The organism is Dongia sp. (assembly GCF_041909655.1).
Lineage (GTDB): Bacteria > Pseudomonadota > Alphaproteobacteria > Dongiales > Dongiaceae > Dongia.
On the sequence record NZ_JAYRDA010000001.1, the window covers coordinates 112,985 to 343,670 of the forward strand.

Below are 230,686 nucleotides of genomic sequence, written 5' to 3' on the forward strand. Positions count from 1 at the left end.
CCCGGCCAGATTCGCTGGCGCGAGGCGAGCCTGGCCATTCCCCTGCCGGGTGCTCGTGCCTTGCGCCAGATCAGCCTCAAGCTCAACGGCGCCGAACAGGAGATCGAGGCCGGGCTGCTGCCGCACCAGCCGGGCGGCAAGGGGTTGCGCGCCGATTTGGCGCTGGACGGGCCGAAGGCGCTTAACATCGATCTCGCCATCGCACTCAATGGCCGCGACAACATCCATGTCCTGCCGCTGGGTGGGCAAAGCGAAATCGAGGTGAGGAGCGCCTGGCCGCATCCGAGCTTTCTGGGGGCGCGCCTGCCGGCAACGCGGGAAATATCGCCGGAAGGATTCACCGCCAAATATTCGGTCAATCATCTGGCGAGCGGCATCCCGCTTGCCTGGCGCAATGGGGACTTCACCTTGCAGGCGACGGCGCTTGATATGATCGGTATCAGCCTGGTCGAGCCCGGCGACGTGCACCAGCAGACCGAACGTATCGTCAAATACGGCTTGCTGATCGTGGCGCTCACCTTCGGCACCATCTTCATCGTGGGCCTGATGAAGCACGACCGCGTGCATCTGGTGCAATACCTGCTGATCGGCGCGGCGCTCGCACTCTTCTATCTGCTGCTGCTCTCGCTGGCCGAACAGATGCCCTTCAGCCGCGCCTATGCCATTGCCAGCGCAATCGACATCGCCATCGTCGGTCTCTATGCCGGAATCACCATCCGGCGCGTGCTCGGCCTCGTCACCGGCCTGCTGCTGGCAGCCTTGCACGCTTACATGTTCACGCTGCTGCAGATGGAGAATTACGCGCTGCTGGCCGGCACCCTTGGGCTCTTCGTGCTGCTGGTCGCGGTCATGGTGCTGACACGCAGGATCGATTGGTATGCGATCGGCAATGCGCCCGAGGCCAGGCCGCAGAAATAGGAACAAGGACCCAATGCCCCGTGATCCCGCGCAAATCATATGATGAATGCGTCGCGATTAACGAGTTGGTTATGAATGTTCGCTATCGATAGCGTGAAAAATCCGGGTCCGCGGCGATAGAACCAAGATCAGAGGCCGCCCCGCCGGTGACACCATACCCTTGGGGAAATCGCTATGTTTCGCGCTTCCATTTCTCGTTTGCTCATCACCTTGCAGGTCGTGATCCTGTTGGGCCTTGTCACGGCGATGGCGATTTTCGCGGTGAATGCCTGGCAGGATTACCGCGCAGCCAAAGTGGCCCAGGTTTCCGTCGACACGGATTTTGCCGTGTTCGAGGCGATCCGCGGCGTGCGTGGCCAGATCAGCCCGGCCCAGACCAGCATCCAGACAAAGGATGATCCCAAGCCGAGGATCGACGAAGTGATCGCCAAGGCCGATGGTGTGACGGCAGCGGCGATTGCCGAGGTGCAGGCGATGGACCTCGCGGGCAAGCAGGAATTGCTGGCCGATCTTGAGGCCAAGATCAAGGCGATGAAGGGGTTGGAAGCGACGCTCTATGAACAGGCGGCCCTGCCCATCGATCAGCGCGAGTTGAAAAAGACCATGGACTGGCGCACCGCCGTCTACGCCGTGCAGGATTCGCTCAATGCGATGTCGGTGGTGATGGGCAATGTCGTCCGGTTGCAGGATGCGTTCCTGGCCGAGATGGTTCAGGTGCGGCGCCTCGGCTGGATGCTGCGCAACACCTATGGTCCGCAATGCACCTTGTTGCGTCCTTTCGTTGCCAAGAGCGAAGCTCTCCCGGCAGAAAAGGTGGTGGAATGGAACCGGGGAATCGGCGTCTATAACGGCTCCCTCATGGTAATCGACGAATTGCTGGCGGCACCCGGCACCTTGCCGGCGATCAAGCAGGCGGTCGAAACCGCGCGCGGCCAGGTCGTCGAGACTCAGAACACCATGAACGACATGGTCGCCAAGTTCGACGGCAGCGGCAATGCCGCGATGGAAGGTCAGGCCTTCAGCGATCTTTGCAACGGCCCCTTCGATGCAACCCTCGCCATCGCCGATGCCGCCTTTGATCAAGCCAAGGCCCATGTCGGCGGCTTGCTCGAGGAAGCACAGGTCAAGCTGATTATCGCGGTGGCCGGCCTGATCGTTGCGCTTATCCTTGCCCTTATCGGCATCCTGGCCGTTCTCAACCGCTTCTCGAAGCCGATCCGCGTGCTGATGGATGCTGTCGCGCGTTTGAGCGCCCGCAACTTCGTGGAACCGGTGCCCGAGCCCCGGCATCCGGATGAACTGGGCAAGCTGTCGACGGCGCTGGAAAGCCTGCGGGTAAGTGCGCTGGAGGCCGAGCGCCTGGAGCGCGAGGCGGCGGAACGCAGTGCCATGGAACTCGAGAAGGCCCGCGCGTTGCAGGAACTCTGCCAGGCCTTCGACGCTCAGGTGAAACAATCGCTGGTGACGATCGGTCAGGCGACCGACGGCTTGCGCACCACCGCCGATACGATGCGCGAGACCGCGACGAATTCCAGCAGCCAGGCGCAGGCGGTGGCGGATGCGGCCAATCAGGCCGCCGGCAACGTGCAGACGGTGGCGGCCGCGACCGAGGAACTTTCGGCCTCGATCGCGGAGATTTCGCAGCGCGTCTCGGCCAGCGCCGATGGCTCGCGGGCGGCGGTCTCCAAGGCCGAGGAAACCAACCGTACCTTCGACGCGCTGGCGAAATCGGCACAAAGGATCGGCGACGTGCTGGGCCTCATCTCCGAGATCGCGGCGCAGACCAATCTCCTCGCCTTGAACGCGACGATCGAAGCGGCCCGCGCCGGCGATGCCGGCAAGGGCTTCGCGGTGGTGGCGTCGGAAGTGAAGAATCTCGCCGGCCAGACCTCGAAGGCGACGCAGGAAATCTCGGAGCTGGTGAACGAGATCCAGGCGACGACCAATCTGGCCATGACCGCGATCCGCGACATCACCGGCTCCATCAACAGCATCAGCGAAGGGGCGACAGCGATTGCCGCCGCGGTCGAGGAGCAGGGTGCGGCCACGGGCGAGATCGCCAGTTCGGTGCAGCAGGCAGCCCAGGGCACCCAGGAGGTGACTCATACCATCGCCGTGGTGGCGGAATCGAGCCAGCGTACCGGCACCGCCGCCACCGATGTGGGCGACGCCCTCCAGGAGATGCTGCGCGAGCAGACCAATCTCCGCCAGGCGGTCGAGACCTTCCTCACCAAGGTCCAGGCCCGCTAGCCTCGGAGTGACGTTGAAAAGCCCCGGCCGAGCGATCGGCCGGGGCTTTTTCTTGTCTTGATCCTGGTCAATGCAGATGGACTCGCGCTCCTTTACCCCTCCTTTGGTAGGGATTTCCCCGGCGCAGCGATCGCGCTGTTATGGGCGGGGATGATCGCCGCGCTTGTCAGTGCGAAAGCTTCTGTCGATAATCGGCCATCGCCGTCGCGCTTAACTTGGCAGCGCGCAAAAAAGTATGAATTTTCTGGGTGTTGGGAGGCCCAATCTTATGAGTGAGCAACCGGTTTTCGACGTTCCGGCCCATGTCGCCGAACGCGCCTTGATCAACGCCGCGAAATACGAGGCCATGTACCGGCAATCCGAAACCGACAATGCCGGTTTCTGGGCCGAGCAAGGCCGCCGCATCGACTGGATCAAGCCCTATACCCAGGTCAAGGACGTCGATTACACGGGTGAGGTCCGTATCCGCTGGTATTACGACGGCACCCTTAACGTCGCGGTGAATTGCATCGATCGGCATTTGCCGAAACGCGCCAAGCAAACCGCGATCATCTGGGAAGGCGACGATCCCTCGCAATCCAAGCACATCACCTATGCCGAGCTTGCCGAACATGTCGGCCGCATGGGCAATGTGCTGCGCGCCCGCGGCGTCAAGAAGGGCGACCGGGTCACCATCTACATGCCGATGATCCCGGAAGCCGCCTATGCCATGCTGGCCTGTGCCCGCATCGGCGCGGTGCATTCCATCGTCTTCGGCGGCTTCTCGCCCGACAGCGTCGCGGGCCGCATCCTCGATTGCGATTCCAAATTCATCATCACCGCCGATGAAGGCCTGCGCGGTGGCAAGAAGGTGCCCTTGAAGGCCAATGTCGATGCCGCCCTGAAGCAATGCCCGGGTGTGACCGACGTCCTCGTCGTGCGCCATACCGGCGGCAATATCGAGATGAAGGCCGGCCGCGATCACTGGCTGCATGAGGAAGCTGCCAAAGTCTCGGCCGATTGCAAGCCCGAGGAAATGAACGCGGAAGACCCGCTCTTCATCCTCTATACCTCCGGATCCACGGGCAAGCCCAAGGGGGTGCTTCACACCACCGGCGGCTATCTGGTCTACGCTTCCTTCACCCATCAATACGTCTTCGATTATCACGAGGGCGATATCTATTGGTGCACGGCGGATGTGGGCTGGGTCACCGGCCACAGCTATATCGTCTATGGCCCGCTCGCCAACGGCGCCACCACGCTGATGTTCGAGGGCGTTCCGAATTATCCCGACGCCTCGCGCTTCTGGCAGGTCTGCGACAAGCACAAGGTCAACATCTTCTATACCGCCCCCACCGCGATCCGCGCCTTGATGCGCGAAGGCGAGGCCCCGGTCGAGAAGTGCAAGCTCGATTCCCTCCGGCTTTTGGGCTCGGTCGGCGAGCCGATCAATCCCGAGGCCTGGCTCTGGTATCACCGCGTCGTCGGCAAGCATCGCTGCCCGATCGTCGATACCTGGTGGCAGACCGAAACCGGCGGCATCCTCATCTCGCCGCTGCCCGGTGCCACGAAACTGAAGCCGGGTTCGGCCACCAAGCCGCTGCCCGGCATCCTGCCCCAGATCGTCGATGCCAACGGCAAGGTGCTGGAAGGCGCTTGCGAGGGCAATCTCTGCATCGCCGATTCCTGGCCCGGCCAGATGCGCACGGTCTATGGCGATCACAAGCGCTTCGCCGAGACCTATTTCAGCACCTATCCCGGCAAGTATTTTACCGGCGACGGCTGCCGCCGCGACGAGGACGGCTATTACTGGATCACCGGCCGCGTCGATGACGTGATCAACGTCTCGGGTCACCGCATGGGCACGGCGGAAGTGGAAAGCGCCCTGGTGGCCCATTCGAAAGTGGCCGAGGCCGCGGTCGTCGGCTATCCGCACGACATCAAGGGCCAGGGCATCTACGCCTATGTGACGCTGAAGGCGGGCGAGCAGCCCACCGAGGAGCTGCGCAAGGAATTGGTGCAATGGGTGAGGAAGGAAATCGGCCCGATCGCCTCGCCCGATCTCATCCAATGGGCGCCGGGCCTGCCGAAGACCCGCTCCGGCAAGATCATGCGCCGCATCCTTAGGAAGATCGCCGAGAACGAATTCGGCAATCTCGGCGACACGTCGACCTTGGCCGATCCCAATGTGGTGAAGGATCTAGTCGATAACCGGATGAATAAGTAGGGCGGATGAATAAGTAGGGAAGAGCGTATTTCTTGTCGTCATCCTCCGCGAAGGCGGAGGATCCACGAGTTGCTTTCTTTCGTCGGCGACAAATTCGTGGATGGTCCGCCTTCGCGGACCATGACGGCTCGGAAGATGGCTGGCTTATCGCACCAGATGCTGGAAGGCCTTCACCACCTGCTCATAGAGCGGGCGTTTGAATTCGACGATGAGGGACGGCGTTTCGAGGAAGTTCATCCAGCGCCAGGCGCTGAACTCGGGGTGCTCGCCATCGATGCGGATCTCGCTATCGGGTCCCAGAAAGCGGAAGGCGTACCATTTCTGCTCCTGGCCGCGGTAACGGCCTTTCCAGACCTTGGGCACCAGATCGCGCGGCAGGTCGTAGCGCAGCCAATCCGGCGTCTCGGCGATGAGCTCGGCCGAGGTGACGCCCGTCTCCTCCACCAATTCGCGCCTGGCCGCCAGCAGGGGATCCTCGTCCTGGTCGATGCCGCCTTGCGGAAACTGCCAGGCGGGTTCCGGGCTGTCGAGGCGCTGCGCCACGAAGGCTTGCTTGGCGGGATTGAGCAAGACGATGCCGACGCCGCGGCGATAGGGCAGGCGCTCGAATTCGGCCTGTGTCGGGACGTGTTTCATTTTGCTTCCTTGGCGAACATCGCGCTGGCCGGCACCAGAGCGAGGCCGCGATCCTTGGCAACGGCACCCAGATTCGTCAAGGCGGCGATGCTGAGCGGATAGGGTTGCACCACGGCCAGCGCCGCCCGCTCGCGCTGCGCCAGGGTAAATGTCGCCGTGAGCTTGTCGGCGATCGCCTGGCGCGAAAGGTCATGGGCGATGTCGATGCCGATACGTGCCAGCGGCGGTGGGTTTTCGAGCGCCTTGGCGGCATCCGCCAGCATGTTCTCGCCACCGCTGGTGGCGAGGAAGCCGTAACCGTTCTTGCCGAGTTCGGCGAGCACGGGTTTGAGCGCATCGGCATCCGTCATGAACCGGTCGCCGCGTTGCGTGGCAAGGCCGACCGTACCTTCGGCAAGGTTCAGCAATTCCCGCAAGCGTCGCGCGTTTTCTTCCGGGTTGAGGGCGGTGACGAGACCGAGAGGACCCGGATCCTCCTGCGGATAGGCGCGGGATTCCAGCGGCAGATCCAGCATGACTTCATGCCCGAAGGCATGGGCCGCGTCGATCCAGGCGGCAAGATCGGGCGCATAGGGACTGAAGCTCAACGTGATCTCGGGCGGCGTGTCGGCGATCGCCGCCGCGGTCACGGCCGTGTTGTGGCCGAGATTGACGATCACGAAGGCGAGGCGTGGCTTCTGTCCCAGAAACAAGGCCGGCCGCGCGAAGCGTTCCACCGGCGGCCGGTCAAACTCGCCGGGCTGCAGGCGCAAGGATCTGGGCGGTGTCCGCGTCGCCAGCAATTCGGCCGGCCCCATGGGCTTGAGCACCAACGCCCCCTGGCTCGGCGCCGTGGCGTTCTGTGTTGTGTCCGACGGGGGCGAGGTTGCGGGTTCGGGCTCGTCCAGCCAGGTGCGAACGATTCCGCTCCAGGTGCCGAGCTGTCCGGTGGCCACTCCATAGATGCCGATCCCAACCAGAATCAGCAGGATCAGCAGCACGAAGATGATGCCAGGGCCGCCAAGAAAACTCCCCCGCCTTGCGGACGGGGGAGGATGGAACGGATTGTTCAAACTGCCTGGCTGCTGGTCCGGCATCAATTTGGCTTAGTTCGCCGCCGCCTTGCCCTGGAGCAGGCTGAGGCCGCGCAGCAGATCGATGGCGCGGGCGAGCTGGAAGTCTTCATCCGGCCGGGCGATCTGTTCGCGCTCGGAACCGACGAAGGGCTCCGCCTTCTTCTCGGCGCTGGTCTCCGCACCGGTGGCGGCGTTTTCCTCGGTCGAGGTCTGCGGCGGCACGACTTCGTTCTGGCTCTCGGGCGCTGCCTCGCCATCGGGATTGGCAAGCGCGCCCTTGAGATCGGCTTCGTGCGGCCGGTTCTCGGCACCCAGCTTTTCGATCTTGGCCTGTTCGACCATGATGTCGGGATCGATGCCCTTGGCCTGGATCGAGCGGCCCGACGGCGTGTAGTAGCGCGCCGTCGTGAGGCGGATGGCGCCATGACCCGGAATGCCCATGATCGACTGCACCGATCCCTTGCCGAAGGATTTGGTGCCGATGATGATTCCGCGGCCGTGATCCTGCAATGCGCCCGCGACGATTTCCGAGGCCGAGGCCGAGCCGCCATTGATCAGGATCATCACCGGCTTGCCGTCGACAACGTCGCCGGATTCGGCGTTCCAGCGCTGCGCGTCATTGGGATCGCGGCCGCGCGTCGAAACGATCTCGCCCTTCTCCAGGAAATCGTCGGAGACGGCGATTGCCTGATCCAGCAAGCCGCCCGGATTGTTGCGGAGATCCAGGACCAGGCCGGAAAGCTCGCCCTTGGTCGCCTTCTTCAATTCGTCGATCGCGGCGCGGAGGCCGGCGTCGGTCTTTTCCGAGAAGGAGGTGATGCGGACATAGCCGATATTGCCGTCCTCCAATTCCCAGCGCACCGATTTCAGTTCAATGACCGCGCGCTTCAGCGTGACGTCGAAGGCTTCCTGTTCGCCGCGCAGAATGGTGAGGGTGATGCTGGTGCCGACCTCGCCGCGCATCTTGTCCACGGCTTCGTTGAGGTTGAGACCCATCACCGGCTCGCCGTCGATTTGGGCGACAAGGTCACCAGGCTGGATGCCGGCTTTGGCGGCGGGCGTATCGTCCATCGGCGAGACGACCTTGATGAGGCCGTTTTCCATGGTGACTTCGATGCCGAGCCCGCCGAACTCGCCGCGGGTCTGCACCTGCATGTCCTGATAGCTGTCCGCGTTCATATAGCTGGAATGCGGATCGAGCGAGGTCAGCATGCCGTTGATCGCGGCTTCGATCAGCTTGTCGTCCTCGGTTTCCTCGACATAGCTGGCGCGCACGCGCTCGAACACCTCGCCGAACAGGTTGAGCTGTTCGTAGGTGTTGACCGGCGCCTTGTCCTTGCCGGTTTCGCTGGCGGTCTGCGCGGCGACGAAGCCGGGGTGGAAGGCGACCGCACCGATGACCATGCCGGCGGCGAGCGCGGTGGCGGCGAAGAGCGTGTGGCGAAGCATGTGGATCACTGACCTTTATTGCTGTGGCTGGCCGGGTGGTTGGGCCGCGCGGTTTAGTTATTCTGGGCGGCAAGCATGGGGGCCGGATCGACCGGCTCCCCGTCATGGCGCAATTCTACATATAATCTCGGTCGGCCGCTCTGGGTTCCATCCTCGGTGATTCCGGATGCCCCCATTCGACCTATGGGTTCCCCGGCCTTAAGCCATTGTCCGACCTCGACAACGACGGTGTCGAGCCCGGCCAGAACGGTATGATACCCACCCCCGTGCTCGATGATCAATATTTGGCCATAACCACGGAAGGGGCCTTCGAACACAATCTGGCCGTCAAATGTGGCAACAATCTGGGCGCCGGGCCGGGTTTCCAGCTCCACACCCTTCATGGTGCCGGCGGTATCGGTCTTGGCGCCGAATTTCTGTATCACCGGACCGCTGGCCGGGCGCGTCAATTTGGCCAGGTTTTTGGGAAATGGCCGCAAATCCGCCGGTTTCAAGTGCCGAGCCGGCGGGGCGGGGGCCAGGGCCGCGATTTCCGTCTCGCTATCCTCGGCTTCCGTAGCGGTTTCCGCCGGGGCCTGGGTACCTGACCCCTGGGCCTCTTCGACGGGAGGCGCCTCGGTTTCGGTCTGTTCCAGGCGTTCGATGAGATCCTGCAGGTTCTTGGCCTGGTCGGCGAGGCGGGCAAGGCGCTGTTTGGTGGCCTCGGTCTCGGCCAGAGTGGATTTACGCTGCTTGGCTTTCCGGGCGACCAGAGCCGACAGGCGCTGGTTCTCGCCGGCGAGTTCCGAGAGGGCCGCGGTCAGATCGTCGCGCCGATACGCCATTTCCTGGCGCAGGGATTTGATGTCGTTGAGCTCGCTCTGAAGGGCGCGGGCGCGGGCATCGAGGACCGGCGTCACCAGGCTCAAGAGCCGGGCCGAGCGCGCCATGTCGGCCGGCGATTCGGTTGAAAACAACAGCGCCTGGCGGGGCATGGTGGAAAGCCGCTGCAGCGCCACCAGGGTCGTCGAGAGGTCGGCGCGGCCGCGCTTGAGGGCCGCGGCCTGTTCCGTCTCGCGCTCTGACAAAGTCGCCAAAGTGCTCTCGATCTCGGAAACCTCGCGCTCGCGTTTTTGCACGCTGGCCGCCGCCTTGATGAGGGCGGCCTGCAGATCGGCCACTTCCTTCTCCAGGCTGGCAGCCTTCTTTTCCAGCGCTTCGGCCGCCTTGCGGCCGGCATCCAGCTCCTGCTGGACATTCTCCAGCGCGTCCGTCTCCTGCGCGCGCACCAAACCGGGCGCGCTCCAAGCCAGCAAGAGTGTCAGGGCCGCGATGAGGGGGCGCATCGCCAGGCGGTCAGGCCCGCGCCAGGGCGCCGTCACGGCCCGCTTCCGCTGCCGGTTGCGCGATCAGGGATTCGCCGGTCATTTCCTTGGGCTGGGTGATGCCGAGAAGTGCCAGGATGGTCGGCGCCACATCGGCAAGGCGCCCGTCCTTGAGTTTGTGCGCCCAGGCGGGGGCATTTACGAGGATGAAGGGCACCCGGTTAAGCGTATGCGCGGTATGCGGCTCGCCGGTGATCGGATCCTTCATCATTTCGCAATTGCCGTGATCGGCGGTGATGAGGAGAGCTCCGCCTTGCGCGGTCACCGCATCGCGCACGCGGCCGAGGCATGCATCCACCACTTCGACCGCTTTCACCGCCGCCGTGAGGTTGCCGCTATGGCCCACCATATCGCCATTGGCGTAATTGACCACGATGAGATCGAATTTGCCGGAGCCGATCGCTTCCACCAATTTGTCGGTGAGTTCATAGGCCGACATTTCGGGCATGAGGTCATAGGTCGCGACCTTGGGGCTGGGCACCAGGATGCGCTCTTCGCCCGGAAACAAACTTTCTTCGCCGCCGTTGAAGAAAAAGGTGACGTGGGCGTATTTCTCGGTCTCGGCCATGCGCAATTGCTTCATGCCGCGCTCGGCCACGATCTCGCCCAAGGTACGCGTCAGTTCCACCGGCGGAAACAGGCAGGGCATCAATTTGGCAAGCTCGGCCGAATATTCCACCATGCCGAGGATCGCCGAAAAGCTGGTGACCTTCTTGCGCGGGAAATCCCTGAAGGCGGGATCGATCAGCGTGGTGAGCAATTGCCGCGCGCGGTCGGCGCGGAAATTTGCCATCAGCAAGCCATCGCCATTCTTGAAGCCGGGGAAATTGCCGATGAGGGTCGGCTTGATGAATTCGTCGGTCTCGCCCCTGAGATAGCCTTCCGCGATCGCAGCCTGCGCCGTGGCGACGCGCGGTGCCTCGCCGTGAAAGGCGTCATAGGCCAATGTCACACGCTCCCAGCGCTTGTCGCGGTCCATCGCGTAATAGCGCCCGCCCAGCGTACCGATGCGCACATTCGGCAAATTCGCGATCTTGGCTTCGAAATCGGCCACGAATTGCTTTGCGCTTTGCGGCGGCGTGTCGCGTCCGTCGAGGAAACCGTGAATGACGACGCCGATCCCGGCGGCGGAGAGAATCTTCGCCAAAGCCACCATGTGATCCTGGTGCGAATGCACGCCGCCCGGCGACAGCAGGCCCAGCAACTGGACGTCGCCCTTGGAGGCGCGCATCTTGGCAACGAACTTCTCCAGTTCCGGCATCTTGGCGATGGTGCCGTCGGCGATGGCGCGGTCGATCCGTGGCAGATCCTGCATCACGACGCGGCCGGCCCCCAGATTCATGTGGCCGACTTCGGAATTGCCCATCTGCCCTTCGGGCAGGCCCACATACAGCTCCGACGCATCGACCAGGCTCCAGGGATTCTCCGCCGTCATCTGATTCCAGTTCGGCGTCTGGGCCAGAAGGACGGCATTGTCCTCGCTCTCATGGCGATGGCCCCAGCCATCCAGGATGCACAAAACGACGGGTTTGATCTGGGTCGCTTTCATATCGGGTCCGGCTCAATTTGGAATTGCTTCAGACTTAACCCGAACCGCGTTCCGGCGCCAGCGTCAAGACGCCGCCAAAGCTACCCTGGCAGGGATAAAATCCATTCTGTACATATGTTTAAAGTCAGTCCCGATGATAGGGGTGACCCGCCAGGATGGTCTGCGCGCGGTAGATCTGTTCCATCAGCAGGACCCGGACCAGCATATGCGGCCAGGTCATGGCGCCGAAGGCAAGGAGCAGATCGGCGCGGTCGCGGATCGTGGGGCTGAGCCCATCGGCACCACCGATCACGAAGATGATCTCGCTATAGCCCTGATTGCCGAGCGCCCCGATCCTTTTGGCGAAATCGCGGCTGCGGAAGGTCTGGCCCCGTTCGTCGAGGGCGATGAGGGCGCGTTTGCCATTTGGGTTCTTGGCCAGCGCCTTTTCAATGAGGACCGCCTCGGCGGCGATCAGTTCGGCGCCTTCCAGACCTTTCTTGGCCTCCAGCTCGATCAGCTCGCTGGGCCAGGTCAGACGCTTGGCATAGGTTTCGACCAGCGTTTTCTCCGGGCCGGCTTTGGCGCGGCCCAGGGCGATGATGCGGATTTTCATGACGCGGCGCTTTCGCGGGCTAAGGGTGTTTCATTCTGGGGCGGCGGCGGGCTAAGCTCAACCCCATGCTGCTCACTCTGCTGCCTAGCCGATCGGTCCCGCGTCTTTTGCTGCTGCTGATGCTGGCCGGTTGCGTCGCCGCGCTGCCGCCGCGCCCCGTCGCACCGCCCGAGACGATCCGCGCCAGCCTCCTGCGCCTCGCCGAACAGGAATGGGCCGCCTTCAACGGCCAGACCATCCGCTTCAATGCGCTGGGCCGCGAGATCATCGATCCGGTGGGTGCCTGGGAGGACGAGAAGGCCGGCGCCAAGCTGGTGGAAAAATACTGGCGCGCGGTGGGGACCGATTGGACCGGCTATGATGTCGACAAGCCTTGGTCGGCGGCGTTCATCTCCTGGATCATGGCGCAGGCCGGCGTCACCACCGATGAAATGCCGCCCAGCGCCACCCATGCCGGCTATCTGCGGGCGGCGATCGCGGCGGAAGACGGGCATTGGCGGCCGCATCCCCCGGACGAATATGCAGCGCGACCCGGTGACCTGGTCTGCGCCACGCGCGCCGGGCAGAAGATCGCGCGCTTCGACGAAATTCCCGAAGGCGCCACGCTCCATTGCGACATCGTGGTGATGACCGGCGTGGGCCGCCTCTGGTCGATCGGCGGCAATGTGCGGAACTCGGTCACGCGCACCGAACGGCCGATCGATGCCCAGGGCCATCTCACCGCCGAAAGCGGCCGCCGCTGGTTCCTGATCCTCGAGAATCTCTATCCCTAGTGATCCGCCTGCTCAGTGATCCGCCCGCTCAATGATCCGCCTGAACGGGCCCGCGCGGGCGGCGCAGCAGGGGAACGAGGCAGATGCCGGCGATGAAAAGCGCGCTCATCAGGAATTGCGCATCCGCCATGGTGAGCACCTGCGCCTCGCGATAGACCAGATTGCCGAGCATCTTGATGGCACCTTCTTCGCTCATGGCACCCATGGCCCCGCTGATACCGTGCTGCGCGTTGTTGAGGAAGGCCTGCACATTGGGATCGCCCGCCGGCAGGCCTTCCACCAGCCGCTTCCAATGCAGGGCGAAACGATCGTTGAGCACCGAATTGATCGCGGCCAAGCCCACGGCGCCGCCCAGATTACGCATCAGGTTATAGAGACCGCTCGCATTCTTGACCCGCTCCGGCGGCAGGGTGCCGAGGGCCGCAGCGTTGATCGGAATGAACAGGAACATGAGCGCGAAACCGCGCAAGGCCTGGGGCAGGAAGAACTCCCAGAAGCCCCATTCGGCGGTGAGCAGCGATTGCGCATAGGCGCCGGCGCCGAACATGGCGAGGCCGAAGCCCAGCATGACGCGCGGATCGAGATAGGCGGCAAGCCGCCCGGCGATCGGCGCCGACATGAACTGGAACGAACCGGTGACGATCATGACGATACCGATATCCAGCGCCGAATAGCCGCGGATATGCGACAGGAACAAGGGCAGCAGATAGGTCGAGCCGTAAAGGCCGATTCCGATGATGAAGCTGAAGCTGGAGCCGATCAGGAAGTTCCGGTTGGCGAAGGCGCGGATATCGACAATCGGCTGCCGATAGCTCAGCACCCGCCACAGGAAGGCGATGCCGGCAACCAGCGACACCACGCCGAAGGTGGCGATGAGATGATCCTCGAACCAATCGTCGCGCGGTCCTTCTTCCAGCACATATTCAAGGCTGCCCAGGAACAGCGCCATCAAGAGAAGGCCGAGGTAATCCAGGCCCGGCAGCAGCGACCAATCCGGCTTGTCGAAATCGACCAGGATCCAGACCGAGATCGCGACCAGAATGCCGGGCAGAAGGTTGGCAAGGAACAGCCAGTGCCAGCTGGAGATTTCGGTGATGTAGCCGCCGACGGTCGGCCCCAGGGTCGGCGCCATGGTGGCCACCAGGCCCATCAGGACCGAGAGCATGTTGCGCCGCGCCGGCGGAAAGACGGTGAAGGCGGCGGCGAAGACGGTCGGGATCATCGCGCCGCCGATGAAGCCTTGCAGGGCGCGGAAGACGATCATCGAATTGATGTCCCAGGCCATGGCGCAGAGCATGCTGGCCAGCGTGAAGCCAATGGCCGAGAACGTGAAGAGGATGCGAGTCGAGACGAGCCGCGCCATGAAGCCCGATAGCGGGATCGAGATCACCTCGGCGATGAGATAGGAGGTCTGGATCCAGGTCGCCTCGTCGGAACTGGCGGCGATGCCGGCCTGGATTTCGTTGAGCGAGCTCGAGACGATCTGGATGTCCAGGATCGCCATGAACATGCCGACCACCATCGCCATGAAGCCGATCCAGTCGCGCGTTGTCAGTGCCCGGTCGGGCATGATTCAAGTCTTTCCGAAAACGGTTGGCCGATAACAGGTAGGAAGGTTACTTGCTGGCGGCCTGGGCGGCACCGAACAGCCAGCCGGTGCCCGCGGCAAGGCGCGGATCGGCGGCCGATTTCGTGTCGACGCTGACCACGACCGAGAGGCCCGGGCGCAGCAGGCCGTTCAAGGCGGCATTGTCCTTGAGGGCGATGCGCACCGGCACGCGCTGCACGATCTTGGTGAAATTGCCGGTCGCATTCTCGGCCGGCAGCAGGCTGAATTCGGTGCCCGATGCGGGCGAGAAACTGTCGACGATGCCGATCACCGGACGATCCGGGAAGGCATCGACCGTCACCTTGACGGCCTGGCCCGGCTGCATGTCGCCGATCTGCGTTTCCTTGAAATTGGCGACGATGTGGACGTCGTTGGGCACTAGCGACAGCAATTGCGAGCCGGGCTGCACGAATTGCCCGATACGGACCGCGCGGTTGCCGATGACGCCGTCGATGGGTGCCCGGATCACGGTCTTTTCGAGGTCGTTGCGGGCGAGGCGCAGATTGGCATCCGCCTCGTCCACCTTGGCGAGGGCTTCGGCGCGGTTGGCTTCCAGTACGCCCTTTTGCGCGCGTTCGGCCACCAGGCTTGCCGATATGCGCGACACCTCGGCCTCGGCCTTCAGTTTGGTGGCGGTGGTATCGTCCATTTCCTGCGTGCCGATGATCTTGCCGGCAATGAGCTTCTTGTTGCGCTCGAATTCCTGGCGCGCGCGGGTAAGCTCGGCATTGGCCGAGCGTTCCGCGGCGATCATCTCGGCGATGCGCGCATCCTGATAGGTGATCTGGCTGTCGACGGTGACGAGGCTGGCCTGCGCGCCGAGGAGAACCGCTTCCGCCTGGGCCACTCGGGCGCGGAAATCGGAATCCTCGATCGTGACCAGCACGTCGCCGGCATGAACCGCCTGATTGTCGCCGACGGCGACCTCGGCGATATAGCCTTCGATGCGGGGGCTGATCACCGAGATGTCGCCTTCGACATAGGCATTGTCGGTGCTTTCGAAAAAGCGGATCTGCTGCCACCAGTAATAGCCACCGCTGGCGGCGGCGAGGAGAGAGAGGGCAATGCCTGAACGCAGGATGAGCTTGCGCATGGCGGAACTCCGATCGACAAAAGGAATGAAGGTTTGAACTGAACTGTTCAGTTCAATATGGCTTGAAAATGGCTTGCCGATCCCCACCTGTCAAGGGTAAACTAAACCGACTAGTTTAGTTGTCGCCGGATTCACCTAAGGAAAATGGTCCTGCCCATGGCCAATGCTCTGCTCGAAAAGGACAAGGCGGCCGCCACCGACTTCCTTTTGCCCTCTGAAACGGGGGCCGAACTGACGGCCAAGGCCGCGCAGATCGTGGAAGCGGCGCGCGGGCTCTTCACCGAGCATGGTTTTGCCGCGGTCAGCATGGATCAGATCGCGAAATCGGCGGGCGTCTCGAAGGCGACCGTCTACGCCTATTTCGACAGCAAGGAACAGCTCTTCGTCGCCATCGTCAGCCGCGCCTGCCGCACCTATGCGGAGACGGTGATGCCCGAAGTGCGCGACGCGCCGGATATCCGCGCGGCGCTCACACGGATCGGCCATGCCGTGGCATCCTTCCTTCTGGCACCGCGAACCATGGCGATCTACCGGATCATCGTGGCGGAAGGTCCTCGCTTTCCGGATCTCGCGCGCGGCTGGTATGAATCCGGCCCGCGCGCCTTCAAGCGGCTGCTGACCAGTTTTCTGGTCGAGGCGATCGAGAAGGGCCAGCTCAAGATCGAGAATCCGCGCCTCGCCGCCGAGCTGTTCTGCGGCATGGTCAGGGGGCCGCTTTACATGCAGGTGCTGCTCAACACGCCCGATCCTGAATCGCCGGATGCCGAGACGGTCGTCAACGGCGCCGTCGAGATGTTCCTCCGGAGTTTCGGCGTTCCCGGCGCGAGAAGCTAAACGGAACGTGGTTGCCTGCCGTCCTGGCGCAGGGTCGCCGGATCCAGCACTTTGAAGAAGCTGTTGATGCGCCTTCCATCCCGTGACAGCGGCGCAATCAGCCGTACGTAAGACCAGATCCCGTCGTCGAGATTCACGTAATGCCGCTCGGCCAGGCTCGGCAGGCCGAGACGCGCCACGGTGAGGGCCGCTTCCACCACATGGCTGGCATCCTGCGGCGCAAAGAAATCGTCGGTCGTGCGCCCTTTCATCTCGCTGCCGTATTTGTCGCAGACGTACGTGCCGGCCAAGCGCACGCGCAGGCGATAGGGCAGGCCGATCCGGCCCGGTTCCTCTTCCAGATCCAGCAGCATGACATAAGGCAGCAAGGCCTTGGGCAGGTTGAGTGGATCAACCCGGCTCGGGATGCGCCTGTCATCCGATACCTGCCAGGCCTGCAATGCCATGGCCAAATCGGGGTATTGGCCGATATCGGTAAGCGGAATGTCCCGGTGCAGGCGGACCGATTGGGCAAAACTGTTCATGATCGATGGGTGCTCTCTCAAGGTGACCATGACAGCGGTACGGTCGGAGGCGCCGGATGGACCTCTTGTCAGCACACATTATCGGGTATTGATTTTTCTAATTTGTAAGCGAGCCATTGTCGGCCCCTGCGGCTTCGGAGACGTTGTCAGGCGAGTCCGGGGCCTGAAAGCGCGCGACTTTTTCGGGTAGCGGCGACGGGATCGTAAATCATTAACCCTCTCTCGCTAGGCTCGGATTCGGGTGTCGGAAAAAGTGGAAAAGGGATCGACCGGATGTTCGCTGGCTTGGCCAATCTTCGCATCAAGACCTTGCTGCTGGTCGGTTTCAGCGCCATTTCGGCGATCCTGGTTCTGGTGATCGCGGTCAATTTCTGGCAGGCGCGCCAATCTGCGGTCATCACCCAGCGCATGGTCGAAGAACGCCTGCCCATGACCACTTCGGGCAGCGAGCTGGTGGCCAATGTGCAAAGCTCGCTCGCATCCCTGCGCGACTGGATGCTGACCGGCAATGAAACCTTCAAGCAGGCCCGCGCCGATGTCTGGCAGCGCATCGATGGGAATGTCGTGGCGATCGACGCGCTGGCGGCGGATTGGTCGGAGCCGCGCGATCTCGAAGATTGGGCCCGCATCAAGGAATTGCTGACGAAATTCAGGGCGGCCCAGGATGCCGCCGAGGCCATCGCCAACAGCCCCGACGAGCAGCCGGCGCTGAAGATGCTGGACGAGCAGGGCAACAAGCTGATCACCGCGACATTGAAGAGCGTCGCCGGCATGATGAACGAGGAATTCGCGCAGGCCGCGACCGAAGAGCGCAAGGAATTGCTGATCGCACTTTCCGATCTCCGCACCGCCTTCTCGCTGGCGCAAGCAAGCTTGCGCGCGCTGGTGATGACCGGTGACGAGGTGTTCCAGAAGGAATTCGACCGCAACTGGAAGGTGACGGCCAGCCGCCTCAAGACCCTGGAAAAGATGTCGGGCCTCTTCACCACCGGCCAGAAGGGCGCCTACAAGACCCTGACACTGACGCATGAGAAATTCGCGGTTCTGCCTGAACAGATCATCACGATCCGTAAATCCGAGGATTGGAATCTGGCGCAGAAGCAACTCAATGGCGATGTGGCGCCGCTTTCGGAAGAGATCCTGGTATTGCTGAGCGGTGCGCGTGGCGAGGACGGGGCGCGTCACGGTGGCCTGGTCGACCGTCAGGCGAGCCTCCTGGCCGGCGACGGCACCACGGCCATCAGGAGCGCCGGCAATCTCCAGATCGTCATGGTCGGCATGCTGGTGGCGGGTCTGCTGCTCGCTTTCGGCATCGCCTTCTGGATCATCCGCATGACCACCCGACCGATCACCCGCATGACCCGGGTCATGGGGGAACTGTCCAGCGGCAATCTCGATGTCGCCGTGCCGGATACCGAGCTTCGGAACGAGATCGGCGACATGGCGGGTGCGGTCAGCGTGTTCAAGGACGGCATGATCCAGGCGCGCGATCTCGCCGCCAGGGAAGCGGCCTCCCAGGCCCGGCGCGAGGCCCGCGCCATCCGCATCGGCGAGCTCACCGACGGTTTCGAACTGGCCGTCCGCAATGTGCTGGAGACCTTGTCGAATGCCGCCCAGCGCATGCAGGGCACGGCGAATTCGATGACGCAGACTGCAGGCGACACGGCGAGCCGCGCCTCCGCCGTCGCCAATGCCTCGGCCGAGGCCTCAGGCAATGTGCAGACGGTGGCCTCGGCGACCGAGGAGCTGAATGCCTCGGTCTCGGAAATCTCGCGCCAGGTCGATGAATGCGCCCGTATCGCCAGTGCTGCCTCCGGCCAGGCCGATGCCACCAATCAACTGGTGGAGGGCCTCCATGCCGCCGCCGACAAGATCGGCGCCGTGGTGCAGCTCATCAACGACATTGCCGGCCAGACCAATCTCCTTGCCTTGAACGCCACGATCGAGGCGGCGCGGGCCGGGGATGCCGGCAAGGGCTTCGCCGTGGTGGCGTCCGAAGTGAAGAACCTCGCCACGCAAACCGGCAATGCCACGGACGAGATCGCGGCCCAGATCGCCGCCGTGCAGAACGCGACCTCGGAGGCGGTCACCGCCATTCGCGGCATCGCCGGCACGGTTTCGCAGATCAACGAGATCGTGAGCTCGATCGCCTCCGCCGTGGTCCAGCAGGGTGCCGCCACCAGGGAGATCGCGCGCAACGTTCAGGAAGCGGCCGACGGCACCAACCAGGTCAGCCAGAATATCAGCGGCGTCAATCAGGCCGCCGACATGACCGGCTCGGCGGCACAGCAGGTGCTGGGTGCGGCGCAGGAACTGACCGAAAAATCTGACGAGCTCCGCCGCCACGTGCAATCCTTCCTGGAAGGCGTCAAGGCCGTCTAGGCGCGCCGCTGCCGCCGCCAGGTGATCAGCGCCAGGATCACGAGATAGGCGATGAACACGGCAAGCAGGGTGAGCGGAAAGCCGTGCGGGCCGAAGACGTCCATGGCCACGCCGCAGATGGCGGCGCCGATGAGGGCCCCCAGCCCCCACATGGTCGAGAAGGCCGAGGTGCCGGCGATGAGATCGGGGCCGGAGAAGCGGTCGCCGAGTTCCGCGAGGCCCACCGTATAGATGCCGAAGCCGGCAGCACCCGCGACCAGAACCAGCGGCCAGATGAGAATTGTGGCGATGGCGAAGGGCATCATGGCGAGGCAGGTGGATGCCACCAGGAAGCAGCCGACCATGGTCTTGCGCTTCGAGGTGCGATCGGCGATCCAGCCGATGGGAATCTGGAAGAAGACGTTGCCCAGCGAGAGCGCCGTGATGGTGAGTGCTGCGGTGCTGTCATCCATGCCGTGGCGCACGCCATAGACCGAGAGGAAGCCCAGCATGCCGCCGTCGAACATCGCGTGGACGACGATGGCAAAGAGCAGGAGCGGCGCCTTCGGGAGAAAGCTCAGCATCGAGACGTGCTGCCGGTCCTCATCGCCATCGGCATCGGCCGAAACCATGCTGATGGGAAGGACCGCGAGGAACAGAATCCCTGCGCCGATGACAAAGGGCAGATAGCCGGCGATCCCCGTCCAGCCGACGACGGCGGCGCCGACACCGAAGGTGGCCGAAATGCTGGTCGCATAGATACCGACGACGCGGCCGCGGATCGCCCCCTTGGCATTCCCCAGCACCCAGGCTTCGCTGAGCGCGAACAGGGTGGCGACGAAGATGCCCTGCAACAGGCGCAGGGGAAACCAGGCCCAGAGACTGGGAAAGGTCGGATAGAGCAGGAACAGCAGGCCGGTGGCGCTCGCCATGAAGATGGCGACGCGCTTGCCGCCGAAAGCATGCGACAGGAGCGGAATGATGAGCCCAGCCAGGAGAATGCCGACCGGGGCCATCGCGGTGTTGAGGCCGATCATGGCTTCGCTGACGCCCCAGCTTTCCATGTTGAGCGCCAGCAGCGGAAACATCTCGCCCAGCGAGAACGCAAAGACGCAGACGGCGGCACAGGCGGCGATCAAGGTGCGCCAGTCGATCCTGTCCTGATCCGCATGATTGATTGTGCCTGGGGTATTCACGCCTGGGGTATTCAAGCCTGGGCTCCGCAAGAAGGGTGATGACGAAAGGCGAAGCCGATCTGTCTCGCGGCGCCACACTGCCTGAACGCTCGTTCAATTACCAGAGTGCGGCATATGCGTTATGCGCGGCGCACGCGACCACTATGCGTGCGGAGCAGGCGCGTGTTCGCAGTCGCAAAAGACTACTCGCCGGCAACCTGCTTGGCGTCCGGAATCGTGCCGGCGATTTCCAGAATCATCTTCTGCCGCAAGGCGCGCGCGAAATCGGCGCGGTCGGCGGCCGGCATGACGAAAGCCGCGAAGCCGCCGATGACATTGGCCTGATAATTTTCGACCAGCCACGGGCTGCCATCGGCGCCGAGACTGCCATCGCTCAGGATCGCCAGCGCATTGACCGTGATGCCGGCCGCCACGGCGGCATCGCGCGCGATTGGCGCCGGCATCAGGCTGCGGTTGTCGGGATTGTCGCCGGAGATGTCGATCACGCGCCGCTTCGCCCGGCAGGGGCATTGGGCGATGAGCTGGGTGCCTAGGGCGATGGCGTCGCCGAGCGCATTGTAGCTCTGTGTCGATCGTTCCGAGGCCAGCAAGGTGGCGGCGAAATTTTCGGCCTCGGCCGCGCTTCCCACCAGCATCCACTCGACGCCCAAGGTCGCGTTGCCCGGGCCGCCCCATTCCACATAGGCGATGGCGATGCGCCCTTCGCGCCCGGCGGTGATGGCGCCCAGCACCTCCTCATCGGTGATCGCGGTGGCGATGCCTTCCTTCTGCAACTGGAACTCGGCCGGTGAAATACTGCCCGAGGCATCGACGGCGAGAACCAGGGCCACATCGACCGCGGGAAGGTCCTGGGCCGCACTCTCGCCGCCACGCAGGCAAATTCCAAGGCTGATGATCGCCAGGGCTGTATGCATGGTGGAGAAGAAACGCATGGTTCTTTCCTCCGCGCCGGGTCGGTCGGGACGCCATTGTGCATGGCAATGCCGGCCTTGGCCAGCCCGCGGAACCCGCTGCCTGACGCGCGGGGCTAGAAGCGGTTGAGCGGTGTGCCGCTATGGGCGATCAGCGCCTGGCAGGAATCGCGCACCAGGGAATGCCGGTGCGGCCCGTGATCGGGATAGCGTGCCATGTTGTCGCCGTTATGCATGAAGACCATGCCGCCCTTGCCGCTATCGGTCGGGTATTGCCAGCCGCCGGCGCCCGCTTGTTCCGATGTGAATCGGCCTCCCGCGAAGGCTATGGAGTAGCAGTGCATCATCGATCACAATCGCTTCGCTTGATACCCTGCGGAAGGCGACAATGGAACCGATCGAGCTTGCGGCGGTATTCTTGATGGCGGCTCTCTACTATTGGCCGATTACGCTGATCCTGATCGTAGGATTCTATTACAGTTTACGCGCACTTTTGCGTTCCTGGCGTCGACGGAATGAGATGCGGGCGCTACGAAGAGAATGGCGATCAAAACCTCCGTTCGACGTTTAGAGTAGCTAGCGCCTCTTTCGAGCTATCTCCAGAGCGGGCTTGGCCGGCGGCAGCCTGGCCGTCGACCCCGACGCCTGATGCCCTGCCGCGGCGTGGCCAGGATCAAGGCCCCCGCAGTTATGCTCCCAGGCCTTTTTCGGCAGTCGGTATGCTCTGCTATGATCGCCCCCACCAACGGTGATCGAGCAAGGGGTACGCAGATGAATCAACCCGAACCGCTCAACGAGATCGCCAAATCTATCTGGCTCGATGCTCAGCGCGCAGTTGAGATGCTGTCCTTTTTCCAGGTCGGCAATGAGCCCGCCGTCGCCACCAGGATCGGCAACACCGGAATAACGTCGGCTGCGGTTCTGGTTCGGTCGGCGATACTGGAGTCATTCTGCATGGCGCTGGGCCGCCTCAGCGACCCAGGTGGGAGCGATAAGCGATCAATCGAGAGGGCGGCAGAAGTGATGAGGGCGTCCGCCCCCCCGACGGGGCCTAGCGAGAGGGTAGAGGCATGGGCGGACTTCCTGGCGAAGGCCACGGAAATAAAGGCCTCGCCCGCTGTCGGAAAGCTGAAGACCATGCGCAAATACGTGATCGCCCACACCATTCCCAAGGAGTTTCATCCCGAGCATCGGCCCCTTTTTGACGAAGCTTTTGTGGCAGCGGATCTGATCTTATCTGCGGCTTTCTTGCTGGGAGTGGCCACGGGTATCGCCACGGTGAGTCGTTCCGCGCTGGACCAGGTATGGCGAGAGCACGCCACAGCCTATTTCCAACAATTGACTCAGATATCGGGCTGAAGGGCGCCGGTGCCGTAGCGTGACGGGCCTACAATGGTCAAGCACGCAGTGGACTCTTATTTGGATGTCGTTCCACCTCAGACGCTGGACGGCGCCGCAATAGACGCCAAATGGACTCAGCCTACTGGTTCTTAATGTAGGTTTGGATCAGATCCTCAGTCGAGGGGTCGTCGGAAAAGATGTAGAGAGGACCTTCCGCATTGACCTTCCGCATGTACTCGCTGAAACCCCCTATATCTTTCACGGCGTAAGTAGTTGGCTTCTTAAGGGGATCGGCGGATGCGAGTTTGCCGTCAATGCTCGTAACCAGCGCCTTTATCTCGTCCATGTCCCGGCGAATGTATTCGACGTCCTTACCGGTGGTCGCGACCTGTACACGAACCTCTGCGATGGAATCGAAGGCTGTATCGAGGCGCGACGTTTGGAGCGCGCTATAACCCGCCACAAGGGTAACAATTCCAAGCACGACAGTTGTCCCGATCTCCATAGGTGTCATGTCACGCTCCAGCCAAGCACCTAATATCGCGCGGTGTCTGCGCAAAAGACTACGCCTTGCGGCTTCATCCGTCCAATGACTGATGCCTCATAGCAGTCATCCCGGATTGCCCCACATATGCCCCATAGATGCCGCCGCTGCGGCCGAGGGGTTGACCGAACCGTGCTAACCCATTTAACCAAAAAAATTGCCGGGCACGAGGCCCGGCAAGTTAAACAGGGAGGCTTTACGTCTGGGAGACGTAGGGTCCGAAGACCCCATCCGGGCATCGCGCCCGAATTCGATGTGAAGCGATCGCTTCGAAACTCTGTGTCGCCAACCACTCTGCCAAGACATTGTGGCGGCATCGTGACTGGTCAACCATCCGAACCAAGAAAGGTTCCTGCTGTAGCAATTATGCAACAGTGTGGCTGACCGGCACAGGGGCAGAATAGAGAATTCCCAGCGAGCCACCAGACTCAAATTCACAGACGCGGCATGCGCGTGCTGCATAACGCTGGATATGATGTTTTTCAGATAGTTACACCTATGTGGCGGGTGCGATTCTAAGGTCGGGCCAATCTGTCGCAGGGTGCATGATTGCAGTTTTCGCGGGTCTCTGGCAGCGCAATCACTGTGGCCGGCGCGAATTCCCTATCGACTCGGAAGAGTTTATGGAAAGCGACGTTTCTGTCGCGGCTGCATTAGATGATGCAATTTCATGCTTTCAACCGCCCGTTCCTTGGGCGGTGCCCCACCCGCTTGCCAAGGCGCCGCGGCGTCCTATTTTTAGCAAGGTCGCCCGCCGGCAAAGGGGGCTCAAGGAGAAGAACGCGCAGATGATTTACCTGGTCGCCCTGATTTTTCCGCCCCTGGCGCTGCTGCTTTATGGGAAGATTTTCCAGGCAATCTTCAACCTGCTGCTCTATATCCTGGCCTGGCTGGTTTTCATTTTCAGCCTCTTCCTCGGCGGTTCGCCGGGATTTGTCATCTGGCTGATCGCGGCGGCGCATGCCGTCCTGGTCATCAACAACGCCAAGAAGGACGCCCGGATCGAGGCTTTGGTCGCCGGCAGACGCCCCGAATGAGGTGTGGTTAAGGGCGGCAGTCCCAGCTTCACCCAATCTTCACGAAAAAATTGTGTTTGTGATGACGAGTTCTGCCGCGCTGTCAGCTTTTTGTCATGATTCCTGTGATCTTTAGAGGTCTGTGATCTTTAGAGGTCTGGCGAGTTCACCGTCTTTCGTTTCCTTGGAGTCATCCATGTCGTTCTCATCGTTTGCGTCCAAATCGGGCCACCGGCTGTCGCATGTGGTTCGGGGTCGGGGCGCATTCCGGTTTCTTGCGGGCTGCCTCAGCGTGCTGGCTTTGGGCTGCGGCGCCTGGGCCCTCGACAATGAGCTTGATGAGGCACATGCCATCAGCAGCCTCCAGCAAGGCGGCTATGTCGTTTATCTACGCCACGCGGACCGCTACAAGGGACCGAAGGAAGCCTTGAATCAGCATTCCCCGCTGGAAGCTTTCGCCGATTGCAGCGTGCAGCGCAATCTGACGCCCAAAGGCCGCGAGCAGGCGCAGACGCTCGGTCACTATTTCCGCGAACTCAATATCCCGGTCGATCGCATCATCGCCAATGCGCAATGCCGCACGCGCGACACCGCCATGCTGGCCTTCGGCCATGTCGAGGATCTGGAACTGGATCCCCGCGTCTATGACCCCAATTTCGTGAAGCAGGTTCTCTCGACGCCGCCCGCGCCGAAGACCAACACAATCATCGTCGGCAATGACGAGCAGTTCATCAAGCTGGCCGGCATTCAGCTCGGCCGTGCCGACGCGGTCGTGGTGCAGCCGGACGGCAAAGGCAGCTTCACCATTCTCGCCAAGCTCGAACTGGACGATTGGCAGGAAGCCGCCGAACCGGGCTGGTGGTGATCAGCCCTGCATGCGGCCTTCGGCGACTTTCCGGAGCAGGAAATCGCGGAAGACCTGGATGCGCTTTGAATTCCTGAGCTCTTCCGGATAGACGAAATAGGCGTCAATCCGCGGCCCCTGCAATTCAGGGAGCACCCGCACCAGGCTGGTGCCTTCGCCCACCATGAATTCCGGCAGGCTGGCGATGCCCAATCCGCTCTGCACCGCGCGCAGGATGGCATAGACCGAATTCACCTTGAGGATCGGCCGGCGCGGCTTGTCCTTGCGGGTGCCGGCGGTCAGCAGCCAATCCATGTCCTCGACCGGCGGGCGCGTATCGTTGCCATAAACGATGATGCGATGCTGGTCGAGATCCTCCGGCACCTTGGGGATGGTGTGGCGCTTCAAATAAGCCGGTGCCGCGTAGATGTTGAGATGCACCGTCATCAGATGGCGCTGAATGAGTTCCGGCTGGCGAGGCGGCGCCATGCGGATGGCGACATCCGCCTCGCGCATCGATAGATCGAGCTCGCGGTCTTCCAGCACCAGATCGACCTCGACATCGGGATAGAGATCGATGAATTCGAGCAGGCAAGGGGTGAGCCAGGACGAGCCGAAGGCCTGGGTCGCCGTCACCTTGAGCTGGCCCTTGGGCCGGTCTTTCGATTCCGCCAATTGGGCTTCCGCCATGGCGAGTTTCGAGAACACCTCATGGGCGGTGCGATAGAGGAGCTCGCCCTGTTCGGTGAGGATCAGGCCGCGGGCATGGCGGTGGAAGAGGGCCACGTTAAGGCTCTCCTCCAGCGAGGAGATCTGACGCGACACCGCCGATTGGCTGAGATTGAGCACCTCGCCCGCATGGGTGAAGGAGCCGGCCTCGGCGACGGCGTGGAAGATCCGGAGTTTATCCCAATCCATTTTCATTCGATCCCATGGCATCCATTGCTGGATGCGCTCCCCCGATAATCGTTCCCCCGACCGACGCCAGCGACAATGCCTGGATGGCTATTCCGCCGCCTGCGCCGTTTCGTGCTCGTGCGCGGCGATGAAGCGTTCGGCTTCCAGCGCCGCCATGCAGCCCATACCGGCGGCGGTCACCGCCTGGCGGAACACCTTGTCCTTGACGTCGCCGGCGGCAAAGACGCCGGGGATATCTGTCGCGGTGCTGTCCGGCTTGGTAATGAGATAGCCTTCATTGTCGAGCGGCAGCTTGCCCTTGAAGAGTTCGGTGGCCGGCGAATGGCCGATCGCCACGAAGAAGCCGTCGGCGGGGATCGTCGTCACCTCGCCGGTCACGACGTTCTTCACCTTGACGCCGGTGACGCCCGCCGGATCGCTCTCGCCCAGCACTTCCTCGACGACGCTGTTCCACACCACCTTGATCTTCGGGTTGCGGAACAGGCGGTCCTGCATGATCTTCTCGGCGCGGAAATGATCGCGGCGATGGATCATGGTGACCTTGGTCGCATGATTGGTGAGATAGATCGCCTCTTCGACCGCCGTATTGCCGCCGCCCACGATCACCACTTCCTTCTCGCGGAAGAAGAAACCGTCGCAGGTGGCACAGGCCGAGACGCCGAAGCCGCGGAATTTCTGCTCGGAAGGAAGGCCCAGCCAGCGCGCCTGGGCGCCGGTGGCGATAATGAGGGTCTCGGCCACATAGACATCGCCGGAATCGCCCACCGCCCGGAAGGGCCGGCGCGAGAGGTCGACCTCGACGATGGTGTCATAGATCATCCGCGTGCCGACATGCTCGGCCTGTTTTTGCATCTGCTCCATCAGCCAGGGGCCCTGGATCACATCGGCGAAGCCCGGATAATTCTCGACATCGGTGGTGATGGTCATCTGCCCGCCGGGCTGCAGGCCCTGGACCAGGATCGGCTTCAGATTGGCGCGCGCGGTATAGATGGCGGCGGTATAGCCGGCCGGGCCGGAACCGATGATGAGGGCCTTGGTGTGGATTTCTTGAGACATGGCGCACGTCCTTGGCGGGATCGGGAATGGATGGGCGGCGCTGTTCCGGTCACCGGGCCGGATGATCCGTCGCGGGGGACTCGGGAAGGCGCCAGCCATTCCATAAAGAATAGAGATCGCGCGGCCTGATTCCAAGCCATGCACCGCAGGAATAGCTGAGAAAATAACGCTAAAAAGCCAAGCTCTCCGGCTGGTTCGAGCTATGCATCGGCATGGAAAGGACAATTTCTGGCGACCCCGTGCGGAAAGGGAGAGAACTCCGGCGGCGGCTGGGCGTTCGGCCTAGGAGCAGGGTCCGCGCAGGTGTGCGGTCCCTGGCCCTGAATCAGGAGTGCAGCATGACTCACGATCCCAAACACGTCCCGGCGGAAGAGGCCCGCTCCGGCGAAAAGAGCGGCCGGATGCGGATCGTCCTGCTGACATCCACCGGCCTCGCCATTCTTGCCTTGGGAATCGTCCTCCTCAGCTGGATCTAAGCGGCTGAAAATCCCCCGATCGGGATCGTTTGCCGGCCGAGTTTCGGCGCTGGCGAAATAAAATGTCCTGCAATATAATTGCGCCAACGCAGCCGAATCGAGGGAATCGTTACATGCGCCGAGCTCGCCTGGACAAGATCGATTTGAAGATTCTGGCCGATCTTCAAGCTGATGGCCGCATGACCAATGTCGATCTCGCCAAGCGCGCCGGCATCTCGGCCCCGCCTTGCCTGCGGCGTGTGCGGGCACTTGAAAAGGCCGGTTATCTCAAAGGCTACCATGCGGATGTAAACGCCGAGGCATTAGGTTTCGGTGTCACCGTCTTTGCTCAAGTGGGTCTTTCCAGCCAAGCCGAGACCGACTTGAAGGCCTTCGAAGCGCGCGTCCTCTCCTGGCCGCAGGTGCGCGAATGCCACATGCTGGCCGGTGAGACCGATTTTCTGTTGAAGATCGTCGCCCATGATTGGGATGCCTATCAGCGCTTCCTCACCACCAACCTCACGGCGGCACCCAATGTCAGCCATGTGAAATCGGCCCTCGCCATCCGCACCGCGAAGCACGAGCCGGGCGTGCCGATCGATGTCGAGGGCGGCGCCGAGCCGGTCGCTGACGATTGAGCGCGCGTGAGCGACGATCTCGCGACCCATTGGCCCGCCTTGCTGGCAGCGATTGCGGCCCGCCTCGCCCCGCATTCTGAACTTGCCGTCTTCAGCGAAGAACTCCGTGCTTGCAGCGGCGTCGCTCCTGTGGCCGCGGCGGAAGAAGGGGCTTCCCTGGGTGTCGCGCGGCACTGGCCGGTGGCGATCAGCGCTGATCCGTTGGGCCGCCTCGTTGCCAAGGTGACCCTCGGTCTCCAGCAACTGGGCCATGGGTGGCTGCAGAACCCGAATTACCGCGAGGCACCGCCGCATCCCGATTTCCTCGCCAATTACGGCTACCGCGAATGGCTGGGGCCGAATGCTGGCTTTCACAGTGCCGACTTCCGCCTCGGCATTCTGGTGCTGGGCCCGGGCACGCTCTATCCGCTGCACCATCACCCGGCTGATGAAGTCTATCTGCCGCTGGGGCCGGGACGCTGGTTCAAGGATGGTATGGGCTGGCAGGACCGCGTGGCGGGCGATGTGATCCACCACCCGCCCCATTGCGGCCACGCCACCGAGAGCGGCGATGCACCGCTGGCCGCGATCTATCTCTGGCGCGGCTCGATCACGCAGGCGGCGGAGATAGTGTGAACCCTCTAGTGGTCATTTTAGCACCGTCATCCTCCGCGAAGGCGGAGGATCCACGACTTGCTTTCTTCAAGCGCCAATGAACTCGTGGATGGTCCGCCTGCGCGGACCATGACGCATGGAAACGGTCGACATCATAGGGGCGGCGATCAGGCTCTCGCGATTTTCGCCAGAATTTCCCGCACGAAATCATCCTTGGCCACCGTATAGGCTTCGCGGTCATTGCGGTATCGCGCGGCGAGATCCAGCTTCAATGCCTCATAACGCCGTGCAGCCTCGGGATGGGCGCGCAGGTAATCGCGGAAGGGCAGTCGCTGCCACGGCTCGGCATCCGGCTCCGCCACATGCACATGATGGGTGCGGCCGGCGCCATAAGGCGGCAGGCCCTTGACGAAAAACAGCCGGTCGCTCTTCGGGTTTTCTGCCCAGAAGGCATAGTCCAGCCTATCCAGGGGCGCCACGAAACGCGCGCGGGCGATGGCGAGGGACGGCACTGCTATGAGGATGTCGATGATCGGCTTGGCGCGGAGGCCCGGAATGGCCGTGCTGCCGAAATGCTGAATGTCGAGGATGAGCGTTGGGTCGAGGGTTGCCCGCAGCCGCGCCGCTTCTTCCGCGAACATCTCCGGCCAGCGCGGGTCGTAGGCGACGAGCGCGATCTCATCCATGCGTCAGGATCACCGCCCCTCGCGGCGCCAGGCGGCGAGCAGGAAGCCGGTGGCGATGAGGAGGGCGACCCAGGGTGGCAGGAGCGGTGCCTGGTCGATCCCGGTCACCACGAAATCCTCGTTGCGGACGAAGCCGAACCAGCGATTACCGGCGCGGTCGTCATCCTTGGCGACGCGGCGGAGATCGGGGGCACCATTCCCTGGGAAGATCGCAAAGCCGCCGCCGCTCGCGGTCAGCAAGGGCTGCATCGGCGCCGCACTGGCGCGCGGATCTTCGAATTCCCTGGAATTGATCTCGCCCAAAGCTGCGAAAGCGTCGCGGCTGCCGTCGCTGACCTTGTAGAGACCCTGCTCGGTCGCGGGCAGGCTGCCGGTGGCGCGGCCACGTCCCGTATCGGTGACGGTCAGCGTTTCCGTGCTGCCATCGGGCCGCGTCACGGTGACCATCCGGTCGCGACCGTCGAGGCTGCGGCGTTCGATCTCGAGCCTGCCGTCGATCGCGGTTGCGCGCAGATCCTCTTCCTCGAGATCCGGTTCCTGCATCAGCCAATGGGCGGCGCGGCGGATGAGCTCTGCCTGCGGCCCGCCGCCTTCGAAACCTTTCGACCAGAGCCAGAGATGATCCGAGAAGATCTGTGCGACACGTCCCTTGCCGACCCGTTCCAGCACCAGGAGCGGCAGGCCATTGGCCCCGTTCATCACCACATCGCCGCTGCGCGTCGTGGCCGCCATCTGGCGGAACCAGCGGCCCCAGCTGGGTTCCTTGTCGGGATCGGCCAGAAGATCGGCGGTCACCGGATGGCGCTTGCCGAGTTCCGTGATGCTGGGGCGATAGCCCTGCTCGACGATCTCGCCGGTCGGCATCGCCGCGAAGATCGCGGCCAGGGGCGTGCGGTAGAGGCTGAACTGCCCGCCCGAACTCGGCCCTGCCGATTCAAGCACGGCGCCGCCCTCGCTCACGTAATCGACGATGTGCTGGAAATATTCGTCCGGCAGAATCCCCAGATGCTGGAACCGGTCGAAGATGATGAGGTCGAATTCGCGGAGCTTGATATCGAACAATTCGTCGATCGGAAAGGCGATCAGCGCCAATTCGTTGATCGGCGTCGCATCCTGTTTGTTGGGCGGCCGCAGGATGGTGAAATGGATGAGGTCGACCGAGGGATCCGATTTCAGCAGATTCCGCCAGGTACGCTCGCCGGGATAGGGCTCGCCGGAAATCAGCAGCACGCGCAGCCGGTCACGCACACCGTTGATCGAGAGCACCGCGCGGTTGTTGGCGCGGGTCAGTTCCTGCGGCCCGTCCTCGACCTCGATCTCGAAGACCGTGTGGCCGCCATGCTCCAGTCCCAGTGGCAGGGTCACCTCGCGCCCGGTGACAACGGGAACCGGGTCGAGCGCCACGCCGTCGCGATGGATGCGAATGAGGGTGCTGGCACCCTGGTTCTGGCCGAGATCGTCGACGCGCAATTTCACCTCGACCGGTTTTCCCACCAGGCCGAAGCTGGGGGCTTCCACCAATTCGATGCGCCGGTCGCCCTTGGCCGGGTCGTCGCTGAGCAGCAGATGCACCGGCGCCTCAAGACCGAGTTCGGCGATATCCGCCGGCACGTCATGGATCTGTCCATCCGAGACGATCACGATGCCGGCGATGCGTGCCACCGGCAGATCGGCAATGCCCTTGCGCAGGGCTTCGATCAATTGCGTTCCGTGCTCGGCCGTGTCGGGGCCGCCGCCGCCCTCGATCACCTTGAGGTCGATATCGCCGAGATCGCCCAGCTTCTGTTCCAGTTCCGCCCGCGCCGCAGCGGTATCGGCGGCGCGGCTGCCGATCGATTGCGATGGCGAACGGTCCAGCAGCACCACGGCTATGTCGCGCTGATAGTCGCGCCGTTCGCGCACGATGCTGGGATCGAGGAGGGAGGCGAGAATGGCGAGGGCCGCGATGAGGCGCAAAGTCTTGCCGCGCGCGCGCCGCCACACCGAGAAGGCGAAGAGGGCCGCGAAAGGCAGGGCCAGCAGCGCCAGAACCAGCGGCGGCAGCAACGGATTGAGGGCGATGGAAAGGCCGTCGAGACCGAAAGCGCTCATCATTGCATACCTCCTCCCCCCTTCAGGGGGGAGGTTGGGAGGGGGGCGTGGGTTCGCACGATCATCGCTTGCATGCCCCCACCCTGACCCTCCCCCTGAAGGGGGAGGGATGAGAGCACGTATGCCAGTGCCAGCATCATTGGCCGAGCCTCTCGAGAATGGCCGGCACATGCACCTGGTCGGATTTGTAATTCCCGGTCAATGCGTACATGACGAGGTTGACGCCGAAGCGATAGGCCATTTCGCGCTGGCGCTCGCCGCCTGGTGTCACCGGGAAGAGCGGCTGGCCGTAACCGTCGATGGCCCAGGCGGCGGCGAAATCGTTGCTGCCCACCACCACCGAGGCGACGCCGTCATTGACCCGGTTCTGCGGCGTCTCGACCCAGAGCGTACCGCCGACCCAGCGGCCGGGAAAATCCTTGAGGAGATAGAAGGCGCGCGTCAGCACATGATCGCCACCGACCGGCACCAAAGGCGGGATGTCGAGCCCGCCGGCGATTTCCTGGAGGCGCATCGCCCCCGGACCCATGCCGCCGGCAAGGCCGACCACGTTCTGATCCGCCGTGTCGAACAGAATGAGGCCGCCGCCGGCGATATAGCGGTTGATACTGGCCACCGCGTAGTCGCTCAAACCCTGGCCGGTGCCGGTGATCGGCCAATAAATCACCGGGTAGAAATCGAGATTGTCGACATTGAGATCCACCCCGACCGGATCGCCCACATCGGCCGAGGTCCGTTCCAGGAGAATGGTGGTGAGGCCGGTGAGTCCGGCGCGGCTGGTGGCGTCGACATTGGGAATCCCGGTGCGGACATAAGCGAGATGCGTGGTCTCGGCAGCGGCGATGATCTCCTCGTCGCTCATCGGCTGGACGATGTCGGTGCTCTGTGCGCGCGCCTGATGTGGCACGGCGACGAAGGCAGCACCCATCACCAGCAACACCAATATCGCCCCTTGATGGGTGCCGAGCGCCATGCCGGCTTGCGGCGGTCGTCGGCCGAGGAGGCCGCGCAGCATGAGAGCGATGATGCCGTCCGCCGCCAGCAAAGCCGCGGCGAGGAGGAGCAGAAGCGGCTTCCAGTCGAAGGCGGTCGATTGCGCCAGCGGCGTCGAGGCGATGGCGAGCGGTTGCACGGCCGGCAGATGCGCGCCGAGATTGAGCGCGCGGCGGCCCTTCGCCGGTCCGTAGAATCCCGGCGGATGGAACGGCCCCGTCGCCTGGTCGCGCAAGGCCGCGGCGGGCAAAGGGGTAAGGCTCGACGGCGCGGCGTTCAGGCGGCCGAAGCCGTCCAGGATCTGGCTGGGCGGCAGCGGCGTCGTATTGTCTTCGCCGGTCTGGGGAATGCCGGCCGCCAATTGCAGCAGCCGGTCCAGCATCTCGACGAAGAGGCCGGAGAGCGCCAAATCCGACCATTCCGCATTGGCGCTGACATGGAACAAGACCTTGTAACCGTCACCCACTTTGGCGCCGGTCACCAAGGGCGTGCCGTCGCCCAGCCGCGCCCAGGTGCGCGAGCCGAGATCGATGTCGGGTTCCGCCAGCACCTGGCGCGCCACGCGCACATCGGGCGGAATCTCCAGGCCGGCGAAAGGCGAAGCGGCGGGGAAGGGGGCGAGGCTCGTGGGTTCGCTCCAGGACAGGGCACCGCCCAGCACGCGGTCGCCCTGGCGCAGGCGCACCGGCAGCAGGCCATCATCGCCATTGGTGGCGAGGCGCTCGCCGGCAAAGCGGATCAGCATGCCGCCGCGCTCGACCCATTTCGCGAGGGTCGCGCTGTCGCCATCGCTCAGCGCCGTCGCATCGGGGAGGATCATCACCGAGAGCGGCTGCTCGATCAGCTGGCCGATACTGCCCACGCGCAATTGATTGAAGGGCTGCAACGCGCGTTCGACATAATAGAGCTCGCCCAGAAGCGGCTGGCGGGCCGCTGTCGGATTGTCGGTGATGACGCCGATCGGGCGGCTGCCGGCGGCTTCATCCAGCAAGGCGATGGCGGCGGCGTGACTCCAGTTGCCGTTCTCCGATGGCTGCAAGGCCAGCGCGCCGACCCGGCCGCGGAGTTCCAGCGGCAGGGTCACCTTGGCATCGGTCGTGCTCTCCGCGGCGGCGAAGCGCGCCTGCGCCGTGCTGATGACGCGGCCTTCCTGGTCGAGAACGCGCAAGGCGATCTCCTGCGCGGCACCGATCATGGGGCGTTCGACCTTGGCGGTGAGCGAGGTCGCCTCGACCTTGGCCGGGCGCAGGACCATCGGCAGGTCGCGCGGCGCCACCACGCTGAGATCGCCCAGGGCCGCGAGGGCGTCGGCGAGGCCGCTATCCTGGTTTTCCGGCGCCGCCACCCCGTCGCTGAGCCAGGTGATGTTGAGATCGGCGGCGGCTGCATTGTCGCGCGCCCAATTGGTGAGCAGGGCGGCGGCGAGATCGCGGCGGGTCACCCAGGGCTGGGGCGCGAGATTGTCCAGCATCGCCTTGGCTTGCGCTGGGGCGAGACCGTCCGGAACATCCAGCCCGTTCTGGGCGAGAGCGGGTGCCGTCGGCACCAGGAAGATCGTGCGGCCCTCGCGGTCGGCGCGGTCGATGAGATCGCCGGCGGCATTCACCATCGTGTCCCAATGCGGTGCCGCGGCCCAGCCATTGTCGATCACCACCAGCACATGCCCCGGGCGGGCGAATTTCTGCCCGGCATTCCAGACCGGATGCGAGAGTGCCAGGATGATGAAACAGGCGATCGCAACGCGCAGCAGGATCAGCCACCAGGGCGTCCGGTGCGGCGTCTCCTCGCGCGGGCGCAGACCGAACAGCAGGCGGATCGCGGGGAATTGAATGCGCTTCGGACTGGGCGGCGTCAGGCGCAGCAGCCACCACAGCACCGGCAGCACCAGGAGCGTCGCCAGGATCCAGGGTACCAGGAAGCTGAGATTGCCTAACGCCATCCGGGGTTCCGTTTCATCGCCGCAGCCTTCGATCCGCCGCCAGCCAGTGATAGAGGCCGAGGAGCGCACCCGCAGCACTCTGGTCGGTGACATGCACGGTCATGCTCCAGCCGGCATGGCGCGCCAGATCCCGGAGGCCCTGCTGATGCGCTTCGAGGCGTTCCAGATATTGCTCGCGGATATGTTCGGCGCGGCTCATCAGCAGATCGCCCTCCTGCTCGAGACCCAGAAAGCGCACGCGCCCCTTGAACGGCATCGCCATTTCGGCCGGGTCCAGCACCTGCAGCAGGTGACCATGCACGCCGCGATGGGCGAGGCGGCCGATCACATCCTGCAGATCGGAAAGCGGCGAGAGGAAATCGCTGATCAGCAAGGCATGGGCATGGGAGGGCAATTCCACCGGCGGCGGCAGGCTCGGAACATCCGCCGATTGACGGGCGCTGCGGAACAGGCGTTCGGCCAGACGCTCGGCGATGTTGCGGCCGGCGCTGGGCGGTTCCGGATGGCCGAGCAGGCCGACGCGCTCACCGGCGCGTGAGAGGACGGCGGCCAGAGCGAGGGTCAGAATTTCCGCACGCTCGATTTTCGTCGGCACATCGCGGCGGCTGCCATATTGCATCGAGGGCGAGAGATCGCACCACAGATAGACGCTCTGCGAGGCCGACCATTCCAATTGCCGCAGATAGAGCCGGTCGCTTTTCGCCGAGGCGCGCCAATCCAGGCGCTTCAGCTCGTCGCCAGGCGAATAGGTGCGGTATTGCCAGAAGACCTCGCCGGGTCCCGTACGGCGGCGGCCATGCACACCCTGCTCGACCGTGGCGGCGATGCGCTCGGCGGCCAACAGCAAGGCCGGCAGGCGTTGCGCGACATCGGCGGCACCGGCCTTGATGCCGTCGGCGCTGAGTGGTGCCGGCTCGTGCGCGAGATTGCTGAGGACGGAAAGGGCCACGCGCCGGGGCTCAGCCCAATTGTCCGATGAGGCGGTCGATGATCGAACTCAGCGTGACGCCCTCGGCACGCGCGCCGTAATTGAGCGCCACGCGGTGCCGCAGCACCGGATGTGCCAGCGCCGCCACATCCTCGATCGAGGGGCTGAAGCGGCCCTGCATCAAGGCGCGGGCGCGGCTGGCCAGCATCAAGGCCTGGCCGGCGCGGGGACCCGGGCCCCAGGCGAGGCTCTTCCTCACCTCCTCGAGTTCGGTCGTCTCGGGCCGGCCGGCGCGCACCAGGCGCAGGATCGCTTCCACCACCTTGTCGCCGATCGGAATGCGCCGCACCAGGCGCTGGGCGGCCATCAAGTCCTGAGCGTTGAGGATGGTGTCCGCCGTCGCGTCGCTCGATCCGGTGGTGACGATCAGCATCTGCCGCTCGGCCTCGAGGCTCGGGTAATCGACATCGATCTGCAGCAGGAAACGATCGAGCTGTGCTTCGGGAAGCGGATAGGTGCCTTCTTGTTCCAGCGGGTTCTGGGTCGCCAGCACATGAAAGGGGAGCGGCAGCGCATGCGTGTGCCCAGCGACCGAAACCTTGTGTTCCTGCATCGCCTGCAGCAGCGCCGATTGCGTGCGCGGGCTGGCGCGGTTGATTTCGTCGGCCATCAGCAACTGGCAGAAGACGGGACCCTTGATGAAGCGGAAGGCGCGCTTGCCGCCTTCGCTTTCCTCCAGCACTTCCGAACCGATGATGTCGGCCGGCATCAGGTCAGGCGTACATTGCACGCGCCGTGCATCGAGGCCCAGCACATGGCCGAGGCATTCCACCAATCGCGTCTTGGCGAGGCCCGGGACACCGATCAGCAGCACATGGCCGCCGGCCAGAATGGTCACCAGGGATTGCTCGATGGTCTGTTCCTGGCCGAAAATGACCTTGCCGATATTTTCTTTAACCTTGGCGAGGCGGCCGGCCAGGATGTCGATCTCGGCCCCCAGATCGCCGGAAGCAGGTGGCAGGCCGCCGGCCGGCGGATGGGTGGGCGTGGTGGAAGGCGCGGTTTCCATGCTTGCCAAGACGGCCTCCTTGCACTCGTGCGAATATGACTTATCTTTAGATTTCAGAAGCGTAGCGTTAGGAAGCGTAACGCCAGGTCAGGGGCGATGTCCAACAACGATTTAAACACTTTGCCATCCTGTGGCGACTTTGACTTCCGGATCGCGCGCGACGGAACCTGGTTCTATCGCGGCTCCCCCATCGGCCGTAAGCCTTTGGTGCGGCTATTCTCCACGGTATTGCGGCGAGAAAATGACGGCTCCTATTGGCTGGTGACGCCGGTGGAACGGGGCCGCATCACGGTCGACGATGCCCCTTTCGTCGCTGTGGAAATGAATGTGACAGGCCATGGCCGTGACCAGAAGCTCAGCTTCCGCACCAATGTCGATGACTGGGTGACGGCGGACGAGGCCCATCCGATCTCGCTGCGCCAAGACGAAAGCGGCGCCCCGAGTCCCTATATCCGCGTGCGCGGTGAACTGGATGCGCTCATCGCCCGGCCGGTCTTCTACGATCTGGTCGACCTCGCCGAGACCAGCGAGACGGCGGCGGGTGCCGAACTCGGCATCTGGAGTGGCGGCCGGTATTTCCCGCTAGGCGAGGTGCCGCGCAATGAGGCATCGGATGCTGGGGTGGCCTGATGTCGCGTGAATGGGTGGTATCGCGCCTCAAGGATCATGTGCCCGGCCGTCGCGCAGCACCCCGGGAAAACCCGCGTGGTGATGACGATCTCAATCCCGAGATGCGCGCCGAGATGGCGGACAAGCCGCTGAAAGCGGCAGCGGTGCTGGTGCCGCTGGTCGACCGGCCGCAGGGCATGACGGTGCTGCTCACCAAGCGCACCGATCATCTTCACGATCATGCCGGCCAGATCAGCTTTCCCGGCGGCCGTATCGATGCCGCCGATGCCGATGCAATCGCCGCCGCCTTGCGCGAAACCGAGGAAGAAACCGGACTCACCCGCGACTTCATCGATCTGGTGGGCCAATTGGACACTTATGTCACGCGGACGGGCTTCGAGGTGACGCCCCTGGTCGGCCTGGTTTCGCCCGGTTTCGACTTGAAACCCGAGGCCTTCGAGGTGGCGGAGATCTTCGAGGTGCCGTTGGCCTACTTCCTCGACCCACAGAGCCGCCGCACCGAAAGCCGCATCTGGCAGGGCCGGACGCGATTCTTCTATGTCTATCCCTACCAGCACTATTACATCTGGGGTGCCACGGCGGGCATGCTCAACAATCTTGCGGAAGTTCTGGCCCTGACGGCCCCGGCTGCTGCCGCCGAAAGCTGAAACGGGAGCCATATGCGCGCCTTCCTCACCCTCTTCATCCCCTTGTTCCTGCCCAGCGCCGTTTATTGGTTCTATCTCAAGATCCGCCAGCGCCAGGGCCTGCCGTTCCGCGAAATTCCCTGGACCTGGCTGGTCGTTGCCGGCTTGGCCCTCGCCGCTGCGGCGCTCATCGTCACCTGGTATGCCGATGCCGAGCCCACCACCGGGCGCTACGTGCCGCCCCAGGTGATCGACGGTGTCGTGGTGCCGGGCCATTTCGAGCCGGCGGAAGAGGGCGTCCAATAACCCTTCCGCGACCAATAACCCTTCCACGAATCGTGCAATTGGTCAGACAATCCCCTATAAAATCGCCCGGAACGGAAATCCGCAGGCGAGCGGAGGGGTGGGATGGCCGAGGCAATGGGAGCGGAATCGGGTGGTTCAGCCGGCGCTGAATCGCGACCACCCTTGCTGAGCCTAGCCGGCATCACCAAGCAATTCCCCGGCTGCCTTGCCAATGATTCGGTCGATCTCGACATTCGAGCCGGCGAAATCCATGCGCTCCTCGGCGAGAACGGCGCCGGCAAATCGACGCTAGTCAAGATCATCTACGGCGTGCTGCAGCCCGATGCCGGCGCGATCCGGATCGAGGGCCGGCCGGTTGCCATCGCCTCTCCCGCCGGCGCCCGCGATCTCGGCATCGGCATGGTGTTCCAGCATTTCTCGCTCTTCGAGGCGCTGACCGTCACCGAAAACATCGCCCTCGGCCTCAACGATCCCGAACAGCGCCGCGATCTCAAATCGCGCATCGTTGCGATCTCGGTGGCCTATGGCCTGCCGCTCGATCCCGACCGCGTGGTCCACGATCTTTCGGTGGGCGAGCGGCAGCGGATCGAGATCGTGCGCTGCCTGCTGCAGAAGCCGAAACTCCTCATCATGGACGAGCCCACTTCCGTGCTGACACCGCAGGAAGTGGAGCGTCTGTTCGAGACCCTGCGCCGCCTGGCACGCGAAGGCTGCGCCATTCTCTATATCAGCCACAAGCTCGACGAGATCCGCGCGCTTTGTGAACGCGCCACCATCCTGCGCCAGGGCCGCGTCGTCGCCACCTGCGACCCGCGCGCGACCAGCGCCCGGGAACTGGCCGAGATGATGATCGGCACCGAGCTTGCCGCCCCCAGCCATGCGCGCAAACCCGATCCCCATGCGAAGATCCGCTTTGCCGTGCGCCATCTTTCGGCCAAAAGCGATCAGCAATTTGGCATCGATCTTCACGACATCAATTTCACCGTGCAAGCCGGCGAGATCCTGGGCATCGGCGGCATCGCCGGCAACGGCCAGAGCGAGTTGATGGCGGCCTTGTCCGGCGAGATCCTGGCACGCGACGCGGAGGCGATCCGCATCGACGATGTTGCGGTGGGGCGCATCGGTCCCGATGGAAGACGCAGCCGCGGCGCCTGCTTCGTGCCCGAGGAACGCAACGATCACGGCGCCGTCCGGGACATGACGCTGAGCGAGAACGCGCTGCTTTCCGCCTATCGCCGCCGCCAACTGGCCAAGCGCGGCATCATCGACCGGCTGCGCACCTTTCTCTTCGCGACCGATGTGGTGAAGGATTTCGACGTCCGCACCAGCGGCCCCAAGGCCGAGGCGCGCTCGCTTTCCGGCGGCAATCTCCAGAAATTCATCATCGGCCGCGAAATCCTGCAGCAGCCCGGCATCCTGGTGGTGGCGCAACCCACCTGGGGTGTCGATGTCGGTGCCGCCGCCGCCATTCATCAGGCGCTGATGGATCTCGCCGACAAGGGTGCCGCCATCGTCATCATCTCGCAGGATCTTGATGAATTGATGATGCTCTCCGACCGCATCGCCGTGATGGCGCTGGGGCGTCTTTCGGCAGCCAAGCCTGTGAGCGAGGTCAGTGTCGAAGAGATCGGGCTGCTGATGGGTGGGATTCATGGCGAGACGCCCATGCCGGAGTTGCAGCATGCGTCTTGAAATCGTCTCCCGCGGCGAGCGCTCCAAGGCCTGGACCTATCTCTCGCCGGTGCTGGCTCTCACGCTGACTCTCGTGACGGCGGCGATCATCTTCGCCTTCCTCGGCAAGGACCCGCTGGAAGCGCTCCGGGTGATGTGGATCGATCCCTGGATGACGAAGCGGGGCTTTGCCGAATTGTTCGTCAAGGGTGCGCCGCTCATCATGATCGCGATCGGCCTCGCTTTGGGCTTCCGCGCCAATGTCTGGAATATCGGCGCCGAAGGCCAGTATGTGATGGGCGCCATTTTCGCCAGCGGTGTCGCTCTCTATTTCTACGAGGTCGAAACCTGGCCGGTCTGGCTCGCCATGATTCCGGCGGGCATCCTGGGCGGGGCGCTCTGGGGTGCGATCCCGGCCTTCCTCAAGATCCGCTTCAACGCCAATGAAATCCTGACCAGCCTGATGTTGACCTATGTCGCGTCGCTGATCCTGCTCTATCTCGTGGTGGGTCCCTGGAAGGATCCGGAAGGCTATGGCTTCCCGCAATCGCGCATGTTCGCTGAGAGCGCCAATTCCCCGCGCCTCATTTCGGGAACGCGCATTCATGTCGGCGTGTTCATGGCCCTGGCCGTCGTGGCCCTGGGCTGGTTCGTGTTTTCGAAATCGCTGCTGGGCTTCCAGTTGAAAGTGCTGGGCCAGGCACCGCGCGCGGCGGTCTATGCCGGCTTTTCGACCCGGGCACTCACCTGGATCTCGCTGCTGGTGAGCGGCGGTCTTGCCGGACTGGCCGGCATGTTCGAGGTGGCGGGACCGATCGGCCAATTGAACCCGGCGCTCCCCACCGGCTATGGCTTCACCGCGATCATCGTCGCGTTTCTCGGGCGCCTGCATCCAATCGGCATTTTCTTCGGTGGTCTGGTTCTCGCCCTCTCCTATCTCGGCGGCGAGAAGGCGCAGATCGCGCTGGGATTGCCGGCGGCGGTGGTGAAGATCAACCAGGGCATCCTGCTGTTCTATCTGCTCGCTTGCGATCTCTTCATTCGCTATCGCCTGCGGATCAAGGCGCGGAAGGTGGCGTGATGGACAGCGCCGTCGCCATTTCCATCCTGCTCTCGGTCATCTCGGCCGCCACACCCTTGCTGCTGGCCGCGACCGGCGAATTGGTGACCGAGAAATCCGGCGTCCTCAATCTCGGTGTCGAGGGGATGATGCTGGTGGGGGCGGTGGCCGGTTTCGCCATCACCTTCTCGACCGGCAGCGCGCTCCTGGGCGTGGTCGCGGCGGCCCTGGCTGGTGCTGCGATGGCGCTCATCTTCTCGTTCCTGACACTGACACTTCTTGCCAACCAGGTGGCGACGGGACTTGCGCTCACCATTTTCGGCATCGGCCTTGCCGCCATGATGGGCGCCGGTTTCGTCGGCCATCCGGTGCCGAAACTGCCCAGCCTCGATCTACCGGGCCTCACCGATCTCCCGTTCCTCGGACCGATCCTCTTTGGCCAGGACGGATTGGTCTATCTGTCCTTTGCCATCCTCATCGGCACGATCTGGTTCCTCTTTCACACCCATGCCGGCCTGGTTCTGCGCGCGGTGGGCGATTCCCATGACGCCGCCCACGCGATCGGCTATCCGGTCATCCGCATCCGCTATCTCGCGACCCTGTTCGGCGGTGCCATGAGTGGACTTGCCGGGGCCTATCTCTCGCTCTCCTATACGCCGATGTGGGCCGAGGATATGAGCGCCGGTCGCGGCTGGATCGCCCTCGCTCTGGTGGTCTTTGCCACCTGGCGACCCTGGCGCCTGCTGCTCGGTGCCTATCTTTTCGGCGGCATCACCATCCTGCAGTTCCATGTGCAGATCGAGGGTTACGGCATCCCGCCGCAATTCGTCTCGATGCTGCCCTATCTCACCACCATCCTGGTGCTCTGCGTCATCTCGACCGACCGCACCAAGATCCGCCTGAATGCGCCGGCTTGTCTGGGAAGGTCCTTCCATGCGGCCGGCTGAAACGCCACAATCACCGCCAATACCAAAAAAGCAGAAGGAGGCTTGAAGCCATGCTCAAGAACAATCGAATCGGGCGTCGTCATTTCACCAAGGCGCTGGGCGCCGGTCTTGCCGCCGGCGCTCTGCCGGCTTTCGGACGCAACGCGCGGGCCGCCGATTTCAAAGCCGGCTATGTCTATGTCGGCCCCATCGGCGATCACGGCTGGTCCTACCAGCACGACCAGGGCCGCCTTGCCGCCGACAAGGCGCTGGGCATCACCTCGACCTATGTCGAGAAGGTGCCGGAAGGCGCCGATGCCGAACGCGTCATTCGCGAGTTGGCCGACACCGGCCACGGCATCATCTTCACCACCTCCTTCGGCTTCATGGATCCGACGCTCAAAGTCGCGCGCGATTATCCGGAGGTGAAGTTCGAGCACGCCACCGGCTACAAGCGCGCCGACAACGTCTCCACCTACAACATCCGCTTCTACGAGGCCCGCTATATCCAGGGCGTCATCGCCGGCAAGATGTCGAAGGCGGGAATCGTCGGCTATATCGGTTCGATCCCGATCCCCGAGGTGATCATGGGGATGAATGCCTTCATCCTGGGCATGCGCTCGATCAACCCGCAGGCACGCATCAAGCAGGTCTTCATCAATTCCTGGTATGATCCGGGCAAGGAAGCCGATGCGGCGAAGGCGCTCCTGGATCAGGGCGCCGACATCATCGCCCAGCACACCGATTCACCCGCTCCGCTCCAGGTGGCGCAAGAGCGCGGCTTGAAGGGCTTCGGCCAGGCCTCCGACATGATCAAATTCGCGCCCGAAGCCCAGCTCACCTCGGCGGTCGATTTCTGGGACGGCTATTACACCGACCGGATCAAGGCGGCGATGGACGGCAGTTGGGAAAGCCAGGATGTCTGGGGTGGGTTGAAGAGCGGCATGCTGCACATGGCGCCCTATGCCAACATGCCCGACGATGTGAAACAGATGGCGATGGCAACCGAGGCGGATATCCGCGACGGCAAGCTCGTCATCTTCCAGGGGCCGATCAACGCCCAGGACGGTAGTCCCAAGGTGACAGCCGGCACCACGCTCGATGACGGCGCCATCGCCGGCATGGATTGGCTGGCCGAGGGCGTCGAAGGCGATTTGCCGAAGTAGGATTGGGTCGCGAAGGACACAGCCCGGCCGCGGTGACGCGGTCGGGCTTTCTTTTTTTCAGAGCTTTGCCAGCATGTCGGCAAGTGCTGCTTCCTGCGCCGCCGTGGCGGTGGTTTCCGGCCGGCGTGGCAGCTCGGCGCCGTGCAGGATCGCGACATCGGCGCCGCAACTGCGCCGCAGCGCCAGCGACAGCAGATCCGGGTCGATCGGTTTCGAGACATAAGCGTTCATGCCGGCCGCCAGATAACGCTCGCGGTCGCCCGCCATGGCATTGGCGGTGAGCGCGATGATGGGGAGATCGGCATAGGCGCCGCCCAAAGCGCGGATTTCGCGCGTCGCCATGATGCCGTCCATGAGCGGCATCTGCACGTCCATGAGAACGGCGTCGAAGCGATCGCGCTGCACGGCGGCGACGGCCTCGGCGCCGTCGGCCGCCAATTCGGTCCTGTGGCCGACCGATTCCAGCATGGCGCGGATGACCTTCTGGTTGATCAGATTGTCCTCGGCCACCAGGAGCGACAGTGCGCGCCGTCCGGCGCCCTCCAGCAGAACTCGGTCGTCCGGCCGCAATTCGTCGTTGATATCCGGCAGGTTCTCCGCGGCCAGCAATTCCAGCCGCATCCAGAAGGTCGAGCCCTGGCCAGGCACGGAATCGACACCGACATCGCCGCCCATCAGATGGGTGAGTTCGCGGCAGATGGCGAGGCCCAGCCCCGTGCCGCCATAACGCCGCGTCATCGAGGCATCGGCCTGGGTGAATTTCTGGAAGAGGCGGGCCTGGACGTCATGGGCGATGCCGATACCGGTATCCTTGACCGCCAGTGTCACCGCATAGCGCCGGTCGCGGATCGGCGTCGCTGCGACCTTGAGGACGATGCCGCCCTGATGCGTGAACTTCACGGCATTGCCGAGGAAATTGGCCAGCACCTGGCCGATCCGCGCGGCATCGCCGATCATCACGGTTGGCACGGCTGCGTCGATCTCGAAACCGAGATTGAGGTGCTTTGACAACGCGGAAGGCCGCCACAGGGCGACGAGGTCGCCAATCATTTCGCTCATCGAAAAGGGCGCCAGATTGAGCTCCAGGCGGCCGGCCTCGATCTTCGAAATATCGAGAATATCGTTGAGCAATGCCAGCAGGCCTTTGGCCGAGCTCTCCAGCGTTGCCAGCTTGTCGCGCTGGTCGTCGGAGAGCGGCGAGTTCTTCAGCATGTGCACCATGCCGATGACGCCGTTCATCGGCGTGCGGATCTCGTGGCTCATCGAGGCCAGGAATTCCGATTTGATGCGGTTGGCGGTGTCGGCCGCGTCGCGGGCGCGGCGCAGATCCTCGTTCACGTCGGCCAGTTCCTGGCTGCGCCGTTGCAGCGATGCCTCGGCATTCTTGCGCTCGATCGCGTTGTCGCGGAAGACTGCGAGGGCGCGGGCCATGCGACCGATCTCGTCACGGCGATCGGTGAAGGGGATCGCTCCATCCAGTTCGCCGCCGGAAAAGCGCTGCATCAGCGACGTCATGCGTTCCAGCGGCCGAGTGGCCAGATGCAGTGCCAGCAAGGTAAGACCCAGCAAGGCGGCGGCGATGGCGCCGTTGGTGACGATCAGCCGGCGCAGATGTTTGGTGCCGGCCAGTTCCAGGGGTGCCAGGGACAGGGCGACCGACATGCTGCCGATGACGCGCCCGTCGATCTCGATATCGGCCTTGCTGGTCAGCGGCGCCGGAATGTTCTCGTCACTCTCCGATGCTGCGTCCTGCGGCCGGGCGACGGCGACGAACACCTCGCCATCGCTCTCGTGGATCACGGCCTCGGCGAAGCCGTCGATGATGCGCATGGCTTGAAGCTGCGCCTCGGCCGCTTCGCGGTCGTATTCCCAGACCGAATTGGCAACGGCGCCGGCATAAAGCTGCGCCAGATTGTCGGCGGTGGCGCGGTAATCCTGGAAACGGCTTTCCTCGAAGCGCCGCGCCTCCAGGATCACATAGGCAGCCTGAATCGCCAGAATGACGATGGCCAGGGCCATCACCACCCGCGTTTTCAGACCGATTCCCCGCCAGCGCATCTTCATGACCGCAGCTTGGCGCGAATGCGGTTAACAGAATATGTATGTGCGCCCATCAACCCCCTCTCCAAGCGAAAATCCCGTGAAAATCGGGTGGCAACGAGGCCCGCCGCCGGCAGATTCCAGCCTTGGGCCGAATCGGCCGCGTTGGCTAGGCTGCGCCCAAATAGGGGGTGCTGCGAATGTCGGCTCGGTCGGTCAATCGACGGGTATTGCTCGGTCAAATGTCACTCGGTCTGGCTGTTGCCGGCATTGGCACGGGGCTGGGTACTGGAATTCCGGGCTGGCCCGGCGCCGCGGCCCGGGCTGAGGAGGCCGCCCTCCACACCGCCCCGCATTGGGATTATACCGGGCCGAAAGGGGCCGAAAACTGGCGGCATCTCTCGCCCGATTATGCCGCTTGTGGCGGCACACGCCAATCGCCGATCGATCTGGGCGGTGCCCTGCCGGTGCGGGACGACGCGCTGGAGCTGCATTGGATCCCATTCGCCGCCGATCTGACGCATAACGGTCATACGCTCCAGGCAGCACCCCGGGACAAGGATGCCGGCTATCTGACCCTCGACGGCAAAAGGTTCGATTTCCGGCAATTCCACTTTCACCATCCGAGCGAACATGCCTTTGCCGGCAAACGCTGGCCCCTGGAAGTCCACGCGGTTCATCAGGCCGCCGACGGCAATCTCGCGGTGATCGGCATTCTGTTCCGGCCGGGCCGCGAGAACGACGTGCTGGCAAATATCATCGGCACGATGCCGCGTCACGGCGAGACTCGTCCGATCCCGAAGCCGATCGATCTTTCGCAGATGCTGCCCCGGAATGCCGCGGCCTTCGCCTATGCCGGCTCGCTGACCACGCCGCCCTGCAGCGAAATCGTCAGTTGGATCGTCTTTCGCGATCCGGTCGAAGCCGGGATCGGCCAGATCGAAAGTTTCGCGCGCGAATTTCCGATGAACGCCCGGCCCCTTCAACCCAGTGCCGGCCGACCCGTCAACATCGATCTCTTTTGAAGGGGGTGAAGATGCACGCCCGCTATGCCATCACGTCTCTTCCGGCCACGTCTCTCCTGGTACTGGGTCTTCTGCTGGCAGCCTGCAATCCGCATCCGGCACCGAGCGCGCTTGCGCAGGCGACACCGCCCGATCCCGCGCCGGAGGTCGATGCCAATGCTGCCGATCTCGCGCCGCCGGCTGCGCCAGAATCCTTTGGTGGGCGCTGGTTCGTGAGCGCCGTCTATCCGACCGGTAATCGCGTCGCCAATATCGGCGATCCGCATCTCGGCGTCAGTCTGGTGATCGATGCCGACGAGGTCAGTGACGTCAACGGTCAGCGCTGCAACGCGCCGGAATGGGCCAGTGGCCGGTCCGAGGGCGATATCCGTTTCGGCGCGGTCGCCTTGAGCGGGATCGACCAGCTGACGGTCACCTGCAAGGGCAAGGCCTTTGCCACCTATCTGCTGCTGCCGGGGCGCAAGCTGGATGCCGGCTACGGCGCGGCGGACGCGCCGGATGTGCCTTTTGCGCTCATCGCCGACCGGCCGGAAGCCTATTATCTGCTCGAACGGGCCGAACAGGTGCTGCACCGCCAGGCCAGCCTGCCGGCGGCGCTGGCAGGCGAAGGCAAAATGGTACCGGTTTCGGCCAGCTCCGAAGCACTTGCGGTAAAGCCGGTGGCGCCGGCGCAGAAACCCGCCGCGCCCGCTGCCAAACAACCGGAACCGACCTTGCAGGCACCCTTGGTCCTTGCCCCCGCGCAACCCGTACCGGCCACGCCCGAACCAGTATCGCCCATGCCAGTGTCGCCCGAGCCGGTCGCGGCGAAGCCGGCAGCGCCGGCACCTGCGAAAAATGTGGCGGCGGCGGAGGGATCGGCCTTGCCGGCGCCGGGTGCCGCCATTCATCTCGCGAGCTATAGCGGCATCAGCGCCGCCAAGCGCGGTTGGAAGACGCTGCTCGGCGAATTCGACGCGCTGGACCCGCTCTCGCCGCTTTACGTCAATGTCGATGTGCCCGGCAAAGGTGCGATGATCCGCCTCTATGCGACGGGCGGCGATGCAGCCGCGTTGAAACAGGCCTGTGGCGCGCTCGCGGCTAAAGGCGCCTATTGCGTGCTCAGCCGCTAGCTTGAGAAGTCAGGTTTTATTGGGCTCGACGACTTCGTCGGCAGCGTCGTAAAGCGCGATCTCGCTCAGGTCCTCGATCTCGGCGGCCGGCTCCTTGTCCGGTATCGGCATCGGTTCTTCCGTATCGGCCTCGCCGCTGCCGAAATCCTCTTCGACCATCGCCTCCGCGACGATATTGATGTCGGCGCCGACCGCCGGTGCAATCTCGGTTTCGGCTTCTGCTTCCGTGTCCTCGAATGCGGCGACCGCGACGGCTATGTCCTTCGTCGCCGCTTCTTCGCTAGGCATTGCGGAGGCTGCGGCCGCCTCGGCCGCGGGCGCTTCGACCAGGGCGCTCACATTTTCTTCCAGCTTCTGCATGACGGCGCCGAGGGATGATTTCTGGCGGCCTTCGATCACTTCCAGCAGGGTCATGACCATCTGCTTCAGCTCGCCGTTTTCCTTGGCCAGGCGTTCGGCACGCGAGGCTTCGCCCAACGCCTGTTCGGCACGGGCCAAGGCACGCTCAAGATCGGCTTCCAGTTCGACGATCCGTCCCTTGGCGCTGTCGAGTTCGGCCCCCTGCCGCGCCAGCGATCCTTCGACGATGCTGACCAGGTCGTTGAGGCGCAGCTCGACCTTGCGCGCCACGGCGACGTCGTCGCTCAACCGCTCCCGCGCCGCTTCCACGCGCGCCCGCAAATCCGCAATGTCGTCCGCCATCCCGCGACCGCTCCGTTCGGAAATGAAAAAGGCCCGCGGCGATGATCCGCCGCGGGCCTGCTTCTGTCGAGCGAAATGCGCGTTATCGGCGCGGCCTTAGCCCCATTGCCGGACGCGGCCGGTATCGACGTGGACGAAATCCGATTTGGGATAATAGCCCACGCCGCCTGTTTTCATGGCGATGGCGGTTTCGCGCAGCGTCTTGAGCTTCACGTCGCGGAGGCGGATGTCGATCGCCTTCCCCTGCATGTGCAGGCTCTTCTTGGCGACGCCGCCACTGGCCGATGCCAGGGTCGCGTTGCTTTGCGGGCTGCGATAGCCGGAAATGATCTCGAACGGCTTCCTGCTCTCGGTGCGGCGATGCAGATCGACCAGCAGGTCGAGCAGCGGCAGATCCATGCCATAGACCTCGCCGGTGCGGTGATCGCGCAGGATCTGGTTGATGTCCTTGATGGCGCCCTTGTCATAGCCGCCGTCGCGCCAATAGGTGGCTTTCAGGATCTCGCTGGTATGGGTGTTGAAGAAACCGAGGGTCCGCCCGTTGAGCGGCCCGGAGCTCGCCATCACGGCGCGCGGCATGAAGGTGAGGGCGGCAGCGCCGGCCAGACCGAAACCAAGGAAAGCGCGGCGACCCAATTTGGCCGCATCAGAACGCTGAGACATACTTTTCCAATCTCCCTAGGCGCCCGGGTAACCCCCCGGCGGCCATATCAATCGCGTTGCTAGGTAAGACCGGCGCGAATCGTCCCCACGTCCACGCCCATCCCGGCCGGCGGCCGGGCCACACTCCAAATGGTTAACGGAACCCCTGTTCGCCGCCGCAAATGGGTCGGCTATGCGGCCAAGGTGCCACAGGGATGCTGCGATTGCAAAGCGATTTTTCGAGCTAATTCCCGCAACGGGCTGGATTCACTGGGAAATTAGTAATTCTTTAACATCAATATCGACCTCAGTACCCCAGGGCGCAGCCATCTTTGCGGGGATCCGACCCCGCCACCAGGACACCGCGCTCCCAATCGATACGGATCGCCTGGCCGCCGCCCAGGGGATCGGGCGCCGCCTCGACCTGATGGCCACGCGCCTTGAGGGCCGCCGCCGTGGCCGCCGGGATGCCCCGCTCGACCCACAATTTCCCCTCGTCATAAAAGGCGCGGGGCAGATCGAGCGCCGCCTGCGGGTCCATGCCGAATTCCAGCATCGAGGTCAAAGCGTGGACATGACCTACCGGCTGGTAATCGCCGCCCATCACGCCATAGGGCATGATCGCGTGGTCGCCTTCCGTGATCATGGCCGGGATGATCGTGTGCATCGAGCGCTTGCCCGGGCCGATGCAATTGGGATGCGCGGGATCGACCACGAAACAGGCGCCGCGGTTCTGCAGCAGAACACCCGATTTCGGCGCCATGTAGCCGCTGCCGAAGCCGTAATAGATCGAATTGATGAAGCTCACCGCGTTGCGGTCGCGGTCGACGACGGTGAGATAGGTCGTGTCGGGATGCTTCGGGAAGCTGCCCATCTTGTCGAGATCGAGCGCCTTGTCCATCCGGATGAGACCGGCCAGCGCCTTGGCATGGCTTTCCGAGAGCAGGCCGCTCACCGAAACCTTGGCGAAGGCTGGGTCGGCGATATGTGCATTGCGTTCCCGATAGGCCAGCTTCGCGGCTTCCAATTGCAGATGGAAGCGATCGGCGCCAAGTGGATCGCTGCCGGCCTTTTCCGGCCCGAAGGCCGTGAGGATGTTGAGCATAAGGAGGGCGGTGAGGCCCTGGCCGGGCGGGGGGCATTCCCACAATTTGACGCCTTTGTATTCGGTAGCGATGGGTTTCACGTAATCGCCCTTGTGGCGGGCGAAATCTTCCATCTCATGGAGGCCGCCCAAGGCCTTGCAGGCGGCGACGATGTCTTCGGCCACCCAGCCCTGATAGAAGCCCGCTGGGCCCTTATCGGCAATCTCGCGCAAGGTCTTGGCCAGCAGCGGTAGGGCGATTTTGTCACTGATCGCGGGTGCTTTGCCGTTCTTCAAATAGCTGCCGGCGGCGGCCGCGTCGCGACGCAGCTTCTCCTCCTCCTGCGCCCAGTCGTAAGCCACGCGCGGGGCGACCACGAAACCTTCTTCCGCAGCGCGGATTGCCGGCTGCAGCAATCGGTCTATACCGAGCTTGCCGTGATCGGCGGCGAGACGGCACCAGGCATCGATGGCACCCGGCACCGTGACGGCATGAATCGAATCCGCGGCGATGCTGCCGATCTTGCGTTCCTGGAAATATTCCGGCTTCGCCTTCAAGGGTGCTGCGCCATTGCCGTTATAGGCGATGATGTCGGCGCTGCCACCCTGCGACATCAGCACGAAACAATCGCCGCCGATTCCGGTCATCGCCGGCTCGATCACCGCAAGCAGGGCCGAGGCGGTGATGGCGGCATCGATCGCATTGCCGCCCGCTTTCAGGCATTCGATCGCGGCCAAGGTGGCCAGGGGATGCGACGTCGCGGCGGCACCTTCGCTCGCATAGATGGGCGAACGGGCGGGCTGGTGGAAATCACGCATGATCTGGAATGTCCTGTGGGTGATGCGAAGTCAGTGATCAGGGAACGACGGGAGCGACGCCGCCACCGGTCGAAGGGGGTGCCGTCAGGGGCCCATCTTCATCATATGAGATGGATGAATTAATGCCGCCGGGTCCGATGACATAATCGAACTGGAACGTGTCACCGGGCAAGGTCGGATCCAGCACCGCCCCGCTTTCGCTCAAGGACAGGCCGCTTTTGAACGGGTCTTTGAGCAGCGGGATGGTGGTGTCGAAACCCTGATCCGTCAGCAGATCGACATAGATGCTGCCACCGCCTTGGCGCTTGGCGAGGTTCAGCGTATAGGTCAGATAATAATCGCCGTCGCCGGAACCGCCGGAAAATCCGATCGCACCGCTCTGATACTTGACGGTCTGCCCGATCGGCAGATTCGACGTCGTCTCGAACCGGTCGTCGCCGTCGAGGCGGTCGGCATCTTCGAATTCGCGCTGATTGATCGCGAGCGGCCTTCCTTCCTGGATCGGCTGGCCCGAGGCGACGATGACGCCGCGCGCATCCGGCGAGAAGCGCGCGCGGTCCAGGATACCCGGCGTGTCGATCGACGGGAAAAGGCCGGCAAAGCGCTGCTCGATCGCATCGGTGAGGCGCTGCGGCTGGCTCATCGTGCCGTCCGGCGCGATCTCGACGAAGAAGCCCGCGCGCTTCAGAGTGATCTCGCCTTTCGCCGATTTCAGCGTGACCGTACTCGGCTTCTTCGCCGCCGTATTGGCATCGCCCGATCCGGCCAGCGCCACGATGCAGCTCGCGGCGCAGGCGCCCATCACCGTGGTGCCGCGGATGGTAAGCACCGCATTGGGCAGGGTGAGGGAAGTTCCTTCGGAATTCTCCCGCGCCACACCTCCCGTCACCAGGCGGAACGTACCCTTGAGCAGGCTCGCCGCCAGCGTATTGGCATTTGTGTTGGCAGGGTCGAACACGAATTCGTCGATGGTGAGGTCGGCATCCGGCCCCAATGTGATCGCCGATTCATCCAGCAGCATGACCTGAAGCCGCGAATCCGTGCCGGTCGAAAGATTGTCGCCCATGACGATGCCATCGCCCGATGCAACCGCGACAGGCGAGGTGATCTGCTTGGCGGGCGAGGTGATGCCGACATCGCCGGTGACGGCGCCGGCCACACCAGCGGGGGTGCCGATCTCGGCTTGAGCGGCCGTTGCGAGTGCTGCAGAGAGGATGAGTGCCGTCGGGATCAGTTTTCGCATGTCAGAACTCCCATCGCTTGCTGAGTGTCGCGCCGGCCCGGACATTGTCGTAATCGTAATTGGTGATATTGGAATCAGCCCGATAATACTCGCCATAGATCGACATTGTCAGCCCCGCGAGATAATCCGGCCATTCATCGGCCATGAAGAGGGTCTGGACCGGCACGCCCAGCGTGGCGCGCGCCCGGTAGATCCAGTCATGCCGCTCGGTGGCCCCGGTGACGGGATCGGCGATGTCATAATCGCGGTACTCGCCGATGGCGTCGGTCATCAGGAAGGCACCTTCGCCCAGCAGCCAGGTATGGTTGAGGCCGATGGCCGGGCCGTCATAGCTCTCCCAATCCTGATCCGAATTATAGCCGCCATAGGTGGCGCTCAAGGTCAGGCGATGCGTGGTGCCGATATAAAGATCGGTGCCGAGCGTCACGCCCGCATCGGTGCCGGATTGCAATTCACCGGCCGGATATTGCTCGGTGTTACGGTAATCGACATAGGCAAGATCGCCGCGCGCCCACAGATTGACCGGATCGCTCACGCGCAGATCACCGCGCAAGGATGTCGCGTAATTGTCGATATAGCTCTCGCCGCCCAGGATCACGTGATCATAGGCGAGGACCGGGGTCAGGAAGATCTCGCCGAATTCGAAGCGGCCGCCCACCTGCGCCGAAATATCGTGGGTGTCGTAATCGTCGAGCTGGAATTGATCGGCCGAATAGAGGCTCACCGAGCCGAACAGCGAATGCCGCTCCTGGGTGTCGAGATCGTGTTCGATGGTGAAGCGGGCAAGGCCGGTGATGCTGTGATCGTCTTCCTTGCGCCCGTCCTTGGCGACTTCGAAGGTGCCGAGGAAGGTCCGCAGCCGTCCGGAATCCGGCGCGCCCGCGCGGTTGGTGTCGTATTGATAGCCGAGCGAGGTAAGGAGGCTCATCCGCGTCTGCTGGTTGCGCCGGCCAAGCTCATCGGCATAGCGCTCGATATTGGTCCGCAAGGCGGGATCGAGATCGAGCGCCAGCAGGTCGTCGAATTCCTGCTGCGCCTCGCGGAGATTGTCCAGGCGGTAGAGCACGATCGCGCGCAGCGCCCGGATATTGGGCTCGCCCGGCGCCAGCAGAATGAGGCGGTCGAGCGTCGCCGAAGCCCCCAGCAAATCGTCGCGCCGGATCTGGGTGAGGGCATAGCGATAGCCGAGCTCGATATTGTCGGGTTCGCCGAGAACCTGGTCATAGGTGACGGTTTCAGTGGCGGGCAGGGTGTCGGTGTCGCTTTGCGCCTTGGCTGTACCGACGGCGAAATGGGCCGTGCCGGCAGCGAAAAACAGGACGATCAGCCCGGCAGCCGGGCTCAATCGATCGAAGATCATATCGGGTCCCCAGTTATATCGACTCTTTGCGGTCGATCCCGGCGTTCGTCCCCCGCCCGAATCACGGGCGCCGGGGCCAAAGCCCCAGCGCTTTTGTCATTCTAGCCGCTCTTTGCGCGGCTGGCACCCCATCTCGTGCCGGGCTTGGCCGCGATCTGGCCGGATTGCGTCATTTGCCGACGCCCGGTGGCTTGACCGGCGGGCGGATTCCACTTCATATCGGGGCCAATTCCCGAGCATTCGGCTCAGTTATCTTGAGGAACATCCCTTGCCCATCCTGCTCGGCCTGGATACCGGCGGCACCTATACCGATGCCGTTCTGTTCGATCCGGCCAAAGGCGTCCTCGCCACCGCGAAATCCCTCACCACCAAGCACGACCTTGCGCTCGGCCTCAAAGGGGCGATGGACGGGGTGCTGCAGCACTTGCCCGATGGTGTGAAGGCGGCGGAAATTGCGCTGGTCTCCATGTCGACGACGCTCGCCACAAACGCCATTGTCGAGGCGCATGGCGCACCCATCTGCCTTATCCTCCTCGGCTATGACGTGAAGGCCCTGGAACGCGCCGGATTGAAACAGGCACTCGGCACCGATCCCGTCATCTTCGTCGCCGGCGGCCACAAACCGTCGGGCGACGAGCAGGCGCCGCTTGATGTCGAGACCGTGCGCCAGGCGATCGTCACCCATGCGCCCAAGGTCGCGGCTTTCGCCATCTCCGGCTATTTCTCGGTGCGCAACCCGGCTCATGAGATCGCTGTCCGCCAGATGATCCGCGAACTCACGGACAAGCCGGTCACCTGCGGCCATGAGCTGACCTCGAAGCTCGATGCACCGCGCCGCGCTTTGACCGTGGCACTCAACGCCCGCCTCATCCCGCAATTGCAGCAGCTCATCCGCGCCGTCTCCGGCCTCCTCGCCGATAAGGGGATCAAGGCGCCGCTGATGGTGGTGAAGGGCGACGGTTCTCTGATTGATCAGCAGGTGGCGCTGACCTGCCCGGTCGAGACCATTCTCTCCGGACCTGCTGCCAGCCTCGTGGGTGCCCGCCATCTCTCGGGCGCAGACAACGTCATGGTCTCGGATATGGGTGGCACCACCACCGACATCGCCATGCTGCGCGATGGCCGTCCGGTCCTCAACAAGGAGGGCGCTGTGGTGGGCGGCTGGCGCACCATGGTCGAGGCGGTGGCGGTCCATACCTATGGCCTCGGCGGCGATTCCGAAGTGCGCGTCGACGAAGTGCATGGCTTCATGGTCGGCCCGCGCCGCGTCGTGCCCTTGAGCCTGCTCTGCCATCTTTATCCGAAGATGCTCGACGTGTTGAAGGCGCAATTGGCAAGCGATGAGATGATGGCCTATCGCGGCCAGTTCGCCTTGCGCCAGCGCCCGCTCGATACCGGGGCGGAAGGCTTGAGCGACGGCCAGGCCAAGGTCTGGGATGCGCTCGCCGACGGACCGGTGCCCTTGGCCGATCTCGTCTTCAGCCCGGCGACCGGCCGGCATCTCTCGCGCCTGGTCGATCGCGGCCTCGTCATCATCAGCGGCTTGACCCCATCGGATGCCTCGCATGTGCTGGGGCGGCAAGCGAACTGGAACCGCGAAGCGGCGGAGATCGGCGCCGAATTGTTTCTGCGCCGCGCGATCTATGGCGGCTGGGTGCCGCCCGCCGACGGCCAAGCGCTCGCGCGCGAGGTGGTCGAGCAGGTGGTGAAGCAATCCGGCCATGTCATCCTGCAGACGGCACTTGCCGAGCAGGCCGGCATCGAAGGCCCGCATTGGGGGGCGCTCGGCCGCTATCTGGTCGATCAATCTCTTGGCGCCGGCCAAAATGCCGCAGGCCTGATCGACGTTGCCCTGAAGCTCAATTTTCCGCTGGTCGCGATCGGTGCGCCGGTCGGCAGTTATTATGCCGAGATTGCGAAGCGTTTGCGCACCGAACTGGTGATCCCGCCCCATGCCGATGTGTCGAATGCGGTGGGTGCCGTCGCCGGCGGCATCCTGCAGCGCGTGGTCGTCACCATCACACAGCCCACGGATGGCATCTATCGCACGCATCTGCCGGACGGATTGAAGGATTTCACCGATCTCGAAGCCGCTGCCGATTTCGCCCGCGGCATCGCGGAGACCGAAGCCGGGGCGCTGGCCAAAAAGGCCGGCGCCGCCGACATCGAATTCAACCATGAACGCGCCGACAAGGTTTTCGAACAGCCGGGCGGCATGCGCATCTTCATGGAATCCCAGGTGGCGGTCACGGCTTTCGGCCGGCCGGCTCTTGCCGAAGGCTGAATCCGGTCCCATGTCAGTGAGATAGGCTGCCGGAAATATCCGGGCCTACATTGTGATGGGTGTCACATGACCGGTATCACAGGCCGCCACCTCTGGCGGCGACGGGCGAATCCTGCTCTTATATCAACTAGGGGACGACGAGTTGCCGGCCGCAAAGCCGGCCCGCGCAAGAAGTCTTTTTGGGATGATCGAAAATGAAGCGTTGTGCCCGTATTGCCAATCTGGCGGCCCTGCTGCTGGCCGGCACCACTCTGGGTGCCCATCTCGCTTATGCCGAGCGCGAGGTCGACACGATCCTCGATGAACGCGCTGCCGAGCGTGCGGTCGCTGTCGAACCCGGCGCCGAAGCGGCGACCGTCTCGGGCATTGACGCAGCACTCACCACTCTGGCCAAGGATCCGATCTTCGATCCGCTGCCGGTCGATTGGACGGGCCTGCTGAATTTCTACGCCGAGAACGGCGACCGCGCGCTCTTCACCACGCCGACCGGCTTTTCGGAGCTTGGCCTGAAGCTGCGCGCGCGTCTGCCGCAGGCGTCCAAAGCCGGTCTCAACCTGCCCGTTGAAGTGCAGGCGGCGGTGGCCTTGCTGGCGACACCCAATGATTCGAGCTCGCAGGCCCTGGCCGAGGCACTGCTCGCGGCGGCCTTCGTCGGCACCGCAATCGATGCCAATACGCTGCTGGGCGATGACGACATGAAAGGCGCCAAGGTTCTCTCCGTGGCCGCCGCCGCCACCGATGTCGACGCGCTCCTCAACGAGGAATTGCCGACCTATTACCGCTTCTGGTCGCTGCTCGACTACCTGCCCAGGCAATTGGCCTATTATCAGAACGGTGGCTGGCCGGAAGTGCCGGAAGTGAAGAAGATCGAGCCCGGCGACGATAATCCGGCGGTGCCTGCCCTTCGCCAGCGCCTGCTGGCGACCGGCGAGCTTGCCCTGGAGGCAACACCCGTTGCCGCCGATGCCGCCGGCAATGTGGCCGCGTCGGAAACCCATTACGATCCCCAACTGGTCGAGGCGGTGAAGCTGTTCCAGCGCAATCACGGTCTCAATGACGACGGTGTCGTCGGCGGCCGCACGATCGAGGAATTGAATGTCGACGCCGAAACGCGGCTCCGGCAGGTGCTGCTCAATCTCGAACGCATGCGCAAGGAAGGCCCCGGTTTCGAACCGCGTCATCTCATCGCCAACATCCCATCGCAGGAAGTGAAGGTGATCGAGGACGGCAAGGTGACCTTCTATACCAAATCGATCTTCGGCAAGGTGCAGCGTAAATCGCCGACCCTCTCCTCGGTGATCCATACCGTGAAGCTCAACCCGGACTGGACGGCGCCGCACAAGATCGCCGCCATCGACGAGGTGAAGCGCCAGCGCAAGGACCCGAACTTCCTCGATTCCCATGGCTTCACCATCTATGACCGCAGCGGCAATGTGGTGAGCGCGCAATCGATCGATTGGCACGAAGTCGGCCCGGGCAATTTCCCCTATACCCTCAGGCAGGCGCCCGGCCCGGAAAACGCGCTGGGTCCGGTCAAGTTCGACTTTCCCAATGATTATTCCGTGTTCCTGCACGGTACGCCGACGCTCAGTCTCTTTGCCAAGCAGGATCGCTTCTTCAGCTCCGGCTGCGTTCGTACCGAAACGCCGGTCGACCTTGCCGAATTCATGCTGAAGGATGACCCGGCCTGGTCGCGGGCGCGCATCGACGAGGTGTTGAAGACCGGCAAGACCACCCTGGTGAAGCTGCAGAATCCGCTGCCCGTGCACATTACCTATATGACTGCCTGGGTGGACGAGGACGGTGTCATGCAGTTCCGCAAGGACGCCTATGGTTACGACAAGCTGCCATCGGTCCCGTCGGGTATCGAAATGACGATGGCCATGGCGCAACCGGATCCGAATGCCAAGCGTGCGGATTTGCGCGAATGATGAAGGGATGCTGACGATGCGCCATCTGCCGCTCGTGATCGCGCTGTTCACCGGCCTCGCCGCGGCCTTGCCCGCGGCGGCGGACGGCAATGCCGGCCTCAAGGCCTATCAGGCAGGCGATTACGCGACGGCGATGAAGGAATTCCTGCCGCTTGCCGAGGCTGGGCAGGCAACGGCGCAGGCCGCTGTCGGCCAGATGTATTTGAATGGCGAAGGTGTCCCGCAGGATGCCGGTCAGGCCGCGATCTGGCTGGAAAAGGCCGCCAATGGCGGCAATGCCCGTGCCCGCTATCAGATCGGCAACATGTATGCGGCCGGCATGGGCGTGCCGGTCGACGATATGAAGGCATCCTATTACCTGTTGAAAGCTGCCAACCAGAACATGGCGCAGGCCCAGCTCAGCATGGCGCAGCGTTTCTATCACGGCCTCGGCGTGCCGAAGGACATGGTGCAGAGCTTCCTCTATGCCGCCTTGAGCGCCAAGCAGGGCAATCAGGATGGCCTTGCCATCGCCAACACGCTGGGCGAATCCCTGACGCCGGATGAACAGGCCCGTGCCCAGGCCCTGGTCGAAAACTGGCAACCCAGCACGAACTGATCGAACCTCGCCGCGCCGCCACGCGACCAAGGGCGGCACTTTCACGGATGTGAATCAGTGTTGCGTTGCGCCACCTGGGCGCGACTCGGGGACGTGCTACCATCGGCAGCACGAACGCAATAAACACGCGGCAGGGGAATCATGGACGACCTCTTTGAGATCGTGGGCGGGCTCATCGCCTTTTTCGGCGGTATCTTTGTCGTTCTGGTCATGCCGATCATGTCCATCCTCAATTGGCGCCGCGTGACGCGGCTGCAAGGCGAAGTTCTTTCTCTGCGCCAGCAATTGAGCGGGTTGCGGAAAGGCCCTGTGGCCGCCGAAGCGGCCCAGCCCGTTGCCGCGACTGCGCCGGCGGAGCCTGTTCGGGTGGAACCTGTTTCAGCGCCGCCACCCGTCGAACCCATCGTTCCCGAACCCATCACCCCGCCGCCGCCCGCGGCGGAGACGATGATGCCATCACCCGTCGCAGATCAGCCTGCGGACATCGCAGCATTGCCGCTGCCCCCGAAAAAGGATTTCGAAGGCCGCCTCGGCGGACGCATTTATGGCTGGCTGGGCGGCATCGCCTTGGCGCTTGCCGGCATCTTCCTCGTCAAGCATTCGATCGAGCAGGGCTGGCTCTCGCCGACGGTGCGTGTCGGCCTCGGCATTCTTTTTGGCTTCGTGCTGCTGGGTGTCGCGCAATGGATGCGCAAGCAATCCAACAATCTCGGCCAGGCACTCTCGGCGGCTTCTGTTGCCGTGCTTTATGCTTCACTCTTTGCTGGTGTGGCGCTCTACGATCTGATCCCGCCCGTTCTCGCCTTCGTGACCTTGGCGGCACTCACATTCGCCGCGATCGGGCTTGCTTTGCGTGACGGCCCCTTCGTCGGCATCGTCGGTCTCGCTGGCGGCTTCCTCACGCCGGCCTTCGTCTCCAGCGACGATCCCAATGTGCCGGTCCTCTTTGGTTTCCTCTATCTGCTGCAATTGGGCGCGCTCGTGCTCCTGAAGAAGCGCGGCTGGTGGTACCAGGCGGCGATCGCCAATGGCGGCGGCCTGCTCTGGGCATTCCTCGGCGCCATGACCATCGGCGGCGACCCGACTGTGGGCGGCGCCTTCGCTCTCCCGCTCTTCCTTATCGCAACTTCCTGGACCTGCGTCTGGGCCCTGCAGAGCCAGGGCGGTGTCGCGCGTTCGGCGCACATGCTCTGGACCACGCGCGCCACCTCGATCCTCTGCTTCCTGGTCATGGCGGCCTGGCTCGGCAGTAACGAGCATGAACTGGTCGATTGGTTCTTCGCGCTGGTGCTGGTCTTCAGCCATCTTGTCGCGGCGCGCCGCTGGACGGCCGAGGATGTGCCTGCCTATCTCGGCACGGCCATCATCATCGTGGCCTACGCCCTGTGGTGGCCTTTCGGCTGGGCGCCGCCCAGCGAGATCATCCCGAATTCCCAAATCGTCGACCGCACGCTGGAGATGATCGGCGTGGGTCTCATCTTTGGCGGCGCGCTGCTTTTCGGGGGCTGGTATTTCATTCACGGTGCGGCAAAGCCGACGCGCTGGGCGGCCCTCTCGGCCCTGGGTTCGGCCTTCGTCTTTGGTGGCGCCTATTGGCAATTACGGGATACGGAGATCACAATCTCCTGGCCGATCATTGCAATCATCCTGGCGGCAATACATTTCGGTCTCGCCCAGCGCCTCGATGCCCTGCGCCGGGCCGAGCCGCGTTATGTCGATGCCTTCGCCATCCATTGCCTCGCCGTTTCCGGCTTCATCGCCATCGCCATCCCGATGCAATTGGAAGAAGCCTGGATCTCGGTCGCCTGGTCGCTGGAATTGCCGATCGTGGCCTGGGTCGCCAATCGTCTCGACATTGCCTGGCTCCGCCGCGCGATCTGGGTCGGCGGCGGTCTCGTCATCTTCGGCATTCTCTGGTCAGGCCAGGTCTTCTCGACCTGGGCGGCGGGTGACACGCTGATCTTCAACTGGCTGCTCTATGGCCTCGGCATCCCGCTCTTGAGCTTCGTGGTGACCTCCTACCAGCTCACCGCGACGCCGGAACAGGTGCTCAGGAAGGCGCTGCAACTGGGCGCCGCCATCCTCGGCTTCATCCTGCTGGCACTGGAGATCGAGCACTTCTTCTATCATATCGACGTGCCCGACCCCGCTTACATGATCCATGGCGTCCAGGCGCTGGCCTGGCTCTTGGTCAGCCACGCGCTCCTCGTGATCGGCGACCGGCGCCAGGCGCCGATCCTCCACCAGGCAGCCATGGTCATTGCCGGCATCGCGTCACTCTGGCTGCTGATCTATCCGCTCATCCTGGAACTGCCGCTCTGGGCCAATATCAGTGTCGGGACGGTGCCCTTCTTCAACCGCATCGGCCTCATCTACGGCGGTGCGGCCTTGTTGCTGCTGGGCCTGGGCTGGGCGCTGATGCGCCGGCCGCTTCTCGGGCAAATGGCCTCGATCGGCTATCGCGCCGCCGGCGCCTACGGCCTTTTCCTCGGCTTCGTCTGCGTCTCGCTCTGGGTCCGGCAATTGGTCCATGGCGACAACATCAATCTCTTCGGCCGTGCCGTGACCGATGGCGAACTCTACGGCTATTCCGCCGCCTGGACGCTCTATGGCGTGGCGCTCCTCGGCCTGGGCGTGAAGATGCGCACCCAGGCCCTGCGCTATGCCTCGGCCGCGGTGGTCATGTTGACGGTGCTGAAGGTGGGCCTCATCGACGCCTCGGACCTCACCGGCCTTTACCGCGTCGCCTCGTTCCTGGGGCTCGGCGTCGCCCTGATCGGCATCGGCTATCTCTACCAGCGCATCCTGTTCCGGAAGGAAGCCTAGCGCCGCGCCCTCATTCCTCGATGAAGGCGAAGCGCAGGATGTTGGTGGAGCCGGGGGTGCCCAAGGGCACGCCCGCCGTGATGATGATGCGCTCGCCGATCTTGGCAAATTCCTCGCGGAGTGCGATGCGGCAGGCCTTGTCGGCCATTTCCGAGAAACGCTTCAGCTCCGGCGTCACCACACAATGCGTGCCCCAGACCAGGGCCATGTTGCGCGCGGTTTCCAGTTGCGAGGTCAGGCACAGGATCGGCACTTCCGGCCTTTCTCGGGCGACGCGCAATCCGGTCGAGCCCGAGGTCGTGTAGCTGACGATGGCGGCGGCCGAGAGGGTATGGGCGACCTGGGCCGCGGCGGCGCTGATCGCATCGGCGCCGGTCGCTTCCGGCTCCAGGCGCTGCGCTTCCAGGATGCGGCGGTAGAACGGATCCCTCTCCACCCGCTCGATGATGCGGTTCATCATGGTGACCGATTCCAGCGGGTATTTGCCGCTGGCCGTCTCGGCTGAGAGCATCACCGCATCGGCGCCGTCATAGATCGCGGTCGCCACGTCCGAGGCCTCGGCGCGGGTCGGTGTCGGCGAACTCACCATGGAATCCAGCATCTGGGTCGCGACCACCACGGGCTTCCCCGCCTGGCGGCAGGCCTGGACGATGCGCTTCTGCAGGCTGGGGACATCCTCGGCCGGCATTTCGACGCCGAGATCGCCGCGCGCCACCATCAACGCGTCAGAGAGCTCGACGATCTCGTCGAGCTTGTCGATGGCCGCCGGTTTCTCCAGCTTGGCGATGATGCGGGCACGGCCCTGGATGAGCTTCCGCGCCTCGGCGATGTCTTCCGGCCGCTGCACGAAGGAGAGGGCGACCCAATCGACGCCGAGTTCCAGCCCGAAACGCAGATCCTCGCGGTCCTTCTTGGTCAGGGGCGAGAGCGGCAGCACCACGTCGGGGACGTTGACGCCCTTCCGATCGGACAGGCGTCCGCCAATCTCGACCTCGCATTCGCAGGCATCCTTCGCGGCCTTGCGCACGCGCATCCGCAGCTTGCCGTCATCCAGCAGCAAGGCGACGCCGGGCTTCAGCACGGAAAGAATCTCGGGGTGAGGCAAGGGTGCGCGCTTGTCGTCGCCGGGCGTCTTGTCCAGATCGAAGCGGAATTTCTGTCCCGCCGTCAGCGTGACATGACCCTCGGCGAACTGGCCGACGCGCAGCTTCGGGCCCTGGAGATCCATCAGCACGCCGATCGGCCGCTTGGTATCCGCCTCGACCGCGCGGATCGTTTGATAGCGCATGGCATGGTCATCGTGGCTGCCATGCGAGAAATTGAGGCGGAAGACATCGGCGCCGGCCAGGAACAGCGCTTCGATCTCGGCGCGGCTGGAACTGGCTGGGCCGAGGGTCGCGAGGATCTTGGCCTTGCGGAGTCGTCTCATGAAACTGCCTTATTGATCAGAATGACGCGAATGTCGTTGATATTGGTCCGGGTCGGTCCCGTCACGATCAGATCCCCCAGGGCCGAAAAGAATCCATAGCCGTCATTGTCTGCCAGCATGGCCTTGGCACTCAAGCCTTTTAGGGTCGCCCGGGCCATCGAATCGGGGGTGAGGACCGCCCCGGCATTGTCTTCTGTCCCATCGATCCCGTCGGTATCGCCCGCGGCGGCATAAATGCCGGGCTGGCCGTCCAGGGCCACGGCGAGGGCCAGCAGGAACTCCGCGTTGCGGCCGCCGCGCCCCTTCCCGCGCACAGTGACCGTGGTCTCGCCGCCGGAAATGAGGGCGAGCGGCGCCTGGCCCGGCTGGCCGTGTTTGGCGACCTGCCGCGCGATGCCGGCATGGACCAAGGCGACGTCGCGCGCCTCGCCTTCGAGATCGCCGAGGATGAGCGGCGTGTAGCCGGCGGCCTTCGCCGTGGCGGCGGCGGCTTCCAGTGCTTTCTGCGGTGTTCCCAGCATGCGCGTCTCGCTGCGGGCGAGCTTCGGGTCGCCGGGCTTGGGTGTCTCGCAGGCGGGATCACGGAGGCGTTTCAGCACCGCTGCCGGCGCGTCGATCCTGTATTTCTCAAGGACCGCCAGCGCGTCCGCGCGCGTGGTGGGATCGGCGACGGTGGGGCCGGAGGCGATCACCGATGGATCGTCGCCCGGCACGTCGGAGATAAGGAGGGTGACGACCTTGGCCGGATAGGCAGCGGCGGCGAGGCGCCCGCCCTTGATCGCCGAGAGATGCTTGCGCACGCAATTCATCTCGGAAATATTGGCGCCGGATTTGAGGAGCGCCTTGTTGACCGCCTGCTTGTCGGCAAGGGTGAGGCCGTCGCCCGGGATCGTCATGATCGCCGAGCCGCCGCCCGAGATGAGGCACAGCACAAGATCCTCGGCCGTGAGGCCCTGCACCTTTTCCAGGATGCGCAAGGCTGCCGCCTGGCCCTTCGCGTCGGGCACGGGATGCGCCGCCTCCACCACCTCGATCCGCTTGCAGGGGAGGCCGTGGTCGTAGCGCGTCACGACCAGGCCGTCATCGATCTCGCCCGGCCAATGATCCTCGACGGCCTTCGCCATGGCGGCCGCGGCCTTGCCCGCGCCAAGCACGATGGTGCGGCCTTTCGGCGGCGTGGGCAGGTGGTCTTTCAGTATCTGCAACGGATCGACCGCGGCGATGGCGGCCTGGAAGATCTGCCTCAGCAAATCGGTTTCGGTGACGGTCACGAACTCTCCCCTGGATTCTCGCTCGACACTAGAAACGAGGCCCCGATTGGTCAAGCAAAGGGGCGACGCCAAAGCGCCCGTTCGCGGCGCCAGGATAGCAGGTCAACGATGACATGCCGGGGACGAGCCATTATGCTTGGCCGGAACATCCATTCCGGCCACCGATCATGACCCCCGCATCTCTCCTGCAGCCCGGCGATCCGCCGCCCGTCTCGGTGCTCAACCCGGCGGGCAGGGCGCCGCTCGTCCTGTTCTGCGATCATGCCGGCCAGGCCATTCCGCGGGCGCTGGGCGATCTCGGCCTTTCCGCCGAGGCACGCGCCCAGCATATCGCCTGGGATATCGGCATCGCCGAGGTGGCGGCCATTCTTGCCCGCGAGCTCGATGCGCCGGCGGTGCTGGCCGGCTATTCCCGCCTGGTGATCGATTGCAACCGCCGCCTCGATGATCCGACCTCGATCGCTCAGGAATCCGATCGCATTCCGGTGCCCGGCAATCGCGGCCTCTCGGCCGGGGATCGTGCGCGGCGTGCCGACGAGATCTTCCGCCCCTATCACGCGGCGGTCACGGCGGCGATCGAGGCGAAGCTCGCGGCGGGACAGAAGCCGGCGATCCTCTCGCTCCACAGCTTCACCCCGGTGATGAACGGATTTCAGCGCCCCTGGCATTTCGGCATCCTGTGGAACAAGGATTCGCGCTTTCCGGTGCCGCTGATGGCGCGCCTTGCCGAACTCCCCGATGTCTGCGTCGGCGATAACGAGCCCTATACCGGGCGCGACGAACATGGTTATTCGGTGGTGGCCCATGGCGAGGCGCGGGGCCTGCCCCACGCCTTGATCGAGATACGTCAAGACCTCATATCCGAACCGACCGGAGTGGCGCTTTGGGCCGGGAAGCTGCTTCAGGTCCTGCCCGGCCTTCTCTCCGACCCCGCCCTTCACCGCCTTTGAGGAGGAACCCCGATGGACGAGAAGATTCGCACCGAGCTTGAAGCCGCCGCCTTCCGCCGCCTGCTGCAGCATCTCGACGAGCGCAAGGATGTGCAGAACATCGACCTCATGAACCTCGCCGGCTTTTGCCGCAACTGCCTCTCGAAATGGTACCGCGCCGCCGCCGAGGAACGTGGCGTGCCGCTCACCGACCCGCAAGCGCGCGAGATCGTCTACGGCATGCCCTATGACGAATGGAAGGCGAAATACCAGAACGAAGCGAGTGCCCAGCAGAAAGCCGATTTCGAGGTTTCGAAGCCGAAACATTGAACCGGCGATAAGACCGTCACCCCGTCGGCAGCGAGCGGATGAATTTCTGCACCTCGCTCTTGAGATGCGATGACTGGGCGACCAGTTGCTGGACCGCCGCCGACATTTCGGCGGCATTGACGCCGGTGTCGCGCGCCGCGTCCTGAACCCCGGCGATCATGTCGGTCGTGGTCCCGGTGCGGTGCGACACGCTCTGGGCGGAATTGGCGATCTCGCGCGTGGCTTCGTTCTGCTGTTCGACCGATGCATTGATCTCCTGCGAAATGCCGCTGATCTCGCTGATGATCTCGCTGATCGAGCGGATCGCGTTTACAGATTTGGTGGTGGCGTCCTGAATGGCGCCGATCTGGGTCGAGATTTCCTCGGTCGCGCGCGCCGTCTGGCCGGCCAGCGATTTCACCTCGCCTGCCACGACCGCGAAGCCCTTGCCGGCATCGCCCGCGCGCGCCGCCTCGATCGTGGCGTTGAGGGCAAGGAGGTTGGTCTGGCTGGCGATGTCGTTGATGAGGTGGATGATGTCGCCGATCTTCTGTGCTGCCTGGGTGAGCTCGCCCACCGAGGCGGTGGTGACGCCCGCCTGTTCCACCGCCCGCGCGGTGATTTCGTTGGAACGCTGTGCCTGACGCTGGATCTCGGAGACCGAGGCGGTGAGTTCTTCCGCCGCCGCGGCGATCGCCTGGGCGTCGCCGGAACTCGCAGCCGAGGCATCGGCGGCACTCGCCGCCTTGTCGGCGCTGGAACTTGCCACCGCGGCGAGGCCGTCGGCCAGGGATGCCGCCTTGCCCGTGCCCGCTGTCACCTGGTCGATCACCGATTGCACCGCGCGCTCGAAATCGCTGGCGATGCGGCCCAGCAGATCGTGCTGTGCTGCCTTGGCATTGCGTTCGGTTTCGCGTTCGTGCTGGGAGGCCGCTTCCGCCGCCTGGCGCGCCTGCTCGGCCTCGTCCAGCGCCGCGGCGCTGCGCGCCAGCGCGATGGCGAGATAGTGCGACACCCAGATGAGGACACCCGCTTCCATCAGTACGATCACCGCGTGAAAGACGACGCGGCCGAAATGGGCGCCGCCCGGAAAGACCGCGAGCGGCAGCAGGAAATTGAGGCTGAGATGATGAAGCGCGATCGCCACCGTCGCCGCCAGAATGGCCCGCCAGTCGCAGAACGCGGTCAGCATGGCGAGCGAGGCGAAGAAATACATATGCATGTCGATCTGCCAGGGATGCCCGTTGAGCACCGCCACGAGGAGACCGATCATCAGCACCAGGGCCACCGACAGGAACAGGCGCTGCGCCAGGCCCTGGCTCATCACCATGGCGATCGCCGAAGCCAGCGTGAGCGCAAGGGCGATGCCGGACAGCCAGCCGACGGCGCCCGTCACCAGCCATTCCAGGCCGGCCACCACCGGCAGATGCAAGCAGATATAAAGACCGAGCAAGCGCGCGACACGGGCGCGCAAGGCGTCGATGGCATTCATGATTGTTTCCCCTGATTGTCTTTGTTGTCTTTGTTGTTTTCGTTGTTCGTGGCGCAGCCGATGGCGGTGTCGGCGCGCAGGACCAGAATGGCACCAGCTTCATAAAGCCGCGCGAGAATGGCGGGATCGTCGGCAATGGCGATGATCGACCCTGGAATCCGGCCGGGACTGATGATGCGCGCACCCGCCGCGGCGACGATTCCCACGGCGTCGCGGTTCCAGCCGAACACGGCCAGCGGCTGGTTGGCCGCGGCGGCCTGGTGCGGCCAGACGCTGGCAAGGCCGATCGCGCCCACGCCCAGCAAGGCCAGGCACAAAGCGGGCAGCAAGGCTCGCCAGGTCAGCTTGTCCGAATTCATCTGCGTCGCTCCCAGGCGCATGGCATTCCATGGCGCAACCGCAGATTAACGACCTATGGCAAAGACTTTCCTAATATCGGAAATCAATAAAATAGGAACTTAAGACTATTTCGGAATCAAGCGGGCGGGGCATCCATGCCTTCGCGCCGCCGCCCGCGCCAGACCACGATGGCGATCCCGGCCAGGATGACGCTGCCCCCCAGCAGCAGGCTCGGCGGCAGGGTTTCCCCCAATTGCCAGGCCGCGACCGCCACACCGAAGACCGGCATCAGCAGCAGGAAGGGCAGCAATTCGTCGGCCCGATGCCGCATCAGCAGCCAGTACCAGATCGAATAGGGAAGCGCGAAACCGAAGAAGGCGATGCCCAGCACCGCCGCCCAGCCGGTCATGGGGATGGCCGTGAGGCCCATCAGCGCGCTCCCCTCGACCAGGAGTGCGATGACGATCATCTGCGGTGCCGCGTGGCGCGCCATGGCGGCATAAAGCGTCATGCCCTGATCCTTGGCGACCACGGGAATGACCGCCTGTGTCACCGCCCAGGAGGTGACGCAGATCAGCATGGCGCCGATGCCCAGGTAATCGGCGGTCTCCTCGGGAATGCCGATCACGATGACGATGCCGGCAAGGCAGATGAGCGAGCCGAGACCGTTTTTCCAATTGGGCTTGTCGCGTCCCAGGCACCAGGAGGCGATGACGCCGACGGGAAGCTGCAATTGCATCAGCAGCACGGCGGTCGAGGCCGGCAGCAGGAGGAGGGCGTAATAGACCATCGTGCTCTGGATCGTGCAGCCGAAGAGGGCCAGCAGGAACAGCGTCTTCGTCGGCGTCTGGGCGCGCTTGACCAGGGGCGTCAGCAGCAGGGCCACGATCACATAGATGAACGTCACCAGGATGACCGGTGAAAACCAGGTCTCGACCGCGGGTTTGGCGAGCGTATAGACCGGCCCCCAGAGAACCTGGATCAGCACGGCAAGGGCGATATGGGGAATCGGCATTTCTGTCTCGGGCAACGCCGCCGGCGCTGATTTGCGCGGAACCGGGCGGGGATCGGCGGCGGCACTCTGCCTGGAATGCAAGGCTGCGGCAATATGGTCCCGTTATCCACGTTATCCACAGGCCGAGTTGCCTTGTAGGCCTGCGGGGCGGGGGCTAGAGTCCGGGTCCGATTCGCCAGCCCTTGCCGGCGTTTCCCGCCCCCCAGACGGAGACTTCACCATGGCCGATGCCGGCGGCATTGCTGCGGACCACCTCAAATCCTTCATCGAGCGCATCGAGCGCCTGGAAGAAGAGAAGGCCGCCATCGCCAACGATATCAAGGAAGTCTATGCCGAGGCCAAGGGCACCGGTTTCGACACCAAAATCATGCGCCAGATCATCCGTCTCCGCAAAATGGAGCCCAATGACCGCCAGGAGCAGGAAGAACTGCTCGACATCTACATGAAAGCGGTCGGCATGGTGGCGTAAGGCGCCGACCATGGATTATCCCTCCCCCTTCAGGGGAGGAGAGTAAGGTAAAGGCTGCCGCCCGCACCGGCCCATATGTGACAATCATGCTTAATGATAGTCGCTATCGGGCAAAGAAATTGGTGCTGGGCGCCCTAAAGGATCAAAGTCAGCCTCACGCAAAGCCGGGATCGCCCATTTTCTGCCGATCCGCGCGCTCAAACAATACGTACTTCCCCAGTGCAAATCCTTCCTAGGGGAGTCATGCGGCCGTGCTCTTCGTAGGCCGGCCGATGGAGGCCATTGATGACATACCGGAATGATTTTCAGGACGATCCCGGCCGTCAGGAGCACGGTTTCGACAGTTTCGCCTATGACGCGACGTCCCGCTCGGCATCGGCACGCCACCTCACGGCCATGGACATCGTTCTGCTGGCGGGTTTTGCCTGCCTCGCCTTCCTGGCATTCGACGATTTCGCCAGTTCCGGAAGTGCTGCCGGCCATTATCCGTCGACCGAGACGCCGCAGCCCCAGCAGGTCTGCAGCGACGAGGAACTCCGCAACATGCATGGTGCGCGCGATGTCTGTTTCGACGTGCCCCTGCCGCCGGACCACAAGATCAGCAGCGACGCCAATCCCGGCACCTTCCAGGGAAGCTGACGCGTAGCGCTAAAGCGCGAGCGACTTCTCGACTGCGTAATTGTGAATGGGGACGCCCGTCACCTCGAACTCACGCTTGGCGATGACGGCAAAGCCCTGCTTCAGGAAAAACGGCCGCGCCCGCTCGCTGGCCTCGGCATAGAGCCGGGTCATGCCCTGCTGGCGCGCGCTGCTTTCCAGTGCTTCATAGAGGGCAGCGGCGATACCGGTTCCGGCCGCTTCCGGTGCACAATAAAACAGATCGATATGTCCGTCCGGCTCCAGATCGGCAAAGGCGACCGGCAAATCCAGCGCGTCGCTTGCGACCAGCCGGATGCGTCCATCCTCGCTCTGGATTTGCAGGCGCTCCGGTGACGGTGCCAGCGCAGCCCAGGCCTGGATCTGCGCCGGTCCATAATCGCGCGACCCAACCTCAAGGACCGAACGCCGGTAAAGCGCGCTGAGATGCGGTGCATCCGCGGCGACGTAGCTGCGAATTCGCGTCACTTGCCGGGAATCTGCGCGTGATGACAGGCGACCATATGATCGCGGCCGGCTGATTCCAGCGGCGGCATCTTCTCGGCGCAGATTTGCGTGGCCTTCGGGCAGCGCGTGCGGAACGGGCAGCCGCTGGGCGGGTTGAGTGGCGAGGGAAGGTCGCCTTTCAGCACCAGGCGCTCCTTGGCTCGCTCAACATCCGGATCCGGCACCGGCACGGCGGAATTCAGCGCCTGGGTATAGGGGTGCAGCGGATTGGCGTAGAGCGAATCCCGGTCGGCGATCTCCATCACCTTGCCAAGATAAAGCACCATCACCCGGTGGCTGATATGCCGCACCACCGCGAGATTGTGCGAGATGAAGACCAGCGACAATCCCATCTCGGCCTGCAGATCCATCAGCAGATTGACGATCTGCGCCTGGATCGAGACATCGAGCGCCGAGACCGGCTCGTCGCAGACGATCAGCTTCGGTTCATTGATGATGGCGCGCGCGATCCCGATGCGCTGACACTGTCCGCCGGAAAATTCATGAGGATAGCGGTTGATCTGGTTGGGGAGCAGGCCGACCTTGGCCATCATCGCCTTCACCCGGTCCTTGACCTCGGCGGATTTGAGGTTGGGCTGGAAGGTGACCAGCGGCTCGGCGATGATCTCGCCCACCGTCATGCGGGGATTGAGGCTGGCCAGCGGGTCCTGGAAGATGATCTGCATCTCGCGCCGCAGGCCGCGCATGCCTTTCTCGTCGAGCTTGGACAGATCCTGTCCCAGCCAGACCGTGCGCCCGCCGCGCAGGGGCAGCAGGCGCAGGATGGCGCGGCCCAGCGTCGATTTCCCGCAGCCGGATTCGCCCACCAGGCCCAGCGTCTCGCCCGGGCGCAGGTCAAACGACACACCGTCCACCGCTTTCAGGATATGGCTATGCCCGCCGAACAGGCCGCGCCTGCCGACATCGAAATGAACCTTGAGATCGTGGACCGAGAGCAAAGGTGCGGTCATGCGACCTCTCCCAATTGCGTGAGGTGACAGGCCTTGGCGCGGAACGTATCGAAACTCACCAGTTCCGGCCGTTCGGTCGCGCAGCGATCGAAGGCATAGCGGCAGCGGTCGCGGAAGGCACAGCCCGAGGGCAGCTTCTGCATGTTGGGCGGCTGGCCGCCGATGGTCTGCAGTCTTGTGACGCCATGCTCGTCGAGGCGCGGCATGGATCTGAGGAGTCCTTCGGTATAGGGATGCTGCGGCCGCTTGAAGATGTCGCGGACCGGCGCCTCTTCGATGACGCGCCCGCCATACATCACCATCACCCGGTCGGCGAGGCCCGCGATGACGCCGAGATCGTGGGTGATGAGGGCGATCGCCATGCCGGTATCGCGCTTCAATTGCATCAGCAGATCGAGGATCTGCGCCTGCACGGTGACGTCAAGCGCAGTCGTTGGCTCGTCGGCGATGAGGAGTTCCGGCCCGCACAGCAAGGCCATGGCAATCATCACGCGCTGGCGCATGCCGCCCGAGAATTCATGGGGATACATGCCGATGCGGCGCTTGGCTTCGGGGATCTGCACCCGGTCCAGCATCTCGATCGCAACATTTGTCGCCGCCGCCTCGCTCAGGCCCTTATGTGTCATCAGCACCTCGGTCATCTGCCGGCGTACCGTGAGATAGGGATTGAGCGAGGTCATCGGGTCCTGGAAGATCATCGACATCCGGGCGCCGCGCACCTTGTTGAGTTTGGCGAGTGGCACGCCGAGAATTTCTTCGCCGGTAACCTTGACCGAACCCATGGCGCGGCCGTTGCGGGCCAATAGGCCCATGATCGACATGAAGATCTGGCTTTTGCCGGAACCGGATTCGCCGACGATGCCCAGCGTTTCGCCGCGATTGATGTTGAATGAAACGTTGTTGACCGCCTTCACATCGCCTTCCGGCGTGGCGAAGGTGGTGTTGAGGTCGGTGACTTGAAGAACGGGTGAATTCATGTCCGCCTCACCGATCCTTCGGGTCGAGCGCATCGCGCAACCCGTCGCCGACAAAATTGAGCGCCAGCAATGTCACGACCATCACCGCGCTGGGGCCAAGCACGCCCCAGGGCGCGATTTCCATCGCATTCACGCCTTCGCTGATAATCATGCCCCAGGATGCATCCGGTTCCTGCGTTCCCATGCCGAGATAGGAGATGAAACTCTCGGTCAGGATCACGGCCGGCACCGTCAGGGTCATGTAGACGACCACCGGGCCAAGACAATTGGGGATGATGTGGCGTGTAATGATGCGCCAGGTCGAGACCCCGCTCGCATGCGCCGCCTCGATGAATTCCTTGCGCCGGATGCTGACCGTCTGGCCGCGCACGATGCGCGCCATGTCGAGCCAGCTTACCGCGCCGATCGCCAGATACATCAGGATGATGCTCTTGCCGAGGATGACGGTCAGCAGGATGACGAAAAAGATGAACGGCATGGAATAGAGGATGTCGACGATGCGCATCATGACGTTGTCGGTGCGGCCGCCGAGATAGCCGGCGGTGGCACCCCAGAGCGTGCCGATGACCAGGCTCACGAAGGTGGCGACGAAGCCCACCGTCAGCGAGACCTGTCCGCCATAGAGGGTGCGCACGAAAAGGTCGCGCCCGTTCTGGTCGGTGCCGAAGAGATAGCCTTGGGCGAGATCGGGTGCGGCACCGATCATGTCCCAATTCACCTCGCCCGGATCGCGCAGCCCCAGATAGGGTGCGCCGAAACAGGCGAAGGCAATGATCGCAAAGACGATCAGGCCGGTAAACGCGGCCTTGTTGCGCACGAAGCGCCTGCGGGCATCGGCCCAGAGGCTGCGCCCCTTGACCTCGGCCTGGGGGGCCATGACGGAAAGATCAGTCATAGCGCACCTTCGGGTCGAGCAGGCCGTAGCAGAGATCGGCCAGCAGATTGCACAGGATGATGAGGGCGCCGAACAGAATGGTGACGCCAAGGACCATGGTGTAGTCGCGGTTGATGGCGCTCTGCACGAAATAGCGGCCGATGCCGGGAATGCCGAAAATCTCCTCGATGATGACCGAACCGGTCACGATGTTGGCGACGGCCGGGCCCAGATAGGAGACGACCGGCAGCAAGGCAGCGCGGATCGCATGACGGGTCAGTGTCACGGCCTCCGGCAGGCCCTTGGCGCGCGCGGTGCGGACGAAATTGCTGCCGAGGACTTCCAGCATGCTGGCACGGGTGAGGCGCGTGATCGAGGCCACTTGCGGGATGGCGAGGGCGAGGATCGGCAGGATCCAATGCTGCGGTTCGCCCCAGCCGCCAACCGGCAGCAGGCCCAGCATCAGGCCGAAGACCAGGGTCATCAGCGGCGCAAAGACGTAATTGGGTATGGCGATGCCCAGCATCGCCGAGCCGACGCAGAGATAGTCGATCCAGGAATTCTGCCGGAGCGCCGCCCAGATGCCGAGCGAGATGCCGGAAAGCAACGCGAGAGAGATCGCAGCGAGGCCCAAGGTCAGCGAGACCGGGAAGCCGAGGCCGATCAGTTCGGTCACCGAACGGTCGGGATATTTGAAGGACGGCCCGAAATCGCCCTGCACGAGCCCCGCGACATAGCGCGCGAATTGCTGCGGCATCGGTTCGTCGAGATGATATTTCTCGATCAGCTTTGCCTCCACCGTCGCCGGGACCTTGCGTTCCTTGTCGAACGGGCCGCCGGGTGCCAGGCGCACGAGCACAAAGGCTACCAGGATGATGATGAAGAGCGTCGGAATGGCGCCCAGCAGGCGCCTTATGAAATAGTTCAGCATAATCGTCGCCTCCCGCCGGTGCCGAAAACGGTGCCGGGGCGGTGGTGCAAAAAAGAAGATCGGCCCGGCGGTCGCTGCCGCCGGGCCGGTTTGAAAGAGCCTCGCTTACTCGGCGACCGAGATGAAGCGGGCGAGGTGGAAGTCGAGGATGTTGTATTCCCAGCCCGCCACCTTCTTCGACACCATATGCTGCGAGGTGTAGTGGTAGATCGGGATCATGGGGTCGTCGTTGAGGAAGATCTGTTCCGCCTCGTGCAGCAGCTTCATGCGTGCCGCGGGATCGGTCTCGGTCGCACTCTTCTGCAGAAGTTCGTCGTATTTCTTGTTGTCATAGCCGGCATCGTTGCGCTCGCCGGCATAGGACAGGAAGAGGTCGAGGAAGTTCATCGGGTCGTCGTAATCGGCGATCCAGGCGGCACGCGCGACTTCGAACTGCTTCTTGTCGCGGGTCTCGAGATAGACCTTCCATTCCTCATTGCGGAGGGTGGCGTTGACGCCGACGGCCTTCCACATGCTCTGCACCGCGACGGCGATCTTCTTGTGGTTTTCGCTGGTGTTGTAGAGCAGCTCGACATTGAGCGGATTGTCCGGGCCATAGCCGTGCTTGGCCAGAAGTTCCTTGGCCATGGCCAGGCGATCGGCCTGCGCCACGTCCTTGAAGCTGATGAAGGCCTGGCTGTAATCCGTCATCTGCGGAACCCATGAATAGGCCGGGGCTTCGCCGCCTTGCGTGATCTTCTCCACCAGGATCTCGCGGTTGACCGCCAGCGAGAGTGCCTTCCGGAGATCGGCCTGCGCGCCCAGGGGTTCCTTGGTGAGGTTGATCACGTAGTAATAGGTGCCGAGATAGGGCGTGTTCTTGAACTCGTCGGCGAAATTCGCCTCGAGATCGGGAATCTGCTCGGAGGGCACGTCATAGGTGGCGTGCAATTCGCCGGCCTTGAAGCGCTTCAGCTCTTCGGCCAAATCCTCGGTCGGGTACATCACGACCTTGTCGACCTTGACGTTGGCGGCGTCCCAGTAATGCTCGTTCTTCACGTAAGCGAGCGAGGCCTGCGGGGTCCATTCGGCGAGCTTGTAGGCGCCGTTCGAAACCATGTTGCCGGGCTTGGTCCAGTCGTCGCCGAACTTCTCGACGGTGGCCTTGTGCACCGGATAGGCGATCGGGTGGCGCAGCAGGCCGAGGAAATAGGGGGTCGGCGCCGTCAGCGTGACCTGCAAGGTGTGATCGTCCAGCGCCACGGCGCCGAGCTTCGAGAAGTCCTTCTCGGTGCCCTGATTGATTTCGGTCCCGTTGGCGATGATGTAGAGGATGGTGGCGTAATCGGCGGCGGTGTCCGGATTGAGCGCGTCCTGGAAGCCGAACACGAAATCGGCCGCGGTCACCGGATCGCCATTCGACCATTTCGCATTCTGGCGGAGATGGAAGGTATAGACCTTGCCATCATCGCTGATCTCCCACTTCTCGGCGGCACCCGGGATGAGCGAGCCGTCGGGCGCGTAGGAGGTGAGACCCTCGAACAGGTCGGCCTCGATATTGGCCTCGGTGACGCCGGTGGATTTATGTGGATTGATGGTCTCGGGTTCGGCGCCGTTGCCGCGATGGAACACCATCTCAGCTTGCGCAAAAGATACGGACGCCATCAGCGCGCAGGCTGCGACGGCCGGAAGCATGAGCTTCCGCAGATCGAATTTCATGAAATGCCTCCTACCTGGATAACGCGTGAGGATCTCTAGGACGCGATTGGCTCGCGTTCCGTCCTCAGCTGGCGTCATCTTTCTGCAACCTGTGTCGCGGTTCAACGAATTTTCGTCGGGAATGGGTTGTGACATATTGCCGGGCGCCGTCCCCGAGCCGCTTTTGTTCTAATTCGATCCGGCGTGGCCGTGCAGAAGCGCCGGTAGCGCCCGGCACTCCGCCGGGCGTTGCGCGCTTGTCCCTGGAGAAATGCCGGGTGCCGCCGCTGTTCGGGCGGTGGGGGCTTACACCGCCGGCTCGTCGTTTTTTTCTGCCGGGAGGGCGAGATCCTCGCTCTCGGTCAAGGCTTCCTTGGCCGAATCGTGCCGCCAGCGCGCCAGAATCGCCCGCGCCTGCCCGACATCGGTGCGGTCGAAGAAGTCGAGCGCCTGGCCGAGATCGGCGGCACCGATGCCGTTGGCCTTGTTGCGGATTTTACGGGCGTTCAAATAGATCTGCGCGAACTCGTCGCGCCGGAGGTCGAGCGCGCGGGCGATGAGGGCGATGGAATCGCCGCCCGGCTCGCTCATCAATTTCCGCACCAGGCCGATCCTGAGATTGGCGAGCTGCGCCAGCTGTGCCTGGAAGAGGGCGAGATTACCGTCGCGCAGGCATTGGATGAGGGTCGCCGGACTGAGTTCGATCGTCTCCGGCTTAACCTCCTCGACCGCTGGCTCCGGCGGGGGCACGCGCGCACCATAGAGCGGTTGCTTGGGCGAGGCCGCCATGGCGTCGAACAGGAATCGCGTGTTGAGACTCTCGCGCACGCTGGGGCTCGCCCAATCGAGCAATTCCTCGGCGAGACTTTCGGGGAGCTCGCGCCGTTCCACCAGCAGATCCTGGAGATGCAGATCCATCTTCGCGGCTTCGAGTGCTGCCGAGAGCGAGGTGAGCGAGAAGGGCGCTTCCGGGTCTGCGAGCAGGCGTTTGAGGATGATGGGATCCTCGAGCCGCACCAGCGCATCCACCATCGGCACGGTGAGGCCCTTCCGTTGCGCGATCACCGCGCCATGGGCGGCGCCGCAGCTATCGATCACGTCCACAAGATCACTGGCCTCCAGCCGGTTCTGGCTGAAGAGCACCGGCGAGGCGATGGCGATCTCGTCCTCGGCAAAGACGCGCAGCAAGGCGGGCTCGGCCAGGGTGGATCCCGCGATCTCATAACTGAGTTCCAGGCGCTGCTCGGGGATGGTCTTCGGGCGCAGCAGGCGCAGGATCTCGGCCAGCATGACCCGTTCCTTGGGTTTCATGATGGCGCCCCGGCGCCAGAACAGGCGCGTCAATTGCGCGAACATGACCGAGCGGCCGGCGGGCGATTTATCCCGTGCCGCTGCGGCGAATGTCTTGAGATCGAAACCTTCGCTCAACGCCCTCTCCCGGTTCCCGATCCTTGGTAAACCGGGCAGCGGCTCAGGTAAAGCGGATCGCGGCTCTGCCTTACTTGATCGATGCGAGGTGCAGGCCTTCGATCAGACGGCTGGCGGGGAGCGTCACATAGGCACGGGTGCCGGCGCCGAGCTCGCTTTCCAGGCGCAGCTCCCCGCCATGGAGGCGGGCGAGACCCTGGGAGAGGGTGAGGCCGAGGCCGGTCCCCTCATATTTGCGGTTGAGCCCGCTATCCACCTGGGCGAAGGGCTGCAGCACGCGCTCGATCTGCTCCGGCGCGATGCCGATCCCGGTATCGGTGACGCTGAGCTCCAGATCGCCCGCCGCATTGATCCCGGCCCCCAGGATGATGCGCCCGCCCTGTGGCGTGAACTTCACCGCATTGGCGAGAAGATTGGCGAGGATCTGCTTCAACTTGCGCTTGTCGGCATTGACCCGCGGCAGGCGTGCCGGCAGATCGAGCGACAGCGACAAGCCTTGCGTCTGCAAACGCTGCTGAATGAGGCGCGCCACGGAATCGAACAATTCCTCGATATGGCAGGCGCTTTCGTTGAGTTCGGCATCGCCGGTCTCGATGCGCGAGACGTCGAGGATGTCGGTGATGGTGCTCATCAGGCCCACGGCGCTGCCATGGATGTCGCGGATATAGGCACGGTATTCGGCATTCTCGATATTGCCGAGGAGGCCCATCCGCATCACATCGGCAAAGCCGATGATGGCGTTCAAGGGCGTCATCAATTCATGGCTCATATTGGCGAGGAACTGGGTCTTCGCCCGCGCCGCGGTTTCGGCCGCTTCCTTGGCCGCGCGCAAATTCTCCTCGCGCCGCGTCAATTCGGTGATGTCGTTGGCCGAGCCGCGATAGCCGGAGAGGGCGCCGGTCACATGATCGAAAACCGGCACCGCGCTGATCAGGAACAGTTTGCGCTTGCCGCTGGCATCGGTGGCATCGACCGGCAAATCGCGGAAGGGCGAGAGCTTGTCGAGGCGCCGCTGCAAATTCTCGCGCAGGGGCGCCGAGGCGATGAGGTCGAGCAAATTCCGCCCCACCATCTGCTGCGGCACCATGCCCAGCGCATTCACGACCCGATGCGTCACCAGGCGGATGTTGAGCTTGTCGTCCGTCTCCCACATCCAATCGGAAGAGAGGCGGATGAAATCGGTCTGCCGTTCCAGCGCCGCCTGCGCTTCCTCGGCATCGATCTGGCCGCCGTCGCGCAGCAGGGTCAGCATGCCGCCGAAACCGGTCAAGGCATTGCCCGCCTCGTTGATCGGGGCAAAGCGCGCGCGCAGGCGCTGCATGCTGCCGGAAGCCGCGAAATCCCAATCGCGGAACACGGTCGTGCGGCGGAAATCGATCTCCTCGGCCACTTCGGCGAGGCGCAGCCGTTCGACCACGGTCCCGCCATCGATGCGGGTTTCGGAAATGCGGCGGAAGGCGGCATTGGCCCAGGTGATCTGGCCGCGCAGGTCGCACATGACCAGCGCCGGGCCGAAATCCAGCAATTCCTGGTGAAACAATTCGCGTAAGCGATCCGGCGAAGGCTTGCCTTCATTGGCCGGACGGATGGCTTCCATGCCCGGGCTCGCGGGCGCGGCGCGCATCGTCGCCGGCTGCTGGCTCACCTTGATCGCAAAATGCGGGGGCGAAAGGGGGGTCACTTTGTTCATGCGCGCCTCTTCTCCTGCCCTTCTTCAATCGAGCGGATGGCAAACAGATAATCGGGATCGCGCCGCCAGCGGTTGAGCACCGTCTCGGCGGCGGCGTGGGACAGACGGTCGAAGAATTCCAGGGCGCGGCCGAGTTCGGCCGGCGCGAACCCGCCTTGGCCCGCTTTGGCGCGGCGGGTCAGCAGGAAGATCGTCGCGAATTCTTCGCGGTTGAGGCCGATGCCGCGTGCGGCGACGGCCAGGCTCTGGCCGCCCGGCTCATAGGCAAGGCGGCTCACCAGGCGCATGCGCAGCCCGCTCATCTCCGCGAACATCGCTTCAAAAAGCGGGATCTCGCCGCGGCGCAGGGTCTGCAGCAACAGGCGCGGGGTCAATTGGCGGGCAGCCCCCAGGGCGCGCGACAGCACGTCGGCGGCGTCGTCTTCCCGGGATTGCTGGGTGGCGGTCTCGGCTTCCGCCTTGACCAGCGGCTCCAGGCGATCATCGAGCGTCTCGGGATCGATCTCGAAACGCTCGATCAGCGCCTGGCGGATGGCAGCCCCCACCCAATAGATCATGCGGCGGGCGAGATCGGCGGGGAGATCGGCGCGCCGCACCAGGGGTTCCTGGAACTCGTCGACCGCTTTCGATTGTTCGACCAGATAGGCAAGGGTGGCGCGGGAAATCTGCGCGTCGTGGTTTTCAAGGAGGGTCCGGATCACGTCCTTGTCCCCGGTCTCGACCAGCGCGTCGCTGACCTGGGTGCTGAGATCGCGACGCATGGCGACCGCCAGGATATGCTGGCGCGACCGGTTGCGGATCACCTCGACCAAATCGAGATCTTCCAGCGCGGGCGATTGCATCAGAATGGGCGTCGCGATCTCGATCTCGTCATTGGCGAGGAGGACGGCCAGTTCCCGCGGTACGCCGGGGGCTCCGGCCAGCTTCACCGCCAGGCGGTGGCGGACCTCGCGGGCCACTTCGGCCAGCAGCTTTTCGAGAATATCGAGCATCAAAGCGCGTTCCTGCGCATTGAGAATATCGTTCCTGGCATGAAACAGATCGCCCATGACGGCGAACAGCTCGGCGCGCGATGCGTCGGAACGCGACCGCGCCAATGCCAGAAGCTGCTCCTTGTCGATGCCGTCGTCAGCCATCGTCCATCGCAACAGGAATTAGGAAGGCTTACACCGAAAGTAACGCCGTCCCCACCTGTCGCACATCCCCCAATATGCTTTCGATCCGTGAAAGCTAAACGCGGTTAATGGTTAAAGTCAATGCAATGCGCGAAGAGTCTCAGCTATTTAACTGATTTAACTGACAATTTTTTTGATTAAAATTGTAGTAAATCACAAGATCAATGCAAGGCACCTGTTCCCAGGACTAGATGCGGTGTAGAAAGGGGTTAACGGCGCCTTGTGGAGCATATTCCTGGGAACTCTCTCGCAATTCGCGTTTCCGCCGCCTTGGGGATAAACTGGCGCCATCATGCAGGCCCATCTCTTGCAGATCGGTAAAGGAAAGCTGCTCCGCGCCCTCCTGGGCGCGCTGTTGCTTTGCCTTGCGTCGATGGGACCCGCGATGGCGGAAAAACGCGTCGCTCTGGTGATCGGCAACGGCAAATACGATGGCAGTATCGGCCCGCTGGTGAATCCGCCCAGCGACGCCAATCTCATGGCCGACAAGCTCGGCGCCCTCGGCTTCCAGGTGATCAAGCTGGTCAATGGCGACCAGAAGGCGATGAAGCGCGCCATCTCCGATTTCGGCGAAAAGCTGTTCCAGGCCGGTCCCGACGCGGTCGGCCTCTTCTTCTATGCCGGGCATGGCGTGCAGATCGGCGGCGCCAATTACCTCATCCCGGTGGGTGCGGAACTCAGTCGCGAGGCGGATGCCGAGATCGAGGCGGTGAACGCCGAATGGGTGCTGCAGCAGATGCAGTTCGCCGGCAACAACATCAACATCGTGCTCCTCGACGCCTGCCGCAACAATCCGCTGACGCGGAGCTTCCGCTCCGGCTCCAGCGGCCTTGCGCGCATGGATGCGCCGACCGGCACGTTCATCGGCTATTCGACGGCACCCGGCGAGGTGGCGGCGGACGGCACCGGCAAGAACTCGCCTTATGTGACGGCGCTCGCCGCCGAACTCGGCCAGCCCGGCGTGCCGCTTGAGGAAACCTTCCGCAATGTCCGCGTCCGCGTCATGTCGGAAACCCAGGAACGTCAGGTGCCCTGGGATTCCTCTTCCTTGACCGGCGCCTTCTTCTTCAAGCCCGGCGCCAAGGTGGCATCGGCGGCGCCAGCACCTGTGGCGCCGGCCAAACCCGCCAGCAACGGTGCCGAGGCGGGGGCGACCGAAACCTTGTTCTGGCAGTCGATCAAGGACAGCAAGGATTCAGCCGAATTCGAAGCCTATCTGGCGCGCTATCCCAACGGCATTTTCAGCGACCTCGCCCGTGCCAAGGTGGCGCGCCTTGCCAGTGGCGATGTGGCCAGCCTGGAACGGACACCCGAACCCGCATCGCCGGTGCAGCCCACCACGCCCGCACCGGCGCAGGTGGCCGCCGTGGCATCCCCGCCGGCACCTGAACCTGTGCCGGAACCCGAACCCGAACCCGCCACACCCGCGCCGTCGGGCGCCATCCAGCTCTCGTCGAAAGTCTCCGGCATGCTGGACCAATATTTGCGCGGCCTGCAGCAGGGCAAGGCCGCCTTCGCCGTTTCGCCCGATGGCCAGGCGGCTGGCTTCTTCATCTGCGAGCTGGCCGAGCAATGCGTGCCGGGCAAGCGCACGCTCCGCCAGAACGCCGATCGCAATTACGCGCAGAAGGAAGCCCTTCGCCAATGCAACGCACGGGCCAGCGCGCCTTGCGTCATTCTCTTCCTCCGCAAGGATGAACGCGCCGCTTTCGTTCGGCCGTGATGCTGTGACCGTTGTTGTCCCCTCCCCCTGAAGGGAGAGGCCCCTTTCATTCTCCCTCCCCCTTCGGGGGGGGGGTGGGGGGGGGGCACGCAAGTGACGAATCGTGCGAACCCATGCCCCCCTCCCGACCTCCCCCCTGAAGGGGGGAGGAGGAACAACGACTTCATCACTAGCGACTCTTGCCTTCGTGACATAATGTTGCGCGACGGGAGAGAAACGCATGACGGTGCTCAAATCCGCGCTCAACCTCGGTTCCGATGCCGCCAGGGCAAATGCGGCGGCCATGGCGGCGCTCACCGCCGATCACAAGGCGCTGCTGGAAAAGATCGCCTTGGGTGGCGGCGATACCGCGCGGACGCGGCATACGGAACGCGGCAAGCTGCTGCCCCGCGACCGCATCGACCGCCTGATCGACCCCGGTTCGCCCTTTCTCGAATTTTCGCCCCTCGCCGCGCATGACGTCTATGCCGATCCGGTGCCCGCCGCCGGCATCGTCACCGGCATTGGTCGCGTCGTGGGCCGCCTATGCGTCGTCATCTGCAACGATGCGACGGTGAAGGGCGGCACCTATTATCCCCTGACCGTGAAGAAGCATCTCCGCGCCCAGGAAATCGCCGCCGAGAACGGCTTGCCCTGCCTCTATCTGGTGGATTCCGGCGGCGCCTATCTGCCGCATCAGGACCAGGTCTTTCCCGACCGCGATCATTTCGGCCGCATCTTCTTCAACCAGGCCAATATGTCGGCACGCGGCATCGCTCAGATCGCCATCGTCATGGGCTCCTGTACGGCGGGTGGTGCCTATGTGCCGGCGATGTCGGATGAAAGCATCATCGTCCGCAATCAGGGCACCATCTTTCTGGGTGGGCCGCCGCTGGTGAAGGCCGCGACCGGCGAAGATGTCAGTGCCGAGGAATTGGGCGGCGGCGATCTCCATGCCCGTCACTCGGGTGTGGTCGATCATCTTGCCGAGGATGATGCCGACGCCCTGGAACGCTGCCGCCGCATTGTCGCGCGTCTTGGTGCGCGTCCCGACAGCGTGGCGAGCGAACGCCCGATTGTGCCGCCGCTTTACGACCCGGCCGAATTGGGTGCCATCATTCCCGCCGATCCAAGGCAATCCTACGACGTGCGCGAGGTGATCGCGCGGCTGGTGGATGGCTCCGAATTCGACGAGTTCAAGCAGCATTACGGCGAAACCCTGGTCTGCGGCTTTGCGCATCTCCATGGACACCCGATCGGCATTCTCGCCAATAACGGCATCCTGTTTTCCGAATCGGCCTTGAAGGGCACGCATTTCGTCGAGCTCTGTGGCCAGCGTCGTATTCCGCTGCTCTTCCTGCAGAACATCACCGGCTTCATGGTGGGAAAAAAATACGAGGCTGGCGGCATCGCCAAGGACGGCGCCAAGCTGGTGAACGCGGTCTCGACCGTCGCGGTGCCGAAACTGACCCTCATCATCGGCGGCTCCTTCGGCGCCGGGAATTACGGCATGTGCGGTCGCGCCTTCGGCCCGCGCTTTCTCTTCATGTGGCCCAATGCGCGCATCTCGGTGATGGGGGGCGAGCAGGCGGCCTCGGTCCTGGCACAGGTGAAGCGCGACGGCATGGCGATGAAGGGCGAGGCCTGGCCGGGGGCCGAAGAGGAAGCCTTCAAGGCACCTATCCGCGCGCAATATGAAACCCAAGGTCATCCCTATTATGCCTCGGCGCGCCTGTGGGACGATGGCATCATCGCGCCCGCCGATACGCGGCGTGTCCTCGGCCTCGCTTTGGTCGCCGCCTTGCAACAACCCGTTGCCGAAACGCGCTTCGGCATCTTCCGCATGTGAGATTGAGATGAGTGACATCACAACCGATCGCGACGGCGCGGTGATCCGCGTGACCATCGACCGGCCCGAGCGGCACAACGCCCTCGATATGCACCTGATCGACGGATTGCATGCCGCACTCGATGCCGTCGCCGCCGACAAATCCGCGCGCGTTCTGCAACTGACCGGGCGCGGGACCAGCTTCTGCGCCGGGGCCGACATCAACTGGATGCGGCGCATGGCGGATTACGCACCGGCCGAGAATCTCGCCGACGCGCAGCGCTTGGCCGGCCTCTTCGAAAAGCTCGCCAATCTGCCGCTCCCCACCATCGCCATCGTCAACGGCCCCGCCTATGGTGGCGGCATCGGCTTGGTGGCCGCGTCCGATTTTGCGATCGCCGTGCCCAATGCCGAATTCGTGCTCTCGGAAGTGAAGCTGGGTCTCATCCCGGCGGTGATCTCGCCGCATATCATCCGCGCCATCGGCGGGCGCATGGCCAACCGTCTGTTCCTGTCAGGTCGCAAATTCGACGCGCAGGAAGCTCTGAAGCTGGGCCTGCTCAGCGATGTGATCGGCGATGACGAGATCGACGAACATGTGAACGCCCTCACCCGGCAATTGCTGGAGAATGCGCCGGAGGCGATGGCGGCCGCCAAGGAATTGGTCGCTTTCGTTGCCGACCGTCCAGTCGATCGCCACGTGATCGACGGCACGATCGAACGCATCGCCAAGCGCCGCGCCAGCGCCGAAGGGAAGGAGGGCCTCACCGCCTTTCTCGAAAAACGCAACCCCGCCTGGCGTGGCGGCGCGGATTGATGTTCCGCCGCATCCTCATCGCCAATCGGGGCGAGATCGCCTGCCGCGTTATCGCGACGGCGCAAAGGATGGGGGTGGAGAGTGTTGCCGTTTATTCCGATGCCGATGCGCAAGCGCGCCATGTGATTCTGGCAGATCAGGCGATTCATATCGGTCCCGCCCCGGCGCGTGAGAGTTATCTGGACGGGGCCAGGATCATCGCCGCCGCCAAGAAATCCGGTGCCGAGGCGATCCATCCCGGCTACGGCTTTCTGTCCGAGAATGCGGATTTTGCGGAAAAGGTGACGCAGGCCGGTCTCGTCTTCATCGGACCGCCACCCGCGGCGATCCGGGCCATGGGCGCGAAGCATGAGGCGAAGCGCCTGATGCGCGCGGCGGGTGTGCCGGTCGTCCCCGGCTATGACGGCGACGCGCAGGACGATGCGACCTTCGCCAAGGCTGCCGGCGAGATCGGCTATCCGGTTCTGGTGAAGGCCGCGATGGGCGGCGGCGGTCGCGGCATGCGGCGCGTGGATGACGCCGCCGGTCTGACAGAGGCATTGGAATCGGCTAGGCGCGAGGCGCTGGCGGCTTTCGGCGACGGTACACTGCTCATCGAGAAATATTTGACGCGCCCGCGCCATATCGAGGTGCAGATCTTCGCCGATACCCAGGGTCATGTGGTACATCTTCATGAACGCGATTGCTCGCTGCAGCGGCGGCATCAAAAGGTGATCGAGGAGGCGCCGGCGCCGGGCCTTTCCGATGCGCAGCGGCACCGCCTCACCGATGCGGCTATCCGGGCGGCACAGGCGATCGATTATGTCGGTGCCGGCACGATCGAATTCATCGCCGATGCCGACGATCTGGATCGTTTCTATTTCATGGAGATGAACACGCGTCTACAGGTCGAGCATCCGGTGACCGAGATGATCACGGGAATCGATCTCGTGGAATGGCAATTGCGCGTGGCGGCGGGCGAGAAGCTGCCGCTCACGCAGGAGGCGATCACGCGGAATGGCCATGCCATCGAAGCGCGGATCTGCGCCGAGGATCCGGCGCTGGATTTCCGGCCCGAGAGCGGCCGCGTTCTCGACTGGCAGGTGCCGGCAGGGCCGGGCCTGCGGTGCGATAGCTGGGTCGAGACGGGGAGCGAGATCAGTGTCTATTACGAAAGCCTGCTGGGGAAGTTGATCGCCCATGGCGCCGACCGTGCGCAGGCGATTCAGCGTCTGGGGAAGGCTTTGCGTGAGGTGCGCCTCGCCGGCATCGCCGGCAATCTCGATCTGCTGGCGCGGGCGGTCACCCATCCCGATTTCGCTTCCGGGAAAATCGATACCGGTTTCATCCCTGATCATGCCGCCGATCTGCTCTCGCCCGAACCGATCCCGGCGGCGGCCTGGGCGGCCTTCGCGCATTTTGAACAGCAATCCCTGCCACAAGGCGACGATCCCTGGTCCGCCACCGATCACTGGCGCCTGACCGGATCCCAAAGGATGGTCTGGCATTTCGCGGCGCAGGGGGCGGATCACGCCATCCCGGTGCCCGATCTGGCGCCCGTCGATGCCCATCATCACGCATCCGGCAAGGATCGCTGGCTGCATCTGGACGGCCGGCGTTACCGGGTGGCGGCTCTGGGCGCCTTTCCGCGGCCGCCGATCCGGCCGGGTGTTGCGAATATCCATGCCGGCGAGATCCATGCGCCGATGCCGGGGCGGATCGTCGCCGTGCTGGTGGCGCCGGGCGAGAATGTGGCGGAGCGGCAGGTTCTGCTGCGCCTGGAGGCGATGAAGATGGAACATGCGCTCCTCGCCCCGATGGCGGGCGCGGTGGCGACGCTCAATGTCGCCGTGGGCGATCTGGTGCAGGAAGGGATGCTGCTCGCCGAGGTGGCATCATGAGCTTTCCGGACAAGGTGCGCATCGTCGAGGTTGGCCCGCGCGACGGGCTGCAGAACGAGGCCAAGCCCTTGCCCGCCCTGATGAAGATCAAGCTCATCGACGATTTGGCGGCGGCGGGCCTTCGGGAGATCGAGGCGGGGGCCTTCGTCTCGCCGAAATGGGTGCCGCAGATGGCGGATTCGGCCGCGGTGCTGGCGGGCATCACGCGGCGCGCGAACGTGCGCTATCCGGTCCTGGTGCCTAACCTGCAAGGCTTCGAGGCGGCGCTGGCGGCAGGTGCCCGGGAAATCTCGGTCTTCGCGGCGGCCTCGGAGAGCTTTTCCCAGAAGAACACCAATTGCTCGATCGCCGAGAGCCTCGCCCGGTTCCAGCCCGTGCTGGAAAAGGCCGGCAGTCTTGGGATTCCAGTCCGGGGCTATGTCTCCTGCGTGCTGGGCTGCCCCTATGAGGGCGAGATCGCGCCGGACCAGGTGGCGGCGGTGGCGTCCGAGCTTATCTCCTTGGGCTGCAACGAAATTTCGCTGGGCGACACGATCGGCGTGGGCACGCCCAAGGCGGCGCGCCGCCTCATTGAAACCGTGAGCCGCCGGGTGCCTCTTAACCAACTCGCGGCGCATTTCCACGACACCTATGGCCAGGCGCTGGCCAATCTCTATGCGGTGCTGGAGATGGGGGTGGGGATCGTCGATGCCTCGGTCGCCGGATTGGGCGGCTGCCCCTATGCGCCGGGGGCCAGCGGCAATGTGGCGACCGAGGATGTCGTCTATATGCTGGGCGGACTCGGCATCGAAACGGGAATCGATCTGCAACGGCTCGCCGAAGCGGGCTGGTGTGCGATGGATCACATCGGCCGCGCGCCCAGCGGAAGCGTTTCTCGCGTGATGCGTCAGAAACGCCCGGTTTAACGGCGTTATCACAGGGTGCGGCATGATTGGTGATTGCCGTCACTCGTCAAGTGTGAGAGCTTCGCCTATCTCATCGGGCAAGTCACAACACGGCTTCGAGCCGGGACTTGTCAGATAGGAAGGTTGAGGATCATGCGTAGCCATTATGTGTTCGACGACGTCATCGAATTGACGACACCCATCCGCCTGAAATCGGGTGCGCGCGGCTATATCGCCGGCCGCTGCTGGAATGTCCGGCGTGGGATCGAGGAATATGACGTCATGGTCGAAGGCCATCATGTGGTCCGCGGCCTGAGCGCCCACGAGTTTGAAATCACCGGTCAGCCGCGCCAGGATCTGGTCCGCGCCGCCTAAATCCCTGTTCCCCGATAAGCCCCGGATTCTGCCCGGAAATCGCCCAGCTAATCGATTAGCTAATCGATTAGCTAATCGATTACGTGGCGGAAAACGGGGCTTTCAGGCTTCGTTAACGACCCTTCGTTAAGATGGTGCCGTTAACCTTTTAACCGGGGAAAGATCATGGGCCTCTTCAACTGGTTTCAGAACAAGGGCGGCAAGTCGGCAGAGAAGCCGGCGGCCGGCACCCGTGCCGCCAGCGAAGCCCAGATCAAGCAGGCTTTGGCCCAGCGCCGCCAGACCCTGGCCGCGATCGGGGTCGACCCGCAGGAGCGCCTCGCCGCCGCCTTCACCGCCCAGGCCGCCAAGGAACGCGTCAACCGCGAGATCCGCGATGCCGGCGGCAGCCCGCAATTGCAGGATGCGCTCCGTAGGTTGATGGCGGATCGTTAAGTCTGCCCTAGAATCCTGAGCAGCCTGCGCTGCGTGCAATCCAGCCCACAGATCGGCCGGGCTTTCGATCCCTTCTCCGCCGCGATATAGTCGCCGCCGGCCGCCCCCCGCAAGGCGCGCGCGGCTGCACAATATATATAACGAGGGATCACCATCATGACGTCCAATGCGAACCTGCAGCAGCGCCGCGTCGCGGCCGTGCCGCGCGGTGTCGGCAATGCCTATGCGATCTTTGCCGAGAGCGCCAAGAACGCCGAGATCAAGGACGTCGAGGGCCGACGCCTGATTGATTTCGCGGGCGGCATCGCCGTCATGAATACCGGCCACGGGCATCCCAAGATCGTCCAGGCGGTGAAGGACCAGCTCGACAAGTTCAGCCACACCTGTTTCCAGGTGACGCCCTATGAGAGCTATATCCGTTTGGCCGAGCGCCTCAACAAGCTGGCCCCCGGCAATTCGCCGAAGAAGACCATCTTCCTCACCACCGGGGCCGAAGCGGTCGAGAACGCGGTGAAGATCGCCCGCGCGCATACCAAGCGCAGCGGCGTCATCGCCTTCTCGGGCGCCTTCCATGGCCGCACCATGCTGGGCATGGCGCTGACCGGCAAGGTCGTGCCGTACAAAGTGGGTTTCGGTCCCTTCCCGGGCGACATCTACCACATCCCCTTCCCCGATCCGGCGCTCAAAGATGACGGCGCGCAGAGCCTCAAGATCCTCGAGACCATGTTCAAGGCCGATATCAGCCCGGACAACGTGGCCGCCATCATCATCGAGCCCGTGCAGGGCGAGGGCGGTTTCAACATCGTCCCCTTCGCCTTCATGAAGGCGCTCCGGGATCTCTGCACCAAGCACGGCATCTGCTTCATCGTCGACGAAATCCAGACCGGCTTTGCCCGCACGGGCAAGATGTTCGCCCATGAGCATAGCGGCATCGAGGCCGACATGATCACGGTCGCGAAATCCTTGGCCGGCGGCTTCCCGCTTTCCGGCGTCATCGGCAAGGCCGAGATCATGGACGCCCCCGCGGCCGGCGGTCTGGGCGGCACCTATGGCGGCTCGCCCATCGGCTGCGCCGCGGCGAATGCCGTCCTCGACGTGATGGAAGAGGAAAAGCTGGTCGACCGCTCCAACAAGATCGGCAAGCTGATGACCGACCGCCTCGCCGAGATGAAGAAGCGCAACGCCTTCGGCAATCGTATTGGGGATATCCGTGGCCTCGGCGCCATGGTCGCCTGCGACCTCGTGAAGGCGGATGGGTCTCCGGACGCCGACCTCACCAAGGCGGTGGTGACGAAGGCCGGCGAGAACGGCCTCATCCTGCTTTCGTGCGGCGTCAACGGCAACGTGCTCCGCTTCCTGATGCCGCTGACCGCCGAGGATGCGATCATCCAGGAAGGCTTCGATTTGCTGGAGAAGACCATCGGCCAGGCGATCGAGGCGAGCGCCAAGGTGGCGTAACGCTTGCGCTTACCCCTCGGGCTGGCCCCACGGGGTAGGGGAAGAGAAGAAAAGCGCGTCGGGCGAAAGCTCGGCGCGCTTTTTGATTTAGGGCTGGCGTTTGAGTTTCGCGGCGATGTCGGCGGCGATGAGGGGCAGTGCCGCGCGCAAACCTGCGGCGGCGCGGGGTGTGTCGGCCAGCAATTCCTCATCCGAGCGGAAATCGTATTTCTTGTCGGGATCGAACCGCACGTCATCGAGATTGCCGGTATGGGTGGAGTAATTGTAGCGCTGCGCCAACAGCGTCTTGCCGGTCTTGACATCGGTCAGGGTGACATGGACCCAGACCAACGGCTCATAGGGGACGAGGAGCTGGTCGACATAGCCCGCATAGAGGAACTTGACCGTCATCCGCGCATCGGCCTTGCCGGCGGCACTGGTGTCGCTGCCCGGTTTCAACACCGCGACATCATAGCCGGCGCCGGTGAGGTTTTTGGCGAGGGCGGATTGCAGATCGTCGCCGAGGCGCAGCTTCTGTTCGCCGATCAATTTCCCGCTGAAGGCCGCATCGACATCGCTGTCCCCGGCGTCCAGGAGGATGCCGGTGAGCAGGTTCTGAACGGCGCCGCCCGGCGCGTAGCTGTAGGCATAGGGGTCGACAGCCGGCTGCGCGATGTTCGCGTTGTACATGGTGACGATATAGAAGGGCGGGTCCTGCGGCCCCTGAAGCGCCACCGATTTGATATGCGTGGCGACCTTGGGATCGAATTTGGTGGTGTTGCAGGCGGTGAGCGCGAGCGACACGGTGGCGGCGAGAAGTGCCACGCGGGCAAAGCGGATGAATGTCATGGGCTGAGTGAATCAGGTGATGGTTGTGAGTGGAATTTGGGTACAACTTATTGGAACGCAGCCCGCTTCGCAATCCCCTGAAATATGACGGTTTGATAGGGTGGGGGGAGGTTGGGCGTCAACGGCAACGTGTTCCGCTTCCTGATGCCGCTCACCGCCGAGGACAAGATCATCCAGGAAGGGTTCGACCTCCTGGAGAAGACCATCACCCAGGCGATCGAGGCGAGCGCCAAGGTGGCGTGACGCTTGCGCTTACCCCTCGGGCAGGCCCGAGGGGTAGGGGAAGAGAAAAAGAGCGCGCGTCGGGGCAGCCCGGCGCGCTTTTTCGAGTGCGGCCGGCGTTAAAATTTATTTGTTGGGAGATACTTCAACAAGGCGTTGTCCAGCGCGGTTGGCGCTGGGGCTCGCGCACCACGCGTCGTGGCGGCGACGCCCAAGGGCGACGGATAGCTCGCCTCCGTCTCAGTCGCCGAGCACCCGGCGCACGAGGTCGGCGGTGTTCCTGGCACCCAGCTTGCGCATCACGTTCGCCCTGTGGAATTCGACGGTGCGCGGGCTGATGCCGAGCGTCCGCGCCGCTTCCTTGCTGGAAGCGCCGCGCACGATCTGCGCCAGTGCAACTCGCTCGCGCGGCGTCAGCAGCGCGCGGCCCGGGAACTGCTTCGACAAGATCTCAAGCGCGCCTTGCAGCCTTTCGATCTCCTGTCTGGCCTGCTGCAGTTCCGGCGTCGCCAGAAATTCCCAATCGCCGTTACGTCTGGCGGTGCAACACCGATGCGCGCGCGCCACGTCCAGCAGGTCGACCGCCCGGCTGGCCTGCAGCGAGTAGGTGCAGAGCACCACCATCCGCTGTCCGGCAAGCGAGCGGTCGAGTTCGTGCTCGTACGCGCAGAACTTTTTCCAGTGGTTGGTCTCAATCCAGAACGCGTTGCCGCTGACCCGCATGCCGTCGAAGCCCTTGGCGAGCGCGGTGCGCAGCTTCTCGCTCCAGCCACCGGTGATCCGTTGCAGGTCAAACTCGTTGCCGCGCAGATACCAGTCGGTGCCTTGGAGGATCTCGATCCGTCCGGCCGCAAGATGCGCCTCCAGGTCGGGGATGGCGCCGCGCAATGCTGTCTTGGCGTCGGCTTCGGCAACCGGCTCCGAGATCGCCCAGACACAAAATTCGTTGCTCGCCAAACCGGCCTTGAAATAAGCCGCCGCGGTATCGAGCAGGTCGTCCTTGGTCTCGTAGAAAATGCAGATATGGGCGCCCCACGGCACCGCACCCACGACGCGGATGCCGCTCTGCCGCAGCGGCTGATCGACCTCTGCGGACCCGGCGGGCTTGGCCTTGCCGGGCCGGCGCCTGGAGGAGCCCCCGTCGTGATGCGAAGCGGCCGTGGTAGGGGGCACCTTGCTCTCCCGGCGCCGCAATCCGCCGCCTCCGTGGCCGCGAATACCGACGCATATGGACGCGGGTGGTGATTCGAGGAAACCGCCCGACAACAGCAGGTCGGGCATCCCCGTAGTTTCACCAGTATCGGCGCTTCCCCGTAGTCTTACAAGGTTTCATAACGGCGCCGGCGCCCCAGGTCTGCAGGCATTGGAGGAGACCACCCATGCGGCGCTATTTTTACCAGATGCACGGCGAACGCGGCACGAATGAGGATTCTGCCGGTATCGCCTTGTCCAGCCACAGCACGGCCATGTTGCTCGCGGCGACGATGTGCGCCGAGATTGGCCTGAGCGATGGCTTTTGCCGCGGCTTTGCCGTCAGCGTCCGGGACGAGAGCGGCGCTGAGATCGGCCGGGTATCGGTCGTTATAGCCACGAGCTCGGAGCGGCATGATGCCTAAGCTGGCACGCAGGACGGTCGCCGGTGTTGCGGCCACGGGGATTCTCGTGGCGCTCGCCGCCGCACTGGCCGATCCACTGGGCAACGGCCTGCAGGTGCTGGCACAGCATCGGCTGATCGCTGCGGAATCCCTCGTGGCTGCCGGGGTCGCGGCCGTGGCTCTCGGCATTGCGATCGGACGGAACACATCCGTCGCAGCCCCGGCCGAAGCCATGGCGCGGGCCGAGACCGAGTTCCTGGCCAACATGAGCCACGAGCTGCGCACGCCGCTCAATGCCGTCATCGGCTTCGCCGAGCTGATCCTGAGTGAGATCCACGGTCAATTGGGCGACCAGCGCTATGTCGATTACATCGGCCACATCCGCGCCGGCGGCCGGCAACTCTTGGCGATCGTCGATGCCACCCTGGATCTGTCCCAGCTTGCTGCCGGCCAACTCGGCCTGGACCTGCGCCGCGTCGAACCGCAGGCCATCGTCGAGGAATGCCTGCAGTTGGTCACTGCACTGGCTGAAGCTGCCGAGGTTGAGGTGACGGTGCGGTCCTCGATCGCCCCTCAGGTCGTCGCGGATCCGGACAGGCTCAAGCAAGTGCTGGTTAACCTGCTGTCGAACGCCATCAAGTTCACCCGGCCGGGTGGTCGGGTCAGCATCGGCGCCAGTAGCCGAGGCGACGTCGTCGCCTTCGAGGTGAACGATACCGGAGTCGGCATGACGCCCGACCAGGTCGTCGAGGCGATGCAGCCGTTCCGCATGCTTGACGGATCGATGACACGGGCGAAGAGCGGCATCGGCCTGGGACTCCCGCTGGCAGAGCGCCTGGTGCGCCTGCACGGCGGCGAGCTACGGATCGACAGCCGTCCAGGACACGGGACCACCGTAAGGGCGATTTTGCCGGCTGGTGCCTCCCACCATACCGTCGAGGAGTAACGCGCCATGAATCTGATTCGTGAAGGTGTGAAGAAGCTCGCGGGCGTACTGCTCGCATTGACCGCCGACACCCCGTCGCCGGTCGCCGGACCAAACGCCAATCCGCCGCAAATGCTCGGCAAGATGCGCAACGCGCCGACCGTCATGGCCGGCAGTATTCAGCTGCTCGGCATGGCGGAAATCAAGCAGCGGTTGGGCGCGCGCTGGAGCGCGGTGGCAGACATTGCTTGCCGCATCGCCGAGCAAACTGTCGAGCGGCACATCTCGGCCGAGGATGCTTACCAGCGCCACGGCGATGAAACCTTCGTGCTGTGCTTCGCGTCACCCGACAAGGCGCACGCGGAAGCCAAGACAAGAGCCATTTCCGAGGAGATTGCCACGATGCTGGCTCAGGAGACACCGCAGATCCGCTTGCGGGTCGACCATACGGTCGCCGAGGTAGAATGGGCCGATATCGACAGCGGCGCGGCGGAATCTATTGCCGAGCTGATCGCCCTCGAGTTGCGTCAGGTGCGCGAGAGGGCGGACGCCGCGGCGCGGACATGGCGCAACGAACTGCTGCGCACCGCAGGGATTCGCTTCGGTCCGATCTGGGATCCGGAGCGCCGCATCGTCAGCAGCTATCGGGCCATGCTGAACGAGCAGACCGGCACATATGCCATGCAGCGCTTGGCTGGGGTCTCAACGCCCGAAGAACTGAAAAGCACGCTGCACGAACTCGACTGCCTGATGGTCGGCCGGACGATCAAGTCCCTCGACCGTCTGCTGCAAGCCGGCGGCATGGCGCAGATTGTGGTCCCAGTGAACTTCAACTCGCTGACCAACCGCACGGCCCGTGAGACGTATCTCAACCTCTGCCGGAGTATTCCCGAATCCTACAAGCGCTTCCTGCTGTTCGAGGTGCATGGTGCGGCCCGTGGCACGCCGGTCTCGCGCCTAATCGAGATCGCGCTGGCGCTCAAGCCGTATTGCCACGGGGTGCTGGTGGAGGTCTCAGCGAACGGCAGCCGGCTTCAGGAATTGACATCGGCAAGCCTGTTCGGCATCTCAGTCGATGCCAAGTCGCTGTCGCGCAATGCTGGACAGGCCACGACAGCGCTCACGCGCTTGGTCTCCGCCGCCACCGCGCTCAATCTCAAGGTCTTCGTCCACGGTGCCGACACGGTAGGCCTCCTGGAGGCGGCACAGAAAGCACAGGCTGACTACGTCGATGGCCGCGCGGTAGCACTGCCCATGGACGAGCCCAAGACCGCATATCACTGGAGGCCGCGTTGATGCCGGCCGCCGATGGGTGCCAGTTCGGCGATGCCCCAGAGCAGTTCCTCGCCTTAAGCGGTCATCTGGATTCAGATGATGCGCGCGCCCGAAGGCTAAGGGGCGCAAGGTTGAAAGAGTCCCGGGCTCCGAGTCCGCTTATGGCGCAAAGCGGATCTGCGGCGGCAGGCGCTCCAGGACGGCCTCCGACCCTAACTAATCATCTCTCTCACGCCGTCGCCGTGACCGGTTCCGCGTTCTTGCTGGGTGGATAGAACGCAAGCCCCACGAACATGATGAAATCGACATAGGGCAGCATGGCGAGGTAGGCCCATTTCCGGGGGATCGCGGCATCGTTCAGGCGCCGGACCAAAGGGCGGATGAGGGTGAGGCTGGTGAGGATCGTCAGGGCGATGCCGATGGCGGGGAACCAGGTCTCGGCATCGGGGGGCGGCATGTCGCTGGTGGGGTCGTGGTTGAAGATCAGGAATGAGAGACCCAGGACGAGAGCGGTCATCAGCACGTAAAGGCCGATTATGCGCAAGGCGAGCGCGCCGAGATAGGGCGCGCGGGCGAGGCGGCGGCCGGAGCGTTCAGTCCAGATGCCGAAGGCCGGAGGCACGATCTGCAACGCCCAGCCGAACAGGCCGACCGGCATATAGGCCGCCGGATCGAGATAGGCGCTGAGGTTGATATCCATGTGTCGCGTTCCCCGCAAATCGTGATGGCGAGCTGATATTAGCGCGGTCGCGCGGCGAAACGAAGGGCGAGCCTCAGGCGCGTCATGCGTTTGGCCCGACCTCGGTCCTTGGCGTCTGGGCCGATCTCGCGTTATGACCTTTGCATGCTTGAATTCTGGCAATCCGCGGCGTCCTGGTTCCTGGCGCAGCACCGGGAATTTCATCGCCTCCTGGGCGAGGCGATGCAGGCGGCCTATGGGGATCCCTCGCAATTCGCCGCAATTGCCGCGCTGGCGCTCATCATCGGCATGCTTCATGCCCTGACGCCGGGGCATGGCAAGGCCGTGCTCTTCACCTATTTCCTGGGCCGGCAGGCAAGGCCCTGGTCCGGCATCACGGCGGCGGCGCAATTGTCGGCGGTGCATGTCGCCGTGGCCGTCCTTCTGGTGACGGTCATCGGCGGGTCGCTTCAGACATTCGGGCGGCCGTCCGGTGCCGCGATCACCCTGCAGGCACTCAGTGCGGCGCTGGTCGTCATGTCCGGCATTTGGCTTCTCTGGCAGGCCGTTCGTGGCCGGCCGGCGCCCATGCATGAACACGGAGGATCGGCACTGCCCCTGGCACTCGGCCTGCTGCCTTGCCCGCTCACCATGCTGCTGATGAGCTATGCGATGGCCAATGCCAGTTATTGGCTGGGTTTGCTCACGGTGGCGATCATGGGTATCGGCATCATGCTGACGATCGCCGCGATCGGAACGGCCGCGATTCTGATCCGGCGCGGCACGGAAAACAGCGGGATTGCCGGCTACCCGATTTTCACCGGCTTGCTGCGCTGGCTGGAAATCGGCAGCGCGGCGGCGATCATTCTTCTCGGCATGACCTATCTGCCGAGCTTCTGAGGCGAGAGGGATCGGCCGGGCGCGGCGCCTAAAGAGTTTGCAGCCCGGTCCAGCCCTGGATGCCGACATAGACGCCGACCAGGGCAATCAACAGGCTGCTGAAATAGGGCGCCCGGCGCACGAAATTGCCGAAGCCGGACCAGCGCTTGGAGGCGTGATGAACACTGATCGCGGCGACGGCGCCGACGGCGACGAGCGTCGCGGCCAGCCCGATGCTGAAGCTGACGACAAGGGCGGCACCCAGGGTGATCTCCTTGAGCTGCAGGCAGAGCAGCAGCACCGTGATCGCCGCCGGGCAGGGGATGAGGCCACCCGTGAGGCCGAAGATGGCGATCTGCCCCGTGGTGACGTTCCTGTCGGCAAAGCGCCGCCGGATGTCGTTGGCATGCGCCAGTTCATGGGCATCACGATAGCCGCCGGTCGCGACATCCAGGCCCCGCAATTCCTCGTGGATATGGTCGTGGCCGTGATCGTGCCCGTGCCCGTGATCGTGCTCAACAAAGGCCAGATCGTAATCGTGGCTGTGATGGCCATGGGAGAGCTTGAGGCGCGCCATGAAATCGTGCGGCTCGGGGATCGTTTCGAGGGATTCGAGATAGCCGCCGCGATCGACAAAGGTGAAGTCCTGGACCGCACCATCCGGCCGCTCGATCGCCATTGTGACATCGCCCGCCGGCCAGCCATGCCCGCTCAAGGCCGTCACGCGCCAGCGCGGCGGCACACCGGTCTCGTAGATCTCGACGGCCAGAATGCCATGCCCGGTATCGATCTTGCGTATGTCCGAGCCATGCCCGTGGTCGTGCCCGTGGTCATGGTGATGATCGACCATCCGGGATCGCTGATTGTCCAGCCAGGTCCGCCGCAGCATCCAGGCCGCGACGCCAATGATGATGAATGCCGAGGCAAGCTGGAGATAGGGTTCGGTGGTCTCGGCATTCATGCCGCTCCAGAGATACATGCCGCCCAGGGCGATGACCCAGACAATCAGGGTGTGCGAGATCGTCGCCATGATGCCGAGCAGGACGGCCTGGGCGATGGTGCCGCGAATGGCGATGATGAAGGCCGCCATCATGGTCTTGCTGTGGCCCGGCTCCAGCCCATGGAGGGCGCCGAGGAGGATGGCGCTGGGGATGAACAGCCATGCATGGGCCGTGCCCTGCTGCAGCAGCTCGGTAAAAGGTGTCATGACGGCCTCGATTACAGGTATTTGGAGATTTCCTTGAATTCCTTGATCGGCGCCCGGCTGTCGCCCTTGGCGCTGCCGGCATGCTCCAGGCAGTGGTCGATATGATCCTGGATCAGCGTCCGCTTGGCCTGCGCGATCGCCTTTTCGACGGCATGAAGCTGCTGGGCGACATCGACGCAGGAACGCCCGGATTCGATCATGTCGGCGACACTGCGAAGATGACCTTCCGCCCGCTTCAGGCGCTTGACGATATCCGGATGACTTGCGTGGACGTGCGGTTTGGCCATGACTGTCTCCTATCCCCCCGGAGGGGATATAGACAGCTCACAAACGGATTGTCCAGGGCGGTGGAAACTTGGAGGGAGATGCCCCCTATCTTCCCCGGTGCCACCAATCGAGATAGGGGTCGTTGAGACCCTCGTCGAAGGCGATCCGCACGCGCATCATGCGTTCGGCCTGGTCCATGTGGGGGAGGTCTTTCCTGGCGCTGGCGGCGGTGCGGAGCGCGTCCGAGATGACGCTGCGCTTCACGGGGAAGAGGCTGGCGATCTGGCCCGCCTTGAAGGCGGCTTCGAAGAGCAGGGCCTGCGGGTCGTCATGGCGCGATTTGGCGAGGCGCCAGATTTCGTAGGCGATGACGTCGTCGGCGAGCTTGCGGTCGGGGAGGAAATCGCCCATCCCCATCCGGCCCTTCTTCTCGAAGTCCAGCTTGCGGAGGAGGGCGGCGGAAGCCGGGTTGATGCGGCCGAAGATCACCGCCGATATGCCGGCATAACGCGGGCTCTTGTTCGTGCCCTGTTGCGCCAGCAGCCATGCGATCGCGGCCTCGGCGGCTTCCTTTGCCAGGCCTTGGCCCCAATAGGGGCCGGCGAGGCCGTAGAGCAATTCCGGATCCTGGCCGATATCGGGCTCGGTGAAGCCGCACCAGCCGATGAGCGCATCCTGCGGTGCCCGCGCGTCCTTGTGGCGGATGGCCCAGACTCCGTAACCGTGCGGCCCCCAGCTCTTGTTGTGCCAGAAGAGGCGTGTGGCCGCGGCCTTGCGGGCGCGGGCCGGCGTCGCCGTGTGGACCGTGATGCCCCTGGCGACCGCCGGCTCGGCGAGGATGCGGGCCAAGGCCGGAATATCCATCTCGCGGAAAGCATCGAGGCGGAGCCGCGGCGTCTCGAGAATCGGAATCTCGGTCTGGGGACTCGCGGTGACGGCATTCCCTGGGAGGGGCGGTGTCATGACGGGCTGGTCCATGGCGGCGGGCTTCCGATCAGGTCTGGGACGTCGAAGAATTTGAGACTGGGCGATCATGACCGGATCGTGTCCCCGCATCTGTGAAGCAGGTCACAGTTCGGGCCGGGCGGGGCCGGTGAACCATTCCCGCTTTCGGGGGTTAACCTTCAGGCGCCGGGGCCAGCGCATTTACGCGCGCGCATGAACGGGGGCATTAACGATGGGCATGAAGGCTGGTGAAATGATGCGTTTTTCGGCCCTTGTCCTCGTTCTCCCCCTGTTTCTCCTCGCCGGCTGCAGCTCGACCCGGGATTCGCATCCCGAGCGGACGGCGACCGAGCAGCTCCTCCTCTCGCATGCGGCCGACAAGGCGGCGCGAAGCCTCGATTTCGGCGTGGCGCCGGGAACCAAGGTCTTCGTCGAGGCGGCGAATTTCGAGGGGGTGGATGCGAAATACGCCATCGCCGCCATCCGCGAGCAGGCTCTGCGCCAGGACCTCGCCTTGACCGACGAGAAGGGGCAGGCCGAGGCGATCGTCGAGATCCGCGCCGGGGCGCTCTCGATCGATCAGCGCGACACGCTGGTGGGCATCCCGGAATTCGACGTGCCGATCCCGCTGGCCGGCGATCTCGGCATTCCGGAAATCGCCCTCTACAAGAACGATATGAGCCAGGGTGTGGCGAAATTCGCCGCCGCATCCTACGGCGCCAAGGACGGCAAGCTCATCGCCGTGAGCACCCCCGCCGCCACCTCGGCCTATGAGGAGGAGACGGTGCTGCTCTTCTTCATCAACTGGTCGGACGACAATCTGGACCGGCCGGAAGACTGAGGGCGGCTAGCGCCGGTCGCGTACCGGATAGACCGGCACCACCTTGCCATAGGTCACCACCATGTTGACCTTTTCGCCGTCATCCGAAAGCGGCAGGAGCACGCATTCCTGGCCGACCAGGAAGCCGTTGGGGTGGGGAATGCGCGACCAGTCATAGACCGGGCGCTTTTCATCGATGACGATGGCGTAATTGCCGAGCGCATCCGAGGTGCCCTGGCCGAGGGCGGCTTCAGCGACCGCGCGGCCCTTCGGGTTGTAGCCGCGAAGCGCGCATTCCGATTCCCCCACCAGGCGATAGATCAGGCGGCGCGGATTCTCGAAGACGTCGATGAGCTGGATGCAGGAGAGCCAGCGTTTCATCTCCGCCGGGTCGAGATCGGCGCGCGACGGCATCGCGCGGGTGCCCGCTTTCCCCAACCAGTATTGATAAAAAGCAAGCGTGTCGGGATAGCAGCGCTCGGCCATCGCCGCCATGTCGGTCGTGCGCGGATAATCGCCCGGATATATTCCTGAAGACGGATCCATGCCAGCCCCAGCCTGATGCTGCCCGGAAGGATCATGCGGCAGGGCGGGATGGGCGGCAAGAGGGCGGCAGGATCCGCCGGTTTCAGATCTTCTTACAAAGGGCCTCGAGCTGGTCGGTGGCCTTGCCCCAGCCTTCGTGGAAGCCCATCTCCCTGTGTTGCTGGCAATCCACTTCGGTCCAATGCAGGCCCCGGGCGATGTAGCGCGTCTTGCCGCCCTCATCGGCCAGCGTGATGATGCCGGTGAAGAAGGGCTTCTCGGAAGGTTGCCAATCGCCGATGAAGGCGTCGGTGAAGACGATCTTCTCGTTCGGAACCAGTTCGAGATACTGGCCGTGATTGGGAAATTCCTGGCCTTCCGGACCCTGCATGAGGATATAGCTGGCACCACCCGGGCGGAGATCGAGCTTCGCCTCGGTCACTTTCCAGGGCAGCGGGCAGAACCATTGCTTGAGGAGTTCGGGTTCGGTCCAGCAGCGCCAGATCTTGTTGCGCGGTGCGTCGAGCAGGCGGTCGAGGACGAGCTCGCGGGGGCCTTCCTTGGGGGTCTGGGTCGTCATGAGGTTTCTCCGTCGAATGAGGGCGTGAGGGTTTCGGTTGGTGTGTCGCCGCGCCGCAGGAGCCAGGCGGCGATGACAGCGGCGATGGCAAGGGCGACGGCGCAAATGAGCGCGATCACCTGGAAGGCATCGACATAGGCCGCGCGCGAAGCGCTCACGAGTGAATCGCCGAGTGCCGCCGGAAGTTCCGCCGCGGCGCCGAGTGCTCCGCCCAGGGTGTCGCGCGCCGCCAGCGCCGCCGCCTCGGGCAGGTCCGCCGGCAAAGATCCAGAGATGAGCGGTCGGTAGATCGCGGTCACGACGGAGCCGAGGATCGCGATGCCGAGCGCGCCGCCGAATTCGGAGCTTGTCTCGGCCATGCCGGCGGCAAGGCCCGCGCGTTCCGGCGGCGCCGCCCCGATGACGAAATCGGTGGTGAGGGTGAAGATCACCGCGAGACCCAGCGACATCAGCACATAAGACGCCACCACGTGGCCCAGATCCTGGGCGCCGCCATCGACCTGGGCCATCACCAGGAAGCTCGCCGCGGTGAGGGCGAGGCCGCCGGTGATGACATTGGCGCGGCTGACATAACGCAGGATGAGCGGCGTCAGATTGGAGCCGATGATGAAAGTCACCCCCGAAGGCGCCGACCAGAGCCCGGCTTCCAGCGGCGAGAGGCCTATCACGAGCTGGAGATATTGTGCGACGAAAAGGAAGGTGCCGAACGCTGCGAAGACCGAGATGATGTTGATGCCGAGTGCGGCGCTGAAGGTCGCGCGGCGGAAGAGGGCGAGATCGATGAAGGGCGTCTCGAGATGCTTCTGCCGGCGCAGGAAGATCCAGCCGATGACGATGCCAGCGAGAATGGTCGCGACCGGCTGCCAAGAGAAACCGCTCTCGGCCAGGCGCTTGATGCCGTAGATGATTGAGAGGGTGGTGCCAAGCGAGAGGGCGGCGCTCACGAGGTCCGGCCGGCCAGCTTGTGGATCGCGGTATTCGCTGAGGAGGAACGGGCCGACGGCGAGGAGCAGCAGCATGATCGGGACGTTCAAAAGAAAGACCGAGCCCCACCAGAAATATTCCAGCAGCACGCCGCCGAGGACCGGGCCGAGTGCACCGCCCGCCGAGAAGCTGGAAATCCAGATGCCGATGGCGATGGTGCGCTGCTTGTCGTCGAGGAACATGTTGCGGATCAATGAGAGGGTCGAGGGCGCCAGGGTCGCCGCCGCCAGACCCAGCACGGCGCGGGCCGCGATGAGCTCGGCCACGCTGCCGGCGAAGGCGGCGAGGATCGAGGCCAGGCCGAAACAGGCGGCGCCGATGAGGAGGAGCTTCCGGCGCCCGATGCGGTCACCGTAGACCCCCATGGGGATGAGGGCACCCGCCACCACGAAGCCGTAGATGTCGATGATCCACAGGAGTTCCGTGGAACTCGGCTTGAGATCGGCCGAGAGGTGCGGCACCGCGAGATTGAGGACGGTGAGGTCCATCGCATAGAGCAGGCAAGGGAGCGCGAGGACGGCCAGGCCGATCCATTCGCGGCGCGTGGCTCGGGGTGCTGTAGCCACGGCATTGTCGAGAGGCGCAGACATGGTTTTCTCCGGTAAGCGAGGCGCTCAGCCTTCGGCGATGTTTTTCAGATTGGCGAGGCCGGCTTCGAAATCGGCGCCGATCATGCGGTCCATGTTGAAAAGGGTATCCATCACCTTGGTAAGAAGAGGCGCCGGACCGGTCATCACCCAGGTGACGCGGGTTGTTTCGCCCATGGGCTCCAGGGTGAATTCGGCCATGTTCTCGGCTTCGAACGGTCGCAGGAAATTGAGGCGGATGGACACGCGCCGGTTCGGCTCGGCGGACAGGATCTCCATGCGGCCGGCCCCGACATTGCTGTCGCCCTCCCATTCATAGACCGCGCCGGGGCCGCTCGGCGGACCGCTGAAGATGCGTTCCATGTCGGGATCCTTGGTCTCGTAGGCGGACCAATCGCTCCAGGCGCCAAGCCGGTTGATGCAGGGAAAGATCCGCTCCGGCGGCGCCTTGATGTCGACCACGCGGCGCACCTCGAAGGAATCCGGCTTTCTGGCGGCGTAGGAGAGAAAGCCCGTGACGGCAATGCCGAGCACGACGATGGCAATGACGATGAACTTCAACATGATATCTCTCGAAAAATCAGGCGCAGCAGGATTGGGCGGGTGGGGATGTTTCATATTCGTCGTGGCGGCGAACGAAATCCATGATCGTATCCTCGTTGCGGCCCTTGGGCGCGCGATCGAGAATCATGAAGGTGCCGACCAGTTCCTCGAGACCGCGGGTATAGGTGGAATAGGTGTGGTAGATGTCGCCGTTCCCGTCCTTGAAAAAGGCGCTGAGGCCCGGCAGCTCGGAATACGCGTCCTTCGCCTCCATCGGCGCGAAATTGTAGAAGACCTTGTCGCCCGCCAGTTCTTCCGCGCTGAACGAGACGTGGAAGTCCTGGTTGAAATCATTGGCGAAGGCGGAGACCCAGGGAAAGGTCCAACCCATGCGTTTCCGATAGGCGGCGATCTTGGCAATGGGTGCCCGGGAGACGGCCATCAGCGTGACATCGTGATGATTGAGATGAACCAGCGCGCCGCCGAAATGGTCGGCGACGAAGGAGCAGGACGGGCAACCTGCCTCCCAATCCGGCCCCAGCATGAAATGGTAGATCATGAGCTGGGAGCGCCCGGCGAAGAGATCGCCCAGCGATCGCTTGCCGGTCTCGGTATCGAAGAGATATTCCTTCTCGATCTTCACCCAGGGCAGCGCCAGGCGTTCGGCATTGATCTCGTCGCGCATCTCGGTGAAGCGCTTTTCCTTGGCCAGCAGGTCCCTTCGTGCCGCGAGCCATTCCTGCGGCGAGACGATCTGATGCGAGGTCATGTGCGTCCTAGCCCCTCTCTTAAGTCTTAAAGATCGACGATCACGTCGAAGCCGCCATAGGTCATGCGCTTCATGTCGAAGGGCATGGCACCGGGCTGCATTTCCTTGGCGAGGCGCTTGTCGGCCATCACTTTCTTCATGACCGCGTCGCGGTGTTTCTTGGACCTATACGTGACCCAGGAGAAGATTACGGTCTCGCCGGGTTTCAGTTTGGCGAGCTTGGCGAAGGGTGTCCCAAAGTCGACGGCGAGATCGGCGCCCACGCATTCGCGGTAATCCAGCGCGCCGTGTTCAAGCCAGATCTTCCCGGCCTTGCGGGCGATCTTGCGATAGGCTTCAACCTTCTTCTTCGGCATGGCAATGACAAAACCATCGACGTAGCGCATGTTTCCTCCGGTATTTTTATGTTTTTCCAGCGGATGCCGTTACGGCATCACGACGATCATCCAGGGCACACCGAAGCGGTCGGTGGTCATGCCGAATTTCTCGGAGAAGAAGGTCTTTGCGAGCGGCATCATCACCTGCCCGCCTTCGGCCAGCGCCTGGAAATAGCGGTCGGCTTCGTTCGCCGTCTTCACCACCAGCGCCTGCGAGGTGCCGGCGAAATTGGGTGTGCCGGAATTCATGCCGTCGGTCGCCATCAATTCGCTTTCGCCGATCTGAAAGGCGGAATGCATGATCTTGTCGCCGCTCATGGGGGCGACGCAGCCATCGCCGCTCGGCTGCTCGGGGGCATCCTTGAAGCGCATGACCTCCTTCACCTTGGCACCCAGGGCCTTCTGATAGAAGTCGAGCGCCTCTTCGCAGCGGCCTTCGAAGGACAGATAGGATTTCACCTGCATGTTCATGTCTCCCGTCATGAGGGGTTGCATCGGTCGTGTCGGCTGCGGTCGCACGGCGAGGGCTGAAAGAAGGAACATGTCACCGTCACCCGTTCGATCCGGCCGCATCCGCCGCATTCTTGTTCTGACCGGTCGGTCCAATAACCCTGCGACAAAATGGGGCTTTTGTGGACACCGTCCACAAGCCTATAACAAAACAAATGGACGCTGTCCACATCTGGTCTGTTATATTTCTGTCGGATCGTTTGGGCTGGCTGCCGGGTTTTTTTGGCACTGTTTCCGGGGCGCTGCTGGATGAAAGCCGAATGAGCGAAAAGAAGCCTGCGATCACGCGCCCGGTTGGCGGCCGGACCGGCAAGGCGCCGACGCGGAGCACCTATCGCCATGGCGATCTGCGCCGTGCCCTGCTCGATGCGGGTATCGAGTTGGCGCGCCAGGGTGGACCCGAGGCCGTCGTGCTGCGCGAAGCGACGCGGCGCGCGGGCGTCGTGCCCAACGCCGCCTATCGGCATTTCGCGAGCCGCCAAGATCTCCTGCAATCGGTCCGCTCGGCCGCCCTCTCGTTCCTTGCCCAGGCGATGGAAGACGAGATCGACAAGATCGCCGGCCTTCCCACGGCGACGGAGCGGGCGCGCGGCAAGCTGCGGGCGGTCGGCACCGGTTATCTGAAATTCGCCTTCGCCGAGACCGGGCTTTTTCGCATGGCCTTCGCGCCGATCGAGGGTGTGCGCATTGCCGGCGATGCGCGCGAGCCCGCCGACCCCGCCAATGCGGGGAAGAGCGGGCTCAATCCCTTCCAGTTGTTGAGTGCGGCACTCGATGCCATGGTGGAAGCGGGCGCCTTGCCCCCCACGCGCCGGCCGGGTGCTGAATTCCTGGCCTGGTCCAGTGTCCATGGTCTCGCCATGCTGATCATAGACGGGCCGTTGCGCGGCATGCCGGAAGTGCAGATCGAGGCGCTTGGCCAGCGGCTCATCTCCATGGTGGAAAAAGGCCTATAAAAGCTGCGGATGACAGGGCTCCGGCGATGCGCCTAGGATGCCTGCAGGAAATAGCGTGAAGGCCCGCCGCATGCCGCAGAAACTGAAAATCGATTTTGTCTCGGACGTCTCCTGCCCCTGGTGCATCATCGGCCTGCGTGGTCTCGAAACGGCGCTGGAGAACCTCAAGGGCGAGGTAAGCGCCGAGATTCATTTCCAGCCTTTCGAGCTCAACCCGCAGATGGGCCCGGAGGGGCAGAATATCGTCGAGCATATCGGCCAGAAATATGGATCGACGCCGGACCAATCGGCCGAAGCCCGCAAGATGATCCGTCTGCGCGCGGCCGATCTCGGCTTCGAGATGCGCATGAACGAGGAAAGCCGCATCTACAACACCTTCGACGCGCATCGCCTGCTGCACTGGGCTGAGGGCGAGGGTGCGGGTAAGCAGGCGGCGCTGAAGCATGCCTTGTTCAGCGCCTATTTCACCGAAGGCCGCAACATGTCGGATTCTGAGGTGCTGATCGCGGAGGTGGAAAGGGTCGGGCTCGATCCAAAGCGCGCCCGCGCTATCCTGCAGAGTACCGAATATGCCGACGCGGTCCGTGCCCAGCAGAAGTTCTATCGCGAGCAGGGCATCCATGCCGTCCCCGCGATCGTCATCAACGAGCGCTACCTCATTTCTGGTGGCCAGCCGGTTGCCACTTTCGAAAAGGCGCTCAAGGAAATCGCCGCGGCGGCCTAATCGACGATATCGGCGGCCTGCGGTGGGCGCTTCTTGCCGGTGATCATGGCGCGGACGAGATTTTCGTCATGCCGGTAGCTCGCGATGAGCACGCCCAGAACATGCACGCCCACCAGAGCCAGAAGAACATTGGCCAACGCCTCGTGGGTTTCCTCGACCCATTCCTCGCCCCAGAAAACGTCGGTGGTATAGAGCCAGCCGGTGAGGCAAAGGGCGGCCATCGAAAAAATGAGGGCGAGGATCATGAGGCCGCCGGCCGGATTGTGGCCGAGATAACGGGCCTCGCGGCCATTGACGATGTCGCGGAGATAGGCGGCGATGTGCCAGGGTGCGCGCACGAACTGGGCGAAGCGGGCGAAATGCGTCCCCACCAGGCCCCAGACCAGACGGAAGGCAATGAGCGCCCCCGCCGCATAACCGGCCCATTCGTGCAGGTCCTGCCATTCATCGGCGGTCACCCAGGCAATCGCGAAGCTGGCAACCAGTGACCAATGAAAGACGCGGACCAGAATGTCCCAGATCTTGACCATCGCCGCCGTCTCCCTTAATCGGCCTTCACGACGTCGAAGGTCTTCGGGTTGAAATAGACTTCCTGCTTTTCGCCCTTGGCATTGGTGCCGTAGACTTCGTAGCAACCTTCGTCGATCTTCACCTTCTTGATCGTCCAGCCATCGGCCTGGAGCTTCTGTTCCAGCGCTTCTTTGGGCTGCCATTCGGCTTCGGGGACCTGGCAAAGCTCGGCCGCGGACGCGGCGCCGGCGCCGAGGGTGGTGAGCAGGATCAGCGAGAGAGCAAACTTCTTCATGATGGAGCCTCTGTAAAAGAAAAGCCTTGGGGGGCTTCGTTGCGGGTGGCGCCAATTTCCCTGACGAAGCTGAAGCGAGGCTGAACGCGATTCGGAAATCGCGTTCATCTTGCTGTAAGCTTGGTAGCCATATCTGGCGGTTCACCGCGCGATCTCCGAACAAGGGTTTCTAGCTGCTCATGCGAGTGCTTCTCATCGAGGACGAACCGATCCTGGGACAAGCGATCCGCGACCATGTCGTGGCCGCGGGTCATGCGGTGGATTGGATGCAGCGCCTGGAGGATGCGGAGATCGCCCTGCGCTCGGTCGATTACGCGCTGGTGCTGCTCGACCTGCATCTTCCTGATGGATCCGGTCTCGATCTGCTGCGCGCCATCCGGCGGCGCAAGGATTTGCGCCCGGTCATCATCCTCACCGCGCGCGACCAGATCCGCGACCGTATCGACGGCTTGAATGCAGGGGCCGACGATTATCTAGTGAAGCCCTTCGATCTCGACGAACTGACCGCGCGGATCGGCGCCGTGGCCCGCCGCGCCGCGGCCAATCCCAATCCGCTTCTCACTTTGGGCACGCTGGAGATCGACCAGGCGGCTCGCCTGGTGCGGCGGGGCGGACAGCGGATCGAGCTCACCCAGCGCGAATGGGCGGTGCTTGATCAATTGCTGCGGCGGCCCGGCGCCATCGTCAGCCGCGAGCGCATCGAGGAAGAACTCTATGCCTTCGGTTCCGAGATCGAGAGCAATGCGGTCGAGGTCTATGTCAGCCGCTTGCGCAAGAAGCTGGGCAAGGATCTCATCGCCACACAGCGCGGCATCGGTTACCGCCTGATCATGGAAGCAGCGTGATGGCGGGATGGAGCATCGCGCGGCGCCTCGTCCTGATCCTGGGGGCCGGTGTCACATTGTTATGGATGGGCGGTGTCGCCGCCTCGACCATTGTCATCCACAACGAGATCAACGAGGTCTTCGACAGCGCGCTGCAGGAAACCGCGCAGCGCCTGCTGCCCCTGGCGATCGACAGCCTGGAGGAAGACGATCATGACCGCGCCATCGGCCGGCATTCGGATCTCAGCGCGGAATATCTGCTCTATCAACTGCGCGACCGCGCGGGGCGCGTGCTGTTGCGTTCGCATGACGCGCCGGTGGCGCCATATGCGGTGCCGCTGGCGACCGGATTCGCACAGAGCGACGGGCGGGATTTTTATACCGAGGCAAGTTCGGACGGTGCGCTCTTCATCCAGGTGATGGAGCGGCCGGGACACCGCATGGAGGCGATCGTCGAGGCGTCGCTGGGCCTGCTCTATCCGCTGGTCGTGCTGCTGCCGCTGGCGGTTCTGGTGGTCTTTGCGACGGTGGGCCGTACCTTGCGGCCGATTCGGCATCTCCGCGAGGCGATCGGCCAACGTGGCGGACAGAATCTGGCGCCGCTCCCTGAAGCCGGGATGCCGCGCGAACTGGCGCCGATCGTCCATGACATCAACCGGCTGCTGGCGCGTCTCGGCGGTGCCATCGCGGCTGAACGCGATTTCGCCGCCAACAGTGCCCATGAATTGCGCACGCCGGTGGCGGCTGCCATCGCCCAGAGCCAGCGTCTGGGGGCGGAACTTTCCGGCACGCCCCATCAGGCGCGGGTGGAGCAGATCCTTGCTGCGTTGCGGCGCCTCGGCCATCTGGTCGAGCGGCTGCTGCAATTGTCACGCGCCGAAAGCGGCGTGGCCGCCAGTCACGAGGTGGTGGATTTGTTGCCCGTCGTCACCCTGGTGGCGGGCGAATTCGAGCGCCAGCATGGTACGGCGCGGCGCATCGAATTGCGGGATCCGGCAATCCCCTATCGCGGCGCCATCGATATCGATGCCTTTGCCATCGTGTTGCGCAATCTCCTGGAAAACGCCCTGGTCCACGGGACCAGGGATGCACCGATCAATATCTTCGTCGACGCCGCCGGCCGCCTTCACGTGGTGAATGAGGGGCCGGTGGTGCCAGCGCGTGATCTCGTGCGCCTGACCGAACGCTTTGCGCGCGGCCGTTCCGGCGGTGCCGGTTTCGGCCTGGGCCTTGCCATCGCCGACATGATCCTGCGCCAGGCGGGCGGCAGGCTGGAACTGCATTCGCCGGCCGATGGCCGCGAGTCGGGCTTCGAGGCGATCGTCAGCCTGTCCTGAAGCGGTGCCCAACGCGTCACGGCACCGCAATATTCCCCGGTTTTTCATGTTGCAGCGCCCAGATCACCAAAGGATGTGCGATTCCTGGTCGGCCGGTCTGCATTTCGTGCGAACCGTTCTCGAAATTAACGTCTCATTAATTTGGAAACGCACACAATGAACCCATACACAACCAAGGAGGGATTTAATAAAATGCAAGACATCGCCATTATCTGCCTCGCCGCGGCGACGATCGGCAGCTCCCTCCTGCTCGGCTGGCTGTGGTGCATGGCATCGACCGGCACGGTGCCGGGCTGGCTCAAGCGCATGCACGAAACCGCCAATCGCGGGGGCAGCGACCTGCTCTAAAACGCTCTAGGGGGGGTGTGTGGATAGGGCTCCGCTTGCGGGGCCTTATTCATTTCTGGAAGCGGGCGAAGGCATAGGGGGCGAGCAGGGGATCGCGTTCCCCGGTGAGGATCTCCGCCGAGATGAAGAGCCCCAGGGCCGGCGCCAGGGTGATCCCGGAATGGGTGACCGCGATATAGAGATTGTCATGGGTGGGAGCAGCGCCCATGGCGGGAAACTCGTCGGCCGGCAACGGGCGATAGCCCACGGTGTAACGATCGAAGGCCAGCTTCTCGCCACCCTTCAACAGCGCGCGCATCGCGGTCATGATGGCATCGGCGACCTTCTGCGGCTCGGTGCCCGGATCGGCGCCGCCGAAATCCGTGCCGGCAATGAGCGCGCCGTCCGGGCGCTGGCGGACATGAAGTTCGGGGGCCATCACCAGGCCGTTGAGAATTTTCGCCATCGGCTTGGTGAGGACCAGAAGTCCCGCGGGTGCGGACATCGGCACGGTAACACCGGCACCGGCAGCCAGGGCGGCCGTGGCGGCGCCGGCGGCGAGGACCACATGATCGGCCTTGATCTCGCCCTGGTCGGTGGTGACGCCAACGATGCGGCCGCCTTGCAGCGTAAGCGCGCGGACCGGTGTGTTCTGGCGGAAGATGGCGCCCTTCGCCTCGGCCGCGCGCAGCAAGGCCTCGGCCGTCTCGCGCGGTTCCGCGACGCCTTCGCAAGGGGCGTAAGCCGCCTGGTCGGGGAGGGCGGCGAGATGGGGTTCCAGCGTCAGGGCCTCGGCGCGGTCGACCAGGCGGATGTCATAACCGGCGGCCTTGCGTTCCTCGACATAGGCCGGCAGCTTCTCCGGCGCCAGATCCCACAAGAGGCCACCCGCCCAGTTGAGCGCGATCTCCGGCACTTCCGCGGCAAGGCGCCGCCATTCCTGCATCGCGCGCATGCGCAGGCGCACATAGGGTTCGGGGTTGCCCCAACTGGCATTGATCCAGGCCCAGGAATAGCGCGTGGCAAGCCCGCCGCGCGCGCCGGCATCGAGGATGGTGACGCGGGCGCCGTCGCGGGCGAGGTGATAGCCGATGCTGGCGCCGAGAATGCCGGCGCCGATGACGATGACGTGTTTGTGGGCGGTCATGATGCGGGATGGGTCCGGAAGGATTGGGTGGATGCCACCGACGCTCGCACATTCCGGCCCGAGGCGCTAGGCTCGTTGCCGGTGGGGGAGGGGGAATGATGTCGCAGCTTGTGGGCTTGAATACCGGTGTCTGCATCGCCCCACGCATGGCCCTCAAGCGCAATCCGCCGGCGGGGCTCACGTTGCGTGGGCTATTTGACAAGAGTGCCAATTCGTGAATTAATGAATTAGCGAATTAGCTAATTATTGATTGGACGAATGATGTCGCTGGACAAGGTCTTTGAGGCGCTTTCCTCGCGCCCGCGACGGGAAATCCTCGCTTACCTCTCGGCAACCGAGCTCAGCACCTCGGATCTTGCCGAGAAGTTCCAGATGAGCGCCCCTACCATCTCGCGCCACCTCTCGATCCTGGAGAATGCCGATCTGGTAACCAGCCGGCGCCAGGGGCAATTCGTGCTCTACAAGCTCAATCCGGAAAATCTCGTGAACACGCTGACCGGCTTTGCCTTCGAGCTGTGCCCGGTCGGTGGCCCGTTGAAGCGGGAATCGCGCAAGATCGCCGCCAAGGCGAAGGCCAGGAAGCCCGCCTGAGGCGGGCAGGTTATCGGGGAAGGGGAAAGCGTCATGACATCACTGCCTGAAAGCCTGCAGCAACACCGCGTCGCGATCGAGGATTTGAGCAACGTCAGCGACGGCAAAGTCGTCTATGCGCCATTGCGCTCGCTCTGGTTCATCTTCATGGCGGGTGCCGCTGTCATCGGCGGCGCGCTTAATTTCAGCTGGGGCGGTGTTGTCGTGTTCCTGCTTGCGACCGGTGCAGTCCTGCTGCTCGGCCATTCGCTAGGTAGCCACCGGAAGCTCATCCATAACAGCTTCGCCTGCCCGAAATGGCTGGAATATTTCCTGGTCTATATGGGTGTGCAGGTGGGTCTCGCCGGTCCGATCGGCCTGCTGCGTGCCCACGATCTGCGGGATTTCGCGCAGCGCCTGCCCGATTGCCATCCTTACTTGCGCCATGGCAGCGGCTTCTGGCGCGATGCCTGGTGGCAGATCCATTGCGGGTTGAAACTCGCCCACCCGCCGAAGATCGAGATCGAGCCCCGCATCGCCCGAGACCGCTTCTATCAATTCCTCGAGCACACATGGATACTGCAGCAGATTCCGCCTGCCTTGGCGCTCTATGCCCTAGGCGGCTGGGGCTTTGTCTTCTTCGGCACCTGCGCGCGCGTCACCGCCGGCGTGTTCGGCCATTGGCTGATCGGTTATTTCGCCCATAACCAGGGCGGCATGCATTTCGCGGTGGAACAGGCGGCGGTGCAGGGGCGCAACATCCGCCTCGCCTCGATCCTCACCATGGGTGAATGCTGGCACAACAATCACCACGCCTATCCGGGTTCGGCGCGGCTCGGCCTTTTTCCCGGCGAATGGGATCCGGGCTGGTGGATGCTGCTGGTGTTCCGCCGCCTGGGCCTCGCCTGGGATTTCCGGCTGCCAAAGGATCTGCCGGCACGGCCGGAACTGGTGGCGCAGGACGGTCTCGGCCAATCGATCCTAGCGCCGGCGCGCTACGATCTTGCCGCGCCGCGCTTCGCCGATCCGGGTCTGGCCGGATTCTGGCGTGCGCTCTGGGAGAAAGGCGATGCCGATCGGCCCGCGCTGGAATGGCCGGCATCGGTCTTGAGCGCGCGGGCGATGCGTATCCTCGTGGGTGCACGGCCACATCTTGCCGTCGAGCCCGCGCTCGATCTCCTGGTGCTGCACCGGGATGGGCATTCCTATATCGGCCTGCCTGCCCTCTGCCTGGCGATGGCGGAACGCGGTTTCGCGGCGCGCATCATCGCTGCGGTGCTGCTGCCGGTCGCAGTGGGGATCGAGAAAGTGCGGCGGGGATTTTCCATCCGATTCCAGGCGGCGACCTGAAAGAAAAACCCCGCACTCCGGAGAGGGCGGGGTTTTGAAAGCGGACCTGGGCGATAGGTACCGAACTTACAGCGACGCGACCTTTTTCTTCAGGACGTCGATGAGCGCCTGGACCTTGCCGCCCTTGGAGGAGATCACCGAGGTGAATTCCTGGCGGTGGGTTTCGGCGAGGCTCAGGCCCTCGACGCGGACGTCGGTGATCATCTGCTTGCCGTCCAGGGTGGCAACGTCCCAATCGACGCGGGGCTGGCCTTCGGCGCCCTCGACGATGGTGAAGATGGTGGCCTTGTCGGCCTCTTCGCGGACGCGCTGTACGGCCAGGGTCTGGCCGGAATATTCCGAGAAGCGCTTGCCGTAGACGGCGCTCATATATTGAGTGAAGACCTCGATATATTCGGCCTGTTCTTCGGGCGTCGCGCGCTTCCAATAGGCGCCGAGCGTATGGCGCGCGAGGCGCGGCATGTCGAAGAATTCCTGCAGGATCGGCAGCAGCTTCGCGGCCCGATCCTTGTCGGTATCGGCCGCGGTCAGATCGGTGATGGCGCGGGCGGAGAGGCCCTTGATGAAGAGTTCAAGCGCCGCAGCATCGGCGGCGGCGGGCGCCACCCAGGCGAAGGGAGCTAAAATGGAAAGGGCGACGGCCGAAGCCGCCGCCTTTCCGAACATGCGACGAGTCAGCATCAGGTCAGTTCGCCTCGGACAACTGATCGCCCGCCTGGGCCTGCGGCTGCGCCACGGTGACCGGGAGCAGCGGCGTTTCGGCGCCGTCATCAGGGATCATGTTGTCGTTCGTGATCTGGCTCAACACAGCTTCCGGATCTTCGCCGTTCTTGATGGCGTCGTTGCGGTGCTGGCGATAGAGGCTGCGCATGGTCGCGTAGAAGTCGACCGACCCCTTCTGCAACTCGGCGATGGTCTCCAGGTTGCGGGCGCGGGTGTCGATGCCTTCGACGGCGAAGCGCGTCGTGTTGATCCAGGAGACGTTGTAGACATAGCCGACCCAGGTCAGCGGATCGAGGACGTAATCCACGAGCTTGCCGCCGGCATCGCGCGGATTGCTGGGGCCCATGAGCGGCAGGTGCAGATAGATGCCCTCGCCCGAGCCCCAGACCGCCAGGGTCTGGCCGAAATCTTCGTCGTGGAACGGCATGCCGAACCACCAATCGGCGACATCGAGGAGGCCGCCGACGCCCAGCGTCGTGTTGATGGCGAAGCGCGCGGCGGTATCGCCGGCGCGGCCACCTTCACCCTGGAAGAGGTCGTTGAACAGGATGACCGGCGAACGGAGGTTGCGCAGGAAGCTGCGCACGCTGTCCTTGGCCGGATCCGGCAAAGCGATGTTGTAATAGCCGGCAAAGGGCTTCACCAGCAATTCGTCGAGGCCATGATTGACCTCGAAGAAGTAGCGGTTCATCGGCTCCAACGGGTCGTTGGCTTCGTTGAAGGCCTGCACGGCGGCTTCGTCGCTGGGATCCGGCGGCGTCGCGCAGCCAGCAGCCAGCAAGGCTGTCGCAATCACGGTGGTCGTGAGCGTCGTCTTCATGAACCTAAACATAGAACCCCTAACCCTTTCCGGTAGCCCGGTCTCGAACAGTTGAATTTGCTCTTCTTCGCGAACCGCTGCACCGTCCCCCGAGCAGCCATCATAAAACCTTACCACAATCTAACGCGCCCATCCGCGCGCTGCCCTCAAACGTCACCAAGTGCGGCAACATTGTCGCGGCGAGTGCTTAACCAATCGTAAGCCAAAACGCCAGTCTGACTCGACATGATCAGCCCGTTGCGTTTGATAACACACGAATTTTGAGACTTCCAGACGAGTCCGGGCGGCATTCCCACACTATATGTGCGAGTCCTGTCGCTATGTGACATATATGCCGCAGATCGCCAGAGGTTAACAGAAGTTAATCCTTTTTTGCACCGTCACAATGCGCAGAATTCCGCCATTCCGAGGAAATATTCCTATCGCTGGGATGTGCAGCGATGCGGCCGGAGAATTTCGTTTCGCTTTCGGAAAAGCGCGGTTTCGACGGCGACTCGCTCCCGGGGCGAGCCTATGCCGCGCGCCGTGCCAGACGCGCCTTGATCGAGGCCACGTCGGCGCGGGGCGTCGCGGCGAAGAGGGTCTTGGTGTAATCGTGCTGCGGGTTCGAGAAGACGGCGTCGCGGCTGCCGTATTCCACCGCCTCGCCGAAATACATCACCATGACGTCGTCGGCGATATAGCGGACCACGGAAAGATCGTGGCTGATGAAGACATAGGTGAGGTTGAACTCGTCCTGGAGGTCGGCCAGCAGGTTCAAGACCTGGGCCTGGACCGAGAGGTCGAGGGCCGAGACCGGTTCGTCGAGCACCAGGAGCTTCGGATTGAGCATGAGCGCGCGGGCGATGGCGATGCGCTGGCGCTGGCCGCCGGAGAACATGTGCGGATAGCGGTTGTAATGCTCCGGCCCCAATCCGACCTTCTTCAGCATTTCCATGGCCCGGTCGCGGCGTTCGCCGGCCGGCGCCTTGGTATTGATGAGGAGCGGCTCGCCCAGAACGTCGCCGATCTTCTGGCGCGGATTGAGGGAGCCATAGGGATTCTGGAAGACGATCTGCACCTTGCGGCGGAGTTCCGGCGTCATGCCGTCGCGGATGAGGTCGATCTTCTGCCCGTCGATGACGAGGTCGCCCGCAGTCGGTGCCTCGATCATGGTGATCATGCGGGCCAGGGTCGACTTGCCGCAGCCGCTCTCGCCCACGACGGCGAGGGTCTTGCCGCGCTCGACCTCGAAGCTGACGCCTTTGACGGCGTTGATGGTGCGGCCGCCGGAGAACATGCCACCGCCCAGGTGATAATCGCGCTTCAGATCGCGCGCTGCGAGGATGATGTCGCTCATGACGCGGCTCCGGATTGCAGGGCGGGGGCGGGGGTGAAATCTTCCATCAGCCCGGCGATGGTCGGCAGGCGGTCGCCGGTCGCGTTCTCCGGCAAAGCCGAAAGGAGCGCCCGGGTGTAATTGCTCTGCGGATTCTCGAAGAGCGACAGCACGTCGGCTTCCTCCATCTTGCGGCCCTTGTACTGGACGATGACGCGGTCGGCGGTCTCGGCCACCACGCCCATGTTGTGGGTGATCATGATGAGGCCCATGCCGTGCTCGGCCTGGAGGCGCATGAGCAAATCGAGGATCTGCTTCTGGATGGTGACGTCGAGGGCCGTCGTCGGCTCGTCGGCGATCAGCAGCTTCGGATTGCAGGCCAATGCCATCGCGATCATCACGCGCTGGCATTGCCCGCCGGACATCTGGTGCGGAAAGGCGTTGAGGCGCCCCGCGGGATCGGGAATGCCGACGAGATCCAGCAATTCGACGGCACGGGCACGGCGCGCCTTGCCGTCGAGGCCCATATGGAAGCGCAGGACTTCCTCGATCTGATAGCCCACGGTGAAGCAGGGATTGAGGCTGGCGATCGGTTCCTGGAAGATCATGGCGATGTCCTTGCCGATGATCTTGCGCCGTTCATTGGCATCCATCTTCAGAAGGTCGCGGCCATCGAAGCTCATCTGGTCGGCGCTGACCTTGGCTGACCAGGGGAGGAGCCCCATCACCGCCAGCATGGAGACGGATTTTCCCGAACCGCTTTCGCCGACGATGGCGAGCACTTCGCGTTCATGGACATGGAGCGAGACGCCATCGACCGCGCGGAAGGGACCGGCCACGGTGTCGAATTCGACCACGAGATTCCGGATGTCGAGAAGGGCCATGATCAGGACCTCTTCAGCTTGGGATCGAGGGCGTCGCGCAGGCCGTCGCCCATCAGATTGATGGCGAGCACGGTCACCAGGATGGCGATGCCGGGCATGGTCACCACCCACCAGGCGCGCAGGATGAACTCCCGCGCCTCGGCCAGCATGGTGCCCCATTCCGGTGTCGGCGGCTGCGCGCCCATGCCGAGGAAGCCCAAAGCCGCCGCGTCGAGAATGGCGGTGGAGAAGGAGAGGGCCGCCTGCACGATCAGGGGGGCGAGGCAATTGGGGAGAATGGTCTGGAACATGAGGCGGCCGGAGCGCGCCCCGGCTACCTTGGCCGCCACCACGTAATCGCGATTCTTCTCGGACATCACCGCGGCGCGGGTGAGGCGCACGTAATGCGGCTGCTGCACGATGGCGATGGCGATCATCGCATTGGTGAGGCTGGGATCCAGCACCGCCACCAGCACCAGGGCCAGAAGCAGGCTGGGGAAGGCGAGGATGATGTCCATCACGCGCATGATGACGGTATCGATCCAGCCGCCGGCATAACCGGCGAAGAGGCCGAGCACGACCCCGACCGCCAAGGCGCCGGAGACGACGATGCAGCCGACGAAGAGCGAATAGCGGCTGCCATAGATGAGGCGCGAGAGAATGTCGCGGCCGACCGCATCGGTGCCGAGCAGGAAGCGGGCATCGCCGCCTTCCTGCCAGAAGGGCGGCTGCAGCAAGGCCTCGCGATATTGTTCGGTGGCCCCATGGGGCGCGATGAGATCGGCAAGGATCGCCACGGCGCAGACGAAGAGGAAAACCCACATGCCGATGACGGCGCCGCGGTTTTCCGAGAAGTAGAACCAGAACTCGCGCAGCAGGGCCTTGCGGCCGCCTTCGAGGCGCGGTGCGGTGTTGGCGGGGGCGGTTACGGCCATCGGATTACCTCACATGCCGGATCTTGGGGTTGATCCATCCGTAAAGGAGATCGACCACCAGGTTGACGAGCATGACGACCACGGCGATGAGCAGCAGGCCGCCCTGCACCGATGGATAATCACGGCGGAAAATGGCATCGACCATCCACTTGCCGATACCGGGCCAGGAGAAGATGGTCTCGGTCAGGATGGCGCCGCCCAGGAGCACGCCGACCTGCAGGCCGATCGTGGTGATGACCGGGATGAGCGCGTTCCGGAGCGCATGGATGCCGATGACACGGGACGGCGAGAGGCCCTTGGCGCGGGCGGTGCGGACGTAATCCTCGCCCAGGACTTCCAGCATGGCGGAGCGCGTCTGCCGTGCGATCACGGCCAGAGGGATGGTGCCCAGCACGATGGTGGGCAGGATGAGATGGGCGAGCGCCGAGGCGAAGGCGCCTTTCTGTCCCGAAATCAGGCTGTCGATCAACATGAAGCCGGTGACCGGCGGGAAGAAGAACATCAGCGAGACGCGGCCCGAGACCGGTGTCCAATGCAGCGTGCCGGAAAAGAAGATGATCAGCAGCAGGCCCCACCAGAAGATCGGCATCGAATAGCCGACCAGGGCGGTGCCCATGATCGATTGGTCGAGCCAGGAGCCGCGCTTGGTGGCGGCGACGATGCCGGCAGGGACACCGAGCAAGGTCGCGAAGATGATGGCGCAGAGCGAAAGCTCAAGCGTCGCCGGGAACAAGATGAAGAATTCCTCCAGCACGGCCTTCTTGGTGATGAGGGACGTGCCGAGATCGCCAGTGATGACGTCGCCGAAAAAATCGAGATATTGCCGCCAGAGCGGCTGGTCGAAGCCGAATTGCTGCATCAATTGCGCATAACGCTCGGGCTGGACGCCGCGTTCGCCCGCCATGAGGAGGACGGGATCCCCGGGCAGGATGCGGATGAAGCCGAAGGAGGCGATGGTGATGCCGATGAAGGTCGGGATCAGCAGCCCCAGGCGGATGAGAAGAAAACGCAGCATGTTTCACTTATTCTAATAGCTAAGAACCCCCTCCCGCGGCAGGCGCGGAAGGGGGTTTTAGTGTGGTCCTCGGATGAGGAATTATTCCTCGATGTCGACACCGTCGAAGCGGTGGATACCGAGCGGGCTCATCTTGTAGCCCGAGACCTTCTTCGACATCGGCATGAACACGACCGAATGCGCGATCGTGGCCCAGGGCGCCTGGTCCTTGAAGATCACCTGCGCTTCTTCATAGAGCTTGGTGCGCTCAGCGATGTCGCTGGTCACCTTGGCCTTCTGAATGATGTCGTTGAACGGCTCGTGGCACCATTGCGCGCGGTTGGCGCCGTCGACGCCGTCGCAACCCAGCAGCACCGCGAGGAAGTTGTCGGGATCGCCATTGTCGCCGGTCCAGCCGAGCAGCACGGCGCCGTCGCGGTCCTTCGACTTCGAAAGCTCGAGATATTCGGCCCATTCATAGGACACGATCTCGACCTCGACGCCGACCTTGGCGAAGTCAGCCTGAATGAGTTCCGCCATGCGGCGCGCATTCGGGTTGTAGGGACGCTGCACCGGCATCGCCCAGACCTTCATCTTGAGGTCCTTGACGCCCGCTTCGTCGAGCATGTTCTTGGCCGCACCCGGATTGTAGGGGTCGTCCATGACCTTGTCGTTGTAGGACCACATGGTCGGCGGGATCGGGTTCTTGGCCGGCTGGCCGGCACCCTGGAACACGGCGTCGAGGATCGCCTGCTTGTTGATGGCCATGTTGAGGGCCTTGCGCACCTTCGGATTGTCGAAGGGCTTCTGCATCGTGTTGTAGGCGAGGTAGCCGACGTTGAGGCCTTCCTGCTCCATCACGTTGATGGCCGTCTCGCCCTTGAGGGCGGGAACGTCAGCCGGGTTCGGATAGGGGATGATGTGGCATTCGCCGGCCAGCAGCTTCTGCTGGCGCACCGAGGCGTCGGTGGTGATGGCGAAAACCAGATCGTCGATCTTTTCCTTGCCCTTGTAATAGCTGGGATTCGCCTGATAGCGGATCACGGCATCCTTCTGATAGGCGACGAACTGGAACGGGCCGGTGCCGATCGGCTGCTGGTTCAGCATGTCCTTGGTGCCGGCGGCGTCGAGCTGATCGGCATATTCCTTGGACATGATGGAGGCGAAATCCATGGCGAGGTTCGCCAGCATCGGCGCTTCCGGACGGTTGAGCACAAACTTCACCGTGTGATCGTCGACCTTCACGATCTCCTTCAAGAGATCCGGCATCGACATGCCGTTGAAATATTCCCAGGAAATCCCGGCGGTGTATTCGTGCCAGGGATGATCCTTCTTCCATTGCCGTTCGAAGGAGAAGATCACGTCGTCGGCGTTGAAGTCGCGGGTTGGCGTGAAGAACTCGGTGGTGTGGAACTTGACGCCCTTGCGCAAATTGAAGGTGTATTCGAGTCCGTCATCGGACACTTCCCAGCTCTCGGCGAGGCCGGGCATGGTCTTGGTGGTGCCGTTCTCGAACTCGACAAGGCGGCTGTAGACGGCCTGGCCGGCGGCGTCGAAGGTCTGGCCGCCGGTATAGGGCGCCGGATCGAAACCTTCGGGCGAAGCTTCCGAGCAATAGACGAGTGTCTTGGCTTCCGCAGCGGCGGCAAAGCCCAAGGCGATTGCCGTGGCCGCAACGGCCCCAAGCAGGCGATGTTTCATGTGGATGTCTCCCAAATGGACGTAACGTGACCTAAGTCGGTATGACCTGGATGAGGCAGGCCGATTGTTGCTTTAACTTTTGTCCTGCCTTGAAAAAACCGTATTCCCGATCGTTCCGCTGAGTCAACGCCGCCTTGACCGTTCGGTTACAAAACCGACACACGTCCGGCGGGGAAGGGCATATCGCCGGGTCCAAGCGTCAGACCGCCGGGCGGATGGCGCGGTCATTTTAACCATTGGCTTGACCGGGTGATTTGGCTTGGGCATCGTCGCCGCCGCGCCAGCGCGCGGATGATTCTCCCCTCAATCAAAGGCCGAGGCCGGATTCGACGATGCCCAACAGCACCATCCCCGCCCCCTTCGTCAGCATTGGCCAGAAGGTCCTGCCCGAATGGATCGACGGCAACGACCACATGAACGTGTCGTGGTATCTGCGTGCCTTCGATGACGGCTTCGATACCACCTATGAAGCGCTGGGTCTTGGCTATGACGAGATCAAGCGGACCGGGTTCTCGACCATGTCGGTCGACGTCCATATTTCCTATCACAAGGAATTGCTGCTGGACGCCCCCTTGCGCATCACCACGCAATTGATCGATCACGACCAGAAGCGCGCCCATTGGATGCAGGCGATGTATCACGCCGAGCAAGGCTATCTGGCGGCGACCTGCGAATGGCTGATCCTTTCCATCGACATGCGCCAGCGCAAGGTGGCGCCGATGCCGCCGGAGATCTATGCGCGTGTCGCGGCGGTCAAGGCCGCGCATGCGGGATTGCCTTTGCCCGCACCGCTCAATCGCATCATCTCGATCCATAACCGCAAGAACTGAAGGCGCAATCACTCGTCGCCGGCGAGGGCGCGCAGCTCATCGAGCAAGGCAGGACTGGCCCGGCCGTCCGCGGGGAGACCGGCCGCTTGCTGAAACGCGCGGATGGCGGTTTCGGTCGCCGCGTCGGCAATGCCATCGACGGCACCCGGCGGGAAGGCGAGGGCGGCCAGCCTCTCTTCGATCTCCAGCAATTCGCTGCGCACGGTGATCCTGGGCGTGTCGCCCCGCCACAGGAGAAGCGTTGCCAGAAGAGCGAGGGCGAGCACGATGGCCGCGAGGATGAAAGGTTGCATCCGTGGCTGGCGGACCCGTGCCACCGGCACCAACCGATCGGCCGGCGTCAGATTAATGTCAGTGGCAAACCCCGAATCGCCTGGCCGGCCGTCGCTTGGCGCCAGCACGGGTGCAGCTTTGGCCGTGGCGCTGTCAGAACTGGACGTATCTCTCAAGAAAGAACCTGTTTTTCAATAGGATAGGCCTTACCGACCAGGCAGTGCCGGCAGGTCGGAAAAGCACTCACGGACGCCTTGCTCTTCCCCCCTGCTTTCCCTATGTTACGGCCCGCCGCGCGACCCGGCACGCTCCTTTTGGGGTGCCGCCACCGGGTCCAGTCGCGATGGGGCGTAGCCAAGCGGTAAGGCATCGGTTTTTGGTACCGACATTCCCAGGTTCGATCCCTGGCGCCCCAGCCAGTATCCTTCCAGCCTCCTTTGGCGGACCGAGTTCGGACGGCGTTTTCGGGCTTCAGTTCAATAAAATTTCGACGGCGGAATCCAAACAGGACTGCGAGCCGGACCCGGCCGCTGCGTCGCGACCCCGCGTCACGACCGTGGGCAAGCCGGACAATGAGTGGTCCGCACGAGTTTCCGTCGCCGCGCTTGTCGGCTGAAGACTTGCCGCAACCGCGGCGGAGGTGGCGCCGGAGAGTGCGCCGAGGCCGTCATTGGCGGGTTCGAATTTTAAGGCGGCCATCGGCCAAGTAGAAACCGCCGGCAAGTCCCGCGCCCGCTCGGCAATTTCAACATGCGGCAAAATCTCTGCAAATGAAAAACAAGTTTTGGACGAAAACGCTGTACACAGCCACTGCGTGACAGTTTTTCGATTCATCGCGCCTGGGTAGAAACGACCTTGTCCGGGTTAGGTCTTTGGACTTAGTCTTAAAGAGTGGTTGGGTGTTGAGTCCGCGGGGTGGCGGACCTTTGTACAGGGGTGGAGTGTGGGCGGAGGGGCGTCGCCAACTCACCGGGAGCCGGAGCAGGGAAGTGCTCAGGAAATCCCAGATACCGGGCTCTTGTGCCTGGTTTTGATGTTGCGCTTTCATGGCCTTGCCGCGGATGCGAAGGCACTCTCCCATCGCTTTGCGCCGGGGCCGGAGGGTCTTATCGATTCGGATTTGCTCCGGGCGGCGCGGGAATTCGGTCTCAAGTCGCGCTGGGTCGAAGCGCGTTGGGAGCGTCTGAGTAAGATAGCCCTGCCGGCGGTGGCACAGACCAGGGATGGCCGCTTCTTTGTTCTCGCCAAGGTAGCACCCGGCGAGGGCGGAGAAGAGGGCAAGATCCTGGTGCATGACCCGGTCGACAACCGCCCGGTTTCGCTGACAAAATCCGAATTCGAGAAGATCTGGTCCGGCCGCCTGATGCTGATGGCCAAGCGCGCCAGTCTGGGTGAGACCTTCGCCAAATTCGACATCGCCTGGTTCGTGCCGGCGATCCTCAAATACAAGCGCATCTTGATCGAGGTGCTGGTCGCTTCCTTCGTGCTGCAGCTCTTCGCGCTGGTGACACCGCTCTTCTTCCAGGTGATCATCGACAAGGTGCTGGTGCATCATGGCCTCACCACCCTCGATGTGCTGGTGATCGGGCTTGCCGTGATCTCGCTCTTCGAGGTGCTGCTGGGGGCCATGCGCACCTATATCTTCAGCCACACCACCAACCGGGTCGATGTGGAATTGGGAGCGAAGCTGTTCCGCCACATGCTCTCGCTGCCCTTGAGCTATTTCCAGGCGCGGCGGGTGGGCGATTCCGTGGCGCGCGTGCGCGAGCTGGAAAACATCCGCTCGTTCCTCACCGGCAATGCGCTCACCCTTGTGATCGATCTCGTCTTCACCTCCGTCTTCCTCGCGGTCATGTGGTATTACAGCCCAACGCTCACGCTGGTCGTGATGGCGGCGATTCCGACCTATATGGCCTTGTCGGTGATCGTGACGCCGATCTTCCGTCGCCGCCTCGACGAAAAATTCGCCCGCGGTGCCGAGAACCAATCCTTCCTGGTGGAAACGGTGACCGGGATCGAGACCGCGAAGGCGATGGCGGTCGAGCCCCGCATGCAGCGGAAATGGGAGGAGCAACTGGCGAGTTATGTCGCCTCCTCCTTCAAGGTGACCAAGCTCGGAAATGGTTCGAGTCAGACCGCCCAGCTCATCAACAAGATCACGGTGCTCTTGACGCTTTATCTCGGCGCCAAAGCCGTGCTCTCGGGCGATCTCACCGTGGGCGCGCTGGTCGCCTTCAACATGCTGGCAGGCCAGGTGCATGGCCCGGTCCTGCGCCTTGCGCAAATGTGGCAGGACTTCCAGCAGGTGCGGATCTCGGTCAACAGATTAGGTGATATCCTCAATGCGCCCACCGAGCCGCTGCACCGGGCCGACAAGGCGGCCCCGCCCAATCTCAATGGCCGCATCAGCTTCGATCACGTGATCTTCCGCTATCGACCGGACGGGCAGGAGGTCCTCTCGGATCTTAGCGTCGATATTCAGGCGGGGCAGATGATCGGCATCGTCGGTTCCTCGGGCTCGGGCAAATCGACGCTGACCAAGCTGGTGCAGCGCCTCTTCGTGCCGGAACGGGGCAGGGTGATGGTCGACGGCATGGACCTCGCCCTCATCGATCCCGCCTGGCTCCGGCGCCAGATCGGCGTGGTGCTGCAGGAGAACGTGCTCTTCTCCGGCACCTTGCGCGAAAACATAGCGCTGGCCGATCCCGGCATGCCGATGGAGCGGGTGGTGGCGGCGGCGAAGCTCGCCGGTGCCCATGACTTCATCCTGGAACTCCCCCAGGGCTACGACACGGTGATCGGCGAGCGCGGTTCCAGCCTTTCCGGCGGCCAGCGCCAGCGCGTCGCCATCGCCCGCGCCCTCATCACCAACCCGAAGATCCTCATCTTCGACGAGGCGACCTCGGCCCTCGATTACGAATCCGAGCGCATCATCCAGGACAACATGGCGGCGATCGCCAAGGGGCGCACGGTCCTCATCATCGCGCACCGGCTCTCGGCCGTGCGCGCCTGCCACCGCATTCTCACCATCGAGAAGGGCCGCCTGGTCGAGGATGGCAGCCACGAGCAGCTCATTCGCGGCAATGGCCGCTATGCCCAGCTCTACCGCTATCAGAGCGCCGAGGTGGCGCCGGTGCCGGCGAACGCACCAATCGCCGGGGGAGGGCAGCATGCCGCCCAGTGACATCGCCGCAGACAACGTCGTCGCCCTGCCGCCAAACCGGATGCGTGCCGCCATGGGCCGCATGTTCGGTGAGAGCCGTTATGAGCAGGAGTTCCTCCCCGCGGCGGTGGAGATCCTGGAAACGCCACCTTCGCCCATGGGCCGGGCGGTGGCGCTGGCCATCTCGCTCTTCGTGGCGATTGCCCTTCTCTGGGCCTGTGTGGGCGAGATCGACATCGTGGCGGTGGGCCAGGGCAAGATCGTGGCCTCCGGCCGCACCAAGATCATCCAGGCCTTCGAGACCGGGGTGGTGACGCAGATCATGGTGGAGGAGGGGCAGCAGGTGGCCAAGGGTGATCTGCTGATCGAGCTCGATTCCACCTCGACCGGCGCCGATACCGACCGCCTCGCCAGCGAATTACAGCGGCAATTGCTGGACGTGGCGCGGCTGCGCTCGATCCTGGGTCTTCCCGGCGGCGAGATGATCGATGATCCCACCGGTGCCGGCTTCGGCGATGCGGCCCTTGCTCTGGCGCGGAGCCTGCGCGCCAGCCAATTGGGCGAGCAGCAGGAGAAGCTCGCGGCGCTCGCCCGCGAATTGGAGCGCCAGCGCGCCGGTGCCGTCGCGGCCCAGGCGGAGATCGCCACCATCGCCGCGCAATTGCCGCTGAAGCGCGAACAGGTCGAGGCCCGTCGCGGCCTCATGGAAAAGGGCCTCACCCCGCGCCAGCAATTCCTCGAGATGCAGCAGGAGCTCATTGCCATGGAGGGTCAGGCCAACACGGCCGCCGCCCGCGCCAATGAATCCCGCGCCGGCATCGCCGCCATCGAACGACAAATTGCCCAGACAGGTGAAGAGTTCGACCGCACGCGCCTTCAGGAACTGACCGAGGCAGAAGCCACAGTGCAGCAACTGACCGAGGAATTGAAGAAGGCGACCCAGCGCCAATCCCTGCAGCGCCTCATGGCACCCGTCGCCGGGACCGTGCAGCAGCTCCAAATCCACACGATCGGGGGCGTGGTCGAACCGGCGAAGCCCTTGATGGTGATCGTGCCCGAGGATGCCGGGATCGAGATCGAGGCCGAGATCGAGAACAAGGATATCGGCTTCGTCGAGGAGGGCCAGGAGGCGGTGGTGAAGCTCGAAGCCTTCCCCTTCACGCGCTACGGCACGCAAGAGGGAGTGGTGGTCACGATCTCGAATGACGCAGTGGAGCGCCAGGGCGCCGATCCGAACACACCGCGCCTCACCTATCTCGCCCGCATCCGTCTTCAGAACGAGACGATCGATGTGGATGGCAAGAGCGTCTCGCTCTCGCCCGGCATGATGGCGAGTGTCGAGATCAAGACCGGCACGCGCCGCATCATCGAGTTCGTGCTCTCGCCGTTGATGCGGATGGGTGGCGAAGCGGGGAGGGAGAGGTGAAGATGCGTCGAGTCGCGCTCAGCTTAGCTACAGTGCTGGGGCTGTGGACAACAGTAGAATATTTGGATTTTGACAGATCGTCCAGCTCATGGCTGCTGCTAAAGGTGTTTCATCCTGGTCCATGGTTTTATTCGATTGTCGTTGATGTAGAGGTGAATGGAACGCCGGTTCACATAGATCGGACAATTGAGTGTCTGCCGCGATTTGCGACGGGTACTGGCCTTACGCCAACGTGGTTTCGCAGTAGATTCGCTGTCTCAGAAAGAATGCGAGATGGATCTGGAATTCTGGTCATTTTGCCTGACATTTGTGACACCAAAGAGAAGGCAAGCGGCTTTGTGCCGCTTATCATCTATGTCGATAAGGTCGATGATCCGCGCATTATGGACGCGTATTTCGACATCGAGAAAATAAAGTCAGGTGCGTATCCAATCCGGATAAAAAATGTAGAGATTGAGGCCCCGACGGATAGTCGCCCTCAGTACTATCCCAATGATTTTCTGGATATTTACGCTTACGTATCTCGTAGCGAGCCCATCCCGATTGGCAAGGTGCTTTCATTCAAATCACTTTTTTTGTTCCAAGTACCAGAAGCGCTTTGGCGCGGAAATCAAAAGCTGGCTCAAGAGCTGATCTCTTCGCCATCAAGTACGATTCCGCAATCTGTCAAGCTCGATCGACAATGGTATGCTGGTGATAGCCCATTTCGTTTGAATGGATGGGTTCCTAATTCGGAGACGCAGACGCTCGATCACATATTCGGAAGCCAATTCTCGGTGGATGATATCGTGCCACTGGAGGTGTCTGACGAAGCTTTAAAGCCGCGCTGGAATTTAAAGGGCATGGCTAGATATTTCAGAGTCGACTACCTCAATACCCTATGGCCGCCAAACAAAGATCCGTCCTCGCCATTGCTGAAGCCTTGGCGCGATTCCTATCCAATCAAACTTTCTCCAACAACACAGCCAATGGCAGCTCCAATCTGGGACAAGGAAGGCGCACGTATCCTTATCACGGAGACGAGCTCCATTGCCGTCATACTGAAACAGTAGAATGGGGATTCAACGATGACGAATTACTCTCAAGAACTGATTCAGCAGTACGCGAATATTGCTCTGGATGTCTATTACGATTTGAGCAATCCCGACCGCGCCGGGATCGCACCGGATTGGACGCGAGTAGCTAGCTTAGAAAGCGCCTTTCACTCGACGTATTACGATAGCCAACCAACTAAACTGGGGTTTGCGGCTTACAATGATGGTAATACCTGGGTAGTTGCGTTCGATGGGTGGGAGGATCCAATTTATAGGAACCTTCTTGATGAGCGCCTCAATGCTGTCTTGAATGCAATTGGCGTTCCGGATCCATTTTTTATCGCTGCGGTCACTTTTGCGCATTTCGTCGCGGCGCAAAACGGCATTGATCCAAGCACCATCCAGTACGTTGGGCACTCGCAAGGGGGGGGGGTTGCTGCTGCTGTAGCTGCTTACTTCGGCGCTGATGCGTTTGTATTCAATCCAGCGATGACCACCTATGGCACAAGTCTAATCCACAATGTTACGAAAATAGTGATTGTCAAATCAGCAGATGGCGAGATCCTATTTTCATATCCCACGCTTGTTGTAGACGTAACGAGTGAAGTAGTTGATACGATTCTTGATATCGCATCTGAGCTATTTCCGGAATACGAGGGCCTAACCGCTGATATCGTGTATCCGTCGGTTTTGGGCGGCGGCGTTATAGATGGATTACGCGTTTCTGGTGACATAGCTGGGGCCCTCACTCCATGGGGAGCGATTACGGACTTCGCGAATATAGAGCTTGGCATCCCACCTCTTGCTCTCGCCACTTATCACGGCATGAACTTTATGCGGTTCGTCTCGTACCTTGGAAAGGATCCCGAAAATCCCGACAAGTGGTGGATAGAGACCTTGGATTCAGATCTAAGGAGTATTTCCACTGACATAGTGGATGCTGATCTATTTGTTTATAAGCCCGGTGACGAAAGTATTAATCCTCAATCAGACAATCCCGATCTAAATCAATCGGAAGCATTTCTAAGGCGTATAATTAATGATCACCTTGCCGAAGGAGAGTTATTCGCAGCGCTAAAAGATGATCTGAAGAGGCTGCATCAAAGCGTCAAGAGCGGAGATGATGGCCTTGAAGTCAGGGCTTATCCGCTGGCCATTCTTGCACTTCAATTGTCAAACAAGGCTGTCATTGACGGCAACTTAATTAGATTGTTTTCCGAAGGAACTAATTCATTCAGCGCGAATATAGCTCGGCTGCCGCTAGCCGAAAAAGATGGTGCCGATCTATCCGATATTCCTGGACTAGATACGCTCGTAAACATTGGAAAGCAGGAACTTTCTACCCGTCTCGATGAGCTTGGCGTCGACGCTGTTAACGCAGTAGCAGCCGCAGTCGGTCGGGTCCAGAGTATTTCAGAAGGCAAATTCAGCGGCGTCGTAGCGGCAGCCGATGCTTCTGGTTTTCAGAATGCTATCGCATTCGGGGATACGCCCAATTCTAGCTATGGCACTCTGTTTCTTGGTTCTATCGGCGCCGACGTTGCAATTGGCGGCTCCGGGAATGATTTTTTTGCTGGCGGCGATGGTGGCGTTAATAAGTTTGACGGTGGCAAAGGTGACGATGTCATCGTGGGCGGTAAGGACAAAGACGAGCTTCTGGGCGGTGACGGTAACGATGTCATCGTTGATGAAGGTGGTAATGGTAACCTACTTGACGGTGGAAAGGGTGACGACGTTATCGTCGGTCGATCTGGTAAAGATGAGTTGATAGGTGGAGAAGGCAACGACAAAATTTGGGCTGCCGCCGGTGAAGACAAGCTATACGGCGATGACGATGAGGACGAGCTCCACGGCGGTGGCGATAAAGACGAGCTTTACGGCGGCAAAGGCAAAGACAAGCTTTTTGGCGACGACGGCAAGGATATCCTCGACGGCGGCGAGGATGAGGATGAACTGACCGGCGGTGAGGGCGGCGATATTTTCATCGTCGATGACGGCGACCGGATTCTGGATCCGGAAAATGACGATCGCGCCGAGTACAAAGGCACGACTTTTGTTCATGGTGAAAAAGAAAATGATTCCGACAACTACTATAAAGGCGATTCCGGCGAGAAGTATTACCAGGAAGGCGAGAGCCTGAAGATCGTCACCGAGGACGGAGCGACGATCTATGTTGACAATTGGGCGCAGGAAAAGCTCGGCATTACGTTGGATGACGATCCCGACGATGATGACGGTTCCAATGCTGAAAACTACTTGTCTCCTCTCGTTCTCGATCTCGACGGCGATGGGGTTGAGGTCACTTCGCTGAAGGGCTCGACGGCCTTCTTTGATCTCGACAACGATGGCATGGCTGAACGGACGGCTTGGGTGACCGGCGGCGATGGTCTTCTGGCGCTCGACCGCAATAAAAATGGTACTATCGATTCTCAATCTGAGCTCTTCGGTGCCGGATTGGAAGCAGGGCGCGGCACGTCGCGCGACCAATGGGATAGCGGGTTCGCGAAGCTCATCGAACTCGATGGCAACCGGGACGGTGTTATCAACATCAATGATGCCAAGTTCGCGGATCTGAGAATCTGGGTGGATGCGAATGGCGACGGCCGCAGTGAGGCTGGCGAGCTGTTTAGCCTGGGCGATCTAGGGATCAAGTCAATCTCGGTCGGCGCCCAATCGGTCGCGCAGCAGATTTTGGGTAATCCCGTTTCCGATATCGGCTCGTTTGAGCGGGTGGATGGATCGCTGGGTACGGTAGCGGACGTTTGGTTCCGATACGATCCCGAAGCAACGCGCAGCAGCACCCCCATCAGTATAGATCCGGCGGTGAGCGGATTGCCGAACCTTGCCGGTTCAGGGCAAGTGAACAGTCTTCACGCAGCGATGAGTGCCGATCCGGCTTTGCGCGAGATGGTTGAAAGCTTGGCGTCGATGCAGGTCTCCGACCTTGCCTCTCTCTCCGCAAGGGTCGAGCAGATTCTGTTGCGATGGACCGGGGCCGATCAGGTAAACGTGAACTCGCGAGACCAATATATCGATGCAAGAATTTTGACGGCCATTGAGAGCTTCACGGGTCTGTCCTGGCGGCGGGCATCCGACAATTCGCCCAATCCGCGATGGATTGCCTCAGCCCAGTTGGTCAGCAATTGGAACGATATGGTTGCCAAAGCATCGGCGCGTCTGCTGGCGCAGATTCCCGTGGGCCAGCAGGTGCTGCCGGGGTTGCAGGATTTTGGCTTGGCATTTCTATCCTTTGGGACGCCGATCACGCTGGACGATGCAATTGCGTCAATAGCCGCGAACGCACCCGTGGACGGCACCGAGAAGCTGCAATACTGGCACTCGATGATCCTGGTGCTCGACAGCGTGCAGGCCTCGTTCCCAGGTTACATGCAGCAGAGAGACGCGAAGCTGGATGCTGCACTGACCGCCGATGGCGTATCGTTTACAAGCTCTACGCTGCGGCGAGCGGTAATAGGAGATGCGCGATCCAGTTCGATGCGCGGAACCTTCTATGATGACGTGATTGTCGGTGGAGTCGGTAACGATGCCATGGAGGGCGGTAGCGGAGATGACGTCTATTGGATCGGCCGAGATCAAGGGTTCGATGTAATTCAGGAAAATGACCGCGAAAACAAAATCAGGTTCGCGCCCGGTATTACCTTTGAAGACCTGACCTTCACGGAAAATCTGTGGGGCGTTACGATCTCCATCGCGGGTTCGTCCGGGCAGATTCTGATTCTGAACGGTGTCGGGATTAGGGAATTTATCTTTGACGATGGCTCCACGGTCGACCTGGCCAGTTTGGACCTCTTCGTCAACAAGCTTTATGGGTCGGACCTCCATGATGTGCTGGGCGGTACGCCGGGTGATCATCTGTTGGAAGGCGGCGCGGGGAATGATGCCTATCTTTTCGGCATTGGCTCAGGGCAGGACCGCGTAAATGAAATCATGCACGACGGATCGATTGCGGCGGCAACATCCACGGCCGACGAGATCCGGTTCGGGCCCGGGATAACGCCGTCCGACATTGTTCTCTCCCGGGGCGGCTATGAAGATTTCGATCTGGTCATCGGCATTGCCGGGCATGCCGACCAATTAACAATCCTGGGGCAATATCGTCCTGATCCGAAGCGGGTCGAGCGCTTTGTGTTCGCGGACGGAACGGTGTGGTCGCACAATGACGTTCTGAATTTCCTTTTGACGGGCACGTCGGCAAACGATCGTTTGGTCGGTGACGATGAGAGCAATGTGCTCAATGGCGGGGGTGGAAACGATATCCTCATCGGCCGAGGCGGAAATGACACCTATCACTTCGGCCTTGGTAACGGGCAGGACCGGATTGTTGCCGGAGATGGAGACAATGCCATTGTCTTTGGGGCGGGAATCGCAGCAAGCGACCTGATCGTCCGGCGGGGGGGCATCGGACTCAAAGACGTCATTATCCAGATCAGAAATACGGCTGACGTCCTCACGCTGTCTCAATATTCCGGTGCTTCGGGCGCGCATGTCAATTCGATCACCTTCCAGGATGGAACGGTTTGGACTGACGCTGATCTGTTTGCCCTCATTCCACCGATGTCGGGCACGCCGCTGGACGATTATCTGGCCGGTGGTACGGGCGACGACCTTCTCGACGGTGGTGCCGGTAATGACGAACTGGATGGCGGCGCCGGCAACGACACCTATGTTTTCGGTCGGGGGTATGGCGAGGACTATATATCGAACGAGTATGATGACAGCGGCTCCGCAGATGTTGTCGAATTTTCTGCCGGCGTCGTTCTGTCCGATCTTCTGCTTTCAACCGATGGATACAACCTGTTTATCTCCATCGTCGGGACTTTCGATCAACTGACCATCTCCAGTCAATTCTTCGACGAAATATCGGTTCACAATGGTATTGAACATTTTAGATTCGCGGACGGAACAACGCTGACGTCGGATGACGTGCGAGCATTGCTGCGTCAGAGCACTCCGGGAGACGACACCATCTACGGTACGGCCGGTCACGATGAGGTTCTGGATGGTGGCGCCGGGAATGACACTATTATTTCGGGCTATTACGACACGGACACCATCTTGTTCGGCCGAGGCTCCGGGTACGATCGGACTATCGGGAGTTATGGCGATATTGTGCAGCTTGGTGCCGATATATCGATCGATGATTTGGTGCTGAAGAAGAGCGGTGATGGCTTTCTCATCGAAATAAAGGGCACGAGCGACAAGCTGCTCCTTGACCATTATACGTTCCTTCCCGACGGCAAGAATTTCCTGTTCGCGGATGGTGATACGCTCACACAGGAAGAAATGTATGAGCTCGTTCTGTCGTCTTCCTCGACGGATGGTGATGACAATATCGAGGGATTCTCAGGGAGAAATGATATCCTGGACGGCGGCAGCGGGAATGATCGACTGACGGGCAGTGGCGGCGGGGATGTCTTCAGGTTCGGCCTCGGCTACGGTCACGATGTGGTCAGTTCCGGTTATTCCACCGATGTCGTTGAATTCGGTGCAGGTATTCAACCGGAAGACATTCTGGTTACCTATGACGGCGAAGATGTCGTGCTTTCCATCATTGGAACGGATGACAAGCTTAGGATTCAACGACAATTCACTATGTCGTTTCAGCCTGGCACAAACTCCTATCGGCATTTTGGGATCAGCACGTTCACATTCGCGAACGGGGCGGTCTGGACAAGTGCGGATATCCAGCAAAGGGCGTTGACCGTGGGCGACGCTGACGATCTTCTGATCGGTACGGCGGGAGCCGATGTGCTTGCGGGCGGCAAGGGAGACGACCTCCTCAGAGGTCTCGGCGGAAATGACACCTATGTCTTCAATATCGGAGACGGCGCGGACGTCATTGTGGAAGCCGATGACGGTGCCTTGGGCAACACCGACAAAATCGTGTTCGGTTCCGGCATTGCGGTCGCTGACGTACAGTTCCGTCATGACGCCGACGTTTATGGACTGGAAATTCTGGTGGGAACCGGTGGCGACAAGATCACCATTCCCTGGGGAAGCGCGTGGGGGCACAGTCTTGTCGAGCGTTTCGAGTTTGAAGATGGAACAATACTGACCATCGATCAGGTGCGGGCGCTTATCGTCGCCGAAATGAGTACGGATGGCGATGATGTTGTCGAAGGATTCTATGACTCACCCGCGCGCCTGGATGGCGGCAAGGGAAACGACATCCTGACCGGTCATTCCAATGGTGGCGATGTCTATGTCTTTGGCCCCGGTTATGGCCAGGACGTCATTGATTCTCCATATATGCAGAGCAATTCGGTTGAATTTCTTGCCGGCATTCTCCCGGCCGACGTTATCGTCCGGCGAGAGGAAGATCCGGAAAACCCCCTAAGCGAAGATGCGCATCTTCTCGTCCTCTATATTCGAGGGACGACGGACAAACTCACCATCAAGAGTCATTTCGGACATTACTTGCCCGGGATCTCGACGGTTTCCTTTGCCGACGGCACGACCTGGTCAGCAGAGGATTTAAATACATTGGCTCTTGCCAGCGCTTCGGTCGCCGATGATCTGATGGTCGGCGGAAGTGGCAACGACGTGCTTGATGGCAAAGGTGGCCAGGACTATCTGGCTGGCGGCTTCGGCAACGATACTTATGTGTTTGGTCGCGGCTATGGAGCGGATACGCTTGTCGAGCAAATCCCCGATCACTGGGATACTGGCTACAACAATACACTGGACGTCATTCAATTCTTGGCTGGTGTTGGTCCCAGCGATATCGAGATGTCGTTGGGGGGCGAAAACTACACTGATTTGATCATTCGCATAATCGGGACAAATGACAGCCTTTCAATCAGAGGCCAGTTCTCGGCCGAGGAACCGGTGATTGAGAAGTTCGAGTTTGCTGATGGAACGATTTGGGCGGCAGCCCAGATCCGCCAATCTTTAATTGTCGCCACAAGTGGCGATGACATCATCGTCGACGTTGACGCAAACGAGACCACAATCGACGGCGGTGCAGGCAATGACATTTTGGTCGGCCGCGACGGCAGCGATGCCTATCTTTTCGGCCGTGGTTCCGGCGTCGATGTCATTTTGGATGACGAATCCGAAGCTCCATCGGGTGAAACCGCACCGGAGCCAGGTTACGACGTCGTGCAGTTCGGTGTCGGTATCGTTGTCGCCGATTTGCTGGTGACGCGGACCGGCGAGTATCTTGACGATCTCGTAATTCAGATCAAGGACACCGACGACAGGCTCGTTATCAAAGGCGGCGCCAGCTCTGGTTTCGATACCACCTTGGGTATTGAAGAGTTTCACTTCGCGGATGGCCCGATCCTGCTCCGCAACCAGATGATTCTGCTGGCACAAGGTGTGGATGATTCCGGCGACAATACCATCAGCGAAGATGGCTCCGGCAAGGCGCTGGACGGTGGCGCGGGCAACGATCAGCTGTTCGGCGGTAGTTCCAATACCACCTACATCTTCGATGGCGGCTACGGCAGTGACATCATTGAGGATGCCGGCGGTGGCCTCGACGTGGTGCTCTTTGGCGAGAACATCCCTCGCGGGCTCGTGGCCTTTTTCCGCGCCGGCGAGAACGGTGAGGATTTGCGCATCGAGGTCGATGGACTCGAGTTGCTTACGCTGACGATCAAGGGGCAGTTTTCGGATGCCACTAACAAGATCGAAGAGTTCCACTTCAGCAATGGCGATATCCTGAGTTGGACAGACGTTCAACAATCGATCCTGCAGGCGGCGCGGACGGATGGTGCCGATGCGATTGCCGGCTTCGCCAGCGCCGATCAAATTGACGGCGGCGCGGGGGATGACCAGCTCACTGGTGGAGCAGGCAACGATAGTCTCCTCGGGGGCATCGGACATGATACCGCCGTTTATGCCGGCAAGAGTTCGGATTATGAGATTATTGCGAAGGATGGCGTCACGACGATCCGGGACCTGAATGCGGCGGATGGGGACGAAGGTCTGGATACACTCGTCGAAATCGAGTCCGTGAAGTTTCTGGGCGACAATAACAATGTAACGATTTCCGTCGGCAATCTGGCCCCCGTGCTGATCGATGACGCCGTATCCGGTGTAGAAGATCAGGATTTGGTCATCGCAAGAGAAACTCTCCTTGCCAACGATACCGACGCCGAGGGGGATGCGCTTATCATTGTGTCGGTAGCGAATGTGGTCGGCGGCACGGCCTGGGTAAATTTAGCAGGCGGTGTGACCTTCCGGCCGCAGGCGAATTTCAACGGAACGGCATCCTTTACCTACGCTGCGATCGACGGCCAGGGTGGCCAGAGCAGTGCTACTGTAAATGTCATGGTCACAGCCGTGAACGATGCGCCGACAGCGCAGGCGGATGTATATCAGACAAACGAAGACACCATACTTGTCGTCACCGCTGCCGCGGGATTGCTTGGGAATGATCTTGATGTTGATGGCGATGCGCTGAGTGCCATCTTGCTGACCGGGCCGCAACACGGAGTTCTCAATCTCAACCTCGACGGTTCTTTCACATATTCGCCGGATCAGAATTATTACGGCCCGGACTCGTTCACCTACGCCGTCGAAGATGGAAACGGTGGCTCGGTCAGTGCCAGCGTCGCTTTGACCGTTGGCGCGGTCAATGACGCTCCTGTGGCCATGGCAGATACGGGCTATACGACAGCGAATAGCGAATTCTTGTCGATAGCGCTGTCTGCGCTTCTGGAGAATGACAGTGACGAAGATGGCGATAATCTCAGCTTATCGAACATAAGTAACGTTGTCGGTGGAGCGGTTTACGTTGATGACGGCGCAGTAATTTTTGTTCCAACTATCGGCTATGTCGGAAGCGGCGGTTTTAACTATTCGGTTTCAGATGGAAAGGGCGGTGTGTCCATGTCAACGGTAAGCATCGATATTTTGCTACCCACAACCGAGAACAATGCGCCAGCCTCCTTGATTGACGCGAATGTGGCATCAAACAGAGTAATCGAGAATGCTGCGACGGGCACGGTAGTGGGTATAACAGCCCTGGCTACTGACCCAGATGCGGGCGATACGCTGACTTATAGCTTGAGTGACGACGCCGCTGGTCGTTTCCAAATTAACCCGACAACAGGAATTGTGACCGTAGCAAATGGCGGGCTCCTGGATGTTGGGCAATTCACGCAACACATGATCGTTATCCGCGCCACAGATTCTGAAGGCCTTTTCCGCGAAGAGAGTTTCGTCATTAATGTGACGGAGAGCTCGTCAGCCGAGCTCATTGTCGCAACAGCCGCAGGTGCTCAATACGCGAATGTGACGATTCTCGAGAATGGCAATCGGCTCTACATCTGGAATGAAGGTAGCTCGGTCAAAGGTAGAGTGCTGGACGAAAACGATCTTCAAGTGGGGGCGATTTTGTCCCTCGGCAGTGCTGCCGGCAAGGTCAACGTGATTGCGCTCGAGAATGGTGGTTTCGTTACGTCAAGCATTTCCGGCAGCGTATTGACCGTGACGCGGTATACATCGAGCGGTGCTCCAGATGGTGCGCCGCAAACGATAACTGGCCTGGCACCCTGGTCCGGGGCCGGGGCATCGAATGGCTATGGGGGGTACAACTACCGTGCCGAGATAGGCCTTCTCGATGACGGCAGCTATGTCGTGACGTGGTACAGTGCTGGGATTGACGGGTCTAACGACGGCATCGGAGCTCAACTGTTTAATGCCGATGGTACGCCGTTAGGTGCGCCGTTCCAGGTCAACACCGCGACGGCGGCCTATCAGATGCTGCCTTCCGTTACTTCGCTTGGGAACGGTAATTTTCTCATTGCCTGGCAAGACAGCTCTGTCGGCCCATATCGCATCAAAGGACAGATCTTTACCAATGCCGGCGTCAAGGTGGGAGGCGAGCTCACCGTGACGGACGCCACTTCCAGCAACCAAGGAACAGTTAGTGTCTCGTCACTTTCGAACGGGGGGTTCGTCGCAACCTGGTTTTCTCTCGAGACGGTGAACGGTTCGGCGCAGGACGTCTATGTTCGGGTATTCGATGCTTCTGGGCAACCTATCGGAAGCGCGTCACGTGCGAACTCCACGCTGCTCGACTACCAGTGGAATCCGATGGTGACCGTATTGAGCGACGATTCCTTTGTCGTCACGTGGCAAGGCTATACATCGGTTAGCGGCAGCTACGACATATTTGCCCAGCGCTATGATGCCCAAGGCGACAAGGTTGGCGATGAGCTTTTGGTCAATACAACCACGCTTGGGGATCAGCGTCTGCCTTCTATCGTCGCAACGGAAGATGGTGGTTTTGTCGTTGCCTGGGAATCTTCGGACGGGACGATCCGGAGCAAAACATTCTACGGCTCTGTGATCCCTAACCAAGCGCCAGTCACTCTGGTTGATATTGATGGTACCGCAAACGAAGTCGCGGAGAATGCAGTTTTTGGCACGGTGGTCGGGATCACGGCCCTGGCGAGCGACCCTGATGTGGGCGATACGCTGACCTATAGCTTGAGTGATGATGCCGGCGGCCGCTTCCAGATCGATGCACAGACTGGGGTGGTCAGTGTGGTAAATGGCGGTTTGCTGGATTATGAGGTGGCGACCACTCATAGCATTACGGTGGTAACCACAGATGCCGATGGCCTGACCAAGAGCGAGACGTTTAGTGTCGCAGTGACCGACATCAATGAGGCGCCGATCTCGGTATCGGACGCGGATACTGCGAACAATTCGGTGGCTGAGAATGCGGTAAATGGCACGGTGGTGGGTATCACAGCCCTGGCGAGCGATCCGGATGCCGGTGATGCCCTGACTTACAGCCTTGCGGACAATGCGGGCGGCCGCTTCCAGATTGATGCGCAGACTGGTGTGGTCAGCGTGGCAAATGGCGGTTTGCTGGATTATGAGAGCGAGACCACTCACAGTGTTACGGTAGTAGCCACAGATGCCGCTGGTCTCACCAGCAGCGAGACGTTCGAGATCACGGTCACGGATGTCAACGAGGCGCCGGAGACATTGGTGGATAGCGACGCAGCCGAAAATGAGGTGGCTGAGAATGCTGCGACCGGAACCATGGTCGGGATTACGGCACTGGCAGGCGATCCGGATGCGGGTGACGCGCTGACCTACAGCCTGAGCGATGACGCGGGAGGTCGGTTCCAAATTGATGCCTCGACCGGCATCATTTCGGTCGCGAATGGCAATTTGATCGATTACGAATCGGCTTCAAGTCACAGTATCACGGTGATAGCAACGGACACCGGCGGGCTTACCAAGAGCGAGGCTTTCAGCATAACGGTGACCGATGTCAACGAAGCACCGACGGCGATTACATTGTCGAACGAATATGTCGTCGAGAATATCGCTGGCGCTGAAATCGGTACACTGACAGTTTTCGACCCGGATATGGAGGACAGTCACAGTTTGTCAGTCTCGGACATTCGTTTCGAGATTGTGGGTGGCAAGCTGAAATTGAAAAGCGGCGTCAGCCTTGATTTTGAGGTCGAACCCAGCGTCCTGGTTACTGTTACGGCGACAGATTCGGGCGCTCTGAGCAAGGCGCAATCCTTTACAATCAATGTCGTCAACGCTGCCGAGCAATCTGGCCCTGGTGCTGATGTCACGGTTGCAAGCGGGGGCAGCCGTTCAAGTGTCACCTTGCTGTCGGATGGTCGCCAATTGGTGACTTGGCTCACCAGTGGCGGAGCCAAAGGTCGTTACTACAACACGGCGGGCGTTGCCTTGGGCACCGAGTTCTCGCTGGGAACAGCCGTCGGCTTTAGTGCCGTCGCCAGTCAGCCTAGTGGCGGTTTCGTGACCGCTCAGGTTGGTACCAGTGGCCAACTTCGCGTGCAGCGATACGATTCGAGCAATCAACCGATTGGAACTGCCTGGACACTGAGCGCGTCTGTCGTCAACAGTACTTATGGCTATGCGATCTATCAGGATCGCATCTCCGTGACGAGTTATCCCGATGGCAGCTACATCGTGGTCTGGGGAGCGAGCGGAGCCGATGCAAATGGTTCCGGCATCGCCGGCCAGAAGTTCGACAGCAGCGGGGCGCCAGTCGGTGGGGTATTCCCGATCAATACCTTGACCAGCGGCAATCAGTCCCTCGCCGACGTCATCGCCTTGACTGGCGGCGGCTTCGTAGCCGTCTGGAGTGATTACGGATCGAACAATGGTGATATCCGTGGGCAGGTCTACGATGCGCAAGGTCAGCAGATTGGCACCAGCAGCTTCTTGATCAACACGGCGACCGCCGCCGACCAGTTCGCGCCGGCCCTTGCCGCAACGTCGGATGGCGGCTTTGTGGCGATCTGGCAGTCTTACGGACAGGATCTGCCCAGCGATTGGGGCGTCTACGGCCAGCGTTATGATGCTGCCGGTCAGAAGGTCGGGAATGAATTTTTGGTCAACACGACCATGGCCAGCAACCAGTATCACGCTCAAGTCGCCGGTCTGACAGACGGTGGATTTGCCGTGGTCTGGTATTCGACCACCAATGCCGGGGTCTATGGCCAGCGCTACGATGCGGCGGGTCAGAAAGTCGGCGGCGAATTCAACATTGATACGCCGGGTGCCGGCGGTTCGGAGCCGTTTGTGGCTGCATTGCCGGGCGGTGGGTTCGTCGTGAGTTGGACCGCGTCCGGAGGTGTCATTCATACGCGAACTTTCGGCGTCACGAACACGAATGCATCCCCCTTCAATCTCATTGACGTCAATTCGGCCGAAAATGTGGCAATTGAAGAGAGTGCCGCGGGAATTCTGGTCGGCATTTCCGCACTGGCCACCGATGCGGATCTGGGCGACACGCTTATCTACAGTCTTACCGACAATGCGGGCGGTCGGTTCACCATCGATGCCGTGACCGGCGTCGTAAGTGTTGCCAATGGCGCGCTCATCGATTTCGAAACTGCTACCAGCCATAGCATCACGGTGAAGGCAACGGATGCCGGTGGTCTCTTTGTGACACGCCAGTTCGTCATTCAGGTTCTGGACGGAAACGACGCACCGACACAGATCCTGCTGTCTGCCGCCGCCGTCGCGGAGAATGACGCTGGTGCGGTTGTCGGCACATTGTCGGCAATCGATCCCAATGTCGGCGACACGTATACTTTGAACGTCTCGGACAATCGCTTCGAGATCGTGGACGATCAGCTGAAGCTTAAGGCAGGGGTCAGTCTCGATTATGAGGCGGGCGCCAATGTTAATGTGACCGTGACCGCGACGGATTCTGGCGGTCTCTCCAAGGCGCAGACGTTTGCGATTGCCGTCAGCAATGTCAACGAAGCTCCCGTCTCGGTCGGTTTGTCGAACCTGACTGTATCTGAATTTATCGACGGCGCCGAAATCGGCGATCTGACGGTGGTCGATCCGGATGCCGGCGATACCCATACCTTCGGTGTTTCCGACAGCCGCTTCGAGGTGATTGCCGGCAAGCTCAAATTGAAGGCCGGTGTCACGCTTGACCTCGCCGCCGAGGCGCAGGTCGCGTTGACCGTGACCGCGACGGATGCGGGCGGGCTCAGCAAGACCGAGAGCTTCACCATTGACGTGACACCATTCAACAGCGTGGTGACTATCAGCAATGGTGTCAGCAATCCGACGGCGGTGACGGGAGCGCAATCCGGGAACACCTCGGCGGTGACGGTACTGCCGGACGGTCGGCAGCTGGTGACATGGATCTACAACAACTCGCAGCTGCGCGGGCGTTTCCTGAACGCGGCGGGCCAGACGCTGGGGGCGGAGATCGACCTTGGGGCGGCACCCGGCAACAGCGCGGCGGTGGCGGCGCTGGCGGGCGGTGGGTTCGTGGTGGCGCGGCAGACGAACAGCGGCATCTCGGTGCAGCATTACGATGCGGCCGGGGTGGCGGTGGGCACGGCCTGGACGCGCGCGAACGGCAATCCGCCGTCGGTCACGGTGCTGTCGGATGGCAGTTATGTGGTGACGTGGCATGCGACGTCGATCGATGCGCAGGCGGACAGTTACGGGATCGGCGGGCAGCGCTTCGCGGCGGACGGGACGGCGGTTGGGCCGGTGTTCCGGGTCAACACGTCATCGGCCAATCACCAGACCCAGCCGGACATCGTGGCGCTGTCGGGTGGCGGGTTCGTGGTGGTGTGGACGGACGGGTCAGCCGGCAACAATGACGTGCGCGGGCAGCTCTATGACGCGGTGGGCAACCAGCTTGGCGGCGGCGAGTTCCTGATCAACTCGGGCCGGACGGATACGCAGCAGGTGCCGGCGGTGACGGCGCTGGCGGATGGCGGGTTCATGGCGGTGTGGGAATCCCGGAACGGCCAGGACGGCGACAGTGTAGGCATCTATGGCCGGCGCTATACGGCGCAGGGTGTGGCGGTCGGCGGCGAGTTCCTGGTGAACACGACGACGGCCGGCAGTCAGGAGAAGCCGCAACTGGCGGGTCTGACGGATGGCGGCTATGTGGTGGTGTGGACCAGCGCCGGCAGTGTCTACGCGCAGCGCTTCGATGCGACGAATGCGAAGGTGGGGACCGAGTTCCAGGTGGCGGCCGCGGGTGCCAACCCGAACATCGCCGCCCTTCCCAATGGCGGGTTCACCATCAGCTATATGGGCGGTAATGATACGCTGGTCCGGCAATACGGACCGGTCAGCATCGATTATGGCGGGCATGACGGTCTTGTCGGCGGGGCGGGTAATGACGTGCTGGACGGCAAGGCCGGCAACGACACGCTAATCGGCGGGCTGGGCAACGACACGCTGATCGGTGGCCTTGGCAACGATGTTGCCGTGTTCTCGGGGCGGGCGGTGGATTACACGGTGACGGATCTGGGGAACGGCCAGGTCCAGGTCACGGATTTGCGGGCGGGTGCGGTCAATGAAGGCACGGATACGCTGACCAGTGTCGAGCAATTGCGCTTCCTGGGCGATCTGCCGTCGCTGAGCGCGAGCAATCCGACGGCGGTGACGGGAGCGCAATCCGGGAACACCTCGGCGGTGACGGTACTGCCGGACGGTCGGCAGCTGGTGACATGGATCTACAACAACTCGCAGCTGCGCGGGCGTTTCCTGAACGCGGCGGGCCAGACGCTGGGGGCGGAGATCGACCTTGGGGCGGCACCCGGCAACAGCGCGGCGGTGGCGGCGCTGGCGGGCGGTGGGTTCGTGGTGGCGCGGCAGACGAACAGCGGCATCTCGGTGCAGCATTACGATGCGGCCGGGGTGGCGGTGGGCACGGCCTGGACGCGCGCGAACGGCAATCCGCCGTCGGTCACGGTGCTGTCGGATGGCAGTTATGTGGTGACGTGGCATGCGACGTCGATCGATGCGCAGGCGGACAGTTACGGGATCGGCGGGCAGCGCTTCGCGGCGGACGGGACGGCGGTTGGGCCGGTGTTCCGGGTCAACACGTCATCGGCCAATCACCAGACCCAGCCGGACATCGTGGCGCTGTCGGGTGGCGGGTTCGTGGTGGTGTGGACGGACGGGTCAGCCGGCAACAATGACGTGCGCGGGCAGCTCTATGACGCGGTGGGCAACCAGCTTGGCGGCGGCGAGTTCCTGATCAACTCGGGCCGGACGGATACGCAGCAGGTGCCGGCGGTGACGGCGCTGGCGGATGGCGGGTTCATGGCGGTGTGGGAATCCCGGAACGGCCAGGACGGCGACAGTGTAGGCATCTATGGCCGGCGCTATACGGCGCAGGGTGTGGCGGTCGGCGGCGAGTTCCTGGTGAACACGACGACGGCCGGCAGTCAGGAGAAGCCGCAACTGGCGGGTCTGACGGATGGCGGCTATGTGGTGGTGTGGACCAGCGCCGGCAGTGTCTACGCGCAGCGCTTCGATGCGACGAATGCGAAGGTGGGGACCGAGTTCCAGGTGGCGGCCGCGGGTGCCAACCCGAACATCGCCGCCCTTCCCAATGGCGGGTTCACCATCAGCTATACAGGGTCGAGCAATGTTGTGTCGACGCGCACTTACAGTGACGGAGCGATGTTAGCGGGCGGCGATGGTGCCGACACATTGGTGGGCACCAGTACTGATCAGTGGTTCTATGGGGCCGGCGGCAACGACACGCTGGATGGCGGTGCCGGAAATGACGTGCTGAATGGCGGTGCCGGCGACGACACGCTGCTGGGCGGACTAGGCGCCGACCGTTATGAGGTCGGGCGCGGCACCGGACAGGATCTGATCCAGACCGGTGATGCCAGCAGCGTCGACGTGCTTGACGTGGGGTCAAGTGTTGCGACCGACCAATTGTGGTTCAGCCGCGATGGGGACGATCTCATTGTCGCCATCATCGGCACGAACGACCGGTCGACGGTCGACGGCTGGTACGCGGCCGACGGCAATCGCCTGGGGCGCATTGAGGTTGCCAGTGGCGCCTATATCGCGGCGGATGGCATTGAGCAGCTGGTGGAGGCGATGGCGAGCTTTAGTCCGCCGCCAGTCGGGACGCTCAATATCGACGGCGTGACGCGGCAGGCTCTGGCGCCGGTCCTTGCCGCAAACTGGCAGGGCTAGTTGGATGTCGCAGCCCGATCGATCTAGCCGAGGCGACAGATGACGTTCCCTAAGGAATGGGCTGAGGTTGAGGAACGGTACAGGTCGAAATACATTGGGCCGAGCTTTATGCATCGACAAACCGTGCGTGTAGAAGATGGCTCTGTCGCCGCCCGACGATTATGTTCGTTTGCCTGCTGCAGCGAATGGGCTCCCTCCAGCTTAGGAGAAATTCCCTGTTCGGCACGGTAGGGAATGCGGTGCTAAGCGTATGGTGTTTGGGCATTAAATTGGCTTTAGAGTCGGCGCTGGAGCGCCGATTTGGCAAAATTCCCTGCTTTTCGCCTGAAAAGCAGGGAATTCAGCCAGAGGCCGGTTCCCTCGGACTGCCAGCACAGCCACATTCTCTGCCAGTACATATGTTGATGCGATCTTTAATCTGGCGCGCTCCGGCGGGTTGGTGGTGAGAGATTCCGCCCGCCTACCGGGGGATGCGCCGAAGCAGAATCGTTTCCGGCTTCTCAGCGCGCTTTTTGGGCTAATTGCCAGGCGGTGCTCTGCCGGAGAACACGATCAAAGGACCGTGGCCCAATGACGGCAGGTGCCGGAAGCACCGACGGGATTGATCTCGGAATGCCGCCCCGGCCCAGATTCCTTGCCAAATGCTAGGATCATTGCAAGGTTCGATGATCTTCGTGCCGGACACATCCCACCTATCGCGATAGCGAGCTTGGCGTCTTCAAGGAGTGCTGCGACGCTTCCGCCGGTCAGGTCCGGTTGTTCGCCGGGTTGATTCCGATCATCGGCAGCAGCGTCGACGCCAACGCAAATCGATCTAGCGGCGCCATCGATTGGCTGGGCGCTTGGACATGGTCGCGCGTCTTTCGGCGCGGCCATGCGACGTGACGAAGCGAGTTGGTCATATTTGACTAACGGAACATTAACACACAAAAAAACGAATCAAATTTATCACTCCCGCAGAGGGGTTCTGTTGCCTGATCGATCGCGTTGAAAAGCCTGTTTGAGGCGCGAACCTGCTCGCCTGTTTTTTGCTTCACTTGTCTTCATTCGCTTGGCCGTCATCAAAAGGAAATCAAAAATGCCCGATTCATCCGTGCTTTCCGCCGCCCCGCAGCGCGTCGCGCCGATCAAGGACATGATGTTGCATCCGGGTGGTGAAGCGCAGACCATCGATCTCAATGCGGCCTTCGGCGGCTCGGGTTACACCTACACGCTGCAGAATTCCAACGGGGAGGTGGTGACCGGTGCCAGCATCGATGAAAACGGCATCCTGACAGTTTCTCCCGGCGCTCTTGGCCATTCCGATATCCGCGTGGTCGCCACCGATATCAACGGCGCCACCGCCTATGACGACTTTCGCATCCGTGTCGCCGGCGAGAACGCCTATACCATCGCCGTATTCCCGGACACGCAGAATTACACCTCGCATCCGGAACTGAACCACATCTTCTCCGACATGACGCAATGGCTGGTCGACAACAAGGACAGCCACAACATCCAGTTCATGGTTCATGTCGGTGACATCACCGACAACAACATTGAATCGCAATGGAATGTCGCAGAACCCGCTTTGCGCATCCTCGACGGCGTCATCCCCTATTCATTGCTGCCGGGCAATCACGACCAGGCGGTCGGCGGCTCGGCCGCGGATCATTCGACCTATTATCTCGACGATCGCTTCTCGCCCGAGGAACAGGCCGCCGTCAGCGACACCTTCGGCGGCGTCTATGACCAGGAGCCGGACCGCAGCGCCAACAATTATCACACCTTTACCGCCCCGGACGGCACCAAATGGCTGGTCCTGTCGCTGGAATTCGGACCGCGCGACGACGTCATCCGCTGGGCCGGTGACGTGCTCGACGCGCATCTCGACCATCGCGTCATCCTGGCCTCGCATTCGCTGACCAATTTCGCCGGCCAGCACGACCCGCTGGGCGCCCCCATCTATGACGAAGGCGCCGGTTATGATTACGGCATGGGCAGCGATCCCGAAGGTGCCAATGACGGCGAGACGGTCTATCGGGAATTGCTGGCGAAATATCCCAACATCACCTTCACCTTCTCCGGCCATATCTTCGGTGACGGCGCCGAGACCAATGTCGTCGAATCGCAATACGGCACGCCCACCTTCGAGATGCTGGTGAACTACCAGAACGGCGTTTCGCGCGAGATCACCGGCAACGGCAACGAGGCGCTGGGCAATCGCGGCGGCAACGGCGCCATCCGCCTGGTGACGATCGACCCCGACAACAACCGCATCACCACGGAAACCTATTTCACCGAATTCGACGATTATCTCGACGGCTATCGCATCAAGGAAGAACTGGATCGCGACGGCCTCACCGGCCCCTATCGCGGGCATCAGGAAGTGTTCGAGAATGTCGATGTTGGTGCCCCCGACGTTCTGGCCCAGGCCCGCGCCGGCGACGATCTGTTCGTCGACGCGCCCGCCGGTGCCGACAAGGCTCTGGTGACACTCGACGCCTCGCAATCGCTCAATCCGCAGGATGACATTGTCAGCTATGAATGGCTCGACGCGGACGGCAATGTGATCGCGACCGGCGAGAAGCCGAGCGTCGAACTGGGTGTCGGCCAGCATCAGCTCACCCTGCGCGTTACCGACAGCGAAGGCTACGTCACCACCGACGCCTTCCTGACCGTGGTAAAGGGCGACGACACGCTGCTGGTCGAGAATTTCAATGACGGCAATGCCGATGGCTGGACGAAACCCGCCCAGGATGGCGCCGATGTCATCACCATCGGCACGCCGGCCGAATTCGGCATTCCGGCCGTGCCCGGCGGCAACGAGACCGTTGGCCTCGTCACGGCGCTGGTGCCGACTGAAAAGCTCGTGCTCAATCCCAATCTGGGCCTGCCTGCGGGTTACAAGGTGCCGGAATATTCGGTCGTTTTCGACATCCTGATCCCGCTCGATCATTCCGGCTACACGTCGCTGTTCCAGCTCAACGTGAACAACAGCGATGACGGCGACTTCTTCGTCAAGGATCTCGGCAACGGGACGGGCGGCGTCGGCATCAGCGGAAATTATACCGGCAATTTCACCTATGGTCAGTGGCAGCGCGTTGCCGTCACCTTTACCGACAATGGCGACGGCAGCCTGACGCTCAGCAAATATATCGAGGGCGTGAAAGTCGGCACCCAAACCGTCGATGCCGCGCGCTTCAGCCTCGATGCCGGCACCGGCCTGCTGCTGTTCACGGACGAGGACGGCGAAACCAGTGACGTTTTCGTCAACAGCGTGCTGGTGACCGACAAGCTCTTCACCGATGCCGAAATCGCGACTCTCGGCACGGCCAAGGCGGGTGGCATTCTCGCTGCCGCGCCCACCCCGGCCTCGGTCCAGTTCGATTTCAACAATGAAACCCTGGCGCCGACGTTCGGCGTCGCATCTCTCACCATCGGCGAAGGTGGTGCCACCGGCAATTTCATCGTCAAGGGCACGGTCTTTGCCCGCGACACGGCGGAAGCCGGCATGCCGGCCCCGGAAGGTGCGCTCTATGACCAGTCCGACAGCGACGGCAACATCCTCGTCTGGGGCGATGCGGCCGCCAAGACCTGGCACGATTATGTCTTCGAGACCGGCATCACCTCGACCGACAATGACGGCGTGGGCGTGGTGTTTTATTATACCGATGCCAACAACCATTATCGCCTGGTGCTGAATGCCGAAACCAACACCCATGAATTGGTGAAGGTGCAGAACGGCGTCGAGACGGTGCTGGCCGCCGAGACCGGCGGCTACCGTTTCAATGCCGAGATGGCGCTGAAGGTGGCTTTGGTCGATGGCGAGATCACGGTCTTCGTCGATAACCAGGTCCTCTTCGGCGGGCCGGTGACCGATGCCACGGATCCGCTCACCCAGGGCACCGTCGGTATCTATTCCGACAACCAGCGCGCCTCGATCTTCGACAACATCACCGTCAACCGGGTAACGCTCGAAGCCCATGCCGGCAACGACCAGCGCCTGGTCGATCTCGACGGCGACGGCTCGGTCGACGTGACCCTGGATGCGGGCGCCACCTTCGGCGTCGATCCCGTTAGCCAGTATCTCTGGAAGGATGCGGATGGCAATGTCATCGCCACCGGCGTCAATCCGACCGTCACCCTGGCGCCCGACAATCATGTGCTGACGCTGGAGGTTACCGATAGCGACGGCACGATCTCGACCGACACGGTGAAAGTGACCGTCTTCGCCCAGGACGACGTCATGTTCCATGATGATTTCGGGTCGGCCGCCTCGGCTGCCAACTGGACCATCGTCGATGAAGGCGAATTCGGTGGTATTGGCCCCGACGGCCTGCAATCGGATTGGCAGTTTATCGACGGCAAGCTCACTCAGCTCACCGACCTGCAGAGCCGTCAACTGGAATGGAACGGCGCCACGGCGGCCGATTACTGGGATCGCGGCTGGAGCCCGCTCGGCGACGGTGTCAATGTCCTGCGCAAGGGCACCTATGCTCTCTATAACGGCGACGGCACGGAAGATTGGGACAATTACTCGGTCGAAACCAATTTCGTGACGCCGGATAATGACGCGCTCGGCATCCTGATCCACTACGTGGATGCGAATAATTACTACAAGATCGAGCTGGATGCGGAAGGCGATCTTGATCGCAACCCCAGCAACGGCGCCGGTGCCGTGTTCCAGCTGATCCGCATGCGGGGCGGGGTCGAGGAGATCCTCGGTATCGTGCCGGGCAAGTACACGCCGGGCGAGCTCACCAATCTGCGTGTCGACATCAAGGACGGCCGCATCCTGGCCTATATCGACGGCGTGCAGATCTTCGGCACGGAAATCGCCGATCACAGCTTCGCCAAAGGTGGCTTTGCCCTCTATTCCTGGGGCAATCAGGGCCTCGCCTTCGAGGATGTCACGGTCGTCTCCCTGGCAGATGAAATCGTCGACGAGGACCAGATCCTCACCGGCACGCCCGATGCCGACAATCTGGCCGGCGGCAATGGCGACGATATCATCGACGGCAAGGCCGGCGACGATGTCCTTGCCGGCAATGACGGCGATGACGACATCACGGGCGGTTCCGGCAATGACGCCGTCACCGGCGGCACAGGCGACGACGTCGTTGCGGGTGGTGCCGGCGACGACGACATCTTCGGCAATGCCGGTGACGATGACCTGACCGGCGGCGCGGGCAACGACAATGTCGACGGCGGCGAGGGTGACGATACCGTCGATGGCGGTGCCGGCGACGACGAACTCGACGGCGGTGCCAGCGACGACATGCTTTATGGCGGCAGCGGCAACGATGTCGTCGAGGGCGGTGCCGGCGATGACGATATCGAGGGCAATGCCGGCGACGATGAGCTCAATGGCGGCGCGGGCGACGATGTGATCGCCGGTGGTGCCGGCAATGACCAAATCGACGGTGGTGCCGGCGACGACAAGCTCGACGGCGGCAATGGTGACGATCAATTCACCTATCAGGTGCCGGGCGGCGACGACAAATTCGTCGGCGGTCTCGGTACCGACTCGCTCACCGTGCTGCGCAACCAAACCAATGCCCCGCGCATCTATGACGTGACGGGCAAGGCGGCGGGTTTCGACATTGCGATCAGCCTCGCCAGTGGCGCGGCGGATGCCCTGGTGCAGACCAGCGGTCTCGAAACCCTTGACCTCGAACTGGCCGACGGCGAAAGCGCCAATCTTTCCGGCGCGCTCACCGGTGTCACCCGGATCGACATCGAGGGCTCGGACGGCAAGAACGTGGTCGATGCCAGCAACCTCACCACCGACACCCCGCTCGACATAGATCTCAAGGGCGGCGACGACAAGGTGGTGCTGGGCGATGCCTTCGGCGCCGCGGAAATCGACGCCGGCGAGGGCAACGAGACGGATGGCGACACCCTGGACCTCTCCAAAGCGACGGGCCCGGCGAATGTCAACCTCGCGACCGGCGCATTCGTCCTCAACGGTGCGGCGCTCCAGGCGGTGAACTTCGAGAATGTCGTCGGTACCGACGACGACGACCAGCTTACCGGCAACGGGGATGCCAACAAGCTGCAGGGCGGTGCCGGCGACGACATCCTCAAGGGCGAAGGTGGCAACGACACGCTTACCGGCGGGGCCGGCCAGAACGCGCTCTCGGGCGGTGCCGGCAACGATACGCTGGGCGGTGACGAGGACGTCCAGGAAACCGCGTTCGATGGCGGCACGGGCACCGATACGCTGATCGTGACCTCTGATGGGGACGATGTCGTGATCGATCTCGCGCATGGCGATATCGACGGCGGCAATTACGACGGCTCGACCGTTACCGGGGTCGAGAATCTGGTGAACGGCTCGCCGGACGTGGCGGTCGAGTTCCGCGGCGATGCTTCGGCCAACCTCCTGGCTGGCGGCAATGAAAGCGATGCGCTCTACGGCCGTCAGGGCAATGACACGCTCCAGGGCAAGGATGGCGACGACTACCTCGACGGCAGCACCGGCGACGACCATCTGCAGGGCGACCAGGGAGATGACGATCTGCGCGGCGGTGCCGGCAACGACCTGATCGAAGGCGGCACCGGCGATGACAGCATCCGCGCCGGCGCAGGCAACGATACGGCTGATGGCGGTGCTGACAGCGACGATATCCGCGGTGAAGCGGGTAACGACATCCTCAACGGCGGTGCGGGCGACGATACGATCCGCGGCGATGCCGGCGAGGATCGGATCGATGGCGGTCTTGGCAGTGACGACCTCACCGGCGGTGCCGGCAAGGACGTCTTCGTGTTCAAGCCGGGTTTTGGCCAGGACACGATCCAGGACTTCACGACCTGCGGATCGAGCGGCGACAAGATCGAATTCGATCACACCCTGTTCGCCGATTTCACCGCGGTTCTTGCGGCCAGCGAGCAGGATGGCGACGACGTCGTCATCACCTTCGACAATGACAACAGCGTGGTGATCAAGGATGTCGTTCTTGCCCACCTCCATGAGAGCGACTTCCGCTTTGTGTAACGCATGACAACCAGCACCAAGCCGCCGCGGTCACCAGCCGCGGCGGCGCTTTCCTCGGCCCGCGGCGCGTTCCTGGCGACCGCGGGCTTCAGCGGAGCCATCAACATCCTGATGTTGAGCGGCTCTCTTTTCATGCTGCAGGTCTATGACCGCGTGCTGGCCAGCCGCAGCGTGCCTACCTTGCTGGCCCTGGTTATCCTGATCGTCATTCTCTATACGTTTCAGGGCGCGCTCGAGATGTTGCGATCGCGCATCTTTGCCCGTATCGGCCGCTCGATCGACAGCCGGTTGAGCGATTGCGCCTTCGATGCCTATCTGGAGCGCGGCATGCCGGGTGGAGGCAAGGCCCAGCCTCATTCGCCTTTCCGTGATATCGAGCAATTGCGCAGCTTTCTGTCCAGCGGCGGCCCCTCCGCTTTGTTCGACCTGCCGTGGATGCCGCTCTATGCCGCTTTGTTGTTCGGCCTCCATGCCTGGCTTGGCTATATTGGCCTTGCCGGCATTGTGGCGCTGTCCGTGCTCACGGTGCTCACCGACCGCTTCAGCGCCGAGCATCAGCGTGAAGCCACACTCAAGTCCAATGAAGCGGCCCAACTCGCGGAAGCCTCACGGCGCAATGCGGAGGCGGTCCTGCCGCTCGGCATGTCGACGCATCTGCTGCAGCGCTGGCGCAATGTCGCTCGAGAAGCGGCTATCGCGCAATTGTCAGGCAGCGACGTGACCTCGCTCTTTGCCGCCATGTCGCGCTTTGCCCGGATGAGCCTGCAATCGCTGGTCCTGGCCCTGGGTGCCTATCTGGTCATCGCCGGCGAAGTGACTGGCGGTGTTATGATCGCCTCGTCGATTCTGCTGGGCCGCGCTTTGGCGCCGGTCGAACTGGCGATCGCCAATTGGAAGGGCTTTATCGGCGCGCGGCAGAGCTACCGCCGCTTGCAGAACGATCTCAAGGCGCCCTTACCGGCCGCGATGGTAGCCCTGCCGGCGCCCAGCCAGCGCATGGAGGTCGACAAGCTGACGGTGACGGCGGAGGGTGTCGCCGAGCCGATCCTGCGCGATATCAGCTTTGCTCTCTCGGCCGGCGATGGCCTCGGTATCATCGGTCCCAGCGGATCCGGGAAATCGACCCTGGCCCGGGCCCTCATCGGCGTCTGGGCGCCGGCCCGCGGCACCATCCGCCTGGACGGCGCAACGCTCGATCAATGGACTCGCATTCAGGCCGGAAGCTTTCTCGGCTACCTGCCGCAGCAGATCGAATTGCTGGCTGGCACGGTCGCCCAGAACATCGCCCGCTTCGATCCCGGGGCGAGCTCCGAGGAAGTTCTGCATGCCGCGCAACTGGCCGGCGTCGACGATCTGGTGCGGCGCCTGCCGCAAGGTTTCGACACGCAAGTGGGGGAGGGCGGTCAGCGCCTCTCGGCCGGTCAGCGCCAGCGTATCGCGCTTGCCCGGGCGCTGTTCCGCGACCCGTTCCTGGTGATCATGGACGAGCCCAATTCCAATCTCGATTCCGTCGGCGACGAGGCGCTGAGCCGCGCCGTGGCATCGGTGCGCGCCCGCGGTGGTATCGTCATCGTCATTGCCCATCGGCCGAGTGCCCTGGCCGAGCTGTCCCTTATCCTGGCGCTGGGGGATGGCAAGGCGCAGGCCTTCGGACCCAAGGATGAGGTGTTGCGTCAGGTCCTGGCTCAGCCAGCGCCGGCAAAGCCCAAGATCGTCCAGGCAGCGGGGTAAGGATATGACCGGCCAGCAGACGACGGAATCATGGGGCATTCGCAGTCACGTCATCGCCGGGTCGGTGCTGATCGCGCTGCTGTTCGGCATCGTCGGCGGCTGGGCCGCGGCCAGCAATATCGCCGGTGCCGTGGTGGCAACCGGACAGGTGGTGGTTGAATCCAACACCAAGAAAGTGCAACACCGCGAAGGTGGGCTGGTCGCCGAATTGCTGGTCCGCGAGGGCGACCGGGTCACGGCCGGGCAGGTCCTGCTGCGGATGGATGCGACGCTGCCCCGCGCCAATCTGGAGGTCATCCGCAACCAGCTCATCGAACTGACGGCGCGCCGCCTGCGTCTGGAGGCGATGCGTGACGGGAAGGCGGAAATCGCCCTGCCGGCCGGCTTTGCGATCGCCGGAGACCAGGGGAAGTTCGATGAAGCGCTCCAGGCCGAGCAGACCTTGCTCACGGCCCAACGCGAGCTGAAGGCGCAGAAACAGAAACAGCTCAAGGAACAGGTGGCGCAGATCCGCCAGGAGATGAAGGGCCTGACCGCGCAATCAGCGTCCCGCGATGCACAATTGCAGTTGATCAGCCAGGAGCTGGTCGGCGTCCATGCCCTTGCCGCCAAGAAACTGGTGCCGCTCACCCGTGTGATGGCGCTGGAACGCGATGCGGAACGGCTCAATGGCGAGGGTGGCGAACTCGCTGCCTCGATTGCGCAGTCGCGCAACAAGATCGCCGAAACCGAGATGCAGATAACCCAGCTCGATGCCGACATGCTGGCCGAAACCCTGACCGAACTCCGCGACGTCTCGGCCAAGCTCGCCGAACTTGCCGAACGCCATGTCGCGGCGGAGGATCAGCTCCGTCATATCGACGTCCTGGCGCCGCGCGCCGGTTTCGTACAGGAAATGGCTGTCCATACCATCGGCGGTGTGGTCAATCCGGGCGAGACGATGATGCTGATCGTGCCGGAGGAAGACCGCCTCATCATCGAAGCCAGGATCGAGCCGCAGCATATCGACCAGATCGCGACCGGCGGAGAGGCCTTCGTCCGCTTCAGCGCCTTCAGCCAGAAGACGACCCCCGAACTGGTCGGCAATATCTACAGCGTGTCGGCGGATGCCACCCTTGATGAAACCACGGGGCAGAGCTTTTATCTCGCGCGCCTGCAATTCGACCGAGACGCCTTGCCGGCCGATTTGCGCGACCGCCTGGTTCCGGGCATGCCGGCGGAGGTCTATGTGCAGACAGGCGAGCGCTCGGTATTGAGCTATTTCGTCAAGCCGCTCACCGATCAACTGGCGCGCACTTTCAGGGAAGAGTGACGGCCTCGACGACGCCTGCGCGGCCAGCTGAAGACCACAAATACCGCCGAGAGCCCGATGAGGGGTTTCCCCGCATCGCGCCGTGGCTTCTCTGATCGAAGCTGATCTTATTGAGAAAATAGGCACGTGAAACGATCTGCGTCTTGGTGTGTCGGGCCGCGGTCGCATGGCGGGAATGGTTCGTTTGCCTCAATTTTCCCCGATGGCGCTATTGTATGGCGGCGCTATCATCCTGATCGTGCGATTCGCGCGTTGGCCCGTAACACCTGGCATTCGAAAGCCATGGTCCTTGGTCGCCGCATCCACAAACAACACTCAACGAAGCTCTCTGGGGAGGAGAAAACATGACCGATCATCAAGCCGCCGCCTTTGCCCGCATGCAGCAACTGATGTCGGCCTCGCCGGTGCCGTCGATCTCGACGGAACTTCTAGTGACCGCGGATGGCGAACTCAATCGGGAGCTCAACAGCTTCCTGTTTGACCCGGCCTCGGATCCCAATCTGCTGAAGGGCAAGCGCATCGCCATCTGCTGTACCAATGGTGTCGAGGAAGTGGAGATCCTGGGCGCGCATCGCTGGCTCTCGGAGCATGGGGCGACGGTCCATGTCGTATCACCGCGAATCGGCGAACTGCATCCGACGCTCGGGCTGCGCTTCCCGCCGCAATGCGCCACTCATGTACTGGCCATCCGCCTGATGGAGAATGCCGGCTGGCTCAAGATCGACCGGTATACGGATGAAGCCAAGGCGGAAGATTACGACGCCATCCTCATTCCGGGCGGCTGCTGGAACCCCGATGCCCTGCGCATGGACAAGCACGCCCTGGTCCTGGTGCGCGCCATGTACGAAGCGGGCAAACCCACAACCGCCATCTGCCACGGGCAGTGGGTCATGATCAGCGCCAAAATCCTCAAGGGGAAACGCGCGACCGCCGTCTGGAACATCCAGATCGACCTGGAAAATGCCGGCGCCACGGTTCTGGACGAGCCCTGCGTGGTCGACGGCAATCTCATCACAGCCCGCTTCCCCTATGATCTGCCGCGCCTGGTGCGAGCGCTGACGCAGCAATTGATCCCGGGGAAGGCCTGATACTCGCTGGTATTTCAGTTAGTTAGGACTGCGATCTCGAGACCCCGCCAGCACCTCGAGTTGGCATGACCAAATCCGGATGATCTCGAAGAACGGCAATCGCCTGCCGGACGGCGCGGCGTGGCTGCATTCCGGCTGCGTCGCATCCGGGGCATGCTGGCTCATCGACAGCATTTCTTTGCCCGCGTGACCGCGTGACCGCGTGCCGGCGGGGCTGCGCGGCGTGCAGCGGCCGAGACCCCAAACAAGCATCGGCGAAACGTCGCTAGATCGTGCCGGTATATCTGGTATGCCCGCGAAGAGCGGATTTTCATGCCACGATTTCCCATGGAACGACCATAATCGTGCCAGTCAGGCTAAAGGCTCCGTTGCAGCCGATTGCCGACGCCGAATTGAAGCACCGCATCAGACGGATGCTAGAAGATCCTGGGGGAGAAGATGGGCGTGGATAGCCATAAAACCGCCAAAAAATGCGTATTGCCGGGTGTTTTCCGCAGCGGCAGATACCGCCGCTCAGCCGCGATCCTGTGATTGGCACCGCCGCGCCCATGAAAGCGATCTTCAAGAGCCTCAATCAGGAGATGGTTGTCTTTCTCCTGTTCGTTTTGATCTTCGTCGTCTTCTCGGTCTTCCTCAACGGATTCCTCAATACCAGCAACCTCGTGTTGTTGATGCAGGGCGTCTCGGTGCTGGGAATCCTGGGTGCGGGCATGTGCATCGTCGTCATCGGGCGGGGCGTGGACCTCTCGATGGTAGCAACCATGGCGCTTTCGGTCGCCTGGGCGCTGCAATTGAACGGCGAAGGCATGAGCCTGCCGCTGGCGCTCGCGATCGGTATCGCCGGCGCGTTGCTGGTGGGCCTCATCAACGGCCTTCTGATCGCCTATGCGGAAATCCCGCCCCTTTTCGCGACGCTCGCCAGTGCGGCCTGCGTCTATGGCTTCGGCCGCTTCAAGCTGATCCATTCCGATCTGGTCTATGTGACGCCGGCCGTCGGCAGCCTGGTCGAACTCGGACAAGGGCGCCTGTTCGGTATTCCCATGCCGGTGATCGTGTTCGGTGTGGTGGCGGCTATCGTCGCGCTGGTTCTGCATTTCACCAAATTCGGTCGCTTCACCTATGCCGTCGGCGACAACTATGCCACTGCGCGCGTGACCGGCGTGCCGGTGCGTCATGTGCTGGTCGGGCAATACATGCTGACCAGCTTCATCGCGTTTCTGGCGGGGCTGACGCAGGCCATGACGGTCAGCAGCATGAACACGCGCATCTCCGACACGCTCCTGATCTACGACGTCATCCTGGTCGTCGTGCTCGGCGGTGTGGGCCTTGCCGGTGGGCGTGGCGGCGTCCGCAATGTCGTCGTCGGGACGCTTCTGATCGGCACATTCCTCAACGGCATGACCATCATGGACGTTCAGTACACCATGCAGAACGCCATCAAGAGCGTCATTCTTCTCGCCGCGATCATGATCGACACGCTGATCAATCCCCGCGACGAACAGACCTCACAGCACGGAGATATCTGAGGATATCCCCGCAAGATTCCCAAACTATGGACGCCAGAATCCACAGCAACACTCAGGAGGAAGCTAGAATGTCATTTACCAGCATCAAAATGGGGCAGTTCTGCCGCCGCGCGCTCGCTTGTGGTGTCGTCGGCGCGGTCATGGGGCTGGCAGCCCTGCAGCCGGCCAAACTTGCCCATGCCGAAGGTCTCGACGACCCGACGCTCGCCCCCTATCTCGAAGCGTTCAAGGGCAAGAAAGTCGGCTATGTGCCGTTTTCCATGAGCTTCGACCTGGCCAAGGGCTGGCTTGCCGGCATGCAGAAGCAGGCGGACGAACTCGGCTACGAGATCATCGTGCGCGATCCGAACTGGAACACCGATGTCGGATCGCAGGCGATGAACCAGCTCATCAACGAGAAGCCGGACATCATCGTCTACATGAATCCGGATCTGCAATCCTATGCCAAAATTCTGAAGAAGGCACAGGCCGAGGGTATCCATCTGGTCGCGGTGAATTTGAAATCGGTCTTCCCCACGCATTACATCGGCGAGGACTGGCAGTTGAACGGCAAGGCGGAGGCGGAATACATCGTTTCCAAATGCGGCGCCGGTACCGGCCGCTCCGGCAAGGTCTCGATCGTGCAGGGCATTCTGACCTCGGCCGCCAGCGCCTATCAGTTGAAAGGTGTCATGGATGTTTTTGCCCAGCACCCGGAGATCCAGGTCGTTTCCAATCAATCGGCCAATTGGGATGCTGGCAAGGCACATGAGATCACCCAGACCGTGCTGCAGCAGAATCCGGATCTGTGCGGTGTCATCGGGTTCTGGGACGGCATGGATATCGGCGCGGGTGCGGCAGTGAAAGAAGCCAATCTCAAGGATCCGGTTTATGTCGTGACCTCGGGCGGCGGTGCGAAGGAAGCCGCCTGTGACAAGCTCAATGACGGCACCTATGCCGCTTATATGAACTATGACGTCCGCACGATGGCGCATGACATCAACACGGTGATCAAGATCCTGCTGCAATCGGAGCTGCCGGCGGACATGAAGACCTTCAGCCTGCCGACCACGATGCAGATGCTCACCAAGGAAAACCTGACTCCCACTTCCTGCTGGACGATGGACGACTTCAAGTAAGAGCTCCCTACCTTCGGAGAAGCCGGCGCGGGGGGCGCCGGCTTCTCACTTTTCCGATCTTCGACCAATGGGACGGGCCTTGAGAATGCCGAATGGCAACAGCAATGCGACGATGAACCCGCAATTGAACCAGTCTTCCAGCAGCCTGTCGGACAAGCTGATTCGATTTCGCCACAGGTGGATCCCCACCCATGTGATCGGCGAAGTCCTGTCCAAGAACTGGATCGACAACGTTGTGCCGGTGGTGATTCTCGTTCTGATCGTCGCGGTCTTCGGCAGCATCGTGCCGAACTTCTTCCTGCCCGCCAATGTTTCGGACGGCACGCGTCAGATCGGCGAGCTGGGTTTCGTCGTGCTCGGCATGATGATTGTCGTCCTGGGGGGCGGCATCGACCTCAGCGTCGGATCGAATTTTGCACTTGGCAATCTGCTCGCCCTCGCCCTCACCAATGTCTTCGATATGCCGGTGGCGGTCGTGTTTGTCGCCGTCGTCTGCGCCTGTTCCTTCGTCGGCTTGATCAACGGCTTGTTGATCGGCGTGCTGAGACTGCGCGCCTTTCTGACGACACTGGTCATGCTGATCGGCTTGCGGGCGCTGGTGGACACCCTGCTGCTGGAATATGCCCTCGTCATCTCGGCCGGATTTTACGATTCCGAGATCTGGGACTTCATCGGCAGCGGCGATCTGTTCGGCGTGCCCAGCAGCCTCGTTCTCTTCATCATCATGGCGATCGGCATGCATATTGTGATCAGCCGCACCCGTTTCGGCTGGCATGTGATGGCGGTCGGCGGTTCGCGGCGCTCCGCTCACAATGCCGGCATCTCGCTGCGGCGGACGGTTTGCAGCACCTATGTTATCTCCGGGGCGTTCTGCGGTATCTCGGCGTTCTTCTACGCAGCGCGCCTCGGCAATGGCGGATCCTATCCCGGCGTCGGCCTGGAGGTTCTGGCGCTGACGGCGGTGATTGTCGGCGGCATCAGCCTGGGCGGCGGGCGCGGATCGGTCGTGAAGGCGGTGATCGGCGCGATGATCGTCCAGATCATCAGTCTGGCCGCCGTGCAACTGGGATTGCAGAGCGGCGCGGGGCAGCTCGTGCTGGGTCTTATCCTCCTTGCCGCGATCGGTTTCGACGTGCGCTGGGTCAAGAACCGGGACAAGATCCTGGCGCGCGTCTATCTGTCGCCCACCTATTTCGAACTGCCGGCTTCTCCGCCAACGGAGGCAAATTCCGGCTCGCCTTACGCAGCCAATGACCGTTTGCATGAGGTCGATGTGATCGGCCTCAACCAGGTCGATGGCCCCGAAGACGTGGTGTTCGACAGTGCCGGAAACCTCTATTGCGGCGACCGCCTCGGCAATATCATGCGCTTTGACGGGCCGGATCTGAAAGAGGCGCGCGTTTTCGCCCATATCGGTGGCCATCCGCTCGGCATGGCGATCGACCGCGAGGACAATATCGTTGTTTGCGTCGGCGGCATGGGCCTTTATCGCGTGCGTCAGGACGCGACGGTCGAAAAACTCACCGATGAAACGAACCGATCGCCCTTTTCCATCATCGACGATTCGCGCCTGAAGCTCACGGATGACTGCGATATCGCCCCGGACGGCCGCATCTTCTTCAGCGAAGCGACGATCCGCTTCGACATGGCGACCTGGCCTTCCGACGCATTGGAATGCCGCGGCAGCGGACGGATCGTGTGCTACGACCCGGTGAAGAAGACGACCCGAACCGTGGCGCGCAACCTGACCTTTCCGAACGGCATCACGCTGAGCTTCGATGGAAAATCCATTCTGTTCTCGGAGAGCTGGGCTTGCCGCGTCCGGCGTTACTGGATCGAGGGCCCGAAAGCCGGAGAAATCGAAACCGTCATCGATAATCTGCCGGGCTATCCGGACAACATCAACCGCGCCAGCGACGGCACCTATTGGATGGCACTGATGGGCATGCGGTCGCCGGCGCTGGATCTGGCGCTTCGCGTCCCGGGTTTTCGCAAGCGCATGGCGCAGGAAGTCGCCATCGACGAATGGCTCTACCCGAACATCAATACGGGCTGCATCGTCCGCTTCAACGAGCAGGGCGAGATCATCGAGAGCCTGTGGGACAAGGCCGGGACCAACCATCCGATGATCACCTCGATGCGCGAGCATAAAGGCCATCTCTATATCGGCGGCATTTTCAACAATCGCATCGGGCGGCTGAAGCTTCCCGATGCCGATGTGAACTGGACCGGCCCGAAGAGCTATTGGGGGGAGGCATGAGCGGCATCCTCGACCGTCTGCTGTCGCGGCGTCAGGCCGCGACCGTGCCGTCCATGGACGGTGTGCTGCGCCCCAATGAGGCGCTCGATCATGCCCGCGTGCTGGTGACGGCATCGGCGCCGGACAATCTCGCCCGACATGGATCGATGCTGGTCTATTCCAGCGGACCGGACCTTCTCGGCATCTCCGATCAGTCGCCCGGCAATCCGGCTCTCCTGCATCATCTGGACGGGACGGTCACAGCGCTGGCGGCAGGCGAGAACATGCTCGTCGTCGCGATTGAGGGCGTGGGCATTCGGATCATCGGAGGAGCCCACAATGGTACATTGCTCGCCAAGATCGGCGAGCGGCCGGCACGCTGCATCACCGCAATGGCACTGGCGGCGGGTGATATTCTTTTTGTCTGCATCGGCTCGGCGCAGAATGACCCGCAACACTGGCAGCGCGATCTCATGGAGATGCGGGCGACCGGTTCGGTCTGGCGCATCGATCTGCGCGGCAAAGAGCCGATCTGCCTGGCCGACCGTCTCGCTTTTCCGAACGGTATCTTGGCGCGGGGGGATACACTGATCGTCTCGGAGAGCTGGGGCCATCGGCTCCTGCGCATCGATGCCCGCGGGAAAACTGGCCGCAGGGAAATCATCCTGGAAGATCTTCCCGGCTATCCCGGCCGACTCACGCCGGCGGCGAACGGCGGTGCCTGGCTGGCGGTCTTCGCACCGCGGAGTCAGTTGATCGAATTCGTTCTGCGGGAGCGCACCTATTGCAAACGGATGCTGCGGGAGGTTCCGCAGGAGCTCTGGATTGCCCCGAGCTTGCGCGCCGGCATTTCCTTCAAGGAGCCGATGCAGGGCGGTGCCGTGAAGGTGCACGGCATTTTCAAACCCTGGGCACCGACGCGATCCTATGGTCTCGCGGTGGAACTGGATGCCAACCTCGCCCCGATCCGCTCGTTTCACAGCCGTGCGGACGGCAACCGGCACGGGATCGTCAGTGTCTGTGAATGGGATGGGGAAGTTGTTTTCGCAAGCCGGGGAAATGGCGTGATCTGCGCTCTGCCGTCCATCCCGTCCAACATGCAGGACCAGCCGAAATGACGGCTCTACTCGAAGTCAGGAACGTCACGAAGGAATATCGCGGAGTGCCGGCGATCAGCGATGTTTCGCTGGTTCTTGAAGCCGGGCGGGTCCACGCCATTCTGGGCGAGAACGGCGCGGGCAAGTCCACGCTGACAAAGATGATCGCCGGCGCCGTTAAGCCGACCAGCGGCGAAATACTGCTCGACGGCAAGCCGGTCGTGTTCGGATCGCCCGGTGAGGCCTTGCGCAGCGGCATCGCGATGGTGTTTCAGGAAACCAGCCTGGTCCCCTCGCTCACCGTGGCGCAGAATCTCTATCTTGGCGACGAGAAGCCGTTCAACCGCCTGCGCGGCCTCTATATCGGGGCGCAGCAATTTCTCCAATCGCTCAATTTCCCTGTCGATCCGGCCGCCAATGTCTCGACGCTGGGGGCAGCGCAGCGCCAGATGGTGGAGATTGCGCGTGCGGTGCGCAAGAATGCGCGCGTCATCATTTTCGACGAGCCGACGGCGACGCTGACGCCGGAAGAGAAGCATCATTTTTTCGATCTGATCGAGCGGCTGAAGGCGCGCGGCGTCGCCATCGTCTTCATCTCGCATGCCTTGGAGGAGGCCCTCAGCATTTCCGACAAAATCACCGTGCTGCGCGATGGTCAGCATGTCGTGACCGATGACACGGCCAATTTCGACCGGGACAAGATCATCCGCTCGATGGTCGGCCGATCGCTCTCCGACCAGCTTTACAATCGGGATGCGGCGCAGCGGGCGCGATTCTACGGCCGCAAGACGTTGAGCGTGCAGAATCTCTCGATGGGCCGCATGGTCCGCAATACATCGTTCTCGGTCTATGCGGGGCAGATCACCGGCGTCTTCGGGCTGATCGGCTCGGGCCGGACGGAATCGGTGAAGGTCGTGGCCGGCGTGGTGAAGCGCAACTTCTTCCACGGCGGCATTGTCCGCCTTTTCGGCAAAGCGGTCCGCTATCGTACCCCGCGGCCGGCGGTGCGCAGCGGTATCGCCTATGTCACCGAGGACCGGAAGCTTGAAGGCATTTTCGAGACGATGTCGATTGCAGAGAGCATCCATATCGGTGCGCTGGCAGCCAGCAAAAACCGATCGTGGTTCATCAGTCGCCGCGAGATGCGGGACCTTGCTGCGCGCTGGATCGGTGCCCTTTCCATTCGCGCGATCAACAGCAATGCGCGCGTCCTCGAGCTCTCCGGCGGGAACCAGCAGAAAGTCGTGATCGCCAAATCGCTGGCGCAGGATCCGCGCGTCGTCATTTTCGACGAGCCGACCCGAGGTGTGGATGTCGGCGCCATCGCGGAGATTCACCAGATCATCAACGATCTGGCCGATAAAGGTCTGGCCGTCGTCGTGATCTCGTCCTACCTGCCGGAAATCCTGAATCTATCGGACCGCATTCTGGTCGCCAGGCAGGGCCGCATCGTCGAGGAATTCTCGGTGGAGGAAGCGAGCGAGGAAAAGATCATGTACGCGGCGGTGCATTGATCGCCGTCGCAGCTAGGCGCCGCTCTTTGGCACCGCGTCGAGACGGACGGCGATGCCGGTGAGATCCGGGCGTGGCGCGGGGTAGAGTTCCATCACCTTCGGATCATGGCCGGGAATGACGTGATCCTGGCTCGCGGCCAGCGACCGCACCATATCGAAGCCTTCGAGCATGTCGCCGACATTGAATGCCGTGGTGAAAGGCCGCCGCGTCTCGATGTTTTCATAATAATGCACGACATCGGAGGCGAGAACGACCCAGCCGCGCCGCGTGTGGACGCGGACAAATTGCAGGCCGGCGGTATGTCCGCCCGCCAGGTGAAGCGAGAGGCCGGGTGCCAGTGTCGACGCGCCGTTGTGGAACTCCACCCGGCCGGCGTAGTTCAGGCGCACGATGCCGACAACATCCTCGACCTCGAAGGCATGCGACATGAAGGGATGACGCATATAGCGGCCCGTCGCATAAGCGAGTTCGGGTTCCTGGAGGTGGATGCGGGCCTTGGGGAAGCAGGCGAAATTGCCGACATGATCGTAGTGAAGATGGGTGATGATGAGATCTTCGACCGTTGCCGCGTCGATGTCGATCAGAGCCAAGGCGTCAACCGCGCTGCGGATAAATTCGCGTTTGCGCTGGCTGGCAACTTCTGCCGTGAAACCGCAATCGACAACATAGGTGCGGCCCGCGCCCACGATCGCCCAGAGAAAATAATCCATCCGCATGGGGCCATCATGCGGGTCCCCGCCAATGAAATGGGCACTGCGGCGGCCCTCCCGTGTGGCGTAGCGCAGAGCGTAAATCTGATATTCCGGTAGATGGGCGGATTCGGTCATGTGAACTCTGATCAGTATGTGAAGGGCGGACGGTGCGAGCTGATTAATCGCCGGCCAATTTCATAATGGCGTTGACGTCCGGGATGTCGTCAAGCGCGTCAACGGCGTCTTCCAGAGCGCGGGCACGTCCCTCGCCGGCGAATTTCGTTGCCGTGGCGATAAGGCGCCGGCGGATCAGCGCCTCATCGGCGGGCACCACATCGCGCAGCCTCTCGCTGAGTTTGCGCCCATCATTCAGGGTAATAACGATCTCGGCACCCTGGGCCTGCGGGAAAGCAGCGGTCAGGTCACGATCGACCTCGACCTCGACCATGCCAGCGAGACGCATGACGGCCGGGTCGTCGAGGGTGCGGTATGATTCCTCATCGACGGACCCACGCAGCAAGGCGCTGGCGACGGCGAAATGGATGCTCATCTTGGCTTGAAGAACGCGCTCGAACGGGCCGGCATGATCGCAGCCGGGATAGGCGCGCGCGGCTGCCGAGACGCGGACCTTGATTGCCGCGATACGTGCCGGGTCGATCGGCGCGGCGCCGGCGAGTTTCATGGCTGCCTGACACGGGGTTTGGGCGAAATTGCAAACGGGGGCCGCCTTGAAATAGACCGACATCAATTCCGGCTCTGGGCTGTCGAACAATGTTATGCCGGGCGCATTGTGATCGGGACGATAGGCGGGGAGGAGGCCAGCCTCTCCGTCGAGGGCACGGGCCGAGCCGCGCGCGCCAGCCATGGCGAGGCGAACGGCGCGGATGGCGCCGGCCGCCGCCTGACCGGCATGAAAGTACATCTCGTCCGAACCGGTATGCGGCCATTGATTGAGGCCGCCCGTCATATTCGCCGCGAAGGCAATGGCACTCACGGTTTCCGCTTCGTCGAGCCGCAGGAGATGGCAGAGGGCGGCAGCGCCTGCGATGGGGCCGGTAAATCCCGTGGGTCGGAAGACGCGGGCGAATTCGGGGGTTACCAAAGCCCGGCCGATCTTGCCACCCACTTCATATCCGACGATGGCAGCGTCGACCAATGCCGCGCCGGACAGTCGGCAATCCTGTGCCACGGCGAAAAGAGCAGGAAGCACCACGACGCCGAGATGGCTGACGCTGCCGGTATGCATGTCCTCGCGCACGAGGCCATGGGCGGCGACCGCATTGGCAAAGGCCGCATCGCTTGGGAATACCGGGTTGGACGAGCCGATGATGGTACAGCGGCCATCGCCCTTTTCGGCCAGTGCCGCGGCCTGACGCGCCCAGGGCAGCGCATGGGCTTCCAGCGCGCAGGCCAGAAAATCCAGGACGCACAGGCGTAACTTTTCCCGGACCGCGACGGAGAAAAGGGGCTGGTGGCCATGCACGATAGCGCGGGCCAGCGTGACAGCCAGAGGGAGATCGGCTGCGGTCGAAGCGGTTGACCTTGCGTCGATCGTCGTCAGCCCGGCTTTCATCGGATCACCACTTTCCTGTTAGGGCATGCCAGGTATCGGGAGGCAATCATGCCGAGCCACGGCAATCGGTCCAGACGCCGTGGCTGTGCCTTCGACTATCGCTGAAAATACGCCTAGCAGGTATACCGATTCAGTCATATCAGACTGCACAACCCGATTATTGCAGCGGCGCAGTCATTCCGGCTGGATGGCGGATTGCGGGGCCTTGGGGAAGGCCGTCTTGGCCTGCTCGCGAATCATGCGGGTGACGATGCGTGTGGCGACACTCATCGGTCGTTGCGTCGAGGTCGCCAGAACAACCTGGCGCGTGATCACCGGATCAACGATCGGCCATGACCGGATGCGCCCGGCGCCGAGGAGATGCTGCGCTGCGGTCTCGGAAAGGATGGTATAGCCGGCACCCTGCTCGACCAGGCTCAACGTCGTCGTCATGGCGTCGACTTCGAGTTCGACGCTGGGAGCAAGTCCGAGCCGATCCAGCATGTCGTCGACGAGGACGCGCAGCCCGTGCGGCCGTGCCGGCAGGATCAGCGGGAGCGCTCCCAGCCGCGCGGCGGCAACGGTCTCGCCGCCGATTTCCGCCGGATCGCTGGCCGGGCCCAGCAACACCAGTTCGTCGGCGAACAGCGGCTCGGTGTTCAGTGTCGGGCGGCGCACGGCATTGTAGACGATGCCGATATCGATGCGGCCCGTCGAGAGCCATTCGGTAACATGACCGCTGAAACCCTCGACGACATGCAGCTTGATATCAGGAAACTCGGCGCGGCAGCGCCGGACCAGCGCCGTGGTCAGCACCCAGCCGATGGAAGGCGGCATGGCGATCACGACCCGGCCCTGCGGCGCGGATCGCGTAGCCGTGATTTCGGTCGACGCCTGATGGAGCGATTCCATGATCGTCTGGGCATGCGTCTCGAGGAGCTTGCCAGCCTCGGAGAGGACGATGCCGCGGCCATTCCGGTAGAAGAGTTCAACGCCGAGCTCGGCTTCGAGAAGCTTCATCTGACGGCTGAGGACCGGTTGAGCGACCGAGACGAGCACCGCGGCCTTGGAAAAGCTCCCTGCTTTCGCAACCGAGAGAAAATAGGAAAGCTGTTTGAGTTCCATATCCTGTCTAAGCCAAGTGCCGCGCCCGGTGGTGCCGCGAGGTCAACAGGATGGATTCGTCAACCTCCGGCGGAGGCTAACTTAGCGATTTACCCTCTTTCATGCACTAGAGCGATCGCCTGTGCCGGGTATATTTTCAAATCTGGATCGTATCTATATGGCCTGGTTGGTTTTTTCGAATATCGGCAAGGCCCGGCTCAGCGTTGCACGAAAGGATTTGCCACTTCGCCGATCATGTCGATCCAGACGCTCTTTTCCTGCACATATTCGCGGATGGCGTTGAGGCCGCTTTCCCGGCCGATGCCGGAGCGCTTGTAGCCACCAAAGGGCGACATGTAGCTGACCGCCCGATAAGTGTTGATCCAGACGGTGCCCGCTTCGAGCCGCTCCGACATGGCAAGCGCGGTGCCGATATTCTGCGTCCAGACGCCGGCCGCCAGGCCATATTGCGTGCCGTTGGCGATCGCCACCGCTTCGTCGATGTCGTCGAACGGGAGGATCGAGAGAACCGGACCGAAAACCTCTTCCTGGGCGATACGCATCCCGGGTTTGACGTCCGTGAAGACGGTCGGTTCCACGAACCAGCCATTGCCGCATTCGGGGCGAGTCGCCGCGGCACCGCCGAGGACGCAATGTGCGCCTTCCTTCTTGGCGATGTCGATATAGTCGAGCACCTTGGCCCGTTGCGGGCGTGTGGTGATGGGGCCGACCTGGGTCGTGTCGAGTGCCGGATCGCCCATCCGCGCGGTCTTGCCGAGGCCAACCAGCTTGTCGACGAATTCGTCATGGATCGAACGGTGGACCAAAGCGCGCGAGCCGGCAATGCAGGTCTGTCCCGTGGCGGCAAAGATGCCGGAGACGGCACCCTTCACCGCGTTGTCGATGAGCGCGTCCCCGAAGACAATATTGGCCGATTTGCCACCCAGTTCGAGGGTGACCGGCTTGATGTTCTTGGCGGCAAGCTCGTAGACGCTCTGACCGGTGCGGTCGCCGCCGGTGAAAGCCACTTTCGCTACGCCCGGATGAGAGACCAGGCGCTCGCCGATTTCGGAACCGAAGCCGGTGAGAATGTTGACGACGCCCGGCGGAAAGCCCGCCTCTTCGAAGAGCGGCGCCAGTTCAAGTGCCGAGGCGGAGGAGAATTCCGACGGCTTCCAGACCACGGTATTGCCCGCGGCGAGGGCTGGGGCCAGTTTCCATGTCGCCAGCATCAACGGCGAATTCCACGGCGTGATCGCCGCGATCACGCCCAGCGGCTCTTCGCGCGTGAAATTGAACATGCCGGGCTTGTCGATCGGGATGACGCGGCCTTCGATTTTGTCGGCAAGGCCGCCAAAATAATAAAACCACTGCGGAATATATTTGAGCTGACCCCGCATTTCGGTAATCAGCTTGCCGTTGTCGCGCGTTTCGATCTGCGCCAGGCGTTCCGCTTCCCGGGCGATCAGATCGCCCAGGCGATGCAGAAGCGCCCCACGCGCGGAGGCGCTGATCTTGCGCCAGTCCGGGTTATGGAAGGCGGAGCGGGCCGCAGCGACGGCTTTATCCACATCGGCGATGCCAGCGCGGGGCACCAATGCCCACGGGGCGCCGGAGAAGGGGTTCTCGGTTTCGAATGAAGCCCCACCTTCCGCGTCGAGTTTCGCGCCGCCAATGAGCATCTTGTAGCTGTGCATGCCGCAATCCCTGCTATCCGTCGAAAGGGCGTGGTGTTACGCCTTGGCCGAACGATCGATTTCGTCGAAGGCTTCGCGCGCAATGCGGAAGGAATCGACGCCGGCCGGCACGCCGCAATAAATCGCCACCTGCATGAAGACTTCACGAATCTCGTCACGCGTCACGCCATTTTTCAAGGCGCCCTTGACGTGCATTTTCAGTTCATGCGGGCGGTTGAGCGCGCTGATCATCGCCAGATTCAGCATGCTGCGCGTCTTGTGCGACAGTTCTTCCCGGCCCCAGACGGCACCCCAGCAATATTCGGTCACCAGCTCCTGCATCGGCAGGTTGAAGCTGTCGGCGGCGGCGAAGGATTTTTCCACAAATTCGGCGCCCAGGACGCTTTTGCGGATCTTGAGGCCACGATCGAAAACTTCCTTGCTCATGATTCTTTCCTTTGAAGAGAAGATAATTGGTCAGGGATATTTGGAATGCCAGGCCGACGCGAGGTCAGCCTTTGACTTCGACGCCGGCCCATTCCTCAACCACCCGGGTGATGGAGGTGAAGTCTGAATTCGGCCCGAATTTCGCATTGGTGACAGCAAGCATCTGGCGGACCGCCGCGCCGGCGACCATGGGCACGCCCATGGCCTCGGCTTCATCGATGCACAGGCGGACGTCCTTGTAGGACAGGCCCGTGGCAAAGCCGAAATCAAATGTTCGCGGCAGGACCGAGCGCGGGAATTTGTCCTGCGTCGCACTATTGCGGCCGCTGCCGGCATTGATGATGTCGAGGAGAACCTTCGGGTCGATCCCGGCCTTCACGCCCATGACGAGTGCCTCGGAAGAGATCACCATGGCGGAGGCGGCGAGGAGATTGTTGGCAAGTTTTGCCACCTGGGCAAGGCCGGCTTTCTCGCCGACAAAGAACAATTTGCCGAAATTCAAGAGAATGGGCTCCAGCGCGGTGTAGCTGGCTTTTGGGCCGGAGACCATCACCGCCAGCTTGCCGTCCCGTGCGCCGGCCAGACCGCCGCTCACCGGGGCGTCAAGCCAGGCGATTCCCTTTTCTTTCAGGGCGGCCGAGACGCGGGTCGCCATGCCGGGACCGGTGGTCGACAAATCGATCACGGTCTTGACGCACGAGCCGCGGGAGATCCCACTTTCCCCGACAACGACCGCATGCACGATATCGGGTGTCGGCAGGCTGACGAAGATCGTCTCGGCCCGGTCGCCCACATCCTGCGCCGAATTAGCTATCGTTGCGCCGTTTCGCGCGAGTTCGGACAGGGCCGCCGCGTTGGTGTCGAAAATGCAAAGCTTATGACCAGCCGCGTGGAGGCGAGCTGCCATATGCGCGCCCATTCGGCCAATGCCGACAAAGCCGATGACCGAACCCGACATGCGATTTTACTCCGGATTTTGATACATTTTGAGAAAGTGCAGGCGAACGCCGCACCCAGCCATCATCATTACTAACGGAGTATATTGCGGCGCACATCACAGGTTGCGGTCATAACAGAAATAGCGAAGCCAACGGTGATCGCCGTTGACAAGCGCCTTTCGCCGGCGGTGCAGCACCGGATAAGGGCAGGATCGGTGGGCGTTTCTGCGTTCAGCCGCTTTTCTGCCAGGCGGAGACGATGGGGGCGCAGCTTTCGCCGACCACGAGGGTGGGCTGGAACACGACATTGCGCGGTGCCGCGGGGGCGTTGTTGTTGATGCGGCTTACCAGCATGCGGAAAGCCTCGTTAATCATGTCGTTGATCGGATGCTCGGTGCGGGTGAGGCGCGGGCGCAGGCCGCTGATGCCGGTGATCGTGTCCGTGGAGGCGATCGAGATGTCTTCCGGGCATTTGAGACCGAGATCATTGAGCGCGCGCATCAAGCCCAACGCCATCACGCCGTTGGCCACATAAATCGCACTCGGCCGGTCCGGCAATTCGAGGATTTCCCGGGCCATGGCATAGGCCACTTCCTCGCGGAACTCGCCCGGACGGATATGTTGCGGCTGCGGGGTCACGCCGCGTGCGGTGAGTGCCTGCATCATGCCTTCGTAGCGACCGCGGCCGGTGGTGAGATGCAAGGGGCCGGTGATCGAGCCGATCCGCCGATGGCCGAGATCGAGCAGGTAATTGGTGGCCTGGCGGCCGGCAGATTCGTTGTCGATCGTCACGGTATCGGAGCGGCGATCGTCGAAGACGCGCCCGAAGAGCACGGTCGGAATCGATTTCCCTTCATGATCGCGCTGCAGATGCTGGCCGGTCTCGCCGACCGGCACCTGGATGATGCCGTCACAGGACAGCATGCGGATCCGGGACAATATCCGCTTCTCGGCCTCCGGCTTCTCGTCGCTGTTGAAGACCACGAGGGAATAGCCCCAGGCCGCCGCCGCCGCCTCGGCCAGACAGACGATATGGCTGTAGAAGGGGTTGGAAAGGTCAGCCACCGAAATGGCGATGAGCTGGCTTTTGCCGCGGTTGAGATTGCGTGCCTGGGTCGAGGGGACATAGTCCAATTGCTCGATCGCGGCCTGCACCCGCGCGCGCAGTTCCGGGCTCACATAAGCGGAATCGTTCACCACGGCAGATACGGTGGCAATCGATACGCCGGCGGCCTTTGCAACGTCCCTGATCGTCGCCATTTGTTCTTCCAGCTAAACGGTTCGCTCAATTTACCCTGTCAAAATTAAAAGTCTACTGCCAGAATCTGCTTGATCGGAGGGGCGGGTTCGGCAATTCTGGCGAAACGGTTAGGACATGTTCGCCAAACAGCAAGGCGCGCAGCCCCGGTTCCTTGGGAGGAAGAAGACATGAGACAGACACTCGCATTCTGCGTTCTCGGCGCGGCCATGACCCTGGCTGTTCCCGCCGCCATGGCAGAGAAGCCCCTGGTGGGCATCGTTTCCATCGCCGCCACCGAAGCCAACAATGTTCGCTACATCAAAGGCGCGGAGGCCGCGGCCGCCGAACTGGGCTGGGAAGTTTCCGTGATCGATGCCGCCGGCAATGCCGATCAGGCCAATGCCGGCATCCAGAATTTCGCGCAGCGCGGCGCGCACGTGATCATCGACATGGTGTTTCCGTATTCATCGATCGGTGCAGGTCTCGACGCCGCGAAAAGCGCTGGCATCCCGGTCGTAACCTGGGGCGGCGGGTTGGGCGGCACGGTCGCAGCCACCAACGGTTCCGGCGGGCCGATGGCGGTGCCGGTCGTCGAGATGATGGTCAAGGAGATGGGCGGGAAGGGCAGCGTTCTGGCGCTCACCTATCACACCGGCGAAGTCTGCCGGAACCGGGAATTGGTGATGGACGAGATCCTTGCCAAATATCCCGACATCGAAGTCACCAAGAACGAAGTGCGCATTCCCGGCTATTTCGAGGATGGCGCACAATATGCCAATGCCTGGCTGACCTCGCATCCGGCCGGCGACGAGCCGCTAGCCATCTGGGGTTGCTGGGACGATCCGGCGATCGGTGCGATCGGATCGCTGCGTTCCCAGGGGCGCGACGACGTCAAGGTCTACGGCATCAACGGCAATGCCCAGGCGCTGGAAAACATCCGCAACGGCCATATGACCGCGACCGCCTGGCAGGACAGCTACACCGAGGGCTACAACATGGTGAAGATGCTGGACGAGATCAAAAAGGCCGGTGATTCGTGGCAGCCCAAGGCGGCCGAAGTGCCGGCCGTTCTCGTCACCAAGGATTCGGTCGATCAATTCATCAAGGATCATCCGGAAGCGATTCAGTAAAACGAATAGCGGAGCGTTGCGCAGCCAGCGATGAATGATCTCAATATGTCAGCGCCGGATCCCGCAACGCTCTCTTTCCTGACGGCTGCGGGCGTTTGGAAATCCTATGGTGGGGCGCAGGCGCTCAAGGGTGCCTCACTGGATCTGCGGCCGGGCGAAGTTCATGGCCTGGTCGGTGCCAATGGCGCCGGCAAATCGACCATGATCAAGGTGCTGGCCGGGCTGGTGCAGCCCGACCGCGCCGATATTCACATTGACGGCCAGGCGACACAGATCGATACGCCGCACAAGGCGACCGGATTGGGGATGAGCTTCATCCATCAGGATCTGGCCCTCGTGCCGTCGATGACCGTGCTCCAGAACATCATGCTGGGCATCCCGAAAAAAACCCGCTTCGGCCTGGTCGATTGGGCGGCGATCGCGCGCGACGTGCAGCCGCTGATGGCGCGCCTCGGCATCCGCGCGCATCTTGGTGCCAAGATACGTTCGCTCTCGACCGCCGAAAGCTGGATGGTCAGCATCTGCCGTGCTCTCGTGCACAAATCGCGCCTTATCGTCATGGACGAGCCCACGGCCTCGCTCTCGGTCAGCGAAAGCGAGCGGCTGTTCGGGATTATCCAGGATCTGTCGCGCTCCGGTGTGGCGGTGCTTTATGTCTCGCACCGGCTGGACGAAATATTGCGCCTGTGCGACCGCGTCACCGTCTTTCGCGACGGTGAATCGATTGCCAATTTCGACCGCGCTCAATTGAGCCGCGCTGTGCTGGTCGAGGCCATCGTCGGACATAGTGCCACCCTGGAATCGCAGATCGAGCGCCGCAAGCCCATCGGCGCACCTATCCTCAATGTGTCCAATCTGGTTCGACTCCCCAAGGTGAACGACGTGTCGTTCACTCTCCATCGGGGCGAGGTGCTCGGCATCGGCGGGCTGGTCGGTGCCGGGCGCTCCGAACTTATACGTTTGATCTATGGTGTCGATCGGATCGATGCCGGAACCATCCTGCTGGATGGCAAAGACTTTGCGCCGCGCCGTCCGACCGATGCCTATCAGGCCGGCATCGGCCTGGTGCCGGAGGAGCGGCGTGCCGAAGGTCTGCTGCTGCACAAGAGCGTCGCCTTCAATCTGTCGCTGGCCAATCTCCGCAGCCTGACCTTGTCTTCCTTCCTGCCGATCATGAGCCCGGCCAAGCGCAATGCGATGGCATCGGCGACCGTGGCTGAACTGGCGATCAAGACGGCGGGCATTCACGCGCCGGTCGGGCGCCTGAGCGGCGGCAACCAGCAGAAGGTGGTGATCGGCCGCTGGCTGCGCCGTCAGCCGCGTATTCTGATCCTCGACGAGCCGACACGCGGTGTCGATATCGGCGCCCGCGCGGAAATCCATCGCCTGATCCGGAAGCTGGCCGTGGACGGCATGGCTGTCCTCGTCATTTCCTCGGAACCGGATGAACTCCCCGATCTCTGCGACCGGGTTCTGGTGATGGCGGAAGGCCGTATCGCCACGGAACTGGCTGGGGATGAAATTTCGCGCGCCGCGATTGTGGCGGCGAGCTATGTCGACAAAGCGGCCTGAGATCAAGCTGGCCGGGACGGAGTAGAATCATGACGGATGTCGTTCTCAGCAATCGCCGATTGTCGCCCGGGGCCAAGCGTGGCCTCAGCATTTTCGCGCGCTATGCGACGATCATCGGCCTTGTCCTGATGCTGCTGGCTTTTTCGATCCTGTCGCCCAAGGCGTTTCCGACCCTCGGCAATTTCACCAATGTGATCAACCAGGCCTCGCTCGCCATGATCATCGCCGGGGGCCTCACCCTGGCGGTCATCGTGGGCGAGCTTGATCTTTCCATCGGCTTCGCGGCCAGCCTCCATGGCGTGCTCGTGACCGGCCTCATCGTGCGGCACGATCTGCCCATTCCGGTCGCTATCGTGGTCATTCTGTTGTTGGGGGCGCTGATCGGTCTGGTCAACGGCCTCATCGTGACCAAGGCCAAGGTCAATTCGGTCATCGCTACCCTGGGCGTGGGAACGATTCTCACCGGTCTTTCCTTTGCCTATTCCGCCGGGGTGCCGATCGTGGCCGGCGTGCCCGAGGCGTTTCTGCAATTGTCGCTGGGGCGCTGGCTGTTCGGCATTCCCAACAACATTATCATCATGGCGCTGGTGCTGGGTGGCCTGTGGCTGCTGGTGGAGAAGAGTGCCGTCGGGCAGGAGATCCAGGCGGTCGGCGGCAATCCCGCGGCGGCACGCCTCGCCGGGATCAATGTCGACCGCATCAAGATTCTGGGTTTCGTCCTCTCGGGTGTCTGCGCCGCGCTTACTGGGACACTCCTGGCCTCGCGCCTGGGCAGCGGCACGACGAGTGCCGCAGACAGCTATCTGTTGACGGCTTTTGCCGCCGTCTTTCTGGGGTCCGCCACTTTGCGCGATGGCGAATTCCATATCGTCGGCACTTTCGTCGGCGCGCTTATCATTGCTTTCGGCTTCAATGGTCTCAATATTTTTGGCGCCCCCACCTATTCGCAATACATTCTGCAGGGTGCCATTCTGATTCTGGCCGTGGGTCTTTCGAGCCTCGGCCGGCAGATGGCGGAAAACTGAGAGGAAGCATGATGGCGGACGCAGCATTCTGGGATGTCTATGTCATCGAGTTCGCGCGCTCGAAGGATCAGCCGCTCGATGGGCTGATCAGCGGCGCCCATGATGACGGTGTCGTCGATCTGCCGTTCTCCTTCGTCATGGCGCGGCGCGGCGACAAGATCGTGCTGGTCGATACCGGATTCATGCAGGAAGGGATCGGCGCCGAGATGGGCGTGCGCTTCGGCATTCCCGATTGGGTCTCGCCCATCCGCATGCTGGGTGAGCTCGGCGTGACGCCCGAGGCGGTGACGGATATCGTCATCTCGCATGCCCATTTCGACCATATGGGGTCGATCGGCAAGTTTCCGAACGCGCATATCTGGGTGCAGAAGGCCGAGCTCCTGTCCTGGATCGAGGCCATGGCGCTGCCGCCGCAATTCGGCTTCCTCACCGCGATCATCAACCCGGACGATCTCAGGAATGCCTTTGATGCCTCGGTCGAGCACCGGCTCACCTTGCTGGAAGGCGACCGAGACAACATCCTGCCCGGACTTCATGTCCGCTTCGGCCAGGGCCATACGCTCGGCCAGCAATTCGCGATCCTCGAGACGAAACGCGGCCGGCTCGTGATTTCCGGCGATTGCGTCTATGACGGACGGAACATCAAGGGCCATAACAATGACGGCGTCTATGTGCCGCTGGCCAATGGGGTGGGAAGCATCTGGGAACAGCTGAAGACGATGGATCGGATCAATACCGAGATTGGCGGCAATCTCGATCGCCTGATCATCCTCCATGACAGCAAGCGCTGGCCGAACCTCAAGATATTGCACGAGATCGAGGGATTCCGAATCCTGGCGGCAAGCTGATGGAACCGTCCGCCTGACCGGGAAATTTGCCGCGGTCACCTCGCCAGCAGGGGCCTGAAGCGGGCGTCTGACGCGGTTATGTCACATTACATTTGTAGCCGGCGACGGGCGGAGCCGAAACCCGACCGTAGCGCGGCTGCCCCAGTTTGACCTCCTCAACAATATCGCGAGGTCAACGTGGCATATCCCGACATGAACAGCCCCATCGGCAAACAAGCCGTCGTTATTGGCGCGGGTATCGCAGGTCTTTCCGCGGCGCGTGTCCTGGCAGACTTTTTCCAACGAGTGATCGTGCTGGAGCGGGATGATCTGCCGGTGCAGGACCGGGTGCGCCCGGGGGTGCCGCAAGGCCGACAGCCGCATCTGCTCCTGGGGGGCGGTTATGCGGCGCTGTCGGAACTGTTCCCCGATCTTGGGCGCGATCTGGCCTTGGCCGGGGCCATCCCCTACGAAGCCGGCCGCGACATCGGCTGCGAGATTCCCGGCCTCGGTTTCCTGCCGAAACGGGATTTCGGCATCGAGAGTTTTGCGATGCCGCGGCCGGTTTTGGAATTGATGCTGCGCAGGCAGCTTGGCAAAACGCACAATGTCGAATGGCGGGAGGGCAGCCGTGCCACCGAAATTCTGACCGCGATGCACGGTGCCAGGGTGATCGGCGTCCGATACGAGATGCGTGACGGCCAGGAGGATATGTTGGGCGCCGATCTCGTGGTCGATGCCAGCAGTCATGCCATGCTCACGATGAATTGCCTCCAGGCCAGCGGCTGTCAAATTCCCCGCATGACCCGCATCGGCGTCGATATCGGCTACGCGACGGGGCGCTTCGAATTCCCGGCATCGTTGGTGGAAGATCTGGTCGCCTTCGCGACATTGCCCACCGCGCCGGAAAGCAGCCGATCCGGCTATGTGGTGCGCTTCGGCGAGGGGCTGTGGCAAGTTCTGCTGGTCGGGCGCGGCAACGACCGTCCGCCCGGCGATATGGAATCTTTCCGTGCCTTTGCCGAGAAACTGTCCTCGCAGACGATTGCCAATGCCCTGCGCGCCGCGCGCGAGGTGGGCGAGATCGGGCGATTCAGATTCCGCGAAAGCATCTGGCGGCATTTCGGCGAATTGCCACGCTTGCCGGGCGGTCTGGTGCCGATCGGCGATGCGATCTGCCGTTTCAATCCGGTCTATGGCCAGGGCATGAGCATTGCCGCACTGGAGGCAATCATGCTGCGCGAGGTCCTGATCGAACATGCCGCGAAAGCGGCGCCATTGGCCAATCTCGGCAGGGATTTTACCGCCCGGGCGGAGGTTCTGATCGAATCGCCCTGGGGCACCTCCGTCATCCCGGACTTCGTTTATCCGGAGACCGTCGGTTTGCGGCCGGAAAATCTGGAGGAAAAACTGCAGCGCCAGGCTGCAACCTATCGCGAAGCCATGGACGATGCCGATGTCCATCGCGATCTCTATGGGCGCATCAATCTGACAAACGTCCAATTGCCCCAATCGTCACCGAGTCTGGAACTCGGGCATATCGAGCTCAATGGCCTGCGGGCGCTTAGTACAGCCACCCAATGATCATGGTGACGCCCGGTATTTCGGCGGCATAAGCGCTGACATGGAAGAAAGTCATGTTCTTCAAGTTCACGGCCGAACATCTGGCGTCGGTGAGCGCTTTCCTGGCCATTCTCTATCTTGGCGCGTGGCCCCTGTTCCGGTCGCGCGTGGCGATGCTGGCAATGCAGTTGACGGCGCTGGGCTGGCTGACCTTGCACTACGCGCTGGTCGGGGCAATGACAGCGGCCGGCGTCAACCTGCTGGGCGCCATTCAGATCGCGGTGTGTCTATTGTCCGGCGACCGGCCCCGCTGGCAATGGATCGGTTACGCGCTTGCCGGATTGATCGTGGCAGTGGGGATCATCACCTGGGAGGGTTTCATCTCGGGGCTGGCTGTGATCGGGATGGCGTTTGTGGCACTTGGCCGCGCGCAGGCCGGCGCTCAGGCGATGCGTGTTCTGGTCCTGGCCGGCACGCCCTTCTGGCTGATCCATGATCTCTTGATCGCTTCGCCCATCGCCATCGCCGATGCCATCTCCCTAATGGTCGGCTTGTGGTCTCTGATCCGGCCTGCCGGCGTGCCCGACCAGGCGAGCCAAGAGCGTCACAGTCAATCCCGATTGTCTCCCCCGTAGCGGTCAGCGGTCAGACAAAGCACAGGTTGGGCCTTCTTTCGTATCGGACGAGCTGCAGGACCCGTTTTCTGCGGCTGCAATGACATGTGGTGGTTTTGCACAAATGAGACCGAACAACCGGATCGGATTGAACAGCCGGAAGGGTAGGAAAGTTCCCTGTGCTCGAGTGAATGAGATCACTGATGCGATCGTCCCCGATGTCTAGGTTTGAGTCAGACAGCATCAAGGGACGCATCATCATGAAAACACGAACGAGCCGAGAGTTCCACCAGCGCGCGCTGCGCATTTTGACCGGTGAGGCAGCGTGATGTCGCTGCAACCCTGGACCACGCGCAAGCCGGTCAAATCCCCGCCGCCGCATGAGGAGGGGAAGCCGCCGCAGGGCGCCGGCTACGTCCTGGTCGTCGATGACGACCCGGCCATCTGCCGCATGGTCACCTCCTATTTCGGCGACAACAATCTGCCGGCCCGCTGCGCCGGCGGTCGCCAGGAGATGATGCGCTACCTGGGCGGACCGCAGCCAGGTCTCATCATTCTCGATCTGCGTTTGGGCTCGGATGACGGATTGGACATTCTCCGGGACCTTCGCGCCAACTCCGATGTGCCGGTCATCATCATTACAGGGCATCGGCCGGATGAGATCGACCGTGTTGTGGGTTTGGAGCTCGGGGCGGATGACTATCTGACGAAACCCTTTGGTTTGCGTGAATTGCTGGCGCGCGCCCGCGCCGTCCTGCGGCGCCAGGAAATCGGCCGGGCCACCCGTGAAAAGCATCCCGAGCGTGGCGGCTATCGCTTTCTGGGGTGGCAATTGGAACGGCGCGCGCGGCGCTTGACCGATCCAAATGGCGAGGTCATCGCCCTGACCAAGGGTGAATTCGCATTGCTGCTGGCCTTTCTCGAAGCGCCGCAGCGTCCTTTGTCGCGGGAACAATTGCTGCAGGCAACGCGCGTTCATGAAGACATTTTCGATCGCAGCATCGATGTCCAGGTTTTGCGCCTTCGCCGCAAGCTGGAGGTTGAGCCGACGGCGCCGCGGGTGATTCGCACCGAGCGTGGCGTTGGATACGTCTTTGCGCCGGACGTGCAGTCGTTCTGAACCGGGTTACGGGAGTAACGCACTCTGTCCGGGCGTGTAATCGGCAGGTAGCCGGCACGACCCATCTTAACAGACACTAACCGCAGGAGAAAAACATGAGCAAGAAGAATAAATTGTTTCATCTCACTGAAATGGAATCCGTGCACCAGGACAATACCCCTCATCTCTCGGCCAATCTGAACCGCAGGCAGTATCATGGCGAAGAGCGGGCCGATCCCGGCTTTCTGGGCTATCTTACGGAAGGATACGCGCTCTATGCGGCTGCCTTCTATCCGCCATTGCTTCATACGATGGAGGCGGCGCGGCGCAGCGAGGTCGATCTGTTCCGGCAGGCGGCGAATGAGGGGCATGGCGGCAACGCCGAGGAAGCTGGCGAACGAGAAGATGCCTTCGTCTTGCCGGAGGATGCCGACGCCCGAGCGGCATCGGTTCAGCAGGATTCCGTCACCTGGCGCGCATTGCGCTGGTGTGGGTCGCTGCTGCTTGCACCGGTTCGGTTCATTCAACGTGAACGGGAAATTGCGCGCTCGATCGCAATTCTGTCCTCCATGGATGACCGCGGATTGCGGGACATCGGCATGTCCCGTTCGGAGATAGATCATATGGTCCGCTACGGTCGAGGCGAGTGAGCGGCATGGCAATGATTCATCATGCCGGGATTCATCATGCCGGGATTCATCATGCCGGCAACGAGGCGGCCGGTCGGCATTTGGCCGACCGGCCCCAGCCCCGCCCGAGGTAGTCGCAATTTTGCATTGGAGAAAGCCCTGCGGATGGGTCATCACGCCGCTTTGCCTGCTTTTCATCTGGTTGACGATCGACGGTGCCGCGGCTCCACCAGAGCCAGTCTTGACCCACGAGATGCAAGACGAGCCGATCACACCTGTGACCACCGGCGAAGCGCAACCTTTGGCACGTGTGAGGCTGGGTGCCAGCTTGTTCCAAGACAAGCGTTTGTCGCGGCATGGTACGCATAGCTGTTCGACTTGCCACGATCTTGCAACGAACGGCGCCAGCGCGGTCGCGCGTGACATCGGGGCAGACGGTAAGCCGCTGCCTCTCAACACGCCTACCATATTCAATGCCGTGCTCAGTTTTCGCCTCAATTGGGAAGGCCAGTTCCGCACGCTGGAGGAACAGGCGGCGGCGTCGTTGCGCAACCCGAACATTATGGATTCCTCGCCGGGGGCTGCGGCCATCAAGCTGATGGCGGATCATCGCATGGTCGCCCGTTTCAGGGAGGTCTACGGCCACGGGCCGGATGCGGATAGTCTGCTCGACGCGCTGGCCAGTTTCGAACGTACGCTGGTGACGCCGAACAGCCGTTTCGACCGCTGGCTGAACGGTGATCCGGCGGCGTTGTCGCCGGCCGAAGCAGGCGGCTACAAGCTGTTTAAATCGCTGGGCTGTGTTTCCTGCCATCAGGGCCGGAATATTGGCGGCAATTTGTTCTCGCGCCACGGCCTGTTCAAGCCGCTGGCATCGCCCAATCCGGTTCTGTTACGGGTTCCCAGCCTGCGCAATGTCGCCATCACGGCGCCTTACTTCCATGACGGCAGCGCGGCAAGTCTGGAGATTGCCATCCAGCGCATGGCTGCGTCGCAGTTGAATATCGGCATCAGCGCCGGGGAGGTAGCGTCCATCGCGGCCTTTCTGCGCAGTCTCACTGGCGATATTTCTTTCCAATCCGCACCGCGTGTTCCATGAACATCGCCCGAATAATGACCTTGAGTGTGCTACTGCTGGCATTGCTGACCTGGCTGGCGCTTTCCGGCACCAATGCCGATACCGACCGAACCCGTTTCGCCGTCAGTGAACTCGACCGTTTTACCGCCACGGAGAGTGCGTTGCATCGCGATGTGCTCCTGGCGCGTTCCGGCATGCTGCGGAACTATGATACCCTGGTATCGGAAATCACCACGCTCTATGCCATAGTTGATCATCTCAGCGCTCTCGGGCCCATGGATCCTGTCTATCGCGCGGAGCTGTTGCAACTGCGTGAAATGGTGCATCAGCAGGAAACGTTGACCGAATATTTCAAAAGCCGGAACGCCGTCCTGCGTAATTCCCTGGCTTATTTCAATGTCTTTGCTGCCCGGTTCAGAGAAGTGGATGCGAACCCCAGGAACGCACATGTCATCGGCGGTGTCGCCACGGCACTGCTGAGGCTGACGATCGATATGTCTGCGGAGGCTCTCGGTGAACTCGATCGCCGGCTGGACAAGTTGCGAGCCCTGAATGTGGCCCCGGCCGACGGCAGCGACGTAGCGGCGGCGCTGGCGCACGCATTGATGCTGCGCAATCTGTTGCCGGCGACGAACGATCACCTGCAGGCAATCTTTGCCGTACCGACTGGAGCGCAGGTGATGCAGATGCGCGGCTTCCTCAGTTCCTATGTTGAAGCCAGCGAAAGCAAGGCCAATGTCTACAGGTATCTTCTTTACGGTATCTCGCTGGTCCTGGTGGGGTTGATCGCGTTTCTGGCCCACCGGCTACAGGTCAAAGCCATGGCGGCCCAGCGCGCGGCGCAGATCGAGCATGTCATCGCCACCATTTCCACGCGCCTCATCAATGTGCCGCTGGAGAGTATCGATCTCGAAATCGAGCGTGCGCTGGAGGAACTGGCGCAGACGATCGGCGCCGACCGGGCGTATTTCGTCCTTGCCAATCCACAGCGGATCTATCGCTGGCGCCGGATGGGAGTGAGGTATCCGGCGCAATGGCCCGATCGGGCCATGACTCTGGCGGCGCGGTTGCGATCAGGCGGTTGCACTGAAATCCTGGTGAGAAACCGCAATGTCCAGACCCTTCGGCGAAACAATGCAGTACGCGATCTCTGCAGCTGGCTGTGCATCCCGCGTCTCGCCGACGGCCATATCGATGGCCTGCTGGCTTTCGATTCGGTGGATGGCGACTTCCTGCTGGCATCGACGGATTTCAGCCTGTTCCGCATGGCGCGCGACGCCTTCACGCACGCCGTCGAGCGTGATGCGCTGGCACAAGAAGTGCAGCGGCTGGAACAGATCATGCAGCAGGCGAGGCGGATGGAGACCATCGGCGCGCTGGCCAGTGGCATCGCACACAATTTCAACAATATCGTGGGGGCGATCCTGGGCTATACCGAGATCGCCACGAGTTATCTGGAAAGCGGGCGCGAACCTACGGAGACCCTGGCCGAAATCCGGCGCGCCGGCGAACGCGCGCGTGACTTGGTGCATCAGATACTGACTTTCGGCAGAGGCATGGTGGGCGAGACGCGCGATGTCGATCTCATCACTTTGCTGGAAGAAACCGTCTCGCTGCTCGGCGCGGCCTCATCCTGCCGGTTTGTCTCAGAAATCAAGGTGGAGCGGGATGATATTGTCGTCTCCGGTCTCGCCGAGCAATTGCAGCAGGTCATCCTCAATGTCTGCAACAATGCGGCCCAGGCGATGGAGAATACCGGCGAGGTACGCATCGAAGTCGACCTGCGCAAGGTAGAGGTGCCGATACAGCTTTCCCATGCGACCTGCTGTCCCGGCAGCTATGCAGTGATCGCCGTCATCGATTCCGGGCGCGGTATCGACGCGGCGGCGCTGAAGCATATTTTCGATCCATTCTTCACGACCCGGGCGGAGGGCAATGGCCTGGGCCTCGCGACAGTCCTTGAGATCGTGCGCGGCCATGCCGGCGGACTCAATGTCCGCAGTTCACCGGGCAAGGGCACGCATTTCGAAATCTGGCTGCCATGCCATCCGTCGGCGCACGATTCTTCAAGAAAGCAATTGCATGTTCCGTCGCCGCGGGGGAGTGGAGAGAGTATTCTGCTGTTCGATCCGAACCGCACGCGGCTGCTGCACAATGAGGAGATCGTGGCGGCTCTCGGCTTTGAACCGATCGGCTTTTCCGAGCCCGGCGCGGCCTATGGCGCCTGCCTGGGCGATCCCGCACGGTTTGATGCGCTGATCCTCTGCCATCAGCATGGCGCCAACACCGCCCTTGATCTGGCCTGCGAGTTGAAGCGACTGCCGGGTATGGGGCCGATCGTCTTCGCCACACCCTCCAGCAGCGATTATGCCGCGCGGGTGCTGGCCGCGGCGGGCATCTCCGAGATCGTCCACAGTCCGCTGAACTCGGCTGAATTGTCGACCGTGCTCGCGCGCTGCCTCGATCACGCGCGGCATCCCAAGGGACTTCTCACGGCGGCGGGCACTTGAGCAAGGCGGTGTAACCGTCTCAATGGCAGGATCGCCCATTGCGGAATTGCCGGGAAATCGCCTAGATATCGGCGCCACCATGGGACGGAATCCGGCGCCAGATGACCGATCGTGACGAGCTTGGAACCTGGGATTATGTGATCGTCGGAGCGGGGTCGGCGGGCTGTGTGCTGGCCAACCGCCTCAGCGCCAATGGCCGCGATCGGGTGCTGCTGCTCGAAGCGGGCGGTTCCGACAATTACCACTGGATCCATATTCCCGTCGGTTATCTCTATTGCATGGGCAATCCGCGCACGGATTGGGGATTCACCACCCGGGCGGAGCCGGGATTGAACGGCCGGGTGCTGGCCTATCCGCGCGGCCGGGTGCTGGGGGGCTGTTCGTCGATCAACGGCATGATCTATATGCGCGGCCAGGCGGCGGATTATGACAATTGGCGGCAGGCGGGCAATCCAGGCTGGGGCTGGGAGGATGTGCTGCCGCTGTTTCGGAAATCGGAAGACCATCACGGCCTGGATGGCCCGTATCATGGCCAGGGCGGAGAACTTCGAGTCGAGCGGCAGCGCCTGCATTGGCCGATCCTCGATGCGGTACGCGAGGCGGCACTGGAACTCGGCGTTCCCAAGGTCGAGGATTTCAACAGCGGCGACAATGAGGGTTCGTCCTATTTCGAGGTCAATCAGAAGGGCGGCTTCCGCTTCAACGCGGCGCGGGCCTTTCTGCGGCCGGTGCGGCACCGGCCGAATCTGAAAATCGTCACTGGCGCCCAGGCCGAGCGCATCCGCTTTGCCGGGAAACGCGCCACGAGCCTTGCCCTGCGGCTCAATGGCCGGCCGGCCGAGGTCGCGATCGGCAAGGAACTGATCCTCTCGGCGGGGTCGATCGGGTCGCCGCAATTGCTGCAGGTCTCGGGTGTGGGTTCCACCGGGTTGCTGCGGGAACTGGACGTCCCGATTGTCCATGAACTGCCCGGCGTCGGTGAAAATCTGCAGGACCATCTGCAGCTTCGCACCATCTTCCGCATATCGGGCGCGCGAACGCTCAACGAATGGCAGGCGCGCTGGCACGGGAAAGCGCAGATCGCCCTGCAATATGCGCTGTGGCGGAAGGGACCGATGTCGATGGCGCCGAGCCAGCTTGGCATCTTCATGCGCTCCGATGCGCGTTTCGCCACCCCCAACATCGAGTTCCATGTGCAACCCCTGAGTCTCGACCGGTTCGGCACGCCCTTGCATGACTATCCCGCGATCACGGTTTCGGTCTGCAATCTGCGGCCGGAGGCGCGCGGGCATGTACGGATCCAATCGCCCGATCCTTTCGCGCCACCCGAGATCGCACCCAATTATCTCTCGACCGAGGAAGACCGGCGCGTGGCGGTGGAATCGATCGCGGCGGCCCGGCGCCTGATGGCGACCAGGCGCATGCAGGAATTCCGGCCGCTTGAGACGAAGCCAGGTGCCGAGATCGTCTCGCCCGAAGATCTCGCTCGCGCGGCTGGAGATATCGCCACCACCATTTTCCATCCGGTCGGCACGGCCAAGATGGGTACGGATCCGATGGCGGTGGTCGATCCCACGCTCAAGGTGCATGGCCTTGGCGGTCTCAGGGTCGTGGATGCCTCGATCATGCCCAACATCGTCTCGGGCAATACCCACGCCCCGGCGGTAATGATCGGCGAGATGGCGGCGAAATTCATCGCCGCCGGTCAATAGGCCGCACCAGAGCCATTTTTCTGTCGCTGCAAATGTCACGGCCCGCCGGTGGAACGATGCCGGCTGAGCGCGTTTGGACAGGAACGGCGCAGGCGTGAAACCCCTTTTCGGGGGATGCTTGCGCCGGTGCAATGTCGCAAAAGGAGCAGGATATGAAAAGACAGCTTTGGCTGAGCGCAGCTATGGCGGCGCTGTTGGTGAGTGCCGCCCCGGTGGCAATCGCACAGGAAGCAACGCCGGAAACGCCGGCTTTGGGGCAGCCGCGGGCAGTCGATGCCTCGACCATTGTCGGGGAAAACCTCTATGACGTGAATGGCGCGGATATCGGCGATATCGATGCGGTACTCGTCAATGCCAACGGCGAAGTGCAATCCGTGGTGGTCGATGTAAGTGGGTGGCTTGAAAGCGAGAAGCTGCTCAACCTCGCCTGGTCGGATTTGGCACAGGGCCCCGACGGGCAGATCGTCGCCACTAATCTGACCAAGGAGCAGGCTGAGGCCGCCGAGGGCTATGCCTATCGCGAAGGGCAGCGTGGGGGTCAGGTTCTGACCGAGAATGGCGAGCCCTATACCGGCACGGTGGCCGGCGCGGCGACCACGCCGGCGCGAGGTGGCGATACGATCATGAACGGCGACGGTACGGTCAATACCAGCAACATCATCGGGGCCGCGGTGGAGAGCGGGAGCGGCGACAAGATCGGCGAGGTCAACGAAATCGTTCTCCAGTCGGACGGCAAGGTCCAGGGTGTGGTTGTCGATGTCGGCGGTTTGCTGGGCGTGGGCGCCCATTCGGTGCTGCTGGATTGGCAGGATATCGAGCTTGCGCAGCGCGAAGGCAAGGAAGTCCTGATGATCAACGCGACCGAAGAAACGCTGAAAGGCATGCCGGAATACGATCCGCAGGCGGCCAACTGATCACAACGTCCTCGATCAGTCAGCTAGCCGTGGTGGGCCGGGCCGCTTCCCCGTAAGGGCGGCCCGGCTATCCCTGCCTCAGAACAAACCCACCCTCCCCAGCAGCGAAGGACGTGCCGACATGGCCAAGAAGCCAGCCACAGCCAAGCCAGGAAAAGCCAGCAACAACCTATCCATACCTCTCAAGAATGGTGGCGGCGGCGAGACCCATCAGACAGCCATGGCGCCGGACAACCGGTTGACGACCAACCAGGGCACGGTCGTTTCGGACAATCAGAATTCCCTGCGCGCCGGCACGCGTGGTCCGACCCTGCTGGAAGATTTTATCCTGCGGGAAAAGATCACGCATTTCGACCACGAGCGAATCCCGGAGCGGATCGTGCATGCGCGTGGTTCCGGCGCCCATGGCTATTTCCAGCCCTATAAATCCATGGCTTCCCTCACCAAGGCTGCGTTCCTGGCCGACCCCAAGGAACGGACGCGGGTGTTCGTGCGCTTCTCGACCGTTGCCGGGGGTGCCGGATCGGTGGATACGGCGCGCGACGTACGTGGCTTTGCGGTCAAGTTCTATACCAGCGAGGGAAATTTCGACCTCGTCGGCAACAATATCCCGGTCTTCTTCATTCAGGACGCGATGAAGTTTCCAGACCTTGTTCATTCCGTGAAAATGGAACCGGATCGCGGGTTTCCCCAGGCCGCCTCGGCTCATGACACGTTCTGGGATTTCGTCACGCTGATGCCGGAAAGCATGAACATGCTGATGTGGGTGATGTCGGACCGCGCCATCCCACGCTCCTATCGCATGATGGAGGGTTTCGGTGTCCATACCTTCCGCATGATCAACGCGAAGGGCCAGGCAAAATTCGTCAAATTCCATTGGCGCCCGGTCGTCGGCTCGGCCTCTCTGGTCTGGGACGAGGCCGTCAAGCTGGCCGGGGCCGATTACGATTTTCACCGGCGCGACCTCTGGGAAGCGATCGACAGCGGAAATTTCCCGGAATTCGAACTGGGGCTCCAGATCTTCGATGAAAAATTCGCCAATACCTTCGATTTCGACGTCCTCGACCCGACCAAGTTCATCCCCGAAGAACTGGTCCCGGTGCAGATGGTCGGGCGCATGGTGCTCGACCGGAATCCCGACAATTTCTTTGCCGAGACGGAACAGGTTGCGTTCCACCCGGGCCATATCGTGCCGGGCATCGATTTCACCAACGATCCACTGTTGCAGGGTCGGTTGCATTCCTATCTCGATACCCAGCTCAGCCGGCTGGGTGGGCCGAATTTCCATGAGATCCCGATCAATCGGCCGGTCTGCCCGTTCCGCAATCTGCAGCGGGACGGTCATATGCAGATGATGGTGCCGACAGGCCAGGTCAATTACGAGCCCAACAGCATCGCACCGGATTCACCCCGGGAATGCCACAGCACCGGCTTTGCGAGTCATGTGGCACCCTTTCCCGACGAGCCGGCTTTGCGTGTGCGTGAGCGCAGCGATTCCTTCGGTGACCATTACAGCCAGGCCCGGCAATTCTTCCAATCGATGACGGTGCCCGAACAGCGGCATATCGTCAGCGCCTTTGCCTTCGAACTGGGCAAGGTGGCGCGGCCCGCCATCCGGACCCGCATGCTGGGCCATCTCCGGATCATCGATCCGGCCTTGGAGGCGGGCGTGGCAGCTGCGCTCGGCATGCAGGGAGAAGCCATCCGCATCGAGCCGTTTAAAGCACCGATCAATCTGAAACCCTCGCCGGCATTGAGCATCATCGGCAAGGCGCAGCCCAGCCTCGACGGTCGCAAACTGGCCGCCCTCGTCACACAAGGCAGCGACGGCGCGTTGTTGGAGCGCCTGCGAAAGGCGATTGCCAAGGAAGGTGCCCGGCTGGTTCTGATCGCCCCGACAATCAGCGGCATCATGGACGACAAGGGCAAGGAACTTCCGATCACGGATGCATTGGACGCGGCGCCATCCGTGCTGTTCGATGCCGTGATCATGGCGGCATCCGCGGCGGGGGCCGAAGCCCTGATGAAGAAGCCCGCGGCCGTCAACTGGCTGCGCGATGCCTTCGCCCATTGCAAGGCGATCGGATACCGGAAGGAACTGGCCTGGATCTGGGAAAAAGCCAGCCTTGCTGCTGCCGACGGGGGCATTGCCGCGATCGATGATGCCAGAGGCCTTGCCACATTCATCGAGGCAGCAAAGCAGCATAGAATATGGGCACGCGAGGCCCAATTACAGCCAGCGAAGCCTCGGTAGAGCCTCCCCAGGCTTCTAACGTCAGCGCGCTTTGCCGGGTAATGCGTTCTGAATCGTCGCTGGTATATCGGTCAGCACCTGGACCAATGACTTCCGTTCGCATTCCTCACTGGGCAGTGAGGCGCCGATGTCAACCCACAGGAGCCGGTTCTCGGCGCCGTAGTGATGGGTTGGGATGAAGGATTTCGGCTCGTCGAACGCGCCGACATAGAGTCCGATCTCGGCATCGTCATCGTATTTCATATAGAGAGGCGAGCCACAGGCCCCACAGAAGCCGCGTACCGCCTTGTTGGAGGAGCGGAATTCGCTGGCAGGCGCACCGAACCAAGTAACCTTGGCGGTGTCGCACCAGGCCAGCACGGCAAAAGCGCTGCCGGTCGCCCGCCGGCACATGCTGCAGTGACAATAGTGGACGTCGCGCGGCAGGGAATCGATGGCGAATGAAACCTCGCCGCAACTGCATCGGCCATGCAACATGATGATCTTCCTTATATGTTCAGAGAGGCACGCGCAGGCTAGCGTCCGGCCATCCGGAAAACCGGCGCCGCGCATTGCGATGCCATTGCCGCGAGATGGGCGGTGGAGAGCGTGGAGTTTTCCCTGCTGATGGCAGCGCGGTACGCGCTCCAATTGGCCTCGGTCTGGCGGGCGAGAAAACGGTCGGCGGCTTCAAGCAAATCGGGCGAGGCCCGATCGATGGTCTTGTTCACCAGACAGGCTTGCGCTTGCGTCGGGAGGTGCTGATAGGCGCGGTCGCCGGAGGCCAGGCTGAGCCGGATGTCGCGCTCGAATAACTGCTCGCGGGATTTGATCCGATCTAAACCGCTGGCGGTGACAAACTCGTCTGCCTGCTCCATCACACAGGAAGTGCATAGAGCATAAATTAACATCACCGCCGCCCGCTTCATCACCGTCACCCTTGCTGATCACCACCCGGTGCGGCCACAACCGGCGAAGCTGGCGACGGTTCCGAACTGCACAGAGATGTCACGCGCGGGATGCTGTGGTTAGCTCCGACGGCGCTTGCGGGTGGCGGCAGCTTTCTTGGCCGAGGCTTTGCGGGCCGCCTTGGGACGGGCGGCTGAAGCTGCGCCGCCCTTGCGTCCACCTTTCCGCGCCGGTGCCTTGTTGACCTTCTTGCCGACGCCGGACCCGCCCGGTTTCTTGCCGCCGCCGGTCATTTTGTTGACCGTGGCCCAGGCGCGTGCCTCGGCTTCGTCTTCGGTAACGCCGCGTTCCTCGTAGCCTTTTTCGATGTGCTCCGCCTGGCGTTTCTGCTTGTCAGTGTATTTTGCCTTGCTGCCGCGGCCAGCGGGCGCCGCGGCTTTCTTTCGTGCCGGCATGATGCCCTCCAGATGCTGTCGTCATCTGTGGGCATAAGCCGGCAGAAGGCGGTTGGTTCCGTCGCCCGCGGGTCTTTTAGATTTTACTGGAGATTTGACGACGCACGTCATCGGCCAGCGGGTGGAGCCGGTCAGGCGTCAAGGGTCCGACCAGAGAATAGCCGATGCCGGCATCGGCCCAGGTGAAACCGGCGATTGCGCCGTCGATATGTTCAGCCATCGGCGTGTCGCGTTCCGCCGCCATGGGACGGGAGAGGATGACGAGGCGGGTGCCGCGATCATCGTCATACATGAAAAGGATGGCGGCACCGTGGGTTGTGGCCACCAACCGTCCCCCCATAAAGCGGTAACCGGCGGCAGCGAGATCGGGCACCGTCACCGGGTGGCCGAGCCGCTCCGAGGCCCAGGCAACCAGGGATGCCCTATCATCGGCGCGGATCTCGACCGGCCGGATATGATCGGGTGCATAGACAGCGTAGCTTGCCGCCGCCTCCTGGGCCAGCGCGGCAATACCGACCGGCACCCTTTCCATCCAGCCATGGAGTGACCAGCCTGTGGCGCCACTTCCGAGCAGGAGCAGAACGGCCGCCGCCGCCCGCCAGGTCGATACGCGCATGCTCCGTCGCGTGGATGCCATACGAGCGACGTTGAGCTCCGGCGGCACCGGCTCCTCGGCGATCGGGGCGAAGGCCGCGCGCAGGGCCCCGCGCTGGGCGCGGTAATCCTCGACCCGTTCCGCCACGTCGGGATGGGTTGCGAGATATTCCGCGATCTCGGCCTGGCGCGAAGGTGCCAGCGCCAGATCGACGAAGGCATGGAGATCATCCTCGGTGATCGGACGGTTGCTCATTTCACTCTCCGGAGATGCGGATGCGCTTGTTCGCCCCGCATGTGCTGGCGCAGGCGCTCGCGGCCGCGTGCCAGGCGCGACATGATTGTGCCGATGGGAACGCCCAGGACGGCCGCCGCTTCGGCATAGGTGAGATCCTCGACGGCGATCAGCAGCAGCACGCTGCGCTGATCGTCGGGCAAGGCGGCAAGGGCCAGCAATACGTCATTGTGCCGAATGCCGTCTTCTTGACGAGGCGGTTGGGCGAGAACGGAATCGTCGGCATCCTCGATCGCAGTGGTCGGCCCGCGCCGTTTCACCTGGCGCATCTTGTTGAGAGCGAGATTGTGCAGGATGGCAAAGAGCCAGGCCCGGACCGACCCTTCCGCACGCCGCTGGTGCCAGCGGCCGATCGCACGTTCCAGGCAATCCTGAACGAGATCATCGGCCGCGGCGCGGTCCCGCAGCAAAGCGCGCGCATAGCGCCGCAAGGCGGGAATTTGCGGTTCGAGGAGGGTGACCATATCCGTCATGACAGCGATGAGCTTACCCCCCTTGTGCGTCGGTTTGTACCTGAACCGGCGCACCGATGGCGTCGATCTTGCCCGGCGCGATGACGAGGTAGCGCCGGGCCGGCGTTGCATCGCCTGTGACGATCTGGCGGATCGGGCCTACCGCATTGACGATGGCGGCACCGGCGGGGTTGGTCATGAAGGCGGCGAGCGGCTCGAGGTCGCCACTGCCGTCGGGCTTGGCGGCAAGGGCGAGGACATGAGGTTGTTTCGGGGTGAGGCCGGTGACCGAGGCCTGAAGGATCTGCGTCAGGCCCTGGTCGAACAGCGAGACACTGGTGGTGGCCGGCATCCCTGCCCTTGGGGCGAGTGCGAGATGCGTGACAATCCCGGCGGACCCTAGAGGCTGCAGGTTCTGGAGGCCATCGCCTTCCGGAACTGCATTGGCCACATAGGCGATGGCCTGTGGTGCCTGGCCTACGGGAATATTGGCGACGACCTGGTTCGTTCCGGTGTCGATGGCGGCCAGCGCATCGGCATTTTCCAATCCGACATAGATCCGCGTACCGTCGCCAGACGGCCAGATGCCGTGAGGCAATTTGCCGACCGGGATGGTGGCGATTTCGGAAAAGTCCCTGGTGCGGAAGACCTTGACCAGGTTGAGGCCGCCCACGGTGACATAGGCGAAGGTCTCGCCGTCGCGGCGGATGAAATTGACGTGATTGGTGATCGGCCCGGTATCGAAGGAGGTGAGCACGTTGAAGGGTGGCCGGGCGTTGAACACCATGGTGCGGCCGATATCCTTCAGTGTCAGCCAGACCTGATCGCCATCGGGGCTCGCGGCGATGTTGGGACAGAACGGACTTTCCTGTTTGACGCTGCCGATTATGGCGTGATCGGCCACGGAAATCACCACGGTTTCCGGATTGAAGGAGGAGCAGACATAGCCGTATTTGCCGTCCGGCGAGAAGATCTGCATGCCGGGGCCGGCGGGTACCTTGATGCGCGTTTTCTCGGCATAGGTGGCGGCATCGAGGACGGCGATATAATCCTCACCGCGGATCGTGACCCAGAGCTCGCGGCCATCGGGCGTGAAGAAGGCTTCGTGGGGCGCACGGCCGAGATAGCTGGTATGCTTGACGGCATTGGTGGCGGTGTCGATGAGGGTCACCGAATTGGACCCGATCGAGACGATTGCAAGTGTCTTGCCGTCGGGCGAGAAACCCATGCCGTGCACGAGAACCTGGCCGCGATAGAGCGGGCTCATATTGCCGGGTTGCGGATCGCCGAGGCGGATGAGGCCGAGCAATTTGTTGTCGACCGGATCGGTGACGCTTACCGTATTGGAGAATTGTTCGGCGGCATAGACGCGGTCTTTGTGGCTGATCGCAATGTCGGGCGTTTCCGTGGCTTTGGGGGCCTGACCGGCGAGAGCGGGCAGGGCGAGAACAACACCCGACAACAACGTGGTCGCGAGAAGAATGGCGCGCATGATCGTCTCCTAATGCGTCGTATGTTGGTGTGATTGCGTGGGAACCGGCTGAGCCGGCGGCAAGGGATCGCCGATGGCGAGGCGCATCGCGGCGATTTCCTGCTGCTGGGTGACAATGATTTCCTGGGCGAGGCGCCGGATCTGCTCGTTCTTGCCATAGCGCAGAACAGCCACGGCCATGTCGATGGCACCCTGGTGATGGGGGATCATCATGGCCACGAAATCGCGATCGACATCGCCGGTGGGGGCTACCGCCATGTCGCTCATCATGCGGTTCATGGCGGCGTCATTTTCAGCGAGGAAGGGCGTCTCGGCGGCGGAATCCTCAGCCGAAGCGGGATTCAACAGCAGCAGGCAGCCGGCAAGCGTCAACACGCAAGGCCCTGATAATCGGCGGAAAAACATGAAAAGTCTCCGAGTGATGATGTCTGCATCACTCGGTAGACAATCGGCGGGGCCAGTTTATTCCCGGCCCGGAAATTTATTATCGCTTAAAAGCCCGCATCGGCGCCGTAGCCGGGGCGCATCAGGACTTTGATCGAATCGAGGCCGTAGGCCTTTTTGATCGCCGTATCCCAATCCTTGAGGCCATAGGCATGGGTGACGATACCCTGCGAGGTCACCAGCTTGCGGTCGAGGAGGTCGATGGCGATCGGATAGCAATAGGGCCCAAGATGTGCGCCGCGGACGTCGAGTTCCTTGCGGTCACCGATGATCGACCAATCGGCGCTGGTCTCCTGGCCGAAGACCGAGAATTCGACGAAGCGGCCGAGCTTGCGGATGATCTCGAGGCCCTGGGTGACGCCGGCCGGAACGCCGGTGGTTTCGATATAGACGTCGCAGCCATAGCCCCCGGTCAGTTCGCGGACGATCTCGATCGGGTCCTGTTCCTTGGGGTTGATGGTGATGTCGGCGCCGAAATGGCGGGCGAGTTCCAGGCGCTCGGGGACCAGATCGATCACGATGAGCTTCTTGGGCGTCTTGAGATGTGCCACCTGCACCATCATCAGGCCGAGCGGGCCGGCGCCGGCGATGACCACCACGTCATCCAATTGAATGTCGCCGCGATTGACCGTGTGGATGGCACAGGAAAGCGGCTCGATAATGGCGGCATCTTCGAGCGAGACGGATTCCGGAATTTTATGGACGCGCGAGGTTGAGGGGAGGCGCATGTATTCCGCCATGCCGCCATCGGCCACGTCGCGCTGGAAGCCGAAAATGTTGTGGACTTCGCACATCCAGTATTTGCCGGATTGGCAATAACGGCAGCGGTCGCAGGGAACGATCTGTTCGGCGATGACCTTGTCGCCGGGCTTCACGCCGAAATGCTCGGCGGCACCTTCGCCGATTTCTTCGACATAGCCGAAGAATTCATGACCCGGAATCACCGGGACCTTCACCCAGGGATTCTGCCCGGCCCAGAACATGGCAGCACCGGACCAGCATTTGCAGTCGCTGGCACAGATGCCGCAGGCGGCGATCTTGATCACCAATTCCCGCGGACCCGCCTTGGGGCGTGCGATTTCCTCGACCCGGTAATCCTTGGGGCCGTGGCAGACGATGGCGGTCATTTGTCCGGAGGCGGTCTTGGGCATCTCTTTCCCCTGAAGGCGACGGTGATATGGTGGTGATGCTATTGCATCTTTGAAAATACAGATGTATTTTCTTCCCGATCACGTCAACAAAATTGTTGGAGGTGAAGCCGGAGCGGCCTCGGCAGGAAGGGAGATCCTGCTGTCTAACCCTTTATCAATTCTAATATTTTCGTCCACTCGCCTGGACTTAACTGCAAGGGAGGAACACGTGAGACATTTTCTGTTAGCGACCGTCAGTGCGACCGTCGCCATGACGGCGACCTTGGCGTTGCCGCAGACTGCCAGCGCCCAGGATTGGCTGGCTGCTGCCGCCGAGCCCCTGAAAGGCACCGAGATCAACGGCATTTTCCTGGACCGCCCGGGCTATCGCGCGATCATCAAATTGCTGCCGGAATTCGAACAGAAGACCGGCATCAAGGTGAATTACGAAATCGTCCCCTATGAGAACACCCGCGAGAAGCAGGTGCTGAACTTCACCTCGCAGGGTGATCTCACTTTGGCGCTGGTCGATCTGGTCTGGATCGGCGAATTCGCGGAGAACGGCTGGATCGATCCGATCTCGAACTTCACCGGCGACGCTTCGATCACCGATCCGAATCTGAAGCTCGATGGTTTCTTCCCGCTGCTGCTCGACGCGTTCGGTTCGTGGGGCGGCACCACCTACGGCCTGCCGTTCGACAACTATTCGGGCCTGCTGTTCTACAATTCCTGCATGCTGAAGGATGCCGGCTTTGACGCTCCGCCCGCGACCTGGGCCGATCTCAAGGACGTCTATGGTCCGAAGCTGACCGATGCGTCGAAGAATCAGTATGCCTTCGCCCTGCAATCGCTGCGCGGCGAGACGCAATCGGCCGACAGCTTCATGCGCGTATTGTGGCCGTTTGGCGGTTCCCTGCTCGACAAGGACTTCAAGTCCAATCTGATGAGCGCCGAGAGCCAGACGGGCCTCAAGTTCCGCCAGGATCTCGCCCAGTACATGCCGGAGGGCATCGTCTCCTATGACCATGCCGAGGCGGTGAACGCCCTCGCCCAGGGTCAGGTGGCGATGATCACCGAATGGTCGGCTTTCTACGGCACGTTGACCGATCCCGCGACCTCGAAGCTCGGCGATTGCCTGGCCGTGGCACCGGAACCGGAAGGTCCCGCGGGCCGCTTGCCGGCGCTGGGTGGCTTCTCGCTCGCTGTCGCCTCACAGGCGTCGGAAGAGCAGAAGAAGGCGACCTGGCTCTTCATCCAGTGGGCGACCTCGGAAGAAATCGCCCGTGCCTATGTCGAAGCGGGTGGCGTCTCGGGCCGCATGTCGATCTACGAACAGGACGACATCAAGGCGAAGTACAAGTTCGTCGAGCCGATGGTGGCCTCGTGGCAGAAGGGCGTGCCGCAATATCGTCCGCGCTTCCCGGCCTGGCCGGCCATTTCCGAAGTGATCGCGGAATGGGGCACGAAGATGCAGCTTGGCGAAGTTTCGACCGAAGACGGTGCCAAGGAGATCGGCTCGCGCATGGAAGCCATCCTGGAGAAGGAAGGCTATTACGACGGCAAGAAAGAATTGCTGCAGTAAAGACCAGTTGATTGCCAAAGGATGGCGGCCGGGACCCTCCCGACCGGCTGCCATCCGCCTCTTTATCCTTCGCTTTCGTCTTCCGGAGGGAAAATCATGCCGGACCTCTACGCCCAAGCGCTTGATGAACTGGCCGCTGTTTTCGGTCGCCTCGACTCACAAGAGGTCGATCAGGCCATCGGTGCCATCGCCGGCGCCAATCGAATCGCCCTCTACGGGGTCGGCCGCGAAGGTCTGCAGATCAAAGGTTTTGCCATGCGTCTTTTCCATCTCGGCCTCAAGGCCGCGATGGTCGGCGACATGACCACACCGCCCGTTGGCCCCGGCGATCTGCTGATCGTCTCGGCCGGGCCGGGCGCCTTCTCAACCGTGCTGGCCCTGATGGGTGTCGCCAAACAAGCCGGGGCCAAGATTCTGGTGGTGACGGCACAGGCTGGCGGCGAAGCAGCACGGCAGGCGGATCACGTCCTGGTCATTCCGGCGCAGACCATGGCTAATGACCGACCGGCCGAGAAGGCCGCCATCTCGGTTCTGCCGATGGGATCGCTTTACGAAGGGGCGCAATATGTGCTCTTCGAAATCATGATCCTGAAGTTAAGAGATCGATTGGGGATCGCCGCGGAAACCATGCGTGGCAATCACACCAATCTGGAATAAACTCGGCGCCCTTCGGATAGATTCCGGCGCCAAGAACAGGAGATCGCGGGTTTGGCCAGTGCCAGCATTTCATCCACCAGCCAGAAACCCAATCGGGGCTATCGCCGCTGGACACCCTTCTGGTTCCTGGCGCCGTCGGTCTTCGTGCTGCTGGGAATCGGCATCTATCCGACGATCTATGCGGTCATCACCTCGTTCCAGCAATTCAACCTGACGCGGCCGCGGGATGGCGCCGAGTTCATCGGCTTCGACAATTATGTGACCGTCCTCACGGACGAGACCTTCCTCAATTCCCTGGGTCTCACGGCGCGCTTCTTCCTGACGGTGATGCCGTTCCAATTGGCGTTCGGGCTTGCCATCGCGTTGCTGTTACACCGGCCGGGCTGGGGCTTCCTGCGCTCGCTCACCCGCGTCTCGCTGGTGATTCCGCTTTCCACCACCTATGCCGTGGTGGGCCTCATCGGGCGCCTGATCTTCAATCGGGATTTCGGCGTGGCCAATCAGTTCCTCGACACGATCGGGATCGGCGGCTTCGACTGGCTGGGCTCGACCACCGGCGCCTTCATCGCCATCGCGGCGATGGAAGTGTGGCAATGGACGCCATTCTGCGCGCTCATCTTCCTCGCCGGGCTCTCCATGGTGCCGGTTGAAATCGAGGAAGCAGCGCGGCTGGAGACGCCGTCGAAATGGTCGCTGCTGCGGCACGTCCAACTTCCCTATCTGCTGCCGGGCCTCACCGCCGTTCTAATTCTGCGTTCTGCCGACATCCTGAAGCTTTTCGACATGGTCTTCGTGATGACACGCGGCGGGCCGGGGGCAGCCACCGATCTCATCTCGATCTATATCCAGCGCGTGGGCTTCCGCGTCTTCGACATGGGTGTTGCGTCCGCGCAGGCCATCCTGCTGCTGATCATCACGATCATCCTCAGCCGCCTCTATATCAAATTGATCTACCGGGAGATCGAGTGATGACGACCCCTTTTTCGCGCTTCCTGCATGCCGTCGGCCTGCTGGTCGTGCTCGCCTTCACAATTTTCCCGTTCTATTGGATGGTGTCGTCGAGCTTCAAGGACCAGTCGGACCTGCTGGCATCGCCGCCCAATTGGCTGTTCACGCCGACGCTGGCACATTACGCCGAGATCTTCGCCGATCAGAAGGTCGTGGCCGCGATCGGTAATTCGCTGATCGTTGCCGGCTGCACCACCTTGCTCGCCGTGCTGTTGGGAACACCGGCCGCCTATGCCCTGGCGCGGTTCGAGTTTCGCGGCAAGACCGATCTGTGGTTCTGGTTCATCTCGAACCGCATGATCAGCCCGATCGTGCTGGCGTTGCCGATCTATCTGCTGGCGCTCCAGGCGAAGATGCTGGATACGCATCTGGTGCTGATCCTGGTTTATCTCACCTTCAATTTGCCGATCGTGGTTTGGATCTGCACCGACCAGTTCCGCTCGATCCCTGCCGATCTCGAACAGGCGGCGCGTCTAGACGGTGCCAGCCAGTTCATGATCTTCCGCAAGATCTATGTGCCGCTGGGCCTGCCAGGCATCGCGGTTTCGGCGATTTTCTCGTTCATCTTCTCGTGGAACGAATTGCTTTACGCATTGGTTCTCACGCGGCGCAGCGTGCAGACGGCACCCGTGATCGCAACGAGTTTCATGTCCGGCTACGAATTGCCCTGGGGCAAGATCATGGCGACCGGCACGCTGATCGTCCTGCCGGTGACGATCTTCGCGCTCATCGTGTCACGGCACATGATCCGAGGTCTCACCATGGGCGCCACCAAGTAAGGGAACGAGGGAGGTCGATATGGCAATTGAACTCGGCGTCAATCTCTCCTTCTGCGTCAAGCGCTGGGTGACGCCCCAACTTTGGGCGCCGGTGGTGCGCGAGCGATTGGGCCTCGATCTGGTGCAGTTCTCGTTCGATCTCGTGGACCCCACCTGGCCGGATGATCTTCTCGCCGAACTCGCCGAGGATCTCCGCACAATCCCGGCACAGCACGGCGTCCGGGTGCATTCCTGCTTCATTGGCCTCGCGCATTACACCTTCAACCAGCTTCTCCATCCCAATCCGCGCGTGCGCGACGTGGCCGAGGCGTGGCTGAAGCGCGCCTATAAATTCGCGGCGCTGGCCGGCATCACACGGGTAGGCGGTCCCCTCGGCGCGATCGCCGCCCGCACGGACGGGGTCGAGGAGGATCAACTGCCGGAAGCCGATTACCAGGATCTGGTGGCGCGTGCGAAGCGCCTCTCGGTGGCCGCGAAGGAAGCAGGCATCACCGAGCTCTTCGTCGAGCCGACGCCGTTGCGGCGCGAATGGCCCTGGACCATCGAGCAGACCCAGCGTCTCGCTGACGATCTTCGCGATGCCGCGGTCAGCTGGAAGTTCTGCATCGATTGGGGTCATGCCACGTTTGAGCCGGTTTATGGGCGCTATCGCGGCACGATGGAGCGCTGGTTCACGGCCCTGAAGCCCGAGATCGGCATGATTCACATGCAGCAGACCGATTTCCAGTATGACCGGCATTGGGACTTCACCATGCCGGGCGCGGTCGACGCCCAGGAGGCGGCCGATCTGGTAAAGCGCACGGGCCTCGCCGACCGCCCGATCTTCCTGGAGGTCTTCTATCCCTTCGAGCGGGACGACGCCTCGATCCTCAGCGCCATGTCGCAATCCATGACGATGCTGAAGAAAGCCTATGGGATCGCCGCATGAGCGATAAAGCGCGCATCGTTCCTGTGGTCAATGCCGATGGAGATGCGGAGCATATCCGCGCGCGGGTCGTCTGGTACTATTATGTGGGTGGCATCACGCAGCAGGAAATCGCCGACAAGTTCGGCATGACGCGGCTCCGGGTCAACAAGATCATCGGTCAGGCACGTGCCGATGGCTCGGTCAGGATCGATGTTCGGCTGCCTTTGGCGCATTGCGTCGAGCTGGAAGAACAATTGAAGACGCGCTTTGGCTTGGTGGACGCGCGCGTCGTGCCGAGCGTAGCGGATGCGGACGAGCTGCAACGCCTCATTGGCGAGGCGGCGGGCGAGACGCTGGATCCGCTGCTGGAGGATGGGCAGATTCTGGGTGTCGGCTGGGGTCGGACTTTGGCTGCCGCCATCAAGACGCTGACGCAAAGGCGCTTCACGAAATCCTCCGTGGCGACGCTGATGGGTAGCCTCACGCGTGGCTACGGCACGGCGACGCTGGAGGTGGCGACCGCCTTTGCCAAGGTGCTGGGCGCCGAGTGCTTCTATATCGCGGCACCGATCTACTGCCCTTCCTCGGAGAGCCTGCAGGTGCTCCGGACACATTACGGCATCGCCGAGGCAATGCGGCGGGCCGAAACCGCCGATATTGCAATGGTCTCCTGCGGCGATCTTTCCGACCGGTCGCAGTTGGCCTCGACCCAGACCGTGGCCGAAAATCTGGCCAGTCTGCGGGCGGCGGGGGCGGTGGGCGATCTTCTGGGCGTCTTCCTCGACAATCATGGCCGGCCGGTCGATCACCCGCTCAACGAGCGGGTCATGGCCTTGTCGCCGGCGCAGTTGAAGGAGATTCCGCGCACAATTCTTGCTTCCGGCGGCATGCACAAGGCACCGATCGTGGGAGCGATTTTGCGTGGCGGACTGGTGAAATCCGTGGTGACGGACGAGGCCGCCGCAACCTTCATTCTGCAACAACAGATTTAGTCCCGTTTCTTTCCGGCGCCCGGCGCCGATCTTGGAGTGATAGATGTCCTTTCTTCGTCTTGATAACGTCCAGAAGCAATTTGGCCCACACACCGTCATCAACGGCGTGTCACTTGCGGCGGAGAAGGGCGAATTCGTTGTGTTCGTGGGGCCATCCGGCTGCGGCAAGTCAACTTTGCTGCGGATGATTGCCGGGCTCGAGGACGTCAATGGTGGCGACATCTCGATCGACGGCAAGGTCGTCACCCATGTCGAACCGGCCAAGCGCGAAGTCGCCATGGTGTTTCAATCCTATGCGCTTTATCCGCATATGAGCGTGTTCGAGAACATGGCTTTCGGCCTACGCATGATCAAGATGGCGGAGGCCGAGATTACGCAACGCGTGACCGATGCCGCGCGCATCCTGCAGATCGAACCCTTGCTGAAGCGCAAGCCGCGCGAGCTTTCCGGCGGCCAGCGCCAGCGTGTCGCCATCGGCCGCGCCATCGTGCGCCACCCGAAGCTGTTCCTGTTCGACGAGCCGCTCTCGAACCTCGATGCCGAATTGCGTACCCAGATGCGGGTCGAAATCGCCAAACTGCACCGTGATCTCGGCGTCTCGATGGTCTATGTGACGCATGACCAGATCGAGGCGATGACGCTGGCCGATCGCATCGTGGTGCTGCGGGCAGGCCAGGTGGAGCAGATTGGCTCGCCCACCGAACTCTATGACCGGCCGCGTAACATGTTCGTAGCGGGCTTCATCGGCTCGCCCAAGATGAATTTCCTGGCCGGGCGGGTGACGGCTATCTCCGAGCAGGCACTCACCCTGAGCCATCCCGCGCTGGTGGGCGGTGCGCTCACCGCCGCGACGCGCGCAGCGCATCAGGTGAAGGTTGGCGATCAGGTCTCTATCGGTTTGCGGCCGGAACACCTCAACATCGGCGCGAGCGCGCCCCTTCTGGCGCTTGGCGTGGATTTTGTCGAGAATCTCGGCGGTGCGGCGCAGATCTATACCCAGGCGCCCAGCGGCGAGACGGTCACCGTCCTGGCGCCCGGTCGCCCGCAGATCGCACCCGGCGATACCCTTTCGCTCGGTATTGCGCCGGAGCACATCCATCTCTTCGACGCCAAGGGCTTGGCGCTCTGAAATCAGCGTGCCGATTCCAGGATCAAATCGGCGGCTTTCTCGGCCAGCATGATCACCGGCGCGTTGGTGTTGCCGGAGGTGACGCTGGGGAAGGCTGCCGCGTCCGCGACGCGCAACCCCTGAACCCCATGTACGCGCAGATCGGCATCCACGACCGATTGCCGCGGATCACTGCCCATGCGGCAGGTGCTCACCGGGTGAAAGACCGAGCCGGCGCGCGTGCGAATGTCTTCGACGATATCCGATTCCGTGCGGAAAGCCGGCCCCGGTTTCATCTCGCGCTCGATCAGTGAGGCGAGGGGTTCGGTCGCGGCGAGGCGACGGATGAAATGCCAACCGGAAATCATGCCGCGCAGATCGCCTTCGACCGAGAGATAACGCGGCTGAATGAGCGGCGCCTGCATTGGATCGGCACTGGCAATCTCGATCGAACCGCGGCTCTCCGGGCGGCAGAGCGAATAGCCGAGCAGGAAACCGGGGAAGGGGTCGGGATTCATCAAGGGCCGTGTCCGTGGCGGTGCCTTGGTGTAGCTCACCGGCGAGAAATAAAGCTGGATGTCCGGCTGTGACAGGCCCTCGCGCGAACGGACAAAACCACCGCCCTGGTTGAGGCTGAGGGAGAGCGGCCCGCGTCGCGTCAGCAGGTAACGAAGGCCGGCGCGCAGCTTTCCCAGAAACGGGTAGAGCGCATTGTTGAGCGTCGGACGCCGTGCGCGGAAGAGGAAGTCGTGGCAGAGATGATCCTGAAGATGTGCGCCGATGGCGGGATTTTCATGCATCACGTCGATGCCGAGGCGTTGCAGCAGGGCGCCGGGACCGATACCCGAAAGCTGCAATATCTGTGGCGAGTTGACGGCACCGGCGCTCAGAATTATTTCGCCGCGACATTGCGCCAGATGATCCTGGCCGTTCCGACGATAGAAGACGCCGGTGGCGCGGCCCTCGGTGATTTGGAGGCGTGTCGCCTGGGCGCCGGTGACGATCTGGAGATTCGGCCGGTTCCGCGCCGGGCGCAGATAGGCTGTCGCGGTGGATTCGCGCCGGCCGTTGCGGGTGGTGATGTGATAAAGCCCGGCGCATTCGGCCTCGGCACCGTTGATGTCATCGACCACGGGAATGCCGAGTGCCTGGCAGGCGGCGAGGTAATCGTCGCACACCGGATGACGATCGGGCGTGATGTCGGTGACGTTCAGGGGGCCATCGGCGCCGTGGAGATCGCTGGGGCCGAGGGGATTGTTTTCCATCTTGCGGAAGTACGGCAGCACGTCCTGCCAGGACCAACCCGCGGCGCCAGAAGCCGCCCAATCGTCGAAATCGGCCGGCAGACCGCGCACATAGACCATGGCGTTGATGGAACTGGACCCGCCCAGAACCTTGCCGCGCGGCCAATAGGAGAAGCGGCCGCCGAGCCCGGCATCGGGTGCCGTTTCATACATCCAATTGACCTTGGGATTGTAGAAGGTGCGGCCATAGCCGATCGGCGTGGTGATCCAGAAGCTGGCATCGCTGCCGCCGGCTTCCAGCAGCAGGACATTGTGATGGCCGTCAGCGGTCAGGCGGTTGGCGAGCACGCAGCCGGCTGATCCGGCGCCGACGATGATGTAATTGAATGTATCCATGGAAATCGTCAGTGCATGTCTTCTTGTGCCACCGTGCGCTTGTCGCGTTGCGCAAGCGCGCTCAAGAGAGCAAGCGCGCCCGAACCGACGATCAGGAAGAACGAGACCGCGTTGAGAACCGGGGTCGAACCAACCTTGGCGATGCGGTCATACATGGTGATGGTCAGCGGCGCGTCGGAGCCGACCAGCATCAGGGTCGTATTGAAGTTTTCGAAGGAGACCAGGAAGCCCACCAGGCTGGCGCCGATGAGGGCCGGCCGCAGAAAGGGGAGGGTCACGGTGCGCAGCACGTGGAGCCGGCTGGCGCCGAGATTGAGCGCTGCTTCCTCCAGCGCCATGTCGAACTTCTTCAGTCGGGCCGAGATCACCAGGGTGGTGATCGTGGTCAGGAAAGAGAACTGGCCGAGTATGACAAGGAAGGTGCCGGGGCGCAGGAAACCGAGATCGAGGCCCAGCCAGGCTTCCGCCTGATTGGCGAGCATGCTGGCAAAGACCAGGATCGAGATGCCAAGGATGACGCCGGGAATGACCAGCGGGATCACCATCAGCACATAGAGAAACCTTTTCCCCGGGAAATCGTGGCGCTCGAACAGGAAGGCATTGCAGGTGCCGACAAAGACCGAGAGCGCGGTGACGGCAATGCCGATCATGAAGGAATTGCCCATGCCGCGCAAAAGGCGCCGGTCGTGGAACATGCCGAGCTTGGGTTCGGTGTCGTTGAAGAACCAGTCGAGCGTGAAGCCTTTCCAGGGCAAGGCCGGAAAGAGGGAATCGTTGAAGGCGAAGATGCTGGCCGCCACCAGCGGCGCTGCGAGATAGAGGAAGAAGAGGCCGAGATAGGCGCGGTAGGCGAAGCGCAGGCCGGGCGTGCGGGGGGCGGCGACACTCATCGGATCACCTCTTGGCCACGGTGGTGGCGAGGCTCTGGCCGCTCAAACGCAGGCCCAGCCAGACCACGAGCGAGGTGAAGACCAGCAGCAGGATGCCGAAGGTGGCGCCGCTTTCCCAATTGTAACGGGTGATGAACTGGTCATAGATCTGCTCGGTGAACCACATGCTGTTCTTGCCGCCGAGCAGGATCGGGGTGAGATAGGAGCCTGCGGTCAGCATGAAGACGACGATGCAGCCCGACACGATCCCCGGCATGGCATAGGGAACGACGATGCGACGCAGGACCGTCCAGCGGCTGCCCCCCAGATTGTAGCCGGCTTCGATCAGGCTGTCGTCCATGCCGTCGAGGGTCGAGGTGATCGGCACGATCATGAAAAGGACCACGGTATAGATAAGGCCGATCACGACAGTGACGTCGTTATAAAGGAGTTCGACCGGCTCGGCGGCGAGGCCGCTCCATTGCAGCAGACCGGAAACCAGGCCGGTCTCGCGCAGCAGCATGATCCAGCCGAAGGCGCGCACGAGGTCGCTGACCCAGAGCGGAATGAGACACATCAGGAAGAGGGCCGGTCGCGCACGATGTCCGGCGATCTTGGCGATGTAATAGGCGATGGGAAAGCCGATGACGAGGGTGAGGACCGTTACCAGGATCGACATGATGGCGGTGCGCAGCAGCGTGTTCCAATAGATCGGCTCTTCCATGAAGGCGATGTAATTGGCGAGGCCAAACTGGTACTGGCCGGGGCCGAGCTTCTCGCGCAATGAGAGATAGCCGATGCCGATATGCGGCAGCACGATCAGCAACAGGATCCACAGCAGGAATGGAGCCAGCAGCGAAAAGACGAAAAGGCGGTTGATGTCCTTGCTGGCCATCTGCCGTCACGCCGCCTGGGAAAAGCATTTGGTTTGGGCCGGTGACCATGACAGGCGCACGGCATCACCCGGGCGCAGATCGGCGCCGGTGCCGGTCGGGATATAATCCACCTCGACGAGCCGGTCGCCACCGACCCGCACCAGGACACGGCTGTTGGCGCCATTGAAGAGCAGATTGTCGATGATACCGGTGACGAGATTGTCTGTTTCGGGCGATGCGTCTGTGGCTCGGGCGATCTGGATCGCCTCGGGGCGGACGAAGATGTCGACCGTGTCACCGGACGCCAATTGGCCGGCCATCGCAGTGCAAACCAGGCGTCCGGCATCCGGTGTATCCACCGCGATCTCGCCGCCGCTCTGCGACAGAACACGGCCGCTGAAGCGATTGCTGTCGCCGACGAAGCCGGCGACGAAGGCTGTCATCGGGGCATGATAGAGCTCCTGTGGAGAGCCCACCTGTTCGAAGCGGCCCGCATTCATGACAGCGACGCGGTCCGACATGACCAATGCCTCGGATTGGTCATGGGTGATGTAGACAAAAGTCGTGTCGAACTGGTGCTGGAGCAATTTGAGCTCGATCTTCATATGCTCGCGCAATTTGAGATCGAGAGCGCCCAGGGGCTCATCGAGCAGCAGAACGTCCGGTTCCAGTACCATGCAGCGGGCGATGGCGATGCGCTGCTTCTGGCCGCCGGAGAGCTGGTTGATTTCCTTGCCGGCGACATCGGGCAGGCCGATCCGCTGCAGCACGTCATCGACGCGGCGTTTGATGTCGGTCCGGTTGAGGCCGGCGCAGCGCAAGCCATAGGCGATGTTTTCGCCCACATTCATCATTGGAAAGAGGGCAAGATGCTGGAACACCATCTTGACATTGCGCTTGTTGGGCGGCGTGCCGGTGACCGAACGGCCCTTCAGGCGAATGTCTCCGGCCGAGGGTTCCTCGAAGCCCGCGATCATGCGCATGAGCGTGGTCTTGCCGCAGCCGGAGGGGCCAAGGATCGAGAAGAAGGAGCCGCTGGGAATGTCGAAAGAGACATCGTTGACGGCCGTAAAGGCGCCGAAGCGCTTGGTGATGCCGAGGCATTCCAGGTCGTAGGTCATGATTCCCCGAAAACCGGCGGGAGGGAAATTGTCCCCTCCCGCGGTCGCTCATCAAAACAGTGGATCAGTTCGACGTGGCGGCCTTGATCTTTTCCAAGGTCTTGCCTTCCATATCTTCAACTCCCGCCGGAATATTGGCAAAGAACTTCAGATTGGCGATGTCGGCCTCGGTAAAGGCGGCGGCGACGGCGGCCTTCTTGTCCTCCGGCAGCAGATCGGCGCCGCCCTTGACGGCGGCGATGGCGCCGGTGCTGGCCGACATCATGGTGACGATCTCGGGCTGCAGGACGAAATTGATCCACTTATAGGCGGCATCGTCAGCCTCGCCCTTGGCCGGGATCGCGAAGGTATCGATCCAGGCAAGCGCCCCGGTCTCGGGCGGCACGAAGACGATATTGGGGTTTTCATTATAGAGCTTGAAGGCGGTCGAATCCCAGGTCTCGGAGGCAATCACTTCGCCCGACAGCATGAGATTGGCGAGATCGTCGCCGCCCTGCCAATAGGCCTTGAGGTTGTCCTTGCAGGCGATCAGCTTGTCGGCGACCTTGTCGAGGAGCTGCTGGTATTTGGCAAGATCGGCATAGGCCTCGAACGGGTTCTCGCCCATGGCGAAGGCGGTGCCGAGCAGGATCGTGCGCTTCAGGCGCATCGAGGTCTTGCCCTTGTATTTGGGATCGCAGAGATCGCCCCAGCTTTTGATCTCCGGCGCTTTCGACTTGTCGACCATGATGCCGGACGTGCCCCATTGATGCGGCACGGCATAGACCTTGCCATCGATGGTGGTGTTCTGCTTGACGCCGTCGAACAGCTTTTCGTCGATGACCGAGGTCTCGATCTGGGAAAGATCAAGCGGCTTGTAGATGCCGTACTCCTGCTGCACTGCATAGATGCGGTCGTGGCTGGGCTGGGCGAGGTCGTAGCCGGCACCACCGGTGGCGCGCAGTTTCGCAATCATTTCTTCGTTGTTCGAGAAGGTCACCTCGACATCGATGTCGGGATATTTCTGCTCGAAGAGCTCAATCACCTGGTCCGGCGCGTAGGAGCCCCAGGTCAACAAGCGCAAAGTTTCGGCATTGGCGGCCTGCGCGAAGGCAAGGCTCGCCAGCGTGATCGTACCGGTCGTGAGGATTTTGGCTGTAGCCCGTTTCATGATCTCGGTTCTCCCTCCGGGCGCTTTTGCCCGATTTTCTGTTGCCTCCCCGCGGGTCTTCGAAATGGATAACGGAACGAAGATCGCGCGATCGGATGACATTAGAAGTGGCGAATGGTCGCAACGGTAGGTCCATTCTGGACTAAGGTGCAGACCATTCTCCGGGAGACCCGCCGAATCAGACGCGCTGGCTGATCTGATAGGTCGCGCGTTCCAGCCATGTGGGCTCGATCTCGATGCCCCAGCCGGGCGCATCGGTAACCGTCACCTTGCCGTCCTTGACCTCGTAGGGATCGTTGCGGAAGAGGCCGTATTGCCAGGGGTAATAATCGGCGCCTTCGATCGAGAATTCGAGATATTTGCCGGGATTCCCGATGGCGCGGAGGAGATGCATGGTGAAGAGCGTCACCAGGGACCAATTGGCGGCGTGCGGGGTGCAGGGGAGCCCGGCCTTGGCGCCCATCTCGGCGACGCGCATGGCCCGCACCATGCCGCCGATATAGCAGACATCGGGCTGGATGATGTCGACCGCCTTCATTTCGATCATGTGGCGCCAGGTTGGGATCATGCAATCCTGCTCGCCGGCGGCGACGTCGAGGTCGAGCGCATCGCGCACTTCGCGTATCTGCTCAAGCTCCCAGTAGATACAGGGCTCCTCGAAATGCACGACATTGTTGTCCTGCAGCATGCGCCCGACCTCGATGGCGCGGGTGGGCGAGAAGCCGCTATTGCCATCGACCAGCAATTCGGCCTGATCGCCCAGCGCTTTACGGATGGTGGGCACGATTGCCTCGGTGCGGCCGGGCCATTCGTCGATGTCATGGCCGAATTCGGCGCCGACGCGGAATTTGAAGGCATCGAAGCCATGTTTGTCGCGCAAAGCGAGGAATCGCTTGGCTTCATCCTCCGGCGTGATGTCGCGCTTCATCGAGGAGGCATAGGCGCGAATTTTGCCGGGCGTGCCGCCCAGCAATTCGCAGACAGGCTTGCCCTCGATCTTGCCACGGAGGTCCCAGAGCGCGGTGTCCAGGCCGCAAATGGCGCGGCAGAGATAGGAGCCGGGGAATTTCAGCTCCTTCTCCGGAATAAGATCCACCAGCCGGGCGATATCGTCGCCCGTATCGATCGACCAGCCCAACGCCCAGGGTGCTACCTGGCGATGCACGATCTGGCTGGTGATATCCGAATTATAGGTCGAGACCTGACCCCAGCCCTGCGATCCGTCATCGGCGGTGACCCGCACGAAGCCGACATATTGGTTGGTGAATGTCTCGATCGATTTGATCTTCATCTTTGGGGGCCTGGGTAAATGGTCAAAAATGATAAGGCCGGACGGTGCAAGGTGCCATGAAACCCGGCTTCACTTGGCGATTACAAACGATCATATTGGTCGGAACGGAAGGTCCATTTTGGACAATTTACCGGACCGCTTGCCGGAAATGCAGCGATTCATGGGTCTGTAACAGAATGGTCAAGAAGTCCGGCGGCGCCTTGCTGCTCTCCGTCAAACTGGATGCCAAATCGGAGAAGCCGCTCAGCACGCAGCTCTGTCTGGCGCTGCGGGACCTCATCTTGTCAGGCGGGCTGAGGGCCGGTGACCGGCTGCCGGCCAGCCGCACCATTGCCGACGACCTCAAAGTCTCCCGCACGACGGTGATCGAAGCCTTCACGCGACTTCAGGCGGAGGGGCTGATCGAATCGCGGACCGGCGCCGGTTCATATGTCGCCCGCGCCCTTGAGGCCCATCGGCCGCGCATGGTTCAGCCCATAACGGATACGGCCAGCGTGAAGCGGCCGCCGCGCCTGGCGCGCAGTATGACCCATGGCGCACCGATCATCCTTGACCGCCTGACCCACGAGCCGCGGGCCTTCACGACCGCGATGCCGGCCTTCGATGCCTTTCCCATGGGTCTCTGGGCGCGGCATGTCGCCAAACACTGGCGGGCGCGGCGTGACGTGACCTTGGGCTATGGCGACACCCAGGGCTACATGCCGCTGCGCCGCGCGATCGCCGCGCATCTCCGCGCCAACCGGGCGATCGCCTGTGAGCCGGGGGAGGTTTTCATCACCAATGGCGCACAGCACGCCTTCCAGCTCATCGCCAGCATCCTAATCGATCCAGGTGACCGCATCTGGTTCGAGAATCCCGGCGCCATCGGCGCCAGGAATTGCTTTGCCGCCGCCGGGGCGGAATTGCTGCCGGTCCCGGTCGATGGGGAAGGGCTGATGGTCGAAGCCGGTCTGGCGCGGGCGCCGTTCTTCCGCCTCGCCTTCGTGACGCCTGCGCATCAGCAACCTTTGGGTTCGACCATGAGCCTGCGACGCCGTCTCGCTTTGCTGGCCGCGGCGGAAGCCGCCGATGCCTGGGTGGTGGAAGACGATTACGATGGCGAATTCTGCTATGCCGGTCTGCCGCCACCGACCCTGAAGAGCACCGATACCGCCGACCGCGTCATCTATGTCGGGACATTCAGCAAGACTTTGTTCCCTGCCTTGCGCCTGGGCTATGTGCTGGTGCCCAAGGGATTGGTCGAGGTATTCGACAAGCTGATCAAGTCCTTCGTCACCGGCGTGCCGTCGAACCCGCAGGCAGTGGTAGCTGATTTCATGGATGAAGGGCATTTTGCGGCCCATATCCGCCGCATGCGCAAACTCTATGCCGAGCGCCACGATGCGTTGATCGACGCGGCGCGAGCGAAGCTCGGTGGGCTTATCGAGGTGATGCCGACCGATACCGGGTTGCACACGATCGGCGTTCTGCCGCAAGGGACATCGGAGAGTGCGATTAGCGCTGCGGCCCTGGCGCGCAATATCACCGTGGTGCCCTTCGGGCGCTACAGTATCGAGCCTATTCAGCAATCCGGTCTCGTACTGGGGTTCAGCGGCATCGGCACCGGCGAGATCCGCAAGGGCGTCGACATCCTGGCCGAGATCATCACCGGCGCGGCGCGCGGCCCTCGATCAAAGCACGCTGTTCCTGGAACAACGCCACCAGCGCATCCATGACGCCGCGCACCCGGGGCGAGTTCCTGAGATCGCGGTGAACCAGCAGCCATTGATCGGCAGCAATTTCGGCAAGTGGCTTCCCGATACGATGGAGAATCGGATCGGTATCGCCCAGATAACACGGCAGGATGGTGGCGCCCGTCCCGGTCCGCGCGGCCTCGCGCAGCACCATCCAGTCATTGACGCGCACGACCGGCTTGGCACCGTCCAGCAAGGCGCGGATCCAGGATTGACCCGGCATGTAGGCATGATCGTCATCGAAGCCGAGCCAGGGCAGGCGGCGCAATTGATCGCGCGCCGGCCTGGCGGGAGCAAGATCGGGATGGCTGTAAACGGCATAGGCCGCGCGGCCCAGCTTGCGCGTGACCAGGCTGGCGAGATCAGGCACCTGGTCGCGGATGAGCAGATCGGCCTCGCGCCGCGATAGATTGGCCAGCATGTGGCTGGCGACGAGTTCGTATTCGACGCAGAGCAGATTTGTGCGCAGACGCGGCAGATGACTGGCCAGGAAGGCGGTCATGCTTTCGCCCGCCGAAAGGCGCACGGGGCCGCGACTGGTGTCGCCCAGTCCGACACTGCGCCGCTCGATGGATTGCGCGGCCAGTTCCATCGTCTCGGCATCAGCCAGGAGATCCTCGCCGGCGGCGGTCAGGGCATAGCGGTCCGGCAGGCGGTCGAACAGCCGCGCGCCGATCGACTCTTCCAGCGCCTTGATCCGCCGCGCCACGGTCGGGTGGCTGACGTCCAGTTGTTTGGCGACATTGGTGAGCTTGCCCGAGCGCGCCAGGCTGAGAAACACATGGAGATCGTCCCAGTTCACGGCGGGGCCCTTTCCAGCGAGACTTATGTGTACAAATTCGTACAGCCACTGCACCGAAATGTCGAATGCTGAACGAATTTGTGAGGAGTAATCTATGCCCCGATGAGTGATCGATCAAGGATTGGGGCCGGCCATGCATTTCGAATCGCGATTGTGGATATTTACCCGGGGCGTTCGCATGCGCATCCTTTGGGCGGTTGTCATCGGCCTCGTCGGTACGGCTCTCGGCATCGCGCGGCTGGGGCTGCTGGGCTGGTTGATCGGCGCGCTGTTTTCGGGCGCCATGATCGAGCAATTGTTCTGGCCGATCACCGCCATAGCAACCGTCATGATCTTGCGCGGTGTGTTCGAACATTGGCGCGCGATGGTGGCTCATGAAACCGCTTCACGCGTGCAGGCGAAGCTGCGCCAGACCATCTTCGAGAAGATCGCATCCCTCGGGCCGGGTGCCGTCGGCCGCCAGCGCTCCGGCATTCTCAGCCTCTCGCTGATATCGGGTGTCGAGCAACTGGAGACCTATTTCGGGCAATTCCTGCCGCAATTCCTGATCGCGCTGCTGACGCCCTTTCTGATCTTCGCCGTGATCGCCTTCATCGATCTGCCGGTGGCCGGCGTGATGCTGGCCTTTGCGCTCATCGCCTTGTTCGCGCCGGCAATGTGGCACAGTTTCGAGGTGCGCAAGTCGCACGAGCTGGATCGGGCGCATGCCAGCTACTCGGCCGAGTTTCTGGACTCATTGCAGGGGCTCGCTACCCTCAAGGCCTTCGGGCAGAGCAGGGCACGGGCCGATCTGCTGGAAAGGGAAGCCCAGAACCTATTCCGCCGCACGATGTGGGTTTTGGCGACGAACGTGCTCTCGCGCGGCATCACCGATAGTGCCATTGCCTGCGGCGCGGCAGCAGCCCTGGCCTTGGGCGCCTATCGGGTGGAGAGCGGCGGCATGGCATTGACGTCCCTGCTGATCATCCTGATGCTGGGCGTCGAAGTGTTCCGCCCGATGCGCGAGCTCCGCAACGTGCTCCATCAAGGTATGGTCGGCATGGCGGCAGCGCAGGGGATCTACCGGATATTCGACGAACAGCCGGTGCTGGGCGATGTTCCTGCAGCCGCACTCGCGCAGCCGCTACAGGCCAGCATTACTTTCGATGCCGTGCGCTTCCGTTACCCCGGCACCCGGCGCCTCGTGCATCAAGGCTTGAGCTTCAATGCCGCTGCGGGCGAGCGGATCGGTATTGTCGGCGGATCGGGCGGCGGCAAATCCTCGATCGTGCGTTTGTTGCTGCGCTTCTACGATCCGGAAGTGGGCAGCATCAAGATAGGCGGACATGATCTGCGCAGCCTCTCCTTCGCGCAGATTCGGAGCATGATTTCGGTGGTCAACCAGGATTGCGTCCTGTTTCACGGCACGATCGAAGACAATATCCGCATGGGAAGGCCCGATGCGGTGCCGGCCGAGATTGAGGCAGCGGCATGCGCGGCGAACATTCACGATTTCATCCAGGGCCTGCCGGATGGCTACCGGACTTTGGTCGGCGAACGCGGCGTCAAACTCTCCGGCGGACAGCGGCAGCGCCTAGCCATCGCCCGCGCTGTGCTGCGGGATGCGCCGATCCTGGTGCTGGACGAGGCTTTGTCCGCAATCGATGCCGCCAACGAGACGGTGATCCAGGGAGCGCTCGACAAGCTGATGCAAGGCCGCACGACCCTCATCTTTGCGCATCGTTTGTCGAGCGTCATCGGGTGCGATCGTATCCTGGTGCTGGATCAGGGCCGCGTCGTAGCAAGTGGATCGCATGCAAGCCTGCTGGCGGCGGGTGGTGTCTATGCTGATCTGATGCGCGAGCAGGCGCAGGAATCGGGGCAGACCGCTCGATCGAACCCGATTCTAGCCGAGGGTGGGCCGCAAGATGAGATTGGCCATGTGCCGGAAGGTAGCCTGGCGCCGACGGAAGGCGTCATCAGGGCGGAAGGTCTTACCTGGCCGCAATTGATCGTCAACCTGATGAAACTGGCGATGCCCTGGAAGGGGCGCCTTGCCGCCACCTTCCTGTTCGGCGTGTTGCGCGTTGTGGCGTTCATCGGCGTGGGCGTCCTGAGCGCGCTCACCGTGCTGGCGCTGAAGAACGGTGCCCCTTACGGGCATTGGCTCTGGGCGCTCGCAATTCTGGCGCCGCTGGCCGGTCTGCTGCATTGGCTTGAGTCCTGGGTCGCCCATGACATGGCTTTCCGATTGCTGGCCGATATGCGCCTCGCGGTCTTCCGAAAGCTGGATGCACTGGCCCCGGCCTATCTGGTGCGCCGCCGCAGCGGCGATCTGATGACTCTGGTGACCCATGACATCGAGTTGGTCGAGTATTTCTTTGCGCATACCATCGCCCCGGCCTTCGTCGCCGTGCTGGTGCCGGCTGTCGTGGTGGCCGTGCTGTGGGGTGCTCATCCCTGGCTGGCTCTGTCGCTGCTGCCTTTCCTGCTGGCGGTCGGAATCTGTCCCTTCCTGCAACGTGGCAAGGTTGATCGGCTGGGTTCCGAAGCGCGCGAAGCGGCGGGCGAGATGGGTGCCTTTGCCGTTGATTCCGTGCAGGCCCTGGGCGAGATCGTCGCCTTCCAGCAGGAGGAAAGGCGTGCCACGCAGTTGGCGGAATTGACTCGGCGGCATGTGGCCCTGCGTCTGCCTTTCTACCGCGAGCTCACTCTGCAGCAGAGCCTGCTGGAGATTCTCACCGGCCTTGGTGGTCTCGCCGTGGTGGTGGCGGGTGGATTGCTTGCCCAAGCCGGTTCGCTGGATCCGGCGCTGCTGCCCCTTCTCACCATCCTGGCGATGGCGGCCTTCCTGCCGGTTTCAGAAATCGCGCAGGTCGGGCGCCAATTGGCGGATACCCTGGGTGCCACCCGCCGGATCTATGGCTTGATGAACGAAGGGGTGCCGGTGCAGGACGGGCCGGGCGTTGCGGAGGCGATCGGACCTGTGCGCCTGGCACTCGAAGGAGTGAGCTTTACCTATCCGGGCCAGGCGAGGCCGGCGCTGACGGCCGTGGGCTTCGACATTCCGGCCGGGCGTACGCTGGCTCTGGTCGGCATGTCGGGTGCAGGCAAAACCACGATTGCACAATTGCTGCTGCGGTTTTGGGACCCGGCGCAGGGTAGGCTCACCTTGAACGATCGCGATCTGCGCGATTATCGTTTGGACGATTTGCGCCGTCAGATCGCGCTGGTCGCGCAGGATACCTATCTCTTCAATGACAGCCTGCGGGCGAATTTGCTGATCGCCCGGCCGCAGGCGAGCGAGATCGAGTTGCAGGCAGCGATCGATCATGCTTCTTTGCGCGATCTCGTCGACGGTCTGCCGGACGGGCTGGACTCACCTGTGGGCGAACGCGGTACGAGTCTTTCCGGCGGCCAGCGCCAGCGCGTGGCCATCGCCCGCGCTTTCCTCAAGGATGCACCGGTTCTGATCCTGGACGAGGCCACCTCGCATCTCGATGCCCTCAACGAGCGGGCGGTGCGCCAGGCGCTCGATCGGTTGAAGGCCGACCGGACGACCATCGTCATCGCACATCGCCTGTCGACCATCCGGGATGCCGATTGCATCGTGGTAATGGGCGAGGGGCGCGTGCTGGAAACCGGAACGCATGACGGCCTGCTCGCCGCGCGCGGTGCCTATGCACGGCTTGTCGCAAGCCAGCTATCCGGGGGTGTGGCCAACGCTGCGCAATAGGGGCAATGCAAATCGGGCAATTGTTGCGGTGGGTCACCTTCCGCTAAGGTCGCGGGCATGAAAACCCAGCTTATTCTCCTGCCCGGGACATTGAACGACGAGGAATTGTGGCGCGCCCAGGTGACGGGATTGTCGGATTTCGCGGATTGCGTGGTCGCCGATCTCAGCAAGGGTGAGACGCTCATGGAACTGGCCGAGAGCGTGCTGGCGACGGCACGGCCCAGTTTCGCACTCGCCGGCTTCTCGCTCGGCGGTTTTGTGGCCCTGGAGATCGCCCGCCTGGCGCCGTCGCGGATCGAACGCCTGGCGTTATTGGATACCTCGATGCGGGCGGATACCCCCAAACGTGTCGCCGAACGGCAGGCACTTGATCGGGCGGCGCGGGCCAGCGGCACCTTTGTCGGTATCAATCGCCGCATGCTGGCGGAATTTGTGCATCCGGATCGCCTGGACGATTCCGATCTTACCCTGCGCATCCAGGAGATGACGCGGCGGCTGGGGCGCGATGTTTTCCTGCGCCAGAACGCGATCGCGCGGACCGGCGGCGAGCAGGCACTCCGTGACCTGCGCTGCCCGATTCTCATCTTGTGCGGGGCACAGGATGCGATTGCGCCGGTGAAACTGCATCGGGAAATGGCGGCCGCAGCCCCGCAGGCGAAGCTGGTGATCATCGATGGCAGCGGCCATATGACGCCGATGGAGAAGCCTGGCGAAGTGACGGCGGCGATGCGCGATTGGCTGGTCGAAGCTGGCTGATGCGAGCGGCGCCCGCATCAGCCATATCGCCTCAGAAGGTATGCGAGATGTCGAGGCCGAGCGCCATGCGGCCGGCATATTCATGTTGCGGGCCAGTCTGCATCGGGTGATAGCGGGCACCCTGAATGTCGCGGAAGCGGCGCTCCAATGCATTGTCGCGGTAGAAGGCGCTGCCACCGGCCACTTCCATGGCAAGATCGACCGCCGCGATGGCATGGCGCGCGACCAGGGCGCGACCGATCATCGTCTCGTTGGTCGTCTCCGCACCGGGATTGCCGCGTTCTGCCGTTGCGATCATCCCGGCATGGGCAAGCTGTGCCGCGCGAAGTTCCACCTCCATACGGCCGACGAGGTCGATCACATGCTGGCTAGGCCGGCGCTTCTGCGCGAGGCCGATCGCGATGTCGCGGGCGCTCTCGGCAACCCCGAGATAGGCGGCGTAAATCAGCGGAAACGCCACCATCGAGATGATGTGGAAAAGGGGGTGCCATTCGCCCTGCTTGCGCTGCAGGGCAACGGCCGCCTCCGGTACGACATGGCCGTCGATCATTACATCATGCGAGCCGGTGCCGCGCATGCCGAGGGTCTTCCAGGTGGACAGGACTTTTACCTGCGGCGATTTCATCGGCACACCGAAATGCAGCACCTTGGCGTCTTCGCCTTCGCCGAGGACGGCGCTGGTCATCAGCAGATCGCCCAGAGGTGCGGCGGAAGTAAAGATCTTGCGCGCGTTGATGCGGAAGCCGTTCTCAACCTTGGTTGCCTCGCCGGAGCCGGCCACCCAATCGGAGCCACCGCTCGAAAGAAGGATCAGGCGTTCGGCGGCGATGCGGCGCAGCAGGGGTTCAACCGGAGCTGCCTTCTGATGCGTCCAGCGCCAGGCGGGGATGGCGACCTGGTGAGTATGCATGGCGAAGGCGAGCGCGGTGGAGCCGCAATGATGCGCGAGCTCCGTCAACATGCCGCAAAGCGCGCGGATATCGGCACCGCCGCCGCCGAGATCGGCCGGCACACCGGCTTCGATCAGGCCGGAGGATTTGAGTTCGGCGTAATTTTCCGCGACAAAAGAATCGGCGGCATCGGCCTGGGCGGCACGCGACGCGAAGCTCGGTCCGAGGTTTCGGGCGATGGCGGCGCAATCAAGCGGTGCATCTGCGGCGGGAGCAATGGCAGTGGCTGTGGCGAGGGTCATGGCAGTTCATCCTGAAAGGTGAGTAGCGCAGGCCGGGAAGACTGACGGTTTGAAGTCCTCGTCACTAGTCCTGGAAGTGTAGTGAATAGATTTTCAGCCAAGGCTGGCGTTGCCGCCGCAAGCCAGCGGAAAACGGCACTTTAGCGCCAATTGTGCCCCGCAACCAAATCGTTAACGAGCGGTACAGTTTTTATACTGGCCCGTCAGAAGCGTTGCGGCTAGCGTATCGCTTGGGTCGGTTCTGGCTGCGAGGGTGCCGTGGAGACGAAGGCGAGTTATGGCCAATTTTGCCCCGTTGCGATGGCGGCGGAAATTTTCTGTACACGCTGGACGGCGCTGATCCTGCGCGAGCTGCTTTGCGGCAGCACGCGCTTTAACGATTTGCGCCGAGGCGTCCCGCGCATCTCGCCAACCCTGCTCTCGAAGCGGCTGAAGGAATTGGAACAGGCCGGTGTGATCGCCAGCCGTACCGGTACCGGCGGCGACGAATACCAGCTGACCCCGGCCGGCGAGGATCTGCGCGAATTGGTGATGAAGCTGGGTTTCTGGGGCCAGAACTGGGTCGATACCCAGAAATCACTGAAGAATCTCGATCCGTCGCTGCTGATGTGGGATATGCGCCGCAATCTCGATCCGACGCCAATTCCACCGCGCCGCTGCACGATCCAGTTTCATTACCCCGAACTTCCGTTGGCCAGGCAGAATTGGTGGCTGGTGGTTGAAGGTCGCGACGTCGATCTGTGCGGCGTCGATCCGGGCTTCGAGGTCGACCTTTATGTCGAATGCTCCCTGCGCACGATGACCGCGATCTGGATGGGCCTGACCAATGTACAGGCCGAACTCAATGCCGGGCGGTTGGAGATGACCGGGGACAAACTGCTGGCCGGCTCCATGCAGAAATGGCTGGGCCTCAGCCCGTTTGCCCGTGGCGAGCGGCTGAGCGCCTGATCAGGAACGGGCAGCGCGATGCCGGAAGACCGGCGCCGTGGTCAATTGCTGCCGGTCGACGCTGGGCGAGCAGCCGAAATGGCGGCGATAGGTACGCGAGAAATTTTCCAGCGAGCCGAAGCCGCAGGTGATGGCGATCTCGGTTACCGGCAGATCGGTCTGCTGCAGCAGCTTGTGCGCCTTGGCAAGGCGGAATTGCAGGTATTGCCGGGCGAGACTCATGCCGACATGGCGCTGGAAATGCCGTTGCAGTTGCCGCTCAGAGAGCCCGACACGCGCCGCCACCTGATGGCATAACAGGGGTTCGTCAGTGGTTTTCTGCATAATCTGGAGCGCCTGCTGCACCTTTTGATTGGCGACGCTGTCAAGATCGGTCTCCGGTGCGTTCTGTTCCTGATGCGGATGGCGCTGGCGGCTCACCAGGAAATGCTGGCCAACTTCAGCGGCAAGGCCTGGATCTGCCTGTTCGGAGATCCAGCGCAGCATCAGATCGAGGATCGCCGTGGCACCCGCCGAGGTCATGCGGCCGCGGCCCAGGGTGAAGAGCTGTGCTGCGGCTTCGACATTCGGATAGCGTTCCTGGAAGCCGTCAAGATTGTCCCAATGCACGGCGGCCGGATGGCCGTCGAGCAAATGCGCCGCCGCCAGAATCTCGCTCCCTGTCTCAATGCCGCCGATATAGGCGCCGAAGCGTGCCATGCGCCGCAGCCAATTGAGCAGGCGCTGATCCTCGGCATGGGCCTTGGCGTTGAAACTCGCCACCACGATGACGGTGCGGTAGGTGCCGATCTCGCCCAAGGCACCATCGACCGGCAGATGCATGCCGTTGCTGGCGCGCACCGAGAGGCCATCGAGCGACAGGATCGACCAGCGGAACAGTTGCTTCTGCGCCAGCCAATTGGCGACGAAGAGGGGCTCGATCGCTAGTGCCAGGCCCATATTCGAGAAATCGGGCAGGACAACGAAGGCGATGTGATGCGGTGTGTCGGCGTTTTGTGGCGGCATCGCTGGCTCTGCTTGCTGGCGTGACGGAGCAATGGGGCCGGGTTTCGCCGGTGAGTATATGATTAATTCAGTCTTTCCTGCGTCTTAATTAATCAAATTCATGCTCTGAATCAAGGCAGGCGTCAGCAAAGAGTGAAATTTATATCATATTAATCAGTCCGTTACGGGGTGATGCCGGGAAAACATAGGACGACACCGATCTGACCGAATTTGTCGGACCCTGTCCATGGTGGCCGCCAGAATGACGGCGACAGAAATCACCAGCAGAGCCGGCGCCCATGCGCCCAGGCCTTTGTGCGCGGAGGAGTGAGCCATGCTGACGAAAGAAATGACCTGGGATTACAGCGATCCCAGCACCGGGTTTTCACTGCCGGCTCCGTATTTCTATGATTCCCGCGTCTTCGAGGAGGAGAAGCGGTCGATCTTCATGAAATGCTGGCATGTGGTCGGCCATGTGAACGAGTTCCGTGAAGCCGGGTCATTTGTCTGCCAGGATATTTTCGAGCAGAGCGTCATCGTGGTCGCGGATCGCGAAGGCCAGATCCGCGCCTTCCACAATGCCTGCCAGCATCGCGGCAACCGCCTCATCAACGAGCGCCGCGGCAAGATCCCGGCGGTTCTGCGCTGTGCCTATCATTCCTGGTGCTATGGCCTGGACGGCGCCCTGCGCGCGGCACCGCGCAGCGAATGCCTGAAGAATTTCGACAAGACGATGTTCGGCCTGAAGCCGGTGCGGCTCGAGATTTTTGCCGGCTTCGTCTATGTGACACTCGATAACGACGCCAAATCCCTGGCCGAGATGGCGCCGGGTGCCGAGGAGGAGATGCGCCGTTTCCTGCCCGATCTCGACAATCTGAAGCTGGTCGAGGAAGTCGATGTCATCGTGCCCGCCAACTGGAAGGTGATCCAGGAGAACTCGATCGAGGGTTATCATTTCGATCTTTCCGGCCCGGTGCACAAGCAGCTTGCCGCGCTCATCGATTTCAAATCCTATCGCCTGACCCCGCACGGCGAATGGTGGACCTATATGGCGCCGCCCAATGCGGGGGCCAAGACGGCCTATGGCCAGCCGATCGCCGGTGCCACCTGGCAGACCGATTGGTTCTTCAATATCGGCTTGTGGCCGAACACGACGCTCTATTGCTTCCCCTTCACCGACATGGTGGGGACGTTCATCATGATCCCGTTGGAGCCCGAGAAATCGCTGCTGCGTTTCGGCTATTACGCGCCGGACCACCGGCCGATTCCCGAGCTCACCAAATCGGCGATTGCCTGGATGAACCAGGAATTGGGGCCGGAAGACATCGCTCTCAATGTGAGCAACCAGAAGGGTCTGCATTCGATGGGCTTCCATCAGGGCCGTTACCTGATCGATGAGCAGCATGTGAACCAGAGTGAGCATCTGGTGCATCACTTCCATAAGCTCTGCTATCAAGCGATCCGCGGATGACCGTTGCCGCGTTCGATTATGTGATCGTCGGGGCTGGTTCGGCCGGCTGTGTCCTGGCTGCCCGCCTGACTGAGGATTCAGCTTGCCGCGTGTTGCTGCTGGAAGCGGGACCCAAGGACAAGAGCTGGAAGATCGACATGCCGTCCGGCATGGGCCAGCTTCTGTCCTCGACACAGTTCAACTGGGCTTATAATGCCGAACCGGAACCCTATCTCGACAATCGGCGGCTCAGCCATCCGCGGGGTCGCGTGCTGGGCGGATCATCCTCGATCAATGGCATGGTTTATATCCGCGGCCATGCGCGTGACTATGATTCCTGGGCGCAATCGGGCGCACGCGGCTGGTCCTATGCCGATATCCTGCCCTACTTCAAACGCGCGGAAGGGCGGCAGGGTGGCGGTGACGAATATCGCGGGGGCGATGGGCCGCTTCATGTATCGCGCCCGGACTTCTCGGGGTCTCCGCTCTGCGATGCCTTCATCGCGGCCGGCCTGGAAGCGGGCTACCCCTATACCGCCGACGTGAACGGGCACCAGCAGGAGGGATTTGGCCCGATCGACCGGACCACGCGCGACGGCAAGCGCTGGAGTGCCGCGCGTGGATATCTGCATCCCGCACTGGGTCGCCCGAATCTCACCGTTGTGACTGGCGCGCTGGCGCTCGGCATCCGTCTCGATGGGCGCCGCGCGCGCGGGATCGACTATGTGGTCCATGGCCGCGCGGAATATGCCGAGGCAACACGCGAAGTGATCGTCAGCGGTGGCGCGATCAACTCGCCGCAACTCCTGCAGCTCTCCGGCATCGGTGCACCCGATCATCTGCACGCGCTCGGCATCAAGGTGCGGCACGAGCTCCCCGGGGTCGGCGAGAACCTCAACGATCATCCGGACATCGTCATCCAGCATCGCTGCAAGCAAAAGGTGACGCTCTATCCGGTTACGCGCGGTCCGCGCAAATTACTGGCCGGCTTGCGCTGGTTCCTGGATCAAAAGGGGCCGGCCTCGACCAATCATTTCGAGGCGGGGGCCTTCATCCGCAGCCAAGCAGGTATCGAGCACCCGGATCTGCAGCTCACCTTCATGCCGCTCGCGGTCATTCCCGGCTCCGTCGACAGCGTGCTGGATCATGCCTTCCAGGTGCATATCGACCTGATGCGCCCGAAGAGTCTTGGTTACGTCAAGGCGCGCTCCGCCGATCCCCGCGAGCAGCCGGCGATCTGTTTCAATTACCTCAAGGATCCGGCGGACCGGGCGGATCTTCGTGCCTCGGTCAGGCTCACCCGCGAAATCCTGGCGCAAAAGGCGATGGCGCCTTTCGCCGGCGAGGAACTCTTTCCCGGGATCGACGTGCAATCGGACGAAGCAATCGATGCCTGGGTGCGGCGGGCGATCGAGACCTGCTATCACCCCGTTGGAACCTGCAAAATGGGCCGCGCCGAAGATCGTCTGTCGGTGGTCGATGATCAGTTGCGGGTGCACGGGCTGGAATCCTTGCGCGTGGTCGACGCCTCGATCATGCCCATTATTGTCAGCGGCAATACCAACGCCCCCACCATCATGATTGCCGAGAAGGCCGCCGACATGATCCGTGGGCGGACGCCCTTGCCGGCCTCGACGGCCCCCGTCTGGATTCACGACAATTGGGAAAAGGCGCAGCGATGAGTCCGAGTTGCTGCCTGCAACGGCAGCGATAATCCCTGGCAACCAAATTCTCTCTCCCGCGTTATGATAGCTTGTCTGTCCGATCCAGGGAGCTTGGGCCTTGCGCCGTTGGCTGTTGATCTCGTTTCTGGGCGTTATCGCGGTGATCCTGCTGCTGATCGGCGGCGGGCTGTGGTGGCTGGTAACGGCTGATCTCAAGCCTTGGGTCGAAAAGCTGGCGAGTGATGCCCTGGAGCGGAAGGTGACAGCCGAGACTTTCGAAATCGGTTGGGGCGATCCGATCCAACTGACGATCGGCGATCTCAAAGTCGCCAATGCGCCCTGGGGCAGCGAACCGGATATGATCTCGCTCAGAAGCCTCGACGCTGAAATCGAACCGGCCTCGCTTTGGGACGGCATGCCGGTCTATCGGCAATTGCGGGCGGTAGGGCTGAAGGTGGTACTGGAGCGCGACAAATCCGGCGCAGGCAATTGGAAGTTCGGCGGCGGTGGTGGTTCCGGCACCGGCGGGTTTGCCATCATCCCGAAGAACCGCACGCAATTCCCGACCCTGCTCGACATGGGAATGACCGAAGCGCTCATCACCTACCGGACACGCAGCGGCAACCTTCTCAGCATCAAGCTTGATCAGGTGACCATTACTGCACCCAGTGATACCCAGCCCGTCGATCTCGTGGCGAAGGGTGCCTATAACGATACGCCGCTCACCTTGACGGCAAAGACGGAATCCTTTCGTGCCTTGCGTGACAAGACGCATCCTTTTGCGACCGACCTCACTATTGCCGGCCGGACGGCACGGATTGACTTCACCGGCACCATGATGGAGCCGCTGGATGTCGAGGGTGTTGCCGGGAAACTGACGCTCGACGCGCCGGAGCTCGACAATCTGCTGGCGAGTTTCGGTGCGGAAGTGGAGGCGAAATATCCGCTGGTTCTTGCCGGCGACCTCACGCGCCAGGGCGATCATTGGGAGCTGACCGGCGGCGAGGGCGCAATCGCAGGGATGCCGTTTACCGGGAACCTGATTCTGGATGAAGGTCGCAACGGCGCGCCGGATGATGTTGCCGCCGATCTCGCTTTCGACGAACTCAAGATCGATGCATTTCTGGGCGATTCCAGCAGTGCCGGCGCTGGCGATTGGCGCCAGATGGCTTTGGCGGCACCTGAAGATGCCGGCGCCAATCTCGATGCCAAGCTGACGGCACGCAGGCTGAGCTATGGCGACATCAAACTGGCCGATTTTTCCGGCAAGGGGCATTCGGCGGATGGCGAGGTCGTGCTTGAAAAGGTGGATTTCGGCATTGCCGGCGGCGTCATGTCTGCGGAAGGCGGGCTGGTGAGCGAGGGCGACACGTCGCGCCTCGACATGGCGACCGATGCCAGGGGCATCGACGCCGATCGGCTGGCACAGGAGATAGGCGCATCCGCAGGCGAGATCACCGGCAAGATCGACGGCCTGGCAGTGATCACGGCACGCGGCGCCACCATGGGCGAGGCCGCCACCGCCGCCGAAGGTGAAATGCTGGTCGGCATCATTGGTGGCAGCATCCGGGCATCTGTGATCGAGATGGCGTCCACGGATCTTCGTGCCCTGTTCCGAGAGGAAAAGGGAAACGCCGCGTTGCGCTGCCTCGGTCTCCGCGTGACGCTTCAGGACGGTGAGGCATTCCTGCGGCCTCTCCAGCTACAAGCCGAAGGTGCCACGCTGGATGGCAACGGGCGCATAAACCTGAAGAGTGGCGAGATCAATCTGCGCCTGGAATCGCAGCGGGAATCGAGCGGGTTCTTCGCCCTCGATCTGCCGATCGAGATCGGTGGAACGTTTGATGACATCTCCGCCGGTCTTGCCGAAAAAGGGGCCGGGCCGGGCACGCTGCCGCCGCCGAATCCAAAACGGCTCACGCCGGAGATGCGGCAGCTGATTGCCGGCAATCCCTGCCTGCAATAGCCCGCTACCGGTGCCTTATGCCGTTTCCAGAACAATATCCCGACCTCCGATGATGGACAGGCGGTGCCTGCGGCGGTAAAAGCGCGGTCATCCAGGATTGCTGTGGAGAGATCGGGATGTCGCATACGGGATTGGACGGCCGGGCCGTCGCCGCTGCCATGTTGGGTCAGACCCGCAACCAGGTCGCCGAACTAAAGGCCGGCGGCTGGGCGCCCAAATTATGTTCGATCTCGGTCGGCGATGTCAGTGCCGTACAGCTTTATGTCCGCAACCAGAAGCGCAATGCCGAGAAAGCCGATATCCAGTTCGAGGAAATGACCTTTCCAGCCGAAATCCATCAGGAGCAATTGCTGGCGGCGATCCACGGCATGAATGCCGACCCGCGGGTTACCGGCATCATCCTGCAGCGGCCGGTGCCGGCCCATCTCTCGATCAAGCAATTACAGGGCGCCATCCATCCCCTGAAGGATGTCGAGGGCATGCATCCAGCCTCGATCGGCAACATCGTCTATAACGAATTAGAGCTTGGCCCCTGCACGGCCATGGCCTCGGTCGAGCTTCTGAAGCAGACCGGATTGAGTCTGGCTGGGCTCGAAGTGGTCGTGGTTGGCCATTCCGAGATCGTCGGAAAACCGATCGCCTTCCTGCTCATGGCGGAAGGGGCGACGGTTACGGTCTGCCATCACATGACGCGCAATCTCGCGGTGCATTCACGCCGCGCCGACGCCCTCTTCGTCGCCGTCGGAAAGCCGGGTCTCATCACCGCCGAGATGGTGAAGCCGGGGGCGGCAGTGATCGATATTGGCATCAACCAGGTCACGCTACCGGACGGCAGCACCAAGGTCGTTGGGGATGTCGATTTCGATTCTGTCGGCAAGATCGCCGGCTGGATCACGCCGGTACCGGGGGGCGTCGGTCCGGTGACTGTCGCCGTGCTGATGCGCAATGCCGTCATCGGGGCCACGCGGCAGAAGCGGCATTACGAGAGCCTGTTCGGGCCGGCTCAGCCACAGCCGATTGGGTAAGCCTCAGGCGGCGTTGCGGGCGGCTTCGGTCTTGGCGCGGCCCGTCGCGGCCTTCTCGCACAGGGCGCGCACTTCCTCGAGCTCTTCTTCGGTCAGATGTTCGATGCCGATAAACCGGTTCCGGGCGGAACGGTGCGAGCGGATGAGTTCGTCAAGTTTCACCTGAATGGCGGCGCTGTCGCGGTTCTGGGTATTCTGAATGAGGAAGACCATCAGAAAAGTGATGATCGTCGTCCCCGTATTGATGACCAACTGCCAGGTGTCCGAAAAGCCGAAGAGCGGCCCGGAAACCGCCCAACCGATGACGATGGCCAGACAGGCGACAAAAGTCGCCGGGCGACCGGCAGCATGCGCCGTTGCGTTGGCGATACGGGTGAAAGCGCGGCTGATGCTCATGATTTGGTCTCCGGGAACGCGGCGCAACTTGCCGCTGGCGGTCTAACGCCGTCCCGGTGAAATCGTTCCAGTCTATTCCGCCGCCAGTGCCTTGGTGTTGTGGCGAGGCGTGACCGTCAGCGACAGCCGCTTGCCGCTATGCATCAGGCCGAGTATGGGCAGGCGTTCGGTGCCGCCCGGCTGACCCGATTGGGCCACATTGTCCTTGGCGGTATGGATTTTGAGGTCGGCACCTGGTTTCACACCGGTCAGGCGGATCGTTTCCTGGCCGATCGGTTGCAGGAGATCGGCGCCATACAGGAATTCACTGGGCAGCATCGCGGCCAGAAATTTGAACTTGCCGTCGCGCACGCCGCCTTTCAGGAGCGAGCAGGCATGACCCGCCTCCCCACGATATATCGCGAGCGGCGCGATCGCGGGCTCGCTGACGTGAAATATGCCGAGCAGTTTCCCGCCGTCTAGCGACAAGGTGACGTCATGCCGGGCGAGGTCGACGGCGTCGAGGCTGAAGCGGCGATTGTTGTAGGCAACGAGCTGGGCATTGCCCGCCGCGGCGAAGAGCGCATTCGCGTCGATGATCTCGGCCTCGGCGAAATGGTCGGGGTCGACGGCGGGGGGCAGGGCCATGGCAGAATCATTCTGCCAGGATTTGCCGGCAAGGTCCGCAATCGCCTCGGCGGCGAGATCAGCCACCATGCCGGTTGCGACAGGACGACTGTAATGGCCCTGATCGGCATAGAAGCTGGGGTCGCCAACCACCTCGCGGCCGAAGCGGCGCAGCAGAAGGCGCGGCAAGTCGATACAATCCACGCCATAATAATCGGATAGGTAGTGAATTCCGGCATCGATCGACGGCACGCTATTGGTCCACGAGCCGTTGCGCGCACCGAGAATCAGCGTGCAGATTTTGAGCCGCGGGTTGCGCGTCAGCGCATAGCGCAGAATTCCCTCATAGAACCGCGCCCAATGCCGGAACTGCCGTCTTTCGTCGCCATAAATGAAGGCATCGTTGATGACATATTCGATCAACAAAAGATCGGATTTCTCCAGCGCATCGCTGGTCTTCAGGCGATAGAGGCCATAGGCGCTGGTCGTGCCGCCCACGGCGAGATCGGCGACGATCTCGAGCGGCACGCCGCGTTGGGCGGACATGGTGATGAGCTGGCCGAGATAGCCAGGCTGCATCACCGTGTTCGATCCACCGATGATGGTGGTACGCAAGACTGATCCCATCTTCACGCCGCCATCAGGCTGGCCTGGTAGTTCTCGGTCATCGCCATGCCGGCTTCAGTCAGATGGCGATGGAAGTTCCTGAGGCGGGTCCGATAGGTGTCGTGGAAGGCGGCAATCTTCTGTTCCGAGAGGTACTCCGCCATGAAAGCCTCGATCTCCATATTGCAGGCCTTGTCTACCGTCGTATGCGGCACGCCGAAGAATTCGCTGAGTTCCTTGACGCGGAGGTCCTTGAACAGGATCGCGGTCGGCAGACCCACCTGCAGGGCGGCAACACCGCCATGGAAGCGGTCGCCGATGAAGATGTCATGCCAGCCATAACATTGGCGCCAGGCCTCGACCGAATCGAAATAGAAGTATTTGTCGAAGGGAGCGGGCGCGCCGATCGCCTCGTTCATCAGAGGCTCGAAGATCGCCTGGGAAAGCTGGCTTCTGGAATCGTCGAAGAAAGTGCGGCCTTGCAATTCATCCTTGAATTGGAAGATCTCGTCCTGGAAGACATAGGAGCATTTCTGGCCGGTGAAGAACTTCGCCAATTGGCGACCGCGCACGGATTTCTTCTGCAGATAGCCGGCGGTAACGAAACGGTAGTCGGTGGGCTTTCCTTTCGGCGCCTTGATGCCGAGAATGTTCTCCGGATAGAGCATCATGCTGGGGCAGCCAAGGGCCGTCGGGTTCTTGAATCCCATCTTCTTCAGCCAGCCCTCGGTATGTGTGCCGCGGACGCCGAAGACACGCGCCTTTTCGTCAATCCAGCGCAGCATGTCCACTGTCGCCGGTTCCAGCGAACTCAGATCTTCAAGCTCGTTCTGCATGCCCATGCCGAGCACGACGACCGGGATCTTGATCTGCTCCAGAACCTTGAGAAGCGAGGCGTGATTGAGGTTCGGCCGAATCTCGTTTGCCATCGGCAGGACCAAGGCGTCGAAATTGTTGTTGAGCAGGTCCATGGCCTCCTTGGAGCCCTTATAGGCGTCGTAAAGGACGTGGACACTCAGCATGCAGGAGTAGTTGCGGTCATAGTCGAAGATACGGCAGGACCCTTCGCCGATGAGCATGTTGCCCTTGTTCGACGTCAGGTAGAAATTGCGCGACATGGCGCTGAAGGCCGTGCTGTTGGACCGTGGCAAGCCCTCCGAAAAGGGCAGGCCTGGATGATAGCGATAACGGGTATCGGCCGGCTGGCGCCCGAAGCAAAGTCGTTTCATTGGATGGTTCCTCCCTTGTTGTCTTGGGGCGCATCGCCGGCACGCGGCAATTCACGGGTGAGTTCGGTCGGCCGGCCACAGCGCAAAAGGCTGAAGCCGGCATCCTCGTTCCAGTCGTAATAGAAGCCGATCGGCACGCGGCGGGCATTTTCGGCCAAAGCGAGATGGTCGAGCAGGGGCTTCATGAGTGCAATGCGGCGGGAATCATCCGCGGCACAATCCTTTTCGGGAAGGGCCGCGCCATATTCGGTGATCCAGCAGGGCCGCTCGGCAAAATCCGCCCGACCGCAATCGGTCAGTTGCGTGGCGATCATGCGCGGTCGATCACCAACATCGGCGGCGTTGCGCAAGGGCTCGTAGAGATGGATGCCGATCGCATCGACCTGGCCAAATAGACCGCGTGCCGCAAAGGCATCATGGACCAGGGCAGGATCGATATAACTGGCGCCGACGCGGTGGATGAAATTTGCGTTGATATCGGCAAGGCCTGCCGAAACTAGCTTGATGTTCCCGAAGCGTGGATTTTCCTGCAGCGCGGCACGGGTGCGTTCGATCACAGCGGCGTATTTGTCGATGCCGGCTTCAAAGGCGGCGCGTTCGTCGACCGGCCAAGCGGCGGCATCGGCAATGAACGCGCCGCCCGGGCGCACCGGCAGATCGCCGTTATAGCCTGACCAATTGAGTTCGTTGCCGATCTCAAGGCCGATGACCGGGAGATCCTTGTCGGCGATGCGATCGAGCAATTGCCGCAGCCGCGCGTCATAGCGCGCAAGATCGATCTGGCTGAGACCATAGGCGGGGAAGAAATGCCTGTCGCGCGGACGCGGCTCGGCGCCCTTGGCAGACACTGCGCCGTCGATCAGCGGAATCGTTACCAGCACCTCAAGTCCCTCGGCTTTGGCGGCATCCAGAGCGCGGAAAGTCCCGGCAACCGGATTCTTGAATCCGATGCGGACGCTCTCGAAACCGGCCGCGGCAATGCCGGTCATGGTCTCGGCGATGGCCGGCGCCTTGGCCCAGGCAACGTTGGCGGCTGCGATTCCAGTGGTGAAGCCGGGCTCCTCCGCCGCCACTGCCGGCGCCAGCAATCCCACCGCCAGGCAGAGCGCCAGCGTGTGCCGGAAGATAATATGGTTGCCGCCGCTCATGGAACCGGACTCGAGGTTACGGTTCGGCGTAGCTCGATTTCCTCCGACCTGAAGGGAAACCAAGCCCCAAGCCGGTCCAGGAGCGGCGACAGGTTTTCGGCCCAGCTGGTGGCGGCGACCTTGGCAGCCGCACGCGTTCTGAGCCGATCCAGGAGATGAGGCTCGCTGAGCAGGCGCTCGAGCGAACTCACCAATTCATGCGCGATCGCGGCGTCGTCCTCCACCTCGATCATCAAGCCATCTTCGTCGTGAGTCACCAACTCGCCGACGGCACCGACATCGGTCACCACCGGCACGCAGCCGACCCGCTGCGCCTCCAGGATGGTGAGCGGGGCGCCTTCCCAGCGCGAGGTGAGGATGAGAACATCGGCCTTGGCGAAAGCGTCGGTGAGGCCGCGCGACGCATAGATCGCGGGCTCCAGCGAGATACCGATATCGGCAAAGCGCTTGGTCCAGGAGCCGCGCGCCTGATCGCTCAAGACCTCGCCACCGACGAGGCGGAATTCGATCGGCAGGTTGCGCCGTTTGGCGAGGCAGGCGGCAGCATAGAGCCGCTCAATCCCCTTCTGGGTATCCAGCCGGCCGATGAAGAGCGTGCGCAGACGATCGGGCAGCGGCCTTTTTGTGCGCGATTTGAGCGCCTGCCGGACTTCCGCCTCGCGCATCTCATAGGAAGGCGCGTTGGGAATATGCATCAGTTTGGCCTGGGGGACGCCCATGGCGTGGAACCAATCGGCCATCTGCTGCGAGCAGGTGAGGATAAGGTCGTAGATATGCTCGTAGGCGAGGGCCACATAAGGGTGGCCCGCGGCCCGCCCGACCGGCGTGCGGTCGAGGACGTGGACATGAGAGAGAATTTTGACGCCGCGGCGGCGCAATTCACCCAGCACCGCATTGACCGGCGCCACTTGGCAGTTGATGACCACATCGAGACCACCGAGCAGGCCCAACAGGCGGTCGAGCTTGGCGCCTTCATCCTGCGCCATCTGGATATCGTGACCGGCAAAATGATGTGGGCCGCCCCAAAGGGCATAATCGTCCATCAGGAAATTGACGCTGGTGAAATCGTCAAGATCGAAGACCGTTTCGCAGACCGGCTTGCCGAGAATGTAGAGATGGGTTTCGTATCCGAGGCGTGCCATGACGCGGGCCATCGCATAGGCCACTTTCTCGACGCCGCCGAAGGAGCCGATCGGGAGCAGAAAGCCGATGCGTGGCCGTTTGTTCGCAACCGGCGTCACCCGCGGCATTACCGGCGATGCACCCAAAGCCTCGCGCAGCATGCGATAGTGATTCTTGACCGGCGGGAAATAGCCACCACGCCAGGTCCAGCGCGTATGATGGGCGCGGCGATAGCTGGAATCCCGGAAGGCCGCGAGAGTCGACAGGAGACTGTTGGTAGCCGAAAGAACGGTCCGATCGAGATCGATCGCCTTGAAGGGACCGCGCACCACCAGCTCGATCGTGTCGGGTGAAGGGCGCTTGCCGCGGATCGAGCCGATCCACTCGTCGGATATATCTTCGACGCAAGCCTTGAAGAGATCGCCGGAACAAACCCAAGCCAGTGGCTTCTTGGCGAGATAATCCGGCGAGCCGGCACCATTCTGGCGCAGTTCGATGCGGCCGGCATCGTGTTCCAGGCGGATCGCGACCAGATGGTGCTTCTCGGCCAGGCGTTCGGCATGCCAGAGCACGTTGTGGAGCACGCCGATCCGGCGCATGGCTTCGAAATGCGCGGGCGCTGCCCAGATCATGAAGGGCGGCACGCCGTGTGAATCGGGCTCAACCAGGGCCGCCCAGTAGCGGTCGATAAAGGTCTCGAGATCGATGCGTGCATGCGCGGCGGTCGGATCGGTGAAGAGCGATACCACATAGGTGCCGGTGGCGATCGCCGCAAAGCGCGGACTTTCCTCGTGTTCCCATCGGGTGATCGTGTCCGGCGCGAAAAGGAGTTTATGCTTGTCGCGAATATAGGACATGATCGCGGCCTTGGTGCGGTGCGAATCCCGCAGCATACTTTCGGCGCGCTGGCGGTAATCGAAGCCGAAGAAGGGGTAATTGGCGCCCTTGAAGCCATGGGAAATGCATTGCAGCCAGAATTCCCAATCTTCGAATCCGGCGCGCATCGATTCATCGAATCGGATTCCAGTATCAAAGACCCGACGTGCCACCATCGAGCCGGCTTCGCAGATATTGTCGAAGGTGATGTGCAGCAGGCGGGAATAGGGGGCGTGATAGGCACCGTTCCAGCCGATGCCGAATTTGTCGATATTGGGATAGACCCAGGCAATGTCGGGATTGGCGCGCAGGAAATCGAACACATCCTGCATCGCCGGGGGCGTAATGCGATTATCGGCATCTAGGAAGTAGATCGCTTCGATGCTGGGAAACATATCGAGAGCGAAATCGACGCCATAATTTCGCGCCGAACTCAATCCGCCATTGGGCTTGCGGAGATAGAAGATGTTGTCATAAGCGGCGGCATAGGCGGTGCCGACCGTCTCCGTCTCGACAAAGGGGCAGCCATCGTCAACGATAACGATAGCGATTCCGAAATCAGCCTGTTGCGCCAGGGCAGCCTCAAGCGCCTCGGTCAGCAGGACTGAATGCTTGTAGACCGGAATGACGATCGCCAATGTCGGTGCGAAAGTCACCTCGACCGGATCCTGCCCGGCGGGGGTTCCATCGCTCTCATTCGCGGCCTTGCTGAGCTTGCGTGTCGCCATGACGGTGTTAGCCCTGGACCAAGGCATGCAAATTGAGGAAGCGGGCCCAGGCAAAATCGTGATTGCCCGGCTCCACCATGCGCGTCGCAAGATAGAGGTCGCTGGCGGTTGGTGCATTGCCTTCGATATAGAGGCTGGCGAAGCGCGGCTGTTTGGCTGGAACGCGCGTCCACCCGGAGAAGCCCTCGCCCTTCACCGGTTCGGCGACGCCACCCAGCAAGTGCATGATGCGCGTCTCGTCATTGCTGGCCACCAGCGCGAATTCCACATCGCGGGATTGCGCGTTATCGACCAGCAGATTGGCGGAGAGGCGCAGCGTCCCAGCAGGGCAACCCGCTGGCAGCTTCGCGATCGTCATGCCGAAGGCCGGCGGATGGCAGGAGATAATGCGTTCGCCATCAAGATAGGTGACGCCGTTGAAACCGCTGGCGTCAGGGTCGAGATGTACCTGCACAGATTCGCGCAGCACTTCCGGCGACAGCGAGCGTTCGCGCAAACCAGCCCCGCCCGCCTCCTGGCCGCCCTGCGCCGCGAAACCGCCAGGGCTCGGCGGCACCACACCGGGCAGGCCGACATAGACCTGCAGTGCCAAAGATGAGGAGGTAACGGATTGCTGCAAATCGTGATCCTGCAGTCGGAAAAGATCCAACGGCTGGGCGCCACCCAAAGAAAGGATCGGCAGATCATTGCGGGCGCCATCGGCGGCAATAATGAGGCGCAGAGTACGCTTCAGACCGGCAATGGCACTGCGCAATGACAAGGTCATCCAGCCCGCCGCAATGTCGGCGGCGGGAATTGTCCAGTTTTCGATCACCTGGCCGTCTTCGATCGAGTTCAAAGTGATCGACAAATTGGCGTCGCTGTGCTGTGCCGCCCGCGCGATATGCAAGGCGATCGCGCTGACACCGAGGCTGGCAACGGGAAGAATTTGCGAGACACGCGCATTGGCAGCCATGGCAAGAACATTTGGGGCCACGGCAGACGGGCCGCTGTCGTCCGGCGCCGGATCGTTGACAAAGGCGCATTCGAAGGGCTGCAGGCCATGCCGACCGATGAATGCCTCAAGAGCCGCGAAACGATTCTGCAAATCTTCATTGCCCTGGCGCAGGTCAGATAGCTGGCGGGCGAGTGCGGTATTCATTTCAGATTGCCGGAGTAGGCCCTGGTATTGCTGGGCAAGGAGGCCAGCGGCGAAACCAGCGATATCATCGGCCTCAAGCAATTGTGGTTCCGGCACGCCGATGGGGCGCCGCCGGCGTAACCAATCCACGGCGCGTGTCACCAGATCGAACTCGCCTTTCTCGAAGCCGACAATGCCGGCCAAATGCAGCGGCGGCTCGCTCAGGCGCCGATCCTGCCCACCGAGATCGCGCAGCAACAGGTGATCCTCGGCAATGCGCTTGATCTTGAAGAAATCATAAGTATCGCCGCCGATTGCTTTTGCGGCATCGCTGAGGCGGCCGCTGTAAAGGATTGCCGGGCGTCGCGCATAGAAGCGCTTGGCTCGATCGAGATCGACCACGGGTGCTTCCCGCGATGCTTCATGACGAACATCTTCGCTTCGAGCCGCAGCACCGATCACGCGCAACCCCCTTCTCTGTCATCCTTGCCAAGCATGCCGGTTAGCCCAGATCCGACCACACCGGAATGCCCATCATCTCGCAGCGCAATATAGCAATGGCGCGTCGGGTCATCAACGAATCTATAAATAAAAATACGCGCACCTATGCGTGATTATTCTGTAAAAACAGATATTAATACAGATATGTGACAAACTATTCTGAAGAAACATTGAGATGTGAGATATCTGTTCTGGTAAATATGCGCAGTGTTTCTTTTGCGCTGCATCATTCACTTAACCGGCAACGCGCAGGCTAGGACCAGCAGCGTCGATCTCAAGATCGCTCAACAAGGAGCGCAGATAGCGACCGTAATCACTGGCCGGCGCCGTCGCTGCCATACGGGCGAAGGTGTCGACATCGATGAAACCCTGCGTGAGGGCGATTTCTTCAAGGCAGGCGATCTTGACGCCTTGGCGCGTTTCCAGCGTACCCACAAACTGGCTGGCGGCATTGAGTGATTCCGGCGTGCCGGTATCGAGCCAGGCAAAGCCGCGCCCGAGTCTCGTCACCGCAAGTTCGCCGGCAGCGAGGTAACGCGCGTTGAGGTCGCTGATTTCGAGCTCGCCTCGCGCCGACGGGCGCAGCTCGCGCGCCATGTCGGAAGCGCGTCCGTCGTAGAAATACAGTCCGGTCACCGCCCAATTTGAACGCGGCGCCTGCGGCTTCTCGACGATTGCGACAGGCTGTCCTTGTGCATCGAGTTCGACCACGCCGTAGCGTTCGGGATCCTCCACGCGGCAGGCGAAGATATGTGCCCCATGGGCGAGGCGCGCGGCGGAAGTCAAAAGCCGGCTGAGACCGCTGCCAAAAAAAAGATTGTCCCCCAGGACCAGGGCACTCGGTCGGTGATTTACGAATTCGCGACCGATCAGATAGGCTTGCGCGATGCCGTTGGGCAGGGCTTGCGTTGCATAACTGATCTCAAGGCCCCACCGTGCGCCATCACCCAGAAGATCGCGATAGCGGTCAACATCCTTTGGCGTGGTGATCAGCAGAATCTCGCGGATGCCGGCCAGCATGAGCGTGGCGATCGGATAATAAATCATCGGCTTGTCGTAGATCGGCAGCAACTGCTTGGTGATTGTCGCCGTCATTGGGTAGAGGCGCGAACCATTGCCGCCGGCAAGAACGATGCCCTTCATGCCGCTCTCCTTTCTGCGCGCCAAGCAGCAGCCAGTGACGTCACTGCCTGGCGCCAATCGGGAGGGGCATAGCCGAGCGCAGCTGCCCGGCGGCTGTCGAGGGCGCTGCAGGCCGGTCGCCGGGCCGCGCTGGCATACGCCGTGGTCGCAATCGCCTGCAGAGCGGGCCGCGAGGATAGATACCCGGTGGCGTGATACGCATCGAGTATCGCTGCGGCGAAATAGTGCCATGTCGATGCCGGCGATCCGGCGAAATGCAAAATCGGCGGCATCGTGCGCCCGCTGGCCATATCGAGGGCGGCGTCGCGCAGCATTGCTGCAAGCGCCGAAGCGGGCGTAGGAGAGCCAAGCTGGTCGTCGACCACGCGCAGGGGTTCAGTCGAATCTGCTTTCGCCTTGTTGAGAATAGTTTTGAGGAAGTTTCGGCCGTGCCGGCCGAAAAGCCAGGCGCTGCGAATGACGAGGACCCGGGCGCCGCTCGACAACACCGCGGATTCGCCGGCGTGTTTGCTGAGACCATAGGTCGAGAGTGGTGCCGCACCGGCATCTTCATCATAGGGCAGGGTCTGATCGCCGGCGAAAACATAGTCGCTGGACACATGCAGCAGCGGGACATCAAGTGCTGCGGCGATTGCGCCAAGCTGAGCCGGAAGGGCGGCATTCAGGCGCCAGGCAACGTCGATTTCAAGTTCCGCCTGGTCAACGCCGGCAAAGGCAGCGGTGTTGATGATCACGGCGGGGCGCAGCGCGGCTATTTCACTGCGTGCGGCAATCGGAGAAAACAAATCGATCTCACCGCGTCCGAGAAAGTGGGGCAGGCAATGGCGCGGCCAGTCGAGATCCGCCAGTTCACGCGCCAGCTGGCCGTGGCGGCCGATCACCACGACATTGCGCCCCTGGATGCCGTCGGACTTCATCTAGGCTGCCCATTCGATGGGTAACAGGTCACGCAGGCGCGGCCAAGCCGCATCCTTTTCCGAG

At 62.5% G+C, this 230,686-nt stretch carries 191 protein-coding genes and 1 tRNA gene (2 of these 192 cut by a window edge); 94 read left to right on the top strand and 98 right to left on the bottom strand.

The features are described 5' to 3' along the window. The 3 genes from creD to acs all read left to right on the top strand — a co-directional run. Nucleotides 1–918, top strand: partial view of a cell envelope integrity protein CreD gene (creD, locus tag ACE3PR_RS00530; protein WP_374366934.1) — the 3' portion only. The gene continues 477 nt to the left of window position 1, outside the view; the window shows 918 of its 1,395 coding nt (coding positions 478–1,395); the start codon falls outside the window, past its left edge; the stop codon is at nucleotides 916–918. A 174-nt stretch (nucleotides 919–1,092) separates the two neighbouring features. Beyond that, on the top strand, nucleotides 1,093–3,168 hold the full coding sequence (locus ACE3PR_RS00535) for a methyl-accepting chemotaxis protein (protein ID WP_374366936.1): 2,076 nt from the start codon (nucleotides 1,093–1,095) through the stop codon (nucleotides 3,166–3,168). 268 nt (nucleotides 3,169–3,436) lie between these two features. Next, nucleotides 3,437–5,374 (top strand): acetate--CoA ligase, encoded by a 1,938-nt coding sequence (gene acs / locus ACE3PR_RS00540; protein WP_374366939.1) that lies wholly within the window; start codon nucleotides 3,437–3,439, stop codon nucleotides 5,372–5,374. Between the two features lie 144 nt (nucleotides 5,375–5,518). On the opposite strand, the gene ACE3PR_RS00545 is transcribed toward acs, so the two are convergent. The 6 genes from ACE3PR_RS00545 to rlmH form a co-directional block, all read right to left on the bottom strand. Next, entirely contained in the window at nucleotides 5,519–6,010 is a 492-nt protein-coding gene (locus ACE3PR_RS00545) for an RNA pyrophosphohydrolase (RefSeq protein ID WP_374366941.1), read from the bottom strand. Continuing rightward, entirely contained in the window at nucleotides 6,007–6,990 is a 984-nt protein-coding gene (locus tag ACE3PR_RS00550) for a divergent polysaccharide deacetylase family protein (RefSeq protein WP_374366943.1), read from the bottom strand. The genes ACE3PR_RS00545 and ACE3PR_RS00550 overlap by 4 nt, the downstream gene beginning before the upstream one ends. A 105-nt stretch (nucleotides 6,991–7,095) precedes the next feature. Further along, nucleotides 7,096–8,514 (bottom strand): S41 family peptidase, encoded by a 1,419-nt coding sequence (locus ACE3PR_RS00555; RefSeq protein WP_374366944.1) that lies wholly within the window; start codon nucleotides 8,512–8,514, stop codon nucleotides 7,096–7,098. Between the two features lie 53 nt (nucleotides 8,515–8,567). Continuing rightward, on the bottom strand, nucleotides 8,568–9,875 hold the full coding sequence (locus tag ACE3PR_RS00560) for a murein hydrolase activator EnvC (protein WP_374366946.1): 1,308 nt from the start codon (nucleotides 9,873–9,875) through the stop codon (nucleotides 8,568–8,570). Then, nucleotides 9,850–11,427, bottom strand: a complete 1,578-nt coding sequence (gene gpmI / locus ACE3PR_RS00565) for a 2,3-bisphosphoglycerate-independent phosphoglycerate mutase (protein WP_374366948.1) — start codon at nucleotides 11,425–11,427, stop codon at nucleotides 9,850–9,852. Before gpmI ends, ACE3PR_RS00560 begins: the two co-directional genes overlap by 26 nt. Before the next feature lie 124 nt (nucleotides 11,428–11,551). Beyond that, on the bottom strand, nucleotides 11,552–12,022 hold the full coding sequence (gene rlmH, locus ACE3PR_RS00570) for a 23S rRNA (pseudouridine(1915)-N(3))-methyltransferase RlmH (protein WP_374366950.1): 471 nt from the start codon (nucleotides 12,020–12,022) through the stop codon (nucleotides 11,552–11,554). A gap of 65 nt (nucleotides 12,023–12,087) precedes the next feature. On the opposite strand from rlmH, the gene ACE3PR_RS00575 reads away from it, so the two are divergent. Beyond that, nucleotides 12,088–12,795 carry a DUF2272 domain-containing protein gene (locus ACE3PR_RS00575; protein WP_374366952.1) on the top strand — a complete coding sequence of 236 codons (708 nt, stop codon included), beginning with the start codon at nucleotides 12,088–12,090 and terminating at the stop codon, nucleotides 12,793–12,795. A 28-nt stretch (nucleotides 12,796–12,823) separates the two neighbouring features. Here the strand turns inward: ACE3PR_RS00575 and ACE3PR_RS00580 are convergent, their stop codons facing one another. Together ACE3PR_RS00580 and ACE3PR_RS00585 are read right to left on the bottom strand one after the other, a co-directional pair. Beyond that, complete coding sequence (locus ACE3PR_RS00580) at nucleotides 12,824–14,365, bottom strand: DHA2 family efflux MFS transporter permease subunit (protein WP_374366954.1); 1,542 nt, start codon at nucleotides 14,363–14,365, stop codon at nucleotides 12,824–12,826. 46 nt (nucleotides 14,366–14,411) lie between these two features. Then, nucleotides 14,412–15,497, bottom strand: a complete 1,086-nt coding sequence (locus ACE3PR_RS00585) for an HlyD family secretion protein (protein WP_374366956.1) — start codon at nucleotides 15,495–15,497, stop codon at nucleotides 14,412–14,414. Nucleotides 15,498–15,653: 156 nt separating this feature from the next. On the opposite strand from ACE3PR_RS00585, the gene ACE3PR_RS00590 reads away from it, so the two are divergent. Beyond that, complete coding sequence (locus ACE3PR_RS00590) at nucleotides 15,654–16,331, top strand: TetR/AcrR family transcriptional regulator (protein WP_374366958.1); 678 nt, start codon at nucleotides 15,654–15,656, stop codon at nucleotides 16,329–16,331. On the opposite strand, the gene ACE3PR_RS00595 is transcribed toward ACE3PR_RS00590, so the two are convergent. Further along, nucleotides 16,328–16,855 (bottom strand): PAS domain-containing protein, encoded by a 528-nt coding sequence (locus tag ACE3PR_RS00595; protein WP_374366960.1) that lies wholly within the window; start codon nucleotides 16,853–16,855, stop codon nucleotides 16,328–16,330. The two genes, ACE3PR_RS00590 and ACE3PR_RS00595, sit on opposite strands and share 4 nt — an antisense overlap. Before the next feature lie 273 nt (nucleotides 16,856–17,128). On the opposite strand from ACE3PR_RS00595, the gene ACE3PR_RS00600 reads away from it, so the two are divergent. Continuing rightward, on the top strand, nucleotides 17,129–19,237 hold the full coding sequence (locus tag ACE3PR_RS00600) for a methyl-accepting chemotaxis protein (protein WP_374366962.1): 2,109 nt from the start codon (nucleotides 17,129–17,131) through the stop codon (nucleotides 19,235–19,237). On the opposite strand, the gene ACE3PR_RS00605 is transcribed toward ACE3PR_RS00600, so the two are convergent. The 3 genes from ACE3PR_RS00605 to ACE3PR_RS00615 form a co-directional block, all read right to left on the bottom strand. Then, nucleotides 19,234–20,412: an MFS transporter gene (locus ACE3PR_RS00605; protein ID WP_374366964.1), complete on the bottom strand. Its 1,179-nt coding sequence runs from the start codon at nucleotides 20,410–20,412 to the stop codon at nucleotides 19,234–19,236. The two genes, ACE3PR_RS00600 and ACE3PR_RS00605, sit on opposite strands and share 4 nt — an antisense overlap. A gap of 182 nt (nucleotides 20,413–20,594) precedes the next feature. Continuing rightward, complete coding sequence (locus ACE3PR_RS00610) at nucleotides 20,595–21,344, bottom strand: DUF1194 domain-containing protein (RefSeq protein ID WP_374366966.1); 750 nt, start codon at nucleotides 21,342–21,344, stop codon at nucleotides 20,595–20,597. A 95-nt stretch (nucleotides 21,345–21,439) separates the two neighbouring features. Beyond that, a complete protein-coding gene (locus ACE3PR_RS00615; RefSeq protein ID WP_374366968.1) occupies nucleotides 21,440–21,670 on the bottom strand; it encodes a hypothetical protein in 231 nt (76 codons plus the stop codon). Nucleotides 21,671–22,094: 424 nt separating this feature from the next. Here ACE3PR_RS00615 and ACE3PR_RS00620 point away from each other — a divergent pair, with 424 nt between their 5' ends. Then, on the top strand, nucleotides 22,095–22,682 hold the full coding sequence (locus ACE3PR_RS00620) for a hypothetical protein (RefSeq protein ID WP_374366970.1): 588 nt from the start codon (nucleotides 22,095–22,097) through the stop codon (nucleotides 22,680–22,682). A 121-nt stretch (nucleotides 22,683–22,803) separates the two neighbouring features. On the opposite strand, the gene ACE3PR_RS00625 is transcribed toward ACE3PR_RS00620, so the two are convergent. Next, nucleotides 22,804–23,178, bottom strand: a complete 375-nt coding sequence (locus tag ACE3PR_RS00625; protein WP_374366972.1) for a hypothetical protein — start codon at nucleotides 23,176–23,178, stop codon at nucleotides 22,804–22,806. A gap of 575 nt (nucleotides 23,179–23,753) precedes the next feature. On the opposite strand from ACE3PR_RS00625, the gene ACE3PR_RS00630 reads away from it, so the two are divergent. Together ACE3PR_RS00630 and ACE3PR_RS00635 are read left to right on the top strand one after the other, a co-directional pair. Then, entirely contained in the window at nucleotides 23,754–24,245 is a 492-nt protein-coding gene (locus ACE3PR_RS00630) for a hypothetical protein (protein WP_374366973.1), read from the top strand. 175 nt (nucleotides 24,246–24,420) lie between these two features. Further along, nucleotides 24,421–25,089, top strand: a complete 669-nt coding sequence (locus ACE3PR_RS00635) for a histidine phosphatase family protein (RefSeq protein WP_374366975.1) — start codon at nucleotides 24,421–24,423, stop codon at nucleotides 25,087–25,089. Here the strand turns inward: ACE3PR_RS00635 and ACE3PR_RS00640 are convergent, their stop codons facing one another. After that, nucleotides 25,090–25,986, bottom strand: a complete 897-nt coding sequence (locus ACE3PR_RS00640; RefSeq protein ID WP_374366977.1) for a LysR family transcriptional regulator — start codon at nucleotides 25,984–25,986, stop codon at nucleotides 25,090–25,092. 87 nt (nucleotides 25,987–26,073) lie between these two features. After that, nucleotides 26,074–27,042 (bottom strand): thioredoxin-disulfide reductase, encoded by a 969-nt coding sequence (gene trxB / locus ACE3PR_RS00645; RefSeq protein ID WP_374366980.1) that lies wholly within the window; start codon nucleotides 27,040–27,042, stop codon nucleotides 26,074–26,076. 338 nt (nucleotides 27,043–27,380) lie between these two features. Between trxB and ACE3PR_RS00650 the strand changes: the two genes are divergently transcribed. The 3 genes from ACE3PR_RS00650 (at nucleotide 27,381) to ACE3PR_RS00660 (ending at nucleotide 28,750) form a co-directional block, all read left to right on the top strand. Beyond that, entirely contained in the window at nucleotides 27,381–27,518 is a 138-nt protein-coding gene (locus ACE3PR_RS00650) for a hypothetical protein (protein ID WP_374366983.1), read from the top strand. Nucleotides 27,519–27,631: 113 nt separating this feature from the next. Continuing rightward, a complete protein-coding gene (locus ACE3PR_RS00655) occupies nucleotides 27,632–28,135 on the top strand; it encodes an Lrp/AsnC family transcriptional regulator (RefSeq protein WP_374366985.1) in 504 nt (167 codons plus the stop codon). 6 nt (nucleotides 28,136–28,141) lie between these two features. Further along, the gene (locus ACE3PR_RS00660; protein WP_374366987.1) at nucleotides 28,142–28,750 is read left to right on the top strand and encodes a dimethylsulfonioproprionate lyase family protein; all 609 of its coding nucleotides are present in this window, start codon (nucleotides 28,142–28,144) and stop codon (nucleotides 28,748–28,750) included. 146 nt (nucleotides 28,751–28,896) lie between these two features. On the opposite strand, the gene ACE3PR_RS00665 is transcribed toward ACE3PR_RS00660, so the two are convergent. The 5 genes from ACE3PR_RS00665 to ACE3PR_RS00685 all read right to left on the bottom strand — a co-directional run bounded on the left by ACE3PR_RS00665 (nucleotide 28,897) and on the right by ACE3PR_RS00685 (nucleotide 36,435). Beyond that, a complete protein-coding gene (locus ACE3PR_RS00665; RefSeq protein WP_374366989.1) occupies nucleotides 28,897–29,415 on the bottom strand; it encodes a GrpB family protein in 519 nt (172 codons plus the stop codon). 9 nt (nucleotides 29,416–29,424) lie between these two features. After that, complete coding sequence (locus ACE3PR_RS00670; RefSeq protein ID WP_374366991.1) at nucleotides 29,425–31,509, bottom strand: hypothetical protein; 2,085 nt, start codon at nucleotides 31,507–31,509, stop codon at nucleotides 29,425–29,427. A gap of 133 nt (nucleotides 31,510–31,642) precedes the next feature. Beyond that, nucleotides 31,643–34,531 carry a DUF4159 domain-containing protein gene (locus ACE3PR_RS00675; RefSeq protein ID WP_374366994.1) on the bottom strand — a complete coding sequence of 963 codons (2,889 nt, stop codon included), beginning with the start codon at nucleotides 34,529–34,531 and terminating at the stop codon, nucleotides 31,643–31,645. Next, the gene (locus ACE3PR_RS00680) at nucleotides 34,452–35,387 is read right to left on the bottom strand and encodes a DUF58 domain-containing protein (RefSeq protein WP_374366996.1); all 936 of its coding nucleotides are present in this window, start codon (nucleotides 35,385–35,387) and stop codon (nucleotides 34,452–34,454) included. The genes ACE3PR_RS00675 and ACE3PR_RS00680 overlap by 80 nt, the downstream gene beginning before the upstream one ends. 10 nt (nucleotides 35,388–35,397) lie before the next feature. Continuing rightward, on the bottom strand, nucleotides 35,398–36,435 hold the full coding sequence (locus tag ACE3PR_RS00685) for an AAA family ATPase (protein ID WP_374368062.1): 1,038 nt from the start codon (nucleotides 36,433–36,435) through the stop codon (nucleotides 35,398–35,400). Nucleotides 36,436–36,531: 96 nt separating this feature from the next. On the opposite strand from ACE3PR_RS00685, the gene ACE3PR_RS00690 reads away from it, so the two are divergent. The 7 genes from ACE3PR_RS00690 (at nucleotide 36,532) to ACE3PR_RS00720 (ending at nucleotide 42,820) form a co-directional block, all read left to right on the top strand. Further along, complete coding sequence (locus tag ACE3PR_RS00690; RefSeq protein ID WP_374366999.1) at nucleotides 36,532–37,065, top strand: DUF1285 domain-containing protein; 534 nt, start codon at nucleotides 36,532–36,534, stop codon at nucleotides 37,063–37,065. Further along, nucleotides 37,065–37,712: a CoA pyrophosphatase gene (locus tag ACE3PR_RS00695; RefSeq protein WP_374367001.1), complete on the top strand. Its 648-nt coding sequence runs from the start codon at nucleotides 37,065–37,067 to the stop codon at nucleotides 37,710–37,712. Before ACE3PR_RS00690 ends, ACE3PR_RS00695 begins: the two co-directional genes overlap by 1 nt. 12 nt (nucleotides 37,713–37,724) lie before the next feature. Next, nucleotides 37,725–37,997 (top strand): hypothetical protein, encoded by a 273-nt coding sequence (locus tag ACE3PR_RS00700; protein WP_374367003.1) that lies wholly within the window; start codon nucleotides 37,725–37,727, stop codon nucleotides 37,995–37,997. Nucleotides 37,998–38,099: 102 nt separating this feature from the next. Continuing rightward, entirely contained in the window at nucleotides 38,100–39,689 is a 1,590-nt protein-coding gene (locus ACE3PR_RS00705; protein ID WP_374367005.1) for an ABC transporter ATP-binding protein, read from the top strand. Continuing rightward, nucleotides 39,679–40,749: an ABC transporter permease gene (locus tag ACE3PR_RS00710; protein WP_374367007.1), complete on the top strand. Its 1,071-nt coding sequence runs from the start codon at nucleotides 39,679–39,681 to the stop codon at nucleotides 40,747–40,749. Before ACE3PR_RS00705 ends, ACE3PR_RS00710 begins: the two co-directional genes overlap by 11 nt. Then, nucleotides 40,749–41,675, top strand: a complete 927-nt coding sequence (locus ACE3PR_RS00715) for an ABC transporter permease (RefSeq protein WP_374367009.1) — start codon at nucleotides 40,749–40,751, stop codon at nucleotides 41,673–41,675. The genes ACE3PR_RS00710 and ACE3PR_RS00715 overlap by 1 nt, the downstream gene beginning before the upstream one ends. A 50-nt stretch (nucleotides 41,676–41,725) precedes the next feature. Next, nucleotides 41,726–42,820 (top strand): BMP family ABC transporter substrate-binding protein, encoded by a 1,095-nt coding sequence (locus ACE3PR_RS00720; RefSeq protein ID WP_374367011.1) that lies wholly within the window; start codon nucleotides 41,726–41,728, stop codon nucleotides 42,818–42,820. A 57-nt stretch (nucleotides 42,821–42,877) separates the two neighbouring features. On the opposite strand, the gene ACE3PR_RS00725 is transcribed toward ACE3PR_RS00720, so the two are convergent. Beyond that, nucleotides 42,878–44,884, bottom strand: a complete 2,007-nt coding sequence (locus tag ACE3PR_RS00725; protein ID WP_374367013.1) for an ATP-binding protein — start codon at nucleotides 44,882–44,884, stop codon at nucleotides 42,878–42,880. Between the two features lie 218 nt (nucleotides 44,885–45,102). Here ACE3PR_RS00725 and ACE3PR_RS00730 point away from each other — a divergent pair, with 218 nt between their 5' ends. Both ACE3PR_RS00730 and ACE3PR_RS00735 read left to right on the top strand, forming a co-directional pair. Beyond that, on the top strand, nucleotides 45,103–45,885 hold the full coding sequence (locus ACE3PR_RS00730) for a carbonic anhydrase (RefSeq protein WP_374367015.1): 783 nt from the start codon (nucleotides 45,103–45,105) through the stop codon (nucleotides 45,883–45,885). An 11-nt stretch (nucleotides 45,886–45,896) separates the two neighbouring features. After that, nucleotides 45,897–46,997, top strand: a complete 1,101-nt coding sequence (locus ACE3PR_RS00735) for a hypothetical protein (protein WP_374367017.1) — start codon at nucleotides 45,897–45,899, stop codon at nucleotides 46,995–46,997. Nucleotides 46,998–47,006: 9 nt separating this feature from the next. Here ACE3PR_RS00735 and ACE3PR_RS00740 read toward each other — a convergent pair whose 3' ends face one another. From ACE3PR_RS00740 to ACE3PR_RS00760, 5 genes are all read right to left on the bottom strand, one after another. Beyond that, nucleotides 47,007–47,699 carry a hypothetical protein gene (locus tag ACE3PR_RS00740; protein ID WP_374367020.1) on the bottom strand — a complete coding sequence of 231 codons (693 nt, stop codon included), beginning with the start codon at nucleotides 47,697–47,699 and terminating at the stop codon, nucleotides 47,007–47,009. A 96-nt stretch (nucleotides 47,700–47,795) separates the two neighbouring features. Further along, nucleotides 47,796–48,362 (bottom strand): DUF882 domain-containing protein, encoded by a 567-nt coding sequence (locus ACE3PR_RS00745; protein WP_374367022.1) that lies wholly within the window; start codon nucleotides 48,360–48,362, stop codon nucleotides 47,796–47,798. A 286-nt stretch (nucleotides 48,363–48,648) separates the two neighbouring features. Next, nucleotides 48,649–50,244, bottom strand: coding sequence for a gamma-glutamyltransferase (gene ggt, locus ACE3PR_RS00750; protein ID WP_374367025.1), 1,596 nt, complete (start codon nucleotides 50,242–50,244; stop codon nucleotides 48,649–48,651). A 37-nt stretch (nucleotides 50,245–50,281) separates the two neighbouring features. Further along, nucleotides 50,282–51,487, bottom strand: a complete 1,206-nt coding sequence (locus tag ACE3PR_RS00755; RefSeq protein ID WP_374367027.1) for a FecR domain-containing protein — start codon at nucleotides 51,485–51,487, stop codon at nucleotides 50,282–50,284. 1 nt (nucleotide 51,488) lies between these two features. Then, nucleotides 51,489–52,847: a tetratricopeptide repeat protein gene (locus ACE3PR_RS00760; RefSeq protein WP_374367029.1), complete on the bottom strand. Its 1,359-nt coding sequence runs from the start codon at nucleotides 52,845–52,847 to the stop codon at nucleotides 51,489–51,491. A gap of 268 nt (nucleotides 52,848–53,115) precedes the next feature. Here ACE3PR_RS00760 and ACE3PR_RS00765 point away from each other — a divergent pair, with 268 nt between their 5' ends. The 4 genes from ACE3PR_RS00765 (at nucleotide 53,116) to ACE3PR_RS00780 (ending at nucleotide 60,486) form a co-directional block, all read left to right on the top strand. Continuing rightward, complete coding sequence (locus ACE3PR_RS00765; RefSeq protein ID WP_374367031.1) at nucleotides 53,116–55,131, top strand: hydantoinase/oxoprolinase N-terminal domain-containing protein; 2,016 nt, start codon at nucleotides 53,116–53,118, stop codon at nucleotides 55,129–55,131. 194 nt (nucleotides 55,132–55,325) lie between these two features. After that, a complete protein-coding gene (locus ACE3PR_RS00770) occupies nucleotides 55,326–57,062 on the top strand; it encodes a murein L,D-transpeptidase (protein WP_374367033.1) in 1,737 nt (578 codons plus the stop codon). A gap of 7 nt (nucleotides 57,063–57,069) precedes the next feature. Then, nucleotides 57,070–57,660 carry a tetratricopeptide repeat protein gene (locus ACE3PR_RS00775; RefSeq protein WP_374367035.1) on the top strand — a complete coding sequence of 197 codons (591 nt, stop codon included), beginning with the start codon at nucleotides 57,070–57,072 and terminating at the stop codon, nucleotides 57,658–57,660. Between the two features lie 141 nt (nucleotides 57,661–57,801). Continuing rightward, entirely contained in the window at nucleotides 57,802–60,486 is a 2,685-nt protein-coding gene (locus tag ACE3PR_RS00780) for a DUF2339 domain-containing protein (protein ID WP_374367036.1), read from the top strand. Nucleotides 60,487–60,496: 10 nt separating this feature from the next. On the opposite strand, the gene pyk is transcribed toward ACE3PR_RS00780, so the two are convergent. Together pyk and ACE3PR_RS00790 are read right to left on the bottom strand one after the other, a co-directional pair. Then, entirely contained in the window at nucleotides 60,497–61,915 is a 1,419-nt protein-coding gene (gene pyk, locus ACE3PR_RS00785; protein WP_374367038.1) for a pyruvate kinase, read from the bottom strand. After that, nucleotides 61,912–63,186 carry a glycerate kinase gene (locus ACE3PR_RS00790; RefSeq protein WP_374367040.1) on the bottom strand — a complete coding sequence of 425 codons (1,275 nt, stop codon included), beginning with the start codon at nucleotides 63,184–63,186 and terminating at the stop codon, nucleotides 61,912–61,914. The genes pyk and ACE3PR_RS00790 overlap by 4 nt, the downstream gene beginning before the upstream one ends. A 167-nt stretch (nucleotides 63,187–63,353) precedes the next feature. On the opposite strand from ACE3PR_RS00790, the gene ACE3PR_RS00795 reads away from it, so the two are divergent. Both ACE3PR_RS00795 and ACE3PR_RS00800 read left to right on the top strand, forming a co-directional pair. Beyond that, nucleotides 63,354–64,136: an N-formylglutamate amidohydrolase gene (locus tag ACE3PR_RS00795; protein ID WP_374367042.1), complete on the top strand. Its 783-nt coding sequence runs from the start codon at nucleotides 63,354–63,356 to the stop codon at nucleotides 64,134–64,136. A gap of 12 nt (nucleotides 64,137–64,148) precedes the next feature. After that, a complete protein-coding gene (locus tag ACE3PR_RS00800; RefSeq protein WP_374367044.1) occupies nucleotides 64,149–64,445 on the top strand; it encodes a DUF1244 domain-containing protein in 297 nt (98 codons plus the stop codon). Nucleotides 64,446–64,461: 16 nt separating this feature from the next. Here ACE3PR_RS00800 and ACE3PR_RS00805 read toward each other — a convergent pair whose 3' ends face one another. The 3 genes from ACE3PR_RS00805 to ACE3PR_RS00815 form a co-directional block, all read right to left on the bottom strand. Then, entirely contained in the window at nucleotides 64,462–65,916 is a 1,455-nt protein-coding gene (locus ACE3PR_RS00805) for a methyl-accepting chemotaxis protein (protein WP_374367046.1), read from the bottom strand. Continuing rightward, entirely contained in the window at nucleotides 65,913–66,275 is a 363-nt protein-coding gene (locus tag ACE3PR_RS00810) for a hypothetical protein (protein WP_374367048.1), read from the bottom strand. Before ACE3PR_RS00810 ends, ACE3PR_RS00805 begins: the two co-directional genes overlap by 4 nt. Before the next feature lie 116 nt (nucleotides 66,276–66,391). Continuing rightward, nucleotides 66,392–67,270: a DMT family transporter gene (locus tag ACE3PR_RS00815; protein WP_374367050.1), complete on the bottom strand. Its 879-nt coding sequence runs from the start codon at nucleotides 67,268–67,270 to the stop codon at nucleotides 66,392–66,394. 220 nt (nucleotides 67,271–67,490) lie between these two features. On the opposite strand from ACE3PR_RS00815, the gene ACE3PR_RS00820 reads away from it, so the two are divergent. After that, nucleotides 67,491–67,739: a DUF2312 domain-containing protein gene (locus ACE3PR_RS00820; protein ID WP_374367052.1), complete on the top strand. Its 249-nt coding sequence runs from the start codon at nucleotides 67,491–67,493 to the stop codon at nucleotides 67,737–67,739. A 285-nt stretch (nucleotides 67,740–68,024) separates the two neighbouring features. After that, entirely contained in the window at nucleotides 68,025–68,378 is a 354-nt protein-coding gene (locus ACE3PR_RS00825) for a hypothetical protein (RefSeq protein ID WP_374367054.1), read from the top strand. A 9-nt stretch (nucleotides 68,379–68,387) separates the two neighbouring features. Here the strand turns inward: ACE3PR_RS00825 and ACE3PR_RS00830 are convergent, their stop codons facing one another. The 9 genes from ACE3PR_RS00830 to ACE3PR_RS00870 all read right to left on the bottom strand — a co-directional run bounded on the left by ACE3PR_RS00830 (nucleotide 68,388) and on the right by ACE3PR_RS00870 (nucleotide 78,566). Beyond that, complete coding sequence (locus ACE3PR_RS00830; RefSeq protein ID WP_374367056.1) at nucleotides 68,388–68,864, bottom strand: GNAT family N-acetyltransferase; 477 nt, start codon at nucleotides 68,862–68,864, stop codon at nucleotides 68,388–68,390. After that, nucleotides 68,861–69,853, bottom strand: coding sequence for an ABC transporter ATP-binding protein (locus tag ACE3PR_RS00835; RefSeq protein ID WP_374367059.1), 993 nt, complete (start codon nucleotides 69,851–69,853; stop codon nucleotides 68,861–68,863). The genes ACE3PR_RS00830 and ACE3PR_RS00835 overlap by 4 nt, the downstream gene beginning before the upstream one ends. Beyond that, nucleotides 69,850–70,830, bottom strand: a complete 981-nt coding sequence (locus ACE3PR_RS00840; RefSeq protein ID WP_374367061.1) for an ABC transporter ATP-binding protein — start codon at nucleotides 70,828–70,830, stop codon at nucleotides 69,850–69,852. The genes ACE3PR_RS00835 and ACE3PR_RS00840 overlap by 4 nt, the downstream gene beginning before the upstream one ends. 7 nt (nucleotides 70,831–70,837) lie before the next feature. After that, on the bottom strand, nucleotides 70,838–71,725 hold the full coding sequence (locus ACE3PR_RS00845; protein WP_374367063.1) for an ABC transporter permease subunit: 888 nt from the start codon (nucleotides 71,723–71,725) through the stop codon (nucleotides 70,838–70,840). Beyond that, complete coding sequence (oppB, locus tag ACE3PR_RS00850) at nucleotides 71,718–72,635, bottom strand: oligopeptide ABC transporter permease OppB (RefSeq protein ID WP_374367065.1); 918 nt, start codon at nucleotides 72,633–72,635, stop codon at nucleotides 71,718–71,720. The genes ACE3PR_RS00845 and oppB overlap by 8 nt, the downstream gene beginning before the upstream one ends. 105 nt (nucleotides 72,636–72,740) lie before the next feature. Continuing rightward, the gene (locus tag ACE3PR_RS00855; RefSeq protein ID WP_374367067.1) at nucleotides 72,741–74,333 is read right to left on the bottom strand and encodes a peptide ABC transporter substrate-binding protein; all 1,593 of its coding nucleotides are present in this window, start codon (nucleotides 74,331–74,333) and stop codon (nucleotides 72,741–72,743) included. Between the two features lie 285 nt (nucleotides 74,334–74,618). After that, nucleotides 74,619–75,740 (bottom strand): DUF2336 domain-containing protein, encoded by a 1,122-nt coding sequence (locus ACE3PR_RS00860; RefSeq protein ID WP_374367069.1) that lies wholly within the window; start codon nucleotides 75,738–75,740, stop codon nucleotides 74,619–74,621. Nucleotides 75,741–75,810: 70 nt separating this feature from the next. Further along, complete coding sequence (locus tag ACE3PR_RS00865; protein WP_374367071.1) at nucleotides 75,811–77,430, bottom strand: PAS domain-containing sensor histidine kinase; 1,620 nt, start codon at nucleotides 77,428–77,430, stop codon at nucleotides 75,811–75,813. Next, on the bottom strand, nucleotides 77,427–78,566 hold the full coding sequence (locus ACE3PR_RS00870) for a DUF2336 domain-containing protein (protein ID WP_374367073.1): 1,140 nt from the start codon (nucleotides 78,564–78,566) through the stop codon (nucleotides 77,427–77,429). The genes ACE3PR_RS00865 and ACE3PR_RS00870 overlap by 4 nt, the downstream gene beginning before the upstream one ends. A 331-nt stretch (nucleotides 78,567–78,897) precedes the next feature. Here ACE3PR_RS00870 and ACE3PR_RS00875 point away from each other — a divergent pair, with 331 nt between their 5' ends. The 8 genes from ACE3PR_RS00875 to gabT all read left to right on the top strand — a co-directional run bounded on the left by ACE3PR_RS00875 (nucleotide 78,898) and on the right by gabT (nucleotide 87,984). Beyond that, the gene (locus ACE3PR_RS00875; protein WP_374367075.1) at nucleotides 78,898–80,328 is read left to right on the top strand and encodes a caspase domain-containing protein; all 1,431 of its coding nucleotides are present in this window, start codon (nucleotides 78,898–78,900) and stop codon (nucleotides 80,326–80,328) included. A gap of 220 nt (nucleotides 80,329–80,548) precedes the next feature. Beyond that, nucleotides 80,549–82,156, top strand: a complete 1,608-nt coding sequence (locus ACE3PR_RS00880; protein ID WP_374367077.1) for a carboxyl transferase domain-containing protein — start codon at nucleotides 80,549–80,551, stop codon at nucleotides 82,154–82,156. Between the two features lie 7 nt (nucleotides 82,157–82,163). Further along, entirely contained in the window at nucleotides 82,164–82,952 is a 789-nt protein-coding gene (locus tag ACE3PR_RS00885) for an enoyl-CoA hydratase-related protein (RefSeq protein WP_374367079.1), read from the top strand. Beyond that, nucleotides 82,952–84,832: an acetyl-CoA carboxylase biotin carboxylase subunit gene (locus ACE3PR_RS00890; RefSeq protein WP_374367081.1), complete on the top strand. Its 1,881-nt coding sequence runs from the start codon at nucleotides 82,952–82,954 to the stop codon at nucleotides 84,830–84,832. The genes ACE3PR_RS00885 and ACE3PR_RS00890 overlap by 1 nt, the downstream gene beginning before the upstream one ends. Beyond that, on the top strand, nucleotides 84,829–85,737 hold the full coding sequence (locus ACE3PR_RS00895) for a hydroxymethylglutaryl-CoA lyase (protein WP_374367082.1): 909 nt from the start codon (nucleotides 84,829–84,831) through the stop codon (nucleotides 85,735–85,737). Before ACE3PR_RS00890 ends, ACE3PR_RS00895 begins: the two co-directional genes overlap by 4 nt. A 132-nt stretch (nucleotides 85,738–85,869) precedes the next feature. After that, nucleotides 85,870–86,091 (top strand): hypothetical protein, encoded by a 222-nt coding sequence (locus ACE3PR_RS00900; RefSeq protein ID WP_374367084.1) that lies wholly within the window; start codon nucleotides 85,870–85,872, stop codon nucleotides 86,089–86,091. Between the two features lie 165 nt (nucleotides 86,092–86,256). Further along, complete coding sequence (locus ACE3PR_RS00905) at nucleotides 86,257–86,526, top strand: hypothetical protein (RefSeq protein ID WP_374367087.1); 270 nt, start codon at nucleotides 86,257–86,259, stop codon at nucleotides 86,524–86,526. Nucleotides 86,527–86,682: 156 nt separating this feature from the next. Next, nucleotides 86,683–87,984 carry a 4-aminobutyrate--2-oxoglutarate transaminase gene (gabT, locus tag ACE3PR_RS00910; protein WP_374367088.1) on the top strand — a complete coding sequence of 434 codons (1,302 nt, stop codon included), beginning with the start codon at nucleotides 86,683–86,685 and terminating at the stop codon, nucleotides 87,982–87,984. A gap of 87 nt (nucleotides 87,985–88,071) precedes the next feature. Here the strand turns inward: gabT and ACE3PR_RS00915 are convergent, their stop codons facing one another. Next, nucleotides 88,072–88,812: a hypothetical protein gene (locus ACE3PR_RS00915; protein WP_374367090.1), complete on the bottom strand. Its 741-nt coding sequence runs from the start codon at nucleotides 88,810–88,812 to the stop codon at nucleotides 88,072–88,074. Between the two features lie 111 nt (nucleotides 88,813–88,923). Here ACE3PR_RS00915 and ACE3PR_RS00920 point away from each other — a divergent pair, with 111 nt between their 5' ends. Next, nucleotides 88,924–89,055, top strand: coding sequence for a hypothetical protein (locus ACE3PR_RS00920; protein WP_374367092.1), 132 nt, complete (start codon nucleotides 88,924–88,926; stop codon nucleotides 89,053–89,055). 219 nt (nucleotides 89,056–89,274) lie between these two features. Here ACE3PR_RS00920 and ACE3PR_RS00925 read toward each other — a convergent pair whose 3' ends face one another. Continuing rightward, nucleotides 89,275–90,315 (bottom strand): MEDS domain-containing protein, encoded by a 1,041-nt coding sequence (locus ACE3PR_RS00925; RefSeq protein WP_374367094.1) that lies wholly within the window; start codon nucleotides 90,313–90,315, stop codon nucleotides 89,275–89,277. A 98-nt stretch (nucleotides 90,316–90,413) separates the two neighbouring features. Between ACE3PR_RS00925 and ACE3PR_RS00930 the strand changes: the two genes are divergently transcribed. From ACE3PR_RS00930 to ACE3PR_RS00940, 3 genes are read left to right on the top strand one after another with little or no spacing between them, the layout of a single operon-like run. Further along, complete coding sequence (locus tag ACE3PR_RS00930; protein ID WP_374367096.1) at nucleotides 90,414–90,650, top strand: hypothetical protein; 237 nt, start codon at nucleotides 90,414–90,416, stop codon at nucleotides 90,648–90,650. Then, nucleotides 90,640–91,575 (top strand): sensor histidine kinase, encoded by a 936-nt coding sequence (locus tag ACE3PR_RS00935; RefSeq protein ID WP_374367098.1) that lies wholly within the window; start codon nucleotides 90,640–90,642, stop codon nucleotides 91,573–91,575. The genes ACE3PR_RS00930 and ACE3PR_RS00935 overlap by 11 nt, the downstream gene beginning before the upstream one ends. 6 nt (nucleotides 91,576–91,581) lie before the next feature. After that, on the top strand, nucleotides 91,582–92,850 hold the full coding sequence (locus tag ACE3PR_RS00940) for a hypothetical protein (RefSeq protein ID WP_374367100.1): 1,269 nt from the start codon (nucleotides 91,582–91,584) through the stop codon (nucleotides 92,848–92,850). 208 nt (nucleotides 92,851–93,058) lie between these two features. On the opposite strand, the gene ACE3PR_RS00945 is transcribed toward ACE3PR_RS00940, so the two are convergent. After that, on the bottom strand, nucleotides 93,059–93,529 hold the full coding sequence (locus ACE3PR_RS00945) for a DUF805 domain-containing protein (protein ID WP_374367102.1): 471 nt from the start codon (nucleotides 93,527–93,529) through the stop codon (nucleotides 93,059–93,061). A gap of 144 nt (nucleotides 93,530–93,673) precedes the next feature. On the opposite strand from ACE3PR_RS00945, the gene ACE3PR_RS00950 reads away from it, so the two are divergent. Beyond that, nucleotides 93,674–94,408 (top strand): hypothetical protein, encoded by a 735-nt coding sequence (locus tag ACE3PR_RS00950; RefSeq protein WP_374367104.1) that lies wholly within the window; start codon nucleotides 93,674–93,676, stop codon nucleotides 94,406–94,408. A 28-nt stretch (nucleotides 94,409–94,436) separates the two neighbouring features. Here ACE3PR_RS00950 and ACE3PR_RS00955 read toward each other — a convergent pair whose 3' ends face one another. The 3 genes from ACE3PR_RS00955 to ACE3PR_RS00965 all read right to left on the bottom strand — a co-directional run bounded on the left by ACE3PR_RS00955 (nucleotide 94,437) and on the right by ACE3PR_RS00965 (nucleotide 96,839). Further along, nucleotides 94,437–95,594 carry a nickel/cobalt efflux transporter gene (locus ACE3PR_RS00955; RefSeq protein WP_374367106.1) on the bottom strand — a complete coding sequence of 386 codons (1,158 nt, stop codon included), beginning with the start codon at nucleotides 95,592–95,594 and terminating at the stop codon, nucleotides 94,437–94,439. 11 nt (nucleotides 95,595–95,605) lie between these two features. Beyond that, nucleotides 95,606–95,881 (bottom strand): metal-sensing transcriptional repressor, encoded by a 276-nt coding sequence (locus ACE3PR_RS00960; protein ID WP_374367108.1) that lies wholly within the window; start codon nucleotides 95,879–95,881, stop codon nucleotides 95,606–95,608. A gap of 85 nt (nucleotides 95,882–95,966) precedes the next feature. After that, nucleotides 95,967–96,839 (bottom strand): GNAT family N-acetyltransferase, encoded by an 873-nt coding sequence (locus ACE3PR_RS00965; protein WP_374367110.1) that lies wholly within the window; start codon nucleotides 96,837–96,839, stop codon nucleotides 95,967–95,969. A 220-nt stretch (nucleotides 96,840–97,059) separates the two neighbouring features. Between ACE3PR_RS00965 and ACE3PR_RS00970 the strand changes: the two genes are divergently transcribed. Further along, nucleotides 97,060–97,647, top strand: a complete 588-nt coding sequence (locus ACE3PR_RS00970) for a DUF6655 family protein (protein WP_374367112.1) — start codon at nucleotides 97,060–97,062, stop codon at nucleotides 97,645–97,647. 6 nt (nucleotides 97,648–97,653) lie between these two features. Here ACE3PR_RS00970 and ACE3PR_RS00975 read toward each other — a convergent pair whose 3' ends face one another. From ACE3PR_RS00975 to ACE3PR_RS01005, 7 genes are all read right to left on the bottom strand, one after another. Then, a complete protein-coding gene (locus ACE3PR_RS00975; RefSeq protein WP_374367114.1) occupies nucleotides 97,654–98,172 on the bottom strand; it encodes a PAS domain-containing protein in 519 nt (172 codons plus the stop codon). Nucleotides 98,173–98,254: 82 nt separating this feature from the next. Further along, the gene (locus tag ACE3PR_RS00980) at nucleotides 98,255–98,731 is read right to left on the bottom strand and encodes an SRPBCC family protein (protein WP_374367116.1); all 477 of its coding nucleotides are present in this window, start codon (nucleotides 98,729–98,731) and stop codon (nucleotides 98,255–98,257) included. Then, nucleotides 98,728–100,305, bottom strand: a complete 1,578-nt coding sequence (locus ACE3PR_RS00985) for an MFS transporter (protein ID WP_374367118.1) — start codon at nucleotides 100,303–100,305, stop codon at nucleotides 98,728–98,730. Before ACE3PR_RS00985 ends, ACE3PR_RS00980 begins: the two co-directional genes overlap by 4 nt. A 24-nt stretch (nucleotides 100,306–100,329) precedes the next feature. Further along, a complete protein-coding gene (locus tag ACE3PR_RS00990; RefSeq protein ID WP_374367120.1) occupies nucleotides 100,330–100,866 on the bottom strand; it encodes an SRPBCC family protein in 537 nt (178 codons plus the stop codon). 16 nt (nucleotides 100,867–100,882) lie between these two features. After that, nucleotides 100,883–101,614 (bottom strand): DUF899 domain-containing protein, encoded by a 732-nt coding sequence (locus ACE3PR_RS00995; protein WP_374367122.1) that lies wholly within the window; start codon nucleotides 101,612–101,614, stop codon nucleotides 100,883–100,885. Between the two features lie 26 nt (nucleotides 101,615–101,640). Continuing rightward, nucleotides 101,641–102,000, bottom strand: coding sequence for a DUF1428 domain-containing protein (locus ACE3PR_RS01000; protein ID WP_374367124.1), 360 nt, complete (start codon nucleotides 101,998–102,000; stop codon nucleotides 101,641–101,643). A 39-nt stretch (nucleotides 102,001–102,039) separates the two neighbouring features. Continuing rightward, complete coding sequence (locus ACE3PR_RS01005; RefSeq protein ID WP_374367126.1) at nucleotides 102,040–102,534, bottom strand: VOC family protein; 495 nt, start codon at nucleotides 102,532–102,534, stop codon at nucleotides 102,040–102,042. A gap of 227 nt (nucleotides 102,535–102,761) precedes the next feature. On the opposite strand from ACE3PR_RS01005, the gene ACE3PR_RS01010 reads away from it, so the two are divergent. After that, nucleotides 102,762–103,457: a TetR/AcrR family transcriptional regulator gene (locus ACE3PR_RS01010; protein WP_374367128.1), complete on the top strand. Its 696-nt coding sequence runs from the start codon at nucleotides 102,762–102,764 to the stop codon at nucleotides 103,455–103,457. A 55-nt stretch (nucleotides 103,458–103,512) separates the two neighbouring features. After that, nucleotides 103,513–104,181, top strand: coding sequence for a DsbA family oxidoreductase (locus ACE3PR_RS01015; RefSeq protein ID WP_374367130.1), 669 nt, complete (start codon nucleotides 103,513–103,515; stop codon nucleotides 104,179–104,181). Here the strand turns inward: ACE3PR_RS01015 and ACE3PR_RS01020 are convergent. Both ACE3PR_RS01020 and ACE3PR_RS01025 read right to left on the bottom strand, forming a co-directional pair. Then, the gene (locus ACE3PR_RS01020; RefSeq protein ID WP_374367132.1) at nucleotides 104,178–104,711 is read right to left on the bottom strand and encodes a cytochrome b/b6 domain-containing protein; all 534 of its coding nucleotides are present in this window, start codon (nucleotides 104,709–104,711) and stop codon (nucleotides 104,178–104,180) included. The genes ACE3PR_RS01015 and ACE3PR_RS01020 overlap by 4 nt on opposite strands. A gap of 14 nt (nucleotides 104,712–104,725) precedes the next feature. After that, complete coding sequence (locus ACE3PR_RS01025; RefSeq protein WP_374367134.1) at nucleotides 104,726–104,986, bottom strand: PepSY domain-containing protein; 261 nt, start codon at nucleotides 104,984–104,986, stop codon at nucleotides 104,726–104,728. A gap of 179 nt (nucleotides 104,987–105,165) precedes the next feature. Between ACE3PR_RS01025 and ACE3PR_RS01030 the strand changes: the two genes are divergently transcribed. The 3 genes from ACE3PR_RS01030 (at nucleotide 105,166) to ACE3PR_RS01040 (ending at nucleotide 107,495) form a co-directional block, all read left to right on the top strand. Beyond that, nucleotides 105,166–105,831 (top strand): response regulator transcription factor, encoded by a 666-nt coding sequence (locus tag ACE3PR_RS01030; RefSeq protein WP_374367137.1) that lies wholly within the window; start codon nucleotides 105,166–105,168, stop codon nucleotides 105,829–105,831. Beyond that, nucleotides 105,831–107,147, top strand: coding sequence for a histidine kinase dimerization/phospho-acceptor domain-containing protein (locus ACE3PR_RS01035; protein ID WP_374367140.1), 1,317 nt, complete (start codon nucleotides 105,831–105,833; stop codon nucleotides 107,145–107,147). The genes ACE3PR_RS01030 and ACE3PR_RS01035 overlap by 1 nt, the downstream gene beginning before the upstream one ends. A gap of 192 nt (nucleotides 107,148–107,339) precedes the next feature. Beyond that, entirely contained in the window at nucleotides 107,340–107,495 is a 156-nt protein-coding gene (locus ACE3PR_RS01040; protein ID WP_374367142.1) for a hypothetical protein, read from the top strand. A 49-nt stretch (nucleotides 107,496–107,544) separates the two neighbouring features. Here ACE3PR_RS01040 and ACE3PR_RS01045 read toward each other — a convergent pair whose 3' ends face one another. After that, a complete protein-coding gene (locus ACE3PR_RS01045; RefSeq protein WP_374367144.1) occupies nucleotides 107,545–108,621 on the bottom strand; it encodes an NAD(P)/FAD-dependent oxidoreductase in 1,077 nt (358 codons plus the stop codon). 95 nt (nucleotides 108,622–108,716) lie between these two features. On the opposite strand from ACE3PR_RS01045, the gene ACE3PR_RS01050 reads away from it, so the two are divergent. The 3 genes from ACE3PR_RS01050 to ACE3PR_RS01060 are packed head-to-tail and all read left to right on the top strand — an operon-like array spanning nucleotide 108,717 to nucleotide 110,541. Then, nucleotides 108,717–108,839, top strand: coding sequence for a hypothetical protein (locus tag ACE3PR_RS01050; RefSeq protein WP_374367146.1), 123 nt, complete (start codon nucleotides 108,717–108,719; stop codon nucleotides 108,837–108,839). Nucleotides 108,840–108,879: 40 nt separating this feature from the next. After that, complete coding sequence (locus ACE3PR_RS01055) at nucleotides 108,880–109,212, top strand: metalloregulator ArsR/SmtB family transcription factor (protein WP_374367148.1); 333 nt, start codon at nucleotides 108,880–108,882, stop codon at nucleotides 109,210–109,212. A gap of 33 nt (nucleotides 109,213–109,245) precedes the next feature. After that, complete coding sequence (locus tag ACE3PR_RS01060) at nucleotides 109,246–110,541, top strand: acyl-CoA desaturase (protein WP_374367150.1); 1,296 nt, start codon at nucleotides 109,246–109,248, stop codon at nucleotides 110,539–110,541. 66 nt (nucleotides 110,542–110,607) lie between these two features. Here ACE3PR_RS01060 and ACE3PR_RS01065 read toward each other — a convergent pair whose 3' ends face one another. The 7 genes from ACE3PR_RS01065 to ACE3PR_RS01095 all read right to left on the bottom strand — a co-directional run bounded on the left by ACE3PR_RS01065 (nucleotide 110,608) and on the right by ACE3PR_RS01095 (nucleotide 117,895). Continuing rightward, nucleotides 110,608–111,222, bottom strand: coding sequence for a phospholipid-binding protein MlaC (locus ACE3PR_RS01065; RefSeq protein WP_374367152.1), 615 nt, complete (start codon nucleotides 111,220–111,222; stop codon nucleotides 110,608–110,610). A 4-nt stretch (nucleotides 111,223–111,226) separates the two neighbouring features. Then, nucleotides 111,227–112,084, bottom strand: a complete 858-nt coding sequence (locus ACE3PR_RS01070; RefSeq protein WP_374367154.1) for a VacJ family lipoprotein — start codon at nucleotides 112,082–112,084, stop codon at nucleotides 111,227–111,229. A gap of 511 nt (nucleotides 112,085–112,595) precedes the next feature. Then, nucleotides 112,596–113,423, bottom strand: coding sequence for a dipeptide ABC transporter ATP-binding protein (locus tag ACE3PR_RS01075; RefSeq protein ID WP_374367156.1), 828 nt, complete (start codon nucleotides 113,421–113,423; stop codon nucleotides 112,596–112,598). Further along, nucleotides 113,420–114,286 (bottom strand): ABC transporter ATP-binding protein, encoded by an 867-nt coding sequence (locus ACE3PR_RS01080; protein WP_374367158.1) that lies wholly within the window; start codon nucleotides 114,284–114,286, stop codon nucleotides 113,420–113,422. The genes ACE3PR_RS01075 and ACE3PR_RS01080 overlap by 4 nt, the downstream gene beginning before the upstream one ends. 2 nt (nucleotides 114,287–114,288) lie before the next feature. Then, a complete protein-coding gene (locus ACE3PR_RS01085; RefSeq protein WP_374367161.1) occupies nucleotides 114,289–115,200 on the bottom strand; it encodes an ABC transporter permease subunit in 912 nt (303 codons plus the stop codon). A 4-nt stretch (nucleotides 115,201–115,204) separates the two neighbouring features. Further along, entirely contained in the window at nucleotides 115,205–116,215 is a 1,011-nt protein-coding gene (locus tag ACE3PR_RS01090) for an ABC transporter permease subunit (RefSeq protein ID WP_374367164.1), read from the bottom strand. Nucleotides 116,216–116,296: 81 nt separating this feature from the next. Next, on the bottom strand, nucleotides 116,297–117,895 hold the full coding sequence (locus ACE3PR_RS01095) for an ABC transporter substrate-binding protein (RefSeq protein WP_374367167.1): 1,599 nt from the start codon (nucleotides 117,893–117,895) through the stop codon (nucleotides 116,297–116,299). Nucleotides 117,896–118,227: 332 nt separating this feature from the next. Between ACE3PR_RS01095 and ACE3PR_RS01100 the strand changes: the two genes are divergently transcribed. Next, on the top strand, nucleotides 118,228–118,725 hold the full coding sequence (locus ACE3PR_RS01100; RefSeq protein ID WP_374367170.1) for a thioesterase family protein: 498 nt from the start codon (nucleotides 118,228–118,230) through the stop codon (nucleotides 118,723–118,725). A gap of 8 nt (nucleotides 118,726–118,733) precedes the next feature. Here ACE3PR_RS01100 and ACE3PR_RS01105 read toward each other — a convergent pair whose 3' ends face one another. Beyond that, nucleotides 118,734–119,018, bottom strand: coding sequence for a peptidoglycan-binding protein (locus ACE3PR_RS01105; RefSeq protein ID WP_374367173.1), 285 nt, complete (start codon nucleotides 119,016–119,018; stop codon nucleotides 118,734–118,736). A gap of 324 nt (nucleotides 119,019–119,342) precedes the next feature. Here ACE3PR_RS01105 and ACE3PR_RS01110 point away from each other — a divergent pair. After that, nucleotides 119,343–119,417: transfer RNA gene (locus ACE3PR_RS01110), tRNA-Gln, on the top strand. Between the two features lie 52 nt (nucleotides 119,418–119,469). Here ACE3PR_RS01110 and ACE3PR_RS01115 read toward each other — a convergent pair. Next, nucleotides 119,470–119,832, bottom strand: coding sequence for a hypothetical protein (locus tag ACE3PR_RS01115; protein WP_374367176.1), 363 nt, complete (start codon nucleotides 119,830–119,832; stop codon nucleotides 119,470–119,472). A 109-nt stretch (nucleotides 119,833–119,941) separates the two neighbouring features. On the opposite strand from ACE3PR_RS01115, the gene ACE3PR_RS01120 reads away from it, so the two are divergent. From ACE3PR_RS01120 to ACE3PR_RS01180, 13 genes are all read left to right on the top strand, one after another. After that, on the top strand, nucleotides 119,942–122,182 hold the full coding sequence (locus ACE3PR_RS01120) for a type I secretion system permease/ATPase (RefSeq protein WP_374367179.1): 2,241 nt from the start codon (nucleotides 119,942–119,944) through the stop codon (nucleotides 122,180–122,182). Next, nucleotides 122,169–123,587 carry an HlyD family type I secretion periplasmic adaptor subunit gene (locus ACE3PR_RS01125; RefSeq protein WP_374367181.1) on the top strand — a complete coding sequence of 473 codons (1,419 nt, stop codon included), beginning with the start codon at nucleotides 122,169–122,171 and terminating at the stop codon, nucleotides 123,585–123,587. Before ACE3PR_RS01120 ends, ACE3PR_RS01125 begins: the two co-directional genes overlap by 14 nt. 2 nt (nucleotides 123,588–123,589) lie before the next feature. Continuing rightward, nucleotides 123,590–124,639: a hypothetical protein gene (locus ACE3PR_RS01130; protein ID WP_374367184.1), complete on the top strand. Its 1,050-nt coding sequence runs from the start codon at nucleotides 123,590–123,592 to the stop codon at nucleotides 124,637–124,639. Between the two features lie 15 nt (nucleotides 124,640–124,654). After that, nucleotides 124,655–141,085: a calcium-binding protein gene (locus tag ACE3PR_RS01135; RefSeq protein WP_374367187.1), complete on the top strand. Its 16,431-nt coding sequence runs from the start codon at nucleotides 124,655–124,657 to the stop codon at nucleotides 141,083–141,085. Nucleotides 141,086–142,163: 1,078 nt separating this feature from the next. Then, the gene (locus ACE3PR_RS01140) at nucleotides 142,164–148,064 is read left to right on the top strand and encodes a hypothetical protein (RefSeq protein ID WP_374367190.1); all 5,901 of its coding nucleotides are present in this window, start codon (nucleotides 142,164–142,166) and stop codon (nucleotides 148,062–148,064) included. A 3-nt stretch (nucleotides 148,065–148,067) separates the two neighbouring features. Next, complete coding sequence (locus ACE3PR_RS01145) at nucleotides 148,068–149,795, top strand: type I secretion system permease/ATPase (protein WP_374367192.1); 1,728 nt, start codon at nucleotides 148,068–148,070, stop codon at nucleotides 149,793–149,795. Nucleotides 149,796–149,799: 4 nt separating this feature from the next. Then, nucleotides 149,800–151,107: an HlyD family type I secretion periplasmic adaptor subunit gene (locus tag ACE3PR_RS01150; protein ID WP_374367195.1), complete on the top strand. Its 1,308-nt coding sequence runs from the start codon at nucleotides 149,800–149,802 to the stop codon at nucleotides 151,105–151,107. Nucleotides 151,108–151,451: 344 nt separating this feature from the next. Continuing rightward, the gene (locus tag ACE3PR_RS01155) at nucleotides 151,452–152,195 is read left to right on the top strand and encodes a type 1 glutamine amidotransferase domain-containing protein (RefSeq protein ID WP_374367198.1); all 744 of its coding nucleotides are present in this window, start codon (nucleotides 151,452–151,454) and stop codon (nucleotides 152,193–152,195) included. A 548-nt stretch (nucleotides 152,196–152,743) separates the two neighbouring features. Further along, complete coding sequence (locus tag ACE3PR_RS01160; protein ID WP_374367201.1) at nucleotides 152,744–153,721, top strand: ABC transporter permease; 978 nt, start codon at nucleotides 152,744–152,746, stop codon at nucleotides 153,719–153,721. A 68-nt stretch (nucleotides 153,722–153,789) separates the two neighbouring features. Continuing rightward, complete coding sequence (locus ACE3PR_RS01165; RefSeq protein ID WP_374367204.1) at nucleotides 153,790–154,839, top strand: sugar ABC transporter substrate-binding protein; 1,050 nt, start codon at nucleotides 153,790–153,792, stop codon at nucleotides 154,837–154,839. An 85-nt stretch (nucleotides 154,840–154,924) separates the two neighbouring features. Further along, the gene (locus ACE3PR_RS01170; protein WP_374367207.1) at nucleotides 154,925–157,099 is read left to right on the top strand and encodes an ABC transporter permease; all 2,175 of its coding nucleotides are present in this window, start codon (nucleotides 154,925–154,927) and stop codon (nucleotides 157,097–157,099) included. Continuing rightward, nucleotides 157,096–158,196 carry a hypothetical protein gene (locus tag ACE3PR_RS01175; protein WP_374367209.1) on the top strand — a complete coding sequence of 367 codons (1,101 nt, stop codon included), beginning with the start codon at nucleotides 157,096–157,098 and terminating at the stop codon, nucleotides 158,194–158,196. Before ACE3PR_RS01170 ends, ACE3PR_RS01175 begins: the two co-directional genes overlap by 4 nt. Next, on the top strand, nucleotides 158,193–159,689 hold the full coding sequence (locus ACE3PR_RS01180) for a sugar ABC transporter ATP-binding protein (protein ID WP_374367212.1): 1,497 nt from the start codon (nucleotides 158,193–158,195) through the stop codon (nucleotides 159,687–159,689). The genes ACE3PR_RS01175 and ACE3PR_RS01180 overlap by 4 nt, the downstream gene beginning before the upstream one ends. A gap of 12 nt (nucleotides 159,690–159,701) precedes the next feature. On the opposite strand, the gene ACE3PR_RS01185 is transcribed toward ACE3PR_RS01180, so the two are convergent. The 7 genes from ACE3PR_RS01185 to ACE3PR_RS01215 form a co-directional block, all read right to left on the bottom strand. Further along, nucleotides 159,702–160,406 (bottom strand): N-acyl homoserine lactonase family protein, encoded by a 705-nt coding sequence (locus ACE3PR_RS01185; RefSeq protein ID WP_374367214.1) that lies wholly within the window; start codon nucleotides 160,404–160,406, stop codon nucleotides 159,702–159,704. Between the two features lie 154 nt (nucleotides 160,407–160,560). Then, a complete protein-coding gene (locus ACE3PR_RS01190) occupies nucleotides 160,561–161,955 on the bottom strand; it encodes an MmgE/PrpD family protein (protein ID WP_374367217.1) in 1,395 nt (464 codons plus the stop codon). A gap of 174 nt (nucleotides 161,956–162,129) precedes the next feature. Continuing rightward, nucleotides 162,130–163,059 carry a LysR substrate-binding domain-containing protein gene (locus ACE3PR_RS01195; protein ID WP_374367220.1) on the bottom strand — a complete coding sequence of 310 codons (930 nt, stop codon included), beginning with the start codon at nucleotides 163,057–163,059 and terminating at the stop codon, nucleotides 162,130–162,132. Nucleotides 163,060–163,256: 197 nt separating this feature from the next. Next, nucleotides 163,257–164,735, bottom strand: coding sequence for an aldehyde dehydrogenase (locus tag ACE3PR_RS01200; RefSeq protein ID WP_374367223.1), 1,479 nt, complete (start codon nucleotides 164,733–164,735; stop codon nucleotides 163,257–163,259). Nucleotides 164,736–164,771: 36 nt separating this feature from the next. Next, the gene (locus tag ACE3PR_RS01205) at nucleotides 164,772–165,161 is read right to left on the bottom strand and encodes a carboxymuconolactone decarboxylase family protein (RefSeq protein ID WP_374367226.1); all 390 of its coding nucleotides are present in this window, start codon (nucleotides 165,159–165,161) and stop codon (nucleotides 164,772–164,774) included. Between the two features lie 64 nt (nucleotides 165,162–165,225). Then, the gene (locus ACE3PR_RS01210; RefSeq protein ID WP_374367230.1) at nucleotides 165,226–166,119 is read right to left on the bottom strand and encodes an NAD(P)-dependent oxidoreductase; all 894 of its coding nucleotides are present in this window, start codon (nucleotides 166,117–166,119) and stop codon (nucleotides 165,226–165,228) included. A gap of 211 nt (nucleotides 166,120–166,330) precedes the next feature. Continuing rightward, nucleotides 166,331–167,359 (bottom strand): LacI family DNA-binding transcriptional regulator, encoded by a 1,029-nt coding sequence (locus ACE3PR_RS01215; RefSeq protein ID WP_374367233.1) that lies wholly within the window; start codon nucleotides 167,357–167,359, stop codon nucleotides 166,331–166,333. Between the two features lie 168 nt (nucleotides 167,360–167,527). Between ACE3PR_RS01215 and ACE3PR_RS01220 the strand changes: the two genes are divergently transcribed. The 13 genes from ACE3PR_RS01220 to ACE3PR_RS01280 all read left to right on the top strand — a co-directional run bounded on the left by ACE3PR_RS01220 (nucleotide 167,528) and on the right by ACE3PR_RS01280 (nucleotide 184,266). After that, complete coding sequence (locus ACE3PR_RS01220) at nucleotides 167,528–168,469, top strand: sugar ABC transporter substrate-binding protein (protein ID WP_374367235.1); 942 nt, start codon at nucleotides 167,528–167,530, stop codon at nucleotides 168,467–168,469. Between the two features lie 30 nt (nucleotides 168,470–168,499). Beyond that, on the top strand, nucleotides 168,500–170,041 hold the full coding sequence (locus ACE3PR_RS01225) for a sugar ABC transporter ATP-binding protein (RefSeq protein WP_374367237.1): 1,542 nt from the start codon (nucleotides 168,500–168,502) through the stop codon (nucleotides 170,039–170,041). A 29-nt stretch (nucleotides 170,042–170,070) separates the two neighbouring features. Continuing rightward, the gene (locus ACE3PR_RS01230) at nucleotides 170,071–171,066 is read left to right on the top strand and encodes an ABC transporter permease (protein WP_374367240.1); all 996 of its coding nucleotides are present in this window, start codon (nucleotides 170,071–170,073) and stop codon (nucleotides 171,064–171,066) included. 8 nt (nucleotides 171,067–171,074) lie between these two features. Beyond that, nucleotides 171,075–171,914, top strand: a complete 840-nt coding sequence (locus ACE3PR_RS01235) for an N-acyl homoserine lactonase family protein (RefSeq protein WP_374367243.1) — start codon at nucleotides 171,075–171,077, stop codon at nucleotides 171,912–171,914. 192 nt (nucleotides 171,915–172,106) lie between these two features. Beyond that, nucleotides 172,107–173,477, top strand: coding sequence for an NAD(P)/FAD-dependent oxidoreductase (locus ACE3PR_RS01240; RefSeq protein WP_374367246.1), 1,371 nt, complete (start codon nucleotides 172,107–172,109; stop codon nucleotides 173,475–173,477). A 53-nt stretch (nucleotides 173,478–173,530) separates the two neighbouring features. After that, the gene (locus ACE3PR_RS01245; protein ID WP_374367249.1) at nucleotides 173,531–174,091 is read left to right on the top strand and encodes a YgjV family protein; all 561 of its coding nucleotides are present in this window, start codon (nucleotides 173,531–173,533) and stop codon (nucleotides 174,089–174,091) included. A 307-nt stretch (nucleotides 174,092–174,398) separates the two neighbouring features. Beyond that, complete coding sequence (locus ACE3PR_RS01250; RefSeq protein WP_374367253.1) at nucleotides 174,399–175,190, top strand: response regulator; 792 nt, start codon at nucleotides 174,399–174,401, stop codon at nucleotides 175,188–175,190. Between the two features lie 95 nt (nucleotides 175,191–175,285). Then, nucleotides 175,286–175,819, top strand: coding sequence for a DUF1127 domain-containing protein (locus ACE3PR_RS01255; RefSeq protein ID WP_374367256.1), 534 nt, complete (start codon nucleotides 175,286–175,288; stop codon nucleotides 175,817–175,819). A 220-nt stretch (nucleotides 175,820–176,039) separates the two neighbouring features. After that, on the top strand, nucleotides 176,040–176,897 hold the full coding sequence (locus tag ACE3PR_RS01260; RefSeq protein ID WP_374367259.1) for a cytochrome-c peroxidase: 858 nt from the start codon (nucleotides 176,040–176,042) through the stop codon (nucleotides 176,895–176,897). A 26-nt stretch (nucleotides 176,898–176,923) separates the two neighbouring features. Further along, on the top strand, nucleotides 176,924–179,386 hold the full coding sequence (locus ACE3PR_RS01265; protein ID WP_374368065.1) for a two-component system VirA-like sensor kinase: 2,463 nt from the start codon (nucleotides 176,924–176,926) through the stop codon (nucleotides 179,384–179,386). Nucleotides 179,387–179,487: 101 nt separating this feature from the next. Beyond that, entirely contained in the window at nucleotides 179,488–181,098 is a 1,611-nt protein-coding gene (locus ACE3PR_RS01270) for a GMC family oxidoreductase (RefSeq protein ID WP_374367262.1), read from the top strand. Nucleotides 181,099–181,250: 152 nt separating this feature from the next. Further along, complete coding sequence (locus ACE3PR_RS01275; protein WP_374367265.1) at nucleotides 181,251–182,012, top strand: PRC-barrel domain-containing protein; 762 nt, start codon at nucleotides 181,251–181,253, stop codon at nucleotides 182,010–182,012. 121 nt (nucleotides 182,013–182,133) lie between these two features. Beyond that, nucleotides 182,134–184,266, top strand: a complete 2,133-nt coding sequence (locus tag ACE3PR_RS01280; RefSeq protein WP_374367268.1) for a catalase — start codon at nucleotides 182,134–182,136, stop codon at nucleotides 184,264–184,266. A 21-nt stretch (nucleotides 184,267–184,287) separates the two neighbouring features. On the opposite strand, the gene ACE3PR_RS01285 is transcribed toward ACE3PR_RS01280, so the two are convergent. The 8 genes from ACE3PR_RS01285 to ACE3PR_RS01320 form a co-directional block, all read right to left on the bottom strand. Continuing rightward, nucleotides 184,288–184,743, bottom strand: coding sequence for a GFA family protein (locus ACE3PR_RS01285; protein WP_374367271.1), 456 nt, complete (start codon nucleotides 184,741–184,743; stop codon nucleotides 184,288–184,290). Nucleotides 184,744–184,781: 38 nt separating this feature from the next. Continuing rightward, on the bottom strand, nucleotides 184,782–185,174 hold the full coding sequence (locus ACE3PR_RS01290; RefSeq protein ID WP_374367274.1) for a hypothetical protein: 393 nt from the start codon (nucleotides 185,172–185,174) through the stop codon (nucleotides 184,782–184,784). A gap of 99 nt (nucleotides 185,175–185,273) precedes the next feature. Then, nucleotides 185,274–185,609, bottom strand: coding sequence for a plasmid stabilization protein (locus ACE3PR_RS01295; protein ID WP_374367276.1), 336 nt, complete (start codon nucleotides 185,607–185,609; stop codon nucleotides 185,274–185,276). 76 nt (nucleotides 185,610–185,685) lie between these two features. After that, complete coding sequence (locus ACE3PR_RS01300; RefSeq protein ID WP_374367278.1) at nucleotides 185,686–186,459, bottom strand: anti-sigma factor; 774 nt, start codon at nucleotides 186,457–186,459, stop codon at nucleotides 185,686–185,688. Continuing rightward, nucleotides 186,456–186,971, bottom strand: coding sequence for a sigma-70 family RNA polymerase sigma factor (locus ACE3PR_RS01305; protein WP_374367280.1), 516 nt, complete (start codon nucleotides 186,969–186,971; stop codon nucleotides 186,456–186,458). The genes ACE3PR_RS01300 and ACE3PR_RS01305 overlap by 4 nt, the downstream gene beginning before the upstream one ends. A 13-nt stretch (nucleotides 186,972–186,984) precedes the next feature. Further along, nucleotides 186,985–188,442 carry a YncE family protein gene (locus ACE3PR_RS01310; protein ID WP_374367283.1) on the bottom strand — a complete coding sequence of 486 codons (1,458 nt, stop codon included), beginning with the start codon at nucleotides 188,440–188,442 and terminating at the stop codon, nucleotides 186,985–186,987. Between the two features lie 9 nt (nucleotides 188,443–188,451). After that, a complete protein-coding gene (locus ACE3PR_RS01315; protein ID WP_374367285.1) occupies nucleotides 188,452–188,817 on the bottom strand; it encodes a DUF305 domain-containing protein in 366 nt (121 codons plus the stop codon). Nucleotides 188,818–188,933: 116 nt separating this feature from the next. Next, nucleotides 188,934–190,037 carry an alcohol dehydrogenase catalytic domain-containing protein gene (locus ACE3PR_RS01320; protein WP_374367287.1) on the bottom strand — a complete coding sequence of 368 codons (1,104 nt, stop codon included), beginning with the start codon at nucleotides 190,035–190,037 and terminating at the stop codon, nucleotides 188,934–188,936. Nucleotides 190,038–190,245: 208 nt separating this feature from the next. On the opposite strand from ACE3PR_RS01320, the gene ACE3PR_RS01325 reads away from it, so the two are divergent. From ACE3PR_RS01325 to ACE3PR_RS01355, 7 genes are all read left to right on the top strand, one after another. Continuing rightward, complete coding sequence (locus ACE3PR_RS01325; protein WP_374367290.1) at nucleotides 190,246–191,598, top strand: sugar ABC transporter substrate-binding protein; 1,353 nt, start codon at nucleotides 190,246–190,248, stop codon at nucleotides 191,596–191,598. A 96-nt stretch (nucleotides 191,599–191,694) separates the two neighbouring features. Continuing rightward, a complete protein-coding gene (locus tag ACE3PR_RS01330) occupies nucleotides 191,695–192,255 on the top strand; it encodes an SIS domain-containing protein (protein WP_374367292.1) in 561 nt (186 codons plus the stop codon). A gap of 51 nt (nucleotides 192,256–192,306) precedes the next feature. Beyond that, nucleotides 192,307–193,224 carry a carbohydrate ABC transporter permease gene (locus ACE3PR_RS01335; RefSeq protein ID WP_374367295.1) on the top strand — a complete coding sequence of 306 codons (918 nt, stop codon included), beginning with the start codon at nucleotides 192,307–192,309 and terminating at the stop codon, nucleotides 193,222–193,224. Next, on the top strand, nucleotides 193,224–194,042 hold the full coding sequence (locus ACE3PR_RS01340; RefSeq protein ID WP_374367299.1) for a carbohydrate ABC transporter permease: 819 nt from the start codon (nucleotides 193,224–193,226) through the stop codon (nucleotides 194,040–194,042). Before ACE3PR_RS01335 ends, ACE3PR_RS01340 begins: the two co-directional genes overlap by 1 nt. A 19-nt stretch (nucleotides 194,043–194,061) precedes the next feature. Then, entirely contained in the window at nucleotides 194,062–194,970 is a 909-nt protein-coding gene (locus ACE3PR_RS01345) for a sugar phosphate isomerase/epimerase family protein (RefSeq protein WP_374367301.1), read from the top strand. Beyond that, nucleotides 194,967–195,941, top strand: coding sequence for a sugar-binding transcriptional regulator (locus ACE3PR_RS01350; RefSeq protein WP_374367303.1), 975 nt, complete (start codon nucleotides 194,967–194,969; stop codon nucleotides 195,939–195,941). The genes ACE3PR_RS01345 and ACE3PR_RS01350 overlap by 4 nt, the downstream gene beginning before the upstream one ends. Before the next feature lie 43 nt (nucleotides 195,942–195,984). Further along, on the top strand, nucleotides 195,985–197,070 hold the full coding sequence (locus ACE3PR_RS01355; RefSeq protein ID WP_374367306.1) for an ABC transporter ATP-binding protein: 1,086 nt from the start codon (nucleotides 195,985–195,987) through the stop codon (nucleotides 197,068–197,070). Nucleotides 197,071–197,072: 2 nt separating this feature from the next. On the opposite strand, the gene ACE3PR_RS01360 is transcribed toward ACE3PR_RS01355, so the two are convergent. The 6 genes from ACE3PR_RS01360 to ACE3PR_RS01385 all read right to left on the bottom strand — a co-directional run bounded on the left by ACE3PR_RS01360 (nucleotide 197,073) and on the right by ACE3PR_RS01385 (nucleotide 203,995). Next, nucleotides 197,073–198,689 (bottom strand): GMC family oxidoreductase, encoded by a 1,617-nt coding sequence (locus tag ACE3PR_RS01360; RefSeq protein WP_374367309.1) that lies wholly within the window; start codon nucleotides 198,687–198,689, stop codon nucleotides 197,073–197,075. Nucleotides 198,690–198,697: 8 nt separating this feature from the next. Further along, a complete protein-coding gene (locus tag ACE3PR_RS01365) occupies nucleotides 198,698–199,579 on the bottom strand; it encodes an ABC transporter permease (protein WP_374367312.1) in 882 nt (293 codons plus the stop codon). A 4-nt stretch (nucleotides 199,580–199,583) separates the two neighbouring features. Further along, the gene (locus ACE3PR_RS01370; protein ID WP_374367314.1) at nucleotides 199,584–200,453 is read right to left on the bottom strand and encodes an ABC transporter permease; all 870 of its coding nucleotides are present in this window, start codon (nucleotides 200,451–200,453) and stop codon (nucleotides 199,584–199,586) included. 6 nt (nucleotides 200,454–200,459) lie between these two features. Next, the gene (locus ACE3PR_RS01375; RefSeq protein WP_374367316.1) at nucleotides 200,460–201,554 is read right to left on the bottom strand and encodes an ABC transporter ATP-binding protein; all 1,095 of its coding nucleotides are present in this window, start codon (nucleotides 201,552–201,554) and stop codon (nucleotides 200,460–200,462) included. A 64-nt stretch (nucleotides 201,555–201,618) separates the two neighbouring features. Next, nucleotides 201,619–202,704, bottom strand: a complete 1,086-nt coding sequence (locus ACE3PR_RS01380; RefSeq protein ID WP_374367318.1) for an extracellular solute-binding protein — start codon at nucleotides 202,702–202,704, stop codon at nucleotides 201,619–201,621. Nucleotides 202,705–202,882: 178 nt separating this feature from the next. Then, nucleotides 202,883–203,995: a mandelate racemase/muconate lactonizing enzyme family protein gene (locus ACE3PR_RS01385; protein WP_374367320.1), complete on the bottom strand. Its 1,113-nt coding sequence runs from the start codon at nucleotides 203,993–203,995 to the stop codon at nucleotides 202,883–202,885. 176 nt (nucleotides 203,996–204,171) lie between these two features. Between ACE3PR_RS01385 and ACE3PR_RS01390 the strand changes: the two genes are divergently transcribed. Next, a complete protein-coding gene (locus tag ACE3PR_RS01390; RefSeq protein ID WP_374367323.1) occupies nucleotides 204,172–205,710 on the top strand; it encodes a PLP-dependent aminotransferase family protein in 1,539 nt (512 codons plus the stop codon). Here ACE3PR_RS01390 and ACE3PR_RS01395 read toward each other — a convergent pair. Beyond that, the gene (locus ACE3PR_RS01395; RefSeq protein ID WP_374367325.1) at nucleotides 205,640–206,530 is read right to left on the bottom strand and encodes a LysR family transcriptional regulator; all 891 of its coding nucleotides are present in this window, start codon (nucleotides 206,528–206,530) and stop codon (nucleotides 205,640–205,642) included. The genes ACE3PR_RS01390 and ACE3PR_RS01395 overlap by 71 nt on opposite strands. A 178-nt stretch (nucleotides 206,531–206,708) precedes the next feature. Here ACE3PR_RS01395 and ACE3PR_RS01400 point away from each other — a divergent pair, with 178 nt between their 5' ends. Together ACE3PR_RS01400 and ACE3PR_RS01405 are read left to right on the top strand one after the other, a co-directional pair. Beyond that, nucleotides 206,709–210,245 carry an ABC transporter ATP-binding protein gene (locus tag ACE3PR_RS01400; protein WP_374367327.1) on the top strand — a complete coding sequence of 1,179 codons (3,537 nt, stop codon included), beginning with the start codon at nucleotides 206,709–206,711 and terminating at the stop codon, nucleotides 210,243–210,245. Nucleotides 210,246–210,302: 57 nt separating this feature from the next. Further along, nucleotides 210,303–211,001 carry an alpha/beta fold hydrolase gene (locus tag ACE3PR_RS01405; RefSeq protein ID WP_374367330.1) on the top strand — a complete coding sequence of 233 codons (699 nt, stop codon included), beginning with the start codon at nucleotides 210,303–210,305 and terminating at the stop codon, nucleotides 210,999–211,001. A gap of 31 nt (nucleotides 211,002–211,032) precedes the next feature. On the opposite strand, the gene ACE3PR_RS01410 is transcribed toward ACE3PR_RS01405, so the two are convergent. Beyond that, nucleotides 211,033–212,193 (bottom strand): acyl-CoA dehydrogenase family protein, encoded by a 1,161-nt coding sequence (locus ACE3PR_RS01410; RefSeq protein WP_374367333.1) that lies wholly within the window; start codon nucleotides 212,191–212,193, stop codon nucleotides 211,033–211,035. Nucleotides 212,194–212,451: 258 nt separating this feature from the next. Between ACE3PR_RS01410 and ACE3PR_RS01415 the strand changes: the two genes are divergently transcribed. Then, nucleotides 212,452–213,141 (top strand): winged helix-turn-helix transcriptional regulator, encoded by a 690-nt coding sequence (locus ACE3PR_RS01415; RefSeq protein WP_374367335.1) that lies wholly within the window; start codon nucleotides 212,452–212,454, stop codon nucleotides 213,139–213,141. Here ACE3PR_RS01415 and ACE3PR_RS01420 read toward each other — a convergent pair whose 3' ends face one another. Beyond that, nucleotides 213,142–214,146 carry a GlxA family transcriptional regulator gene (locus tag ACE3PR_RS01420; protein ID WP_374367339.1) on the bottom strand — a complete coding sequence of 335 codons (1,005 nt, stop codon included), beginning with the start codon at nucleotides 214,144–214,146 and terminating at the stop codon, nucleotides 213,142–213,144. 313 nt (nucleotides 214,147–214,459) lie between these two features. Here ACE3PR_RS01420 and ACE3PR_RS01425 point away from each other — a divergent pair, with 313 nt between their 5' ends. The 4 genes from ACE3PR_RS01425 to ACE3PR_RS01440 all read left to right on the top strand — a co-directional run bounded on the left by ACE3PR_RS01425 (nucleotide 214,460) and on the right by ACE3PR_RS01440 (nucleotide 220,230). Beyond that, a complete protein-coding gene (locus tag ACE3PR_RS01425) occupies nucleotides 214,460–215,596 on the top strand; it encodes an aromatic ring-hydroxylating dioxygenase subunit alpha (RefSeq protein ID WP_374367342.1) in 1,137 nt (378 codons plus the stop codon). Beyond that, nucleotides 215,593–217,257 carry a choline dehydrogenase gene (locus ACE3PR_RS01430; RefSeq protein ID WP_374367344.1) on the top strand — a complete coding sequence of 555 codons (1,665 nt, stop codon included), beginning with the start codon at nucleotides 215,593–215,595 and terminating at the stop codon, nucleotides 217,255–217,257. The genes ACE3PR_RS01425 and ACE3PR_RS01430 overlap by 4 nt, the downstream gene beginning before the upstream one ends. Before the next feature lie 100 nt (nucleotides 217,258–217,357). Beyond that, entirely contained in the window at nucleotides 217,358–219,205 is a 1,848-nt protein-coding gene (locus ACE3PR_RS01435; protein WP_374367346.1) for an AsmA-like C-terminal region-containing protein, read from the top strand. Between the two features lie 116 nt (nucleotides 219,206–219,321). Continuing rightward, a complete protein-coding gene (locus ACE3PR_RS01440; RefSeq protein ID WP_374367349.1) occupies nucleotides 219,322–220,230 on the top strand; it encodes a bifunctional 5,10-methylenetetrahydrofolate dehydrogenase/5,10-methenyltetrahydrofolate cyclohydrolase in 909 nt (302 codons plus the stop codon). A gap of 3 nt (nucleotides 220,231–220,233) precedes the next feature. Here the strand turns inward: ACE3PR_RS01440 and ACE3PR_RS01445 are convergent, their stop codons facing one another. The 9 genes from ACE3PR_RS01445 to rfbC all read right to left on the bottom strand — a co-directional run. Further along, nucleotides 220,234–220,626, bottom strand: a complete 393-nt coding sequence (locus ACE3PR_RS01445; RefSeq protein ID WP_374367351.1) for a low affinity iron permease family protein — start codon at nucleotides 220,624–220,626, stop codon at nucleotides 220,234–220,236. A gap of 72 nt (nucleotides 220,627–220,698) precedes the next feature. Further along, the gene (locus ACE3PR_RS01450) at nucleotides 220,699–221,859 is read right to left on the bottom strand and encodes a hypothetical protein (RefSeq protein ID WP_374367353.1); all 1,161 of its coding nucleotides are present in this window, start codon (nucleotides 221,857–221,859) and stop codon (nucleotides 220,699–220,701) included. 2 nt (nucleotides 221,860–221,861) lie between these two features. Then, complete coding sequence (locus ACE3PR_RS01455; RefSeq protein WP_374367356.1) at nucleotides 221,862–223,067, bottom strand: polysaccharide pyruvyl transferase family protein; 1,206 nt, start codon at nucleotides 223,065–223,067, stop codon at nucleotides 221,862–221,864. Further along, on the bottom strand, nucleotides 223,064–224,215 hold the full coding sequence (locus ACE3PR_RS01460; protein WP_374367359.1) for a hypothetical protein: 1,152 nt from the start codon (nucleotides 224,213–224,215) through the stop codon (nucleotides 223,064–223,066). Before ACE3PR_RS01460 ends, ACE3PR_RS01455 begins: the two co-directional genes overlap by 4 nt. Beyond that, entirely contained in the window at nucleotides 224,212–226,941 is a 2,730-nt protein-coding gene (locus tag ACE3PR_RS01465; RefSeq protein ID WP_374367362.1) for a glycosyltransferase, read from the bottom strand. Before ACE3PR_RS01465 ends, ACE3PR_RS01460 begins: the two co-directional genes overlap by 4 nt. Nucleotides 226,942–226,948: 7 nt before the next feature. Next, a complete protein-coding gene (locus tag ACE3PR_RS01470; protein ID WP_374367365.1) occupies nucleotides 226,949–228,463 on the bottom strand; it encodes a DUF6212 domain-containing protein in 1,515 nt (504 codons plus the stop codon). 333 nt (nucleotides 228,464–228,796) lie between these two features. Then, nucleotides 228,797–229,705, bottom strand: a complete 909-nt coding sequence (gene rfbA / locus ACE3PR_RS01475) for a glucose-1-phosphate thymidylyltransferase RfbA (RefSeq protein WP_374367367.1) — start codon at nucleotides 229,703–229,705, stop codon at nucleotides 228,797–228,799. Next, nucleotides 229,702–230,622 carry a dTDP-4-dehydrorhamnose reductase gene (gene rfbD, locus ACE3PR_RS01480; protein WP_374367370.1) on the bottom strand — a complete coding sequence of 307 codons (921 nt, stop codon included), beginning with the start codon at nucleotides 230,620–230,622 and terminating at the stop codon, nucleotides 229,702–229,704. The genes rfbA and rfbD overlap by 4 nt, the downstream gene beginning before the upstream one ends. Next, nucleotides 230,623–230,686, bottom strand: partial view of a dTDP-4-dehydrorhamnose 3,5-epimerase gene (gene rfbC / locus ACE3PR_RS01485; protein WP_374367372.1) — the end only. 527 nt of this gene lie beyond the right edge of the window; only the last 64 of its 591 coding nucleotides appear in the window; its start codon lies off the right edge, out of view — the gene reads right to left on this strand; its stop codon occupies nucleotides 230,623–230,625. It lies immediately after the preceding gene.

Excerpts from the sequence above, each read along its gene's own strand:
- ACE3PR_RS00535 (WP_374366936.1), top strand. The coding sequence starts at position 1,093 with ATGTTTCGCGCTTCCATTTCTCGTTTGCTCATCACCTTGCAGGTCGTG.
- acs (WP_374366939.1), top strand. The coding sequence starts at position 3,437 with ATGAGTGAGCAACCGGTTTTCGACGTTCCGGCCCATGTCGCCGAACGC.
- ACE3PR_RS00545 (WP_374366941.1), bottom strand. The coding sequence starts at position 6,010 with ATGAAACACGTCCCGACACAGGCCGAATTCGAGCGCCTGCCCTATCGC.
- ACE3PR_RS00555 (WP_374366944.1), bottom strand. The coding sequence starts at position 8,514 with ATGCTTCGCCACACGCTCTTCGCCGCCACCGCGCTCGCCGCCGGCATG.
- gpmI (WP_374366948.1), bottom strand. The coding sequence starts at position 11,427 with ATGAAAGCGACCCAGATCAAACCCGTCGTTTTGTGCATCCTGGATGGC.
- rlmH (WP_374366950.1), bottom strand. The coding sequence starts at position 12,022 with ATGAAAATCCGCATCATCGCCCTGGGCCGCGCCAAAGCCGGCCCGGAG.
- ACE3PR_RS00575 (WP_374366952.1), top strand. The coding sequence starts at position 12,088 with ATGCTGCTCACTCTGCTGCCTAGCCGATCGGTCCCGCGTCTTTTGCTG.
- ACE3PR_RS00580 (WP_374366954.1), bottom strand. The coding sequence starts at position 14,365 with ATGCCCGACCGGGCACTGACAACGCGCGACTGGATCGGCTTCATGGCG.
- ACE3PR_RS00585 (WP_374366956.1), bottom strand. The coding sequence starts at position 15,497 with ATGCGCAAGCTCATCCTGCGTTCAGGCATTGCCCTCTCTCTCCTCGCC.
- ACE3PR_RS00590 (WP_374366958.1), top strand. The coding sequence starts at position 15,654 with ATGGCCAATGCTCTGCTCGAAAAGGACAAGGCGGCCGCCACCGACTTC.
- ACE3PR_RS00595 (WP_374366960.1), bottom strand. The coding sequence starts at position 16,855 with ATGAACAGTTTTGCCCAATCGGTCCGCCTGCACCGGGACATTCCGCTT.
- ACE3PR_RS00600 (WP_374366962.1), top strand. The coding sequence starts at position 17,129 with ATGTTCGCTGGCTTGGCCAATCTTCGCATCAAGACCTTGCTGCTGGTC.
- ACE3PR_RS00610 (WP_374366966.1), bottom strand. The coding sequence starts at position 21,344 with ATGCGTTTCTTCTCCACCATGCATACAGCCCTGGCGATCATCAGCCTT.
- ACE3PR_RS00615 (WP_374366968.1), bottom strand. The coding sequence starts at position 21,670 with ATGATGCACTGCTACTCCATAGCCTTCGCGGGAGGCCGATTCACATCG.
- ACE3PR_RS00620 (WP_374366970.1), top strand. The coding sequence starts at position 22,095 with ATGAATCAACCCGAACCGCTCAACGAGATCGCCAAATCTATCTGGCTC.
- ACE3PR_RS00625 (WP_374366972.1), bottom strand. The coding sequence starts at position 23,178 with ATGACACCTATGGAGATCGGGACAACTGTCGTGCTTGGAATTGTTACC.
- ACE3PR_RS00630 (WP_374366973.1), top strand. The coding sequence starts at position 23,754 with ATGATTGCAGTTTTCGCGGGTCTCTGGCAGCGCAATCACTGTGGCCGG.
- ACE3PR_RS00635 (WP_374366975.1), top strand. The coding sequence starts at position 24,421 with ATGTCGTTCTCATCGTTTGCGTCCAAATCGGGCCACCGGCTGTCGCAT.
- ACE3PR_RS00640 (WP_374366977.1), bottom strand. The coding sequence starts at position 25,986 with ATGGATTGGGATAAACTCCGGATCTTCCACGCCGTCGCCGAGGCCGGC.
- trxB (WP_374366980.1), bottom strand. The coding sequence starts at position 27,042 with ATGTCTCAAGAAATCCACACCAAGGCCCTCATCATCGGTTCCGGCCCG.
- ACE3PR_RS00650 (WP_374366983.1), top strand. The coding sequence starts at position 27,381 with ATGACTCACGATCCCAAACACGTCCCGGCGGAAGAGGCCCGCTCCGGC.
- ACE3PR_RS00655 (WP_374366985.1), top strand. The coding sequence starts at position 27,632 with ATGCGCCGAGCTCGCCTGGACAAGATCGATTTGAAGATTCTGGCCGAT.
- ACE3PR_RS00665 (WP_374366989.1), bottom strand. The coding sequence starts at position 29,415 with ATGGATGAGATCGCGCTCGTCGCCTACGACCCGCGCTGGCCGGAGATG.
- ACE3PR_RS00670 (WP_374366991.1), bottom strand. The coding sequence starts at position 31,509 with ATGATGAGCGCTTTCGGTCTCGACGGCCTTTCCATCGCCCTCAATCCG.
- ACE3PR_RS00675 (WP_374366994.1), bottom strand. The coding sequence starts at position 34,531 with ATGTCACCGACCAGAGTGCTGCGGGTGCGCTCCTCGGCCTCTATCACT.
- ACE3PR_RS00685 (WP_374368062.1), bottom strand. The coding sequence starts at position 36,435 with ATGGAAACCGCGCCTTCCACCACGCCCACCCATCCGCCGGCCGGCGGC.
- ACE3PR_RS00690 (WP_374366999.1), top strand. The coding sequence starts at position 36,532 with ATGTCCAACAACGATTTAAACACTTTGCCATCCTGTGGCGACTTTGAC.
- ACE3PR_RS00695 (WP_374367001.1), top strand. The coding sequence starts at position 37,065 with ATGTCGCGTGAATGGGTGGTATCGCGCCTCAAGGATCATGTGCCCGGC.
- ACE3PR_RS00700 (WP_374367003.1), top strand. The coding sequence starts at position 37,725 with ATGCGCGCCTTCCTCACCCTCTTCATCCCCTTGTTCCTGCCCAGCGCC.
- ACE3PR_RS00705 (WP_374367005.1), top strand. The coding sequence starts at position 38,100 with ATGGCCGAGGCAATGGGAGCGGAATCGGGTGGTTCAGCCGGCGCTGAA.
- ACE3PR_RS00710 (WP_374367007.1), top strand. The coding sequence starts at position 39,679 with ATGCGTCTTGAAATCGTCTCCCGCGGCGAGCGCTCCAAGGCCTGGACC.
- ACE3PR_RS00715 (WP_374367009.1), top strand. The coding sequence starts at position 40,749 with ATGGACAGCGCCGTCGCCATTTCCATCCTGCTCTCGGTCATCTCGGCC.
- ACE3PR_RS00720 (WP_374367011.1), top strand. The coding sequence starts at position 41,726 with ATGCTCAAGAACAATCGAATCGGGCGTCGTCATTTCACCAAGGCGCTG.
- ACE3PR_RS00725 (WP_374367013.1), bottom strand. The coding sequence starts at position 44,884 with ATGAAGATGCGCTGGCGGGGAATCGGTCTGAAAACGCGGGTGGTGATG.
- ACE3PR_RS00730 (WP_374367015.1), top strand. The coding sequence starts at position 45,103 with ATGTCACTCGGTCTGGCTGTTGCCGGCATTGGCACGGGGCTGGGTACT.
- ACE3PR_RS00735 (WP_374367017.1), top strand. The coding sequence starts at position 45,897 with ATGCACGCCCGCTATGCCATCACGTCTCTTCCGGCCACGTCTCTCCTG.
- ACE3PR_RS00740 (WP_374367020.1), bottom strand. The coding sequence starts at position 47,699 with ATGGCGGACGACATTGCGGATTTGCGGGCGCGCGTGGAAGCGGCGCGG.
- ACE3PR_RS00745 (WP_374367022.1), bottom strand. The coding sequence starts at position 48,362 with ATGTCTCAGCGTTCTGATGCGGCCAAATTGGGTCGCCGCGCTTTCCTT.
- ggt (WP_374367025.1), bottom strand. The coding sequence starts at position 50,244 with ATGCGTGATTTCCACCAGCCCGCCCGTTCGCCCATCTATGCGAGCGAA.
- ACE3PR_RS00755 (WP_374367027.1), bottom strand. The coding sequence starts at position 51,487 with ATGCGAAAACTGATCCCGACGGCACTCATCCTCTCTGCAGCACTCGCA.
- ACE3PR_RS00760 (WP_374367029.1), bottom strand. The coding sequence starts at position 52,847 with ATGATCTTCGATCGATTGAGCCCGGCTGCCGGGCTGATCGTCCTGTTT.
- ACE3PR_RS00770 (WP_374367033.1), top strand. The coding sequence starts at position 55,326 with ATGAAGCGTTGTGCCCGTATTGCCAATCTGGCGGCCCTGCTGCTGGCC.
- ACE3PR_RS00775 (WP_374367035.1), top strand. The coding sequence starts at position 57,070 with ATGCTGACGATGCGCCATCTGCCGCTCGTGATCGCGCTGTTCACCGGC.
- ACE3PR_RS00780 (WP_374367036.1), top strand. The coding sequence starts at position 57,802 with ATGGACGACCTCTTTGAGATCGTGGGCGGGCTCATCGCCTTTTTCGGC.
- pyk (WP_374367038.1), bottom strand. The coding sequence starts at position 61,915 with ATGAGACGACTCCGCAAGGCCAAGATCCTCGCGACCCTCGGCCCAGCC.
- ACE3PR_RS00795 (WP_374367042.1), top strand. The coding sequence starts at position 63,354 with ATGACCCCCGCATCTCTCCTGCAGCCCGGCGATCCGCCGCCCGTCTCG.
- ACE3PR_RS00800 (WP_374367044.1), top strand. The coding sequence starts at position 64,149 with ATGGACGAGAAGATTCGCACCGAGCTTGAAGCCGCCGCCTTCCGCCGC.
- ACE3PR_RS00805 (WP_374367046.1), bottom strand. The coding sequence starts at position 65,916 with ATGAATGCCATCGACGCCTTGCGCGCCCGTGTCGCGCGCTTGCTCGGT.
- ACE3PR_RS00810 (WP_374367048.1), bottom strand. The coding sequence starts at position 66,275 with ATGAATTCGGACAAGCTGACCTGGCGAGCCTTGCTGCCCGCTTTGTGC.
- ACE3PR_RS00815 (WP_374367050.1), bottom strand. The coding sequence starts at position 67,270 with ATGCCGATTCCCCATATCGCCCTTGCCGTGCTGATCCAGGTTCTCTGG.
- ACE3PR_RS00820 (WP_374367052.1), top strand. The coding sequence starts at position 67,491 with ATGGCCGATGCCGGCGGCATTGCTGCGGACCACCTCAAATCCTTCATC.
- ACE3PR_RS00825 (WP_374367054.1), top strand. The coding sequence starts at position 68,025 with ATGACATACCGGAATGATTTTCAGGACGATCCCGGCCGTCAGGAGCAC.
- ACE3PR_RS00835 (WP_374367059.1), bottom strand. The coding sequence starts at position 69,853 with ATGACCGCACCTTTGCTCTCGGTCCACGATCTCAAGGTTCATTTCGAT.
- ACE3PR_RS00840 (WP_374367061.1), bottom strand. The coding sequence starts at position 70,830 with ATGAATTCACCCGTTCTTCAAGTCACCGACCTCAACACCACCTTCGCC.
- ACE3PR_RS00845 (WP_374367063.1), bottom strand. The coding sequence starts at position 71,725 with ATGACTGATCTTTCCGTCATGGCCCCCCAGGCCGAGGTCAAGGGGCGC.
- oppB (WP_374367065.1), bottom strand. The coding sequence starts at position 72,635 with ATGCTGAACTATTTCATAAGGCGCCTGCTGGGCGCCATTCCGACGCTC.
- ACE3PR_RS00855 (WP_374367067.1), bottom strand. The coding sequence starts at position 74,333 with ATGAAATTCGATCTGCGGAAGCTCATGCTTCCGGCCGTCGCAGCCTGC.
- ACE3PR_RS00865 (WP_374367071.1), bottom strand. The coding sequence starts at position 77,430 with ATGAACAAAGTGACCCCCCTTTCGCCCCCGCATTTTGCGATCAAGGTG.
- ACE3PR_RS00870 (WP_374367073.1), bottom strand. The coding sequence starts at position 78,566 with ATGGCTGACGACGGCATCGACAAGGAGCAGCTTCTGGCATTGGCGCGG.
- ACE3PR_RS00875 (WP_374367075.1), top strand. The coding sequence starts at position 78,898 with ATGCAGGCCCATCTCTTGCAGATCGGTAAAGGAAAGCTGCTCCGCGCC.
- ACE3PR_RS00880 (WP_374367077.1), top strand. The coding sequence starts at position 80,549 with ATGACGGTGCTCAAATCCGCGCTCAACCTCGGTTCCGATGCCGCCAGG.
- ACE3PR_RS00885 (WP_374367079.1), top strand. The coding sequence starts at position 82,164 with ATGAGTGACATCACAACCGATCGCGACGGCGCGGTGATCCGCGTGACC.
- ACE3PR_RS00890 (WP_374367081.1), top strand. The coding sequence starts at position 82,952 with ATGTTCCGCCGCATCCTCATCGCCAATCGGGGCGAGATCGCCTGCCGC.
- ACE3PR_RS00895 (WP_374367082.1), top strand. The coding sequence starts at position 84,829 with ATGAGCTTTCCGGACAAGGTGCGCATCGTCGAGGTTGGCCCGCGCGAC.
- ACE3PR_RS00900 (WP_374367084.1), top strand. The coding sequence starts at position 85,870 with ATGCGTAGCCATTATGTGTTCGACGACGTCATCGAATTGACGACACCC.
- ACE3PR_RS00905 (WP_374367087.1), top strand. The coding sequence starts at position 86,257 with ATGGGCCTCTTCAACTGGTTTCAGAACAAGGGCGGCAAGTCGGCAGAG.
- gabT (WP_374367088.1), top strand. The coding sequence starts at position 86,683 with ATGACGTCCAATGCGAACCTGCAGCAGCGCCGCGTCGCGGCCGTGCCG.
- ACE3PR_RS00915 (WP_374367090.1), bottom strand. The coding sequence starts at position 88,812 with ATGACATTCATCCGCTTTGCCCGCGTGGCACTTCTCGCCGCCACCGTG.
- ACE3PR_RS00925 (WP_374367094.1), bottom strand. The coding sequence starts at position 90,315 with ATGCCCGACCTGCTGTTGTCGGGCGGTTTCCTCGAATCACCACCCGCG.
- ACE3PR_RS00930 (WP_374367096.1), top strand. The coding sequence starts at position 90,414 with ATGCGGCGCTATTTTTACCAGATGCACGGCGAACGCGGCACGAATGAG.
- ACE3PR_RS00935 (WP_374367098.1), top strand. The coding sequence starts at position 90,640 with ATGATGCCTAAGCTGGCACGCAGGACGGTCGCCGGTGTTGCGGCCACG.
- ACE3PR_RS00940 (WP_374367100.1), top strand. The coding sequence starts at position 91,582 with ATGAATCTGATTCGTGAAGGTGTGAAGAAGCTCGCGGGCGTACTGCTC.
- ACE3PR_RS00945 (WP_374367102.1), bottom strand. The coding sequence starts at position 93,529 with ATGGATATCAACCTCAGCGCCTATCTCGATCCGGCGGCCTATATGCCG.
- ACE3PR_RS00950 (WP_374367104.1), top strand. The coding sequence starts at position 93,674 with ATGCTTGAATTCTGGCAATCCGCGGCGTCCTGGTTCCTGGCGCAGCAC.
- ACE3PR_RS00955 (WP_374367106.1), bottom strand. The coding sequence starts at position 95,594 with ATGACACCTTTTACCGAGCTGCTGCAGCAGGGCACGGCCCATGCATGG.
- ACE3PR_RS00960 (WP_374367108.1), bottom strand. The coding sequence starts at position 95,881 with ATGGCCAAACCGCACGTCCACGCAAGTCATCCGGATATCGTCAAGCGC.
- ACE3PR_RS00965 (WP_374367110.1), bottom strand. The coding sequence starts at position 96,839 with ATGGACCAGCCCGTCATGACACCGCCCCTCCCAGGGAATGCCGTCACC.
- ACE3PR_RS00970 (WP_374367112.1), top strand. The coding sequence starts at position 97,060 with ATGATGCGTTTTTCGGCCCTTGTCCTCGTTCTCCCCCTGTTTCTCCTC.
- ACE3PR_RS00975 (WP_374367114.1), bottom strand. The coding sequence starts at position 98,172 with ATGGATCCGTCTTCAGGAATATATCCGGGCGATTATCCGCGCACGACC.
- ACE3PR_RS00980 (WP_374367116.1), bottom strand. The coding sequence starts at position 98,731 with ATGACGACCCAGACCCCCAAGGAAGGCCCCCGCGAGCTCGTCCTCGAC.
- ACE3PR_RS00985 (WP_374367118.1), bottom strand. The coding sequence starts at position 100,305 with ATGTCTGCGCCTCTCGACAATGCCGTGGCTACAGCACCCCGAGCCACG.
- ACE3PR_RS00990 (WP_374367120.1), bottom strand. The coding sequence starts at position 100,866 with ATGTTGAAGTTCATCGTCATTGCCATCGTCGTGCTCGGCATTGCCGTC.
- ACE3PR_RS00995 (WP_374367122.1), bottom strand. The coding sequence starts at position 101,614 with ATGACCTCGCATCAGATCGTCTCGCCGCAGGAATGGCTCGCGGCACGA.
- ACE3PR_RS01000 (WP_374367124.1), bottom strand. The coding sequence starts at position 102,000 with ATGCGCTACGTCGATGGTTTTGTCATTGCCATGCCGAAGAAGAAGGTT.
- ACE3PR_RS01005 (WP_374367126.1), bottom strand. The coding sequence starts at position 102,534 with ATGTTCCTTCTTTCAGCCCTCGCCGTGCGACCGCAGCCGACACGACCG.
- ACE3PR_RS01010 (WP_374367128.1), top strand. The coding sequence starts at position 102,762 with ATGAGCGAAAAGAAGCCTGCGATCACGCGCCCGGTTGGCGGCCGGACC.
- ACE3PR_RS01020 (WP_374367132.1), bottom strand. The coding sequence starts at position 104,711 with ATGGTCAAGATCTGGGACATTCTGGTCCGCGTCTTTCATTGGTCACTG.
- ACE3PR_RS01025 (WP_374367134.1), bottom strand. The coding sequence starts at position 104,986 with ATGAAGAAGTTTGCTCTCTCGCTGATCCTGCTCACCACCCTCGGCGCC.
- ACE3PR_RS01030 (WP_374367137.1), top strand. The coding sequence starts at position 105,166 with ATGCGAGTGCTTCTCATCGAGGACGAACCGATCCTGGGACAAGCGATC.
- ACE3PR_RS01035 (WP_374367140.1), top strand. The coding sequence starts at position 105,831 with ATGGCGGGATGGAGCATCGCGCGGCGCCTCGTCCTGATCCTGGGGGCC.
- ACE3PR_RS01040 (WP_374367142.1), top strand. The coding sequence starts at position 107,340 with ATGCAAGACATCGCCATTATCTGCCTCGCCGCGGCGACGATCGGCAGC.
- ACE3PR_RS01045 (WP_374367144.1), bottom strand. The coding sequence starts at position 108,621 with ATGACCGCCCACAAACACGTCATCGTCATCGGCGCCGGCATTCTCGGC.
- ACE3PR_RS01050 (WP_374367146.1), top strand. The coding sequence starts at position 108,717 with ATGATGTCGCAGCTTGTGGGCTTGAATACCGGTGTCTGCATCGCCCCA.
- ACE3PR_RS01055 (WP_374367148.1), top strand. The coding sequence starts at position 108,880 with ATGATGTCGCTGGACAAGGTCTTTGAGGCGCTTTCCTCGCGCCCGCGA.
- ACE3PR_RS01060 (WP_374367150.1), top strand. The coding sequence starts at position 109,246 with ATGACATCACTGCCTGAAAGCCTGCAGCAACACCGCGTCGCGATCGAG.
- ACE3PR_RS01065 (WP_374367152.1), bottom strand. The coding sequence starts at position 111,222 with ATGCTGACTCGTCGCATGTTCGGAAAGGCGGCGGCTTCGGCCGTCGCC.
- ACE3PR_RS01070 (WP_374367154.1), bottom strand. The coding sequence starts at position 112,084 with ATGAAGACGACGCTCACGACCACCGTGATTGCGACAGCCTTGCTGGCT.
- ACE3PR_RS01075 (WP_374367156.1), bottom strand. The coding sequence starts at position 113,423 with ATGAGCGACATCATCCTCGCAGCGCGCGATCTGAAGCGCGATTATCAC.
- ACE3PR_RS01080 (WP_374367158.1), bottom strand. The coding sequence starts at position 114,286 with ATGGCCCTTCTCGACATCCGGAATCTCGTGGTCGAATTCGACACCGTG.
- ACE3PR_RS01085 (WP_374367161.1), bottom strand. The coding sequence starts at position 115,200 with ATGGCCGTAACCGCCCCCGCCAACACCGCACCGCGCCTCGAAGGCGGC.
- ACE3PR_RS01090 (WP_374367164.1), bottom strand. The coding sequence starts at position 116,215 with ATGCTGCGTTTTCTTCTCATCCGCCTGGGGCTGCTGATCCCGACCTTC.
- ACE3PR_RS01095 (WP_374367167.1), bottom strand. The coding sequence starts at position 117,895 with ATGAAACATCGCCTGCTTGGGGCCGTTGCGGCCACGGCAATCGCCTTG.
- ACE3PR_RS01100 (WP_374367170.1), top strand. The coding sequence starts at position 118,228 with ATGCCCAACAGCACCATCCCCGCCCCCTTCGTCAGCATTGGCCAGAAG.
- ACE3PR_RS01105 (WP_374367173.1), bottom strand. The coding sequence starts at position 119,018 with ATGCAACCTTTCATCCTCGCGGCCATCGTGCTCGCCCTCGCTCTTCTG.
- ACE3PR_RS01115 (WP_374367176.1), bottom strand. The coding sequence starts at position 119,832 with ATGAATCGAAAAACTGTCACGCAGTGGCTGTGTACAGCGTTTTCGTCC.
- ACE3PR_RS01125 (WP_374367181.1), top strand. The coding sequence starts at position 122,169 with ATGCCGCCCAGTGACATCGCCGCAGACAACGTCGTCGCCCTGCCGCCA.
- ACE3PR_RS01130 (WP_374367184.1), top strand. The coding sequence starts at position 123,590 with ATGCGTCGAGTCGCGCTCAGCTTAGCTACAGTGCTGGGGCTGTGGACA.
- ACE3PR_RS01135 (WP_374367187.1), top strand. The coding sequence starts at position 124,655 with ATGACGAATTACTCTCAAGAACTGATTCAGCAGTACGCGAATATTGCT.
- ACE3PR_RS01140 (WP_374367190.1), top strand. The coding sequence starts at position 142,164 with ATGCCCGATTCATCCGTGCTTTCCGCCGCCCCGCAGCGCGTCGCGCCG.
- ACE3PR_RS01145 (WP_374367192.1), top strand. The coding sequence starts at position 148,068 with ATGACAACCAGCACCAAGCCGCCGCGGTCACCAGCCGCGGCGGCGCTT.
- ACE3PR_RS01150 (WP_374367195.1), top strand. The coding sequence starts at position 149,800 with ATGACCGGCCAGCAGACGACGGAATCATGGGGCATTCGCAGTCACGTC.
- ACE3PR_RS01155 (WP_374367198.1), top strand. The coding sequence starts at position 151,452 with ATGACCGATCATCAAGCCGCCGCCTTTGCCCGCATGCAGCAACTGATG.
- ACE3PR_RS01160 (WP_374367201.1), top strand. The coding sequence starts at position 152,744 with ATGAAAGCGATCTTCAAGAGCCTCAATCAGGAGATGGTTGTCTTTCTC.
- ACE3PR_RS01165 (WP_374367204.1), top strand. The coding sequence starts at position 153,790 with ATGTCATTTACCAGCATCAAAATGGGGCAGTTCTGCCGCCGCGCGCTC.
- ACE3PR_RS01170 (WP_374367207.1), top strand. The coding sequence starts at position 154,925 with ATGCCGAATGGCAACAGCAATGCGACGATGAACCCGCAATTGAACCAG.
- ACE3PR_RS01175 (WP_374367209.1), top strand. The coding sequence starts at position 157,096 with ATGAGCGGCATCCTCGACCGTCTGCTGTCGCGGCGTCAGGCCGCGACC.
- ACE3PR_RS01180 (WP_374367212.1), top strand. The coding sequence starts at position 158,193 with ATGACGGCTCTACTCGAAGTCAGGAACGTCACGAAGGAATATCGCGGA.
- ACE3PR_RS01185 (WP_374367214.1), bottom strand. The coding sequence starts at position 160,406 with ATGCGGATGGATTATTTTCTCTGGGCGATCGTGGGCGCGGGCCGCACC.
- ACE3PR_RS01190 (WP_374367217.1), bottom strand. The coding sequence starts at position 161,955 with ATGAAAGCCGGGCTGACGACGATCGACGCAAGGTCAACCGCTTCGACC.
- ACE3PR_RS01195 (WP_374367220.1), bottom strand. The coding sequence starts at position 163,059 with ATGGAACTCAAACAGCTTTCCTATTTTCTCTCGGTTGCGAAAGCAGGG.
- ACE3PR_RS01200 (WP_374367223.1), bottom strand. The coding sequence starts at position 164,735 with ATGCACAGCTACAAGATGCTCATTGGCGGCGCGAAACTCGACGCGGAA.
- ACE3PR_RS01205 (WP_374367226.1), bottom strand. The coding sequence starts at position 165,161 with ATGAGCAAGGAAGTTTTCGATCGTGGCCTCAAGATCCGCAAAAGCGTC.
- ACE3PR_RS01210 (WP_374367230.1), bottom strand. The coding sequence starts at position 166,119 with ATGTCGGGTTCGGTCATCGGCTTTGTCGGCATTGGCCGAATGGGCGCG.
- ACE3PR_RS01215 (WP_374367233.1), bottom strand. The coding sequence starts at position 167,359 with ATGGCGACGATCAGGGACGTTGCAAAGGCCGCCGGCGTATCGATTGCC.
- ACE3PR_RS01220 (WP_374367235.1), top strand. The coding sequence starts at position 167,528 with ATGAGACAGACACTCGCATTCTGCGTTCTCGGCGCGGCCATGACCCTG.
- ACE3PR_RS01225 (WP_374367237.1), top strand. The coding sequence starts at position 168,500 with ATGAATGATCTCAATATGTCAGCGCCGGATCCCGCAACGCTCTCTTTC.
- ACE3PR_RS01230 (WP_374367240.1), top strand. The coding sequence starts at position 170,071 with ATGACGGATGTCGTTCTCAGCAATCGCCGATTGTCGCCCGGGGCCAAG.
- ACE3PR_RS01235 (WP_374367243.1), top strand. The coding sequence starts at position 171,075 with ATGATGGCGGACGCAGCATTCTGGGATGTCTATGTCATCGAGTTCGCG.
- ACE3PR_RS01240 (WP_374367246.1), top strand. The coding sequence starts at position 172,107 with ATGAACAGCCCCATCGGCAAACAAGCCGTCGTTATTGGCGCGGGTATC.
- ACE3PR_RS01245 (WP_374367249.1), top strand. The coding sequence starts at position 173,531 with ATGTTCTTCAAGTTCACGGCCGAACATCTGGCGTCGGTGAGCGCTTTC.
- ACE3PR_RS01250 (WP_374367253.1), top strand. The coding sequence starts at position 174,399 with ATGTCGCTGCAACCCTGGACCACGCGCAAGCCGGTCAAATCCCCGCCG.
- ACE3PR_RS01255 (WP_374367256.1), top strand. The coding sequence starts at position 175,286 with ATGAGCAAGAAGAATAAATTGTTTCATCTCACTGAAATGGAATCCGTG.
- ACE3PR_RS01270 (WP_374367262.1), top strand. The coding sequence starts at position 179,488 with ATGACCGATCGTGACGAGCTTGGAACCTGGGATTATGTGATCGTCGGA.
- ACE3PR_RS01275 (WP_374367265.1), top strand. The coding sequence starts at position 181,251 with ATGAAAAGACAGCTTTGGCTGAGCGCAGCTATGGCGGCGCTGTTGGTG.
- ACE3PR_RS01280 (WP_374367268.1), top strand. The coding sequence starts at position 182,134 with ATGGCCAAGAAGCCAGCCACAGCCAAGCCAGGAAAAGCCAGCAACAAC.
- ACE3PR_RS01285 (WP_374367271.1), bottom strand. The coding sequence starts at position 184,743 with ATGTTGCATGGCCGATGCAGTTGCGGCGAGGTTTCATTCGCCATCGAT.
- ACE3PR_RS01290 (WP_374367274.1), bottom strand. The coding sequence starts at position 185,174 with ATGAAGCGGGCGGCGGTGATGTTAATTTATGCTCTATGCACTTCCTGT.
- ACE3PR_RS01295 (WP_374367276.1), bottom strand. The coding sequence starts at position 185,609 with ATGCCGGCACGAAAGAAAGCCGCGGCGCCCGCTGGCCGCGGCAGCAAG.
- ACE3PR_RS01300 (WP_374367278.1), bottom strand. The coding sequence starts at position 186,459 with ATGAGCAACCGTCCGATCACCGAGGATGATCTCCATGCCTTCGTCGAT.
- ACE3PR_RS01305 (WP_374367280.1), bottom strand. The coding sequence starts at position 186,971 with ATGACGGATATGGTCACCCTCCTCGAACCGCAAATTCCCGCCTTGCGG.
- ACE3PR_RS01310 (WP_374367283.1), bottom strand. The coding sequence starts at position 188,442 with ATGCGCGCCATTCTTCTCGCGACCACGTTGTTGTCGGGTGTTGTTCTC.
- ACE3PR_RS01320 (WP_374367287.1), bottom strand. The coding sequence starts at position 190,037 with ATGCCCAAGACCGCCTCCGGACAAATGACCGCCATCGTCTGCCACGGC.
- ACE3PR_RS01330 (WP_374367292.1), top strand. The coding sequence starts at position 191,695 with ATGCCGGACCTCTACGCCCAAGCGCTTGATGAACTGGCCGCTGTTTTC.
- ACE3PR_RS01340 (WP_374367299.1), top strand. The coding sequence starts at position 193,224 with ATGACGACCCCTTTTTCGCGCTTCCTGCATGCCGTCGGCCTGCTGGTC.
- ACE3PR_RS01345 (WP_374367301.1), top strand. The coding sequence starts at position 194,062 with ATGGCAATTGAACTCGGCGTCAATCTCTCCTTCTGCGTCAAGCGCTGG.
- ACE3PR_RS01350 (WP_374367303.1), top strand. The coding sequence starts at position 194,967 with ATGAGCGATAAAGCGCGCATCGTTCCTGTGGTCAATGCCGATGGAGAT.
- ACE3PR_RS01355 (WP_374367306.1), top strand. The coding sequence starts at position 195,985 with ATGTCCTTTCTTCGTCTTGATAACGTCCAGAAGCAATTTGGCCCACAC.
- ACE3PR_RS01360 (WP_374367309.1), bottom strand. The coding sequence starts at position 198,689 with ATGGATACATTCAATTACATCATCGTCGGCGCCGGATCAGCCGGCTGC.
- ACE3PR_RS01365 (WP_374367312.1), bottom strand. The coding sequence starts at position 199,579 with ATGAGTGTCGCCGCCCCCCGCACGCCCGGCCTGCGCTTCGCCTACCGC.
- ACE3PR_RS01370 (WP_374367314.1), bottom strand. The coding sequence starts at position 200,453 with ATGGCCAGCAAGGACATCAACCGCCTTTTCGTCTTTTCGCTGCTGGCT.
- ACE3PR_RS01375 (WP_374367316.1), bottom strand. The coding sequence starts at position 201,554 with ATGACCTACGACCTGGAATGCCTCGGCATCACCAAGCGCTTCGGCGCC.
- ACE3PR_RS01380 (WP_374367318.1), bottom strand. The coding sequence starts at position 202,704 with ATGAAACGGGCTACAGCCAAAATCCTCACGACCGGTACGATCACGCTG.
- ACE3PR_RS01385 (WP_374367320.1), bottom strand. The coding sequence starts at position 203,995 with ATGAAGATCAAATCGATCGAGACATTCACCAACCAATATGTCGGCTTC.
- ACE3PR_RS01390 (WP_374367323.1), top strand. The coding sequence starts at position 204,172 with ATGGTCAAGAAGTCCGGCGGCGCCTTGCTGCTCTCCGTCAAACTGGAT.
- ACE3PR_RS01400 (WP_374367327.1), top strand. The coding sequence starts at position 206,709 with ATGCGCATCCTTTGGGCGGTTGTCATCGGCCTCGTCGGTACGGCTCTC.
- ACE3PR_RS01405 (WP_374367330.1), top strand. The coding sequence starts at position 210,303 with ATGAAAACCCAGCTTATTCTCCTGCCCGGGACATTGAACGACGAGGAA.
- ACE3PR_RS01410 (WP_374367333.1), bottom strand. The coding sequence starts at position 212,193 with ATGACCCTCGCCACAGCCACTGCCATTGCTCCCGCCGCAGATGCACCG.
- ACE3PR_RS01420 (WP_374367339.1), bottom strand. The coding sequence starts at position 214,146 with ATGCCGCCACAAAACGCCGACACACCGCATCACATCGCCTTCGTTGTC.
- ACE3PR_RS01425 (WP_374367342.1), top strand. The coding sequence starts at position 214,460 with ATGCTGACGAAAGAAATGACCTGGGATTACAGCGATCCCAGCACCGGG.
- ACE3PR_RS01430 (WP_374367344.1), top strand. The coding sequence starts at position 215,593 with ATGACCGTTGCCGCGTTCGATTATGTGATCGTCGGGGCTGGTTCGGCC.
- ACE3PR_RS01440 (WP_374367349.1), top strand. The coding sequence starts at position 219,322 with ATGTCGCATACGGGATTGGACGGCCGGGCCGTCGCCGCTGCCATGTTG.
- ACE3PR_RS01445 (WP_374367351.1), bottom strand. The coding sequence starts at position 220,626 with ATGAGCATCAGCCGCGCTTTCACCCGTATCGCCAACGCAACGGCGCAT.
- ACE3PR_RS01450 (WP_374367353.1), bottom strand. The coding sequence starts at position 221,859 with ATGGGATCAGTCTTGCGTACCACCATCATCGGTGGATCGAACACGGTG.
- ACE3PR_RS01455 (WP_374367356.1), bottom strand. The coding sequence starts at position 223,067 with ATGAAACGACTTTGCTTCGGGCGCCAGCCGGCCGATACCCGTTATCGC.
- ACE3PR_RS01460 (WP_374367359.1), bottom strand. The coding sequence starts at position 224,215 with ATGAGCGGCGGCAACCATATTATCTTCCGGCACACGCTGGCGCTCTGC.
- ACE3PR_RS01465 (WP_374367362.1), bottom strand. The coding sequence starts at position 226,941 with ATGGCGACACGCAAGCTCAGCAAGGCCGCGAATGAGAGCGATGGAACC.
- rfbA (WP_374367367.1), bottom strand. The coding sequence starts at position 229,705 with ATGAAGGGCATCGTTCTTGCCGGCGGCAATGGTTCGCGCCTCTACCCA.
- rfbD (WP_374367370.1), bottom strand. The coding sequence starts at position 230,622 with ATGAAGTCCGACGGCATCCAGGGGCGCAATGTCGTGGTGATCGGCCGC.